Annotated in this window: 199 protein-coding genes, 6 tRNA genes, 1 other RNA gene and 1 pseudogene (1 of these 207 cut by a window edge); 118 read left to right on the forward strand and 89 right to left on the reverse strand. The window is 44.1% G+C overall.

What is annotated here, in order from left to right; all coding sequences use genetic code 11:
* The 3 genes from RTN07_RS00005 to RTN07_RS00015 all read right to left on the reverse strand — a co-directional run.
* A partial coding sequence (locus RTN07_RS00005; RefSeq protein ID WP_312174595.1) for an FAD-dependent oxidoreductase occupies positions 1-853 on the reverse strand: 853 nt, incomplete at its 3' end.
* Between the two features lie 187 nt (positions 854-1,040).
* Positions 1,041-2,972, reverse strand: coding sequence for a bifunctional protein-serine/threonine kinase/phosphatase (locus RTN07_RS00010; protein ID WP_312174597.1), 1,932 nt, complete (start codon positions 2,970-2,972; stop codon positions 1,041-1,043).
* Positions 2,973-3,104: 132 nt separating this feature from the next.
* Positions 3,105-4,577, reverse strand: a complete 1,473-nt coding sequence (locus RTN07_RS00015) for an MFS transporter (protein WP_050323933.1) — start codon at positions 4,575-4,577, stop codon at positions 3,105-3,107.
* Between the two features lie 486 nt (positions 4,578-5,063).
* Here RTN07_RS00015 and RTN07_RS00020 point away from each other — a divergent pair, with 486 nt between their 5' ends.
* The 11 genes from RTN07_RS00020 (at position 5,064) to bfr (RTN07_RS00070) (ending at position 15,225) form a co-directional block, all read left to right on the forward strand.
* On the forward strand, positions 5,064-6,389 hold the full coding sequence (locus tag RTN07_RS00020) for an NAD(P)/FAD-dependent oxidoreductase (RefSeq protein ID WP_312174599.1): 1,326 nt from the start codon (positions 5,064-5,066) through the stop codon (positions 6,387-6,389).
* A 39-nt stretch (positions 6,390-6,428) separates the two neighbouring features.
* On the forward strand, positions 6,429-9,200 hold the full coding sequence (locus RTN07_RS00025) for a molybdopterin-dependent oxidoreductase (RefSeq protein WP_312174600.1): 2,772 nt from the start codon (positions 6,429-6,431) through the stop codon (positions 9,198-9,200).
* 223 nt (positions 9,201-9,423) lie between these two features.
* Positions 9,424-10,083, forward strand: coding sequence for a TonB-dependent receptor plug domain-containing protein (locus tag RTN07_RS00030; RefSeq protein ID WP_312174602.1), 660 nt, complete (start codon positions 9,424-9,426; stop codon positions 10,081-10,083).
* Positions 10,084-10,212: 129 nt separating this feature from the next.
* The gene (locus tag RTN07_RS00035) at positions 10,213-11,310 is read left to right on the forward strand and encodes a porin (RefSeq protein WP_312174604.1); all 1,098 of its coding nucleotides are present in this window, start codon (positions 10,213-10,215) and stop codon (positions 11,308-11,310) included.
* Between the two features lie 42 nt (positions 11,311-11,352).
* Positions 11,353-11,844 carry a winged helix-turn-helix domain-containing protein gene (locus RTN07_RS00040; RefSeq protein ID WP_312174606.1) on the forward strand — a complete coding sequence of 164 codons (492 nt, stop codon included), beginning with the start codon at positions 11,353-11,355 and terminating at the stop codon, positions 11,842-11,844.
* Between the two features lie 50 nt (positions 11,845-11,894).
* On the forward strand, positions 11,895-12,395 hold the full coding sequence (locus tag RTN07_RS00045) for an IS630 family transposase (RefSeq protein ID WP_312175382.1): 501 nt from the start codon (positions 11,895-11,897) through the stop codon (positions 12,393-12,395).
* A gap of 238 nt (positions 12,396-12,633) precedes the next feature.
* Positions 12,634-13,299 carry a MotA/TolQ/ExbB proton channel family protein gene (locus tag RTN07_RS00050; protein WP_312174609.1) on the forward strand — a complete coding sequence of 222 codons (666 nt, stop codon included), beginning with the start codon at positions 12,634-12,636 and terminating at the stop codon, positions 13,297-13,299.
* A gap of 60 nt (positions 13,300-13,359) precedes the next feature.
* Positions 13,360-13,761: an ExbD/TolR family protein gene (locus tag RTN07_RS00055; RefSeq protein ID WP_309596855.1), complete on the forward strand. Its 402-nt coding sequence runs from the start codon at positions 13,360-13,362 to the stop codon at positions 13,759-13,761.
* Between the two features lie 76 nt (positions 13,762-13,837).
* Positions 13,838-14,041: a (2Fe-2S)-binding protein gene (locus tag RTN07_RS00060; protein ID WP_007116452.1), complete on the forward strand. Its 204-nt coding sequence runs from the start codon at positions 13,838-13,840 to the stop codon at positions 14,039-14,041.
* Between the two features lie 198 nt (positions 14,042-14,239).
* Positions 14,240-14,719, forward strand: a complete 480-nt coding sequence (gene bfr, locus RTN07_RS00065) for a bacterioferritin (protein WP_312174613.1) — start codon at positions 14,240-14,242, stop codon at positions 14,717-14,719.
* 35 nt (positions 14,720-14,754) lie between these two features.
* Positions 14,755-15,225 carry a bacterioferritin gene (gene bfr / locus RTN07_RS00070; protein WP_312174615.1) on the forward strand — a complete coding sequence of 157 codons (471 nt, stop codon included), beginning with the start codon at positions 14,755-14,757 and terminating at the stop codon, positions 15,223-15,225.
* A 262-nt stretch (positions 15,226-15,487) separates the two neighbouring features.
* On the opposite strand, the gene RTN07_RS00075 is transcribed toward bfr (RTN07_RS00070), so the two are convergent.
* Positions 15,488-16,486, reverse strand: coding sequence for a zinc-binding alcohol dehydrogenase family protein (locus RTN07_RS00075; protein ID WP_312174617.1), 999 nt, complete (start codon positions 16,484-16,486; stop codon positions 15,488-15,490).
* Between the two features lie 559 nt (positions 16,487-17,045).
* On the opposite strand from RTN07_RS00075, the gene RTN07_RS00080 reads away from it, so the two are divergent.
* The 3 genes from RTN07_RS00080 (at position 17,046) to RTN07_RS00090 (ending at position 18,739) form a co-directional block, all read left to right on the forward strand.
* Positions 17,046-17,348, forward strand: a complete 303-nt coding sequence (locus RTN07_RS00080; RefSeq protein WP_065253682.1) for a putative quinol monooxygenase — start codon at positions 17,046-17,048, stop codon at positions 17,346-17,348.
* Between the two features lie 404 nt (positions 17,349-17,752).
* Entirely contained in the window at positions 17,753-18,436 is a 684-nt protein-coding gene (locus tag RTN07_RS00085; RefSeq protein ID WP_065253683.1) for a type 1 glutamine amidotransferase domain-containing protein, read from the forward strand.
* Between the two features lie 3 nt (positions 18,437-18,439).
* Complete coding sequence (locus RTN07_RS00090) at positions 18,440-18,739, forward strand: DUF1330 domain-containing protein (RefSeq protein WP_065253684.1); 300 nt, start codon at positions 18,440-18,442, stop codon at positions 18,737-18,739.
* A gap of 238 nt (positions 18,740-18,977) precedes the next feature.
* On the opposite strand, the gene RTN07_RS00095 is transcribed toward RTN07_RS00090, so the two are convergent.
* Together RTN07_RS00095 and RTN07_RS00100 are read right to left on the reverse strand one after the other, a co-directional pair.
* Positions 18,978-19,054, reverse strand: a tRNA-Ile gene (locus tag RTN07_RS00095).
* A gap of 150 nt (positions 19,055-19,204) precedes the next feature.
* A complete protein-coding gene (locus RTN07_RS00100) occupies positions 19,205-20,020 on the reverse strand; it encodes a phosphodiester glycosidase family protein (protein WP_312174622.1) in 816 nt (271 codons plus the stop codon).
* Between the two features lie 301 nt (positions 20,021-20,321).
* Between RTN07_RS00100 and ndk the strand changes: the two genes are divergently transcribed.
* The 5 genes from ndk (at position 20,322) to RTN07_RS00125 (ending at position 25,756) form a co-directional block, all read left to right on the forward strand.
* Positions 20,322-20,753, forward strand: a complete 432-nt coding sequence (ndk, locus tag RTN07_RS00105; RefSeq protein WP_312174625.1) for a nucleoside-diphosphate kinase — start codon at positions 20,322-20,324, stop codon at positions 20,751-20,753.
* Positions 20,754-21,495: 742 nt separating this feature from the next.
* Positions 21,496-21,996 (forward strand): 2-C-methyl-D-erythritol 2,4-cyclodiphosphate synthase, encoded by a 501-nt coding sequence (ispF, locus tag RTN07_RS00110; protein ID WP_312174627.1) that lies wholly within the window; start codon positions 21,496-21,498, stop codon positions 21,994-21,996.
* A 171-nt stretch (positions 21,997-22,167) separates the two neighbouring features.
* A complete protein-coding gene (grxD, locus tag RTN07_RS00115; RefSeq protein ID WP_007116440.1) occupies positions 22,168-22,506 on the forward strand; it encodes a Grx4 family monothiol glutaredoxin in 339 nt (112 codons plus the stop codon).
* A gap of 65 nt (positions 22,507-22,571) precedes the next feature.
* Positions 22,572-24,629, forward strand: coding sequence for a DNA polymerase III subunit gamma/tau (gene dnaX, locus RTN07_RS00120; RefSeq protein WP_312174629.1), 2,058 nt, complete (start codon positions 22,572-22,574; stop codon positions 24,627-24,629).
* A 227-nt stretch (positions 24,630-24,856) separates the two neighbouring features.
* Complete coding sequence (locus tag RTN07_RS00125; RefSeq protein ID WP_312174631.1) at positions 24,857-25,756, forward strand: LysR family transcriptional regulator; 900 nt, start codon at positions 24,857-24,859, stop codon at positions 25,754-25,756.
* Between the two features lie 103 nt (positions 25,757-25,859).
* On the opposite strand, the gene RTN07_RS00130 is transcribed toward RTN07_RS00125, so the two are convergent.
* From RTN07_RS00130 to RTN07_RS00175, 10 genes are all read right to left on the reverse strand, one after another.
* Positions 25,860-28,175: a lipase family alpha/beta hydrolase gene (locus RTN07_RS00130; RefSeq protein WP_312174633.1), complete on the reverse strand. Its 2,316-nt coding sequence runs from the start codon at positions 28,173-28,175 to the stop codon at positions 25,860-25,862.
* 184 nt (positions 28,176-28,359) lie between these two features.
* The gene (locus RTN07_RS00135; protein ID WP_312174635.1) at positions 28,360-29,400 is read right to left on the reverse strand and encodes a tetratricopeptide repeat protein; all 1,041 of its coding nucleotides are present in this window, start codon (positions 29,398-29,400) and stop codon (positions 28,360-28,362) included.
* Positions 29,401-29,574: 174 nt separating this feature from the next.
* A complete protein-coding gene (gene coq7, locus RTN07_RS00140) occupies positions 29,575-30,237 on the reverse strand; it encodes a 2-polyprenyl-3-methyl-6-methoxy-1,4-benzoquinone monooxygenase (RefSeq protein WP_312174638.1) in 663 nt (220 codons plus the stop codon).
* Positions 30,238-30,412: 175 nt separating this feature from the next.
* Complete coding sequence (gene phaC / locus RTN07_RS00145) at positions 30,413-32,551, reverse strand: class I poly(R)-hydroxyalkanoic acid synthase (protein WP_312174641.1); 2,139 nt, start codon at positions 32,549-32,551, stop codon at positions 30,413-30,415.
* Positions 32,552-32,750: 199 nt separating this feature from the next.
* On the reverse strand, positions 32,751-33,341 hold the full coding sequence (locus RTN07_RS00150; protein ID WP_312174644.1) for a phasin family protein: 591 nt from the start codon (positions 33,339-33,341) through the stop codon (positions 32,751-32,753).
* Between the two features lie 311 nt (positions 33,342-33,652).
* Positions 33,653-34,882, reverse strand: a complete 1,230-nt coding sequence (locus RTN07_RS00155; RefSeq protein ID WP_312174646.1) for an acetate/propionate family kinase — start codon at positions 34,880-34,882, stop codon at positions 33,653-33,655.
* Between the two features lie 20 nt (positions 34,883-34,902).
* The gene (locus tag RTN07_RS00160; protein ID WP_239741569.1) at positions 34,903-35,817 is read right to left on the reverse strand and encodes a bifunctional enoyl-CoA hydratase/phosphate acetyltransferase; all 915 of its coding nucleotides are present in this window, start codon (positions 35,815-35,817) and stop codon (positions 34,903-34,905) included.
* Positions 35,818-36,018: 201 nt separating this feature from the next.
* Complete coding sequence (locus RTN07_RS00165) at positions 36,019-39,804, reverse strand: SbcC/MukB-like Walker B domain-containing protein (RefSeq protein WP_312174650.1); 3,786 nt, start codon at positions 39,802-39,804, stop codon at positions 36,019-36,021.
* Complete coding sequence (locus RTN07_RS00170) at positions 39,801-41,321, reverse strand: exonuclease SbcCD subunit D C-terminal domain-containing protein (protein ID WP_312174652.1); 1,521 nt, start codon at positions 41,319-41,321, stop codon at positions 39,801-39,803. Before RTN07_RS00170 ends, RTN07_RS00165 begins: the two co-directional genes overlap by 4 nt.
* A 6-nt stretch (positions 41,322-41,327) precedes the next feature.
* On the reverse strand, positions 41,328-42,296 hold the full coding sequence (locus RTN07_RS00175; RefSeq protein WP_312174653.1) for a hydrogen peroxide-inducible genes activator: 969 nt from the start codon (positions 42,294-42,296) through the stop codon (positions 41,328-41,330).
* A 571-nt stretch (positions 42,297-42,867) separates the two neighbouring features.
* On the opposite strand from RTN07_RS00175, the gene ahpC reads away from it, so the two are divergent.
* A complete protein-coding gene (gene ahpC / locus RTN07_RS00180) occupies positions 42,868-43,434 on the forward strand; it encodes an alkyl hydroperoxide reductase subunit C (RefSeq protein ID WP_076774574.1) in 567 nt (188 codons plus the stop codon).
* Between the two features lie 53 nt (positions 43,435-43,487).
* Here ahpC and RTN07_RS00185 read toward each other — a convergent pair whose 3' ends face one another.
* Entirely contained in the window at positions 43,488-44,591 is a 1,104-nt protein-coding gene (locus RTN07_RS00185) for an RNA-guided endonuclease InsQ/TnpB family protein (RefSeq protein ID WP_312174654.1), read from the reverse strand.
* A gap of 206 nt (positions 44,592-44,797) precedes the next feature.
* On the opposite strand from RTN07_RS00185, the gene RTN07_RS00190 reads away from it, so the two are divergent.
* Complete coding sequence (locus RTN07_RS00190) at positions 44,798-45,151, forward strand: purine-cytosine permease family protein (protein ID WP_312174655.1); 354 nt, start codon at positions 44,798-44,800, stop codon at positions 45,149-45,151.
* A gap of 139 nt (positions 45,152-45,290) precedes the next feature.
* On the opposite strand, the gene RTN07_RS00195 is transcribed toward RTN07_RS00190, so the two are convergent.
* Positions 45,291-45,515 carry an HP1242/YdcH family protein gene (locus tag RTN07_RS00195; RefSeq protein WP_065263269.1) on the reverse strand — a complete coding sequence of 75 codons (225 nt, stop codon included), beginning with the start codon at positions 45,513-45,515 and terminating at the stop codon, positions 45,291-45,293.
* Positions 45,516-45,727: 212 nt separating this feature from the next.
* Complete coding sequence (locus tag RTN07_RS00200) at positions 45,728-46,609, reverse strand: IS982 family transposase (RefSeq protein WP_036598391.1); 882 nt, start codon at positions 46,607-46,609, stop codon at positions 45,728-45,730.
* 140 nt (positions 46,610-46,749) lie between these two features.
* Between RTN07_RS00200 and RTN07_RS00205 the strand changes: the two genes are divergently transcribed.
* On the forward strand, positions 46,750-48,816 hold the full coding sequence (locus tag RTN07_RS00205; RefSeq protein WP_051500319.1) for an alkyl/aryl-sulfatase: 2,067 nt from the start codon (positions 46,750-46,752) through the stop codon (positions 48,814-48,816).
* Positions 48,817-48,892: 76 nt separating this feature from the next.
* On the opposite strand, the gene RTN07_RS00210 is transcribed toward RTN07_RS00205, so the two are convergent.
* Positions 48,893-49,783 carry a competence protein CoiA family protein gene (locus tag RTN07_RS00210; protein WP_036598423.1) on the reverse strand — a complete coding sequence of 297 codons (891 nt, stop codon included), beginning with the start codon at positions 49,781-49,783 and terminating at the stop codon, positions 48,893-48,895.
* A gap of 111 nt (positions 49,784-49,894) precedes the next feature.
* Between RTN07_RS00210 and RTN07_RS00215 the strand changes: the two genes are divergently transcribed.
* The 8 genes from RTN07_RS00215 (at position 49,895) to RTN07_RS00250 (ending at position 59,985) form a co-directional block, all read left to right on the forward strand.
* Positions 49,895-50,032 (forward strand): hypothetical protein, encoded by a 138-nt coding sequence (locus tag RTN07_RS00215; RefSeq protein WP_156652230.1) that lies wholly within the window; start codon positions 49,895-49,897, stop codon positions 50,030-50,032.
* A gap of 136 nt (positions 50,033-50,168) precedes the next feature.
* Positions 50,169-51,752 carry an alkyl hydroperoxide reductase subunit F gene (ahpF, locus tag RTN07_RS00220; RefSeq protein WP_312174662.1) on the forward strand — a complete coding sequence of 528 codons (1,584 nt, stop codon included), beginning with the start codon at positions 50,169-50,171 and terminating at the stop codon, positions 51,750-51,752.
* 198 nt (positions 51,753-51,950) lie between these two features.
* Positions 51,951-52,853 carry a 3-hydroxyacyl-CoA dehydrogenase gene (locus RTN07_RS00225; protein WP_060996297.1) on the forward strand — a complete coding sequence of 301 codons (903 nt, stop codon included), beginning with the start codon at positions 51,951-51,953 and terminating at the stop codon, positions 52,851-52,853.
* 165 nt (positions 52,854-53,018) lie between these two features.
* The gene (locus RTN07_RS00230) at positions 53,019-55,967 is read left to right on the forward strand and encodes a hypothetical protein (RefSeq protein WP_312174664.1); all 2,949 of its coding nucleotides are present in this window, start codon (positions 53,019-53,021) and stop codon (positions 55,965-55,967) included.
* 108 nt (positions 55,968-56,075) lie between these two features.
* Entirely contained in the window at positions 56,076-57,179 is a 1,104-nt protein-coding gene (locus RTN07_RS00235; protein ID WP_312174665.1) for an RNA-guided endonuclease InsQ/TnpB family protein, read from the forward strand.
* Between the two features lie 118 nt (positions 57,180-57,297).
* The gene (locus RTN07_RS00240) at positions 57,298-58,401 is read left to right on the forward strand and encodes a 4-phosphoerythronate dehydrogenase (RefSeq protein WP_312174668.1); all 1,104 of its coding nucleotides are present in this window, start codon (positions 57,298-57,300) and stop codon (positions 58,399-58,401) included.
* A gap of 107 nt (positions 58,402-58,508) precedes the next feature.
* Positions 58,509-59,474 (forward strand): EF-P lysine aminoacylase EpmA, encoded by a 966-nt coding sequence (gene epmA, locus RTN07_RS00245; protein ID WP_312174671.1) that lies wholly within the window; start codon positions 58,509-58,511, stop codon positions 59,472-59,474.
* A gap of 31 nt (positions 59,475-59,505) precedes the next feature.
* Positions 59,506-59,985, forward strand: coding sequence for a DMT family transporter (locus RTN07_RS00250; RefSeq protein WP_050323980.1), 480 nt, complete (start codon positions 59,506-59,508; stop codon positions 59,983-59,985).
* A gap of 13 nt (positions 59,986-59,998) precedes the next feature.
* Here the strand turns inward: RTN07_RS00250 and RTN07_RS00255 are convergent, their stop codons facing one another.
* From RTN07_RS00255 to RTN07_RS00275, 5 genes are all read right to left on the reverse strand, one after another.
* Positions 59,999-60,682, reverse strand: coding sequence for a hypothetical protein (locus RTN07_RS00255; protein WP_312174675.1), 684 nt, complete (start codon positions 60,680-60,682; stop codon positions 59,999-60,001).
* A gap of 6 nt (positions 60,683-60,688) precedes the next feature.
* Positions 60,689-61,138, reverse strand: coding sequence for a YaiI/YqxD family protein (locus RTN07_RS00260; protein ID WP_309593038.1), 450 nt, complete (start codon positions 61,136-61,138; stop codon positions 60,689-60,691).
* A gap of 30 nt (positions 61,139-61,168) precedes the next feature.
* A complete protein-coding gene (locus RTN07_RS00265) occupies positions 61,169-61,501 on the reverse strand; it encodes a protein tyrosine phosphatase family protein (RefSeq protein ID WP_312174677.1) in 333 nt (110 codons plus the stop codon).
* 63 nt (positions 61,502-61,564) lie between these two features.
* Positions 61,565-63,280: a SulP family inorganic anion transporter gene (locus RTN07_RS00270; RefSeq protein ID WP_312174679.1), complete on the reverse strand. Its 1,716-nt coding sequence runs from the start codon at positions 63,278-63,280 to the stop codon at positions 61,565-61,567.
* Positions 63,281-63,343: 63 nt separating this feature from the next.
* Entirely contained in the window at positions 63,344-63,694 is a 351-nt protein-coding gene (locus tag RTN07_RS00275) for a metalloregulator ArsR/SmtB family transcription factor (protein ID WP_409455521.1), read from the reverse strand.
* Positions 63,695-63,950: 256 nt separating this feature from the next.
* On the opposite strand from RTN07_RS00275, the gene RTN07_RS00280 reads away from it, so the two are divergent.
* The 21 genes from RTN07_RS00280 to RTN07_RS00380 all read left to right on the forward strand — a co-directional run bounded on the left by RTN07_RS00280 (position 63,951) and on the right by RTN07_RS00380 (position 87,491).
* Positions 63,951-64,832, forward strand: coding sequence for an MBL fold metallo-hydrolase (locus tag RTN07_RS00280; RefSeq protein ID WP_312174680.1), 882 nt, complete (start codon positions 63,951-63,953; stop codon positions 64,830-64,832).
* A gap of 17 nt (positions 64,833-64,849) precedes the next feature.
* A complete protein-coding gene (locus tag RTN07_RS00285; RefSeq protein ID WP_312174682.1) occupies positions 64,850-65,293 on the forward strand; it encodes a YgaP family membrane protein in 444 nt (147 codons plus the stop codon).
* A 129-nt stretch (positions 65,294-65,422) separates the two neighbouring features.
* Entirely contained in the window at positions 65,423-66,067 is a 645-nt protein-coding gene (locus tag RTN07_RS00290; protein WP_198510466.1) for a phosphoribosylanthranilate isomerase, read from the forward strand.
* 87 nt (positions 66,068-66,154) lie between these two features.
* Positions 66,155-66,907, forward strand: a complete 753-nt coding sequence (locus tag RTN07_RS00295) for an SDR family NAD(P)-dependent oxidoreductase (RefSeq protein ID WP_312174685.1) — start codon at positions 66,155-66,157, stop codon at positions 66,905-66,907.
* Positions 66,908-66,923: 16 nt separating this feature from the next.
* Positions 66,924-68,150, forward strand: a complete 1,227-nt coding sequence (gene trpB, locus RTN07_RS00300) for a tryptophan synthase subunit beta (RefSeq protein WP_036601146.1) — start codon at positions 66,924-66,926, stop codon at positions 68,148-68,150.
* A 216-nt stretch (positions 68,151-68,366) separates the two neighbouring features.
* A complete protein-coding gene (locus tag RTN07_RS00305) occupies positions 68,367-68,588 on the forward strand; it encodes a hypothetical protein (protein ID WP_060996310.1) in 222 nt (73 codons plus the stop codon).
* Positions 68,589-68,592: 4 nt separating this feature from the next.
* Positions 68,593-69,414 (forward strand): tryptophan synthase subunit alpha, encoded by an 822-nt coding sequence (gene trpA / locus RTN07_RS00310; protein WP_312174689.1) that lies wholly within the window; start codon positions 68,593-68,595, stop codon positions 69,412-69,414.
* Between the two features lie 148 nt (positions 69,415-69,562).
* Complete coding sequence (gene accD / locus RTN07_RS00315) at positions 69,563-70,468, forward strand: acetyl-CoA carboxylase, carboxyltransferase subunit beta (protein ID WP_186303344.1); 906 nt, start codon at positions 69,563-69,565, stop codon at positions 70,466-70,468.
* 24 nt (positions 70,469-70,492) lie between these two features.
* Entirely contained in the window at positions 70,493-71,842 is a 1,350-nt protein-coding gene (folC, locus tag RTN07_RS00320) for a bifunctional tetrahydrofolate synthase/dihydrofolate synthase (RefSeq protein ID WP_312174692.1), read from the forward strand.
* Positions 71,843-72,004: 162 nt separating this feature from the next.
* On the forward strand, positions 72,005-73,219 hold the full coding sequence (locus RTN07_RS00325) for an SPOR and LysM peptidoglycan-binding domain-containing protein (protein WP_312174694.1): 1,215 nt from the start codon (positions 72,005-72,007) through the stop codon (positions 73,217-73,219).
* A gap of 165 nt (positions 73,220-73,384) precedes the next feature.
* Positions 73,385-73,897, forward strand: coding sequence for a DUF2726 domain-containing protein (locus RTN07_RS00330; RefSeq protein WP_286130449.1), 513 nt, complete (start codon positions 73,385-73,387; stop codon positions 73,895-73,897).
* A gap of 73 nt (positions 73,898-73,970) precedes the next feature.
* Positions 73,971-74,046: transfer RNA gene (locus RTN07_RS00335), tRNA-Trp, on the forward strand.
* A 73-nt stretch (positions 74,047-74,119) separates the two neighbouring features.
* Positions 74,120-74,587, forward strand: a complete 468-nt coding sequence (gene secE / locus RTN07_RS00340) for a preprotein translocase subunit SecE (protein ID WP_050323995.1) — start codon at positions 74,120-74,122, stop codon at positions 74,585-74,587.
* Positions 74,588-74,726: 139 nt separating this feature from the next.
* Positions 74,727-75,257 (forward strand): transcription termination/antitermination protein NusG, encoded by a 531-nt coding sequence (gene nusG / locus RTN07_RS00345; protein ID WP_007116399.1) that lies wholly within the window; start codon positions 74,727-74,729, stop codon positions 75,255-75,257.
* Between the two features lie 214 nt (positions 75,258-75,471).
* Complete coding sequence (gene rplK, locus RTN07_RS00350; RefSeq protein WP_007116398.1) at positions 75,472-75,903, forward strand: 50S ribosomal protein L11; 432 nt, start codon at positions 75,472-75,474, stop codon at positions 75,901-75,903.
* On the forward strand, positions 75,904-76,602 hold the full coding sequence (gene rplA, locus RTN07_RS00355; RefSeq protein ID WP_138018877.1) for a 50S ribosomal protein L1: 699 nt from the start codon (positions 75,904-75,906) through the stop codon (positions 76,600-76,602). It abuts the gene before it with no gap.
* Positions 76,603-76,900: 298 nt separating this feature from the next.
* Positions 76,901-77,410, forward strand: a complete 510-nt coding sequence (rplJ, locus tag RTN07_RS00360; RefSeq protein ID WP_138018878.1) for a 50S ribosomal protein L10 — start codon at positions 76,901-76,903, stop codon at positions 77,408-77,410.
* 69 nt (positions 77,411-77,479) lie between these two features.
* Entirely contained in the window at positions 77,480-77,851 is a 372-nt protein-coding gene (rplL, locus tag RTN07_RS00365) for a 50S ribosomal protein L7/L12 (protein WP_036597696.1), read from the forward strand.
* Between the two features lie 538 nt (positions 77,852-78,389).
* A complete protein-coding gene (rpoB, locus tag RTN07_RS00370; RefSeq protein ID WP_312174700.1) occupies positions 78,390-82,508 on the forward strand; it encodes a DNA-directed RNA polymerase subunit beta in 4,119 nt (1,372 codons plus the stop codon).
* Positions 82,509-82,653: 145 nt separating this feature from the next.
* The gene (gene rpoC, locus RTN07_RS00375) at positions 82,654-86,886 is read left to right on the forward strand and encodes a DNA-directed RNA polymerase subunit beta' (RefSeq protein WP_312174702.1); all 4,233 of its coding nucleotides are present in this window, start codon (positions 82,654-82,656) and stop codon (positions 86,884-86,886) included.
* A gap of 86 nt (positions 86,887-86,972) precedes the next feature.
* A complete protein-coding gene (locus RTN07_RS00380) occupies positions 86,973-87,491 on the forward strand; it encodes a DUF6586 family protein (protein WP_096488583.1) in 519 nt (172 codons plus the stop codon).
* Positions 87,492-87,602: 111 nt separating this feature from the next.
* On the opposite strand, the gene RTN07_RS00385 is transcribed toward RTN07_RS00380, so the two are convergent.
* Positions 87,603-90,332, reverse strand: a complete 2,730-nt coding sequence (locus tag RTN07_RS00385) for a penicillin-binding protein 1A (protein ID WP_312174704.1) — start codon at positions 90,330-90,332, stop codon at positions 87,603-87,605.
* A 201-nt stretch (positions 90,333-90,533) separates the two neighbouring features.
* Between RTN07_RS00385 and RTN07_RS00390 the strand changes: the two genes are divergently transcribed.
* The 17 genes from RTN07_RS00390 to RTN07_RS00470 all read left to right on the forward strand — a co-directional run bounded on the left by RTN07_RS00390 (position 90,534) and on the right by RTN07_RS00470 (position 109,805).
* Positions 90,534-91,586, forward strand: coding sequence for a pilus assembly protein PilM (locus RTN07_RS00390; protein ID WP_312174706.1), 1,053 nt, complete (start codon positions 90,534-90,536; stop codon positions 91,584-91,586).
* Positions 91,586-92,257 carry a PilN domain-containing protein gene (locus RTN07_RS00395; RefSeq protein ID WP_076774548.1) on the forward strand — a complete coding sequence of 224 codons (672 nt, stop codon included), beginning with the start codon at positions 91,586-91,588 and terminating at the stop codon, positions 92,255-92,257. The genes RTN07_RS00390 and RTN07_RS00395 overlap by 1 nt, the downstream gene beginning before the upstream one ends.
* A 2-nt stretch (positions 92,258-92,259) precedes the next feature.
* Complete coding sequence (locus RTN07_RS00400; RefSeq protein WP_065253721.1) at positions 92,260-93,018, forward strand: type IV pilus inner membrane component PilO; 759 nt, start codon at positions 92,260-92,262, stop codon at positions 93,016-93,018.
* Positions 93,008-93,541, forward strand: a complete 534-nt coding sequence (locus tag RTN07_RS00405; RefSeq protein ID WP_312174709.1) for a pilus assembly protein PilP — start codon at positions 93,008-93,010, stop codon at positions 93,539-93,541. Before RTN07_RS00400 ends, RTN07_RS00405 begins: the two co-directional genes overlap by 11 nt.
* A 17-nt stretch (positions 93,542-93,558) precedes the next feature.
* Complete coding sequence (gene pilQ, locus RTN07_RS00410) at positions 93,559-95,889, forward strand: type IV pilus secretin PilQ (protein WP_312174711.1); 2,331 nt, start codon at positions 93,559-93,561, stop codon at positions 95,887-95,889.
* A 107-nt stretch (positions 95,890-95,996) separates the two neighbouring features.
* Positions 95,997-96,533 carry a shikimate kinase gene (locus RTN07_RS00415; RefSeq protein ID WP_160002372.1) on the forward strand — a complete coding sequence of 179 codons (537 nt, stop codon included), beginning with the start codon at positions 95,997-95,999 and terminating at the stop codon, positions 96,531-96,533.
* Positions 96,534-96,601: 68 nt separating this feature from the next.
* Positions 96,602-97,699, forward strand: coding sequence for a 3-dehydroquinate synthase (gene aroB / locus RTN07_RS00420; RefSeq protein WP_312174716.1), 1,098 nt, complete (start codon positions 96,602-96,604; stop codon positions 97,697-97,699).
* 69 nt (positions 97,700-97,768) lie between these two features.
* A complete protein-coding gene (locus RTN07_RS00425; protein WP_312174718.1) occupies positions 97,769-98,752 on the forward strand; it encodes a hypothetical protein in 984 nt (327 codons plus the stop codon).
* Positions 98,753-98,974: 222 nt separating this feature from the next.
* Positions 98,975-103,444 carry a glutamate synthase large subunit gene (gene gltB / locus RTN07_RS00430; protein WP_312174720.1) on the forward strand — a complete coding sequence of 1,490 codons (4,470 nt, stop codon included), beginning with the start codon at positions 98,975-98,977 and terminating at the stop codon, positions 103,442-103,444.
* A 164-nt stretch (positions 103,445-103,608) separates the two neighbouring features.
* A complete protein-coding gene (locus RTN07_RS00435; RefSeq protein ID WP_095356380.1) occupies positions 103,609-105,030 on the forward strand; it encodes an FAD-dependent oxidoreductase in 1,422 nt (473 codons plus the stop codon).
* Positions 105,031-105,179: 149 nt separating this feature from the next.
* Positions 105,180-105,728 (forward strand): tyrosine-protein phosphatase, encoded by a 549-nt coding sequence (locus RTN07_RS00440; RefSeq protein WP_050324010.1) that lies wholly within the window; start codon positions 105,180-105,182, stop codon positions 105,726-105,728.
* A 33-nt stretch (positions 105,729-105,761) separates the two neighbouring features.
* The gene (locus RTN07_RS00445; protein ID WP_312174721.1) at positions 105,762-107,201 is read left to right on the forward strand and encodes a lipopolysaccharide biosynthesis protein; all 1,440 of its coding nucleotides are present in this window, start codon (positions 105,762-105,764) and stop codon (positions 107,199-107,201) included.
* Between the two features lie 190 nt (positions 107,202-107,391).
* On the forward strand, positions 107,392-108,528 hold the full coding sequence (gene nadA, locus RTN07_RS00450; protein WP_159675984.1) for a quinolinate synthase NadA: 1,137 nt from the start codon (positions 107,392-107,394) through the stop codon (positions 108,526-108,528).
* A 153-nt stretch (positions 108,529-108,681) separates the two neighbouring features.
* A tRNA-Pro gene (locus RTN07_RS00455) sits at positions 108,682-108,758 on the forward strand.
* 62 nt (positions 108,759-108,820) lie between these two features.
* Positions 108,821-108,894 (forward strand) — tRNA-Arg (locus RTN07_RS00460).
* A 31-nt stretch (positions 108,895-108,925) separates the two neighbouring features.
* Positions 108,926-109,001 (forward strand) — tRNA-His (locus RTN07_RS00465).
* Positions 109,002-109,244: 243 nt separating this feature from the next.
* Positions 109,245-109,805, forward strand: a complete 561-nt coding sequence (locus tag RTN07_RS00470; RefSeq protein ID WP_312174723.1) for a hypothetical protein — start codon at positions 109,245-109,247, stop codon at positions 109,803-109,805.
* A gap of 143 nt (positions 109,806-109,948) precedes the next feature.
* Here RTN07_RS00470 and nagZ read toward each other — a convergent pair whose 3' ends face one another.
* The 5 genes from nagZ to RTN07_RS00495 form a co-directional block, all read right to left on the reverse strand.
* Entirely contained in the window at positions 109,949-110,989 is a 1,041-nt protein-coding gene (gene nagZ / locus RTN07_RS00475) for a beta-N-acetylhexosaminidase (RefSeq protein ID WP_062334157.1), read from the reverse strand.
* Between the two features lie 139 nt (positions 110,990-111,128).
* Complete coding sequence (gene queF / locus RTN07_RS00480; protein ID WP_312174724.1) at positions 111,129-111,980, reverse strand: NADPH-dependent 7-cyano-7-deazaguanine reductase QueF; 852 nt, start codon at positions 111,978-111,980, stop codon at positions 111,129-111,131.
* 29 nt (positions 111,981-112,009) lie between these two features.
* Positions 112,010-112,783: an ABC transporter permease gene (locus tag RTN07_RS00485; protein ID WP_159675987.1), complete on the reverse strand. Its 774-nt coding sequence runs from the start codon at positions 112,781-112,783 to the stop codon at positions 112,010-112,012.
* A 1-nt stretch (position 112,784) separates the two neighbouring features.
* Entirely contained in the window at positions 112,785-113,744 is a 960-nt protein-coding gene (locus tag RTN07_RS00490) for an ABC transporter ATP-binding protein (protein WP_312174727.1), read from the reverse strand.
* A 159-nt stretch (positions 113,745-113,903) separates the two neighbouring features.
* On the reverse strand, positions 113,904-114,497 hold the full coding sequence (locus RTN07_RS00495) for a c-type cytochrome (protein ID WP_099833614.1): 594 nt from the start codon (positions 114,495-114,497) through the stop codon (positions 113,904-113,906).
* Between the two features lie 279 nt (positions 114,498-114,776).
* On the opposite strand from RTN07_RS00495, the gene RTN07_RS00500 reads away from it, so the two are divergent.
* Positions 114,777-114,852 (forward strand) — tRNA-Arg (locus tag RTN07_RS00500).
* A gap of 252 nt (positions 114,853-115,104) precedes the next feature.
* Here the strand turns inward: RTN07_RS00500 and RTN07_RS00505 are convergent.
* Positions 115,105-116,181: an ABC transporter ATP-binding protein gene (locus tag RTN07_RS00505; protein ID WP_159676010.1), complete on the reverse strand. Its 1,077-nt coding sequence runs from the start codon at positions 116,179-116,181 to the stop codon at positions 115,105-115,107.
* The gene (locus RTN07_RS00510) at positions 116,178-117,779 is read right to left on the reverse strand and encodes an ABC transporter permease (RefSeq protein ID WP_312174732.1); all 1,602 of its coding nucleotides are present in this window, start codon (positions 117,777-117,779) and stop codon (positions 116,178-116,180) included. Before RTN07_RS00510 ends, RTN07_RS00505 begins: the two co-directional genes overlap by 4 nt.
* A 182-nt stretch (positions 117,780-117,961) precedes the next feature.
* Between RTN07_RS00510 and RTN07_RS00515 the strand changes: the two genes are divergently transcribed.
* From RTN07_RS00515 to RTN07_RS00545, 7 genes are all read left to right on the forward strand, one after another.
* Positions 117,962-118,951 carry an extracellular solute-binding protein gene (locus RTN07_RS00515; RefSeq protein ID WP_060996339.1) on the forward strand — a complete coding sequence of 330 codons (990 nt, stop codon included), beginning with the start codon at positions 117,962-117,964 and terminating at the stop codon, positions 118,949-118,951.
* 262 nt (positions 118,952-119,213) lie between these two features.
* Positions 119,214-120,296 carry an ATP-grasp domain-containing protein gene (locus tag RTN07_RS00520; protein ID WP_312174737.1) on the forward strand — a complete coding sequence of 361 codons (1,083 nt, stop codon included), beginning with the start codon at positions 119,214-119,216 and terminating at the stop codon, positions 120,294-120,296.
* A 29-nt stretch (positions 120,297-120,325) separates the two neighbouring features.
* Positions 120,326-121,513: a phosphoribosyltransferase domain-containing protein gene (locus tag RTN07_RS00525; protein WP_312174739.1), complete on the forward strand. Its 1,188-nt coding sequence runs from the start codon at positions 120,326-120,328 to the stop codon at positions 121,511-121,513.
* A gap of 103 nt (positions 121,514-121,616) precedes the next feature.
* Positions 121,617-122,447: an HAD family hydrolase gene (locus RTN07_RS00530; protein WP_312174741.1), complete on the forward strand. Its 831-nt coding sequence runs from the start codon at positions 121,617-121,619 to the stop codon at positions 122,445-122,447.
* A 2-nt stretch (positions 122,448-122,449) separates the two neighbouring features.
* Positions 122,450-123,589 (forward strand): cysteine protease StiP domain-containing protein, encoded by a 1,140-nt coding sequence (locus RTN07_RS00535; RefSeq protein ID WP_312174745.1) that lies wholly within the window; start codon positions 122,450-122,452, stop codon positions 123,587-123,589.
* A gap of 93 nt (positions 123,590-123,682) precedes the next feature.
* Positions 123,683-124,654, forward strand: a complete 972-nt coding sequence (locus RTN07_RS00540) for an HpcH/HpaI aldolase/citrate lyase family protein (protein ID WP_312174748.1) — start codon at positions 123,683-123,685, stop codon at positions 124,652-124,654.
* A 188-nt stretch (positions 124,655-124,842) separates the two neighbouring features.
* Positions 124,843-125,919, forward strand: coding sequence for a WavE lipopolysaccharide synthesis family protein (locus tag RTN07_RS00545; protein WP_312174750.1), 1,077 nt, complete (start codon positions 124,843-124,845; stop codon positions 125,917-125,919).
* A 102-nt stretch (positions 125,920-126,021) separates the two neighbouring features.
* Here RTN07_RS00545 and RTN07_RS00550 read toward each other — a convergent pair whose 3' ends face one another.
* The 7 genes from RTN07_RS00550 to nadR form a co-directional block, all read right to left on the reverse strand.
* Positions 126,022-126,753 (reverse strand): glycosyltransferase family 2 protein, encoded by a 732-nt coding sequence (locus RTN07_RS00550; protein WP_312174752.1) that lies wholly within the window; start codon positions 126,751-126,753, stop codon positions 126,022-126,024.
* A complete protein-coding gene (locus RTN07_RS00555; RefSeq protein ID WP_312174755.1) occupies positions 126,744-128,318 on the reverse strand; it encodes an aminoglycoside phosphotransferase family protein in 1,575 nt (524 codons plus the stop codon). Before RTN07_RS00555 ends, RTN07_RS00550 begins: the two co-directional genes overlap by 10 nt.
* Before the next feature lie 43 nt (positions 128,319-128,361).
* Entirely contained in the window at positions 128,362-128,733 is a 372-nt protein-coding gene (locus tag RTN07_RS00560) for an HAD-IIIC family phosphatase (protein ID WP_076774525.1), read from the reverse strand.
* Between the two features lie 431 nt (positions 128,734-129,164).
* Positions 129,165-130,355, reverse strand: a complete 1,191-nt coding sequence (locus tag RTN07_RS00565) for a hypothetical protein (RefSeq protein ID WP_312174757.1) — start codon at positions 130,353-130,355, stop codon at positions 129,165-129,167.
* Positions 130,356-130,508: 153 nt separating this feature from the next.
* Positions 130,509-130,964, reverse strand: a complete 456-nt coding sequence (locus tag RTN07_RS00570) for an Mpo1 family 2-hydroxy fatty acid dioxygenase (RefSeq protein ID WP_312174759.1) — start codon at positions 130,962-130,964, stop codon at positions 130,509-130,511.
* A 184-nt stretch (positions 130,965-131,148) separates the two neighbouring features.
* Positions 131,149-131,895: a nicotinamide riboside transporter PnuC gene (gene pnuC, locus RTN07_RS00575; RefSeq protein ID WP_203171590.1), complete on the reverse strand. Its 747-nt coding sequence runs from the start codon at positions 131,893-131,895 to the stop codon at positions 131,149-131,151.
* A 143-nt stretch (positions 131,896-132,038) separates the two neighbouring features.
* On the reverse strand, positions 132,039-133,109 hold the full coding sequence (gene nadR / locus RTN07_RS00580; RefSeq protein ID WP_409455525.1) for a multifunctional transcriptional regulator/nicotinamide-nucleotide adenylyltransferase/ribosylnicotinamide kinase NadR: 1,071 nt from the start codon (positions 133,107-133,109) through the stop codon (positions 132,039-132,041).
* 506 nt (positions 133,110-133,615) lie between these two features.
* Here nadR and RTN07_RS00585 point away from each other — a divergent pair.
* Positions 133,616-133,837, forward strand: coding sequence for a PspC domain-containing protein (locus RTN07_RS00585; RefSeq protein ID WP_144917266.1), 222 nt, complete (start codon positions 133,616-133,618; stop codon positions 133,835-133,837).
* Between the two features lie 207 nt (positions 133,838-134,044).
* On the opposite strand, the gene RTN07_RS00590 is transcribed toward RTN07_RS00585, so the two are convergent.
* On the reverse strand, positions 134,045-135,583 hold the full coding sequence (locus RTN07_RS00590; protein WP_312174765.1) for a fumarate hydratase: 1,539 nt from the start codon (positions 135,581-135,583) through the stop codon (positions 134,045-134,047).
* Positions 135,584-135,733: 150 nt separating this feature from the next.
* Positions 135,734-136,606 carry a rhomboid family intramembrane serine protease gene (locus tag RTN07_RS00595; protein ID WP_312174768.1) on the reverse strand — a complete coding sequence of 291 codons (873 nt, stop codon included), beginning with the start codon at positions 136,604-136,606 and terminating at the stop codon, positions 135,734-135,736.
* 228 nt (positions 136,607-136,834) lie between these two features.
* Here RTN07_RS00595 and RTN07_RS00600 point away from each other — a divergent pair, with 228 nt between their 5' ends.
* Both RTN07_RS00600 and RTN07_RS00605 read left to right on the forward strand, forming a co-directional pair.
* Positions 136,835-137,515 carry an alpha/beta fold hydrolase gene (locus tag RTN07_RS00600; protein WP_312174770.1) on the forward strand — a complete coding sequence of 227 codons (681 nt, stop codon included), beginning with the start codon at positions 136,835-136,837 and terminating at the stop codon, positions 137,513-137,515.
* A gap of 167 nt (positions 137,516-137,682) precedes the next feature.
* Positions 137,683-138,870, forward strand: coding sequence for an extracellular solute-binding protein (locus tag RTN07_RS00605; RefSeq protein ID WP_312174771.1), 1,188 nt, complete (start codon positions 137,683-137,685; stop codon positions 138,868-138,870).
* On the opposite strand, the gene RTN07_RS00610 is transcribed toward RTN07_RS00605, so the two are convergent.
* The 3 genes from RTN07_RS00610 to smpB are packed head-to-tail and all read right to left on the reverse strand — an operon-like array spanning position 138,867 to position 140,410.
* Positions 138,867-139,664, reverse strand: a complete 798-nt coding sequence (locus RTN07_RS00610; RefSeq protein WP_312174774.1) for a methyltransferase domain-containing protein — start codon at positions 139,662-139,664, stop codon at positions 138,867-138,869. The genes RTN07_RS00605 and RTN07_RS00610 overlap by 4 nt on opposite strands.
* Positions 139,661-139,927, reverse strand: a complete 267-nt coding sequence (locus RTN07_RS00615; protein WP_138018907.1) for a hypothetical protein — start codon at positions 139,925-139,927, stop codon at positions 139,661-139,663. Before RTN07_RS00615 ends, RTN07_RS00610 begins: the two co-directional genes overlap by 4 nt.
* Positions 139,928-139,939: 12 nt before the next feature.
* Complete coding sequence (smpB, locus tag RTN07_RS00620; protein WP_007115442.1) at positions 139,940-140,410, reverse strand: SsrA-binding protein SmpB; 471 nt, start codon at positions 140,408-140,410, stop codon at positions 139,940-139,942.
* A 434-nt stretch (positions 140,411-140,844) separates the two neighbouring features.
* Between smpB and coaD the strand changes: the two genes are divergently transcribed.
* From coaD to rnpB, 4 genes are all read left to right on the forward strand, one after another.
* Complete coding sequence (gene coaD / locus RTN07_RS00625; protein WP_282849149.1) at positions 140,845-141,369, forward strand: pantetheine-phosphate adenylyltransferase; 525 nt, start codon at positions 140,845-140,847, stop codon at positions 141,367-141,369.
* A gap of 43 nt (positions 141,370-141,412) precedes the next feature.
* The gene (locus RTN07_RS00630) at positions 141,413-141,676 is read left to right on the forward strand and encodes a YfhL family 4Fe-4S dicluster ferredoxin (protein WP_007115444.1); all 264 of its coding nucleotides are present in this window, start codon (positions 141,413-141,415) and stop codon (positions 141,674-141,676) included.
* Between the two features lie 61 nt (positions 141,677-141,737).
* Positions 141,738-142,151 carry a PaaI family thioesterase gene (locus tag RTN07_RS00635; RefSeq protein WP_007115445.1) on the forward strand — a complete coding sequence of 138 codons (414 nt, stop codon included), beginning with the start codon at positions 141,738-141,740 and terminating at the stop codon, positions 142,149-142,151.
* A 28-nt stretch (positions 142,152-142,179) separates the two neighbouring features.
* Positions 142,180-142,534: RNase P RNA component class A (gene rnpB / locus RTN07_RS00640), an RNA gene on the forward strand.
* Positions 142,535-142,631: 97 nt separating this feature from the next.
* On the opposite strand, the gene RTN07_RS00645 is transcribed toward rnpB, so the two are convergent.
* From RTN07_RS00645 to hemB, 8 genes are all read right to left on the reverse strand, one after another.
* Positions 142,632-143,138 carry a BLUF domain-containing protein gene (locus RTN07_RS00645; RefSeq protein ID WP_175405720.1) on the reverse strand — a complete coding sequence of 169 codons (507 nt, stop codon included), beginning with the start codon at positions 143,136-143,138 and terminating at the stop codon, positions 142,632-142,634.
* Between the two features lie 274 nt (positions 143,139-143,412).
* Positions 143,413-144,309, reverse strand: a complete 897-nt coding sequence (gene argB, locus RTN07_RS00650) for an acetylglutamate kinase (protein WP_312174781.1) — start codon at positions 144,307-144,309, stop codon at positions 143,413-143,415.
* Between the two features lie 61 nt (positions 144,310-144,370).
* Positions 144,371-145,939, reverse strand: a complete 1,569-nt coding sequence (locus RTN07_RS00655; RefSeq protein WP_312174783.1) for a phosphomannomutase/phosphoglucomutase — start codon at positions 145,937-145,939, stop codon at positions 144,371-144,373.
* 112 nt (positions 145,940-146,051) lie between these two features.
* Positions 146,052-146,516: a dUTP diphosphatase gene (gene dut, locus RTN07_RS00660; RefSeq protein WP_065252349.1), complete on the reverse strand. Its 465-nt coding sequence runs from the start codon at positions 146,514-146,516 to the stop codon at positions 146,052-146,054.
* A 193-nt stretch (positions 146,517-146,709) separates the two neighbouring features.
* On the reverse strand, positions 146,710-147,279 hold the full coding sequence (locus RTN07_RS00665; protein WP_076774511.1) for a porin family protein: 570 nt from the start codon (positions 147,277-147,279) through the stop codon (positions 146,710-146,712).
* A 444-nt stretch (positions 147,280-147,723) separates the two neighbouring features.
* Positions 147,724-149,763, reverse strand: coding sequence for a UvrD-helicase domain-containing protein (locus tag RTN07_RS00670; protein ID WP_312174786.1), 2,040 nt, complete (start codon positions 149,761-149,763; stop codon positions 147,724-147,726).
* Between the two features lie 250 nt (positions 149,764-150,013).
* Positions 150,014-150,226 carry a hypothetical protein gene (locus tag RTN07_RS00675; RefSeq protein WP_312174789.1) on the reverse strand — a complete coding sequence of 71 codons (213 nt, stop codon included), beginning with the start codon at positions 150,224-150,226 and terminating at the stop codon, positions 150,014-150,016.
* 438 nt (positions 150,227-150,664) lie between these two features.
* Positions 150,665-151,669: a porphobilinogen synthase gene (gene hemB / locus RTN07_RS00680; protein WP_312174792.1), complete on the reverse strand. Its 1,005-nt coding sequence runs from the start codon at positions 151,667-151,669 to the stop codon at positions 150,665-150,667.
* A gap of 150 nt (positions 151,670-151,819) precedes the next feature.
* On the opposite strand from hemB, the gene RTN07_RS00685 reads away from it, so the two are divergent.
* Positions 151,820-152,428, forward strand: coding sequence for a thioesterase family protein (locus RTN07_RS00685; protein ID WP_312174794.1), 609 nt, complete (start codon positions 151,820-151,822; stop codon positions 152,426-152,428).
* A gap of 113 nt (positions 152,429-152,541) precedes the next feature.
* Here the strand turns inward: RTN07_RS00685 and RTN07_RS00690 are convergent, their stop codons facing one another.
* The 3 genes from RTN07_RS00690 to RTN07_RS00700 form a co-directional block, all read right to left on the reverse strand.
* Positions 152,542-154,128, reverse strand: coding sequence for an efflux transporter outer membrane subunit (locus tag RTN07_RS00690; protein WP_312174797.1), 1,587 nt, complete (start codon positions 154,126-154,128; stop codon positions 152,542-152,544).
* Positions 154,129-154,204: 76 nt separating this feature from the next.
* Positions 154,205-157,468, reverse strand: coding sequence for an efflux RND transporter permease subunit (locus tag RTN07_RS00695; protein WP_312174799.1), 3,264 nt, complete (start codon positions 157,466-157,468; stop codon positions 154,205-154,207).
* A gap of 14 nt (positions 157,469-157,482) precedes the next feature.
* The gene (locus tag RTN07_RS00700) at positions 157,483-158,871 is read right to left on the reverse strand and encodes an efflux RND transporter periplasmic adaptor subunit (RefSeq protein ID WP_312174802.1); all 1,389 of its coding nucleotides are present in this window, start codon (positions 158,869-158,871) and stop codon (positions 157,483-157,485) included.
* Positions 158,872-159,159: 288 nt separating this feature from the next.
* On the opposite strand from RTN07_RS00700, the gene RTN07_RS00705 reads away from it, so the two are divergent.
* Positions 159,160-159,738 (forward strand): TetR/AcrR family transcriptional regulator, encoded by a 579-nt coding sequence (locus RTN07_RS00705; RefSeq protein ID WP_312174804.1) that lies wholly within the window; start codon positions 159,160-159,162, stop codon positions 159,736-159,738.
* Here RTN07_RS00705 and RTN07_RS00710 read toward each other — a convergent pair.
* Positions 159,735-160,667: an alpha/beta fold hydrolase gene (locus RTN07_RS00710; RefSeq protein WP_312174807.1), complete on the reverse strand. Its 933-nt coding sequence runs from the start codon at positions 160,665-160,667 to the stop codon at positions 159,735-159,737. The two genes, RTN07_RS00705 and RTN07_RS00710, sit on opposite strands and share 4 nt — an antisense overlap.
* A gap of 105 nt (positions 160,668-160,772) precedes the next feature.
* Positions 160,773-161,693 carry a polyprenyl synthetase family protein gene (locus RTN07_RS00715; protein ID WP_312175385.1) on the reverse strand — a complete coding sequence of 307 codons (921 nt, stop codon included), beginning with the start codon at positions 161,691-161,693 and terminating at the stop codon, positions 160,773-160,775.
* Between the two features lie 440 nt (positions 161,694-162,133).
* Here RTN07_RS00715 and rplU point away from each other — a divergent pair, with 440 nt between their 5' ends.
* From rplU to RTN07_RS00800, 17 genes are all read left to right on the forward strand, one after another.
* Positions 162,134-162,445, forward strand: a complete 312-nt coding sequence (gene rplU, locus RTN07_RS00720; RefSeq protein WP_312174809.1) for a 50S ribosomal protein L21 — start codon at positions 162,134-162,136, stop codon at positions 162,443-162,445.
* Positions 162,446-162,485: 40 nt separating this feature from the next.
* Positions 162,486-162,749 carry a 50S ribosomal protein L27 gene (rpmA, locus tag RTN07_RS00725; RefSeq protein ID WP_036591251.1) on the forward strand — a complete coding sequence of 88 codons (264 nt, stop codon included), beginning with the start codon at positions 162,486-162,488 and terminating at the stop codon, positions 162,747-162,749.
* A gap of 359 nt (positions 162,750-163,108) precedes the next feature.
* Positions 163,109-163,798 carry an outer membrane lipoprotein periplasmic chaperone LolA gene (lolA, locus tag RTN07_RS00730; RefSeq protein WP_312174811.1) on the forward strand — a complete coding sequence of 230 codons (690 nt, stop codon included), beginning with the start codon at positions 163,109-163,111 and terminating at the stop codon, positions 163,796-163,798.
* A gap of 529 nt (positions 163,799-164,327) precedes the next feature.
* On the forward strand, positions 164,328-164,861 hold the full coding sequence (gene ndhC / locus RTN07_RS00735) for an NADH-quinone oxidoreductase subunit A (RefSeq protein WP_409455522.1): 534 nt from the start codon (positions 164,328-164,330) through the stop codon (positions 164,859-164,861).
* Between the two features lie 93 nt (positions 164,862-164,954).
* Positions 164,955-165,617, forward strand: a complete 663-nt coding sequence (locus tag RTN07_RS00740) for a NuoB/complex I 20 kDa subunit family protein (RefSeq protein ID WP_060996372.1) — start codon at positions 164,955-164,957, stop codon at positions 165,615-165,617.
* Positions 165,618-165,763: 146 nt separating this feature from the next.
* Positions 165,764-167,566, forward strand: coding sequence for an NADH-quinone oxidoreductase subunit C/D (gene nuoC, locus RTN07_RS00745; RefSeq protein ID WP_404935798.1), 1,803 nt, complete (start codon positions 165,764-165,766; stop codon positions 167,564-167,566).
* 13 nt (positions 167,567-167,579) lie between these two features.
* Positions 167,580-168,089 carry an NADH-quinone oxidoreductase subunit NuoE gene (nuoE, locus tag RTN07_RS00750; protein ID WP_076774498.1) on the forward strand — a complete coding sequence of 170 codons (510 nt, stop codon included), beginning with the start codon at positions 167,580-167,582 and terminating at the stop codon, positions 168,087-168,089.
* Positions 168,086-169,558, forward strand: a complete 1,473-nt coding sequence (gene nuoF / locus RTN07_RS00755) for an NADH-quinone oxidoreductase subunit NuoF (protein ID WP_312174814.1) — start codon at positions 168,086-168,088, stop codon at positions 169,556-169,558. The genes nuoE and nuoF overlap by 4 nt, the downstream gene beginning before the upstream one ends.
* A 9-nt stretch (positions 169,559-169,567) precedes the next feature.
* Positions 169,568-172,564 carry an NADH-quinone oxidoreductase subunit NuoG gene (gene nuoG, locus RTN07_RS00760; RefSeq protein ID WP_312174816.1) on the forward strand — a complete coding sequence of 999 codons (2,997 nt, stop codon included), beginning with the start codon at positions 169,568-169,570 and terminating at the stop codon, positions 172,562-172,564.
* Positions 172,564-173,619: an NADH-quinone oxidoreductase subunit NuoH gene (gene nuoH, locus RTN07_RS00765; protein ID WP_144917308.1), complete on the forward strand. Its 1,056-nt coding sequence runs from the start codon at positions 172,564-172,566 to the stop codon at positions 173,617-173,619. The genes nuoG and nuoH overlap by 1 nt, the downstream gene beginning before the upstream one ends.
* 15 nt (positions 173,620-173,634) lie before the next feature.
* Positions 173,635-174,186, forward strand: a complete 552-nt coding sequence (gene nuoI, locus RTN07_RS00770) for an NADH-quinone oxidoreductase subunit NuoI (RefSeq protein WP_007115474.1) — start codon at positions 173,635-173,637, stop codon at positions 174,184-174,186.
* Complete coding sequence (nuoJ, locus tag RTN07_RS00775) at positions 174,183-174,827, forward strand: NADH-quinone oxidoreductase subunit J (protein WP_309575643.1); 645 nt, start codon at positions 174,183-174,185, stop codon at positions 174,825-174,827. The genes nuoI and nuoJ overlap by 4 nt, the downstream gene beginning before the upstream one ends.
* Positions 174,827-175,150: an NADH-quinone oxidoreductase subunit NuoK gene (gene nuoK, locus RTN07_RS00780; protein WP_007115476.1), complete on the forward strand. Its 324-nt coding sequence runs from the start codon at positions 174,827-174,829 to the stop codon at positions 175,148-175,150. The genes nuoJ and nuoK overlap by 1 nt, the downstream gene beginning before the upstream one ends.
* Before the next feature lie 7 nt (positions 175,151-175,157).
* A complete protein-coding gene (gene nuoL, locus RTN07_RS00785; RefSeq protein WP_312174823.1) occupies positions 175,158-177,059 on the forward strand; it encodes an NADH-quinone oxidoreductase subunit L in 1,902 nt (633 codons plus the stop codon).
* A gap of 5 nt (positions 177,060-177,064) precedes the next feature.
* Positions 177,065-178,651: an NADH-quinone oxidoreductase subunit M gene (gene nuoM, locus RTN07_RS00790; RefSeq protein ID WP_312174824.1), complete on the forward strand. Its 1,587-nt coding sequence runs from the start codon at positions 177,065-177,067 to the stop codon at positions 178,649-178,651.
* A complete protein-coding gene (locus RTN07_RS00795; RefSeq protein ID WP_312174827.1) occupies positions 178,652-180,172 on the forward strand; it encodes an NADH-quinone oxidoreductase subunit N in 1,521 nt (506 codons plus the stop codon). It abuts the gene before it with no gap.
* 94 nt (positions 180,173-180,266) lie between these two features.
* Positions 180,267-181,106, forward strand: coding sequence for a ferredoxin--NADP reductase (locus RTN07_RS00800; RefSeq protein ID WP_312174830.1), 840 nt, complete (start codon positions 180,267-180,269; stop codon positions 181,104-181,106).
* An 88-nt stretch (positions 181,107-181,194) separates the two neighbouring features.
* Here the strand turns inward: RTN07_RS00800 and RTN07_RS00805 are convergent, their stop codons facing one another.
* Positions 181,195-181,911, reverse strand: coding sequence for a hypothetical protein (locus RTN07_RS00805; RefSeq protein ID WP_312174833.1), 717 nt, complete (start codon positions 181,909-181,911; stop codon positions 181,195-181,197).
* Between the two features lie 347 nt (positions 181,912-182,258).
* Between RTN07_RS00805 and RTN07_RS00810 the strand changes: the two genes are divergently transcribed.
* The 4 genes from RTN07_RS00810 to RTN07_RS00825 all read left to right on the forward strand — a co-directional run bounded on the left by RTN07_RS00810 (position 182,259) and on the right by RTN07_RS00825 (position 185,744).
* Complete coding sequence (locus tag RTN07_RS00810; RefSeq protein WP_227522787.1) at positions 182,259-183,170, forward strand: energy transducer TonB; 912 nt, start codon at positions 182,259-182,261, stop codon at positions 183,168-183,170.
* Between the two features lie 30 nt (positions 183,171-183,200).
* Complete coding sequence (locus tag RTN07_RS00815) at positions 183,201-183,905, forward strand: HAD family hydrolase (RefSeq protein ID WP_312174835.1); 705 nt, start codon at positions 183,201-183,203, stop codon at positions 183,903-183,905.
* A 101-nt stretch (positions 183,906-184,006) separates the two neighbouring features.
* A protein-coding gene (prfB, locus tag RTN07_RS00820; RefSeq protein WP_312174837.1) for a peptide chain release factor 2 occupies positions 184,007-185,102 on the forward strand; the annotation gives its coding sequence in 2 pieces (ribosomal slippage) (positions 184,007-184,078 and positions 184,080-185,102; 1,095 coding nt in all).
* 105 nt (positions 185,103-185,207) lie between these two features.
* Positions 185,208-185,744, forward strand: coding sequence for a gamma carbonic anhydrase family protein (locus RTN07_RS00825; protein WP_007115485.1), 537 nt, complete (start codon positions 185,208-185,210; stop codon positions 185,742-185,744).
* A gap of 97 nt (positions 185,745-185,841) precedes the next feature.
* On the opposite strand, the gene RTN07_RS00830 is transcribed toward RTN07_RS00825, so the two are convergent.
* The 3 genes from RTN07_RS00830 to asd form a co-directional block, all read right to left on the reverse strand.
* The gene (locus RTN07_RS00830; protein WP_312174843.1) at positions 185,842-187,587 is read right to left on the reverse strand and encodes a hypothetical protein; all 1,746 of its coding nucleotides are present in this window, start codon (positions 187,585-187,587) and stop codon (positions 185,842-185,844) included.
* A gap of 157 nt (positions 187,588-187,744) precedes the next feature.
* Positions 187,745-189,196, reverse strand: coding sequence for a type IV pilus assembly protein FimV (locus tag RTN07_RS00835; protein ID WP_312174845.1), 1,452 nt, complete (start codon positions 189,194-189,196; stop codon positions 187,745-187,747).
* Positions 189,197-189,636: 440 nt separating this feature from the next.
* Entirely contained in the window at positions 189,637-190,779 is a 1,143-nt protein-coding gene (asd, locus tag RTN07_RS00840; RefSeq protein ID WP_312174848.1) for an aspartate-semialdehyde dehydrogenase, read from the reverse strand.
* Positions 190,780-191,096: 317 nt separating this feature from the next.
* Here asd and RTN07_RS00845 point away from each other — a divergent pair, with 317 nt between their 5' ends.
* The 5 genes from RTN07_RS00845 to RTN07_RS00865 all read left to right on the forward strand — a co-directional run bounded on the left by RTN07_RS00845 (position 191,097) and on the right by RTN07_RS00865 (position 195,183).
* Entirely contained in the window at positions 191,097-192,227 is a 1,131-nt protein-coding gene (locus RTN07_RS00845) for an endonuclease/exonuclease/phosphatase family protein (protein WP_312174851.1), read from the forward strand.
* A 512-nt stretch (positions 192,228-192,739) separates the two neighbouring features.
* Entirely contained in the window at positions 192,740-193,492 is a 753-nt protein-coding gene (gene rpe, locus RTN07_RS00850; protein WP_312174854.1) for a ribulose-phosphate 3-epimerase, read from the forward strand.
* A gap of 35 nt (positions 193,493-193,527) precedes the next feature.
* Complete coding sequence (locus RTN07_RS00855; protein WP_099807756.1) at positions 193,528-193,836, forward strand: hypothetical protein; 309 nt, start codon at positions 193,528-193,530, stop codon at positions 193,834-193,836.
* Between the two features lie 117 nt (positions 193,837-193,953).
* On the forward strand, positions 193,954-194,274 hold the full coding sequence (locus RTN07_RS00860; RefSeq protein WP_007115494.1) for a hypothetical protein: 321 nt from the start codon (positions 193,954-193,956) through the stop codon (positions 194,272-194,274).
* A 186-nt stretch (positions 194,275-194,460) separates the two neighbouring features.
* The gene (locus RTN07_RS00865; RefSeq protein ID WP_312174859.1) at positions 194,461-195,183 is read left to right on the forward strand and encodes a hypothetical protein; all 723 of its coding nucleotides are present in this window, start codon (positions 194,461-194,463) and stop codon (positions 195,181-195,183) included.
* Between the two features lie 94 nt (positions 195,184-195,277).
* On the opposite strand, the gene rluB is transcribed toward RTN07_RS00865, so the two are convergent.
* The gene (rluB, locus tag RTN07_RS00870; protein WP_036591148.1) at positions 195,278-196,141 is read right to left on the reverse strand and encodes a 23S rRNA pseudouridine(2605) synthase RluB; all 864 of its coding nucleotides are present in this window, start codon (positions 196,139-196,141) and stop codon (positions 195,278-195,280) included.
* A gap of 234 nt (positions 196,142-196,375) precedes the next feature.
* On the opposite strand from rluB, the gene RTN07_RS00875 reads away from it, so the two are divergent.
* Positions 196,376-197,074 carry a DUF805 domain-containing protein gene (locus RTN07_RS00875; protein WP_312174861.1) on the forward strand — a complete coding sequence of 233 codons (699 nt, stop codon included), beginning with the start codon at positions 196,376-196,378 and terminating at the stop codon, positions 197,072-197,074.
* A gap of 61 nt (positions 197,075-197,135) precedes the next feature.
* On the opposite strand, the gene scpB is transcribed toward RTN07_RS00875, so the two are convergent.
* The 6 genes from scpB to RTN07_RS00905 all read right to left on the reverse strand — a co-directional run bounded on the left by scpB (position 197,136) and on the right by RTN07_RS00905 (position 201,930).
* Positions 197,136-197,681 (reverse strand): SMC-Scp complex subunit ScpB, encoded by a 546-nt coding sequence (gene scpB, locus RTN07_RS00880; protein WP_312174863.1) that lies wholly within the window; start codon positions 197,679-197,681, stop codon positions 197,136-197,138.
* Positions 197,678-198,466: a segregation and condensation protein A gene (locus RTN07_RS00885; RefSeq protein ID WP_076774468.1), complete on the reverse strand. Its 789-nt coding sequence runs from the start codon at positions 198,464-198,466 to the stop codon at positions 197,678-197,680. The genes scpB and RTN07_RS00885 overlap by 4 nt, the downstream gene beginning before the upstream one ends.
* On the reverse strand, positions 198,463-199,089 hold the full coding sequence (locus tag RTN07_RS00890; RefSeq protein ID WP_099807762.1) for a nuclease-related domain-containing protein: 627 nt from the start codon (positions 199,087-199,089) through the stop codon (positions 198,463-198,465). The genes RTN07_RS00885 and RTN07_RS00890 overlap by 4 nt, the downstream gene beginning before the upstream one ends.
* 7 nt (positions 199,090-199,096) lie before the next feature.
* Positions 199,097-199,711: an O-methyltransferase gene (locus RTN07_RS00895; protein WP_312174873.1), complete on the reverse strand. Its 615-nt coding sequence runs from the start codon at positions 199,709-199,711 to the stop codon at positions 199,097-199,099.
* A gap of 10 nt (positions 199,712-199,721) precedes the next feature.
* The gene (gene trpS / locus RTN07_RS00900) at positions 199,722-200,813 is read right to left on the reverse strand and encodes a tryptophan--tRNA ligase (protein WP_312174874.1); all 1,092 of its coding nucleotides are present in this window, start codon (positions 200,811-200,813) and stop codon (positions 199,722-199,724) included.
* Positions 200,814-200,940: 127 nt separating this feature from the next.
* Entirely contained in the window at positions 200,941-201,930 is a 990-nt protein-coding gene (locus RTN07_RS00905; RefSeq protein ID WP_312175391.1) for an LpxL/LpxP family acyltransferase, read from the reverse strand.
* 483 nt (positions 201,931-202,413) lie between these two features.
* On the opposite strand from RTN07_RS00905, the gene RTN07_RS00910 reads away from it, so the two are divergent.
* From RTN07_RS00910 to RTN07_RS00920, 3 genes and pseudogenes are all read left to right on the forward strand, one after another.
* On the forward strand, positions 202,414-204,504 hold the full coding sequence (locus RTN07_RS00910; RefSeq protein ID WP_409455431.1) for a carbon starvation CstA family protein: 2,091 nt from the start codon (positions 202,414-202,416) through the stop codon (positions 204,502-204,504).
* A gap of 85 nt (positions 204,505-204,589) precedes the next feature.
* The gene (locus RTN07_RS00915) at positions 204,590-204,874 is read left to right on the forward strand and encodes a YbdD/YjiX family protein (RefSeq protein ID WP_007115971.1); all 285 of its coding nucleotides are present in this window, start codon (positions 204,590-204,592) and stop codon (positions 204,872-204,874) included.
* A 73-nt stretch (positions 204,875-204,947) separates the two neighbouring features.
* Positions 204,948-205,049 (forward strand): annotated as a pseudogene (locus RTN07_RS00920) (hypothetical protein); the annotation flags it as partial.
* A 124-nt stretch (positions 205,050-205,173) separates the two neighbouring features.
* Here the strand turns inward: RTN07_RS00920 and RTN07_RS00925 are convergent.
* The 16 genes from RTN07_RS00925 to ychF all read right to left on the reverse strand — a co-directional run bounded on the left by RTN07_RS00925 (position 205,174) and on the right by ychF (position 221,728).
* On the reverse strand, positions 205,174-205,701 hold the full coding sequence (locus RTN07_RS00925) for an O-acetyl-ADP-ribose deacetylase (RefSeq protein ID WP_095355714.1): 528 nt from the start codon (positions 205,699-205,701) through the stop codon (positions 205,174-205,176).
* Positions 205,702-205,763: 62 nt separating this feature from the next.
* The gene (locus tag RTN07_RS00930) at positions 205,764-207,632 is read right to left on the reverse strand and encodes a monovalent cation:proton antiporter-2 (CPA2) family protein (protein WP_312174877.1); all 1,869 of its coding nucleotides are present in this window, start codon (positions 207,630-207,632) and stop codon (positions 205,764-205,766) included.
* A gap of 18 nt (positions 207,633-207,650) precedes the next feature.
* Positions 207,651-208,406 (reverse strand): hypothetical protein, encoded by a 756-nt coding sequence (locus tag RTN07_RS00935; protein WP_143351051.1) that lies wholly within the window; start codon positions 208,404-208,406, stop codon positions 207,651-207,653.
* A gap of 292 nt (positions 208,407-208,698) precedes the next feature.
* Positions 208,699-209,775, reverse strand: coding sequence for a cation diffusion facilitator family transporter (locus RTN07_RS00940; protein ID WP_312174880.1), 1,077 nt, complete (start codon positions 209,773-209,775; stop codon positions 208,699-208,701).
* A gap of 131 nt (positions 209,776-209,906) precedes the next feature.
* A complete protein-coding gene (locus RTN07_RS00945) occupies positions 209,907-212,147 on the reverse strand; it encodes a primosomal protein N' (RefSeq protein WP_312174882.1) in 2,241 nt (746 codons plus the stop codon).
* A 151-nt stretch (positions 212,148-212,298) separates the two neighbouring features.
* Positions 212,299-212,679, reverse strand: a complete 381-nt coding sequence (locus RTN07_RS00950) for a Rid family detoxifying hydrolase (protein WP_099807772.1) — start codon at positions 212,677-212,679, stop codon at positions 212,299-212,301.
* Positions 212,680-212,706: 27 nt separating this feature from the next.
* Positions 212,707-214,872, reverse strand: coding sequence for an HD domain-containing protein (locus RTN07_RS00955; RefSeq protein ID WP_312175393.1), 2,166 nt, complete (start codon positions 214,870-214,872; stop codon positions 212,707-212,709).
* A 368-nt stretch (positions 214,873-215,240) separates the two neighbouring features.
* A complete protein-coding gene (rpoZ, locus tag RTN07_RS00960; RefSeq protein ID WP_312174885.1) occupies positions 215,241-215,507 on the reverse strand; it encodes a DNA-directed RNA polymerase subunit omega in 267 nt (88 codons plus the stop codon).
* Between the two features lie 81 nt (positions 215,508-215,588).
* On the reverse strand, positions 215,589-216,023 hold the full coding sequence (locus RTN07_RS00965) for a ClpXP protease specificity-enhancing factor (protein ID WP_144917347.1): 435 nt from the start codon (positions 216,021-216,023) through the stop codon (positions 215,589-215,591).
* A 25-nt stretch (positions 216,024-216,048) separates the two neighbouring features.
* Positions 216,049-216,660 (reverse strand): glutathione S-transferase N-terminal domain-containing protein, encoded by a 612-nt coding sequence (locus tag RTN07_RS00970; RefSeq protein ID WP_312174891.1) that lies wholly within the window; start codon positions 216,658-216,660, stop codon positions 216,049-216,051.
* A 172-nt stretch (positions 216,661-216,832) separates the two neighbouring features.
* Positions 216,833-217,546 (reverse strand): cytochrome c1, encoded by a 714-nt coding sequence (locus tag RTN07_RS00975; protein ID WP_312174893.1) that lies wholly within the window; start codon positions 217,544-217,546, stop codon positions 216,833-216,835.
* The gene (locus tag RTN07_RS00980) at positions 217,546-218,763 is read right to left on the reverse strand and encodes a cytochrome b (RefSeq protein ID WP_172823566.1); all 1,218 of its coding nucleotides are present in this window, start codon (positions 218,761-218,763) and stop codon (positions 217,546-217,548) included. The genes RTN07_RS00975 and RTN07_RS00980 overlap by 1 nt, the downstream gene beginning before the upstream one ends.
* A gap of 19 nt (positions 218,764-218,782) precedes the next feature.
* Positions 218,783-219,367 (reverse strand): ubiquinol-cytochrome c reductase iron-sulfur subunit, encoded by a 585-nt coding sequence (gene petA, locus RTN07_RS00985; RefSeq protein ID WP_007116512.1) that lies wholly within the window; start codon positions 219,365-219,367, stop codon positions 218,783-218,785.
* 250 nt (positions 219,368-219,617) lie between these two features.
* A complete protein-coding gene (rpsI, locus tag RTN07_RS00990; RefSeq protein WP_007116510.1) occupies positions 219,618-220,004 on the reverse strand; it encodes a 30S ribosomal protein S9 in 387 nt (128 codons plus the stop codon).
* 10 nt (positions 220,005-220,014) lie between these two features.
* A complete protein-coding gene (rplM, locus tag RTN07_RS00995; RefSeq protein ID WP_007116509.1) occupies positions 220,015-220,443 on the reverse strand; it encodes a 50S ribosomal protein L13 in 429 nt (142 codons plus the stop codon).
* A 193-nt stretch (positions 220,444-220,636) separates the two neighbouring features.
* Positions 220,637-221,728 (reverse strand): redox-regulated ATPase YchF, encoded by a 1,092-nt coding sequence (gene ychF / locus RTN07_RS01000; protein WP_284034403.1) that lies wholly within the window; start codon positions 221,726-221,728, stop codon positions 220,637-220,639.
* Between the two features lie 347 nt (positions 221,729-222,075).
* Here ychF and rsmA point away from each other — a divergent pair, with 347 nt between their 5' ends.
* Both rsmA and RTN07_RS01010 read left to right on the forward strand, forming a co-directional pair.
* The gene (gene rsmA, locus RTN07_RS01005; protein ID WP_312174896.1) at positions 222,076-222,960 is read left to right on the forward strand and encodes a 16S rRNA (adenine(1518)-N(6)/adenine(1519)-N(6))-dimethyltransferase RsmA; all 885 of its coding nucleotides are present in this window, start codon (positions 222,076-222,078) and stop codon (positions 222,958-222,960) included.
* A gap of 48 nt (positions 222,961-223,008) precedes the next feature.
* Positions 223,009-223,839: a symmetrical bis(5'-nucleosyl)-tetraphosphatase gene (locus RTN07_RS01010; protein ID WP_312174898.1), complete on the forward strand. Its 831-nt coding sequence runs from the start codon at positions 223,009-223,011 to the stop codon at positions 223,837-223,839.
* 27 nt (positions 223,840-223,866) lie between these two features.
* Here the strand turns inward: RTN07_RS01010 and RTN07_RS01015 are convergent, their stop codons facing one another.
* The 4 genes from RTN07_RS01015 to RTN07_RS01030 all read right to left on the reverse strand — a co-directional run bounded on the left by RTN07_RS01015 (position 223,867) and on the right by RTN07_RS01030 (position 229,932).
* Positions 223,867-224,388, reverse strand: a complete 522-nt coding sequence (locus RTN07_RS01015) for a thioesterase family protein (protein WP_007116505.1) — start codon at positions 224,386-224,388, stop codon at positions 223,867-223,869.
* A gap of 132 nt (positions 224,389-224,520) precedes the next feature.
* A complete protein-coding gene (locus tag RTN07_RS01020) occupies positions 224,521-225,984 on the reverse strand; it encodes a transglycosylase SLT domain-containing protein (protein ID WP_312174902.1) in 1,464 nt (487 codons plus the stop codon).
* 635 nt (positions 225,985-226,619) lie between these two features.
* On the reverse strand, positions 226,620-227,396 hold the full coding sequence (locus tag RTN07_RS01025; RefSeq protein ID WP_286172993.1) for a Nif3-like dinuclear metal center hexameric protein: 777 nt from the start codon (positions 227,394-227,396) through the stop codon (positions 226,620-226,622).
* A gap of 148 nt (positions 227,397-227,544) precedes the next feature.
* A complete protein-coding gene (locus tag RTN07_RS01030) occupies positions 227,545-229,932 on the reverse strand; it encodes a site-specific recombinase (RefSeq protein ID WP_312174904.1) in 2,388 nt (795 codons plus the stop codon).
* Positions 229,933-230,232: 300 nt separating this feature from the next.
* On the opposite strand from RTN07_RS01030, the gene RTN07_RS01035 reads away from it, so the two are divergent.
* On the forward strand, positions 230,233-230,686 hold the beginning of the coding sequence (locus RTN07_RS01035; RefSeq protein WP_312174906.1) for a DNA polymerase III subunit. Its footprint extends 710 nt past the window's final position; only the first 454 of its 1,164 coding nucleotides appear in the window; it begins with the start codon at positions 230,233-230,235; the stop codon falls past the right edge of the window.

The raw sequence follows: 230,686 nt of genomic DNA on the forward strand, positions 1-230,686 counted from the left end.
CACATTCACCAATGGCATAAATATTTGGCTCGCTCGTTTGACATGTGTCATCAATGACGATACCGCCACGTTCGCCAAGTTTTAGCCCAGAATCTCGTGCTATAGTATCTTCAGGGCGAATCCCTGCACTAAACAAAATCAAATCAGTATCAAGTAGCGTACCATCGGCAAATTGCATGGTTAAAAAACTGGCGTCATCGTCATGATTGTCGATGATTTGTTGGGTGTTTTTGCCTGTCAAAACGGTGACGCCCAAGTCTTCGATTTTCTTTTTCAGTAGCTCACCACCGGCAGCGTCAAGCTGAACGCCCATCAATTGTGGAGCAAACTCGACCACATAGGTGGTTAACCCCAAAGTGACCAAGGCTTTTGCGGCTTCAAGTCCGAGCAGACCGCCACCCACAACCACGCCACGCTGTACTCGAGAATTGGCGGCGGTGGCGATGATGGCGTCTAAGTCATCAATGGTGCGATACACATGGCAGTGGGCATGGTCATTGCCCTGTACTGGGGGTACGAACGGATACGAGCCTGTTGCTAACACCAATTTTTCAAATTCTAAGGTGTTGCCCTTGCTGGTGATAAGGGTTTTGGTTTGCGCATCAAAACTTGCGACGCCTTCACCCAAATGCAAAGTAATGCCCGCTTGCTCATAGTTTGCCAGATCCACTAAATTAAGCTGACTGGCGTCTTTATGTTCAAAATAACTGGATAAATAGACACGGTCATAGGCAGGGCGACTCTCAGCACTAAACACATGGATTTGGTAAGTTTGGTGTAGGCGTTTTTCAATCGCTTTTTCGATAAAGTGGTGCCCGACCATCCCATTACCGACGACGATAAGATTTTTCATGTATTTATCCCTTCTAACGAAACATTGGCTTTTTGACTAGGATAATGATTGGCTTTTGGCGAGTATTATCCCAAGTTTTTCTATACTGTTATATAAGCAAACTTTATGCCAATATTTAAATTAATTATAAATTTCAATGGGTTAAAATATATAGGTTAATTGTCTATTAAGAAAAATAACTCACATTTTAGTGATTTAACCCAACCAGTAACCAAGTGATGAGCAACAGCGCTGCTAATATGCCACTGACCAGTTGCCAAAATAGCACAGGATGTTTGTCAATCAGCGGCTGTTTGGCTTTATCGTCGGCATGGCTTTTGGGGTCAAGGTCGGTGAGAAAATCACCAATGCTCTGATAACGGCGGTTGCTATCTGCTTGCAATGCACGAATCAGCACGTCATTGACCCAAAATGGCAAATCCGCGCGCAATTGTCGCACGTTTTTGAACGCCAGTTTTTGGGTGGTTTGGGCGGTCATCGCAGTGGTCAAGGTATCGACATCAAACGGCTGTAGCCCTGTCAGCATCTCATAAGTCACCACACCCAGCGAGAAAATATCGGAATACACCCCTTTTGGTGCATCGCTAAAATATTCGGGGGCAATATAGTGCAAATCACCCACAGGCGGTGTATGTGCAGTTTTTAGGAGCAACGAGCCAACCGCACCAAAGTCAATGAGCTTGATATGACCCGATGGCAGCAGCATGATATTTTCGGGCTTGATATCTTGATGGAGTAGATAATTCCGGTGCATGGCTCGCAGCGCCATACCGATTTGATTGACAATAGCAAAAGTTTGGGCAACCGATAACGGCGGCTGAGTGTCGATAAATTCACGCAAGCTCATGCCTTGCAAAAATTCGGTGACATGGTACAGATATTGGCTATTTATTGGCTTGGGGTAAAATTTTAGTAAGCTTGGGTGATTGAGGCTTAACCCTATTTTTTCTTCTTTTAAAAACAGCCGTAAAAATCCGCTATCGTCTTCATAATAGGCAGATGGCACTTTGATAATACGCTGATTATCGGCTGTGTCAGCGGTGCTGTCGGTAGCCAAATACACGCTACTGCGTGGGGTGTTTTGCACCACTTTATCAATGGTAAAATAATCAAGCTTGTCACCGGCCGTCAGCACAGGCGGAATGCGTAAACGGGTAACCGCATGACGACTGTCTGTATGTTCAGCAAGGTCAGCTTTGTCAAAATCTGCATTCGCCAAAATTCTCGCAACTTTTGGTAAGACGGCTATCATCACGCAACTGACATTGTCATTACTGCCATTTTCCAATGCCACTTGGCACAAGGTTTCTGGCAAATTTTCTAAGTCTAGGGTAGTGGAATTATCCAGCGCCAACAATTTGCCCAATGCCGATTGGGTGAGTAACAATAATTCATCATCACCGATAAATTCATACACCCCATCGGTCATTATCAAAAACACATCTTCGGGCAACACATCAATTTGGGCAAGTTGTAATTCTACATGGGCATCTGCGCCAAGTGCAGCGGCTAAGGCGCCTTTGTCTCTCCCTCGTTTGTGTCTGTGGTCTTGGGTGAGTATGCGCAGTTTGTTGTGTCGTAGCCGATAGATACGGCTATCGCCCGTGTGAAATAACACTGCCGAGTGCTCGGATAATAAAGGCTCGGTAAACAGCAGCCCCGATAAGGTTGAAAGTAATTTGGGCAAATACCGCTGCGAGGCTGAATCAAAGCTGTCAGGGTGATCACTAAAATACAAAAAATCATTGATAATATGCACGCTTTTGGTGAGCATTTGCGCCAGCGTTTCGGCACTGTTGTTATTCAATGAATCGCTAGTCACAGGGCTAGTAACAGTGGTTGTTACCATGTCAGCTTGGTGCATGGTTAATTGGTCGATCAGCGTATCAATCACCCATTGGCTGGCGAGCTTTGGCTGTCCGCAGCTGCTGACGCCGTCAGCTAAAGCAGTGACTTGCCATGCAAGCTGAGCGGCGCTGCTATCCCCTGTTGGTACCAGCGTTTGCATTGTCAAGGTATCTTGATTTTCCGCTTTGCGCCCTGCATGACTAGCAGCACGGGTCAGCAGTTGCGGTAAGGATTGCAAACTGGGGGGATTTTGCTGAATGGCTTTTGACATGGGTTTTTCCTTACTAGCACGGTTGCTACGCATTGTGCAAAAATGAAAAAAGGGCATACACCCTTTTTTGCCTTACTAACTAGACTTCCTTGTCCGCTGGTCGACTGTTTTTTGGTTGGATTTAAAGAGCGATTACGCTATCGCAATTCGCTCAATCGTGCCATCTTCGTGCACCTCGACCATATGTCCTTGTGGCTCGCTCAGGAAGGTCGCGCCAATAAAGGCAATCCCTGCAAAAATCGCGAGGGTAATAAAGAATCCTGTTGGCGATACCATAGAGAAAATAGTCAAAAACAACACCCCACCTACGTTACCATAGGCACCCGCCATACCAGCAATTTGCCCTGTCATACGGCGTTGAATGAGCGGAACCACTGAGTACACTGCACCGCATGCTGCTTGCACAAATACAGAAGTAAGCAGCACGATTGCCACTGCACCCGCCAATGGTAACTTGGTCATTTGCGTCATTAGCAGATAACCCACCGTTTGCCCTGCCAATGCAATCATCAATACTTTACGACGACCGACCGCATCGGACATAAAACCACCGCCAGGACGAGCAAATAAATTCATCACCGCAAAACAGCCTGCAGTCAACCCTGCTAAAGTATGCGATACACCATAGTTGGTAATAAAAAATTGCGGCAACATCGACACTACTGCCAACTCAGAGCCAAAACATGCCAAATACGCCATGTCCAAAATCGCCACTTGTTTGAACTGATAACCATATTCTGGATTTACCGCAGGGCGAGATGTATCAAATAAATGCTTATTGACTGACCAGATTTTGATATATTGATAGACTACAAGCACCGCCACCACCGCATATGCCAGCATGGTTTGATTAGCAGTTAATAATTTTAATCCGCTAGGTGACAAACGCCACGCCAACAAAAACAAAATCGCATAAACCGGTAAAATCATCACCGCATAAAAGTAAAAGTCTGCCTTGTTTGATACTTCCAAGCCGCCTGATTTTTTTGGTTTAAAATAAGTCGCGCCTTTGGGTGTATCACTGACGCCACGATAAAAAATGACCGAATAAACAATCGCAATCACGCCTGTGGTAGCAATCGCATACCGCCAACCGTCTGCACCGCCATACATTAAGGCAAGAATCGGCATCGACATCGACGCTACTGCCGCCCCAAAATTGCCCCAACCACCGTACACCCCTTCTGCCGAGCCGACTTCATTGACAGGAAACCATTCTGAAATCAAACGAATCCCAACCACAAATCCTGCACCGACAAAACCTAGCAAAAATCGCCCAATCGCCAGCATTTGGAAACTTTGAGCAAAAGCAAACACAAAACACAAAAAACCGCTAATCAACAACACAGCACTATATGAACGCTTGGGGCCGTATCTATCGACCATCGCGCCGATTAGCAAACGAGCAGGAATGGTCAAAGCCACATTGAGCATCAAGATCGCTTTGACTTGTCCATCGCTCAAATGAAAATATTGTTTGATGGTGGGCATCAATGCCACATGAGCAAACCAAATTAAAAAGGTGACGAAAAAAGCAAACCAGGTGTAATGTAACACCTTGATACGGGGTAATTTCATAGCAAACAGCGGTAAACGTTGGGGCATCTGCTTCTCCTTTAAGTAAGCCTGTACGGTTCACGGTAACAAGGTAAAAGCAATATTTATGCCATTATCATAAGCTTTTGTTTTTACAATAATTTTTTTGAATGACCCATCAATTAGCTATTTTGCTGTGAAAAAACTTTCACCGATTGGCATAAATGATAAATTTGATGCTGTACTGCACTATTTTGGTAAGTAATCGCTAAGGTAAAAGAATAATGCAAATAAATAAGCAAAAAAATGTCTAAAAATATTTTAAAAACCCTCAAACAGTTATCTACAGTTAAAGAGGTTAAATTCAAAGAGTGGTCAACATCCATCACACTGTCCGACAAATAATAGCCAAAATTTAAAACACCATAAAAAACAGTAAAAAACAACGGTTTAAAACGGTTGGCATAGATTTTGAATTATCTAAAGGGCTAAATTCTAAAGTGCTAGATTCTAAAGTATTAAATATCGGGTCGGATAAGCAAGGTCAGCCAAATAATGCAACACACACACATTCTTATCATAGGGGCAGGGATGGCAGGGACACGCTTTGCCATGCAGTATGCCAAAAGCAGACTGAGTACCCACAGCGGACTGGGGATTGACAGCCAAGGCGAACAAAGTCGAGATGAGTTTGCCATCACGCTTATCAACAGCGAGCCATATGCAGGCTATAACCGTATTATGCTATCGCCTGTATTGGCAGGGGAAAAACGCTTCGCTGAGATTTATCTATTTTCTCAAGAGGAGTACGCCAACCATAACATCACTGTAAAGACAGGTTGCACTGTTAGCGATATCAATCTTGCTGCTCATCAGGTCATCACCGACAGTGGCGAAACTATCGGCTATGACAAATTGGTGTTTGCCACAGGTTCAACGCCATTTATTTTGCCATTGCCCAACCATACCGCAAAAGGCGTCATGGGTTTTCGTACTAAAGCCGATGTGGATGCTATGCTAGATATCGCAAAAAACAATCATAATGGCAAAAAATCTCCAAAATGTCTGGTTATCGGCGGTGGATTACTCGGTCTTGAGGCTGCTAATGCTTTGGTACAACAGGGAGCGAAAGTCACTGTGGTGCATGGGGCAGGCTATTTACTCAATCGCCAACTGGATAAAACCGCTGCCGATTTACTGCAAACTTACTTTGAAAACAAAGGTATTGAGTTTGTGCTCAACGCCAACTCCCAAGCGATTTGCGTGGACAAGGATAACCAGGTCACTGGACTGACTTACACGGATAATGTCGACACATCCATCCCTGCCAAAACCATTGACAGCGATTGCATTATCATGACTGTCGGCGTGCGACCCAATATTGCCCTTGCGCAACAGGTCGGTATCACTTGCGAGCGGGGGATTTTGGTTGATAACCAAATGCGAACCCATACCCCAGACGTGTATGCGATTGGTGAGTGTGTACAGTTTGACAACCAGCTATTTGGGCTCGTCGCACCTGTGTATGAGCAAGCCAATATTCTGCTACATACCTTAAACGAGCAGCCAGACAGCACCTCGCCCGTGTTTAGCATACAACCAACGGCAACCAAGCTAAAGGTCTCGGGCGTGGCGCTATTTTCGGCAGGTGATATCGATGTGAGTCACGACTGCGAGCAGTTGATTTATCAAGACCCTAGCCATAGCATCTATCAAAAAATCACCGTAAAAGACAACCGTATTTTATCTGCAGTGCTATATGGTGATGTACAAGAGGGCAGTTGGTTTTTTGAACTGATTCAAAATCAACAAGATATTTCAGCCATCAAAGATAAATTACTGTTTGGCAAAGCGTTTTGTGAAGAGTTGCTGGCGGGCTGATCTGACTGGTAGAAATCAAAAATAGTAAAAGGTTAACGTGTGACAACAACTATACAACATTTAGTACAACAAAAATCTCCCCTGACACAAGTCAAGACTACCTGTGCCTATTGCGGTGTTGGCTGTGGCGTGTTGGCGACGATTGATGAGAATACCCAACACGTCAGCATTGACGGTGATCCAAACCATCCTGCCAACTTTGGCAAATTATGCTCCAAAGGCAAAGCGTTGGGCGATACGCTCGATCGTGACCGCCGTTTGGCACATCCGATGATTCATGGCGAGCCAGTCGATTGGGATACCGCCACCGATTTTGTTGCTAAATCATTGCAACAGACCATTGATGAATACGGCGCCGACAGCGTTATGCTATATGTATCGGGACAACTGCTCACCGAAGATTATTACGTGGCAAACAAATTTACCAAAGGTTTTTTGGGTACCAATAATTTGGACTCCAATTCTCGACTGTGTATGTCATCAGCGGTGGCTGGCTACAAGCGAGCATTTGGCTCGGACACTGTGCCTTGTAATTATGAAGACATCGAAAACAGCGACCTATTTATCATTATCGGTTCGAATATGGCGTGGTGTCATCCGATTTTATTTGGTCGGTTAAAATCCAGCAAACAAGCCAATGCCAACAAAAAAATCGTGGTAATTGACCCGCGAGCCACTGACAGCACCGCGATTGCTGACTTGCATTTGCCGATTCGCTCCGGCACAGATACCCATTTATTTGTCGGACTACTCAATTACTTGCACCAAAACGGCTATGCCAATCACGATTATCTCAGGCATTGTGACAATCTTGCTGATGCGCTTGCAGCCAGTGACAGTTGGACGATTAAAAAAGTTGCCAAAATCTGCGGTGTCATCGAAAGTGATTTAACCGAGTTTTACCAATTGTTTGCCACTACCACGAAAACCGTGAGTTTTTACTCAATGGGTGTCAATCAAGCCAGTAATGGCACCGATAAGGTGAATAGCATTATCAATTGCCACCTTTATACAGGCAAACTGGGTTTTGAAGGGGCAGGGGCATTCTCAATTACAGGACAGCCCAATGCCATGGGTGGGCGAGAGGTCGGGGCGTTAGCCAATCTGCTTGCCAGTCATTTTGAGCTCAAAAACAGCGACCATCGTCAAACAGTAGCCAACTTTTGGCAAGCACCGACTAGTATTAGTGGTAAAGATGGTGTCAAGGCAACCCAATGTGCCGATGCTATTTTGGAGGGGCAAATTAAAGCGATTTGGATTATGGCGACCAATCCTGTGGTCAGTCTGCCAGAAGCAGACAAATTTGCCATGGCGTTACAGCAATGCCCACTGGTCATCGTGTCTGACTGCTCAAAAGACAGCGACACGCTCGACTTTGCTCATGTGGTTTTGCCCGCGCAAGGCTGGAGTGAAAAATCAGGCACGGTCACCAACAGCGAACGCCGTATCTCTCGCCAGCGCCGCTTAGTCACCCCATTTGCTGATGCCAAGCCCGACTGGTGGATAGTCAGCCAAGTGGCACAGAAAATGGGTTTTGTGGGTTTTGATTACACCCACGACTACCAAGTGTTTGCCGAACACGCTCGGCTTAGTGGCGAGAAGAATGGCGGTGAAAAAAATACAGATAGTCGAAGTTTTAATATCAGTCATTTAGCCAATATTAGCCAAAACGAGTATGATAATTTGGCACCGTTTCAGTGGGGTCAACCGCATTATTTTGGACTACAAAAACAAGACGCACACACCACTATCGGCACAACTTATACTGATACCCAAAAACTGCATTTTGTCACCGTTAATCCTGCGGTACCCAAGTCATTGCCTGATGAGCAATATCCACTAGTGCTTAACACAGGTCGCTCGCGTGACCAATGGCATACCATGACCCGTACAGGGATTGCCCCACAGCTCAATCAGCATTTACCGCACCCACTGGTTGCGATTCACCCGAGTGACGCCAAACCTTTGGGTGTACAAAATAACGATTTTGTGCAAATTAACAGTCCCAATGGTACTATCTTAGTGCGGGCAGATGTGACTGAAAAACAACGCCAAGGCGATGTGTTTATACCTATGCACTGGAATCAGCACTTTGCCGCCAATGCGCGTGTCGGTAAGCTTATCAGCAATCATCATGACCCCTTTTCACAGCAACCGCAGCTCAAGCACCAACCTGTCAGGCTGCAAAAGCTAACCATGCAAGCATTTGGATGGTTATTGATTGATAAACACTGTGATGAAAACCTGCTAACTTGGCTCGAATCGCCAGATATGACTTATTGGGTGCGTAATCGCCAGTCAAACAGTAGCCAGTATTTTTTTGCCATTGATAATCAGTCTGCGTTCATGACAACTTGGTTTGATAAGCAATATTGGCAACAGCAGTTAAGTGTATGGCTCAATCAACCAGCGCAAGCCTACAACTTTGATATTATCCATTATCAACATATTGATACCGATAACACCAGCCAAGATTTACGCCTTGCGATATTGCAAAATGGGCAAGTCCATGCGCTAGTATTTTTGAGCACCCACGAGCATAAACTACCCACCCATAACTGGCTAGATAGCCAATTTGGCACAACGCTCGATAGCCATACGCGTAAATGGCTACTAATGGGCAAACCTGCCACGGGTTTTATTGATACAGGGCGGATTGTTTGCTCTTGTATGTCAGTGGGTGAACATACCATTGTTGAGACAATAAAAAAATATCACTGTAAAACCGTCGTTGAGGTTGGTAAACATTGCAAAGCAGGCACCAATTGTGGCTCCTGTCTAGGAGAGATTAGCAAAATTTTAGCGGGGTGAAATTGTTATAACTTGTTGAAAGGATTATTGGGCGAACTTTAAGCCACTTTATAATTTCGCTTGATGTTGCCTGATTTTACTTGGTTACTTATTGATAACTAGCGTTAGATATTCGAAAAAAAAGGGAAATAATTGGAAAAATTAATTGATAATGATTATCATTTATATTATTATTCTTACCGCTTTGTAACGCTTCTCTTTTTTTATATATCTGAGTGATTTTATGAATACTGCCAATGCTAGTTTACCGCCGCGTGGTGCTTTGCGCTATTTAACTCTGTGTGTATTAACCACCCTTTATTCATCGTTGGCAATAGCGAGTGAGCCAGAACCCGTCACTACTTTGCAGACCATTACTTTTAATGCCCGTCAATATACCCCAGCAAAACAGACTGAGAACGTCCGCCATGAGACCTCAGTCAAGGTACAGCAAGCTGATTTACTCAATCAATATTTACCGACGGTTGCTGGGGTGAATGTCGGTGGCACTTCGGGGATGGATCAGCATATTTATATTCGCGGTTTGGGCTCAGACAATGCAGGCAGTGCCTTAAAAATCACCGTGGATGGGGTGCGCCAACCGGAAACGCGCGGTTTTAACCACTCCGGAATTAGTGGACTTGACCCAGATTTGTATAAAACAACAGAGGTGTCAGTGGGTAATAACTCGGTGACTTTGGGCAATAATGCCATCGGTGGCGGTGTGGCGTTTACCACGGTGGATGCACAAGACTTGCTACTACCTGATCAAAAAATGGGGGCAAAGGTTAAACTGGGCTATGCCAGTAACGATCAGCAATTTCAGCGAAGTCTAACGACCTATGCCAAACCCAATGAGCAATTGGACATGATTGTGTCTTATGGTGAGCTTGTCGAAGGGTAATGGTCGTTATGGTTCGACAGGCTCACCACGAACAACCTTGTTCACTATAATTCAGTTATGACTATATCTATACAAAAGAATTGCTACGCATCTGTGTAGTTTCACCTAGGATACTGTGGAGAAATCCTTATGAAAAAAATCGCTCTAGCTTCAGCTATCGCTTTAGCTTCAATCACTGCTGCCCATGCTGCACCGACTGTTTATGGTAAAGTATTTTTAACCTTAGATTATGTTAATACAGACTATGCTGCAGCTAACAAGACAGATGAAGACACATTTAAACTTACCTCTAATTCATCACGTATCGGTTTTAAAGGTCAAGACGATTTAACTGACACCACTAAACTTATTTACCAATTAGAATATGGTATTGATGTTGATGCTGATACAAATGGTAAAGGTCAATTTTACTCACTTGATACTTATGTAGGCTTAGCCCACAACACTTTAGGTACTGTACTAGCGGGACGTCATAATACCCCATTGAAAATTGCACAACACAAAGTTGACGTGTTTAATACTACCTTACTTGATATGAAAAATGCGGGTGTTTCAGGTGAATACCGTGCTAACAATGTGGTGGCTTATAAATCACCGACCATTGTTGGTATGCCAGTGAGTTTTATGGCAGCTACCGCATTATCAGAAACTGATGCCGACGGTGATATTCTCGTTTCCGCAGCATCTGATACGAAGCCTGCAGTCTATCGTGATAGAAAAGTAAAAGATAATGGTTATTCTGCATTATTAGCCTATGACAAAAATGGTGTTTATCTAGCCGGTGCTTATGACAAAGACATGGGTGCTAACAATGTAAATACTACTGGCGTGATTGATAATACGTGGCGTTTGGTTGCTGATCTAGATATGGGCAAAATGAATATGGTTCCTGGCCTAGCTTTAGGTGCTCTATACCAACAAAGCCAATACTACGATAATTATAGCATCGTTAACAACAACCGTGTTAACAAAGCCAGTGAAGATGAAAAATCTTGGCTGATTAGTGGTAAGTATAAAATCACCGATACCCCTTGGGCAGTTAAAGCACAATATGTTAATACCACTGACGAGAAAGGCGTAAAAGATGCTGATGTAAATGAAATCGCAGTTGGTGGAGAATATGCATTCAATAAAGCGACCACGGGTCATATTTATGCAGGGCAAATCAGCCGTGACAATAACAAAGATGACTTGATTGTAGGTACGGGTATTGAATACAAGTTCTAATATATCTAATACCAAACCCATAAAATATAGTATTATAGCTATATGAAAGAATCAAACCCAAAACACAGCCTAGATGATTATGACTTTGGCGAACTTGCCAAAACTGAAAGTAACGCCAGAGCCAGAACACGTCTTTACATCCTTCACCAATATCGCATTGGCAAACACAGCTTTGAGATTGCAGAAAACTTAAACATCAACATTGAAACCGCACGACGTACTCGTAGACGCTACCAAGCATCAGGGCTTGATAGCCTCTATGACAAACCAAGAAGCGGCAGAAACAGCAAATTGGCTCCAGAGCATATTGAGGCATTCAAGCAACTAATAGTTGACAGCCAAGCAAAACGCGGTGGCGGCAGACTGACAGGACAAGACATCCAAAAGCTTGCTCACGAGCATTATCAAGCAAGCTATAGCGTCAATGGCATCTACGAACTACTGGCTCGAATTGGTATGAGTTGGATAAGTGCCAGAAGTAAGCACCCGCAGGCTGACATTAACGCCCAAGAAGCCTTTAAAAAAACTTCATAGAGCAGGTAACTGCCATACTGCCCGAAGATACTAAGCTAAGCGATGTTGACATCTGGTTTCAAGATGAAACCCGGATTGGTCAGCAAGGTTCAATCACCCGAATATGGCATTACCGTGGTAAAAGACCGCGTGTAGTCCGTCAACAGCAGTTTATCTCGACTTACCTTTATGGGGCAGTATGTCCTGCCACGGGTCAAAGTGTGGGACTCATCATGCCTTATGCTAATGGCGAGTGTATGAAACGACATTTACAAGCAATTAGCCAAGCGGTACCCAAAGGTCGCTATGCGGTTGTGGTCATGGATGGGGCGGTATGGCATAAAGAGCGCTATAATTTACCAAACCTGACTATCTTGAAGCTACCGCCTTATTCGCCTGAATTAAATCCGATTGAACAGGTTTGGCAGTATATTAAGCAACACTGGCTATCAAATCGCTGTTTTGATAGTTATGAAGCTATTGTAGATGCCGCTTGTCAGGCTTGGTGTAATTTTGCTAAACAGGTGGCTACGGTTAAGTCGCTCACTGCTCGTCATTGGGCAGTGCTTTAATTATTGGGTTTGGTATAACACAAAGCGAAGATAAAAAAGTATGAGGTTTTAAAGTTACTTAATTTCAAAGCCATTTGATATCAAAGTTGCTTAATATTTTAAAGTGGGTTAATTAACGTGGTTTAATACAGTCACTTGTTAAATTAAGCCTAATTTTTAATATTTTTGTTGATAATGATTCTCATTTATACTAACATTTAGAGTTAGTTTTTATATTTATCGTGTTATAGGAATGATTATGGATTTTGCAAATTACTGGCAATATACAGATGTAGTAACCAAGACGTTATTTTTTGTGTTAATTGCGTTATCGATGCTGTCTTGGATTACAGGCATTTTACGTATCTTAAATAGCCAAAAAATTGCCAAAACAGTGTCGCAAGATTTGACCCAGAAAATTCACCAACAGCAAGCTCAACTTACTACCTTATCTCTAGACAATCAAAAATTGGTCACTGAGCAGCAGCTACTGCAACAGCTCAATCGCTACCGTTTTGCCAGTGAGCAGGGCTTAAATATCCTTGGTACGACTGCTGCCATTGCCCCTTTTATTGGGCTATTTGGTACCGTGTGGGGGATTTTTCATGCCTTAGATAGCATTGCTAAATCAGGTCAAGCAGGACTTGGGCAAGTCGCAGGACCGGTTGGGGAGGCTTTGATTATGACTGGGCTTGGGCTTGCGGTAGCGATTCCTGCAGTGATTATGTACAATGTCGTAGTACGAATCAATCGCAAAGCCATGCACCAAGCGAATGACACGGCGCATACCTTGCTTGCCAACGTGTTAATGAATTCTTCCAGCCCAGTTACGCAAACTAGTTTAGCCACCCAGCCCCATTTGCAAACCAGCTCGCAGCCCAAGCAACAAACTAACGCCGCTGACTTAATGCTGAAAAACACCTAACCTTGACCCAACGCTAAACAGATAAGCTAAACAGATAAATAGATAAACAGGGAATAACTTATGGCATTTCAACTCGGTGATGACGCTTCGACGGGCATGAATGAAATCAATCTGATTCCACTGATTGATATCATGCTGGTCTTGATGATTATTTTTTTGGTGACGGCAACGGTAATCAATCCCAGTGTGCCGCTAAATTTGCCCAAAACCTCAGCACAAGTCAATGAAGCCCCGCCCAAAGTGATACAAGTAAGCATTGATAAAGATGGCAAGATTTTTTGGGATGATACCAGTATCAGTTTGGCGCAATTAAACACGCGCTTTGCCGAACAAGGCAAATTAAGCGAGACCCCAAGCATTCAGCTACGCGTCGATAAAGACAGTCGATATGATACCGTCGCGCAAATCCTAGCAACAGCAAGCGAAAACAAGCTAACCAAAATTGCGTTTGTCAGTGAATAACCTGATTGAGAAAATTTTTATTGATAATAAGAATAGTTATCATTATTATATAAGAAAATTTATCAACGAGGTGCGTATGTTTGTGTGTATCTGTAATGCGGTCAAAGAAAGTCAAATCAAAACAGCCATTGAACAAGGTCATGACAGCTTAGAGGCGTTGCAAGCTGAGCTTGATGTGGCTACTTGCTGTGGTGGCTGTCAGCCAATGATTGAAGGTTATCTCGAAGAGTACGCGCAGAGTATCAATAACTATACGCACCTATTTATTGAAGTTGCCTAGTGTATTAATATTACCTAATAACCTGTTAGCGCACACACCCAAGCTCATTCATTAAGCTCATTAACTTAAATTAGTGCATGAGCGACTGATAAATATTGTAAATTATTTGCTGCGATGAATTGTTTTTAACGTCACTTTAATTTAGTATTTCAGATAATACCCAACCTTTGTTTCTGTTCATTTTTCAAGGATATACCCATGAAAGGCAGCCAAGCTGTTATTGATTATCTAAATTTCTTAATTAGTGGTGAACTGGGGGCTCGTGACCAGTACTTTATTCATGCGCAAATGTATCATGAATGGCATTATCCAAAACTTCATACGCGTATGCATCATGAAATGGAAGAAGAAAGCGATCATGCGCGTGCCTTAATCAATCGTGTGTTGATGTTAGAAGGCACGCCCAACATGAAAGTTGCCGATATCAACATCGGTCACGATGTGCCAAGTATGCTAAAAGCCGATTTGCAGCTTGAATATGCAGTTCGTCAACATCTCAAAGACGGCATTGCGCTTTGTGAGCAAGAGCAAGACTATGTCACCCGTGAGATTTTGGTCGCCCAATTGGTCGATACCGAAGAAGACCATGCGCATTGGTTGGAGCAGCAGTTAAGACTGATTGAAATGATGGGACTGCCCAATTATCTGCAATCTCAGCTCGGTGACATCTCTGAATAAGGCGACCAAGCAGCAAGGCAACTAAGGTAAACATTATGCAAGTCGATAAAGAAATTCTAAGAGCGCTAAACCAAGTTTTGGGTCAGGCATTGATTGCTATTAACCAGTACTTCTTACATGCGCGTATCGCCAAAAACTGGGGACTGAGTGAACTTAACGAAAAATTGTACCATCAGTCGATTCATGAGATGAAATGGGCAGATGACCTCATTGAGCGTATTTTAATGCTAGATGGGCTGCCAAACTTGCAAGAGCTTGGCAAAATTTTAATCGGTGAAAATGTTGCTGAAATTTTGCGATGTGATTTGCAATTAGAGTATCAAAAAACTGACATCATCAAAAATGCGATTGCTTTATGTGAGCAGAAAAGCGATTTTGTCTCTCGCAAATTATTGATTAAACTCAAAGACGGGAGTGAAGAGCACATTGATTGGCTAGAAACGCAGATGGAACTGCTGACCTCGATGGGCATCGAAAATTATACGCAAAGTTTATTAGAATCATAGCGCGTATTAGCGTGTCGGAATAACTACATGAACCATCAATATACCCAAGCCGCGTTTATTTCTGTCGTCTCTATACTGATGGCGTGGCTTATCATCATCTTAGTGGCAGTAATTTATTGATTGTCGTTTTAGTTGTCGAGTTTGGCATTTTGGCATAGCCAAGATGATGAGTGATTTCGGCTGGCAGTTTTCGTTCTGCCAGCCGTTTGGTGCGTTATTTTAAGGGGCTGTGTTCCCCAAGATATGTTCTACAAGATGCGTGTTAGAAACCTTCTAGTACAATTTTTCCTTTTGACTTACCTGATTCAAGCAGTTTATGCGCCTTCTCCAAGTTTGCCGCGTTAATGTTGCCTAGATTTTGGTTAAGCGTACTTCTAATTTTTTGCTGATCAACTAACTGGGCAACCTGTTGCAACAGTTCACCTTGCTTTTCAATATCATCGGTTTCAAACATTGAGCGGGTGAACATGAGCTCCCAATGGATAGAAATAGATTTAGTCTTAAACGGCATAATATCAAAGGTTTGTGGATCATCGATCAATCCAAGCTTACCTTGTGGTGCAATCAGAGAAACTATTTGCTTGATATAGGTGTCTGTATGATTGGTAGAGAAGACGTATTTTGGTTTTTCAATACCTAGTGCTTCGATTTGTTCGTTTAAATCTTTGCTATGGTCGATGACATGGTCGGCACCCAATGATTTTACCCAAGATTTCGTTTCTTCACGTGACGCTGTTGTTATCACGGTCAGATTTGTTTTTGCTTTTAGGAGTTGGATAGCGATTGAGCCTACACCACCTGCACCACCAATAATCAAAATACTGCCAACGTCTGTTTCTGAAATTTGAAACCGATCAAACAGCATTTCCCATGCCGTTATTGCAGTTAATGGCAATGCTGCGGCTTCTGCATTAGATACTGTAATGGGTTTTAGACTGATAATTCGTTCATCGACTGCTTGAAACTCAGCATTACTACCATCTCGGGTTAAATCGCCCGCATACCAAACACAATCTCCTGCTTTAAACGATTTAACTTTTGAGCCAACTTCGATAATTTCCCCAACGGCATCCCAACCTAAAATACGATTATTTGCTTCAGACGAATTTTTTCTCACTTTGGTATCAACGGGGTTCACAGAGATTGCCTGAACTTTTACCAGTACATCACGTTCCTTAAGCGTAGGCTTCGCTTTTTCAATATCTACCAATGAATTTTTAAAATCATCCTGGTTATTGATAACATACGATACGGCTTTCATAGATTTGTCCTTTTGTCATAGTATATTTAATAGCGGGTTAGTTTAATTAAATGCAGTGTTTTTAGTGTATTGCAGATAGGCTGGCTTGGGTCAGTCAGTCTAATCTGATAGAATTAATGAAAGATAGTCGATATTCTGAGGCTACGCTAGGCTAGGCTAGGCTAAAGGTGCAAGGTCAAGGGCGCAAGGTTAAGGATACAAGCTAAGCTCACATTTTGCGGCTGTGGTTGCGCGAATGTGTTTGCGCGAAAAATAGCCCTCGGTAAAATGCCGTCATTCATCGTTTTACCAGTGTACCCAATCAAGGGTAGCGAGTGCAACATCATTTACACCTTATCACTTATGCTTGTTTGTTATGGTTAAAGCAAGCATAAAGGAAGTAATATCAACCTAAAATTTAAGCGGATACAGACATTCCTTACAACTTAAAGCGCAAATGTTTATGTAACCTATATACAACAAAGCTATGCGCTAAAGCCGTTTGACATGGATATAACAGTGGTTTAGACTCAATTTTAATGCTAGTCAATGTTGGCTAGTCAATATTGGAGTATTAGTGATGGTTAAAACCGCTTTATATGTCCGTCTTGAAGCTAAACCAGGTAAAGAACAACAAGTAGAAGATTTCCTAAAAGCTGGTCTGCCTATTGTTAATGAAGAACCCGCCACAGTTGCATGGTTTGGTCTACGCCTTGGCCCTTCAACCTTTGGTATTTTTGATGCATTCCCTGATGAAGCAGGTCGCGAGGCTCATTTATCGGGCAAGGTTGCCGCCGCTTTGATGGCTCAAGCAGATGAACTATTTTCAGAGCCGCCTTCTATTGAAAAAGTAGATGTGTTGGCGAGTAAACTACCAGGTTAGACTGATGCTTAAATTCTCTAAAGCGCTGCCTGTCATTTGATATTCTAGATGATACGCTACGTAGCGTTTTATTGCATCAGTCTAGTTAAATCAGTCAACTAGCTAGTCGTTGATGCCGTTTTTTACCTATTTTTTATCATCACGCCTCGCTGACTAAATATACGTCAGAACGCTATTTTCTAAACTAGCCAATATCAAGCAGCCTGTAGGCTTAATTTCACACGTTTTGTCAATGCTATCAAGAATGCAAGGCTATTAAATAACAGCTACTCAATAATGGCTACCAGATAACAGCTATCAAATAACGGGTTAATTTGCTCGGTATTTTGCATTTTGCACATACGAACTATCGCTGTGCTCATGTAGCAATAACCCAAATTCTAAAAACTATCAGAGAAAATAACATGAAAATTTTACTTGTTCTGACCTCACATGACAAACTCGGCAATACTGGTAAGAAAACAGGTTTTTGGCTAGAAGAACTTGCGGCGCCGTATTACACCTTTATTGATGCGGGTGTTGAAGTTACCCTAGCATCACCTCAAGGGGGGCAGCCACCGCTAGACCCAAAAAGTAACTTAGCCGATGCACAAACTGAAACCACGCATCGCTTTGAAGCAGATCCCGTGGCAATGCAAGCGTTGGCACAGACCCATAAACTTAGCGAAATTTCTATCGCTGATTATGATGCCGTGTTTTACCCAGGCGGGCATGGTCCATTGTGGGATTTGGCAGAAGATCCGATTTCAATTGCTCTGATTGAACAAGCGATTGAGTCAGGAAAATCCGTTGCTACAGTTTGTCACGCCCCAGGTGTTCTTCGTCATGTAAAAACCAGTGATGGCAAGCCTTTGGTCAGCGGTAAATCCGTGACGGGTTTTACCAATACTGAAGAAGAAGCAGTAGGATTGACCGAAGTTGTACCGTTTTTAGTCGAAGATATGCTCAAAGAAAAAGGTGGTCATTATTCTAAAGCAGGTGACTGGCAAGTGTATGTCCAAGTAGATGGTTTACTAATTACTGGACAAAATCCTGCTTCTTCTGCTGCAACCGCCAGCGCACTTCTTGAATTGTTAAATAAGGAGTAGCCCATGTCTGCGTATGTGGTATTTACCCGTGAGCAAACTACAGACGCTGAGGAACTGGCGCAATATGCACAAAAAGCGCCGCTTGCTCGTGAAGGTCGTGAGCTAACACCCTTGGCTTTTTATGGTCAATTAGAAGTGCTTGAAGGCAATGAGATTGAAGGCGCTGTTATTTTACGCTTTCCTGATATGGCAGCCGCGCGAGACTGGTATCACAGTCCCATATATCAAGAAGCATTACAACATCGCCTAAAAGGGGCAAATTATCGTGCCTTTATCATTGAAGGTGCCGAAGAAACACTATAAAAAGCACCACTGTCAAATGCTAAACTACGAGTTAGTTGATGGGAATAATCGTTGGGGGATTCATTCAGACTATCAAAACCGAATAGCAGTCAAAAATAAGTAATAATCAAAAATAACTAACATCAGTACGGATTTAAAATAGTGATTCATATCGACGTAATCTGCTTGCTATTTAATCACTAAAATTTAAAAAATAAAAAACCACTGAGGTTTAATGTACCTAAGTGGTTGTTTTATATGGTGGGCCCACACAGACTTGAACTGTGGACCAAAGGATTATGAGTCCTCTGCTCTAACCAACTGAGCTATAGGCCCGAAAGGGTAGTGTCACAAATATTGCCAAGCAAATTTGTCAAAACTAGGCTGATTATAATACCTTAAAAAATTATTTTTGCAATGTGGAAATGGATAATTTTATGCAAAACGCTGATTAAATCAGCATAAAATTGTCTCACCGAATACGCATTATTTGTCTTGTGTCACCGCAATCATCACACCCATATATTTATTGTCATTGCGTGACAGCGTCTGACTATACAATGCCGAGGCACTACCGCCATCCAAAAACAACGCATTGTCACAGCCCAATTGCGATTTGAACAAATCGGCAAACTCATAAAAGCTGACAGGGGTATCGCTTATCACAAATTTGACGCGGCTAGGATTGCGACCACACACGCCAACACCATTGCGGTACTTTCTCGAGGTACTATTGGCATCAAATGCTGCATGGATGTTGCCATCGATGACTAGCATGGGTCCAGATTGGGTGGCGAAGGTCGGTTTTGCACCGCTTGCCAGTTTTTTTGCCATGCTTTGACTTTCAGTGATATAAAAACCTTGACTGTCTTGCCAAAATACCCCGTTGGGCATTAGGTGAAAGTTGCCGCCGCCCTGCTTGAGATTTAGGGCTCGGATTTGCTTGCCATTGATGACCGTGTACCCAATCGGCGCAAAGTTACCATCGTACATCCCTGCGTTCATCGCAAACAACAAGGTTTTGGCAGGTTGCTGGCTTGCCAAATAATCGCGAAGGGTAGTAAAGGTGAGTAATAATGGGTGGCTCGCGGACGAGGGATTTTGCCAATGTAGTGAAAAATTCGCCGCGTTTTTAGCATCAAGCTCGCAGATACTATAGTCGAACGGCTGGCTTTTTCGCTGACAATCTGGCATGGTTTTGACAGTAAACTGACGTGCCAAACCGATACTTGCCACCAATAATAGCGCCAAGCATAGGCTGACAACAACCGCTTGTGTTTTTGTGATATTTGAGAGCGTCATACCATTGAGAGAAAATTTAAGCTATTGGCTACTATATCATAGTTGCGTATCACAGAATATATCCGCCATTTATTACAAAAAACTTGTTCAACTTGATATTCTAGCAATTTCGACTTAACAGTGATGAATTAAACTAGTTTTTGCCCTCAATATCATTATAATAGGCAACTAAGAACAGCACCCCGCGTTTATTCAAATCTTCAAATCACGATTTGACAGAGCCATCGGGCAGGGTATGGGCTGTTTTTACAGTTTCTAGCACTTAAAATCATAATCCCCTTCAATTTTAAAGGAATTTAACATGGCCATTGAACGTACGTTATCAATTATCAAACCTGACGCAGTTGCAGGCAACCACATTGGCGAAATCTACAGTCGTTTTGAAAAAGCAGGCTTAAAAATTGTGGCAGCAAAAATGTTGCATTTAGACAACGAAAAGGCGGGCGGTTTCTACGCTGAGCACAAAGAGCGTCCGTTTTACAACGATTTAGTCTCTTTCATGACTTCAGGTCCAGTGGTAGTATCAGTACTTGAAGGCGAGAATGCAGTGGCTCACCACCGTGAAATCATGGGCGCTACCAACCCAAAAGACGCCACTGAAGGCACTATCCGTCGTGACTTTGCTAACAGCATTGATGAGAACGCGGTTCACGGTTCAGACTCAACCACATCTGCAGCCCGTGAAATCAGCTATTTTTTCAATGACAATGAAGTTTGCCCACGTACGCGTTAATCTTGACATAACAAAAAACGGCTTAAATTTTAAGCCGTTTTTTTATTGCCTATCACTCAGATGGTTTATCATTAAAAAGTAGCAATGCAACAACAAGGATGCAAAATTAATATTAATAGTTTTATTAAAGAAACTAAAGAAACTTAATTTAACAATTCATAACAAAGAGCACATAGAGCACCGGGGCAAATACGCTAAAATAAATTCATCACGACATAAATACAAGCTTTGTTGACTACGATATTACTAAGACAGAATCACTAAAACAAAAAATAAAATAAAAAACGATAAAAATAAAAAAGCCATAATTTGGCATTATGGCTAACATCAGTAAAACAAAGAAGAAGAAAGAAACAATAAAAATAAAAACAAGTAGTGCATTACCCACTCCCATCAAGTTCCCCACTTGATGGGTTTATTTTTATATTATATAACGTTATATAATAAAATACCATAGCAATTTACTAGGATTTATCAATTTTTTTTAAATAATATAGGCTAACTTGTTTAATAGCCGATTTTTATGCTATGTAGCGGTAGCGCCAGCAATGGGGTATTAAAAGTTGCTATTCACAAGTTGTTTTTCCCAATTTGCTATTCCTAAGTTACTAGTCTAAGCTGCCTAGCTACTTGTAAATCATGCTTTAACCGTTAAAATAGAGACCGATAAAATAGACACCATTAAACCAAACAGAATAGCCTACCAAAATCACGACAGTAAGATAAAAAAATAGGATTAACCATGATAAGAATCGGTCAGGGTATTGACGTCCATGCCTTTGTTAATGACGGCACAGAAAACCAATTTATAACATTAGGCGGGGTACAAATTCCTCATACCCACAGTTTGCTTGCGCATTCTGATGGCGATGTGGTGCTACATGCGTTGTGTGATGCGTTGCTTGGTGCATTGGCACTTGGCGATATTGGGCAGTTTTTCCCGGATACTGATGAGCGGTTTCGCAATATAGATTCGACCATTTTGCTGAACCAAGTGTACCAATTTATCCAATCAAAAGGCTTTGCGCTTATCAATGCCGACATCACCATCATGGCGGAGCGTCCAAAACTATTGCCTTATCGTACCAAGATTCAATCGCGTATTGCCGGTGTCATGGGCTGCGCGGTTGACCAAATCAGCGTCAAAGCCACTACGACTGAAAAGCTTGGGTTTACTGGTCGCCAAGAAGGGATTATGGTGAGCTGTGTGGTGCTGCTTGAACAAGTGACTTCATCAAATTAATGGAATTTGCGGGTGATTTTGCTGCTGACTTTTTTGGGGTGGGCATCTTGAATGCTTACTTTCGGCAGCCAAAATAGCGTATAATAGCAACCCTGCACTCATTATTAGTGAGTCAAATTCTAGCTGTGAAGATAGCGCTCTACTTTAAAGGGCCTGATAAAGGAATTTCATATGACTGATATGAACCAAACTGACATCGAACAAACCATCCGTGACCAAATCGCTCAACACAGCGTATTGCTTTATATGAAAGGCACGCCACAGTTCCCACAATGCGGTTTTTCTGCACGTGCGGTGGATGTATTAACCCAAATTGGTCGCCCATTTGCGTTTGTCAATATTCTTGAAAACCCAGAAATCCGTGCAACTTTGCCACAGATTGCTAACTGGCCAACTTTTCCACAATTATGGGTGGCAGGTGAGCTGATTGGCGGCAGCGATATCATCTATCAAATGTTCCAAGACGGTGAATTACAACCCCTAATTGAAGCCAATAGCCCAGCGGTTTAGTTTTACCACTAGCGGGTTAAGGTTATTTCTTTTTTTAACGTTTTTGTTGTCATGTATCCATAACCATGTATCAAGTCCTAGCACGCAAATATCGTCCAAAAAACTTCCATGAGCTGCTGGGACAAGAACATGTGTCCAAAGCATTAATCAATGCCATCCATAACCAGCGGTTGCATCATGCGTATCTATTTACGGGTACGCGCGGCGTCGGCAAAACTACCATTGCGCGTATTTTGGCAAAATGTCTCAACTGCGAAACAGGGGTGACAAGCGAGCCTTGTGGCGTATGTGGGGTATGCCAATCCATCGATAGTGGTCGCTTTATTGATTTGATTGAGATTGATGCGGCATCACGTACCAAAGTTGAAGATACCCGTGAATTACTCGACAACGTACCCTATGCCCCGACGCAAGGTCGCTACAAAGTCTATCTAATTGATGAAGTGCATATGCTATCGACGCATAGTTTTAATGCGCTACTCAAAACCCTCGAAGAGCCGCCAGCGCATGTGAAGTTTCTGCTTGCGACCACAGACCCACAAAAACTGCCCATTACCATCATCTCGCGTTGTCTGCAATTTGTACTCAGACCTTTGCCGCAAGTGGCGTTAGCTGAATATCTTGGCACGATTCTGAACAAAGAGCAAATTAGCTACGAGCCTGATGCCTTATGGCAGCTATCGAGCAGTGCCAAAGGCTCCGTGCGCGATGCATTGTCACTGACAGATCAAGCTATTGCGTTTGGCAATGGCAATGTCACAGATGAAGTGATTCGCCAGATGCTTGGCTTAATTGACCAAGCTGATGTCATCGCTATCCTTGCCAATATTTACCAGCAAAATACCCAGCAATTGACGCAGGCTATTCAGCTTCTGCGTGAGCAGGTGGTGGATGCCAAAGCCGTATTTGACAGGTTGGCTGAGACGCTGCATCAGTTGGCCATTTTGCAGGCCTTGCCAAATTTTGATTTGCAACTCAATCGCCAGCAAAGCGAGCAATTGCAACAACTGGCTCAGCAGTTACCCGCAGAGCTATTACAACTATATTATGACATTGTGGTAAAAAGCCGTGAAAACTTGGCATTAGCCAATACGCCGATGCAAGCGCTCGAGATGTGTTTACTCCGCTTGATGGCGTTCAAGCCACTGCATCGCAATCAAATCCCGCTTCGTCCGCCAATCGTTAGTAACCCTGACTCTCAAAGTCCTGATTTTCAAATTGTTGATACAACGCCTAGCGAAGCCATACAAGGTGCAAAATCTTCAGTGCTGGCTGAAGTTAGCGTACAAGTAACTTCGGAGCAGAGTGATAATAACTTATCGGATGACAATCTGCTCAAATCTGCGTCAAACGTCGATGATAGCATTGAAGAAAGCATTCAACAAAGCATTGAACAACAGGTATTTGATGATAGCCATTTAATATCTATCGATAAAGCCGCGTTCAATACCACCACACAGCAAACGCCACCCATAGAAGACGATGCCATTGCCAATCGCTTATCTGACTTGCAACCCAGTGCCAGTCATTATGAGATGACCGCACCGACTATGGTTACGGAAGATAGCGCATCGATAAAAAAAAATGAGCCAGCGTCAGTCGCCGTAGCTACCAATGTCAACGTTAATGTTGACAATTCCCACCACACTAGGGTGGCAGAGGGTAGTGATATAGCTGATATATCGCCACTGGCATTGCTCAAACCCACTCATGTACCACTTGAGGGCGAATGGACACCTGCCAAATGGGATTATTGGGTGTTTAATGCCCGTGAGCAAGGCTGGCTCGATGATGATGAATTAGTGCTTGCCAAACGCGGGGTTATGACAGGCGAGATTCATGGGGTTAGCCAATTTGTCACTGAACAAAGCTTTTTGACCCATACCGCAACTTTTGATAATTTTTGCCAAAAACTTCGACAGCGTTTTGAGGGTATTGATATTCGTTTGGCGGAGGGGGCAAGTAATTTTCAAGCGCTAGAGAAATTAACACCAGAAGCACTCCAAGAAGCCCGCGAAAAACTAGCATTACAACAAGCTACTCATCAGCTTGAACAACAAGCAGTTACCCAGGCACTGTTGCAGCAACACGCCTCGATTAGCTCTGTTAAGTTAATTCAATAAGTCAATTTAATTTATATAAATTCTAATTTTTACTTTTTTAACAGACGAATAATTGAACAAAACCAATATTTGTTAAAAAAATCAATAAAATACACTATTAAATAGTTGAAAAAATATTAATAATTTTAGTTAATAAATCCCGATGTCGTTTAATTTATCTTGCTAATAACGTATAATACATCAGATTTTAACAGTGACTTTGATTAAGTGATAAAATTGGGTGAAATATGCTTGATAATTTAAGAGGCATGGCGGTTTTTGCAAGTGTTGTACGTCATGCTTCATTTAGTGGTGCTGCAAAAGAACTGGGCATAACAACAAGTGCGGTTAGTCAACAAATCCGCTCGTTAGAAAACGATATGGGTGTGGTGTTATTGCATCGCTCAACTCGTAAGTTAAGCTTAACAGAAGCAGGCACTAGTTTCTATGAGAGTGCCAAAGATGTGGTTGCGGCAGCTGAACAAGGTCGTATCCGTGTCAATCAATTACGCGATGAGTTAGCAGGGAACTTACGCATTGCGACCACGCCAGAATTGGGTGTGAATCATATTTTACCGGCGCTGTCGACTTGGATTTCGGCGCATGATGATTTAACCATCCATTTTGAAGCGGACAATCAGTATGTTGACTTGATTGAAGAGCGTATCGATATCGCCCTTCGGATGTCACCAAGCCTTACTGACAGTAATTTATCGGCATTTCCTTTGACTGAGATACGTCAGCTGCTGGTGGCTTCACCGCATTTTTTACGTCAAAATGAAAAATTGACCGAGCCAAAAGATTTAGCCAAACTCAATATGATTGGCATTAGCCTTATCAAAGATCCCAATCAAGTTGATATGATCAATGTGGAAACAGGTAAAAAATCACGCGTGCGTATGCCAACGCGTATTCAAACCAACAACATTATGCTTGCCACGACCCTTGCTAAAGAAGGGCATGGCGTTGCCCGTATCATGTCACTAGATATCCAAAAAGAATTGGCAAATGGCGATTTGGTGGAAGTATTGCCAGGTTACCAATTACCAAGTTATATGCTGTATGCGGTAACACCCAGACATGAACAACAACCTGCGAAGGTGACGCGCTGTCTTGAAGTGTTGACCAAGTATTTTGCTAAAGTTTAGCGGTTGGATTGTCAGTAGTAACAATAATTAGTAGCAAAAAACAATTTAATAAAAAGCGAATAGTGAAGGCTATTCGCTTTTTTATTGATGCTGATAGTGGCTATCAAGGCTGTCTGTCAGGTGGCGCTTGGGTGACACCATAGCGAGTAAGTTGTTGATGTAGGATGCGACGTAACTCCAAAATCGCCTGCGGGCTGGTATGGACATTGTGACGACCGGTAAGCACTTTTTCAGATTCCACGCCTTCTAAATGCGAGCTGTTGTACGGCACAATACCATCAGAGACACGGTCGGTTGCGCCATATTTCACCGATTCTAAGAGTTGCTTTTTCTCATCTAGGCTTTGTTTGGCTTGCGCCAGACTCGTGGTGTTATACAGCTTGGTCTCTGTGGCGGGTTTCACGGTCGTGGTTGTATTGTCATTTTTCAAAGATGTTATGGATGCCGATACATCATCAGTAGTACTATTGGCTGCCTTAGCGGTAAGCTGATTGAGCGCATTGGACAAATCCTTATCATCAGTGGCGATGATGTTATTGACCGCAACATTGGGCGCGATGGTGACATCTGCCGTTAATTGGTTAAAGTAAGAGCGGCTGCTCAACTGGCTGGCGCCATTTTCCAAAAATAGCTGTGCCAGCGGATTGCTTGAAACCACGCCTTCAGTAAATAGCGAATTTAAATTGTCATACACGGTGCGGATAAATCCTGCCGGTAGTGAGATGATACGGCGCAAACTGCGAGTAAACCAGCGATCGGCATAATCGGTACCGCGAAATGGCGAAGAGATAAAAATCGCGCGATCGACTTGCGGCAGGGCTTGAAGTTTGAAGCGGTCACTGAGCGTTTTATTTTGCGCATGACGGACAAATGCGGCGTAGTCCGCTGAAAAATTATTCATCTGTGAGTAATTGGCAACCAGCGATTCGACTTTGGGCGTTAAGTCATCATTTGATACCAACAACCGCCCAATCACCCCACCCATACTATGACCAATCAGCACCGCATGTTGACTGGCAACGTCCTGCTGCTTAGGATCGACAATTTTAAAAGTGCGTTCAATCAAGTCATAAATTTGGTGGCGGTTTTCTAGCATCGGGATATTGGTTGGATAAAAAATCTGCCAAACTTGGAAGTTTTCGCGAAGTTTTGGGTCATTAAAAATGTCATTGGTCAGTCCAATCCAAGTTTCAGGACTCGATGCCAACCCATGCATCATGATAATCACGCGTTTATTAGGATTGTAAGGCTCAAGCATAAATAAATGCGGCTGGGTCTGCTGATACGGCGAGGAAAACATACTAAAATAACTGATATTGCCTAGGCGATTGTCCTGTGACCATAAGCCATAGGCTGCCGAAAAATTCGCCGATAGTGCAAAATCTTTGTTGAGTATAGAGACACTTTTAAACTGATAGGAATCATAAATATTGAGCGAAAAATCGGTGGTTTTTTGCAACTCATCAATGGTATTGCCTTTGGGCACCAACACCGCGGTCATAGGCAAATGCCCTGTTTGGTGAATACGCTCTTCTAGCGGGGTATTATTGGCATAGTGTTGCAACAAGTCAATAATCACCGCCGTATTGATGCGACTATTGAGCAGCGCCACATAATTGATACCAAAGCCATCGCGGCGACTGATGGTATTAAATTTTGATAAATCAATCTGGTAGCTTGAAATCAGCTTCATCGATGCTGACCTTTGGGTAAACGGCTGTCCATTGATATTGACACGCAGGTTGTTGCGAGTGATTTGATAATTTTCTGCCATTTTTTGATGATACAAGCGATCACCTAACGCATCGATGGCAGCGTAATACAAATCCTGAATTTGGGTATCGCGTTCTTTTGGCAGATAATACAATTGTGACGGTTGTTGATTGACGACGGTTGGATTGAGGATATCATACATCAAATAAATGTAAGAAAACCGAATCGACTGCAGCATATCGTCTTGAAAGGCCGTGGTACAAGAGATTTCATCGGGTCTGCGCGCTACAACGTCGGTCTTGCCAACCAAATTTTTGGCATAGTCTGTGGTCAAATCTTTTGGCGGATTGGTACAAGTTTTGGCTTGCTGGCGCTGCTGGGCAGAGGCGTAAAACAGCTCACTAATTGCGCCATAAATCCCTTTATCGGTATTAAGATCTGCTTGCTTGAGCGTCACTACACAGGCAGGCATATTTGCCAAGCATTTTTCTTCATCTAAGCCTGCCTGCACTAAACGGCTTTTGGTGTCATAACTCAAGCGGCTGCCCGATAACACGCTGATGCGCTGATCTATGATGGCTCTTGCAGTATCGCGGCTACCGATTTTGGTGGTGGCGCAGCCAGTAAGGGTGATGATAGTAACCAATGTCGTCGCTGTGATGAGAGACTTTTGGCAAAATCTAGTAGATTGGTTTGTTAGGGGCATGGTGATTTACTCGGCTAAAATAGAGCAAAAAAGGGTAGCACAAAAAAATGTAGCGCAAAAAATCTGCCTATCACTGAATGATAGGGTGAAAAAAATCACCATGCTAAAATTCAACTATGATGGTGAATTAGCATGGTGACTTAGCAGTGATATTAAACCACGGCTAGGGTATAAACGCAAAAAATTATTGAACGACTTTTGCAGGAATATCCCAAATATAGTATTTACCGCTATTGACGATGCGTAATTGCTCATCGATATACGGATTGTCTGGATTTTTGGCCTTAAATTCCGTTAACCGTTGAATGGCACGGTCTTTTTTGTCATCCAATAAATCCGCTTGTGCCAAACTTTGCGTAGCTTCTAGATAGCCCATTTTTTCGGCTTTTTCTAAGTATTTGGCACCTTCTTTAAAGCCGCCACCCTCAGCGAGCATTGCGCCATATAAAAAGTTGGCTTCTGCCGTGTCATTGAGCCTCACGGCACGGGCGATATAATTGCCTGCACGCACGGCATAATCAGAACCTAAATCCAGATTGCGACCCATCGCATTGAGTTTTGCTGCACGCAGTAGCACCTCATAAGAGGCATTTGGATTTTGTGCGTAGGTTTCAATCCATGCGGTCAATGACTTGAGTCGCTCAGTGGTATTGTAGCGCTCAGTACGGCTCGAAAAAACAGGGGGATAGTGGCGTGCCATTGGGCTAGCATAGGTAATAAAATCGTCTAACACGCTGACATCTAACTGTGTACTGTTATCCGTGGTTCGTGGAACCAAAACGGTTTTTATTGTTGAGATATTACTAAGCGTTAAAGTCGGCAGTGGGATATTGGCAAGGTTTTGCGCTGAAATATCCGTGCCTACCAATTGTACGCTGTTGGTAGATGGATAAATCACATTGGCAACCGTGGGGGCGGTCAAGACAGGTACTATCATTGAACCTGTATTTGAGGTGGCTGACGGGGGTGTCGTTTGCGGGGTAGTATCTTTCACGCTGTTGACTGTATCAGCCGATTTTTCGGTTGATTTGTTGGTAGTTTTGGCTTTGGTGACCGTGGTTTTTTTAGTGGCTGTTGTCTGGGTAGCGGGTTTTGCCGTGGTGGTTTTGGTGGTGGTGGTCTTGGTCGTTGTTTTTGCGGTTGCCGTTGCAGCCATCGCTACAGTGGCATTGGTTGCCATCAAAATAGCTAAGGTATAGGCTAGAGGTTTTACCATGTGAGTCATTGAAATTTCCTTAAAAAATTGGGTGGGATAAATTGCGTAAATCAATCAGCTTATCCCATAGCAACAATGTAAAGCAATAATGTAAAAATACTATCAAAAAAAAATAAAGTTATTGTTATATTTTTACGCGAAAGCAGCGCGCTTAAGCAAGGTTATAGCAATAAACATGCTCGGTTAAATATGATACGCCACTGTTTTCATGCAATTAGCCAAAAAACGCATCGTGGTTTTGATGGGTGGTGGCAATGGGCTGGCGCCTGACTCGACTGCTTTATCACGGTGATGTAATTCTTCTTTATCCATTTGGCTTAAAATCTCAGCGCTGCGTTTATCGTGTGCAGGCAGCTTGCCAAGATGGCTGTGCAAATGCTCGCTGACTTGGGTTTCCGTCTCTGCGACAAACCCCAAACTAAACTCATCAGAAATCAATCCCGCTACCGCACCCATGCCAAACGATAGCCCATACCAAAGCGGACTAAAGATACTGGGATGGCTACCCAATTCATTTAACCGCGTCTCACACCACACCAAGTGGTCAATCTCCTCTAGCGCAGATTGGTGCATGGCTTTTTTGACCGTTGCTTGTTTGGCGGTAAATGCTTGACCGTGATACAGTCCTTGCGCGCATACTTCGCCCGTGTGATTGATACGCATGAGACCTGCGACATGACGCGCTTCTTCCACGGATAGTTTTGGCACATCGGGGCTAGAGACAGGCAAAGGACGGGTGCTAAGATTGCTGTTTGGAATAAACGAGCGAATCGCCCGATCAAAGAAGACAATATTGCGGTCTAGCTTACTGAGTGATAGGTCATTTTGTACTGGTTCAATCGACATAGGCGCTCTATTCAAAGTGTTTCTAATCGCTATTATGCGCAGAATATGGCGTTCATTCTACTCAATATCACAACTTTTGACTAGCAAATCTATGTAGCTGATGGGCGATTTGACTATTTTATAAAAAGCCCGTGAGAGGCTAGGCAATCACGGGATGTTGTGTAATAACGAGATATTATACCGGTGGTAATTGTGAACGGTAAGCTTCTGCAAAGTTATGACCCGTTAAGGCTTCAGTCGCTTTGACCGTGACATAGCTACCTGGGGCATCGCCATAGGTTGGGATTTCTTTACCTTGGCTATTTTGACCGACAACACGGGCATTGAGTTCGTTGCCCTCAAACGGTTTGATCCAGTCATGCCATCTTGTCCACCATGTGTCTTTAACATAGGTGGCGTCTTTGTACCATTGGTCAGCGTCCGCAGTGTAGTTATCATTGGTGTAATAGCCATATTTACTACCTGGGGGGTTCATGATACCCGCAATATGACCTGATTCCCCCAACACAAATACTTTTTCACCGCCAAATACTTGCGTGCCTGGGTAACAGCTTTTCCATTTTGCGATATGGTCTTGCAAGGTTGCGACCATAAACACAGGGGTTTTAACTTTTGATAAGTCAATTTTCACGCCGTCAATTTCAACCCCACCCGGTTTACGCAGCAAGTTGTTAATATAGAACTCACGCAGTAGAAAATGATGCAGGGCAGCGGTCACGTTGGTACAGTCTGAGTTCCAGTATAACAAGTCAAAAGGTACAGGGCGCTCGCCTTTTAGGTAGTTTTGTACGTAGTAGTTCCAGTATAGGCTGTTCTCACGGAGTAGGCTAAATGACACGCCCATCATTCGCCCATCAAACACGCCTTTGTCGGCGTTCTGCTTGTCAATCGCCGCAACGATTTTGTCATCGATAAAGACGCCGATATCACCTGGATCTGAGAAGTCAATAATGGTGGCCCAAAGTGTCGCACTGGCAATGCGGCTTTCTTGCTTGGTCGCGGCAAGGTAGCCTAGTGTCAATGCGGTCAACATACCCCCAATACAGTAACCTGTGATATTGATGGTTTTTTCACCCGTGATGGCTTCAATTTGGTCCATCGCTGCAAGCACACCGTCTTTCATGTAAGTGCTCATGCCAACATTTTTGTACTCTGGGGTCGGGTTGGCCCAAGAGATGACATAAACCGTATGACCTTCATTGACTGCCCAATGTACAAACGAGTTGTTCTCACGTAAGTCCATGATGTAGAATTTGTTGATCCAAGGTGGCACCATCAACAACGGACGTTGTTTTACTTTTTCGGTTGAAGGGTCATACTGGATGAGCTGCATCATGTGGTTTTCAAATACCACTTTTCCTTTTGAGGTGGCGATGTTGTCACCCACTCGGAACGCGCTCTGGTCAGTCATACGGATATTGAGTGTATCAGCGCTGTTACCCATGTCCTCAGCCAACTGCTTCATACCTTGAACCAAATTTTGACCCCGACTTTCGATGGTCAAACGGAGTACTTCTGGGTTGGTCATTAAGAAGTTGGTTGGGGCCACCGCATTGATCCATTGGCGGGTAAAAAAAGCCAAACGTTGACGGGTTTTTTCATCAATACCTTCAACGCCATCAATCGCATCCATCATCGCTTGGGTGGTTAATAAATAATACTGTTTTAGGAAGTTAAAAATAGGATTGTCCTCCCATTCTTCATCACTAAACCGTTTGTCGCCTTTTTCCGGGCTTGCCACTGGGTCGATTTTCTTACCGGCAAATTGTTGCAGTGTGTTTTGCCACAAGTGCATTTGGTCTTTGAACAACTGCAATTGGTCTTCAACCATCGTGCCTGGGTGATTGGTCACCATTTGACCCATTTTACGCCAGCCATCCATTAAGTCCATCATGATGGAGGTATTGGTGTACTGCGGCGCTTGGTTGGCACGCATCGATTGCTGTGCAATTTGTTGGCTCAGTTTGGTCATATTGCCAAAAAATTCGCTATAGAATTCACCAACCGCAGGATTGTAAGGCGGAATACTAGAGGTCATGTGAGCAAATGGATTGGTTTTACTCAAAAAATCCAGCGGATTTTGCGGCAGATTAAAGGCGTTGGTTCCAAAGTTGTTAAAAGGATTGCTACCAAAACCAAATGCATTATTGCCAAAGGGAAAATTCGCAAATGGCGTGTAGCCAAAAGCATTGGTATTGTTATTCTCTGCGCCTTGGGTGTTGGAAGTATTGCTATTTGAAGCGCTATTTGAAGCATTGTCGCTTGAGGAATGGGCGTTCGCTCCTTGATATTGGGTGTCTTTATTGTCTGCCATGATAAATCCCGTTATTATAATGTGCTTGATAAAAATTCGCTGTAAATATGCACGCTTACTTAAAAATATGGTGAATTAGGCATCTGTCTAATCCACCACTTTTATAGATTCATAAGCCGCTATTCGTCTATTAGGTAAAACATAAATAGCTGTTTATAAATGATACAGTCTTAAGAACGTCTACGATGCACCAAACTAATTATTTTGTTGCAGGGGTTGTTTTTGCTGCAGGTTTTGTTGCTTCGCTCTCTTGTGCTACATCATTAGTATTTCGGGTAGCCCCAGCTGTCACGCTAGAAGCAGCTTTATTTATGTTTTGGGTGGTTTGCTTAACCGCTTCTGACATTTGGTTTGCCGCTTTGTGCATGTTTTCGTTTGCTTTGCGATTAAAGTCTTCTGCCGTTTTTGATGCGTTGCTAGCGGCGCTTTGCATGGCATCTTGCATGCTTGATGCATTTTGGCTATAGATTTCGTTCATCGCTGACATGACTTCATTACGGATTTCGTTGCCAAGCTCAGTCAAACGTTGTGCATCTGACAACATTTTTTGACCCAATTGATTGAGCAGCTCAGTTTGTTTTTGGTTAAAGCTTGAAGCCGCTTCTGGAGAGTCAACAGAAGAAACATTGCGAAGTTGCTCAAGACCCATCTCTGAGTAATGACGCATTGTTTCTAGAGAAAAGTCAGTCATTTTTTCCGCATTTCGTAACATCGCTTGGTTGAAGCGCGACCATGGTGCGTACATTTGACGTGAACCATCTTTCATTTTATCCATAAAATCGTTGTTCATAATTGACCTCATTAGGCTACCAGAAAAAACAAGAAGGGTATTGAAGAATACCAAGTTGCGATACATTTTCTAATCAAAAATATCACTAAAATGAATGTGATAAGATTTAAGCATAGTCTATTTGCTTGATATTACAATATCATGAAAAATGGCTAAATTAAACCTTGCAAGGGGCTTAAGAGTAAGAAACAATCGCTATTTATGTTAATATTTGTAATAGTATAATCAACTAGACAGTAAGAGGCTGTAACCGATAAAAATCGGTTATATCTTACCATTCATCCTAAAAAAAGTTGACAGGTTTGTCACTCTTAATTATCGGTTTCTATCGTGATTGCATGCTCAAGTGATAAAGCTAATTCAAGTTGCTCATCGGTCAATACGACATAAATTTGTTTGTCATCGTCTGAGTTGATTCGTAAAATCGGAACGTCAATACGGCCATCGATATTTTTATCCGCAGCCAAACTAAAACCTAAAAAATCGAGTTGTTCGACAATCATCTGACGGATAATCGCCGACTGCTCGCCTATCCCTGCGGTAAAGATAAGCGCATCACAGCCTTTCATACTAACCATCAGGCTTGCGATTTCTTTGGCGGCATGCGTGGCAAAATACGCCAATGCAAATTTGGCGCGTGGGTCATCGCTAGCGAGCAAATCACGCACGTCATTGCTAATTTCAGATAAACCAAGCAAACCCGACTCTTTATATAGGCATTGGTTCATTTGCTCGAGCGTCCAACCTTGCTCGACCATATATAAAATCACCCCAGCATCCAAATGACCCGGACGGGTACCCATTGGTACGCCATCTAATCCACTAAAGCCAAAGGTACTGTCTTTTGACTTGCCGTTTTCGACCGCGGTGATACTACAGCCACTACCCAAATGCGCGATAATTAAGCGTTTTTTGGCAATCTTTGGGAGATAGGTTTCAAGTTTACGCATAATCGCCTGATACGATAAACCATGAAAGCCATAACAGCGCACTCCCTGATCGCGCAGCGATTTTGGCAGCGCATAGCTAGACCAAATCTCTGGGCGATGGTAGTGAAAGGCGGTATCAAAGGCAGCGATGTGCACCAGGTTTTTATCCATGGCTTGCAGCGCGTTGACCACAGATAGGGCAGGAGGCTGATGTAGCGGACATATTGGTGATAACTCCACCAAATGCGCCATCACTGTCTCGTTAATCACCACAGGAACATGATAGCGTTTGCCACCATGAACCACTCGGTGGATACAGACAATGTCACGCGCAGGAAAGGTCTGTTTGACACGAGTAAACAAGCTTACCGCGGTGTCTGTCAGGCTATCTTGGGGTTCCCAGTCAGCCAAAGATGGTGGCATGGCGTGCCAGACTTTGTTTTTGGTTTTTAGATTGATATTCACATCAAACAAGGGTGACCACGCAAGGGGGGATGAGTCGACTGCCTTAGCTGTGTCATACGCCGCCATTTTGATAGTCGCTGAACCTACGTTAAAAGTCACCACAATCGGGTGAGTCGAGTCAGTATGCCTCATGACAGAATCGTTCATGCTAGTCACCTTAATTCACATCAAGCTTGTTTACGCTTTTGCGCAACGTAGGCACCAAGGGCAATAGAATAAAGGCGGTCGAGTTCGTCATCCGAGCGGCTGGTCAACACAATCGGCACTTTTGAACCCATAACAATGCCCGCGGCTTTGGCTTCGCCCAAATAAATTAACTGTTTACCTAGCATATTGCCCGCTTCTAAGTCAGGTACCAGTAAAATATCGACATCGCCCGTGACAGGTGAGTGGATATGTTTGATATCCGCAGACTGTTGGCTAATCGCATTGTCAAACGCTAGGGGTCCATCAAGCAAGGCGCCGGTGATTTGACCCCGGTCTGCCATTTTGCATAACGCCGCAGCATCGATGGTCGATTGCATTTGCGGTTTGACTTCTTCAACCGCTGCCAAGATGGCTACTTTAGGCTGCTCAATGTCCAGCGCGTGCGCAAAATCAATCGCATTTTGCAAAATGTCTTTTTTGGTGAGCAAATCTGGCACCACGTTGAGTGCACAATCGGTCAAGGTCAAAAGTTTGTGGTACGTGGGACTTTCCATTAACCACACGTGGCTCATACGGCGCTCGGTGCGTAGATTTTGGGTTTTATCGACCAGAACACCCATTAACTCATCGGTATGCACTGAGCCTTTGATGATAAAGTCGGCTTGCTGTTCACGAACCATTTTTGCGGCGATTTCAACCGCGTCATGGCTATGCTCAGCATCCACTAACGTAAAGCCTGAAATATCTAAATTGGCGTCAGTAGCGGCTTTTTCGATTTTATGTTTTGGACCGACCAAAATCGGGGTGATGATGTGGTGCTGATGTGCTTGGATACAAGATTGCAAGATGATATCGGTAGTAGGGTGCACCACCACGGCAGGGACAGGGGAGACAAAGCGCCCTTGTGCTAAAAGCTGCGAAAGTTTGGTTAACATCGTGTTGCCCTTATGAGTTGACATAAATAACATTAAGCACTTAGGTTTTGATTAAGCGAGCGGTATAGATTGACATAAAACAGTATGAACCAATGACATGACAGCAAGATGAATCGGTTGTTACGGTGTGTTTGCCGCGCCGCTTAACTTATTAGCTTAGCTTATCTTAACTTAATTTGGCTTAACCAAAGCTAGCCTGAGTCAACTAATCTTGGTAATACCGGCACCGATAATTTTACTGATGCCCCCTGTTTGCGGCACTACTTGGATTTGACTGCTGATTCTATCTTTCAGCGCCTGAATATGGGAAATCACCCCAATTAGCTTGCCCGATTGCTGTAGGTTGGTTAGGGTGTCGAGCGCTACATCGAGTGCTTCTTCATCCAGCGTACCAAAGCCTTCATCCAAAAACAGCGAATCTACTTGCATGCGGTGACTGGCCATATTTGACAGTCCCAATGCAAGCGACAAGCTGATAATAAAACTCTCACCGCCTGATAGATTTTTACTGGTACGGATTTGCCCGCCTTGGTAATTGTCCATCACATTGAGCATCAAGGGCTGCTCGCTATCAGCTATCAGTAAATAACGGTCGCTCATTTTTTTGAGCTGTTCATTGGCATGGGCAACCATGATATTAAAGGTCAAGCCTTGGGCAAAGTTACGAAATTTTTTGCCATCGCTTGAACCAATCAACTGATGCAATACTTTCCATTCTTCAGTATGGTTGCGCTGTTGGTTGATGGCATCTAATAGCTGCTGCTGGTTTTGCTTAAGGGCTTCATTGGCTGCTAGCTGCTGTTCAACGGCGCCCAATTGTTTTTGCTGCTCGCTAAATTGCTGTTGCAATTGCCCAAGCGCATCGAGCAATTGCTCAACTGATAGCGCAGTTTGGGGATGATCAAGTAACTGCTGCTGTATGCGTTTGGCTTCAGACAGTAGGTTATGATTGCGCTGCTGGCTGTCATGGAGTTGATTGGCAAGCTGTTGTAAGCGTTCCCGCTCGGTATCGACCAACACCGCAGCGCGATAATCCGCCTCATCCACAAAACCCAATGTCGCAAAACGCTGCTGGATGTCGTCTTGTAGCGTTTGCTGGGCAGTTTTTAGATGGTTAGTGCTAGTGGTCAAAGATGCGATTTGTTGTTGCAAAATTTGCAGCTGACTTAGCTGCTCATGAAAGGCGGTTTGGCTGATTTGATAGTCCTGCAAAGCCTGATTTTTTGCTTGGATTAACGCGTGAGAAACGATGTCTACCGCTTGTTCGCCAAACAAGGCGTATCGCTGCGCCTGTAGCTCGCTAATCTCCTGCGCCAACGCTTGCTGTCGCTGACGGACTTGGTGTTGATTTTGGGTTAGATGTTGCTGGTCTGCCACCAATCGGGTGAGCGCTTGCTCAATCCCTGTGATGGTGTCATTGATATGGCTAAGCTTAGTTTCTACTCCTTGATAGCGCTGCAAAAGTTGCGCAAGGGTATCGATATGCTGATTTAATTGGGCATTCACATCCTGTGTGGTAGCAAAACTAAAAGTGCGCTCGCGCGTTGCAAACGGCATCAGCAACTTGTCGATGCGCTGCATTATTTGATGTTGTTTATCGGCGATAACCAATTGCTGGGCATCAATATCGCGGATTCTGTCTTGGCGATGTTGCTGCTGATTTTGTAGCACGGTTTGTTGCTGCAAAACCTCATGGTATTGCTCGCTCAGTTTTGCTAATCGCTGCTGGGTTTGCTGCTGCTCGGCTTGTACAGCTTCGATTTGCGTCAGTGAATCTTGCAGCGCTGCCAAAGATTGATGATTGTTGGTTTGTTGAGCCTTGATTATCGTCGCCAATGTTTGAAGGGCTTGGCGGTCTATATCGTCATCGGTGCTGGGGGCTGCAAAGGGCGGCAACGCTTCAATTACCTGTTGTACAGGCTGAGCGTGTATAAGGTGTTGGCTGGCAAGCTGTAATTGATTTAATAAGCGTTGATTGTGTGCCTCTAAGTGCTGCAAATGCTCATTGCGCTGTTGCTGGTTATTTGTGAGTGCATGTTCTTTAAGCAATAACTGCTGTAATTGGTGATTGATGTCATCAAGCCGTTGTTTGGCAATCGCTAATTGTTGCTCGGTATCATCAGGTGTGTAGGGCTGATGGGTGGCGAAAGGATGCGCGGTTGATCCACACAGCGGGCAAGGTTCGCCGTGGCGTAATTTATCGCGCTCCTCGGTCAAATCTTGAATTTTTGCCAATAAAATCAAGTTGCGATTTAATAATTCGGCAGTCTGCTCGGCGGCTTGTTGCTGCTGCTCGCTAGTTAGTCGTTGACTAGCAATCTGAGCCAATTGGGTTTGACCATCGGCTAACTGCTGCACAAATTGCTGATAGTGTTGTAGGTTGGTTTGCCAAGTCTGCACATCGCTTTGCATGGTGATAAGCTGCTGGTGGGTTTGCCAATAAGCTTCAACCTGCTGTCGCAATGCTGCCACTGATTGCCCTTGTGTCAGATGATATAATTGACTGGTTTGGCTCTCTAATTTTTGTCGATGCTGAAAAATTTGTGATTGCAACTGCGTGAGCTGAGATTGCAGCGCGCTGGCTTGCTGCTCATTGTGCTGAAAATCACCTTGTAGCTGCTGCTGCTGGCTGGTGAATGCCTGCGCTTGTTGGCTGAGTGCTTGGCTAGTTTCTTGTAGCTGGGTGAGTGAGGCCAATGTTTGAGGCAAGGTTGTTGCATGGGGGATTTGCTGCCGCGCTTGAATAAGCTGTTCACGCTGTGTTTGCTGGCTAACAAGCTGCTGCTGCTGACTGTCAATGCTTTGGGCATTATGCGCCAATTGCTCACCAAGCTGTGACAACTGCTGTGCAATCTCTTGAGCGTACTGATTTTTTTGCCCAAGGGTAGTGTCAAGCTTGCGCACTTGGTTTAATAACGGTTGGGCTTGTTGCCAGTCGGTTTCGGTTTGCTGGGCTTGTGCTTGACGCTCATCTTGGTTTTTTTGAGCAAGTTGGTAATTGCGTTCGGCCGTGGGTAGCTGGTGTTGATAACTGGCAAAATCACTCAGCTGTGCACTCAATAAATCACGCTGATAATCCAGTTTTTTAATATCACCCGACACTTCAAGGGCTTTTAGTGCGCGCTGTAGTCGGGTTTTTTGTGGGGCAAATTGGCTTTCTTGCTCGGCAAGGTCGCGTGCTTCATGCTCAAGTTGGTGGATTTGGTGCGTGTATGCGTCAAGGTTTTGTCGCCATAGCTTATCAGACTCGATTTTAGTCAAGGCGGTTTGGGTTTCATTGACGATGTCAATTAGGGCGTTTTTTTGTGAGGTTAGGCTTTGTACTTCTTCATCAGATAACACCGTCATGCCTGATAAGCGATCGGTAAGCGTCTTAAGTTCAGCATCTGATTGGGTTTTAAACTCGTGTACTTTTTTTGAGATATCGCCATAGATTTCAGTGCCGGTGATTTCTTCGAGCAGGTTGGAGCGCTCGTCGCTATTGGCTTGCAAAAAAGCGGCAAAACTGCCTTGCGCCAGTAGCATGGCACGGGTAAAACGGTCAAAATCCATGCCGGTGAATTCAGCGACCAGTTTTCTAGTTTTTCTGGTTTGGGTTTCAAGCGGTGGTAAATCTGCAGTATCATCGGTAAAAGGGGCGATTTCGTGCGTCGGCGATTGCAAGTTGCCTTCGGGGTTTTTTCTGGCGCGCTTTTGTAGCCAGGTACAGCGATAGCTGCCACTTTTGGTGGCAAAAATTACTTCGCTTAGACATTCGCCGGTATGGCGTGACATGAGATCATTTTTGCTTTGGGTAATCTCGCCCAAGCGTGGCGTCGCACCGTATAAGGCAAGACAAATGGCATCTAAAATGGTGCTTTTGCCCGCACCTGTCGAGCCTGTGATGGCAAAAATACCTTCATCGGCATAGGCGGCATGGCGAAAGTCAATTTCCCATTCGCCTTGCAATGAATTAAGGTTTTGAAAGCGAAGCTTTAAGATTCTCATTGCTGCCCCCCTTGCAAGCTTTCAAGCACTTCAGTATATCTTGACCATAGCATGGGTTTTTGCTCTTCTAGCACTTGATGGGCAATTAGGCAGCGTTCAAATACTTGTGTCGGGTTTAATTCTTCAAGCGACTCATCCATGCGCTGGCTTTGCATCACCTGATCGCGTTTTTGCTGATTTTTGATGCGTAGTACTTCAAGCCTAGAGTCGTTAACCAGTTCTGCAATTTTTTCTGATAAATCACCCACGACTTCTTGCCCGTCATACACCACTTCAAGCCAAACCGATTGTTGGGCTTTTTTTAGGCTGTGTAAGCTAGTTTTGATGGTTTGCCAATCGCCTTTGAGCGTTTGTATGGGTTGGAACACAGGAACAGGCAGCGATTGCAGGAGGGTAGTATCGCTAAGCTTGGCTACATTGTAAGGTTGCCCAATAATTTGCCTACTGAGATGTTCACCGGGTTTATCATACGCTTCATAGTTCGCTTGTACATCAGCCTCTGCGTTAATCCCATCCTCTGCATTTATCGCGCCAAGCATTGCTGATTCAGGCAACGCTTCATCCGCAAATAAATCCATCGACGTATGGCTCACACTTTTGCGTTTTTTGACAGGGGTTGGCGCAGAGACAAGCGGTTTTTTTTGAATGGTTAAAGTCTGTAATGGCTGAGACAGTAGGTCAGGCTTGGCATCAAATCGCAGCAAATGCACTTGTTTTTGCTGGCGACTTTCACCAAAACCCATGGCAATGGGTGAGCCAGCGTAACGGATGTGTGGTTGTCCGCCAACCGCTTGCGGGATATGCAAATGTCCAAGCGCCACATAGTCAATCTGGGGGTGAAAAATCTCTGCACCGATACTACCGAGTGAGCCGACATACAAATCACGTACCCCATCGCCTTCCATCGTTTGCCCGCCCACAGTAAATAAATGCCCCGTTGCCACAATCGGAATGGTACGCTTATATTTGGCTTTGAGCTGCGCTTGTTGCGCAATCGCAATATCGGCAATCTGTCCATAATGGGCTTTGATGCCTTGGGCAAGTTTGCGTTCTTTATCATCCAATCGTTCGCCATGCCCGACGGTTCGCACATCACGGTCACGCAAGTAGGGCACTGCCATGACAATAAGTTCAGGTTGCCCTGCTTTATCTGATAACGTAATCACTTCATCAGTCGGCGTATCTGTCATACTACCGATGATATGGATGTTAAAGGCTTTGAGTAGCTGTTTGGGTGCCTCCAAAAAACTGGCTGAATCATGGTTGCCCGCTACGATAATCACATGGCGGCACTCGGTATGGCAAACTTGACTTAAAAAATCATAGTATAAATTTTGCGCTTGATTGCTGGGCGCAGTGGTATCAAAAATATCCCCGGCAATCAGTAGCACATCGACTTTTTGCTCACGCAGCGTCTGTAGCTGCCAGTCTAAAAACTGCTTAAATTCATCGTAGCGTGGCTTACCATAAAGCCTACGCCCCAAATGCCAATCTGATGTATGTAATAAAGTGAGCATAAAAAATTATGCCTCTGTGGCGGGCTTCGCTGAAGTCATGGACTCAGAATCTGCGATGGCTAGCGAAGCAGACGCCGATTCGCTATCGTGTAACCCTTGGGCAAACAAGCGACCCAATAGATTCACATCATCGACCCGCGCATAGTTGAGACGGGTGACAAACGCCAAGCGGCGATGCGGACCGGCTTCATTGAGCGGCACTAACGACACATTGTCAGTTTGCTGGCGCACTTGCCCAGCTGCCATTTGCGGCACTAGCGTGGTGCCCATACCGCTGATAGCCATTTGAATCAACGTATGCAGGCTTGCTTCACTAAAGGCGTGTTTGACGCGGCTTTTATCCAGATGACATACCGATAGCGCATGATCGGTCAAACAATGTCCTTCGCCTAGCAGCATCAAGTTACTGTTGGCTAACTCATCGGCATTGATGCTAGGTAAGTTGGCATGTTTACTTTCTTTAGCAAATACCGCCAAAAACGTCTCTGACCAAAACTCAAATGATAACATGCCGTCAGTATTATAAGGCAGCGCAATAATGGCGGTATCAATCGCGCCATAACGGACTTTTTCAAGCAATCGCTCGGTTTGTTCTTCTACCACATTGAGCTGAAACTGTGGGAATTGTTGGCGCAGTAGCGGCAATACCTTGGGCAGCAAAAACGGCGCAATGGTTGGGATGATACCAATCGTCATCGGATAGGCGAGTGGGGTTTGGTGCGTCTGGGCGCGAGTCACCAAATCATTGACTTCGGCAAATATCCGCGTGGCTCGCTCAAGAATTTCCTCCCCAATCGGGGTGATTAGCACTTGTTTGTTGTTACGCTCAAAAATTTGGGTATCAAGCTGCTTTTCCAGCTCTGCAATCCCTAAGCTTAAAGCAGATTGTGAGATATTACACTCTTCTGCTGCCCGTTTAAAATGCTTGTATTTGGCAACTGCCAATGCAAATTCTAATTGTCGTAATGTAATCATGGTTTGAATTTTAACCTTTAAAATAGCGTAAAATTTTCGCTAACGCGTTTTAGTTAAAAATAAATAAAAAGATAAAAGGGTAAAAAAACTGACGGCTACCCTAGCAAACAACACGCAAAAGATGCATGCTAAAAACTTCAATGAACCGAATCATTTCAAATTTAGTTTACCATTTTTGTGTGCTTTTACGAGTGGAATCTTTTTTAATCTATCATTAATTTGGTCTTGACAGTAAACTCATTATCGAGCCTTTCAAAATAATTACAAGATAGCCTAAAGATTGAAACTATAAGGCAAAACTATCAAGGTTAATTTAAAAAATTAATCAATAAATTAAAAACTTTAAACTAGACTGAATCTTAAATTGTACTAAGATAGACCCATCGATAACAACGTTTGATGGGTAAAAAATAACAACCGACTATAGCCTAAAAAGCTAGAAGCCTAAAAAGCTAGGTTGCCAATGACATCAAATTTGTGTTATCAATATAGCACTCACTGATTTGGCTTTGTCAAATGGTGATGTTGCTAAATTTTTAACCACAACAATAGCTTATATAAGGAAAAATCCATGGCTGCAATTATTAACCAAACCATTCCAGAATTCAAAACTCAAGCATATGTGAATGGTGAATTCAAAGAAATATCATCAGATGACGTTAAAGGCAAATGGGCAGTGTTTTTCTTCTACCCACATGACTTTACTTTTGTTTGCCCAACTGAACTTGAAGACATGGCAGACCATTACGAAGAAATCAAAGCATTAGGCGCGGAAGTTTATGCGGTATCGACAGACACCCATTTTGTACACAAAGCATGGGCAGATGCGTCACCTGCAATCGCTAAAGTAAAATACCCAATGCTTGGCGATGGTACTGGTAAAATCACCCGCGGCTTTAACGTGATGATTGAAGAAGACAACGCTGCACTTCGTGGTACTTTCTTGGTAGACCCAGACGGTAAAATCAAAGTGGCAGAAATTCATGACTTAGGTATCGGTCGTTCTGCCAAAGACTTAATCCGTAAAATCCAAGCCGCTCAATACGTGCGTGACAACGACGGTGAAGTATGTCCAGCGGCCTGGGAAAAAGGTAAAGAAACCTTAAAACCAAGCCTAGATTTAGTAGGTAAAATCTAATCTTGATGGTCTAATGTTTCATTGACTGACAATTAGTTGACTTCCTCCCCTTGCTAAAGCAAGGGGATTCCTTCTACAAGACGGTCAAGCCCGACCGCAAGAATGTTCTTACTGGCGTTAATATCTCTATCATGCCGTGTGCCACACGTTGCACAAGTCCATTCTCTTATTCGCAAACCTGCTCTACCTTTCGGACTACTGGACATATCGCCACAGCACGAGCAAGTTTGGGTAGTGTATTTCTCATTCACGATTTCAAAACGGCAACCTGCGTTCTCGCATTTGTAGGTCAGTTGTCGCTTGAGTTCAAACCAACCTGCATCGTAAACCGATTTGGCTAGTTTGCCTTTTTTACTGTTAAATTGGGTGGTTTTAACATCACCCACCACGATTAGGGCATTGTCTTTAACTAGCTGTGTGGTGAATTTGTGGATTAGGTCTTGGCGTGTGTTTTTGATTTTGGCATGGATAGCCTTGACACGCTGTTTATTTTTGGCGCGTTGGGCGATGGCTAATGCTTTGGCATATTTGAGCGTTTGCTTGATTTGTAGTTTATCGCCATTTGAGGCTGTAGCACTGTCTTTTAAACCTAAATCAATACCGACGCTACCAGTTCCACAAGTGGTTTTAGGGTATTCTTTGACGGTGATACAGGCATACCAACGGTTACGACTGTCTTGGACTAACTCGCAAGTGTTAATTTGATATAGGCTAAGGTTGTAGCTGTCCCATAGGTCGATGACTAGCTTTTGTCCTTTGGCTAGGGATAGTTGCAAGGTGGATTTTAAGCCTTTTTTGCCTGTTTGGTGCGTAGCAATATGCTTAATGGCAGATTGTTTAAATGGTAGCCAACCTAGCGATTTACGTTTTGATTTTGGGTTATTGGTTCGCCATGATAGTTTGGCTTTTTTGAATTGGCGACGCGATTTGGCGTGGGTTTCATTGATGGCTTGGATAGTCTGACTGTGTAAGCCTAGCAGTTCACCACTACCTTTGGTATATTCGTTTAAATCATACGCACTAAAGAATTTGCCAGTACGCTTAAGATGCTCGTAGCTTAACGCATTGACATAGTTCCATACGAAATTAACCAAACCACTTAGGCGGTTAAGCTTTGCTGTGTGTTTATCTCGTATGCGTAGCTTGAGTGTTTTCATGCAAATTATTTTAGCAAAATTTATGCAAGCGTTATAGTGTACAAGTTGCCTTATATCCACCGCCTAAAGGCGGTGGTTTTACGGCAACGGCTGATAAAATCAGCTTCTTTGAAGCTTGAGAAAATAACCATGGATAGCGCACCAACCACCCACCAAACTGGCAGTCAGACCACAAGTAGCCATTACGCCTTGCTATGGGCAGGGGCGTGTCGGGTGTTTCGCTGTGGCAAAAACTTCCAGAAAAAGGTTTGGCAATTGGTATTACCCTCATCTGTACCATCGCAGCGATGCTGTTTCAAATGGATAATATCACTGAATTTTTATACTTTTTAGGCTCGGTGTTTGCGCCAATGGCAGCCATTCAAATTGTGGACTTTTTTATTTTAAAAAATACCGGTATCAAACAGCGTTTTAATGTCAAAAATTTGATTGTCTGGGCGATTGGTTTTTGCTTGTACCGTTATTGGCTTGCCCATCCACTCGATATCGGGAATACCTTGCCGGTGATTATGGTAACGATGCTGTTATGCTTCTTGGTTAATGTATTCACAAAAAAATAATGCCGTCCGCCACGCTTAAACCAACTTTTTTCACAGTGGGATTGATTGGTTGATTGAACCATTAGGCTTGCTATCAATAGCAAAAGCCCTGTCACAACGAACAGGGCTTTAATCAATAAAATCGAACTTAGCTTAGAGCTTATTTATGTTTATTGTCTTCTAAGATTTTGTAGATTTCATCTTTTAATTGCAGTTTTTGTTTTTTTAATGCTTCAATTTCGTCATCACGGCTGCCTGCTGCAACAGGATCTTTTTCTAGGTTAATGATTTGAGCATCTAAGTCGTTGTGTTTATCAAATAATTTTTCAAAGTGTTTATCAGAAGTTTTTAGTTTGCTAATAAGTTCGCGATGTTCTGGAAACATAGTCCTTTCCTTTTTTTGGTTGTATGTGAAAAATAATGCAAAGGGGTCAATACATAAGACAAATTTGATTGAGTTGGTATATTGCATTTGTCTTATTAGCATTGTAACGAAAAATTGTAGGGTTGACTATACGCTAATCGTTAACAATTGGTGATAGGGAAAAAGCCACACTATCAATGGATTGAAGTAATTTATGTATTAATACCCCACTCTCAACTTGAAATAAGCAAATCAAACTGAAGAGGCGGGTTACCAAGTTTTTTGTTGAGTACAAAGCACAGATTGTGTGAAAGAATCTTACGAATCAATCGATGAGACAAATGCCATAAATCTCTTGCTCGTACCCTTTGTATATTAAATCGTTCTGATAGCTGACCAATGACTGTTTCAACGATACGGCGGGCTTTCATCAGCCGTCTTACCACAGGTTTGGGTCTATCCTCTTTCATATTAGCTCTGAGTGGCGTTTGTAAATCCACGCCTTGAGCGTCGTAGTACGATGTCAGACTAGGGCTGATATACCCTTTATCAGCGCCAAGTAGCCCATGAATATGAGTGGTGATTTCTGGGGCAACCGCTCTTTCATCAACATTGGCAGGAGCAAAGGTAAAGCCTTTAATCATGCCCGATAAGTTAACAAGCAAATGTCCCTCAAAGCCATAGTATCTCTCTTGCTTAGCCGCACAGTAGCTAAAAGCCGCTAAGTCTTGATAGTTTTTATGCCGATAAGCGCGTCCATAATGACAGACGGGTATCGGAAAGCCATCCATAAAATGGATGTTGTCACGGCCCTCAAGTTCACTGACTTTATCTTGTATCTGCTGTTTGACTTGCCACAGATTGGCGCAGTGCTTTGCGAAGTTAGGGTATGAGCCGATGGCTGGAAACCAGTCTTGCCAATGCTGGGTAAAGTATTGCCAAATTTGTTTGTCTTGATCTAGGTGTAAAAATTCACCGACCATCTCCATGCAAATAACCTCAGGATCACTTAGCTTTGGCGCGTAACCTGCACTTCGCAAGGGTTTGGTGACGACTATTTTGTAATATTGCTCTACCATTAAATAGATATTTATGATAAATTCGTCTATGGGCATCTCACAACTCCATTGTATTCTTGGTCGAAAACAATAGATTAGTGAGGTGCTCTTCTTTTTTCAATCACTTTCGAAGTTGAGAGTGGGGTATTAAATGATCGTAATTAATTTTAACCTGCCATTCATAAAAGGAATTTATTATGGTAATAATCAGCCATAAAAAAAACACAGTTAATAATCTTCGTCATTCAAAAGAGTTGTTATTACTTTGTAGCAGTATGCTACTAATAGCTTGTAGCTCAGCACCTGCGCGTACAGGAACAGTGACTAGTGTAAGCGGTGATAATCGCGCCCCTACGACCGCTACCATCAAAGCTAATAGTCAGGTCGCCAAACAATTAAACCTTAACGATCAGCAAGATTTCACAGACGCGCGTCGCGGACTTATCGCCAGTCCTAAAGATTTGAAAATCCCATCCTCTAAAGACGCCTCGAAGAACGTCTGGAATATGAGTGCTTATGATTTTATAGAAGGTGAGGCTCCTGCTACAGTCAATCCTAGCCTGTGGCGACAAGCTCAGCTCAATAATATTCAAGGACTATTCGAGGTAACACCAGGTATTTATCAAGTTCGCGGTTTTGATTTATCTAACATGACGTTAATCAAAGGCGATAGTGGCTGGATTATTATTGATACGATGACCTCAAAAGAAACCGCGCGCTATGCTTATGACTTCGCTATGCAGCATCTAGCTAAGCGCTATCCGAATACAACCAACGTCAGTGCTATTTTATTTACGCATAGTCATGTTGATCACTTCGGCGGAGTATTAGGCATTGTTAGTCAGCAAGATATTGAGCGTAAGAAAATTCCAATTATTGCACCTGCTGGGTTTATAGAAGAAGCGACCAGCGAAAATATCATTGCTGGTAATGCTATGCTACGCCGCGCCGTTTACATGTACGGCAAAGACTTGGCGCGTGATGAATTCGGTCATATCGATACTGGCTTAGGAAAGAGCCCAGCTTTTGGAGAGGTCAGTATTACCAAGCCTACGGTATTAATTGATCGCACTCCTACTAAACTAAATATAGATGGCGTCAAGTTCGAGTTTCAGTACACGCCTGAGTCAGAAGCTCCAGCAGAACTAACCTTCTATCTACCAGAATACAAGGCTTTTGGCGGTGCAGAATTGGTGTCACGAAATATGCATAATCTGTATACGCTACGCGGTGCAAAGGTACGTGATGCTTTGAAATGGAGCGGTTATATAGAAGAGGCGCGTAATATATTTGGTGATGCCGATATCTATTTCGGTAGTCATCATTGGCCTATGTGGGGGCAAGACAATATTCAGAAATTCTTAAAGCAACAGCGCGATACTTATAAATTTATTCACGATCAGAGCGTGCGCCGTATGAATAAAGGTATGACACCAGGCGAGATCGCTGAAGATATTACTTTGCCTACTAGTTTGTCGCAGGAATTCTATAATCGCGAGTATTATGGCACAGTAAAACATAATGCACGTGCTGTCTACCAAGGTTATTTAGGATGGTACGATGGTAATCCTGCCCATTTAGATCCGTTACCTGATCCACAACGTGCTACCGCTTACGTCGATCTAGCTGGTGGTAGTAATAATGTATTATTAAAAGCGCAAAAAGCCTTTGATGAGGGTAACTATCGCTGGGCCGCTGAGCTATTGAATCATTTGGTATCGGTTGAACCCAAAAACATAGTAGCGCGCGAGCTGCTAGCGCGTAGCTATGATCAATTAGGCTATCAAGCGGAATCAGGACCGTGGCGTGATGTTTATTTGACCGGTGCTTTAGAGTTACGTCAAGGAACATCCAACACCAGCGTGAATCTTGCCGCTACTAAAGACCTATTATTACAAACGCCAGTCTCTAACTTTTTCGATACTTTAGCTGTGCGTTTAAAATCAGAAGATGCAGCTAATAAAGACACTAAGATAGTGATTAATTTTACGGATCTAAATGAAAGCCATCTCTTATGGATTGAGAACTCAGTGCTCCATCATCGTTTAGTTGATGATTCTAAGCCAGTAGAAGAGAAGGTTAATGCTACGTTGAATTTACCTCATGCTATGTTTGTCGATTTATTAGTAGGTGAAACAGATTTTAAAGGTATGTTGTTATCTAAAGAGTCTAAGGTTGACGGTAATCCACTTGGCTTGATAGGCTTCTTTAGATTGTTTGAGAAGCCTAATTCTTCATTTGGTATAGTGTTGCCAGATGAGTAAGGCAGCTTGTTTTCGACTATAACTATTAAGGCCTTGCTAACAGCAAGGCCTTAATAGTTATATATATTTTATTATCTCATTGCTTGGGTGAACTATCCATTTCTTGTAGTCGTTGAAAGACGGTGTCTGAAAATGGTTTGAAGTAATTCCATGACTTATATTTTTGATTGTACTGACCACCGCCTTCGTTACGCCATTGCTTTAGTATCTCAATGACATCATGGTTGTAGGTCACACACTTGATAGACATCATGCCTGAATTAAAGACCCTGACATCTACCCAAGCATGGTTGACGGTAAAGCGATAGATGGTATAGCCTTTATCAAAGCTTCCGTTGCTATTCTCATCAGTACTGCTCTGGCAATTATAAAGAGGCTCAGGTGATGGTGTAGGGGCTATTGTTAATGATTTCGGTGCTGGAAATATCCACTGCTTATTACTGACACAGTCTAGAATATAATCTTTGGCTTCCTCACTTGGCAACTCAATACCTTGTGTGAGGATTTCTCTCAAATCGATCTCAACGGTCTTAATACCTAATTGCTTAATAAAATCTGCTTTATCAGTATCGATGAAAGAAGTCACAGCAACTTCAATAAACATCATTTCTCCGTCAACCGTTGCGACTATATCAGGTCGAATACAGCCAACAGCTTGCTCTTCGATTAGTTGATCAAACTCCCAAGTTTTATCTTCACTATTTTCGTCATCAGGTAGTGATGGTAGTGTTAAATATTTCTCTTCCATAATGACTTGCTTAGCAAACTTGTGTAGGATACTTTCAGGGTGAATCGTGCAGCTTTCTTTATTACTTAGATGCGAGAAGTGATGCTCATTTTTCTCACCTTTACGAGCCACCACAGGTTCCGCGCATTCAAAGCAAAAACACATACAAGCCAGCCCTCGCTCGACTTGCTTAACATTGACGATTTGCTTCTGCTCATTAACAGCAATTGACATAGACATAGTTACCATCCTTTTGTTAGTTGGTTAGGAGTGAGGTAACTATGCGATAAAATTTGATCTTGAAATAGGCTGCTATAGGGATGTTAATAGGGGTTTAATCGGTGCAATTATATGGAAAACAATCACTTAGTAGTATTCAATGAACTGCATGATCAGCTGATGAATTATCCCCGTGATACGCTTTGGGATACGTATTTAAAGATTATCGTCAGCGAGCAGCTAAGAAAAATTGAGTATTCGGAGTATTAATATTTTGTTATATAAAATAATAAACGTTTTGTTTTTTAAAACATAGCTATCAACTTTCTTAGATTGTCAAAGCCTGCAAAAATCACAATAATAAGGTTAACAAAATGACTTACCCAATGACTAGAAGGAAAATGCCATGTTAGATCAAGGTTTATTAGATGCAGTAAAAACTTATAGCGAACGTATGACTCGCCCGATTGAGTTTGTGTTGGGTGAAGGTGAGCATGAACAGCGCGCTGAACTGGTGGATTTTTTGACCCAAATTGCAGGCACTACTGACAAGATTCGTTTGAGTCAACAATTCGATGCCAATCTATCACCGATGAGTTTTAAAATCCGTAGCCAAGACAAAGATACGGGTATCATTTTTAGTGGTATTCCCGGTGGTCACGAGTTTACCTCATTGATTTTGGCTATTTTACAATCAGGTGGCAGTGAGCTCAAACTTGACCCAGGTATTCAAAATATCATTAAGGCGATTAAACAACCGCTAAAATTTGAAACTTTCGTCTCGTTGTCTTGCCACAACTGTCCTGACGTGGTGCAAGCGCTAAACCAATTTGCGTTATTGAATGACAACATCAGCAATGAAATGATTGATGGTGGTGTGTTCCAAGACTTGATTAACGAGCGCAATATCCAAGGCGTACCTGCGGTATATTTAAATGGTAAACCTTTTGCCAATGGTAAAATTGACACTGCCAAACTCATTGAGAAACTGCAACAGCAATATCCAGATTTGATGAGTGGTGCCGCAGCAGCCGAACAGCTTGAGCAGCAAGATGTGACCATCATCGGTGGCGGACCTGCGGGTGTGGCGGCTGCCATTTATGTGGCACGTAAAGGCTTAAAAGTGACCATGGTAGCTGATCGTATCGGTGGGCAAGTGAAAGATACCCAAGATATCGAAAACTTGATTTCAATCCCATTGACCAATGGTAATGAATTATCTGCCAATTTTGTCAAACATATTACCGCTTATAGTATCACGGTCAAAGAAATGGTAAGCGTGACATCCATCACCGAAAATTCTGCACAAATAAATGAGCAAGGCGAGGATAAGCTAACCTACCAAATTACGCTCAATACCGGTGAAAGTTTTAGCACTCGTGCGATTATCGTAGCGACGGGGGCAAAATGGCGTAAGCTTAATATCAAAGGTGAAGACGAAAATATCGGTAGTGGCGTTGCGTATTGTCCGCACTGTGATGGTCCGTTCTTTAAAGGCAAAGACGTGGCAGTTGTGGGCGGTGGTAACTCAGGGATTGAAGCGGCAATTGACTTGGCAGGCATTGTCAAACACGTGACAGTGTTAGAATTTGCTGACACGCTCAAAGCAGACCAAGTATTGATTAATAAAGCCAAAGAGCGCGATAATATCGATATCATGACAAGTGTAGCGAGCCAAGAAGTTAAAGCAACTGATGGTAAAGTCAGTTCGCTAATTTACCAAGACCGTACCACTGGTGAAAACAAAGAATTGCCATTATCTGCTATCTTTGTGCAAATCGGACTGGTGCCAAACTCGGAAGTGGTCAAAGATTTGGTACAGGTGACCAAATTTGGTGAAATTGAAATCAATGAGAAATGCCAAACCAACAAACCCGGAATTTTTGCCTGTGGTGATGTCACTACCGTGCCATTTAAGCAAATTAATATTGCGATGGGCGAAGGTAGTAAAGCGGCACTCAGTGCGTTTGAATACCTCATGTTGCAATAATTTTTTAATTATTTTTCAAAAAAAGCCAAACGTCATAGTTTGGCTTTTTTTTTGGCGGCTAATTTTTTTTGGCGAGTAACTTTTTTTGGCGGCTAATATGGTGTTGCCTTGTCAGTCTATATTGGTGAGGTAGGCATACTACCCAAAATCCGCTACAATAACTTGCCAACTATTAATAGCGATTTAAAGGAATAAATCATGACAACAGCAAATACTTCATCCATCAAGCAGGTTACGGTAGCGGGCGGCGGCGTACTGGGTTCTCAAATCGCCATGCAAAATGCCTTTTTTGGCTTTAACGTCACAATCTTTGATCAAGAACCTGAAAAGGTGAAAGGGCGCATCGCAAAACTCATGCCCATCTACGCCAAATTCTATGACAAAAGCCCAGCACAAGCCCAAGTAATCACCCATGCGATTCGCTATGTGACTGACTTGGGCGAAGCGGTGGCACAGGCTGATTTGGTGATCGAAGCCTTACCAGAAGTCCTCGATATCAAAAATGAATTTTATAAGGCCCTGGCAAAGGTAGCCCCTAGCCACACGATTTTTGCCAGTAACAGCTCAACGTTGATTCCTAGCCAAATGGTCGAGGCTACAGGTCGCCCCGATAAATTTTTGGCGTTACACTTTGCCAACCGTATCTGGGTGAACAACACCGCAGAAGTCATGGGCTCAGCGCATACCGACCCTGCGGTATTTGACAGCATTGTTGCTTATGCCAAAGCCATTGGCATGGTGGCGTTACCACTCAATAAAGAACAGCCTGGCTATATCTTAAATACCCTATTGGTGCCTTTTTTAAATGCCGGTATGCATTTGTATGCCAATGATATTGCCGATCCCCAGACCGTTGACAAAACTTGGATGATTGGCACAGGTGCACCGATGGGACCGTTTGCCATGATGGATATCGTAGGGGTTAATACCATTGTTAATATCAGCCAGCAAAAAGCCAAAACAGGCTCAAAAACTGCCGAGCGATTTATCCAAAAACTGCAAACCGAACTGATTGATAAAGGTCGCACAGGGTTTGAAGTGGGGAAGGGTTTTTATGATTATCCAAACCCGGCTTATAAAGACCCTGATTTTTTAAAATAAGCGTCAAAAAAGTTTATAAGTCAGAATCTAAAAGTCAGTAGATGACAAAAGCCCATTCACCCAAAATGGGCTGGGTTTTTTTATTGCGGCAGCACCCACGGCTAGCACTTGCCAAAGCTAATAATTTACCCCAAAATGATAAAAAATTGTTGCCAAAAAACCCCGATGAAGCCGACCACCGCCCAACAAGTCAACACCTTATTATATTATTTGCAGACCAAGCAGACACCGCCGTTTGAGATACTGTTTTGGGAAAACTTGCAAAAGATTGACTTTGATTATTCAGCCAACAGCCTACAGCGGCTGAGTCGGTTTTTTGCAGCAATGGCAAAACGCCACATTCAGTTGTCACAACTATTGGCAAACCAAAGCGGGCAAGCACTTATAGTAGCGCTCGCCGCTTATATTGCAGACTATTTAGCCAAAACCACCGGGCAAACGATTGCTTGGTATGACTATGACAGGATGTCAGCGCAACTGGCACGGCAAAATAAGTACCCCACCCAGTCACAGTTACCTGCCGATTTTTACGCGTCACTCACCGCGCGCATCGGGCATAAGGTATATTGCCAACCGCTTAAGCTATTACCAGATTTGCTGCAGGGTAAGGATGTGTTGCCACAGTTTATTGCCCAGATGACGCAGACCGTGTATCAGCAATCGCAAGTCAACTTATTGCAATCGCCTGAGGTGGTGTGTCAGGGCTATTTGGCAAAAGTGAAAACAGGCAAACTACAGGATGCCGCTATCGCATTTTCTACCTATCTGGCAGCGGTGAATTTTGATCATAGTCGTGATAGTTTGGTGCAAATTGATGAGGCGTTATCGGCTATTCAGCAGGCGTTTGGGTTTACGCAAGCGGATTATCTGGACTTTTTGCAAGACGCCTCACGTCAAGCATTTTGCTATTTGCTGGGGTTTTATATTGGCGTGACCAGCAGTCGCTTGGCCAATGCGCCCGTGCGCTGGGTATCTTTTGCGCAGATGTATGACAGCTTGGGCGAGGCGTTTGCTAAATGCCTTGAGCATAGTTTTGTACTGCTGTTTGAGGACTGCTATCGCACGCCAATGCTGGTAGTGACCAATCGGTTATTTGGACTTGCTAGCAATTTTCCGACCACCGCTGCTGAGTTTGCCGATATTTTACAACGGCAAAATGCAGGTCACCTAGCAGTTTATCCTTATCAAGACGCTGTGAGCGCTACCGCTGACTTGCCAGCGCCTTGGACGTCAGCCATGCAGGCGGCGGGTGCGTTAGTGGCGTCTGTGCTATCAAGGCTATCACAAGGTGAGCCGATTTTACCTTGTGTGTATCAAGCGCATAGCAGCGACAATACAGGGGATGAATTAACCGCATTTAATCCATCCAATATTGCGCTGTTATCTCCTAGCGATACGGATTTAGATACAGCCACAGATACAGACACAGACACGGTGATTGATAGCCTCTACCAAACGCTGCATCAAAATCCACAATTAGCCCCCATAACCGTTGGCTGTTTTGATAGCTATACCAATTTGCCGATGAGGCGCACTGAAGGGATCGTGATTGAGATATGGGTGTATGACAACCCTCGCTTACAGCTGCAGCTTGTGTTGCCGTATCAGCCCGCGAATGATTGGCACAGTCTAAAAATTTATCCGTTAGTCAGTCATCAAAATGGCGCACAAACAGCGATTACATCCGAACAAGTAGCCGCGTTAACCACTCACTTTTACCAAGCACTGCTAAGCGCACCTTCAACACAAAATACCGCGGTCAAAACGTTGTGGCAAGATGCCTATGTCAATCAACTTGATAGCTGGGTATTGCCGCCCAAAGACCAGCGTATCCAGCAACAAAACACGCAGCTGGTGACGCATTTTGATTTTGCGCTATTGCCGATACTCGATAATCAACCCACTGTGAATATGGCAGCTTTTGACTATACCAGCATTGATTGGCGCGGGTTTGATTTGGCCAAACATATTTTGCAAGCCAGCCACCATGAACAAAGCTATTTGCAGGTATACGTCAGTGATAACTTGATTAAAGATGAACTATATCGGCAAGTAGAAGCGACTGAGGATTTATATCGCTATGGCAAAGTGGTGTGGGGCGTCGTGATAAAATCTGATGCGGCGTTAACCCAGCCTATGTCAGAAGAAGAACGCGACACGCCTTTTACCAACCATCGGATTAGTTGTGCCGACATTTTGTTTGATCCAAGCGGGCAAGCAAGGGTAGAAGACTTGCAAGCCAAGGCAAGTCAATTAATGGATGCGATTGGCACAGTCAATCAGCCGACAAATGCTGCACCGGACGTGGCGTTTTATCAATTACATTGCCAAGACCACACATCTAGGGTATTTAATTTGGCTTATCCAGCCAGTATCGCAGCGACAAACTATCGGATAACTACCAGTTGGATTTGGCGGCGTCATTTGCCCAATGGCATGTTATCAAACAGCATAGTGCCCATTATCATTCATACTAATGCTTACCAAAATAAAGCCGAGCAGGGCGAAATTATGGTATTGCCTAGCCAACTATGGGATAAAGCCTATTATCATTACTGGCTAAGCTTGGCTTATGAGCAATTTGGGCAAGATTATGATTTACTTCCCTATATCCACTGGCAGCAAAAATACGCACAGGATAGCACCGATGCCGCAACCCAAAAGCGGCTATGGCCAAAATTTAAACCCAATCGAGCATCCAATCGAGCACCTAGCCGACAACAAAGTTCAGCTATCGTGTTGTCAGACAAGCTAGAAAACCCCATGTCAGCTACTGCTAAGCAACAGGGCAGTATGCAACAAGCGACTATTCAACAAGCCACTATTCAACAAACGACTGGGCAAAAACTTGCTGATGTAAAGCCAACTTTACAGCCATCAATAGAGTCAACACCACAGGCAGCTCAAACATCACAGACCTCACTGACATCAAAGGCAATGCCGCCATCCGCGCTTTCCAATGAGTTGACGCAGCAACTTATGAATGACAAGCTGCGCTTACAAACCCAATTATCCACCAAAGATACAGCAAAAGATAAAAAACTCCTGGTGATTGCTCTCGGTGGGGTGTTTGTTTTGATTATCATGGTGATACTGGTCAAATTGATGCGATAAATTTGCCCAATTTTTATCACCGTTGCCGTAAAACCACCGACTTGAAGCAGTGGGTATAAGGAAGCTCATGCACTATAATACTTGCATAAATTTTGTTAAAATAATCCAATGAAAACACTCAAGTTACGCATACGAGATAAACATATAGACCAACTGAACCGCCTAAGCGGTTCGGTCAATTTCGTGTGGAATTATGTCAATGATTTGAGTTACAGACACCTACAAAAAACTGGCAAATTCTTTAGTGCTTATGACCTAAACGACTACACCAAAGGTAGCGGTGAGTTACTAGACTTGCATAGTCAGACTATTCAGGCAATCAATGAAACCCATGCCAAAGCTAGAAAACAATTCAAAAAAGCTAAGTTATCATGGCGAACCAACAACCCAACATCAAAGCGTAAAAGCTTGGGTTGGCTACCATTTAAACAATCTGCCATTAAGCATATTGCTACGCACCAAACAGGCAAAAAGGGCTTAAAATCAACCTTGCAACTAAGCCTAGCCAAAGGGCAAAAGCTAGTTATTGATATGTGGGATAGCTACAACCTTAGCCTATACCAAATTAACACTTGTGAGTTAGTCCAAGACAGTCGTAACCGTTGGTATGCGTGTGTCACGGTCAAAGATTACCCCAAACAATCATGTGGAACTGGTAGCGTCGGTATTGATTTAGGTTTAAAAGACAGTGCTACAGCCTCAAATGGCGATAAACTACAAATCAAGCAAACGCTCAAATATGCCAAAGCATTAGCCATCGCCCAACGCGCCAAAAATAAACAGCGTGTCAAGGCTATCCATGCCAAAATCAAAAACACACGCCAAGACCTAATCCACAAATTCACCACACAGCTAGTTAAAGACAATGCCCTAATCGTGGTGGGTGATGTTAAAACCACCCAATTTAACAGTAAAAAAGGCAAACTAGCCAAATCGGTTTACGATGCAGGTTGGTTTGAACTCAAGCGACAACTGACCTACAAATGCGAGAACGCAGGTTGCCGTTTTGAAATCGTGAATGAGAAATACACTACCCAAACTTGCTCGTGCTGTGGCGATATGTCCAGTAGTCCGAAAGGTAGAGCAGGTTTGCGAATAAGAGAATGGACTTGTGCAACGTGTGGCACACGGCATGATAGAGATATTAACGCCAGTAAGAACATTCTTGCGGTCGGGCTTGACCGTCTTGCAGAAGGAATCCCCGAACGATAGGGAGGGGAGGAAGTCAATTGAAAAAAGTCAGCATACACATCAAAAGGTCATAAAAATTTGTTATGCTAACGGTCTGTAAGTTGGATGATGACAACAAAAAGAAAGATAGGGATACAATATGAAAATTATTGCTGATGGCAATATTGCTCATTTAAGCGATTTTTTTAATGAACACACTTTAGGGCGACCCATTGAATTGATTGCGATGGCAGGGCGTGAGATTGACGCGGCTGTGATAGATGAGCATCAGCCTGATATTTTGTTAGTACGTTCCGTCACGCCTGTCAACAAGCTGTTGTTAGACAACAATAAAAGCGTCAAATTTGTTGGTAGTGCCACCATCGGCATCGACCATGTCGATGTGGAGTACCTCGCCAAGCGCGGTATCATTTTTGCCTATGCCGCTGGCTGTAGTAAACACTCGGTTGCACAATATGTGGTGGCAGCGATTGCCAATTTGCGCCCTGACTATTTTTTCAAACCCATCAACCTTGGCATTATTGGGGTGGGCAATATCGGTAATACCCTCGCCCAATATGCGATTTCCTATGGCTGGAATGTGCTGGGCTATGACCCACTCAAACCACCGTCGGTGGTCAACAACGCCAAACTTGAAACTGTGCTGCAAGAAAGCAATGTGATTAGCTTTCACGTGCCACTGACGCATGCGCACAACAGCTCATATCCCACCCATCACGACTATCTGATGACCCAAGCACGTTGGCAAACCGTGTCCGACACTGCCATCATCATCAATACCTCGCGCGGTGAAGTGCTCGGTCGTGATGATATTGTCGCAAGCCCGAATGTGTGTGTACTCGATGTGTTTGAGCACGAGCCCAATATCGATGCAGAGCTGCTCAAAGCCTGTAGTATCGTTACCCCGCATATCGCAGGTTATACCCTAGAAGGCAAACTTAGGGGCACACAGTTTGTCTACAATGCCTTATGCAACTATTTACAGGTTGCCCCAACGGTTGATTTTCATACCTTGATGCCAGTTGAAGTGCCACTGTTTCAAAAAGTGCATAACCCACTCAAAGACCACGAGCGCCACCAACTGCTCAATAAAATTCCTGTGATGTATGATATCAAAGCCGATGACAAGCGTTTACGTAGTGTGGCAAATGCAAACGGTGATATTGAAGGCAAAGACTTCGATAACCTGCGTAAAAATTATCCGCTGCGCCGTGAATGGCAATCATACGTGTTTAAAATTTGATAAAAATATTCACCATGACGTAAAGCAAAAATAGCCAGTATGGGAAAATACTGGCTATTTTTTTTGGGTCTGCTAATATTGTCGCAAATCCAACTATCCAAACTGCTATGTCAACCACTTATCAACCTACTTGCACCCTACAAACCGCCCAAGCCCGTGCTGCGATGTACGCCACCATTCGCCAGTTTTTTGCCGAGCGACAGGTGCTAGAAGTACAAACCCCGGTGATGTCACAGGCGGGCAACACCGATATATTTTTGCAATCCGTCTCTAGCAATGTCACTGTGGGTGACCATCCAACAACCTATTATCTGCACACCTCACCCGAATTTGCCATGAAGCGTCTATTGGCAGCTTGGCAAGTGCCGATGTACCAGATTTGCCCCGTGTTTCGCGACAACGAAATTGGCAGCCGTCACAACATTGAATTTACCATGCTTGAATGGTATCGTCCCAATTTTAGCTTGGATGAACTGGCAAAAGAAACCAATGACTTGGTGTCCGCGGTACTCGGCTATCCGGTGATTTTTGACCATTACCGCTATGTGGATGCCTTTATGGATTTTGTTAAAATTCATCCCTTCGATGCCAGTTGCGATACCCTCAAAGCCATCGCCAAAGATAATGGTCTGAACATTGATTTGGGGGAGGATCACCAAGGCTGGTTAGATTTGTTATTTAGTCATTTGGTGGAGCCTAATTTGGGAAAAGCGCTACCGACACTCATCTACGATTATCCTGTCGCCACTGCCGCGCTTGCCAAGACGGTCACAGACAAAGATGGCAATCGGGTAGCTAGACGCTTTGAGCTGTATATCAACGGTCTTGAAATCGCCAACGCGTATGATGAGCTGGCTGATGGACAAGCGCTGCGTCTGCGCTTTGATGAAGACAATGTGGCGCGTAAAAAACGCGGGCTACCTGTGATGCCAATTGACGAGAACCTGCTGGCAGCTTGTGATGCCCTGCCAGCTTGTAGTGGCATTGCGCTTGGCATTGACAGGCTGCTGATGATTAAAACGGGCAAAACCCATATCCGCGATGTCATCGCTTTCCCCACCCCTCACGCCTAACAGCAGTGAACTCAAAAAAATAGGAATTGACATGAAAATTTGGCATTTATTTTTGGGGCTGATGGCAGGCTTGGGCATCCCGATTCAAGCAGCGATTAATACCCGATTGGGTGCAATGTTTGGTGGTCAACCGTTAATGGCAGCATTTGTATCGTTTACGGTTGGCGCGCTATTATTGTTCTTAGTGTCTTTGCTATTTGTCGATTGGCAAGCGGTACAATCGGGTCTATCAGACATGCAAATCAGTGATTGGTGGAAATGGCTTGGCGGTGCGCTGGGGGCGTTTTTTGTTTTTGCGTCGATTTTTTTAGCGCCAAAAATCGGTGTTACCAATACGGTGTTTTTGTTTATTTTAGGTCAGCTGGTCATGGGCATGGTGGTGGATAGTTTGGGTTTATTTGGTATGCCTGTGAAAACCCTGCATTGGAGTAAATTTTTGGGGATTGTATTGATGCTGGTGGGCGTATCGTTTTTTATGTTTGGACAAAAATGGTTTGCTAAGTCGTCATAATGCTACGGCTGGGTTAATTTGCAAATCTAATCGCTAATTGCTGGATATAATCATTGAATTTGTGTTCATCTTGCGAACCAATCATCAAGGCATTGGGAATAGACTCATCTATACTCAATAACATCACCACACCAAAATCTTCCGCTTCAAAATAGCGCTCATGCGGCTGCCGCAGTTTGGTGATTTCACTGGCGATATGCTGTAATTTTTCACTCAAATCAGCTGGAATTGACCGTCCATCAAAATCATAAATTTGTGCATGGTGTTTCAATCCACCATTGACGCCATTAATAATCGCTTGCGCCAGTAAGAACTCCGCTAACGGTAATTCATCAAACCAATGAATTTCGCTTGGTTCAATCGCATCAAAGTTGCGGCTCATTTGCACCATCGGGTTATGCTGCTTTTTTGGACTTAAGTCATCTACATGAATGCCCCAAACGCCGTCATTATCGCAGGTTTTGCCAATGACGAGATGGTCGCCCAAGCGTTCTAACGGCAATAAACCAAGGTGATTAAAGCCACTATTGAGACTAGCAATATTGCCTAAAGCCAATAAATAATGATACAAACCTGCAGGTAGTTGAACGCCCAAGGCCTGCTCATTTTGCTCAATCATCGCCTGACTGACACCCAGCGGTTCGGGGTGATTTTCTAGTTGATACAATAACTTAATAGCACGAATAGGGTTTAGCATAATCAACTAGCGAATCCAAGCATTTAAAATATTGGCAAAGGCTTGTTTGTCTTTGTCGCTATAGGGCGCTTGTCCACCTTGCTGTGAAGGTTCTAACACGCCCGTACTTCGCATGGTATCCATAAAATCGCGCATATTAAGCTTTTGCTTGATGTTGTCTTTGTCATACACAAAACCGCGAGAGGTGACTACCTTGGCGCCTTTTTCAATGCAGTCATTGGCAAGTGGGATATCGCTTGTGATGACCACATCACCCGCCACACAGTGCGCTGCGATATAGTCATCCGCTTTATCAAAACCGCCTTCGACCACTGTCACCTGCAAAACTGGCAACCGCGGTAAAGCAATGGCACGATTGGCGACAAAAATCGTGGTCGTCTGCGTGCGCTCCGCGGCTTTGATGATGATTTGCTTGGCAATATTGGGAATTGCGTCAGCGTCTATCCATAGGGTGATTTTTGATGTCATGGCTTTCACTAAAAATGATTAGTCATCTAGCAAATCAAGCTGTTTGGCAGACTGAAATAACACGTTTGAGCGGTTACCCGAACGGCAGAACATAAACACGGGTTTTTCTGCTTGATTAAAAATCTCGGCAAACTGCTCAACTTGCTCACGGGTTAATTGACCCCCAACGACCGGTAGATAATGATAGGCGAGTCCTGCTTGCTGTGCTTCAGTAGCGATATCTGTTTGTAGCGGTTGGTTGGGTTCTTCGCCATCGGGGCGGTTGTTGATGATGGTTTTAAAACCCTGCGCTGCGATTTTGTCAACTTGCTGTGGCTCAATTTGACCATAAAAAACAGTATTTTTTGGCATGTTGTGTTTCCTTATAAAGTTAGCGTTGATTATTCATGTTTTTACTGACTACGACAAGTATATTTATTGGGTTAATTGTTTAACCGCTTGTTGCGTACTTAAAAATACCTTGCCTGTTAATTTTTGAATCACATCGGTTTTTTCAATCACATCCATCACAGGCCCTTTGACTTCCGAAAAATGTAGGGCGATAGCTTGAGCTGCCAAATTTTGGTTTAAATTGATGAGCATATCTTGTGCCGTCAAATCAATATGATTGACTGCCGACAACATCAGCACCAGATTTTTAGTCTGTGAATGTCTGACAATCGCTTGCTCAATAAACTGTAGTACGGACTGGGCATTACCATAAAACAGGCTTTCATCAATGCGAATGATCAACAAATCATCAAACTGGGTCACTGCATGGCGTGCAACATTACGAAAATGCCCGGTATCACCAATTTGACCCACAATCGCGATATGCGGGTGGCTGGTTTGCCAAATCAAACCTGCAAAGGAGGCAAACAGCCCCAGCACCAAGCCAATATTTAGCCCAAACAATAACACACCTGTGAGTGCCACGCCAAATGCCAGCGCATCGAGTTTGTCATAGCGCAGCGCTTGCTTGAGTGTTTGTACATCAATCAGGCTGATAATCATTGACATGATCGTAGCGCCCAATATGGCATAGGGAAGTGGCTCTAAAGTCTGGCTAAAAAACAGCAGCACCAATGCCATCACCAGTACCGACAAAATACTGGCAAGGGGACTTTGCGCGCCCGCATCGACATTTACCGCGGTGCGTGAGAAGCCACCGACAATGGTAAACGACTGAAAAAACGCACCTGCGATATTGGCAACGCCCAAGCCTTTGAGCTCCAGATTAGCATCGTAAGCTTCATGGCGTTGTCGGGCAAATGAGCTGGCAACCGAGTTGCTAGAGACAAACGCAATCAGCGCCATCAATCCTGCTGCAGGCAATAGATTGATGAGTTCTACGGGCGAAATCTGATAAAACGGCAGCACAAAATGCGGCAAACCACTGGGTACATCCGCCACTGTGCGAATACCTATAGCGGCAAAGTTGCCAAATTGACTGGCGATAATACCGATTGCCAGCACCGCAAGGGGTAACATACGCGTGATGACCTCAATGATTTTGGGGGCTAATAAAGGCTTGAGCCAAGTTTTAAGATAATAGCGGTTGATAAACAGTATGGTGAATGCCGCAACACCGACCATCAAGGTGGGCACGTGCAACTCACGGCGGTGAAACAAAAAAGTTTCAACATTCTCTAGCAGTGAATTGCCACTGATCGCGATACCCGTCACATATTTGATTTGCCCGACCAAAATCAAAATCGCCGCACCACTAATAAACCCTGCCGTCACGCCACGGCTAATAAACTGGGTAATCCAGCCGAGCCGAAACACGCTTGCTAGCCACAATAGTGCCCCTGTTATCAGCGCCAAAAATGACGCCATAATGGCGTAATGCATCGGTGGTAATTCGTTATAGGGCTGCAGCGCTTGTGCGGTCATAATCGCCGTAATTGCCACAGGACCGACGGCATTGACCGAGCTTGCGCCAATCCACGCATACACCAGTACCGGTACAATCGCTGAATATAACCCATATACAGGGGGCAACCCTGACAGCATGGCATAACCCAAACTTTGCGGAATCACCAAAATACCCACGATAACACCCGCCAACAAATCTTGACTGAGATTTGCCTTGTTATAGTGCGTTACCCAGTGGGGTAATCGTCGCAAGTTGGCTAAATGTAATGGCAAGGTGGTTATTCCGATAAAGTGGTTACTCTGATAAATTAGCGGATTGGTTAGCTTTAGACTTAATTATTTTGTCTGACAAAAGCGATCATACAGTACATTGAGGATTGCTAAGGCATCCTCACTGGCGACTGAATAATAGATTTGTTTGCCCTCGCGGCGGGTGTTGACCAAACCATCTTTACGCAAAATCCCCAATTGCTGCGACAGACTTGGCTGACCGAGTCCCACTTTCTCCTCAAGCTGGCTCACACAATGCTCACCTTGCGTCAATTGACACAGCAGCATCAAGCGGTCAGGATGAGATAACGATTTTAACAACTGGCTGGCTTTTCCTGCAGCAGCGTGCATTTGATGGAGCATGGTTGCATCCATTGACACAGGCGCATCGGACTGCGGTTCGGCAATTTCAGACATGACTTTCCCCCAAAGTGTTTTGATGGCTGATACGCAATGGCTGATACTAAGTGCTGCTACCATCAAACTTATCACATAATTTTAAAATCAATAAACGTTTGCGCTAATACAATATATTGAAAAACATATTATAAAATAATATAATGAATTGAGCAATGCCTTGCAATGCGGCTATTATACAAAAGTATAAAGTGTTTTTTCAGTTGAAATTGCCATAAAGATATGCCAAAAGCGTTTTTAGATAACAGGAAAATTTATGAACATTCATTCTTTTTTAGACAACGACACTGAAACTTTTACCCACGTTCTAGTTGATGAAGCTAGCAAACACTGTGCCATCATCGACCCAGTATTGGATTTTGACCCAGCAGCCGGCAAAATTAGCTATGACAATGCCAATGAGGTCATTGGGTTTATCAAATCACAAGGGTTGACCTTAGACTATATCATCGAAACCCACGCCCATGCCGATCATTTATCGTCGGCGCCTTATATCAAGGCGCAATTAGGCGGTAAAATAGTGATGGGTAAATATATCGATAAGGTGCAAAAAACCTTTAAAACCATTTTTAACTTTGACGACCTAGCCACCGATGCCAGTCAATTTGATATTTTGACTGAGGAAGGCAGCGAGCTAACACTGGGTGATTTGAGCATTACCGCCATGCATGTACCGGGTCATACCCCAGCCGATATGGCATATAAAGTGACGGATAAAAGCGTAGGCAAAGAAAAAATTGCGGTATTTGTCGGTGATACTATTTTTGCCCCTGATGTCGGCTCTGCACGCTGTGACTTTCCCCATGGTAGTGCTGAGGATTTGTATGACTCGATTCAGCGTTTATTAGCCTTGCCCGATGATACCCTGCTGTATCTTTGCCATGATTACCCACCCAAGGGCGGGCGTGAGCATATCGCAACGGTTTGTGTCGGTGAGCAAAAATTACGCAACATTCATGTCAAACAAGGGACGCCTAAAGCAGAGTTTGTACGAATGCGTAACCAACGTGACAAAACACTTGCAATGCCACGTTTGATTTTGCCATCAGTACAAGTTAACATCAATGCAGGTGAATTGCCAAAACCAGAAAACAATGGCGTTCGCTACCTTAAAATTCCCTTAAATCAATTATCATAAAATAAGGAAAATAATAAATGAAAACCAATGTGGGCAACAAAGAGCGTATCGCGCGTGTTGTGGCAGGTCTAGCTTTACTAAAATCAGCGAAAAGCAAAAAGATGAAAATGCTTGGCTTAATACCCTTAGTATCGGGTGCGACAGGTCATTGTCCTTGTTATAGCATGCTCGGTATCAACACCGCCAAATCAGCAGCAGATAGCAAAAAGCACGCTAAAGCGCAATCCAAAGACCATGCTAAAGATAGCGCTGATGACAAAAGCACAGTGATTGACAGTGTCATGCAAACAGCTGAAACCTTAAAAGAAACAGTTCAAGAAAAAAAAGAAACAGTTCAAGAAAAAGCAGCCACGCTTCAAGAGACTGCTCAGGAAAAAATAGAAGAACTTGCAGAAGCGAAGAAAGCTGACGATGCAGACAAGGTGGAAAAGTCAGAACAATCAGAAAAAAAAGAGGCTTAATCTAGGCGGCTTTAATTTAAGCGAATGTGACATTCGTTATAGCCTAATAAAAGACTGAGAAAAGGCATCCGTTTGGGTGCCTTTTTTCGTTATACTAGCTTTTATCATTCCCAAGACAAACACAACTCAATGAAAAATACAGCGGTCAAATTTTGCGGCTTTACCCAACTTGAAGATATTACAAATGCGGTCAATCTTGGCGTCGATGCGGTGGGTTTTGTATTTTATGAGCCAAGTCCGCGAGCGGTGACCGCCGAGCAAGCCTGTGAGCTTGCCAAAGCGGTGCCTGCGTTTACCACGGTGGTGGCATTGGTGGTCAATATGCCCGAGCAAGAATTGGTTTATCTATCGCATCACGTGCCGTTTGATATCATACAGTTTCACGGTGATGAATCGCCGCAAGAATGCAAGCTGATGGCGGATAGAATCAATAAACGCTGGATAAAGGCATTACGTATCAGCCATGATGACACCACGGAGACGATTGTCACCCAAATTCAAGAACTTAAAGACTTTGGCGCGTGTAGCGTGCTACTTGACGCCTATCATCCCGATAAATTTGGCGGAACGGGCGATAGTTTTGATTGGGATAAAATCCCTAAAAACTCACCTTTACCGATTATTTTGGCTGGTGGATTGACGGCGGATAACGTGGGCGAAGCGATTGCCAAAACCAATGTGTATGGCGTGGATGTCAGCGGCGGCATTGAGTCAGCAAAAGGCGTTAAAAGTTTGGCGAAAATGCAAAAATTTATTGAACAAACTCGCAAATAAATCCTGTAAGGATAAAGATTGCTTTTCAAATAAATTGGTATATACTAACGTACTAGTATATTAGTACATAAAATTATAGGTAACAATATGAATATCTTGGTCACAGGCGTAACCGCAGGGTTTGGCAAAGCGATTGCCGAATTACTCATCTCAAAAGGTCATACCGTCATCGGCACTGGCAGACGCCAAGAAAAACTGGATGAACTACAGACCCAACTGGGCGATAACTTTATCCCGCTAAACTTTGACGTATCGGACTTGCCCACCACCAAAACCGCGCTACAAACTTTGCCAAATGATTTGCTTACCAACATCGATGTACTGGTCAATAACGCAGGATTGGCACTGGGACTTGAACCCGCGGATAAAACAGACTTTGCCGATTGGCAACAAATGGTCAATACCAATATTCTAGGCTTGATTCACTTAACCCATGAAATCCTGCCTAGTATGGTCGCCAACAACGACGGTTACATTATTAATTTAAGCTCAACCGCAGGCAATTATCCGTATTTTGGTGGTAATGTGTATGGCGCGACCAAAGCCTTTGTGACCCAGTTTAGCCTAAACTTACGTGCCGATTTGGTCGGTAAAAATATCCGTGTCAGTAATATCGAGCCAGGACTATGTGGTGGCACAGAGTTTAGCAATATTCGCTTTCATGGCGATGACGCCAAAGCCGCCCAAGTTTATGACAGCGTGCAATATGTCACCCCACAAGATATCGCCAATATGGTGGCATGGCTGATTGAACAGCCCAAACACGTCAATATCAACCGTATCGAAGTCATGCCCACTGCACAGACCTTTGCAGGTTTAAAAGTCGTTAAAGATTTATAAAATTAGAGAGAAAATAATGAACATTCAAAACCCAACTGAAGTAAAAGACTTCAATCAATACCCAGATGCCAGCGGACATTTTGGCATTCATGGGGGACGCTTTGTCTCTGAAACCCTGATGGCGGCATTAGAACAACTTGAGCATATCTATAACACTGCCAAAGCTGACCCCGAATTTTGGAAAGCTTTTCAAGACGACTTGGTCAATTATGTTGGCAGACCAACGCCACTTTATCATGCTAAGCGCCTAAGTGATGATATCGGTGGCGCGCAGATTTATCTTAAACGTGAAGACTTGAACCATACAGGCGCTCACAAAGTCAACAACACCATCGGTCAAGCGTTGCTTGCCAAAATGGTCGGCAAAAAACGCATCATTGCCGAGACAGGCGCAGGACAACATGGCGTAGCAACTGCCACCATCGCGGCGCGTCTAGGCTTAGAGTGCGTGGTGTATATGGGCGCAGATGATGTCGAACGCCAAGCCATGAACGTGTATCGTATGCGTTTGCTTGGCGCAACAGTGGTACCTGTCACCTCGGGCACTCGCACGCTCAAAGACGCCATGAATGAAGCCATGCGTGACTGGGTCACCAATGTCGATAGCACTTATTATGTCATTGGCACTGTCGCAGGTCCGCACCCATACCCCATGCTGGTGCGTGACTTTCAAGCCATTATCGGCAAAGAAGCCAAACTACAACACTACCAAAAAACAGGCAAACTGCCCGATGCGTTGGTCGCTTGTGTCGGTGGCGGTAGTAATGCCATTGGACTATTTTATGACTTTTTAAATGATAAAGACGTCAAAATGTATGGTATCGAAGCCGGCGGTGATGGGGTCGAGACAGGCAACCATGCTGCACCGCTTACCGTCGGTCGAGTGGGGGTATTACACGGCAACCGCACGTATTTGATGGCGGATGATGATGGGCAGATTTTGGGCACCCATTCGATTTCAGCAGGGCTTGATTACCCTGGTGTGGGTCCTGAGCATAGTTTCTTAAAAGATATCGACCGTGTGCAGTACGTACCTTGTACCGATGAAGAAGCGATGGTTGGCTTTCGTGAATGTACCCAAAAAGAAGGCATTATTCCTGCACTAGAAAGCTCGCACGCCATTGCGTATGCGTTGAAACTTGCCAAAACCATGTCAAAAGACCAGTCGATTATTGTCAATCTGTCGGGTCGTGGGGATAAGGATTTGCACACGGTCATGAAACGTGATGGGATTGAGATTTGATTTACGACTTAGACTGGCTAATCGCTGAATATTGAGCCAAGAAAAAACTCAAATATCTGTATTGTTGGGGAAATACGCCACGAACGGACGGTTAAGTATCAAATGCGTGTTTTAGCCATTGGTATAATCCACAGGTTAATCTGTAAGACTGAACACATTTTTTCAAGATATGTCCGAAGTCTATAATCAAGAATTATTAAAATAGAGTGAAAAAATATGAATCATGAAGAGATTTTAAAAATTAATGAAAGTCATAAATTGGTGCAAACGGATACAAAATGGGAGCAACGTAAAGGTTGGGATACAGATACTTATTGGTATGACGAGATGGATGAGGATGATAAGTTGGTAGCTAAACATATTGTTAAAGATGAAACTTGTATATATCCACCTTTTAATCGCAACATAACACATCAAAGTCGAAAAATTGAAGAGTGAAATCATGACAACCCGAATTGAAACCACATTTAACACGTTACGAGCGCAAAACAAAAAAGCTTTAATTCCTTATGTGATGGCAGGCGACCCAAACCCAACTGTTACCGTCAGCTTACTACATGAACTCGTTGACCACGGCGCAGACGTCATCGAAGTTGGCTTGCCATTTTCCGACCCGATGGCAGACGGTGAAACTATCGCACTCGCAGGCGAGCGCGCAATGGCAGGTGGCACCAGTACCCGCCAAGCGATTGAGATGGTAAAAGCGTTTCGTAAAACCAACACCACCACGCCAGTGCTAGTCATGGGCTATCTGAATCCGATTGAAATCATCGGTTATGACAAGTTTATTAGCCTTTGTCAAGATGCAGGGATTGACGGTGTTTTGATGGTCGATTTACCGCCACAAGAAGCGGGCGATTTTACCCAAAAACTCGCCAATTCCGCAATGAACGAAATCTTTTTACTTGCGCCAACCACCTTGCCAGAACGCCGCGAGCAAGTGTTAAAACATGGCGGAGGTTTTATCTATTATGTATCGGTCAAAGGCGTAACAGGCTCAAAAGCATTGGATGCCCAAGATGTGGGCGAGCACGTCCAAGCGATTAAAGCACAAACTGCTTTGCCTGTGTGTGTTGGTTTTGGTATTCGTGATGGTGCATCGGCAAAAGCAGTCGGACAATATGCGGATGGTGTGATTGTGGGTAGTGAGCTAGTGAAAAACTTTGCGGATGTGGGCAATGATGAACAGAAAATTGCCCATGCCAAAAAAGCCATCTTAGATAAAATGGATGAGCTAAGAGAAGCGATTGATAGTCTTGAGTGATAGAATGGTTTGAGGTATTTGAGGTTAATCATTTCATTTATTGCTAAAATCAGTTAGCATACGCATTATAAAATGAGTTTGTACTTGTACACTCAAAAAACTACTATTCATTGGCACTCTTAAATTGCACTGTTAATAGGGACTTATTATGAGCACTGATATGAAGCCTCAACCGATGGGACAGACACTGGAAGAAACTTGGTTAAAACGCCCATTACCCACCATCAAGCCGCGTGCCAAGCAAATACTGACGGCGGTTGAGACCGAACCATCGACTCAATGTCCCAACTGTAATTCAATCATCACCAATACGGCGCTGATTTTTAATAATTATGTCTGCCCATCGTGTGATGAACATCTTAGCATGACCGCCCGCACGCGTCTGAACTGGTTTTTTGACCAAGTAGATGATGAGCTAGGGCAGCAGTACCAAGCAGGCAATCCATTAGACTTTGTCGATAGCAAGCCTTACCCAACACGAATGAGCGAAGCGCAAGCCAAGACAGGCGAAACCGAAGCGCTTATCGTCATGAAAGGCAAACTTCAGCGGCTATCCGTGGTGGCTTGTGCGTTTGATTTTGCTTTTATGGGTGGCTCAATGGGTTCTGTGGTAGGTGATCGATTTGTGCTCGCTGCCGAGACGGCGCTCAAAGAACAAATCCCGCTGGTATGTTTTGCCGCATCGGGTGGCGCCCGTATGCAAGAGGGCTTGTTATCACTCATGCAAATGGCGCGTACGGCGGCAGCGATTGAGAAACTCAAACACGCCAATATTCCTTATATTGTGGTACTGACCAATCCTGTGTATGGCGGTGTGACGGCATCACTTGCGATGTTAGGCGATATCCATTTGGCGGAGCCCAAAGCCATGATTGGTTTTGCGGGCAAACGGGTGATTGAACAAACCGTTCGCGAAGTGCTGGGCGAGCCCTTCCAGCGCGCTGAGTTTTTGGTAGAGCATGGTGTGGTCGATCAGGTCGTCCATCGTTTACAAATGAAAGAAACGATTCATCGCTTACTCAAAAAAATGACCTATTTTTGTCAGGCTCACTAATTCATTATTATCACGGTTTTATCCATGCAACAGTCAAGCTTACCCGTCGCACCCCCACCATCCCCATTGCCGCCTAGCGTTTCAAACTCGTTAACCGAGTGGCTAAACTATATGCAAGGCATCCATGTGTCCGCGATTGATATGGGGCTTGAGCGGGTGATACCCGTATTTCAAGCATTGGGTATAAAGCAAACCGATGCCTTTGTGTTTACCGTGGCAGGCACCAATGGCAAAGGCTCAACCACCGCCACTATTGCCGAGATTTGTCAACAAGCAGGCTATAAAACCGCTTTATATCAATCGCCGCATTTACTGGTGTTTAACGAGCGTGTCAGAATTAACGGAGAAATGGTCGATGACCAAACTTTGATTGATGCGTTTGCCAAAATCGAGCAGGCGAGAGTGGATTGTGGGTTGACGCTGTCATTTTTTGAAATGACGACGCTTGCCGCGTTTTTGATTTTTGCCCAAAACCACTGTGATGTCTGGGTATTAGAGGTGGGGTTAGGCGGTCGCCTCGATGTCGTCAATGTCATCGAGCCAAACCTTGCGGTGATTACCAATGTGGGTATCGACCATGTCGAATGGCTCGGCGACACCCGTGAAAAAATAGCCGTAGAAAAAGCCGGTATTTTGCGTGATAACCTGACATTGGTATATGGCGAAACCGATATGCCATCAACCATCGCGCCTTTGATTGCACAGCACCATGCCCATTTGCTACAGTTTGGCAAAGATTATGGCTACCGCCATACTGAGGCGGCAGTGACATGGCAATATAGCAATAACGCGGTGACTTTATCGTTGCCTATCCCCAATTTGTCTTTGCACAATACCGCAACGGCTATCACCGCCCTCTTAGCCAGCCCATTAACCATAACCCAAAACCACATCCAAGCTGCGTTACCGAAAGTAAAATTGGCAGGGCGTTTTGACAGCAGACGCATGTCAGCTCGCCAATGGGTATTTGATGTTGCCCACAATGAGCATGGGATGCAGTTTTTGCTCAAGCAGTTGACGCCGTATGTGCATGCTTACCAACGCCAGCATCCAACCGCCAAATTGCATTTGGTCATATCCATGCTCGCTGATAAAGACATCGAGCCCGTGCTCGCCCATCTACAGCAATTCTCCCAGACGGTTATGCCGATTGACAGTGCTCACAGCGGCGTTATATCTCACCCTAGAGCCAGTAGCCAAGAGCGCTTAACTGAGTTGTTACCACGCTACTTTAATTCTGTGTCTATTTTTGAGGATTTGAATTTGGCGACCCAATCGGTGATTGACCAAAGCCAAGAGAATGACCTAATTTTGGTGTGTGGTTCTTTTTATACCATCAGCGGTGTACTGACCAGCCAATCACTCAGTGAATAACGAATTTGTGCGTCAAATGATTTTACTTTTCAAAATTTTCAGTTAATATCTTAACAATGGTAAAAACTGCTAACGCGAATTTTGCTATGATTAGTCAAAATTCGTTGATTTTTATAGGTTGAAAAAATCATTTATCAAGACACATAAACTAGGGTAATTGGCATGAAATTTTCTAAGCAAGCATTATTGGGTACAACGGTATTGTTAGGCGGTAGCGTGCTGTTATATGCCACTATGCACCAAGTCTTGAAAGCGCCTGCTAAACCTGCAGCCAATAGCCAACAAGTTATCGCTAAACCCACGACAGATAAACAATCAGCAATCAGCAACGAGCCACTCACCGCGGATATCGCAACCGAAAAAAATTTACTGGCGCAAAAACAAAAAGAACGGGAGCAACGGGTCGCTGCGCAAGAACAACAAGCCCAGCAATACATGACCGAGCAACAGCGGATTGAAGCCGAAGCTTTGGCGCGTAGCCGTGCTGAAAATCAACTGTATGCCAACAAAAATGCCGCCAATACCAATTCGGTGGTTGCCAGTTCAGTGACCGCGATTACCCAACCTGTGGTAAAGCCCCGACCCGTTGACACGGTCGCCGCACCACCACAAACGCAAGCTGCACTACCCCCCAATAGCCTACAAAATAGCGCACAGAGCCAAAGCGCTGCGAAAACCCAAAATACTGCACAAATCATAGCTACGCCAAAGCCCACGGTGGCAGCACCCGTCGTTGCACAGCCGCAGCCCGCGGCAAAAGCCACCCCTAGCAATCCTGGCACCTATCAAGTCAAGGCAGGCGAGGGGTTGATAGGGTTATCACGTCGCTACAATGTGCCAGTCGACGTATTGGCAAGCGTCAATAATCTCGACACCACCAGCAATTTACGTGTCGGGCAAACTATCACCATCCCGACTTCGGCACAAGTCAATCGTATTACCCAGCAAGCCCAAGCGCGAGAGCAACAACGTCAAAATGAGATGGCCCGCAAAAAGCAAGAAGAGCAGTTAAAAGAGCAAAAACGTCAACAAGAAATCGCCCAGAAAAAACTAGAAGCTCAGCAACAAGCCCAAAAAAAACAAGCATTCCAAGCGGCACAAGACAATTTAAGGCAGGCGCGTCAGACAGTGAAACAAACGGATGCCAAAGGTACGTTTGGGGTACAAGTCGCATTGGCAACCGACCAAAAAAAAGCCAATGAAATCACCCAAAAATTACAAGCGGCAGGCTACAAAGTCAAAACCACCCAAACGAGTAAAGGAGTACGTATCGTCGTAGGTCCAGAAAAAGGCAAAATCGCTGCCTTGGCGCTCAAAGACAAGCTCAATAACGATAGCCGCGTGAATGTCAATAGTGGCTGGGTGCTTTACTGGTAAGCCTATTTAACCTTTTAAAGCCAAACTATGCAAACAAGGCCAAACAACCCAAACAATGCGACATTTTGTGTCGCATTGTTTGTCTATGTGCTTGTGAAAATCACCCAATAGAGGAATAATGCTCCCTTGTGGTAATTATCCTATAGATATGAGTGTGTGGTTAGTGTGACAATTTTTTTAGTGTTAGCGTTTGTGGTGTTTATCCTGTTAGTGTTTGCCTTTCGTAGTAGTGGCAGTAGCCGAGAAGAGGTTATTAAGCCAGTTCGGGGAGATGAATTAGCGGTATGGCCGTTTGAGCCGATGCCGATTATGACACCAACCGAAGTGATATTTTTTAATCGCTTGCAGCAAGCCGTGCCTGAGCTGATTATTTTTGGGCAAGTACAGCTATCACGTATTATCATGCCAAATGACGATGACGATACTGACCAAGGCTTTTGGTTCAATCGTATTTGCCGTATGAGTGTTGACTATGTGCTGGTCGATCAAGACAAGCAAACCGTACTATTGGCAATTGAATTAGACGACTGGACGCACAACACTCGCCGCCGTCAGCAGCAAGACGAAAAAAAAGACAAAGCGCTATTGAGTGCAGGTATTCCGATACTACGAATCAATGGGGAAGCTATGCCGGATGCTGCGCTTTTACGCCGTAAAATCTTAGCGGTGCTACGCTAAGATTAAAATCGCAAAAAACTATAGAAAGTGTTGCATTCAAAAAAAAACTCGCTATAATACTCAAACTCAACATAGGCGATTAGTTCAATTGGTAGAGCGTCGGTCTCCAAAACCGAATGTTGGGGGTTCGAGTCCCTCATCGCCTGCCACATTTTAGTTAGTTTAGCGTATACGCTTTATTCTAATAATAAAATACGTTTTAATGATAGACAGGGCAGCCTTATGAAACAAATGCTAGAGAAAAAACTAGCAGAGCTCAATGGCAAAAGGATGTCTGGTGAAAAAGTGGTTGTCCACCAACCTGCCGCTATTGAGATTGCCAAACGACACTCCCCTAAAGATTTTGCCCTGTGGATTTTTGCTTTTGTTGCATTAATCAGTGCAACTTTAGTCAATCAATATTTACCCGCATATTGGCAACCCGCTAGCAATTTATGGACGCGAGTGGCTGTTATTGCTGGACTAATCATTGCTGCATTATTGGCACTGGCATTGACCAACCAAGGCAGTGCTTTTAAAACGCTGTTGCAAGATTCTCGCGTTGAATTACGCCGTGTGACTTGGCCGACCAAACAAGAAACCCTTGAATACACTTGGCAAGTTGCGGTAGTGGCTGGGATATTAGCCTTTATCGTGTGGTTATTAGATACCGTATTTAGCCAATTGATTCAATACGTCATTGGTCAATAGCAAAAATTTAGCCAAACCCTTTTATTTGACCCACATCTGTGGGTTTTTATCTATCTAGCAATATCAATATTTTACCTGCATTGCTCATCTTTGGTATAGTAGGCGATGTGTTTAGCAATGAATTAGAGGAAGATTATCCATGCGTTGGTATATCGTACAAGCATTTTCAGGCTTTGAAAAACAAGTGCAGCGTTCATTGATTGAACGTATCAATCGCAGCGAATACAAAGAATCGTTTGGTCAAGTACTTGTCCCAACCGAAGAAGTTATCGAAATGCGGGATGGCAAAAAACGCAAATCTGAGCGTAAATTCTTTCCAGGTTACGTATTGATTGAAATGGATATGAACGACAATACATGGCACTTAGTTAAAGACTGTCCACGTGTGATGGGCTTTATTGGCGGTACGCCAGAAAATCCTGCGCCGATTACCCCAAAAGAAGCCGATACCATTTTAAATCGTTTAAATACCAACGAAAACAAACCACGTCCAAAAACCTTATTTGAACCAGGTGAAGAGGTGTTGGTCATCGATGGTCCGTTTACCGAGTTTAGAGGCTTGGTGGAAAAAGTAGATTACGAAAAATCACGCTTACAGTTGACCGTCAATGTCTTTAACCGTCCAACCCCGGTTGAGCTAGAGTTTAAGCAAGTAGAAAAAATTAACTAATTTCTGATAGGTTTTCTTTTTTAGGGGTTTTTGAGCCTAAAATTGTAACTAAGTGCCAAATTTAGCAATTTTTGCTTTACCTAAGTAAAAATTCGCTTATAATATGGCACTTTATTTTTTCTGTTGTCTGCAAGATTGACAATATCACCCGGGGAGCCAGATAGCCATTCGATGAGTGGGAGTCTAGCGCTATTACCCATAACAGGAGTCTATCATGGCTAAAAAGATTGATGGTTACATCAAACTACAAGTGCCAGCTGGTAAAGCTAATCCATCACCACCTATTGGTCCAGCATTGGGTCAAAAAGGTGTGAACATCATGGCATTCTGTAAAGAGTTCAACGCAGCTACTTCTAGCATGGAACCAGGTCTACCTGTTCCTGTTGAAATCACTGTTTACAACGACAAATCGTTCACCTTCATCATGAAGTCACCACCAGCGGCGTTCTTAATTCGCAAAGCTGCAGGTGCTGCCAAAGGTTCAGGCGTACCGAACAAAACTAAAGTGGGTAAAGTCAACCGCGCACAGTTAGAAGAAATTGCTAACACCAAAAACGCTGACTTAACTGCTGCTGACTTAGAATCTGCGGTTCGCACATTGGCGGGTACTGCTCGCTCAATGGGTATTGACGTGGAGGGTGTGTAAATGGCTAAATTAACTAAACGTCAAAAAGCAATCGCTGAAAGTTATGATGCGAACAAACAATACACATTGGCTGAAGCGGTGGAAATCCTAAACAAATTGCCACCAGCAAAATTCAAAGAGTCAATCGATATTGCTATCAATCTAGGTGTTGACCCACGTAAATCTGACCAAGTGGTTCGTGGTGCTACTAACCTGCCTGCAGGTACCGGTAAAACCAAACGCGTTGCCGTGTTTGCACAAGGTGCAGCAGCGGATGCAGCAAAAGAAGCAGGTGCTGATATCGTAGGTTTTGAAGACCTAGCAGAAAGCATCAAAGCGGGCAACATGGACTTTGATGTTGTGATTGCGTCGCCTGATGCAATGCGCGTTGTCGGTCAATTAGGTACAATTTTAGGTCCACGTGGCTTAATGCCAAACCCTAAAGTAGGTACAGTTACCCCTAACGTTGCTGAAGCGGTTAAAAATACCAAAGCGGGTCAGGCAACTTACCGTGTTGATAAAGCAGGTATTATCCATACCACGATTGGTCAAGTAGGTTTTAGTGCTGAACAAATCGAGCAAAATGCGTCTGCATTAATCGCTGATTTGAAAAAAGCAAAACCTGCGACCTCAAAAGGTATCTATATCAAGAAAATCACTCTATCAAGCACGATGGGCCCTGGTATCAACTTAGATCCAGTACCTTATCGTAATGCTTAAGCTATCACGCTTGATGGTAGATTTTTAATATATTTTAAATTTAGTTCAGCACAAACGGGTTGTGCTGTCTAAGACCGTAGGTTCTATTGGTTTAATCATAATTCTATTGGTTTAATCGTAAATAGTTTAATTGTGAAAGTTTTTCACAGCCTACGCAGACGGGATGGCAGTTTAATTTACCATTGACTGCCACCGTATCGGAGTGATAATAAGTTGTACTTTAACTTATTATATTAACTAGGTTTATTGGTGCCCTAAGTTAATCATAACTAGGAAACTGATAATATGGAGACAACCCATGGCATTAAATCTTCAAGACAAACAAGCGATTGTTGCTGAAGTAAGTGAATCTGCCAAAGGTGCCCTTTCTGCTGTTGTTGCCGATGCTCGTGGTGTAACAGTAGGTAAAATGACCCAACTGCGTAAAGAAGCTCGTGCAGCGGGTGTTGATATGCGTATCGTGCGTAATACTTTATTACGTCGTGCGTTAGAAGACACTAACTACTCTGTGTTAAATGACGTATTTGTAGGTCCAACACTTATCGCATTCTCAACTGAACATCCAGGTGCTGCGGCACGTTTGTTCAAAGAATTTGCTAAAACAAACGATAAGTTTGAAATTAAAGGCGCAGCTTTTGAAGGCGAGTTTATCGCTGCTAAAGATATCGATCGTTTAGCAAGCTTACCAACTTACGACGAAGCGATTGCGCGCTTAATGGGTACGATGAAAGAAGCCGCTGCAGGCAAATTTGTTCGTACTTTGGCAGCATTACGCGACAAAATGCAAGGCGAAGGCGAAGCCGCTTAATTTATTTAAGCAAACTTAGCTACGCTTAGGATTTTTTAAACCAAATTCACTTATTTAGGAATACACATCATGGCATTAACTAACCAAGAAATTCTTGATGCAATCGCTGAAAAATCAGTAATGGAAATTGTAGATCTTATCTCTGCAATGGAAGAAAAATTTGGCGTATCAGCCGCTGCACTAGCAGCAGCACCTGCAGCAGCTGGTGATGCACCTGCAGCAGAAGAAAAAGACGACTTCAACGTCGTATTAACTGGCGCTGGCGACAAGAAAGTAGCTGTTATTAAAGCAGTTCGCGAAATCACTGGCTTGGGCTTAAAAGAAGCTAAAGACCTAGTTGAAGGCGCACCACAAACAGTTAAAGAAGGTGTAGCGAAAGCTGAAGCTGAAGAATTGAAGAAAAAATTAGAAGAAGCAGGCGCATCAGTAGAATTGAAATAATTCTCGCACTTAAGTTTTCTAAACTTCAAAAAGCTATTATTGCGCTTGCAATAATAGCTTTTTTTTATTATAATCATTCTCTTGACCTTTCGTGTCTGATTGAACATAAGATGGCACACGCACCAAGGACAGAATTGTTCCATGCAAGTTAGAAAGTCTGGTAATGCGTAAAAAAAACTTGAGCTAAATACCCCAAAGGTGTTTGGCTTTTTGTCGTCTCTACAGTTTTTGTTTATTCGATTTTATATTATAGCGTCGATTAGGTTATCCATCCTGTGATGATTAACTTATCCGCTGATTGAGCAAGGTTTTAAGATTTCCGTTAGGAAATTGGATGTAAGTTGGTGACTTAAGACTGTAAGAATTGGGTCATCAAATCTTTTAAAAATAGATTCCATCGTTAATAAATGCGCAAAAAACTTAATTTCCTAACAGGAAATGTGGTGATTTGTGGCTCTATCGGTGCACAGCAGTATCGGTGCACTGAAGTATTGATAGATGGGTAGGCATTAACGCTTTGAATGTTTAAGGACTTTTAATGGCATACTCGTATACTGAAAAAAAACGCATTCGTAAAAGTTTTGCAAAGTTGCCCACCGTCATGGATGTGCCATACTTATTGGCCATCCAAGTTGACTCGTATGAGCAATTTTTGCAAGAAAATAAAAAGCCAAAAGGTCGGGAAAACATTGGTTTACAAGCCGCTTTTAATTCTATTTTCCCTATTGAAAGCCATACTGGCAATGCCGAGCTACAATTTGTTGAATACTATCTAGGTACACCAGAGTTTGATGTGCGCGAATGTATTTTACGTGGTTCAACCTATGCAGCGCCATTACGTGTCAAAATCCGTTTGGTCATCAAAGATAAAGATGTTAAAGACAAAGATGCCAAAGCAGCAATTAAAGATATCCGTGAACAAAGCGTCTATATGGGTGAAATCCCATTGATGACCGAAAATGGTACCTTTGTGATTAATGGTACTGAGCGTGTCATCGTATCGCAACTACACCGTTCACCAGGCGTATTCTTTGACCATGACAAAGGCAAATCACATTCAAGTGGTAAAGTGCTGTATAACGCTCGTATTATTCCTTACCGTGGTTCATGGTTAGACTTTGAATTTGATGCCAAAGATTTGGTGTTTGCTCGTATTGACCGCCGCCGTAAATTATTGGCAACGGTGATTTTGCATGCCATTGGGATGAATACACAGCAAATTTTAGATGCGTTTTATGAAAAAACCCACGTCTATAAAGGTGATGAGCAATTTGAAATTGATCTTGTCACTGACCGTTTACGCGGTGAAATGGCGCAGTTTGAAATCGTTTCACCGGATGGCGAAGTGATTGTCGAACAGGGCAAACGTATCAACGCGCGCGCGATTCGTAAAATCGAACAAGCCGGTATGACTAAATTACCTGTGCCTGATGAATACTTGTATGAGCGTATTTTGGCACAAGATATCGTGGTGGATGATGAAGTCATTGCACGCGCTAACCAATTGCTCGATCACGAGACTTTGGTCAAAATCAGCAATAACGACATTAAAGAATTTGATATTTTATTCACTAACGATATCGATCATGGTTCATACATTGCCGATACACTGCGCGCGGATACCGCGATGAGCCGTGAAGAAGCGTTGATTGAAATCTACAAAGTGATGCGTCCAGGTGAGCCACCAACACTCGATACAGCTGAAAAACTGTTTGAATCGATGTTCTTTAACGCGGACCGTTATGATTTATCAAATGTCGGTCGCATGAAGTTCAACCGTCGTTTGGGCCGTGCCTATGAGCCAACCAATGACCCTGATGTGCAGCGTGAACGCAGTGTGTTGACCAACGAAGATATTATTGACGTATTAAAAATGTTGATTGAAATTCGTGATGGTCGTGGGGTAGTGGACGATATTGACCATTTAGGTAACCGCCGTGTCCGTTCAGTTGGTGAGATGACAGAAAATCAATTTCGCGTCGGTTTAGTCCGTGTCGAGCGTGCGGTTAAAGAGCGTTTAAGCTCAGCTGAAACAGATAACTTGTCGCCACAAGATTTAATCAACTCAAAACCTGTGGCAGCCGCTATTAAAGAGTTCTTTGGTTCATCACAATTGTCACAGTTTATGGACCAAAACAACCCATTGTCAGAAATCACCCATAAGCGTCGTGTTTCTGCATTAGGTCCAGGTGGTTTAACACGTGAACGTGCAGGCTTTGAAGTGCGTGACGTACACCAAACCCATTATGGTCGTGTGTGTCCGATTGAAACTCCTGAGGGTCCAAACATCGGTCTGATCAACTCACTAGCCGTCTACGCTAAAACCAATGAATTTGGTTTTTTAGAGACTCCGTATCGTAAAGTAGTTGACGGTAAAGTGACGGATGAAATCGAATATCTATCAGCGATTGAAGAAGTGGGTACTGTGATTGCACAAGCGGATTCGCCGATTGATGAAAGCGGTCAATTGACAGAAGATTATGTCTCTGTGCGTAACTATGGTGAATTTGTACGTATGGCACCAGAGAAAGTGACCCATATGGACGTATCACCGCGTCAGGTTGTGTCTGTGGCAGCAAGTTTGATTCCATTCTTGGAACATGATGATGCCAACCGTGCCTTGATGGGTTCGAACATGCAGCGCCAAGCGGTACCCACTTTACGTTCTGACAAACCACTGGTTGGAACGGGTATGGAGCGTCACGTTGCCCGTGACTCCGGTGTGTGTGTGACTGCCAAACGTGGCGGCGTCATTATGGACGTGGATGCGAGCCGTGTCGTTGTAAAAGTGAATGAAGATGAAATGCAAGCGGGTGAAGCGGGTATTGATATCTACAACTTAATCAAATACACCCGTTCAAACCAAAATACCTGTATTAACCAACGCATTATCGTCAACCAAGGTGATGTCATTGCGCGCGGGGATATCTTGGCAGATGGCCCATCAACCGATTTGGGTGAGTTGGCATTGGGTCAAAACATGCGTGTGGCGTTCATGCCTTGGAACGGTTACAACTTCGAAGACTCGATTTTGTTATCTGAGCGTGTGGTTAAAGAAGATCGTTTTACCACCATTCACATCCAAGAATTAACCTGTGTGGCGCGTGATACCAAATTGGGTACGGAAGAAATCACTGCCGATATTCCAAACGTGGGTGAGGCAGCCCTAGCTAATCTAGATGAAGCAGGTATTGTCTATATTGGTGCGGAAGTGCAAGGTGGCGATATCTTAGTGGGTAAAGTGACACCAAAAGGTGAAACCCAGCTCACCCCTGAAGAAAAACTACTTCGTGCAATTTTCGGCGAAAAAGCCGCAGATGTTAAAGATACGTCGTTGCGAGTGCCTTCTTCTACCAAAGGTACGGTTATTGACGTCCAAGTCTTTACCCGTGATGGCGTAGAAAAAGACAGCCGTGCGCAAGCTATCGAAAAAGCCCAGCTTGATAGCTATCGTAAAGACTTAAAAGAAGAATTGCGTATCTTTGAAAACGCCGCACGCGGTCGCATTATCTCATTGCTTGACGGTCAAACTGTCAGTGGTGGTGCGGGCTTAAAATCAGGTACGGTGTTGAGTGAAGCATCAATGCAAGACATGTCACTTGAAACATTGCTGGATATTCAGCCAACCCAAGAAGATACCGCAGAGCGTTTATCACAAATTGGTGACTTTTTAACCGATAAACAAAAAGAAATCGATGAAAAATTCACTGAGAAAAAACGCAAATTAACGGCAGGTGATGACTTAACGCATGGCGTTCAAAAAATCGTCAAAGTGTACTTAGCAGTGAAACGTCGTATTCAACCCGGTGACAAAATGGCAGGTCGTCATGGTAACAAAGGGGTGGTATCACGTATCATGCCGATTGAAGATATGCCATACGATGAAAACGGCAACCCAGTGGATGTGGTACTAAACCCACTAGGCGTACCATCGCGTATGAACGTCGGTCAGATTCTAGAAACCCACTTAGGCGGCGCAGCACGTGGTTTGGGTATCAAAATTGACGAGATGATCAAACAACAAGCGGCAGTTGCTGAGTTACGTGATTTCTTAGACAAAATCTATAACCAAATTGGCGGCGAGCAAGTGGACTTGGGCAGCATCAGTGATGACGAAATCATTGCCATGTCAAAAAATCTACGTGCTGGCGTACCAATGGGTACCGCAGTATTTGATGGTGCTAAAGAACAGCAAATCAAAGGCTTGCTAGAATTAGCGGGTATGCCAACCTCAGGTCAGCAAGTATTGTTTGATGGTCGTACCGGTCAACAGTTTGATCGTCCGGTGACCGTAGGTTATATGTACATGCTCAAACTCAACCACTTGGTTGACGACAAAATGCACGCACGTTCAACAGGTTCTTACTCACTGGTTACCCAGCAGCCATTGGGTGGTAAAGCCCAGTTTGGTGGTCAGCGCTTCGGTGAGATGGAAGTGTGGGCACTTGAAGCTTACGGCGCTGCTTATACATTGCAAGAGATGTTGACGGTGAAATCGGATGACGTGGAAGGTCGTACCCGCATGTATAAAAACATCGTCGATGGCGAACAAAGCATGTCAGCCGGTATGCCAGAATCGTTCAACGTATTGACCAAAGAGATTAAGTCATTGGGTATTAACATTGAGTTAAAAGATCATAGCAAAAGTAAAAACTAAGTCATGATTGTGAGTGTGGTGGCTTTAATAACGTCGCCATACTCAAACTCAATAGTTTACCTTTTTAATGACAAACGAATAAAAATTAACCTTAAATTGAAAGTCAATCTGTATCGACCTTCAATTTAATCGATGGAGAAGCAGTTTGAAAGACTTATTAGACATCATGAAAAGCCCTGCCGACTCTGGTAACCAAGAGTTCGACAGCATTCAAATTTCTCTTGCCTCACCTGACACCATCAAATCTTGGTCGCATGGGGAAGTTAAAAAGCCTGAAACCATCAACTATCGTACTTTCAAACCAGAACGTGATGGTCTTTTTTGTGCCAAAATTTTTGGACCTGTTAAAGACTACGAATGCTTGTGTGGTAAATATAAACGCCGTAAATTCCAAGGCGTGATCTGTGAAAAATGTGGCGTTGAAGTGACCGCCGCCAAAGTACGCCGCGAGCGTATGGGTCACATTGAGCTGGCAAGCCCAGTCGCGCATATTTGGTTCTTAAAATCATTACCAAGCCGTATTGGTCTACTACTTGATATGACTTTGCGTGATATCGAGCGCGTACTGTATTTTGAAAGCTATGTAGTGACTGACCCAGGTTTAACTACCCTTGAAAAATATCAGTTGCTCGATGATGAAGATTACTTCAAAGCACTTGAAGAGTTTGGTGATGAATTCACCGCAAAAATGGGGGCTGAAGCGATTCAAGACTTGCTGCGTGATATTGACGTGGATTTGGAAATCGACCAGTTACGTGAAGAAATTCCGAATACCGGTTCAGAAACCAAACTTAAAAAAATGTCAAAACGCCTAAAATTGCTTGAGTCATTCCGTGATTCAAACAACAAGCCTGAGTGGATGGTAATGACGGTGTTACCTGTATTGCCACCTGATTTGCGTCCATTGGTACCGCTTGAAGGGGGTCGTTTTGCCACGTCAGACCTAAATGACTTATACCGCCGCGTCATTAACCGTAACAACCGTTTAAAACGTTTGTTGGAGCTCAATGCGCCTGACATCATCGTGCGTAACGAAAAACGTATGCTACAAGAGTCAGTAGATGCGCTGCTTGACAATGGTCGCCGTGGTCGTGCGATTACAGGTAGCAATAAACGTCCATTAAAATCTTTAGCTGACATGATTAAAGGTAAACAAGGTCGTTTCCGTCAAAACCTTCTTGGTAAACGTGTCGACTATTCAGGTCGTTCGGTCATTACCGTGGGTCCATACCTGCGTCTACATCAATGTGGCTTGCCTAAAAAAATGGCACTTGAACTGTTCAAACCCTTTACTTATGCCAAACTTTTACAAAATGGTATTGCGACCACTATCAAAGCCGCTAAGAAAATGGTTGAGCGTGAAGAACCGGCAGTGTGGGATATGCTTGCCAGCGTGATTCGTGAACATCCAGTGCTACTGAACCGTGCACCGACCCTCCATCGTTTGGGCTTACAAGCATTTGAGCCTGTACTGATTGAAGGTAAAGCGATTCAGCTCCATCCGCTAGTTTGTAGCGCGTTCAACGCCGACTTTGATGGTGACCAAATGGCGGTACACGTACCGTTAACTTTGGAGGCCCAGCTTGAAGCCCGTGCCTTGATGATGTCAACCAACAACATCTTGTCACCTGCCAATGGTGAGCCAATCATCACACCATCACAAGACGTTGTATTGGGGTTGTACTACATCAGCCGTTCACACATTAATGCCAAAGGCGAAAACATGACTTTCTCAAACGTGAAAGAAGTGTATCGCGCGCTAGGCACCGGTGATTTAAGCGTCAATGCCAAAATTAAAGTACGCATTGAAGAAATCACGTATGACGAAGAAGGCAATGGCAATACCGTTACCAAAATGGTTGACACCGTTGCGGGTCGCTGCTTGATTTGGAATATCACCCCAAAAGGTATGAGCTTTGACGAAGTCAACAAAGAGATGACCAAGAAAAACATCGCTCGCCTTATCAATTCTTGCTACCGCAAAATGGGCGTGAAAGACAGCGTTATGTTTGCTGACCAATTGATGTATTTGGGTTTTGCCCAAGCGACGCTGTCAGGTGTATCGATTGGTATGGAAGATATGCTCATTCCACCTACCAAAAACAAAATCATCGAAGCGGCTGATGCAGAAGTTCGTGAGATTGAAAGCCAGTTTGAACAAGGCTTCGTGACAGCGGGTGAACGCTATAACAAAGTCATTGATATTTGGTCACGTACCAATGACCAAATCGCCAAAGCGATGATGGATAACTTGTCACAAGATACCGTTGTCAACAGCCAAGGTGAAACGGAAAAAGAAAAATCGTTTAACTCGATTTATATCATGTCGGATTCAGGTGCGCGTGGTAGTGCGGCGCAGATTCGTCAGTTGGCAGGTATGCGTGGTCTGATGGCAAAACCAGACGGCTCGATTATTGAAACCCCAATTAAAGCTAACTTCCGTGAAGGCTTAAGCGTTTTACAGTACTTTATCTCGACGCACGGTGCCCGTAAAGGTCTAGCTGATACGGCACTCAAAACAGCAAACTCAGGTTACTTAACCCGTCGCTTGGTTGACGTTGCGCAAGATTTGGTTATCACCCAGCCTGATTGTGGTACCGATAAAGGTATCTTGATGAAGCCACACATTGAGGGTGGTGAAATCATTGAACAATTGGCTGACCGCGTGCTGGGCCGGGTCACCGCCAAAGATGTGATGTCAAATAAAACAGGCGAACTAGCCATCCCATCAGGTACCTTGCTGGATGAGCATTGGGTAAAAGTACTTGATGAACATGGTATTGACGAAGTTTGGGTACGTTCTGTGATTACTTGTGAAGTGCCACATGGTGTCTGTTCACAATGTTATGGTCGTGACTTAGCACGTGGTCACCGCGTCAATATTGGTGAGTCTGTGGGTGTTATGGCGGCGCAATCAATCGGTGAGCCGGGTACTCAGCTTACCATGCGTACCTTCCACGTGGGGGGTGCCGCGAGCGCCGCAGCCGTGGAAAACAGTATTCAGGTTAATAAAGGCGGTACTGTTCGCTTCCAAAACTTGAAATCTGTAAGCCATGCCGATGGTCATTTGGTAGTGGTCTCTCGCTCTGCAGAAATTAGTATTACCGATGAATTAGGCCGTGAGCGTGAGCGCTATAAAGCACCGTATGGTTCGTCAATTTTAGTGGCTGATGGCACTGAGGTTACCCCAGGTCAAACCATTGGTAAATGGGATCCGCATACCCATCCAATCATTACCGAGGTATCAGGTACCGCACGCTTTAGCGAAATCACCGATGGCTTAACCGCCACCATGAAAATCGATGAAGCAACAGGTATGAGCTCATACGAAATCTTGGCGACCAAAGACCGTCCAAGCTCGGGTAAAGATTTACGTCCTGCGATTATCCTTGATACCAAAGAGGGTAAAGAAGTGGTGTATTTCTTACCACAGCAAACCATTATTCGTGTGCGTGAAGGCGATGAGGTAACAACAGGTTCGATTTTAGGTCGTGTACCACAAGAATCATCAGGTACCAAAGATATTACTGGTGGTCTACCGCGTGTTGCTGACTTATTTGAAGCGCGTCGTCCAAAAGATCATGCGATTATGGCGGAAATGAGTGGTACAGTAAGCTTTGGTAAAGACACCAAAGGTAAAAACCGCTTTATCATTACCAATGATGATGGCGAAGTGCATGAAGAGTTGATTCCAAAATGGCGTCAAATCAACGTGTTTGAGGGTGAACGTGTTGAGCGTGGCGAGGTAATTGCCGATGGTCCACAAAACCCACACGATATTTTACGCTTAAAAGGTGAAACTGAGCTTGCCAACTACATCGTCAATGAAGTACAAGACGTTTACCGCTTACAAGGGGTAAAAATCAACGACAAGCATATTGAAGTGATTATTCGTCAGATGCTACGTAAAGTTGAAGTTACCGATGGCGGTGATTCAAGCTACTTCAAAGGTGACCAAGCTGAATACGCTGATATCGTCGCCATGAACAAAAAACTCGACGAAGAAAACAAATTCCCAGTCAAGTTTGACCGTTTATTGCTCGGTATCACCAAAGCCTCATTGGCAACTGAAAGCTTTATTTCTGCGGCGTCATTCCAAGAGACAACGCGCGTATTGACGGCGGCAGCAGTTACTGGCAAGATTGATGACTTACGTGGTCTAAAAGAAAACGTGGTTGTCGGTCGCTTGGTACCATCAGGTACTGGTTTAGCTTACCATGCCCAGCGTCTAGAGAGCGGTAAAACCACCGCCACAGAAGCTACTGAAAATCAGCAGCTAGAAGCACTAGACACCTTGTTTCCCGAAACCATGGAACCTGCGTCAATGTCATTTGAAGACAAATTTGCTGAAGAGTTTAATAGCCAAGATGCAAAATAATCGTTAATTAGTCATAAAAAGGCCGGTGCTTGCAACTGGCCTTTTTTTTCATCAAAATATCCGTATCAAATGTCTAAGGAAACAATATGGCAGGTCGTGTTGCACGTTATCAAGCAGATAGAACCAATCAAAAAATGTATTTTTGCCGAATTTATTGTCAGCAAGCTGAGCAGACCCAGAAGGGTCAGTTGCAAGAGGCGCATATTGAAAGCGCTCTTATGCATTTGTACGGCGGGTATTTGGCGTTTTTACAAGAAGTAGCGCGCTATTATAATTTAACTATGCCAAACCCGAGTCTGCAATCAATTAGTGATGCATTGGAGGCTAAAACCCAAGTATCACCTGAAGTCATGCGGTTAAAGCAACTATTAGCTAATGATTATTTAGGTGATATCGAAAAAGCATGGCAGCAAATTATCTATAAACCTGTGCCACAAAATCTTGGAAATGAGAGTGATGAAAGCAACAAAAATGCTAAATTGCCGGTGATTGATGTTATGGCAAGTCCATCAAGTACCAATATTTCAGTCGATATGATTCGCCAATGGCGTGGCGATTTGGTTGATACTATCGATAGTTTGCGAGAAGGGATGATTGAATTTTAATTGTTTAATCAAAATTATTATTTATCTTAATACTTAGCAAAGACCATAAAAAAGCTCGATTACTAATCGAGCTTTTTTATTAGGCTTTATTAACTAAAGTTTATTAACGACTCATTCGTTCAGTGGTTTATTGTTATTTAACTGAGCGTAGTTGATATTGTTACCCGTTGTTGGCATCGTTACGGATGCTTGTTCCTCAGGACGTTTTCGGGTAACCGCTTGCGGGGGTTTACTGTCATCACGGGTGATTTCATTGCCCTTGCTATCGACGCGTCTAGTACCATTATCAGTAAGCTCAATGGTTTCCTGCTCTTGTTTTTTGGATTTGGCGCGATTATTCACTGATACCCATTCCACAGGTTGACCTTTGAGCATTTTAGAAGTGAAATCCATCCAAATAGGTAGCGCCGCCACGCCACCAAATTCTTTTTTACCCATACCGATCGGTTGGTCAAAACCGACCCAAACTGTCGTCACCATTCTGGGGTTGATACCGGCAAACCACGCATCTTTGGCATCATTGGTAGTACCTGTCTTGCCACCCAAATCTGAGCGACCTAACGCCCGCGCCTTAACCGCGGTACCGCGCTGGATGACATCACGTAAGATATTGGCCATTTGGAATGCCACATTAGAAGAAAGAATACGGGGCGCTTGCTGCGCTGGAATATACTGAATAGGCATGGGTTTTAGCTTATCAGTGTCGGGGCCGGCATCATATAGTTGCGCTTCAAGGGACGCTTGGCGTGCTAGCATTTGCTGAGTGCTGGCTTCTAATGCCGCTTCTTCTTTGCTAAGTTTTTTCTTATCTTGTTTGTTTAAACTGTCTTTTTCGTTGGTTTTAGCCAGTGGGTTTGCGTTGAATAAATCAGATTTTTCAGTCGCTTTATCGCCTGCTTGCGTGTCTTTACTTTGGCCACTTAACAAAGCAGTTTGTTGTTCTTGGAAGGCGGTTAAGTTATCTTCATTGGTTTGCTGTAAATCATTGTTAAAACATACTGCACAGGCTTGTTTTGGATTGGCTTGGTATTGCAGCTTACCGTTGTAGTCAAAAATTTGCTGAATAAAATAAGGTTGAATACGGTGACCGCCGTTGGCAAAGGTCGCATAGCCCGTAGCCATCTGTAATGGGGTCGCTTCACCAGAACCGAGTGCCAATGACAACGTGTTTGGCATGCGTTCTTTTTCCAACCCAAATTCATTGAGTAGCTCACGCGTATCAGAGATACCCGCTGAACGTAGTACCCGAATTGATACTAGGTTACGCGATAGGTATAAACCTTTACGCAGTGGAATCATCCCCAAATTGCGCCCATCTGAGTTCTTGGGTTTCCAAGAACCGACGGTTAATGGATCATCAGATATCATGGTATCTGGGCTAAAGCCTTTTTCTAAGGCGGTGGCGTAAACTAATGGTTTGATGGTTGAGCCAGGCTGACGATAGCCTTGAATGGCACGGTTAAATTTACTTTTATTAAAATCAAATCCACCAACGACAGCAAGTAACGCGCCAGTTTCTGGATTGACAGATACCAGGCTGCCTTCAACGGCTGGAATTTGCACCAAACTCCAGCTGGTGTTGTCAGCATTTGATGTGACATACACAATATCATGCAGATTGACGATGTTGTTGGAGATAAATGCTGAGTTTGGATTACGGTAGTGCAGCGTCGCCCAGCGCATGTTTGACCAAGGCACTTTAATCTGAGTGCCGTCTTTCATGACCGCATCAAAGCCATTGCCAGGATAAACTTTGGTGACTTCAACCGGATAAAAAGAATGGATAACCGGGAAATTGGCAAGCTTACCAAGTTTTTCTTTATCTTTTGTATTAGCAGGGGCGCCACGCCAACCGTGGCGGCGATCATACGCAAATAAACCGCGTTTAATGGCGTTTTCTGCAATTTCTTGTGCTTCGCTATTAATGGTAAGCTTCACGCGCCAGCCCGAATTGATGACAGCTTCGCCATATTGTTCCACCAATGAGGCACGGGTCATTTCCGCCAAATACGGTAAGTTTTTATCAAGTTTAGCTTGGTATAGGCGCAGTCCAATGGGTGCAGCAACCGCTTCGTCGTGTTGCGCTTGGCTAATTGCGCCATTTTTAAGCATCTGACCCAAAATCCAGTTGCGCCGCTCTAACGCGCGCTCAGGATTAGCAACGGGATTGTATTTTGAGGGTGCTTTTGGCAGACCTGCAATCATTGCCATTTCAGCAATGGTTAGGTTATTTAATGATTTACTATAATATTGCTTAGCGGCGGCTTTAATCCCATACGCACCTTGACCCAAATAGATTTTATTAACATATAAGGTCATGATGTCTTGTTTGGACAGCTTTTCTTCAATTTTACGGGCTAAAAATAACTCCGTTAATTTACGATTAAGGGTACGTTCGGAGGATAAAAAATAATTTTTGGCAACCTGTTGGGTAATCGTCGACCCACCTGTTTGGCTATCGTCGTCGCTAACCGCTTCGGTCAGTGCGCGCCCAATGCCCTTAATACTGATACCACTGTGCTGAAAAAATGACGAATCTTCGGCTGCTAAAAAAGCATTCACCATATTTTTGGGAATTTGCTCATAACTCACTGGCAAAGACATATCATTACCGTATTGACCAATTAATTGGTTGTCCTCGGTATAGATTTGTAGTGGCATTGACAGCTTGGCTTTTTTAAGGTCATCTAAGCTTGGTAGGCTAGGTGAGATATACATCGCCATACCATAAAAACCGATGGGGAAAGCTAATACCAAAATAAAAAGAAACGCTAAAATTGCAACCAAAAGATTGAGTAAAAATTTCATCCAAGTAAAGGTAGCAGCAGTCGACTGGGTCATAAAGTCATTAGCTCAAAGCAAAATAAAGCTTTATTATACCTAAAAAAATTTGAGTTCTGTGAAAAATCTATTTTGCTTTTCGCTTGTTTTTAAACCAGCCAATAAATTAGTGCCAACTAATGGTTGAATCAAATAAATTTCTAAAGTATTGTAGCGTAGTAAAAATCACGTTACTGAACTTAGTATACAAGGAACAAACTTGTGAGGTTATTTACAAAAAACAACAAGCTAGTCGTTGGGGTAGATATCACCACCACTGCGATCAAAATGGTTGAAATAACACGGCAGCAAGGTCTATTTCATTTAAGAAATTACGGCATTGAACCGTTACCCCGCGGTGCTGTTGTTGATAAAAATATTGTAGATATTGAAGCGGTCAGTGACGCCCTCGCAAGATTATCTCGTAGCAGAGGTTTTTCCAGCAAAAATATTGCGACAGCCGTAGCAGGCTCTTCGGTTATTAGCAAAATCATTGAGATGGAAGCGGATCTCACAGAGCTTGAACGAGAATCTCTTATACGTCTAGATGCTGATCAATATATTCCCTATCCTTTATCAGAAGTTAATTTAGATTTTGAAGTGATTGGCCCTTCAGCTACGCCTGATATGTGTAAGGTATTATTAGTTGCCTCTCGCACTGAAAACGTTGACCAACGTGTCGACGCGGGTGCTTTGGCGGGGCTGGATACTAAAATTGTGGATGTGGAGTCTTACGCAGTTGAACGCGCCTTTCAATTGATGGTCGATAGCTTGCCAGGTCAACCTCAGCATATAGCCCTTATTGATATCGGGCACAGCCAAACCACGCTTTATATTGCAAAGGACGGGGAGTTTGTATACAGCCGTGAACAACTTTTTGGCGGCGCCCAGTTAACTGAAAGTATTCAAAATCGTTATGGTTTGACGTTCGAGGAGGCGATGATTAATAAGCGCACCCTGTCATTGCCGGATGATTACTATACGGATGTGTTACTGCCATTTTTAGATGACATTGTGCAGCAAATCACCCGCTCGCTGCAGTTTTATTTTTCATCAAGCCAAAATAGCCAAGTAGACTATATTTTGTTGGGCGGTGGTAGTGCCAGCATTGCGGGTCTAGCGAGCATGGTTGAACAAAAACTTGGTACTCGCACAGGTATTGCCAATGCATTTTCAAATATGACGATTAATAACCATATCAACACTGAATTACTGATTATGGACGCGCCAAGCCTGATGGCGGCTTGTGGCTTGGCGTTACGGAGTTTTGATTAATGGCAAAGATTAACTTACTTCCTTGGCGTCAAGAACTTCGTGAACAAAGAAACCGTGAGTTTATGACTTTAGTGGTTGCGGTATTATTATTATCACTACTCGGTGCCTTTGCGGCATGGAGTTACTATAAAAATACCCTAGAAAACCAGCAGCTTGCTAATGAACGCATCAAACAAGAAAACGCTAATTTAGACAAGGCGTTAAAAGAAATCCAAACCCTTGAGCAGCAGCGTGATGATATCATTGCGCGTATGAAAGTGATTCAAGACTTGCAAGGCCGTCGCCCTGTCCCTGTCCGTATTTGGGAAGATATTGCCAGAATTATCCCCGCACAAATGTATTTAACCAGTATGAAGCGTGAAGCTGATACCATCACCTTTACCGGTCAAGCCGACAACCCGAATGTGATTTCGACATTTATGCGCAGTCTTGATGGGACGCAGTGGTTAGAAAAATCGGCTGTGGTCAGTATACAGCAGCCCAATGCGGTGGCTTATCAAGCCCCCACACCCGCACCCGCTGCCGGTAACATCAGTGCTAGCAGTACCAGCGCAACATTACCAGAAGCCAATTACGTGACTTTTGTGGTAACAACCATGGTTAAGCAAACCCAAGTCGCCAGTGCTACCGCTGCAAGTGGCGTTGCGGCAAGTGCGAGTAAGGAGAAATAACGGTGAAATTAACCAATCCGCTAAAAAGACCGAAACTCGTCAAAAAACCCGTTCACATTACCGCAAAAAAATCGTTTGATGTTAAAGCCTTTACCGAAAGCTTTAAATCCCTAGACCAAAATAATTATGGTAGCTGGCCTGTGCCTGTTAAGGTTACCGTATTGCTATTTATGGTTGCTGTTATCGCCTTTTTAACTTGGTTTCTACCTATTAGTACCAAACGTGATGAGATTGCCGCTGCCGAAGCCGAGCAGCAAACCTTGTTAGATGAATATCGCCAAAAAGAATCCAAAGCACGTCATCTAAAAGAATATCAAGCGCAAGTATCAAAAATGCAGTCTGATTTTAAAGAACTGCTCAATCAATTACCCAAAGACACCCGTATTTCTGACTTGGTGGATGGCATTAATATGGTTGGTGTGGGCAGTAATGTCAAATTTCAGGATATCAAAGTTGAACCTGAAGTGTCCCAAGAGTTCTTTATTGAGCAGCCAATTCGTATTGCCGCTTTAGGAGATTATCACCAATTTGGCTCATTCATTAGTGGTCTAGCTAAACTACCTCGGATTATTACCCTGCATGACTTTGAGGTCACCAACCCTAGTCCTAGCCTAGACAAGCTACCAGAAACCAATCTTGTTTTGAACGTTAAAACTTATCGTTCAAAAGAGCTAAATGAAGAAGAATTAAAGAAGGCACAAAAAGATAATCAAAAAAATCCAGCTGGGTCTGACAATAAGGAAGCGAATAATGGCAATTAATAAAAAACCGCTCTCTATTTGCTTAGCCCTATTAGCCCTGTTATCTGGCTGTACCGACCGTGTCGGTTTGGCAGAGCAACAAATGCAGGACATCCGTAACCAGCCTGCGCAACCGGTAAAGCCACCGCCGACACCCGAAGTGGTACAGGAGTTTAATTACAGCGCTTCACCGCTGCGTAGTCCATTTATGCCACCCAGTTTAATGCTGCAAGCCAATCAAGTACAGCAAATGAAAGGGGTCAGACCCGATGTGACCCGACTCAAAGAGCCACTTGAACAATTTGAGTTGAATGAGCTTACCTACAAAGGTACGATGGTGTCATCATCTGGCGAGGTGTATGGTCTTGTGCAACGCCCAGATGGGGGGATTGCCAGTGTCAAAGTGGGTAATTATATGGGTAAAAATGATGGGCGTATTGCAGAGATTACCCCAACCCAAATTAACTTAATTGAAATCATACCAGACAGTCGTGTCGGCTATGTCGAAAAAGCAAACTCAATTGTTGCCGCAGTTAGTCAATAAAACAAAGGGATAATTCAATGAATTTTAATGCCTATCCATTTCGAACTTCAACGTCTAAGCTTGCGGTAGCGATGAGTGCGATGTTAGTATCTAGCAGTGTGTTTGCAGCTGATACCATTAGAAATATCTCGGTTACCACGCCGAGCGCTGTGCTAACAGAACTCAATATCGACTTCGCTAACAGTGCTGTGACGCCGACGGCTTATGAACTTGCCTCACCCACACGATTGGTGTTGGATTTCCCCAATGTGAATAATCAAATTGCATCACGGATGCAAACTTATAACCAAGGCTATGTCAAAAATATCACCACGCTGACCAATGACAGTATGACACGTATGATTATTGAGTTGTCAAATCAAGCGACCTTTAGTACACGTGTGATTAATAATCGCCTGGTAGTATCAATGCAGCCGAAAACCACAGCAGCTACCAATCCAGCTATCGTTAAACCTGTGGTGACTACAGCGGCCGTTGTGAGTCAGCCCGCGGTGGTAACGCCTGCTGCCGTAGTGACTGAAGCTGCGCCTGTGATTGCTACACCGCCACCTGTGGTCGTGCAAACGCCGCCACCTGTTGCCGTCGTGACCCAAACACCAAAAGTCGCCCCACCCGCCAATACCATGGTAGTCAAAGTCAATCCTTTATTAAATCCTGCTGCCGCCGTTGTTCAACAATACAACTATGATGGCCTAGCGGCGATTAATTTTAATGGCACCTCGAACGGCGGCGGTAATGTTAGCATTAATTTGGTGAATGACAGCATCCCTGTGGATGTACAGCGCATGGGTGATGAGTTAGTCATTCGTCTGACAGGCGCTACCATTCCCAGTCGCCTGCAAAAACAAATGACCGTAGGTAACGGCTTGGTGCGTGATGTTATCGCAACCAACCAAGGACGCAATGGCGTGATTCGTATTACCATGACAGGCGATTATGACTATAGAGCCTTTCAAACAGGTAATCAGCTAAATATCAATATCGATCCCCCCAAACGTCTGCGCGAGCCGACCCTTGAGGAGCGTACCTATAGCGGGGCGCCTTTATCACTAGAGTTTCAAGATGTCAGCGTGCGGACGATTTTAGAAGTGTTGGCACAACATACCAATACCAATATTGTTGCCAGTGACAGCGTCAGTGGTAATATTACCTTGCGTCTGATTAACGTGCCTTGGGATCAAGCCCTAGATATTATCCTAAAAAGTAAAAATTTGGATAAACGGGTTAATGGTAATGTAATTTGGGTGGCACCCGCGGCAGAACTTGCCAAACAAGAAGCCGATGAGTTAAAAGCGCAACAAGAGAAAAAAGTATTAGACCCACTGCGTACCGAATATATCCGACTTAACTACGCGAAAGCAGAAAATGTACGAACATTGATTGAAGCAGGCAGAGCAACATCCGATCGTTCGAGCAGCAATACCTCACTGTTAACAGACAGAGGTACAGTTACAATCGATGCCAGAACCAATACCTTGATTGTTAAAGATACCGCTGAAACCATCAGCAACATCCGTGATTTGATTAGTAAAATCGATATCGCTGTCAAACAAGTGATGATTGAAGCCCGTATTGTGAGTGCGACAGACACCTTTAGTAAAGAACTTGGGGTAAAATGGGGCATTTTATCACAAGGCGCGGCAAGTAATCGTAACCTGCTGGTGGGCGGTAATTTAAGTACCATTGATAGCCTTAAGACTTATACCACAGCTACAAATTCCGATGGTACCACTTATCCAGTCTATAGCGGTATCACTGCCGCTAATAACCTCAGTGTCAATTTGGGGGCAACCAACGCCGCAGGCTCGATTGCTTTTGGCTTGTTGAGCATTTCAGATTTACTATTAGATTTAGAGTTGTCAGCCATGCAAGCGGATAACAAAGGTGAAGTCATCTCCAGTCCAAAAGTGCTAACCGCCGACAAACAAACCGCCAGAATCATGTCAGGCACACAAATCCCTTATCAAGAAGCCTCTGCCAGTGGGGCGACCTCAACGAGCTTTGTCGAAGCGGCATTGAGTCTTGAAGTGACCCCTAATATCACCCCTGAAGGTCGTATTGGCATGGATTTGAGTATTGAAAATGGTTCACCAACTATCGTCAATGGTGCGACAGCGGTTTCTAAAGATTCGATTAAAACCAACGTGGTCGTCGATGATGGTCAAACGGTTGTGCTCGGTGGCGTGTTTAAAAATACCTTAGGTAATGATGTGACTAAAATCCCTTTCTTAGGGGATTTACCTTATGTTGATCGCTTCTTTAAACGCACCTCAAAAAGCAATAACAAGCAAGAATTATTGATTTTTGTGACCCCAAAATTGGTGAATGACACGGGTCGTATCAATTAATTGACAACCCAACAGACGCTTTGCATAACAAAATAGTCTTATAGCGCATTGCCACAAATCACAGTATAATGTTTTCAATATATTATAGAGTGATTTGTGGTTTTTTTATGGAGTGTAATCAACCTAAGCCGTTAATTATTTTGATTGGTCCGATGGGTGCGGGTAAGACCACAATTGGTAAACTGTTGGCGCAGCAACTTGGATTTACGTTTTATGACAGTGATCAGGAAATAGAACGCGTCTCGGGCGCGAGTATTAGCTGGATTTTTGAAAAAGAGGGTGAAGTAGGATTTCGTCAACGCGAAACACGTGTGCTTGATAAACTAACCCAGCTCGATCATATCGTACTAGCCACAGGCGGTGGGGCAGTTACCATCGCTGAAAATCACCATTTTTTAAAACGTGGTATAATCATTTATTTGCGGGCAGAAGTTGACATTCAATATGAACGCACTTGTCGTGACCGCAACCGACCGCTATTACAAATAGACAATCCTAAGCAAAAGCTAACCGAACTGTTTTGTAAACGTGACCCAATTTATCAGCAGCTTGCCGACATCACCATTGTTACGGGTCATAGTTCCCCAAAAAAAATGGTGCATGACATTTTGCTGCAATTGCAAGACGCCAATATAACCGTCTAAATGTAGCACTGTAGATATGACAAGCTAATTGATGACAACCTACTAGATGACAAAAAGATAATATTGATATGAGTACTGCCATGCGCCGTGAGTTAATTGTCCATACACGTTCACACGACTATCCCATTTTTATTGGGGAAAATCTCATCGAAACCTTTGATTTTGCTGACTATATTAGCGGCAAACAAGTATTGGTGGTCACCAATGAGACAGTTGCACCCCTATATCTTGATAAACTCGTCGCACGTTTGCCTGCCGATAAACTCATTAAGACTTGTATTTTACCTGATGGTGAGCAGTATAAAACCCAGCAAAGCATTGATAGTATCTATGATCAGTTGATGGAAAATCACTTTAACCGTGACTGTACGCTGATTGCCCTTGGTGGTGGCGTCATTGGTGATATGGTGGGTTTTGCGGCAGCAAGTTTTATGCGCGGTGTGAATTTTATCCAAATTCCCACAACGTTGTTATCGCAAGTGGATTCTAGTGTCGGCGGCAAAACAGGCATCAATCATCGCTTGGGCAAGAATATGATTGGCGCGTTTTGGCAGCCACGTCTTGTTTTGGCAGATATGACCACCTTAAAAACCTTGCCACCGCGTGAATTATCAGCAGGGTTAGCAGAAGTCATTAAATACGCGTTAATCGGCGATGTGGCGTTTTTGGCTTGGCTTGAAACCCATATGACGTCCTTACGCACGCTCGATTTGAATTTGTTAGCCCAAGCTGTACTGATTTCTTGCCAGCATAAAGCGGATATTGTGGCGCAAGATGAGTTTGAAGCTAATACGCGTGCGCTGCTTAATTTTGGTCATACCTTTGGTCATGTGATTGAAACGCATGAAGGTTATGGCAATTGGCTGCACGGTGAAGCAGTCGCGGTAGGCATGATTCAAGCGATGCAGTTGTCACAAAAACAAGGGTGGCTTAGTGCGGATGATGTTGACAGAGCCAGTTCTTTAATCGCTCGTGCTGATTTACCCACCCATCCGCCAGTCATTGAGGTCAATACAGCACTGGATTTGATGGGTCATGATAAAAAAGTCAAATCCGGCAAAATTCGTCTAGTATTACTAGAAAAATTGGGACAAGCGGTATTAACGTCAGCGTATGATCCAGCGTTACTAACAGACGTGCTGGCTTTGAGTGACAAACCTAATTGATATAAATTTTATAGATGGGTTAAAGCGTCCTATCGGGCGTTAACCTTACTTCAGACAGAAGGTTGTTTTATGGTGCATTCTTTATCTACGCTGTATCGTTCATGGGCATTTAAAGTGACCACTTGGCTGATTTTAGCGGCGATTGCAGGCGGCTTGACGGTCATGGTGTGGATTGCTTCTGCAGTAAAGCCTGCCAAAAGTGCGGTGAAAGCGGCGAGTAATGCCAATCAAAATCAAGATCCCACCGCGCTACTATTGGCCAAAACACCTGAAGAGCTTAATACTGAAGTTAGACCCATCAAATTTGATGCGGTGATTCGTGATATGCGTAACTATCCCAAAGAATTTAAGGACAGTCGCTTTATCAAGGCCAATAACGGTAAATGGACCGTTCAAGTCATGAACGTGGTGGAGCACGAAGTGGTCACCGATTACCTAAATAGCCGTGACGATCGTGATAAATTTAATTATTTTCGTATCGTCGATGCGCATAACCAAAAACGCTTTGTGGTCACCTATGGGGTATTTGGCTCAGTACAAGAAGCGGTTGGCGCGGCTAAAGTAGTGAATTTTAATTTACCAAAAGAGGTCAAAGCATTTCCTGAAGAATTTAAAATGTATGCCCCACAAATGGATGAGTATGAAATCGCGCCACCCCTTCGTGATGTCGGTAAGACAGCCGCGCGAGAAGTCAAGCTAAACGCCACACCAAAATTGTTGCCTGCGCCAAAAGCCAACGTTGAACGGCAACCACAAGCTGCGACCCCCACAGCAGCAGAACCAAAACGCGTAGCGCCAAAAACCAGCATTGAAAAGTCAGTCAATCCGCAAGAGACCCTTTCTATTCAAGAAGGTAAAGTGATTGCTGAAAGCAACAGTAACGATTCAAATGCCACCCGTTCAGAACCAAAAGTTATCAATAGCAAGAATGATAATGCTGACGTTAAACCCAAACAAACCCACAGCAAGCCGTCTGAAGAAAAGCCAAAATCCAAAGATGCCTCAAAGGATAGCATGGGCGAGTTAATTAACCAAAAGTCCCAAGCTAACTAGTGAGGTTAGACGTGTTGGTTAGTTTTGGGATTCAAATAACAGTGGATTTTTTTACCCTTTTTCGTTAATATAACGAAGGGTATCATTTTGATTTCTTATGGTATATATAGATAACAAACATGACAGTTATCTATTCCAATCTTTTATGATTCAATAGCAAACATTGCACATATTTATAGTATGCCCATTTCTTTGCTACCAGCTTGTTAAGGGAACACGCTTATGTCTTCAAATCAGTATTCAGATCAGCATAATCTTTACCAACCCGATGTGTTCAAAGACAACTGTGGGTTTGGTTTGATTGCGCATACCCATGGTGAAGCTAGTCATGACTTAGTGCAAACAGCGATTCATAGTTTAAGCTGTATGACCCACCGCGGTGGCGTGGCAGCCGATGGTAAGACAGGCGATGGTTGTGGTCTATTGATTGCGACGCCCAAAGTATTTTTTAAAAAAATTGCTTCAGACAATGGCTTTACCCTAAACGAAATTTTTGCCGTCGGCACGGTATTTGTTAACCTTGATAAAGCGTTAGCACAGCATAGCCAAGATACACTAAGCCAAGCGATTGAAGCACAAGGTTTGCTAGTCGCTGGCTGGCGTGATGTGCCGGTTGATTTAAGTATCGTCGGTGACATTGCCCGTGAATCACTCCCGGGCTTTAAACAAATTTTAGTCAATTGCCCAATCAATATGGACGAGGCAACCTTTAACCGTAAATTATTCGTTGCACGCCGCAAAGCAGAAATCGAACTGAAAGATGACCCATTATTTTATGTGACGTCATTGACCTCACAAGTGGTTATCTATAAAGGCTTGGTTATGCCTGCCGATTTACCCGCGTTCTTCTTGGATTTGCAAGACGAACGTTTGGCGTCACACATTGTGGTATTCCACCAACGTTTCTCAACCAATACCCTGCCAAGATGGCCACTAGCCCAGCCTTTTCGCTATCTTGCCCACAATGGTGAATTAAACACGATTGATGGTAACCGTGACTGGGCAGTCGCTCGTACGCCAAAATTTGTCACCGATTTGATTCCAGAGCTGCAAGAATTACAGCCACTCGTCAACCGTGTGGGCTCTGACTCATCAAGCTTAGACAATATGCTTGAAGTACTGGTGTCAGGGGGCATGGATTTATTCCGTGCGCTTTCTATCCTTGTGCCACCCGCTTGGCAAAATGTTGACACGATGGACATGGATTTACGCGCGTTTTATGAGTTTTACTCACAGCACATGGAAGCGTGGGATGGTCCAGCCGGTCTAGTGATCCAAGATGGTCGCTATGCGGTTTGTATGCTTGACCGCAATGGTTTACGTCCCTCACGTTGGGTGACTACCAAAAATGGCTATATCACCGTGGCTTCAGAAATCGGTACTTGGGATTATCAGCCTGAAGACGTGATTGCTAAAGGTCGCGTCGGACCGGGTCAAATGCTAGTGATTGATACCGAAACTGGTAACATCATGGACACCAAAGCAGTGGGTCGTCAGCTGAAAAAAGCCCACCCATATCGCCTATGGTTACGGGAAAATGCGGTACGTCTACGGGATGATGAACAGCTAGAAGAAAAAGCTTACGAGCAACGTGAAACAGGGGAGAACCTGTTAGCACTGCAAAAAATGTTTCATATCACCAATGAAGAACGCACAGAAATCATCCGTCCTTCAGCCGAAAACGGTCAAGAAGCCGTTGGTTCAATGGGGGATGACACCCCGATGGCGGTACTGTCAAAACAAGTTCGTCACGTGGCTGATTTCTTCCGGCAACAATTTGCTCAAGTTACCAACCCACCAATCGATCCTCTGCGCGAAGCGATTGTGATGTCATTGGAAACTTGTTTGGGTAGCGAAAAAAATATTTTTGAACCCACGCCAGACCATGCCAACCGTATCGTGTTGTCATCGCCTGTGTTGTCATCGAGCAAAATGATGCAACTACGCAGCGTCACAAAACCAGGTTTTGAAATTGAAACCATTGATTTAAATTATGATGAATCAATGCCATTAGATGATGCCATCAGAAACATCTGTGAGCAAGCTGCCCAAGCGGTACGTGCAGGTAAAGTACTGATTGTATTATCTGACCGCAATATTGAAAAAGGTAAAGTACCTGCCAATGCCATTATGGTGACAGGTGCGGTGCATCATCACTTGATTAATGTGGGTTTACGCGCAGATGCCAACTTAATCATCGAGACAGGTTTGGTACGTGATTCGCACCAATTAGCGGTCTTGTTAGGGTTTGGCGCCACTGCGGTTTATCCATACTTGGCTTACAATGTGATTGCAGACTTGGTCGATAAAGGCGACTTGCTTGGTGACCCGTTGTACGCCAAAAACAACTTCCGAAAAAGCTTGGATAAAGGCTTATTAAAAATCCTATCAAAAATGGGTATTTCTACCGTTTCTTCTTATCGCGGCGCGCAATTGTTTGAAGCCGTGGGTTTATCAGAAGAAGTGGTTGAGCTTTGCTTTACTGGGGTTGAAAGCCGTATCTCAGGTGCCACGTTTGAAGACTTGGCGATTGACCAACAAATCTTGGCAAAAAATGCCTTTACCAAGCGTGTACCGCTTGACCAAGGCGGCTTGTTAAAATTCGTCTTTAATAAAGAATACCACGCTTTCAACCCAGATGTGATTCAAGCGCTACATAAAGCGGTACGCACGGGCGACTACGACAACTACAAAGAATATGCGTCTATTGTCAACAGCCGCCCTGTAGCGACGTTACGTGATTTGTTGCAGTTAGATACCAGTAAATCCATCAGTGTTGATGACGTTGAGCCCATTGAACAAATCCTAAAACGCTTTGACTCAGCAGGTATGTCATTAGGCGCCTTGTCGCCAGAAGCACACGAGGCGATTGCAACCGCGATGAACACGATTGGCGGACGTTCAAACTCGGGTGAGGGCGGTGAAGATCCCACACGTTATGGCACGATTCGTAATTCAAAAATCAAACAAGTCGCCTCAGGTCGTTTTGGGGTCACACCGGCCTACCTGCGTTCTGCAGAAGTGATGCAGATTAAAATCGCGCAGGGGGCAAAACCCGGTGAAGGCGGTCAGTTACCCGGTGGTAAAGTAAATAGCTTAATTGCGCGTTTGCGTTACTCAGTGCCAGGTGTGACCTTGATTTCACCACCCCCACATCATGATATTTATTCGATTGAAGACTTGGCGCAGCTAATTTTTGACTTAAAACAAGTCAATCCAAACGCGCTTGTGTCAGTCAAATTGGTGTCGCGCCCAGGCGTAGGTACCATTGCAACGGGTGTGGCAAAAGCGTATGCCGACTTGATTACCATTTCAGGGTATGATGGTGGTACCGCAGCGTCTCCTTTGTCATCAATTCACTATGCAGGTTCGCCTTGGGAGCTAGGTTTATCTGAAGCGCACCAATCGCTTCGTGTCAACGGGTTACGTCATAAAGTACGCGTGCAAACAGATGGTGGTTTAAAAACGGGTTTAGACGTAGTAAAAGCAGCAATACTGGGAGCAGAAAGTTTTGGTTTTGGTACCACGCCAATGATTGCCGTGGGCTGTAAATACCTGCGTATCTGTCACCTAAACAACTGTCCAACGGGTGTGGCAACGCAAAAATCAGAACTGCGCGATGAGCATTTCATCGGTGAAGCCGAAATGCTGATTAATTTCTTTAGATTTGTGGCACAAGAAACCCGCGAGTGGTTGGCGGCATTGGGCGTGCGTTCAATGGAAGAGCTTGTGGGTCGCACCGACTTACTATCAGTCATGTCAGGCAGCACCAACAAGCAACAACACTTGAACCTAGCGCCGCTATTATTTACCCATAGCAAAGGCGATGGCAAACCACAAACCTGCCAAGTTGAGCGCAATGAGCCATTTGACAAAGGCTTGCTCGCTGAACAAATGGTTATCGATATGATGGATACCATCAAATCAGCCAAAGGCGGTGACTTTAGCTATCGTATCGGCAACTGTGACCGTTCTATCGGTGCGCGTATCTCAGGGGAGATTGCTGCGCTGCATGGCAACAATGGTATGGCAAGCGCGCCAATCAACTTGCACTTAACCGGCACTGCGGGTCAAAGTTTAGGTGTGTGGAATGCAGGCGGCTTAAACATTAAGCTTGAAGGGGATGCCAACGACTACGTCGGTAAAGGCATGGCAGGGGGTGAAATCGTGATTTACCCACCAAAAGGTTCGACTTTTGCTAGCCAACAAACCGCTATCATCGGTAACACGTGTCTGTATGGTGCCACAAGCGGTCATCTGTATGCGGCAGGTACTGCAGGTGAACGTTTTGCGGTGCGTAATTCAGGTTGTTTTGCGGTTGTTGAAGGTACCGGCGACCACTGCTGTGAATACATGACCGGCGGTGTGGTGACGGTGTTGGGTAAAACAGGGCTAAACTTCGGTGCCGGTATGACAGGCGGTTTTGCTTATGTGCTTGATTTAGATGGCGATTTCTTTGACCGTTGTAACCATGAGCTTATCGATATGCATCGTATCTCAAGTGAGCAAACAGAAAATCACCGTATCAACTTGATGTCGATTATCAAAACACACGTGGCAAAAACAGGTAGCCAATGGGGTCAAACCATCCTTGACGACTTTGAGCATTATGTTCGTAAGTTCTATTTGGTCAAACCAAAAGCCGCGAACATTACTTCGCTACTAAAAACGACCATAGCAGACCCACAATAAGCGATTGTGTAGCATAATTTGATGATATTGGATTGCTAAAGGTAGCGCGTGACCAGCGCTCTACCTTTAACTTAAATTTTAAAAGTTCGCTGTCAAGCAGGTCGGTATACAGTGAATCGCTGGATACCACTCACTTAGGAGCATTGCTTTAGGAGCATTGGGGCATGGCAAAACGATTACACAACGATTTTCAGTTTTTAGACGTCGCACGTGTCGACCCTTCAAAAAAAGACATTAATACCCGTACTCACGAGTTTGTTGAGATTTACTATCCCTTTGAGCAAGACAAGGTAACTGACCAAGCGCACCGCTGTCTTGAATGTGGTAACCCTTATTGTGAATGGAAATGTCCCGTTCACAACTACATTCCAAACTGGTTAAAACTGGCTACCGAAGGTCATATTTTCCAAGCGGCAGATTTATGCCACCAAACCAACACGTTGCCAGAAGTCTGTGGGCGAGTATGTCCCCAAGACCGTTTGTGTGAAGGGGCTTGTACTCTCAATGACGGCTTTGGGGCGGTCACCATTGGTAACGTGGAAAAATACATCACCGATACTGCGTTTGCGCTAGGCTGGCGTCCAGATATGAGCGGTGTGACTTGGACGGATAAAAAAGTTGCGGTGATTGGCGCAGGTCCTGCCGGTCTTGGCTGTGCTGACATATTAGTACGTAATGGCGTCAAACCTGTGGTATTTGACAAACGCCCTGAAATTGGCGGACTACTGACCTTTGGTATTCCAGAATTCAAAATGGAAAAAAATGTCATGCGTCGCCGCCGCGAAGTCTTCGAAAGCATGGGCATTGAATTTCGTTTAAATACCGAGATCGGTAAAGATGTCACTATTGATGAGTTACTCTCTGAGTATGACGCGGTGTTTATGGGTATGGGTACCTATACCTATATGCGTGGCGGTTATGCCGGCGAAGAGTTATCCGGCGTGTATGATGCGCTTGATTTTTTAATCGCAAACGTCAACCGCTGCCAAGGTTGGGAAACGAACCCACAAGAGTACATCGACTTACAAGGCAAAAAAGTGGTCGTCCTTGGCGGTGGTGATACCGCGATGGACTGTAACCGTACCAGTATCCGCCAAGGTGCAACTTCTGTGACTTGTGCCTACCGCCGTGATGAAGAGAATATGCCAGGCTCACGCCGTGAAGTGCGTAACGCGCGCGAAGAAGGCGTACAGTTTTTATTTAACCGTCAGCCGATTGAAATTATCGGTTTAAACGGTAAAGTAACGGGCGTAAAAGTAGTGACCACTAAACTTGGCGAACCTGATAACCGTGGTCGCCGCAGCCCAGAGCCTATTCCCAATTCAGAAGAAATCTTGCCAGCCGATGCGGTGATTATGGCATTTGGTTTCCGTACTAGCCCGGCTGATTGGTTTACCACCCAAGGCATTGAGATGGATAATAGTGGACGGGTGATTGCGCCTGAATTACAAACCTATAAGTACCAAACTAAGAATCCAAAAATCTTCGCAGGTGGCGATATGGTTCGGGGTTCAGACTTGGTGGTAACCGCGATTTGGGAAGGTCGTGAGGCTGCTAAAGGTATCCTAGATTACCTGGATGTTTAAGCGTGAACCTTCTTTAGCTAAGGATTGCTGTTAATTACGCCAAAAAAACCCAATATTGATTGGGTTTTTTTACAGCTAAATTTCGGTGCGTTTTTGTCCACTTTGGGCTATTATGTCGCATAAATTCATCATACTACTAGGTCAATGACATGCCATTTGCACAGCATTTTCGTCCCGCTACTTGGGCAAAATTACGGTGTCAACATGCCAATCTTTATCAAATCGATGAGCAACTGTTTCGTAGTGAGCAGCTGACGCCCGATGATATCGGTATTATCCGGCAGTACGGCATCAATACGCTTATCAATTTACGATTTTTTGATCGCGATGATAACGAAGAAAATTTAGCCAATTTACCGCTGACCTTTATCAATCACCCATTGATGACTTGGGCAATCAAGCCGCAGCAACTTGCTGAAATTTTGTATGATATTTTGTGGCACCAAGCGCGTGGCGACAAGGTGCTCGTGCATTGTTATCATGGCTCAGATCGCACCGGTATTACCGTTGCTATGTATCGCATTTTGGTACAAAACTGGACGATTGAACATGCCAAAATTGAAATGCAGGACGGCGGGTATGGCTTTCACTGGATTTGGATTAATATCAGCAATTTATTGACCGAGAAAAAAGTGGAAGAAGTGCAACATGCCTTATTAGCACTACAACGCCAAAAGCCTATTATTAGCCAACCTTAAAACCCATCAAGCGACATTAACTTTGGATAGCCTGTGAATATCAAACGACTGTTAGGTGAAACCATTATTTATGGTATCGGTGCGATTTTACCCCGTGTCATTACCTTTTTACTCAATCCGTTGTATATCAATTACATCGATAAAGAAGCCTTTGCTATCTTTACTAGTCTATATGCCTGGATTGCTTTTATCAATATTGTGCTCACTTTTGGTTTTGAAACATCTTATTTTCGCTTTTCAGGAGAAGATAAAACAGGCGCCGCCGAAAAAAATGTGTTTAGCACGGCGTTTTGGTTTATTGCCATGTTGGCAGGCGGTTTTTTGGTCATGGTGTTGCTGTTTAGCAATCCATTATCAATCCTGATGGATTATGGCAGTCATCCTGAATTTTTGCGTTGGTTTGCTTGGATTGCATTTTTTGATGCGATTTGTACCATTCCGTTTGCTTGGCTACGTTATCACAACCAGCCTGTGAAGTATTCGGTGGTGCGGGTGGTGTCGATTTTGATACAGACTGTGGTGGTTATTGCGCTATTTCGCTTTGTGCCCATTGAGGCTGCCAAAAGTTTCGGTTTGACTGAGCAAGTGGCGTATCCGTTCTTTGCCAATTTAGTTGCCAGTCTCGCCACTTTTATGATGCTGTTTCCAATTATCAAAAAAGTACGCTTACATTTTGATAAAGCCTTGTTCAAACGTATGATTCGCTATTCTTATCCGGTCATGCTGGCAGGGTTGGCATTTATGGTGAATGAAAACTTCGATAAAATCATTCAATATTATATGATTGATAAAGGCGATGCGGGGGCATACGGTGGCTGCTATAAATTGGCGGTATTAATGACTTTGTTTGTGACCGCGTATCGGATGGGGATTGAGCCTTTTTTATTCAAACAAATGCACCATGCCAATGCCAAACATACTTATGCGATGATGACAGAGTACTTTGCTTTATTTGCATCGGTGGTGGCGCTTGGGATTATTGCCAATATTTCATGGCTCAAACGGTTATTTATCACCGATCCCAGTTATTGGACAGCGATTAATATCGTACCGATTATCGTCATTGCGAACCTATGTTTTGGGATTTATTACAACTTATCAACTTGGTATAAGGTAACTGACCGTACTGGGATTGGCTCAGCCATCTCGTGGTTTGGGGCGGGACTGACTATTTTGCTCCATATGCTGTTTTTAAAACAATACGGCTTTATGGTGTCGGCGTGGGTGACGCTTTTTGTTTATTTCCTCATGATGATAGTATCGTACGCGCTTGGACAGCATTTTTATCCGATACCTTACCGAACCAAAAAAATCGTTTTCTTTTTGGGCACGCTGATGCTGTTTAGTGTGATAATCGTCAGTGCTTTTCAAATGAATTTTTGGTTATCCAATACCTTATTACTTGTCTATATTGGGTTAATTGGCTATAGCGAGCGCGCGCTGTTAAAACGTTTGGTAAAAGCAAAAGCGTAACGATTGAGCCTTAATAAGATTTTAATTGGTCCCAGTATTTAATTTAGCCAAATTACCCTTATATCAATTACTAGTCGCAATTGATTCACCTTGCGCAAGAAAGTTTGCTATAGTAACAGCAGGAGAATCAATGAATTGCTACTTACCTGTGATAGACATGGGTAAGTCATATCATGAGAAGGAGTTTTTCATGCAACAATCAAGTACGCCACAAGCAACTACCCAGCTAGCCAATCCTTTATTAGCGAATAATGAGCAACTGGTAGCAGTGTCTGCCAAAGATATTGTCAAACAACATCTCGATAAGCTCGGTATACCCCAAGATATTCAGATTGACGATGCCGAATTTGCAGAAAAAAAACAGCGCATTGCCGATTTGTTAAAACTGCATAATGCCACGTTGATTGCTCACTATTACACCGACCCAAAAATCCAAGCAATTGCGGAAGCCACAGGCGGTATCGTGTCGGATAGTTTAGAGATGGCGCGGTTTGGGCGTGATAGTGATGCTGATGTGCTGATTGTTGCAGGTGTCAAATTCATGGGTGAGACTGCTAAAATCCTAAGCCCAGCAAAAACGGTATTAATGCCAACCCTAGAAGCCACTTGCTCACTAGATTTGGGTTGTCCGATTGAAGATTTTAGCGCGTTTTGTGACCAACATCCTGACCGTACTGTGGTCGTGTATGCCAACACCTCAGCGGCTGTTAAAGCGCGGGCAGATTGGGTGGTGACATCGAGTATCGCGGTTGAGCTCATTGACCATCTAGACAGCCAAGGTGAAAAAATCATTTGGGCGCCTGACCAGCATTTGGGGCGTTATATTCAGCAAAAAGTGGGCGCAGATATGCTACTGTGGGATGGCGCTTGTATTGTGCATGAAGAGTTCCGTAGCCGCAGCCTAAAAACTATGAAAGAGATGTACCCCGATGCGGCGGTGCTAGTGCACCCAGAATCACCGATTGAGATGACCCAAATGGCAGATGCCGTGGGTAGCACCAGTCAGCTGATTAAAGCGGCGCAAACCCTGCCGCACAAGATGTTCATCGTCGCGACCGATCGCGGTATTTTTTATAAAATGCAGCAAGCGGCACCAGATAAGGTGTTTATCGAAGCGCCGACGCGTGGCGAAGGTGCAACCTGTCGTTCATGTGCGCACTGCCCGTGGATGGCGATGAATGATTTAGACCAAATCATCCATGCACTGGAGAAAGTAGGCACGCCTGACGCCGTACCGCACGAGATTTTTGTTGATGCGCAGCTAATCGAACAAGCTAAAAAACCCCTAGATCGTATGCTCGCGTTTGGCGCCACGCTCAAAAAATAGACATTAAAAACCATTGTCTGTTTTTAAAATATTGAAAAAAGTCGTTGACAGCCTAACTAACTTGCTTTAATATACGCACCACTTAGCGATGATAGCCTTTAAGCTCACTATTGCTAAGGTATTGAAGTAACAATTAAAGCCTAGTTAGGCAATCGGAGTGTAGCACAGCTTGGTAGTGCACCTGGTTTGGGACCAGGGGGTCGAAGGTTCGAATCCTTTCACTCCGACCATTCATTCTTTAAACTTACCCAAGTTGAAAAGATGAATCAAGAGCCGAGCAGGCTTTTTTTATGCGCCTGTAGCTCAGTTGGATAGAGCACCCGCCTTCTAAGTGGGTGGTCACAGGTTCGAATCCTGTCAGGCGCGCATTTTGCTAGTCTGTAAAACCTACCTTATGGCGGATGTAGCTCAGTTGGTAGAGCCCCGGGTTGTGATCTCGGTTGTCGTGGGTTCGAGTCCCATCATTCGCCCCATATTCTAAAAAAGCCCCTAATTCAATGAATTAGGGGCTTTTTTTATGCCTTATCTATTTATCGCGTTTGCAAATTTGTTATAAAAAACAACGTTTGGGCTACACTTTTTTAGGATGAACAATTATCTACTCTATATACTAGGGTCATATAGTGTACTAGAAGATAAGCTCGTAAAGATAAATTGCCAATAGCGTAACTTTACCTGATAACAAACCTAAAATAAAATCGCGTGAGGCCCGTAATATGATACGAAGTACAACGATGTTTTATCAACTTGCTATGACCTGTGTTGCGATAATTGGCTGCATAGTTGTCAATACTGCCCAAGCGGCTACTAGGCTGCCAAAATCACCTTGGCAATCGCATGCGTCACTCAAAAGTAGCCAAGTTAGCCCAATTTACCACCAGCAATGGCGACAATCTGATTATAAATATTGCCCAATTTTAGCCATTGCTAATCATTCATCAGTCAATATCAAAACTGCGCAATCACGCGCTGCCAATTTTTCAGGTGGCTTTGCGGTGGCGTATGACTTAAAGAATTTTAAAGGCAGGCCTTTGCGCAGTGCTTACGGCGTAGCGAATGCAGGTACCACATCTAAGCATGACTTGTATCAGGGCTGGGCATATCGTAAAAACTATGCCGATGGCAGTTATGTGACGCTTGGGCGAGAGGGCAATAACCCACAGGGTAAAATGCTGGCTTATATAGTGCTGAACAATGGCTGTTTTTATAACATTTGGAGTGAGTTAAGTAGTGAGCATTTGCAAAAACTGATTGGCCAATTACGCTATGTCAATTGATGAATCAAAATATAGCTAAAAAAATAGCTATGAAAAAGTAGCCATAAAAAAAGCAACGTTGCCGCGTTGCTTTTTTAAAAGGTGCTTTTTTTCGAATTTGTTTTTAAAGTTGCTCGTTTCAAATTTTCTTGTTTTAAGCAAATTCATGCAAAGAAATTTTCTAGCACTTTACGCTGACTGCTTTGCCAATGTGACCAGTCTTTGGCTGAGTCGGCCAGTGAGCCCCGCCAGCCTTTGATATTGCCTTTCATGCTAGATAACCGATGTTGGCTGGTGGTATTGAGCAGTGTCGGCTGTTTTTGCAAACGCTCAAGCGCAACCAAGGCAGCAGGGCGGTCATTACACAATAATCCCATATCGCAACCTGCTGTTAAAGCAGCCGCAATACGGTCACCTGCGTCACCTGCAACATGTGCCGCTTTCATCGACAGGTCATCGGAGAACAATACCCCATTAAACCCTAATTTGCCACGGATAATTTGTTGCAGCCAAATCGATGAAAACCCTGCAGGTTTGTTATCAACTGTGCTAAATACCACATGAGCGGGCATGAGCGCATCTAGTAGCGGCTTGTTGCGAATAAATGGCTGCATATCGTATTGGCGAATCTCATCATAACTGCGCTCATCGGTGGCATCGTCCACATGAGAATCAGGGGCAACTGAGCCGTGACCGGGAAAATGCTTGCCCGTGGTTGCCATTCCTGCAAGCTTCATCCCACGCATGAATTCAGCAGATAAGGCGGTGATTGCAATCGGATGGGCGTGAAACGCACGATCACCAATGACGCGGCTCACCCCATTGATATCAAGTACAGGCGCAAAACTAAAATCAATCCCAACCGCTAGGACTTCGCTTGCCATCAAATAGCCCGCACAATAAGCAAGATCAAGCGCAGTGATAGGGTCATGCTCAAACCTTTCACCGAGTTTACCCATTGCAGGTAGCGGCGAAAAACCCGCGCGTAAGCGAGCGACACGTCCACCTTCTTGGTCAACCGCAATTAAAATATTGGGCTTGATGGCACGCATACTATCGGTCAGTTCGCGTACTTGCTCAGGGCTTTCTACATTGCGCCCAAACAAAATCACGCCGCCAACTTCCGGTTGGCGTAGCAGTGCTTCGTCTGCTAGGCTAAGCGCTGTGCCTTCAATATCGAGCATGAGTTGGCCGACTGCTTGCATGCGGTAATCCTTCTGGGTATTGCTTGCCGCCAACTGTTAATTAATTTTAGTTTTAGGCAGAAAAATTTTGAAAAAACATAGCATACGCTTTTTTTGATAAAAATGCGACTAGCTTACTGGCGATTATTATTAGCGAATATTACTGACGGTTGAGCCGTGATGGTGACGGCAACAAACTGACATCACTCACCCGACAAGGATTGATATCAATCCCGCCACGGCGTGTGTACCATGCGCGTACCATGAGCGTTTTTGGCGCAAAGGCTTGGGTTAAATCACTAAAAATCTGCTCCACGCATTGTTCATGAAAGCCATTATGCTGACGAAAGCTCAAAATATACTCAAGCAGTCCTGCGCAGTCAATTTGTTGGCTATCTATCTGAATCTCCAGTGTTCCCCAATCTGGCTGATTGGTGACAGGGCAGTTTGAACGCAGCAGATGCGAATGCAAGATTTGTAACTGGCTATCAGAGGCGCCTTGATGGGCAACGGTCAAACTTGAAGGATCGACATCACTGACAATGGCGATTTTTTTACTGCTATTATCTAACGCGTTATCAATGCAGTCACCCTGCGGCGCGCTGATGGGTAAGCTATTTGCGATGTTTACTTCAAAAATCTCAAGCGTCACATCGGTTTTTAGACAAGCCGATAAGTCTTTTTCCACCGCTGCTTTAACAGCTTGTTGATTGTCAAATTCAGTGAAATTTAGGCTATTAAAATAAAGTTTGAGCGATTTTGATTCGACAATGTAGTCTGAGGTGGCAGGGATGGCAAGGCGCGCCATTGCCACCTGTGATATGCCGTGTAAGTTAAGCCAAGACATTTCAAAAACCTGCCACCAGTCCATGCCGATACTCAAGGCGTCAGTAGGCAGCGCTAGCTTCGCTCGTCCTAATGCGCGGGGAATGGGGTAGAGCATATCGGGGGCGTAGGTTTTTGGATAGTGGGTGGATTGACCCAAAATACCGTGAGTTTCAAGTGGTTTCATATTTTTTTAATTTAACTAAGTTATCTAAGTTATAAACGAACGCGTGAGCCATCTTTGAGTAAATAGTAGGCAATGCCATAAAATATCGCGGTAAAAATCCCAATCGCCACCAAAGATGACCATACATTGACATCTGAATGACCCAAAATACCATAGCGAAAAGCATTGACCATATAAACAATGGGGTTTAGTAGCGATATGTTTTGCCAAAATCCTGATAAATCTTTAAGTGAATAAAACACCCCGCCCAAATACGTCAAGGGTGTCAACACAAAACTGGGTACGATGGAAATATCATCAAACGAACGGGCAAATACCGCATTAATCATACCGCCCAGCGAAAACAATGCTGAGGTCATCACCACGGTAAAAATCGTGACAAATGCATGCACTAGTGATAATTGAGTAAAAAACAACGCGAGCACCGTCACAATCGCGCCAATGGTCAACCCCCGAAACAAACCGCCCGCGATAAAACCCAGTAAAATGGTATGTTTAGAAATCGGACTGACCAGCATTTCTTCGATATTACCATGAAACTTGGTGGCAAAAAAACTCGATACCACATTGGAGTAGCTATTGGTAATCACTGACATCATAATCAAGCCAGGCACGATAAACTGCATGTAGGAGACACCGCCCATATCGCCAACCCGCGCGCCAATCATTTTACCAAAGATGATAAAATACAAACTCATGGTGATGGCAGGGGGCAACAGCGTTTGCGGCCAAATGCGAAGAATTCGGCGGATTTCTTTGACTAACAAGGTGTTAAATGCGACCAACTGGTGTTGAAAATCCATGTTAATTCTCCAATTTTTCAGTCAAATTATTTTCAACAATCCCTAAAAACAACTCTTCAAGGCGATTGGCTTTGTTACGCATACTCGCTACCTGAATATTTTGAGCAGTTAACTGGGCAAAAACATCATTTAAACTGTTGCCTTTTTTGAGTGTGACTTCAAGGGTCAACGGGTCTGGCTGCTTGGTTTTTACCACATTGGTTAAAGTAATGGGTGCGGGATAAGGTTGCGCCAAATCAAACACAAAGCTTTCCACATCAAGGCTGGTAAGCAAACTTTTCATATCGGTATTGATACGAATTTCACCCTGGTCAAGGATAGCAATGTTTTTACACAGCTGCTCAGCTTCTTCTAGGTAATGGGTGGTTAAAATAATGGTCGTACCTTCTTCCGTGTTAATTTGCTGCATAAAATCCCACATCGAGCGGCGCAGTTCAATATCCACCCCCGCAGTCGGCTCATCCAAAATCAGTAGTTTGGGACGGTGCATTAAAGCACGCGCAATCATCAAACGACGTTTCATACCGCCAGAGAGCATACGCGCTTTGTCGTCGCGTTTTTCCCAAAGACCCAATGCTTTAAGCAGTTTTTCGGCACGCGGGCGAGATTCCTTGGGAGGTATGCCAAAATAACCCGCTTGGGTAATCAAAATATCTTCGATTTTTTCAAACTGCATAAAGTTAAATTCTTGCGGCACCACGCCTAAGAACTGCTTGGCTTTGGCAGGCTGTTTAAGCAAATCTACCCCAAAAATTTCTACCGAGCCTGAGGTGGGTTTAAATAGCGAGCTGATAATACCAATGGTGGTGGATTTACCCGCACCATTGGGACCAAGGAGGGCAAAAAATCCACCTTGGGGTACAGTCAAATCAATGCCTTTGAGTGCGGCAAAACCATTTGGGTAGGTTTTGGTAAGCTGGGTGATTTTTAGAGCAGGGATGGTAGTGTCAAAGTTTGCCATAGCAATGCAGGTTCTAGTTAAAGGTGAGACCTTAATGGGGATAGGTTGGACAGTTTAAAGATTTGCGTGAACTAAGTTTATAGTGGTTAAGCTAAATTATATCAATGATACAATTAAAAAAGCCTATCAGTTGATAGGCTTTATCTGGGCTAAAAATGACTATTTGGCTTGAGAAACCATATAATCAACCGCGTTGGTCACTTCCACATCTAGCAAATCAGCGTTACCACCTTTGGCTGGCATGGCGTTAAAGCCTTGTAGCGCGTGTTGGTGAAGGGTAGCGGTACCTTTAGCGATACGGGGACCCCAAGCGCCTTTGTCACCAAATTTTGGTGCACCTAACAGACCTGCTGCGTGACAAGTATGGCAAACACCTTCATAAATTACTTTGCCTTCACGTGGTTTGTTTGGGTCAGCGGCACCCAATGCAGCGGCAATAGTGATATCACACTCTTTACCTTCAAAACAAACTTTACCTTGTGGGGCAATACGTGCGATTAGATTTGGGTATAATGCAACCAATTTTGCAACTTGAGGTGGGTCTTCAGGTGCTTTTTCTGCTTCCTTTTTTGCGGGAGCGGCAGAGGATGCAGGGGCTGAAGCAGTTGCAGTACTTGAGGCTGTCGCGGTACTTGAAGCGCTAGCGGTAGCTGATGCCGCTGCAGGGGCACTGGCTTTATCCTCAGCTTGGCTGACAGCGATACCCGCAAGACTTAGCATAGTAACCGCTGATAACATCACTACTTTTTTCATTCGTCACGTTCTCTCAAACAGGTGAATTAAATTATCGTAATACTTTTAAAACGGACAATATGAGCCATTAGATTGCTCGATTGTATCCGTTGATGCGATAAATGTTACACAGATTTATTTTCCATACTATTATAAGGGAAAATTATCTGAAAAAGCTATGCTTATTTGATGTGTGCTATCAACTTTGCCGAGCAGTTTTTAGCAGTAATTTTGATGATTTGCTTATTGTACGAAAAGTTTGCTAAAATAGCCCACTGCTTTTTTTCAATCCCAATCAAAGCGTTCGTAGCTCAACTGGATAGAGTACAGGTCTCCGAAGCCTGTGGCGTGGGTTCGAGTCCCGCCGAGCGCACCATTCTTAATGCCTAAATTATTGATTTCATGAGGATTTTAATTTATTCATGTTTTTATGGATACATAATAGGCGATACATATCCATTGGTAGAATGTAATTGCTTGTATGACTGCCCATAGTGAAGGATAATCTTTTGCAATTCGATCAGCAACTCGGCGGCTCTATTTTTAACTTCTGTTGGGTGTTTTTTGGTTTTCATAAGGGTATTGTCTCAAGGTTTTAGGTCTCCGACAATTCCGGGGCGGTTCACCTTTATTGACGGCTTGTAGGCAGGTGAGTGATCAGCAGCCCCACGGTTTCGCCCAATATGGCAACATCTGTGGGTGAGTAGACCAACACACGCTCTTGACTAGCAAGCTGCACTTCATAAACCACATGACTGCCTTTAAACTGCTTGGCGGTAATCAACCCATTAACCGCGCTGTTTGTTTGGGGTACCACCGATAGCCATTCTGGTCGAATCAGCACTTGGTGACTGTCTGCAAAATAAGGATAATTGCTCATTGGCAACGCACCGATTGCGGTCAGCAACTCATTGCCATGTTGCTGCGCCTGTAGAAAGCTGCCTTTGCCGACAAATTTTGCCACCGTGGCGGTGCTAGGGGCTTGATACAATTGAATTGGCGTGTCCCATTGCTGCAATCGACCATCTGCCAACATACCGATTTTATCCGCTATCATAAAGGCTTCTTGCTGGTCATGGGTCACCACAATGGCGCTAATTTGTTTGGCTTTAAGTAGCTGCTGAATGCTCATCGCCAACGCTTCTCGCATATCGGCATCGAGACTTGAGAATGGCTCATCAAACAAAATCAGCTGCGGATTGGGGGCAATCGCCCGTGCCAATGCCACCCGCTGCTGCTGCCCGCCAGATAATTCATGCGGGTAGCGACATGCTAACTGTTCCAGTCTTATCAAGGTAAGTAAAGCATCAATGCTGCTCTGTCTGTCAGTTTTTGACAAGTGTTGAAGCCCAAAACCAATGTTGTCTGCCACCGTCAAATGCGGAAACAGCGCATAATCCTGAAACACAATGCCAATCTGGCGCTGATAAGCAGGGATATTGATATGGGTGCGGCTATCAAATAGCGTCCGCTTGCCAAATTGAATTGAGCCTGCTGTCGGGGTTTCAAAACCTGCAATGCAGCGTAGCAGGCTGGTTTTACCACAGCCAGATTGACCGACCAAACACGCAATTTGCCCTTGCGGCAACTCAAAACTAATCTGATCGAGGACGGTTTTGCTAGACGGGTGATAACTGAGCGATAACTCATTCACAGTCAAATGCGCATCCGATACCGCGTTCTGCGATAAATCATTGAAGTTCATGTTACGTTACTTTCCTTGGAAAACAAAATCACGGGCAACAGTCCCGCTAGTATAATGACCAGTGCAGGCAATGCGGCTTGCTGAAACTGCCCTTCCATGGTAAAGGCATAAATTCGCACCGCGAGAGTGTCCCAATCACTAGGTCGGGTCATCAGCGTGATGGGCATCTCTTTCATCAAATCGACAAACACCATGAGTACGGCAACGCCTAGCGAGCTTTTGACCAAAGGGATATACAAACGGCGAATCAACGCAACACCGCGCACATTGAGGATGACTGCCGACTCCACAAGACTTGGGCGGACACGCTCAAAACCTGCCTCAATGCTCGACACTGCCAGCGCCAAAAAGCGAATAATATAGGCTAAAAGCATCACAATTAACGAGCCTTTAATGACAGCGGTCGTACCATCACTGACGGGCAAAAATTGTAATAACAGATTGTCCATCGCTGCAATTGGGATAAAAATACCAATCGCCAATACCGAACCAGGGATGGCATAGCCGAGCGTGGTAATACGCATCAAAATCGTGGCAAACAATGACTTATCACTGCGCTTGGCAATCACAAGTAGCAATGCCACAACCATGACCAATACCGCACCAACAAGCCCAATCACTAATGAATTGCCCATCGGCTGGAGCAACGCGCTCACATCGCCCTGCTGCCAATGCGCGACCACCCAAACAATCAACTGGATGACAGGTAGCACAAAGCTGACCAGCAAAATCACACCGCAATACATCGTTGTCAGCCAACCCAAACCCCTAGGTAGCGGCTTTGGCTGGATTGCCGTGGATTTTTTGGTGGCAAATTGACGGCGGCCGCGACTCAGCTGCTCTAGCACAATCATGACAAATACAAATAGCACCAGTAAAGAAGCCAGTTGTTTGGCAGTATCAATGGAAAAAAAGCCAAACCAAGCTTGATAAATGGCAGTAGTAAAGGTTTCTACCCCAAAGACAGATACCGCACCAAAATCTGCGAGGACTTCCATCATCGCCAGCAGCAAGCCACCCATTAGCCATGGACGCGCCATCGGTAGGGCAATTTTGACTAACGATTCGCGTGGCGTCAAGCCAAGCGATGCGCCCATCTCCAGCGCCTGTTGCCCCATACTGGTAAAGGCGTTGCGAGCGAGAAGATACACATAGGGATAAAAAGCTAGTATCAGCACAATCGATAATCCCCAAATATTGCGGATATCGGGCAGTCCTTGTGCAAACCCCTGCTGCTCTCGCAAATAGGTACTCATCGCACCTGTATAGTCAAACATACCCAATTGCACAAACGCCAATACGTAGGCAGGTACAGTAAGTGGCAGCATCATCGCCCAAAAAAATAGCTTACGTCCTGGAAACTGGTACATCGCCGTTAGCCATGCGGTGGTCACGCCAAGTAGCAAAATCCCGACGGACGTCGTGATTAGCAATATCAGGGTGTTTTTAAGTAGTAACCCCAACTGATAATCAAGCAAAAACTGCCAAATCTCTTGGTCAATCTCACCAAAGCTAGTAAGTACCACCAAAAGCGGCAGCAATACTAGAGTCGAACATAGCACCAGCCAAAACCGAGCCAAACCAATACCCTTATTCATGCCCACCCAAATGGTTAACCTTAATGTAAATGATAATTATTATTGTTTAAATAAATATTCTATATTATACTACGAAACCAATACGTTTGGCGGCGATTTTAACTTGCACCGTCGCATCGTTAAGGTCTGCTTTTTAGTAGGGTGTTCGGTATAATTTTTTAGGACGAATAAAAGGGTAAATTATGAAACGCTTGATGACTTTTGGTATGTTGATGGGCGCGGTAACACCTGCGCTAGCAAGTGATCTGGTGATTTATTCGGCGCGTGCTGATAATTTGTTGAAGCCGATTGTGGCAAAATACGAGCAGCAAACAGGCGTAAAAATCAAGCTGGTCAACGATAAAGCAGGCGTACTGATCGAAAAAATTAAAGCAGAAGGTGCTAATACCCCAGCTGACTTACTCATCACCGTCGATGGCGGTAACTTATGGCAAGCGGCGCAAGAAAACATCTTAAGACCTGTCAATTCAAAAGTACTTGAAACCAATATCCCGCCGCAATTCCAAGACCCACAAAATCGTTGGTTTGGTATGTCAGTGCGCGCCCGTACCATTTTTTACAACCCAACCAAAATCAATCCAAGCCAGCTATCAACTTACGCAGATTTATCTACCCCCAAGTGGAAAGGCAAGCTGTGTTTAAGAACATCGGACAATGTCTATAACCAATCTTTGGTTGCCACCATGATTCATCACAACGGCTTACCACAAACGGAGCGTATTTTAAAAGGTTGGGTCAGTAATCTAGCCACCGCGCCATTTGCCAATGACACAGCGCTGCTTGAAGCAATTGACGCAGGTCGCTGTGATGTCGGTATCGCCAATACTTACTACTATGGTCGGCTGCTTGATACCAAGCCAAACATTAAGGTCAAACCCTATTTTGCCAACCAAAAATGGCAAGGCACCCATGTCAATGTATCGGGTATTGGCGTAGTTAAACACAGCAAAAACGCGGCACAAGCACAAAAATTTATGGAATGGCTCAGTGGCGCAGAGGCACAGAATTTATTTGCTGACTTGAACAGTGAATACCCAGCCAACCCACGCATCGCACCAGATCCAAAAGTCGCCAGATGGGGCAGCTTTAAGCAGGACATTATCAATGTATCCGTGGCTGGTAAAAACCAACGCCATGCGATTATGCTAATGAAAAAAGCGGGTTATAAATAAACACGGTATTCGCTTGTTTGTTAAAGATACAGTTTAGGTAAAAAAACGAATGTCACTGTGAGGTGGCATTCGTTTTTTTTATTGATTAAGGAGTAAAGGAAAAAAATATGATTGCGTTACTCACTCGTTCAGTTGCCCAAGATTTTTTAGTGGACGAAATGCTAAAAATGCTATTCATCCAACCCAGTTTTATTTTATGATACGGCTTTTCATCCAGTTGATAGTAAGTTAAATGGCATGATGCGTTGCCAATGGAAGTTGAATGATTTTAAACCCCAGTAATACCCCGCTTTCAATTTGGTTGGCAGAAGGGCAGTCAAGCCAGCGTGAGATGCTACTTGCCATGCAAGCCATGAAATGCCAATATAACTTACCCATGACCATCGTGGCGTCCCATCGACAACCACGACCAGAAATCTTAAACTGTGCCGACATAGCGTACCAAGAGCCATCCGAGCCAAGTGAGCGGGTTGGGTTTGTACTTGCACAGGCCAAAAAGCACAATAGTAAAGTGGTGCTCACAGGGCGCAATAGCCAAGATTACGAAGCCAGACGTCAAGACTTCAAAGCAGCCGGTATTCGGTTATTGACAGGCGCAACTGACACAGCCACGCTTGAATTAATGGACGATAAAGCCGCTTTTACAGCTTTTTGCCAGCAACATGACATCCCTGTGGCAAGTGGCTGGCAGTTCGATAATACAGATGAGTTAATGGCACTGCTCGCGTTGCATGGTGAGCAGCCGTTATGTGTAAAACCCGTTAAAGGCATATTTGCGCAAGGGTTTTGGCGACTCGATACGGCAGCGGTCGATGCGTGGGATAGTTTTGAGCATTTATACTTTACTGAGGATAAAAAAATCCATCTTGCACAATTTTTGCACGCCTATAACCATAGCCAACTGGTAAAAGAACAACCCATTGCTATGCTGCTGATGCCCTATCTAGCAGGCAAAGAATATTCGATTGATGTGGTATGTGAGACAGGGGAAGTGTTAGCCGCAGTGACGCGCTATAAAGAAGGCAGTGAGCAGCATGTGGGCTATGACGAGACAGTGATGGAGCTTGTCAAGCGTCTGGTGACAGCCCTAAAAGCCGATGGTATTGTGAGCATCCAAACCAAAGCTGATGAAAATGGCATGCACAAGGTACTGGAAATCAATAGCCGCGCCTCTGGTGGGATTGGCTACACCGATCATGCCTTTGACAACGGTACGATGAATTTAACCCAATTAGCTTTTGCCTATTGGTCAGGCTGTATTACCAAACCGCATCTGCCAGCGGTAGGTGATACCATTACCCCTTGCATCGTGCGTCCGCTGATGACCAGTGTCAAAATCGGCTAACGGATAAAAATAACAGGACAACAGACGCCATGACCGAGCAAAAAATCATTTCGTTATCGCGTGGCGAGCTTACTTTACGCTATCAAACCACTGCGGATTATCAGCTTGATGATTTGTTGGGGTTTGCTGAGCGTATCAATCCCAAGCGCGCGTTTTTGTTTGTATCCAAAGTATTGGGGCGACATATTCCGGTATCCCCCGATAAGATGCGACAAGCCTTCACCCAGTTGGCGACTCTCATACCCGATGATTTGCCTGAGCCGATTGTGGTGATTGGTATGGCGGAGACCGCAGTCGGACTGTCGGCAGGGGTGCATCAAGTGCTGCAGGCGCGTTATCCACAAGCTATTTTGCTCAACTCGACGCGGCATGCACAGGCAGCAGAGCTGCTTGCCACGTTTAGCGAAGATCATAGTCATGCCAGTGTGCATTTGATTTACCAAAGTGATGACAGCGCGCTACAATCGAACGTTGAAAACGCCAAAACCTTGATTATGGTCGATGACGAAGCCTCCACAGGCAATACCTGCCAAAATGTGGTCAACGCCCTGCGTCAAGCAGGATTAAGTAAGCTTGAGCAAGTGCATTTGGCGACGCTAGTTGATTGGTCACTGAACAAAAAACTGGGCAAAACAGATAGTAATATTTTTAATGACATCGCCTTTTTTCGCCACCATTTGCTCGCAGGAGATTGGACGTGGACAGATAGGGTGAATGCGCCCGCGGTCACCATGCCAAATGTGTCAACCACAAAGGCAGGCAGTCAGCCACTGTTGCCTACCGGCAATTGGGGTAGGCAACCGACACGCGATAGTACATCGGGATTGGATTTTTTGCTGCAAGGTTTGCATCATACGCTGAGCCAAAGACAATTGACCCTAGCGTCATTTGCTCATCAAAAAATCTTGGTACTGGGAAGTAATGAGTTTGTTTGGTTGCCGTTGCTGCTTGCCGAACGCTTGGCGCAGTATCAAGCAGATGTCAAATTTTCTGCCTTGACGCGCTCACCCATCGCCATCCATGCTGATAGCGCCGTGACTAGCGTTATCAAGTTCTTTGATCATTATGGCTTGGGCATGACCAATTTTGTTTATAACGTGACGCCTGATGCGTGGGATTGGGTGCTGTTGTGCGTGGAAACCCCCCAAGATAGCGTGGATGAGATTTGGCAGCGTTTTGATAATGTTATGGTAATTTCACCGAGACCCGAAATCTGACATTCTAAAACTGACAACCGAAGTCCTATATCTGAAGTCCGACAACCAAAACCCAATCAGCCACAAAATCGATAAAAATTAAGTTTGATAAAAGTGAGTGCGAATGACCGATTTTTTTAAACCCGAAGCCCGTTTTTTTGAATCAAAAGTCGCGCTAGTCAAACCTTATGCTTTGATGGATTTGGATGATACCTTGTTTCAAACCCAGCGAAAAATTGCAGCTTGGCAATTGCCAATGGATGGGTTAGTGGCGGCGACCGTCGATAAGCAGAATGCGCCATTGAGCTTTTTGACCCCAAAGCAGCGCCATTTTTTTAATTGGTTATACCAATCAACTGAGCTCATCCCCGTCACCGCCAGAGATACCACTGAGATTATGCGCGTCAAACTGCCGTTTGATAGTTGGCAAGTTTTGACCCACGGTGCAGTGATTGTAGCGCCATCGGGGCAGCCTTGTGCGCATTGGCAGCGGCTAATGGCAGGGCAATTGGTGGCGCTACAACCCAAACTGACCCAGCTTATGGCGCGATTGGCAGGGTTTGAATCACTACGCACAACCCCACATTATGAACATTTTATAGTAGACAATAACGCGACGGATTTGATGGTATACGTCGCTATCAAACATCAGCATAAAGACCACGATGCTTTGCTACAGTTTGCGGCACAGCTGCCGAGTGTGCTAAATGAGGTGCCGGGTTTGGGCGATGAGTTTTATATCCATGTCAATGCCAATAACTTGGCAATCTTGCCGCACGTCGTCAACAAACATCACGCGATGCGTTTTTTGCTCGACTATCATTTGGATAAAAATCGACCTTGTTTTGGTTTTGGTGATAGTTTGGCGGATTTGCCGTTTTTACAATTATTGGACTGGTATGGCACGCCCAATCGAGGGCAACTGCATGATGCTATCAGTCAAGGGTGTTTATAATCATGACAATTCAGGCGAATTTTTCGGGTAGTTATTTACCTTCTGAGGTTACCTTGCTGCTCGATATCATCAGTGCTGATAGCGTCAATGATATCAGCCCAACGCAAAAAGAAGGGTTAATCCAATCAGGTCAGCGCCATTATTCAGATATGCTCACGCTTGAAAAACCGCCCAGTGCCACGCATGAAGCCTTGTACAATCAAGCGTTGGCGGCAGGCAAACAGCGCATGGCAAATGATGTCACAAGCCTTGCCTTTAGCTTACATCAGCTATTTCATGCTTGCGTGAGTGCCTCGCAGCCGCTGATATTGGTCAGTCTCGTGCGGGCAGGATTGCCGATTGGGGTCTTGCTACAAAAAGCGCTTAGTGATGCCTCTGCCAGCTATGCGTTAGCCAGTCAGCATTATGGGGTGAGTATCATCCGTGACCGCGGGCTTGACCCGGTTGCCTTGCAATATATTTTGCAGCAGCATCCGTATAGCCCAATTGTGTTTGTCGATGGTTGGACGGGTAAAGGGGCTATCTATGGTGAGTTGCAACGAAGTTTAGCCCAAATCACTGATGAGCGGCAACAAGCGCAACTGTTTCACCAAGGTGACGGGGTGATTCCCCTGGTGACGTTGGCAGATCCTGCTGGGGTGGCTTGGCTATCGGCAAGTAATGATGATTGGCTGATGCCCGCAAGTTTGCTCAATAGCACTGTCTCTGGGCTGATATCGCGTACCCTGTATCGTGAGCCGAGTGATGGACTGCACCAAGCAGTGTATTATGACAAGTTACAGCCTTGGGATCGCAGTGGCGAGTTTATCCAAACCATTGATGCGCTGCGTCAGCAAACGCCCTCACCAACGCCGCTAACGGGCAAGTTGTTGCCCACTTTTACCACCCAGTCTGTGATAGATGACTTGGCGGCGCGCTTTGCCATCAACAATCGCAACCGTATCAAACCCACCATTGCCGAGGCGACCCGCGCGATATTACGGCGCGACCCTGAATGTGTGTTGGTCAATGAGATGGCAGACGGACAAGACACGGCATTACTGCGTCATCTTTGTAAAGAAAAAAATATTCAAGTAATTGCAGATGCCAGTATTGCACCTTACCAAGCTGTCACCATTATTAAGAACAGAAGCCACAATTAAGGACAGAAGTCAATGATAACCGCGTCTTTGCGCTCATCGACCTTATTAACCGTCCATTTATCCTAATCGCTCTTTTACGCACATTGTACTTTTATGACACTATTACACCCTGTAAATCATTTTTTGGCTGAACCCGTTGCGCCGACTATCAATCCCTACCAGCTGGGCGCAACCTTATATATGCCAGCCACGCGCCAAGATATTTGGCAAATTATTAGTCAGCAAAAATTGGCTGAGATTGATAGTATCGTGATTTGTTTGGAAGATGCGGTAAGTGAAAGTGAAATTCCTGCCGCGCTCGCAAACTTAAAGCAGCTGCTTGCGACATGGGCTCAGCACGCCGAGACGCATGGTTTTGGCGATGAATCGCGCCCAATTTCACCGCGAGCTTCACGCCCGATGGTATTTATCCGACCGCGCAACGCCTTGATGCTCAGCGAGCTTGCCAGTTGGCAGACGATTGGCTTGGTGGATGGCTTTGTGTTACCAAAAATCGATATGCGAAGCCTTGCCGATTGGCGATTGGCTTGTCAGGCATTGCCATCGACACAGCTATTGATGCCGACCCTTGAGACTCGGCTTATCTTTAACCCTATACACAACCAAGAACTGGCGCTAGCGTTTAGTGAAGGGTTTAGCCAGTCGATTTTGGCACTGCGTATTGGCGGCAATGATTTATTTGCCTCGCTGCGCTTGCGTCGCCCGTCCGATGTGACGATCTATCAAACCCCAGTCGGCATACTCATCTATCAGTTAATTGCGTGTTTTGTGCCGCAGGGTTTTTATTTGACCGCGCCCGTGTTTGAGTATTTGGATAAACCTGCCTTGTTTGCTGAAGAATTGCGGCAAGATGTCGCCTTGGGACTGGTGGGAAAAACCATCATTCACCCTGAGCAAATTGCTGCAGTCAAACACGCTTTTTATGTCAACGACATAGAGCGCAGTCAAGCCACCGCGATTCTTGCCGCCGATGCCAAGGCAGTGTTCAAGCAAGATAACAGTATGCTTGAGCCGGCCACGCATCGCGCGTGGGCGACCAGTGTGATGCTCCGCGCCAATGTCTAAAAGCTAAGGTTTAACAGCCAAGGTCTAACAGCCAAGGTCTAAAAGCCAATGTCTAACAGTTTGGCGCATCAAAGTCAGATAACAAATCACTGACCGATAATTGAACAAAATTGCGCTATGATGACGGGTTAGCAGATAACAATAATTAATGATAACAATTTAACTGATAACTAGCATCATGGAAACCTATGCAAGCAAATACTCTCCCCAGTCAGTCAGTGACAGTTATTTTTCAAGGCGGCATTAACGTTCACCAGTTAGGGCGGGGCGGCGATGACGGCAGCGATTTCATAGCTAATGTCGCCAAAACCCGAGCAGCCTTGCCCTATGCGACCATTGTATTATCGACTTGGGATACGCTTGCGTTGCCCGCCGAGTTTGACAGCGCCGACAAATTGGGTATCGATCAGCTGATTTTAAACCCAGATCCTGGGGGTCTGCCCAATATCAAATTTGGCTACGACGCCCCTAACAACGTCAATCGACAAATCATCTCAACGCAAGCAGGTCTAAACCAAGTCAGCACCGAATACGCGCTCAAACTGCGCACCGATAGCTACTTGCTCAATGACAACCTGCTGCAATTTTATCGCTATTATACCCAGCAAGTAACGTTACACTCACAGCGCCATTTATCCTCAAAAAGTAAAGGAACCGACTATTCGCCGATTGTAGTGCCGTCGTTTTTTACCATCGACCCCAGCATGTTTGAGCATATGGCGTTTCATATCAGCGATTGGGCGCAGTTTGGCAAGACTGATCGACTGCAGGCATTTTGGTCGGCACCCCTGATGAGTCGTGACAATGCCACTTATTTTGAGTCGCATGCACAAGATATCGATGCCAAATTTGCGGACAATACCTTTCGCACGCGGCTTGCTGTCGAGCAGCATATTGCCAGTCATTATGCCAATCAAATCGGCTACGCCGCCACACCAAGCTACTACAATGAACTCAACGAGCAGATTTTAGACGCGCATAAGGCATTTTTGGCGAGTGAAGTGATTGTGCTTGATATGACAGACTACGGGCTGCGGTTACCCAAATACGCGTGGACATTGACCGATGCTTTTATGGCGATGAACTGCATCAGCCATGATGACTGGTATCAGCTGTTTTATCAATATTGGTACCCCAACCAAGTTGACGAAACCCGCTTGGCGCATGCAGATGAACGAGCGGTGATGAAAAGTATTGCCGCGGCAGAGTTTTATCAAAATAGCCCAGTTGATCAACAGCAGATTTTCTCGCGTCTTTATCCCTAAATCCGCTAAATAAAAAAGCTTACCCAACAGATGGTAAGCTTTTTTTCAACAGTTAAACAATTAAACGCCAATTTTTAAACATCAACCTTTAACCATGAGCCCTTAAACATCAGCCTTTAAACCGTGGGCTTTAAGCGCTTGGTATTCATCCGGCGTACCACAAAAATCAATGTCATCATCCGTAATTTTGACATAGCCAACCCTGCCGCCTTGCGCGATTAATAAATTATACATCGGGGCGATATAATATTCGTTGTTAACCGTCAACTGTTGGGCAACCGCTTGTTGAAACAACGATAGATACTGCTGCTTAGATTTAAAATAATATAAGCCATCACTGCAAAGATTAGAGATGCGCTGTTTTTCGGTGGTTTTAATCACCCTGTCACGGTCATCGATGGAAATAAATGACCAATGATCGCCTTCGCCTTCAAATACTTCTAAATAGCCATCAACAGACTCTACCCAGTCAGGTTTTTCAAAACCATAGCGAAAGGTATCAATGTTAAAAATATAAATCGGCTCATCGTTATCAATGCTAGTATCACCGAGTCCCAGCGCTACTGTTTCAGCTTGCCCCGCTGTCTCGCCATCAAGGGTATGAATCATAAAATTGCTCACACCCAAGCGCGTTAATCGCTCAGCAACAAATCGCGGGGTATCATACACATCGCGCACGATAAGCAAAAATAAATCGGTACTAAAATAGCGCTCAAACGACTTGATTGCCAAATCAAATACAATGGTATCGGCAATCGACAATTGATACTTAGGCACCTCAAAGCCCGCCTTAAAAAAACGACTGCTTAGCCCTGCCATTGGAATTACGAACATGTCACCGCCTCCATCACATACATTTTGTATAAACGATACGCATTGAGCAGCATGGCGCGCTGGCGATCGGGTCTATCTGCGTGTAAAGGTAGCATGGATAAAAACAATAACACCACCGCTGGCATGATAGATTCTGTGGTCATGTCATTGACCCAGGTGCCGGCAAAAAATTCTTGCTGGATTTGCTCCAAACGCTTATCAATATCAAATCTTATATCGCTACCACTAGGGCTATCGATAATTTCATAACGCCCTGCGATGATAAAATCATACATACCAATCACAGAATGGGTGAGCTTGGCTAAATCATAGCTTGCGTTGCCAAAAATACTAAAATTGCCGTTAGAATCCGTGCCGCGTGGGTCAAAAACTTTTACCCGGCGACCGCGCATGTCATACATGATATTGCTAAAACATAAATCGCCATGCATGACACTCACGGTGTTTGGCAGTGCCAAGGCTTTGTCGATACAATCTTGCGCAATCTCTAGCGTACTGCCAAGCATCGTTTCATCATATATCACAGCTTTATTCAAATCGACATCGGCATCATCGGCATACGTATACAAGCGCTTTAAGGTTTTTTTATGGTACAAATCTTCGGCATACGATTTGGCAAACCCGGTTTCGATATGGCGATGGACGTCGGACTGATTGGCCATACTAAAAAATTCTTTTAATAGCTGAAAAATATGTTGCCAAAATTCAGTAGTATTTAACCCATGCACATACAACTCATTGAGCGGTAATAATGGCAAGAACTCTAAGCTATAACTAAACTGTCCGTCCACTTGCTGATAATCAATCAACTGCGGGGTAAAACGTCTAAGTGGCGCAGGAATATGGGTGTACCAATAAATTTCCGCTTCAATTTTGTTGTTGTCATCACTGCTTTTGGTGACCATGCCTTCACGAATCTGCAGTGAATTAAAGGCGCGTTCGGTGGTCATATTGGCACGGGCATGAATATAATGGACAAAATTACTGCAGTCATAATACGACTCAATATTGACCGATTTCATTGGCATCGTCTGTTGGTACAAATAAATCGCCCGCACAAAATTTTTCTTACTAATCGCCAAGGCTTTAATCAACTCCAGCCGTGAGGAAAAGGCAAAATACCCAATCCAATCGGTGGGGTTTTCTTTCATTTTTTTGGTTTGTTGCCAATCGTATTGGCGCGTTTTATCCGACACGCCAATACAATCTGAGCAATCAACTAACTGGGGTAAAAATACATCCCCTTGGATGATACGAATATGATGGTATGATTTATCAATGGCTAGATTAAGCACATATAAAATCGTCTCGGACAATGCCAAATTTTCAGGGATTGTTACCACATCAATGGGAAGTGACTCAATCACTGCTTTTTCATTGAGGGTCAAAGTATAAGCTTCAGGTAGTGACAATAGAATTTTTTCATTGGGAAAGTGTTGGCGTACCACATCGACTTGCAGCTGTAATAGTTTTTTATTACCGATGGGCAGCATGCAAGGTGGAATGCGCCCAATTTCTGCTTCAAATTCAGCATTGACATAGGAAGAGGCATTAATGAGTATCATGGCGTTAAATTACCTTAAACGTTGTTATTATTTTTATTTTTTATTAAGGTGTTAAATCAAGCAGCAGGCAAATCTCTGCATAGCTTAACTTGACCAATTCGTCGGGTCGAATAGCTTTGTCATCCACATAGAACCCTTCAAAGCCGCACCAAGGCTTACCCACATATAATTCATCATACGGGATATCATGTCGTGCCAGCCAATCGATGATAATTGGCAAGGTGTTTTTATTAATAGCGCCAATATTGCCTTGATAGGTGCGCATATTGCGACTGGTATTGATGATAATGGTAAACCCTTGTCGATGGTATTCTTTAAGTTTTTCGACAACTTCGGTGATAGGTTGGGCATTGGCATAGTCGCCGTTTTGTGTGGTGCATAGGGTGTCATCTAGGTCAAAGATTAGCCGCTTCATTGTTATTATGTTCCTAATATTGCAGTGATAGACTTAAACTAAAAATTTTTGTATTTATAATAAAATCAAGTGTTTGATTGTTATTTTAACTTCAATACCTTAAAACGAATCCCTACCAAATGATATTACTTATTCATTACTTATTGTAATTTTAGGTAAGAATGCGAGAAAAAATCGATTATAGTGCTTAATCACAATGCTTAACATTGGCTGGAACGCTTTTAACCAATCGATCAATCGATGTTGACAATTTTTGAGAATACGCCATAGCACGAAAAATGTAGTAAAAAGCGGGTGAGGGCCTGACGAATCTAAATAATATAGGCTGTGATTTGATAAAAGATTGGCTTTTATTAACGATAAGCTAACAGGCTAAAAGATTAAAAAGCGAAACAACAGTAAGCAAAAAACCGCGGCAAGGCGTGGAAAATTTATTTGATAGCGACGTAACTATGGACTTTGTACATACGACCCAGCGCGTTTTTCCAGCCACGGGCATAGGGCATAAAGGCTTGGCAATGATCTAAGTGATAGCCATAGCCTGCATTGCCATACGCCATCAAAAAACTGCCATCCAAAAAACCTGACTGCCCTATGACAAAGCCGTTACCTTGATTAAATCGCGCTTCAGCACCGTTACCGAGCAAGGTAGCATTGATTGCGGTATAGCCGTGACCCTGATTGTGGTTGGCATTGGCGTGGGTGATATCGATACTGGCGTGATGACGGGCAAAATAGCCACCGACCACGTTTTCATTGCCAAGACTGCGATTAGCCAAAATACGCCCGCCATTGTCAGCAAAATAGCCATAGCCATAATTGCGAAAGGCATTGGTACGTCGGTTGATGCTATTGCAGCTTAGCATGCCACTGTGCAGCGCCAAAAAGCCATGTTTGTTTTCGCTGGCACTGGTATCATGACACCACATCGAGCCATTGGTGAGTGCATAAAACCCTGCGATATGGTTGTGTGCAGATACGCTGTTGTCGGCATTGACAAAGCCGCTGGATTCCGCGCAAAATCCAAAACCCAACTCTTCATCCAAATGCGCACAGTGATACGCCTCGCATTGCTGGGCATCTATCGAGCCCCCATACGCAAAAAAACCGACATCCCCCGCAAACTGTACAATCACCCCAGGTTCACAGCGGATACTTGAGCCAAAGCGGGCAGCAACCCCATAATAAAACTTATTGATACGGACCTTTGAACCCACGAGCACTTGGCTATTGTAATTGCACATGATACCGGCACCATAGCCTTCATCTTGCCACTGTCCATAGCCCAAAAACGCCTTAGTCCCATTGATAGTCATGCCATCGATTTTAAAAATACCATTGCCCCGCTGCATCAAAAAGCCACAGCGGTTATCGGTATCATCAAAATGTAATTGCACCTTATCAGGATCGTCCAAATTGCCAACAATCTCTACCCGATCACTAAAAAAATCAATTTCAACTTGGCTTAAATAATACTCGCCATCGGCAATTTTGATTTGGATAAAGCCTTTATCACCCAAATTATTTAATTGGCTTTTACAATAAGCCAAAGCCGCGTGAATAGTCGGGAATGTTTGCGGCACGTCAATACGTTGCCAGCGGTTGGATACTTTTTTAATCATAATAACAACAAGGTAACAAGTGATATGGCACTCAAGGTGAGTAAGTCGACCATACATCGCCAAAAAACCTAGCGATAGTCAAAGCCATTGCAGTTATTATCTAGGAAATAGCCGCTGTAATATGTTGGGTTTTCTTAGTGAATATGAAGTTTTTTATGACGATTTAGGTTTTGCCAATTTTTCACTCAACGAATTCGCAACCCAGGCAGGCCCAATCAACAAAAATTGTAAGTCTTCAAAAAATGACGGTTTTTTGCCTTCAATTTTGTGACCGACAAATTGCCCAATCCACGCTACCACAAATACGCCAAACCAAAACTTAAACCCAACTGGCAAGATAGCAATCGCTGCCAAGCAAAACAGCACAAACATGCCCATGGCAATAAATAATTGCGTAGACAGACGTAAATAAAACAGCATTACTAAAGCAATCAATACCAACGTAAACGCCGCCTGCCATGACATTCCCATGCCTAAGATACTGGCAAAAATCGTGGGCACGCACAGCCAATGAATTTTTTTATTGATAGGATGTTGGTGGCTCACGGCGTAGTCAGCCAGCCAGCTTTGTAGGGATTTTTTTGAATGAAGCAGGGTCACGCTTGCCATAATCTTCTTCCTTAAAGATAATAAAGACAATGAAAAAAATTGCTGATAAAAAATGGGTGTGAATCCCATCAGTTACCACTAAATCGTATCACACCCTAGTCGTTTGTCAAATCAGCGAATTTACCCTAATAGGTTTTGATATCAGTGGCTTTTGATATCAGGGGCTTTTGATATCAGTGGCTACTTAGGCCAAGCCTTTGGCTTTTTGCTCACTGCGATACCACTCATACAGTCCCACAAACGCATTGATTTGGTACACCATGGTTTGAATGGCAAAAATATAATTTTGCGACATCAAGTTGACAATCAGCCAGACAAAATTCACCGCAATCCATAACCACCAGTTAAATGAATAGCGTAAAATCATCGTGGCTTGCGCTGTGATGGATAGCACAAATGCCAACACATTAATCCAAAAAAAATCAATCACGCCCAAAAATTTACTGCCATCGTTGGCGACCACGCCATAACCCATCGACGCGAGCCAATTATTGACAGTTGGAAATAATGCCAAGCCAATCGCGATAAAGGCAATGGTTACCAACCACACAATTTTATTGGCTGATTTGGGAATCATATTGCCATCGCCATCGGTGTTTTTTGACCAATAAAAAATGCCATATAAATGGGTAAAAAAGTTAAACAGTGGCGCGAGCATCAAACCCACCGCACCTGCGGTTCCCTGTACAATAGTTTCACCCGCCGTTGCCAACATACCAAAGCCATTACCCGCGATATTGCGGCGAAAACTCAGCGACACCACACACAATAGCCCGATAAAAGACACCCCCAAATAAAACCAGTCTAACGCTCGATGTTCTGTGGTCAACCAAAAACCGGTACCCAGTGCAATTATCCCAAAAAAGAACCATGCCACCGTCCATTCTTGTGCCCATTCACCGGTAATTTTATCCAAAATTGCAATTCGCATTTCGCCTCCAACAGTCATTACAACCATAACAACCATAACAACATTTTTTTAATTAAGCTTTAAAAAATAAAACCAAAAATTTTTAGCATATTTACCAAGCATGTCTACCAAGCATGTCTAGCAAGTATGTCTAGAAAATTATTTTATGCCTCGATATCTTGGTAGTGGTGAAAAACGTGTGCATCAATGAGCGCAATCGCATCCAAGAACCGCTGGTGATAGTCTGGACTATCAATAAACAGCGGGGCAATATGATGGCGGGCAAAGATTTGTTTTAAACGATTTTCAAAACGCTCACGCTGGGACTCGCTGCCTAAAGAGCGCATCCCATCGGCGACCCAAGGGGTGTTATTGGCAAGCATCAGGGTGTAATCTAAGCGAAACTCATCGATACAGGCGGTCAAAAACGGGTGGGTACGCCCTTCGTATTCTTCACAGAATGCTTGCGTGGTCACAAAATCTGTATCCACCAAGGTGATTGGGGCAGGGGCAAAGCGTTTGGCGGCGCGTATCGCTTGTTCATGGTCAGTTGCCATGAGCGGATAGTCATCGTATTGCATACCAAGCTCAGTACCGCCCAAATCAGTTTGTACAAACAAACGTCCCATTTCTAAGCCATAGCTTGCACCATAATAGTTGGCTAACTTATGCAGTAGTGTGGTTTTACCTGAGCTTTCACCACCCACCAATGCCACAGTTTTGGTGTAGTCACCTCGCGCTTGCGGGTGAATGGCTGACCAATACAGCGCGGGATTATTGTGAATCTTGCGGCTATCAAAACCGTGCTGGCGTGGCGTGGTCACCACCGGTAAATGTAAATCATAATTGACAAACGGATGGGTTTCATCCATAAACACCACCGGGGTTACTGTCCCTGCCGCATCGCTAGACGCGCTCAACTTAGGATAACGTTGTTGCAAATCCGCTAATACCGCATTAACCTGATCAACGCTTAAATCTTGATAATTGTCTTCATACGAGGGGGTTACCAAATCAGGTAAAATCTCTATATGCACAAATGGCAAATCAGCAAATGCCATGGTCATCCAGCGCGCCTTATCTTTCAAATCAATGGAAAAATTTGGATTTGGCGCAGGGTGAGCGGTAATAAAAATATATAAATCTTTGACTTGCCCAGACGCATGCAAAATCGTTCTTACATGCCCCAAATGCAGCGGCTCAAAATGTCCAATAATGATACCCACATCTTGCATCATGCTTTCCTCAATACTTCATTATGTTTTTTTAACTATTTTTTATCGACTTGATTTTTTGATTACTTGGATAGATATCCCTACTAAGGATATAAAGAATAAGGATATAAAGTAACGCTATGATAATCGATTAGCCGCTACGAAGTTACAATCGTTTGTAACGCTAGTATCACAATTTGTAAGAATCGGCGCATACACGCTATGCTATATAGATAGCCACGATAACAGCGCTCCTCATAATCGCTCATGATAATAATGCTGTAGAAAAAGTTACCAAAAGAAACATCATTCTACGTTTTGTCACCCAACTACACCCTGCATTTGCTTATAATAAATCATGACCAAAACATAGCATCTTTAATTAGTAATTTTAGCTGATGGCACTGAGTTTTCTAACGGCATTAAGTTTTAAAGACATTAAGTTTTAAAGGCGTCAAATTTTAAAGATGTTAGGTTTTAACTAAGTCGTAAGTGGTTTTCTTTATTTTTAACAGGTAAAAAATTGAATGGCAAATAAACTGGTAAAACTTCATCGCTCTCAGAATCATCGTATGATTGCAGGCGTGATGGGGGGTATTGCAGAGTATTTAGGCTGGAATGCAACATTGGTGCGTTTGTTGTTTGTGATTATCTCAACCGCGAGTGTTGCAGTGCCAGGTATTTTGATATATATCGTGTTATGGATTGTCATGCCAAATGCTACCCAAAGCTCCTATCGTACGGTTTGATGGGTGTATAGGTGTATTTGTAGCCCAGCTAAACAGTTAAAAAAGAAATATTATAAATAATAACAATTAGCTATAACAATAACTATAAACTTCTCCACTTTTCCTCCTGCCCAGATATTACATTATCTGGGTATTTTTTTAACCTAAAAAAAGCCTTAAGGAAATACTTAAGGCTTTTGTTTATATTAAAAATCTTGAAAAAATTGACTAAGGCACAAAACGTACAGGCTCGGCAATCACTTGCTGGGCGCGTTCTGCGACTTTATCAAAACGGTGGATACTGTTACCTTGGTTGTCTACAGCGACCGTCACCGGCATATCTTCTACTTCAAACTCATAAATCGCTTCCATGCCTAGCTCTGGGAAAGCAAGTACTTTAGCGCCTTTGATAGCTTTTGATACCAAATAGGCGGCGCCGCCCACTGCAATGAGATAAATTGCGCCATGTTTGGCGATGACTTCACAGGTCGCAGGGCTACGCTCGGATTTACCAATCATCCCAATCAAGCCTTGATCCAAGATTGTATCGGTGAATTTATCCATGCGCGTTGAGGTAGTGGGACCTGCAGGACCAACCACTTCATCGCCCACGGCATCGACAGGACCGACATAATAAATAAAGCGATTTTGTAAATCCACGGGTAGCGCTTCGCCTTTGGCAAGCATATCGACCATGCGTTTGTGCGCGGCATCACGACCCGTTAAGATTTTACCACTAAGTAGTAAGGTATCACCGATGTTAAACTGACCTAAGGTTTGTTTGGTTAAGTCGTTAACATTGACTTTAATCACATCATCGGAGCCAAAGGACACTTCTGGCCAATCTGATAGTGAAGGGACAGGCAAGGCTGCTTCACCTTGACCGTCTAGGGTAAAGTGAATATGACGAGTCGCCGCACAGTTTGGAATCATGGCAACCGCTTTGCTTGCGGCATGGGTAGGAAAGTCTAGTACTTTTACATCTAGCACGGTAGTCAAGCCGCCAAGACCTTGGGCGCCAACGCCAAGCTCGTTCACTTTGTCGTACATATTGAGACGTAAGCGCTCAACGCTATCAAGCTCGGCACCGCTTTGGGCTTTGGCTTGTAAATCATGGATATCGATGTGTTCCATAAGTGAGCGCTTGGCAAGCATCATGGCTTTTTCTGGCGTGCCGCCGACACCGATACCTAAGATACCAGGTGGACACCAACCTGCCCCCATTTGTGGGACGGTTTTTAACACCCATTCTTCAATCGAATCTGAGGGGTTTAGCATCGCAAATTTTGCTTTGTTTTCTGAACCGCCACCTTTCGCGGCACAAATCACATCAACTTTGTCACCCGGTACCACGCTCATGTGAACCACTGCTGGCGTGTTGTCTTTGGTGTTTTGACGTTTGCCAATTGGGTCTACTAGGATGGATGCCCGAAGTGGGTTGTCTGGATTGTTGTAAGCACGGCGCACCCCTTCATTAACCATGTCTTCAACGCTCATTGCTGAGCCTTGCAAGTCCCATTGCACGTTCATACCGATATCAAGGAACACTACCGCACTACCAGTATCTTGGCAAATCGGACGATGACCCATCGCTGACATACGGCTATTGGTGAGGATTTGCCCCATGGCGTTTTTGGCAGATTGGTTGGTTTCTTTTTGCCACGCTTCATATACAGCATCAACGAAGTCTTTTGGGTGATAATAACTGATATATTGAAAGGCGTTGGCGATAGAATTGATAAAGTCGTCTTTCTTGATGACGGTCATTGGCTAGTCCTTTTCACTGGCTAAATAGTGGCGCTATTATAGCATTGTCACTTGCTAGATTGGCAAACAAGATTGGCAAAAGGGCGCAGGAATAAGCGTTTTAGACGGTCAACCCCTAAAATTTTTATCCCGTTAAAAAATTATTAAAAGTTAGTGGATAATACTTGGCAATGCAAGATTCAATAATTGCATAAAACTGATATGTAGCCAGCCATACATCGCCATAAATCCCACTATCAACACTACATAGCTTGCGGTGATGATTTTACCCTTTAACACCACTAAAGAAGGCGGGATGAATGGGGCAGTGCTAGCAGAGATTGGTCCATCGCCAAGATGATTGGGTGGCCAAGGTGTGCTACTAGCTTTATGGGCGAATAGCTGCTGCTGGCGGATAACGCGATACTGCATGACGTAAACCATACCCAGCAAGCCACCTATCATTGCACCGCCCACATGACTGGCATTATCGATACCGCCCACCAAAAAACCATAGCCTAAATTAATCGCCATGACTATCAGTAACGAGCGAAAATTTAACGCAAAATTATTGAATGATGTTTTGGTTAGCGCTGTCACCAATAGCGCCATCCCAATACCCATGATACCACCTGACGCACCGGCACTAATAATCGGCGGCTCACCTGCCATCACGCTATGCAAGCCCAAAAAGTTATTGAGCAAATTGCCGCCAATACCTGATAACAAAAACAACGCTAAAAAATTGACAGCGCCAAACATCCGCTCAGCCACTTGTCCAAAATAATACAAAGCAAACATATTAAACAGCAAATGCATAAAACCAATATGCAAAAACAGGCTGGTCACCAATCGCCACGGGGCTTCACCCAGCGAAAAGGGTAAAAAATTGGCACCCCAAGCAATTAACGATTGATTAGTGGGATTGGTCGGATTGACGCCAAACAATAGCTGTAATGTAAACACCCCAATACAAATTACCACCAGCGCCAACGTGATAGGGTAGTGTTGTAAAGCTTGTTGGATTGGGGATTCAAATGCCATAGCGCGCCTTATGTAAACCAATTTAAGCCAAAATTTCAAAGCAAAAAGCCTGTATAAAATCATTATTATCAATTCACAAACCGCAATTATAGTATGAAATGGTAACAATGTTTTGCAAATCCGTCGCGGTAACCGAGAAAATGATAAGCTAAGCGGGAGGCATTCTTTCCAAATTTTTAGCATCATAAATACAAATCATAGATAAAAATTGTAGATACAAAAGGCTTTATGATAAAACGCCAACCCAAACCGCTTGTCATCCTCATTCATGGTTTGCACATGCATGCCTGGGCGATGCGACCGCTTGCCAAAAAACTCAGCAAACTTGGCTACGAGTGTCACAGGTTTGGCTATTTTAGCGTCGCGCATAATCTTGCCAACCATAGCCGCCGTTTGCACCGCTGGCTGACCAAACATGAAAAACCGAATGCGCCTATTTATTTGGTCGGTCATAGTCTGGGTGGGCTGGTCATTCGAGACTTTTTGCAGCGCTATCCACAGTGGCATATTACCCGCTGTGTGACACTTGGGACGCCGCATAATGGTAGCATCAGTGCCAATAACATCGTCAAAATCCTGCCCAAATTCGTCGGTCGCTCGTATCTGCAGGGGCTAGATGGCAATGCGCCTGCACTCAACGATGAAGTACAGCTAGGTAGTATTGCGGGGGTTCGTTCGGTGGGGCTTGGCAAAGTGGTATTACCCCGTAACCGTGAGCTTACCAAGCTTGAACCGCATCTGCAGCCCAATGACGGCACGGTATTTGTGCATGAAACCCAGCTTGCCGCTGCCAAAGACCATATCATCGTCAATGCGTCCCATACTGGACTCCTGATAAATGATGAAGTGGCGATGCAAATCCATCACTTTTTGCAACAAGGGCATTTTTTGCATACAAAAAATTGTTGAGACAAACTAGGGTTAAAAAACTATTCATTCAAAGTTTTTTTAAGAATTATGTTGGGGCAAAATGCTATAATCATCCAAAGTTTTTTAGGCGCTCTATTGAGCGATGATGTATTTAGCCATCATCCATTGAGCGATGGTCAGGCAAAGCTGTTGAAGAAGGTTAAGCTGTGTTGAAAGCAAGTGATGTGATGGATTGTATGATGGGTCATAAGGTGCGTACCAATGTCAATGCGCAATCATCAGCCATCAGCGCTTTGTTAATTGCCTTGGTGAGTATATCGGGTGCGTTAACTGCCTGTAGTCCTTCCTCGACGCCGCCATCCACAACGTCACAATCGGCTTCGACTGCTAATGGCAATAATGCCAGTAATACCAATGCGACACCAAATGCAAGTATTGCGAGTGCGGCTGCTGCAGTGCCCAATCAACTCACGATTTACACCTCCATTGACAAAGCGGCGCTTGAGCCGTTATTAACTAGCTATGCTAGGCAAATCAATGTGCCGATTCATATCGTGCAAGATGAGCCAATGTCAATTTTGGCACGGTTGAAAGCAGAAGGTGCCAATAGCCCTGCGGATGTGATTTTGACTGAGGATGCGGGTATTTTTAGTACCGCAGTCGAAGAGGGGCTGTTACAACCCTTTAATGCCGAAAAAGCAGTGGCGCATGTGCCGGAGCGTTATCGTGATCCTGATGGCAATTGGATTGCGTTATCGAGCTACGCGCGTACCGCAGTGTATGATAGTCGTGTACTCCACACCAATGACATCTCAAGCTATGCCGATTTGTCTAAACTAAAATGGTCACAAAAACTGTGCCTAAGCCAAGGCAAATACATCCCTAATCAGTCACTGGTGGTCAATCTCATCAATAATCTGGGCGATAAACGCACCCAAGAAGTGATGCAAGGCTGGCTTGCCAATATAAGTGTCCCTGTGCTGCTGGATGACAGTGAAGTGCTAAAGGCCATAGAAAGCGGCAAATGCCAAATCGGTCTGGTCAACAGCAACCACTACGGACGCTATCTACAAGCGCATCCAGATACCCCGATTAAAATCAAATGGATCAATAAGGGCTACGGCGGCGTCAGTACCAACATCACAGGGGTTGCCATTCCCCATGCCGCCAAGCATACCGAGTTGGCGCTGGGGCTGATTGAATGGCTGGCTGCCAAAGATCAGCAATCACTGTATGCCAGTTTAAGTAACACCTTTCCAATTGACCCCAATGCCGAAGCCTCAGTATTACTCAAGTCTTGGGGGGATATCGAAGTCAGCCCGATACCTGTGAGATTCTATGGCGAAAGACAAGCGTTGGCAGTCGATTCAATGCAGCAAGCGGGTTATTACTAATTAGCTTTACTCACCAAAAAATGCAAATAACGCCCTAGCCATTTATAAGGGTCTTGTCCGCTATAGGCGACTTCCATATCAATTACCGCTTGTGGATTGGTATGTCCACCACGCTTGAGCGGTGAATAATCATGAAACACCCGTAACCCTGACGTATGCAAGATTTGGTAATGATGGTCATTAATCCAAGCAATCACCTCATCTTTTGCCACCGGGTGATTGGGCGTCAAACTGCCATTATCGGCTTTAAAATCTTTGTTATTTAGTAGATTAAAATTGCCCATCACCAAGTTACGGTACACAAAGCTGGCAGGGTTATAAAAACACAGCGATAGCACCCCTTTTTCAGCGCCATCATCGACAAGCCACCGATCAAAAAAATCCATAATCAGTTTTGGCTCAGCCAACCACTCAAGCACCGCATGACACAGGATTAAATCATATTTGCCGGTTAATTTATCATCCAATTGCTGATAAGGGCAGGTATGCCAGGTGATATTTTGTGCCGCCTCGCCTGCGTTTTGTTTGGCAATCTCAAGCATATTGGCAGAGATGTCATTGATGGTGACGTCATGCCCGTCTTTGGCAAGTTCGATACTGATTTGCGCCAAGCCTGCACCAACATCCAATACGCGAAGGGGTCGGTTGTGGGTCTGTTGCCATGACTTTACCCAGCCAAAAATATCATGGCGCAGCACCGCTAGGCGAATTTCACCTTTCAAGCCGCCATAAATCTTTTTCTCAAAATGCTCACTAATCTCATCAAAATTACGATCGCGGGAAGAAATTTTCATGATTTATTTAAAACATTGCGTGTTGTTAAAACATAATAGATGGCTAACACTGAAGGCACAATTAGTACTAAACTCCAAATTCCTACCCAAATAAAGAGTCCAATAACAGAGGTGAATAACAAGCCAATCAAAAGTTGACCGCAAAACTCAGTTAGAAACCATAGCAGAGCTTCTTTTACAGTAACATTTTGGTTTGAAATACTATTAGCAGTATTTTCTAAATTTTGGCTAGATAATCTTTCATGAGCATCTAATTTTTTCATTATTATTTCCAACTAAACTAAGTTTTTTAACCCGCGTTGTTTTTCGCGTTGATAATCACGCTCTTTTAAGGTGGCGCGTTTATCGTGCAGTTTTTTACCTTTTGCCAAAGCAATTTCGCATTTGACGCGTCCATGACTCCAGTACACTTTAAGCGCCACACAGGTATGACCTTTTTGGTTAACCATGCCAAAGAGCTTATCAATCTCGCGGCGGTGCAGCAGTAGTTTACGGGTGCGAAGGGGGTCAGCGACAATGTGAGTCGATGCCGATAACAGCGGCTGAATATGCGCGCCAAACAAAAAGGCTTCACCATCTCTAAAAATCACATAGCTTTCGGTGATACGCATTTTACCGGCACGGATGGATTTGACTTCCCAGCCGAGTAGCTCAAGCCCCGCTTCAAAGCTTTCTTCAATAAAATACTCGTGACGCGCTTTTTTGTTGCTAGCAATCAGGCTAGGCATTTTTGGTTTTTTAGTCATTTAGGTTTCCTTGCTGCAACATCGCGGACATACCCAATGCTGCACAGCATGTTTTAATCATCTTATTGCCATAATCTTATTACAAGAGTCGTGCTACATAAATCAGTATGACAAGCCGTTTAATATGGCGATAAATCCCAATAAATCAATTCATAGATTTTGATTACTAAGTTTAAGTTGTTGATTATTGGGCTTTGGATTACTAAGTTTTTAATTGCTAGGTTTTTCATTATTACGCTTTACCCTAAATTTTAATTAAGCTTTGGGTAAAATGCTGCAAAGCTGTCATGATAACACGCTACACACAAATTGATAGTGAGATTTAATTGTTAATTGGCGTCAAATTTTGCTAGGATTAGCAACAAACTAGCAATCTTTGTTTTAGCCGTATTGTTAGCGCCAAATAGCGCATTATTTATCATAAAGAGACAGCCATGTCAGCAGCCAGCCAGCCAATTGCAACCCCTTATACTAAAATTATCTATCCGGGTACATTTGACCCGATTACCAAAGGGCACCTTGATTTGATTAAGCGCGCTTGCCGCCTGTTTGATGAGGTGATTGTCGCAGTGGCGATTGGGCATCATAAAAAACCGCTATTTACTTTAGAGGAACGGATTGGACTGGTAGAAAAAGCCTGTCATGATAAAGATTTGAGCAATATATCTGTGATTGGCTTTGATGGGTTATTGGTGGATTTGGCAAAAAATCAACAAGCCACAGGTGTACTGCGTGGACTACGGGCAATGTCAGATTTTGAGTATGAATTTCAGCTCGCCAATCTCAATCGTGAACTAGACCCAAATTTTGAAGCGGTGTTTTTGACCCCATCGCAGCAATATTCTTTTATCTCCTCAACGCTGGTGCGCGAAATTGGCAAATTAGAGGGTGATGTGAGTAAATTTGTACCGCCATGTGTCGAAGAGGCGTTTGAACGAAAAAAACAACAGGGTTGGTAAGTCGTGGTAAAATAACCGTTTCTTGGTAAATGTTTTAAAAGCTATGGCATTAATAATCACTGATGAATGTATCAACTGCGATGTCTGCGAGCCCCTTTGCCCCAACGATGCGATTTATGTGGGCGAGTTGATTTATGAGATTGACCCTGCGCTGTGCACCGAGTGTGTCGGTCATTTTGATGAGCCGCAGTGTTCGCTGTTTTGTCCTGTACCTGATTGTATCCCAAAAGATCCCAACTATTTGGAGACGCCAGCGCAGTTGCTGCTCAAATTTGAGCGCATCACCCAAACTAAAACCAGTCAATAAATTTTCACAACCCCTATTTTTCACAACGTCATTATAGATTCATTATAGATAAGGAATGTCTATGCCCGCCAATAAAGCAGAACTGAGTGCTTTTCTGAAGCAATCTTTCCCCCAAGCCAACTGCCACATCGAATCGGTGGGTAACGGTCAAGCCATTGTATCCCATCCTATCGGTGATGATGAGTTACGACCGGGTGGCACGGTATCAGGGCCTGTGATGATGAAAGTGGCTGATGTTGCGCTATATGTGGCTATTTTGGGCGAAATTGGTATCGTCCCATTGGCAGTGACTACCAATCTTAACGTGTCTTTTCTACGAAAACCCTCTGCACAAGCCAACCTTATTGCCAAATGCCAGCTTATCAAAGTCGGGCGCACGCTTGCGGTAGGCGATGTATTGATTTATTCAGAAGGTGATGACAGACCTGTGGCGCATGCAGTCGGTACGTATGCGTTGCCTGCTGACCGTGACTAAATAGATAAAGCCTGCTATAATGCTTGCCTTGGCAGACCAGACGAACGCTGCTTGCCCCTGTTTACAGTGGGTAAGGGGAGGAAAGTCCGGGCTACACAGGGCAGAGTGCCAGCTAACGGCTGGGGGGCGTAAGCCTACGACAAGTGCAGCAGAGAGTAGACCGCCTTAGCAATAAGGTAAGGGTGAAAGGGTGGGGTAAGAGCCCACCGCATGACTGGTAACAGTTCATGGCAAGGTAAACTCCACTCGTAGCAAGACCAAATAGGTGTCCGTATGGCGTTGCCCGCGTTGGACACGGGTAGGTTGCTTGAGCGTATTGGTAACGATACGCCTAGATGAATGTTCGTCCTAGACAGAACCCGGCTTATCGGTTTGCCATGCTTATTTTAATCAGCCTATTGTTATCAATAGGTTTTTTATTTTTACGGGTGGCAATAATACCGTTTTAACTTTCCGAATTAGTAGATTTGAAATTAGCCACTAACCTTGAAACGGCAGGGTGAAATTTCGAATACGCATAAAGCGTTTACTAAACAGTGACTTGATAGGTTTTTGCGGCGTGATGTAAGTGATTCTTTGCTCTGACATGATATCAATCAGCTTGACGACTTCTTGCATGTCCCAACTATACACATCAAATGATTCTATAAAAGCATGGTGTTTAAATGCATAGGAATGCTTGGATAAATCAAAACAGCCCATAAACCAGTTGTCAAATACGGTACTTGAAATATAGCCTTGACCAATGATTTTGATATGGGTGTGGCGATCATCTTGTTTTAACGCATGAAGTAAGTTTGCACACGCTAACTCATCGCCTTCATAATACTGAAAAAATTTACCCGCATCGTACAGCAAAAAACCAGTGATACCAGAGCTGGTATTGTTTTTGATAGATTGGTTCAGAATTTGGGTAAACGTATGTTGATTCAACGCCGCAGTCAGCGTTATCTCACTACAATAAGCCATAAAGTATTTTTGTGACATCCCAACAGTCCTTGGTAAGTGGTACGTGAATATGAATTCCAAATAATTGCTATTATCTGCTACAGCCGCTTGCAACATTATATAAATTTGCAAATTAAAATAGTCATGATAGTCAATATTAGAAAAAATACCAATTACATTTGTGTTGTAATTCTAAAATCTATCCTATATTTGACCCATATTGTGAGCGAAAAAAAACCGCCTCAATCAGCGGCTTATTAACCCAAAAGCAACCCAAAAACCACTCAGAAACATAAGTAACGCAAAAGTTACTTCAAGGATGGCGGCTGATGAGAGTACCAACGCCTTTATCGGTAAAGACCTCTAGCAAGGTCGCATGCGGGACACGACCATCGACAATCACCGCACTTTTTACCCCGTTTTTTACCGCTTCTAGCGCATAGCTGATTTTTGGAATCATACCGCCAGAGATAGTGCCATCGGCAATCATCTCATCCACCTTGCTAGGGGTAAGTCCAGTGGCAACATTGCCTTCTTTATCAAGCACCCCTTTGATGTTGGTGAGTAAAATCAGTTTTTCCGCGAGCATGAACTCAGCGACTTTCCCTGCCACCACATCGGCATTGATATTGTAAGTATTGCCTTCATCATCCACGCCAAGCGGTGCGATGACAGGAATAAAGTTAGAGGCAATCATCAAATCAATCACATCACGATTGATGCTGACCACATCACCTACAAATCCCAAGTCAATTTGTTGTTGGTTGCCTTGTTCGTCCGTTTTGCTCATGGGTAATTTTTTAGCGCGAATGAGACTGGCATCTTTACCCGTTAAGCCAATAGCACGACCACCGTGTTTGTTGATGAGATTGACGATAGATTTATTGACGCTACCACCAAGTACCATTTCCACTACATCCATGGTGGCTTTGTCGGTCACTCGCATGCCATCAATACGGTCAGAGCTGCGCCCCAATTCTCTAAGCAAGTTATCGACTTGTGGACCGCCGCCATGGACGACCACAGGATGAATGCCTACGGTTTTTAACATGACGATATCTCTGGCAAAAGAACTTTCTAATATCGGATCAGTCATGGCATTGCCGCCGTATTTGACTACCATTACTTTACCTTCAAAACGTTGGATGTAGGGTAGTGCTTCAGTCAATACGTCAGCGGTATGCATGGCTTGCTCAAGATCTAATGCCATTTCAAATCCTTATATAATTTTGCTAGAGACGTTTTTTAAAATGCGATTTTACAAGCGGTGTTTATACAGGCTGAATTTGTGCGACTTGTTCGGCAAGATTGTCATCAATCGTACGACATAAGTCAACAAAAATAGATTGAATATGCCGCAGCTCAGCGACGTCATTGGCAGAAAAACGCACGGTCAAAAAACTGCCCGTATTTGACTTGCGTAAAATACCAAATCCCTCCGCAAAATCCAAGCGTAACCCATCAATCGTATTGACATTTTTGACCGCAAATGAGGATTTTAATCGTTTAAACGGCTTTTTCCCCAGTGCCGTGATACGGGCAATAACGGTTTGACCATAATGGTTATCCGCAATAGGTAGGTACATATCCGCCGTACTAATGCAAGTGGGCAAACTTGCTAGAATATCGTTAAGGCTGATAGGTTGATGGCTCAGCCAATTGAGCAAGCGGGCAGCTGCGTACATGGCGTCGTCATGTAGCACAAAATAGCCATCGTTAAAAATAAAATGCCCTGATAACTCACCTGCAAAAATCGCGTTGTCTGATTTGTTTTGTAGCGACTTTCGCATCAAGCTACTGCCAGTTTTGGTCATCATCGGGGTGGCACCATGCGAAGCGATGAGACTGGGTACGTGATGCGAGCATTTGACATCAAAAATGACTTTTTTATCAGTTGATGTATACGTACTGGGCAATTCTTCAATGGCAATGCGAGAGAGTAGATAAAGCAAATTGTCAGGGCTAATCATCTGACCCTGTGCATCAATTACCATCACCCGATCGCCATCGCCATCAAAAGCCAAGCCAATATCTGAGCCTGTAGCTTTGACTGTGTGAGCTAATTGTGTCAAGCGATTGGATTGCGTTGGGTCTGGGTTACCTTGGGGGAAATTGCCATCGGGGGAGGCGTTTAGCATGATGCAATAATAGCCAAGCTGGCTAAATAGAGCCTCTGCAAAATCACTGGTCGCACCATGCATACAGTCGATGACAATTTGCTGTGGGGCATGAAAATAGGTGGTCTGAGTGAGTTTGGCTTGATTGATGTGAGTAAAAGCCTGCTGGATAGCTTGGATATAAGCTGCAAAAAAATCTTTGGGCGTTGAATAGTGGGTTTGCCTGATGGCATCAATAAGCCTGTCATCAGGCACGATGGCTTTGTAGCCAATTAAAGCCTCATAAAGCTGCTGTACATCATCACCGCTCGGCGACTCATGATTGATGAGCCATTTAATGCCATTGATATGCTTTTGCGAATGACTGGCGGTGACCATCAGCCCATTACCGGAAAATTGCTGTGCCATAAATGCCATCATCGGTGTGGTTGTCAGTCCCAACCACTGCACCACTAGACCGGCTTGCTGGCAAGCATAGGCGATACATTTGGCAATTTCTTGGCTTTGGTGGCGAGCATCGTACCCGATGACAACCGTAGGCTTGTTCACCGCTAACGTTGGCGTTGTTGCTGTCGTTTGGTGAGCATAGACAAAGAGCTCGGCAAACGCCCTTGCCAATGACCACACAAAATCATCGGTAAATAAGGTGACATCACCACGAATATCGTAAGCTTTAAAAAGGGATTTTTGCGGAAAAAAAGGATGAATAAACAGAGTATTCATAAAAAAAACATCTAACTGATTTTATACTACCAAAATCATAGCATTGAAATTTGGCAAAATAATTAAATACTCTGTTATAAATTGTTAAAAAAAAATGAGAAAACGGTAACAATTAATGGGTTCCCGTTGAGCCAAAGCCGCCTTCACCGCGTACACTGATATCAGAAAACTCCGCTACAATCTCAAAAGTCGGACGCGCAATCGGCACGACCAAGTACTGCGCCATTTTCTCGCTAGGTTGTAAGACATAATCGGTTTGACTACGGTTCCAGATAGAGACCATTAATTCGCCTTGGTAATCCGCATCAATCACACCCGTCAGATTACCCAGTACAATGCCATGCTTATGTCCCAGCCCTGAGCGCGGCATGATAAAACCGACATAATCAGGGTCTTGGATGTAGATGGCGAGTCCTGTACCAATCAACTGGCTTTCACCAGCTTTTATGGTGATAGGCTCATCGATACAAGCGCGCAAATCTATACCCGCCGAGCCGTCTGTCGCCCGATGAGGTAGGGGAAATTTATCATCATTACCAATTTTGGGGTTTAAAATCTTGACTTGTACTTGCTTCATGCTTACCAACTTATCTTGAATTTATAAAAAATTGTAAAAAACTACTATATTATAAACCTAAATGGCACGATACTGAGCGAATACCAAAGTAAGTTTTCTTAACCAAAAAGAAGAAACCAAAAAAAGAGCAGCCATAAGCTACTCTTTTGTATTGATATCCAGTATTCATCTATTAATTCAATTAGCAATTCAATTAGAATTTATAGTGAGCACCGACAGTGACTAAGTCTGAGTCAACTGAAACATTGTTTGTTACGTCAACTGAAGGCAGACGCGTATATTCAGCTTCTACAGATGCATTTGGCGAAAGGTTATAACCTAAACCGACACCACCTGCAAGACCTGACTCATCATATTTATCATCACCAAAATCAACTTGGGTTTGCGCAAAACCTAATTTACCTTTGGCATAAACATTAGATGCTGGGAATTGATATTTATAGGTACCATATAAACCTGCCGTGTTAGTGCTAATTTCACCTACTTTTGTACCGCTAAGTTTTAGATCTTCTTCTGAAGAATCTACATATTCAACTTCTGCACCAAAGTTAGGGGTAAAATTATAACCTGCATACACACCATAAGCGGTTTGGTTATCAGTATCAAGACGGTCAACATCAGTATTAAATTGACCCGCTTTGACACCTACATAAGGTTGACCGGTGTAGCCAACAGTATTGGTTTGATAAAGAGCAGCGTTTGCACCTGCAGTGACAACTGTACCTGCAATTAAAGCTAAAAGGGTTTGATTTAAAGTTTTCATCGTCTTCTCCTTTAGAAGTTTTTTGAAAAGTATCACAACAAGCAATGTAAAATTTTAGTTAAGTTCATTTGAATATTAGCTATATAACTAGTTGCTACTCAGCGTTATTAGTTGACCCTGATTAATCAACCAGTTATTGCCCTGCTTGTTTTGTTAAAGCCATCATAGCAAAATAAATCTAGATTACTGTCTGTGTTTAACAGGTCGGACGTTAAGTTATGAAATGAAATTTGCCAAAAAGGTAAATAAGCTACTTATTTGAAATTTTTTGTTACATCTCCTGTCAAGCACCAGTTTTTTAAGAAATATTTAGTTACATCTACTTGGGCGTTTGGGTCAAATATTTGTCATACAGGCTGTTTTTCAATAAAAAAAGGGCTTAAAGTTACCTTTTTTGCCCTTTTTTTACGCCTTTTCTGCTATGCCGTTTTTTTTATCAATTAATTATTTGGCAGCTTTGCTTTTGAGTAACGCCTGAATATTGGCCAAATAATCCTCTGCGGTTTTCTTGGGTTGATGCGCTGCCGCTGATTTTTTCATGCCAGGGGCATCGATATGTTCTGTCGGCAACTCGTCGATAAATCGGCTAGGGGTGGTGGTTTTCATTTGCCCGCCTGCACGGCGCTGGGCAGCCAGCGTCATGGTCAGCTCTTTACGGGCACGGGTAATCCCCACATACATCAAACGTCGTTCTTCCTCGATGGATTCAGCAATAATAGAGTTTTTATGCGGTAATAGTTCTTCTTCAAGTCCCATAATATAGACATAATCAAACTCAAGCCCTTTAGCGGCGTGTAGCGTCATCAGATTGACTTTATTGGTATTTTCCTCTTCCTGTTGCTGCTCAAGCATATCAAGTAACACAAGCTTACGAATAACTGCATCGATAGTGCGATCATCGTCATCATCCGCGCGGTTAATCAGGTTTTGGATACTGGCGTAAAGCGTCTCGATATTATCAATACGAATTTTTTCTTGCTGGGGGGTTTTTGCTTCGCTTCGTACCAAATCAATATAGCCAGTTTCATCAATCATTTGCTTGACCAGCGGCACAGGGTCGGGATGCTGGTATAGCTCTTGGGTGTAACGCTCAATAAAATCAGCAAATTCTTTAAGCTCGCCACTGGCTTTTTTGGGTAACACATGTGTCAGTCCACTATGACCACTTGCCATCAAGAGCGAGACTTGGTGTTCTTGGGCAAATAGTCCGAGCTTTTCAAGGCTGGCAGGTCCAAGACCACGTTTTGGGGTATTGATAATGCGTAAAAAGGCACTGTCGTCTTCAGGATTCAGAATCAAGCGCAAATAACTCATAATGTCTTTGATTTCACTACGGGCAAAGAACGACGTGCCGCCCGATAACTTATAAGGAATTTGCAGCTGACGTAGCTGGGCTTCCAACATACGCGCCTGAAAGTTACTACGATACAGTACCGCATAATCTTGCCATTCATTGGCATTGCGAAGTTTGTGGGTGATGATTTCTTTGGCAACGCGCTCTGCCTCATCATCATCGTTACGACAATTGATGATGCGAATCAGCTCGCCATGCCCTTTATCTGACCATAATTTTTTTTCAAATAAATGCTCATTATTGGTGATCACTGAGTTGGCAGCGTGCAAAATACGCGACGTCGAGCGATAGTTTTGCTCAAGCTTAACCACCTTTAATTTGGGAAAATCCTCTTGCAGCAGTGCCATGTTTTCAGGTTTTGCCCCACGCCATGCATAGATGGATTGGTCATCATCACCCACCACCGTAAAACGCGGCTGCACGCCAACGAGCAGTTTAATCAATTCATATTGCGCGGTATTGGTGTCTTGGTATTCATCTACCAATAGATAGCGTATGCGATTTTGCCATTTATCACGTACTTGGCTATTTTCCTGCAATAGCCGTGTCGGCATTACAATTAAGTCATCAAAATCGACCGCATTGTAGGCACGTAGGTTACGCTCGTAGAGTTGATACAGCGTTGCAAATAGCATATCTTCAGGGTCGGTGAGCGTATCTGCTGCTTTTTCAGGGGGGATGAGGTCGTTTTTCCAATCCGAAATCATTTTGATAGCTTTACCGACCAATTCGCGGCTCTCGGCACCACTCATGTTGTCACGTACCATCAAATCCATCAACAGCCGCTTGCTATCTTCGGCATCCATGATGGAAAAATTGCCTTTAAGCGGTGTATGCAATAACTCGTAACGTAAAAACTGCAAGCCAAATTGGTGAAAAGTCGAGACAGTTAAGCCTTTGGTTTTATCACTTGGCAATAATTTTTGCACACGGGCTTTCATCTCGCGAGCCGCTTTATTGGTAAAGGTGACCGCAGTGATACGCTCGGCTGGCATTTGGCATTCTTCAATCAGATAAGCGATTTTACGGGTAATCACCGATGTTTTACCCGAACCTGCACCTGCCAGTACCAGCAAAGGTCCAGAGACATATTGCATGGCTTCTTGTTGGCGAGGGTTTAATTGGCTCATAGTCGCTTCCACCGTTAATAAAAGTTGCTCAGTAAAAAATGGACAATCGACTATTATAGTCTAAAGCGCAAAAGATAAGGACATAGTTGGCGGTAAAATTTTGAGAAAAATCCATGCAAAAACAGCTAACCCAGTGGTGGATTTCTGCCATAAAAAAAAGATGCCACAGCGCATCTTTTATTCATTGCATAATTTATTAATCGTATGCTCTATTTATTAAATTGATAAAAATAGGTTAATTATGGCTAGTTTAATTATGGGTAGATAGCGCAGTTTGTTGGTTGGGCTGATTTAAGGTACTAATCACAGCGTCAGTCGGACTTATCGATGGCTGAGTATCCGTTGTCAAATCGCTTGACAGTTTAAAGCTGAGTGCCAAAAATGACATCATAGCCACTGCCATCATAGCGTTTTTGATTGGGCTATTAGCAATCGAACTACTAGAAATTGGTGCATTACTCATCATCTTATCCTCGATTAATCAGCTAACAGATACCACTCTCGTCTTTTATTTGTTATTAACCCCATTATCTGCTTATTTTTTTCAAAAATATAATACCAAAAAGTAATCAATTATTGTAAAACGCTAAAAACGACCCCAAAAAAGGCGAGTCCAAAATTAGTTAGTAAGCTTAGTCAATAGGGGTAAATAAAAGTGTATATTGTTGCTTTACCTTATTGTGCATGAAGTTGATTGATTAACTAAGTTTATATTTAGTAAATAAATGGGTAAAAAAATAATGAAAGTTAACAGATTTGTTATTCTCTATGACATTAAGTAAGGTTTTATAGGCCTCGTTATAGCGCTCGATGCTTTTAAGTTAATAAATGTAACATCAGAAAAAGGCGACACTGATTGATAAACCAGTGTCGCCTTTAGTTTTAATCAAACTTTAAGATATTATTGATTGAGCTTTTGGGCAGCCGTCATTGCAAAATAAGTTAAGATACCATCGGCACCTGCACGGCGAAACCCTAACAGCGATTCCAAAATAACGTCCTCGCTTAACCAGCCGTTTTGTATCGCTGCCATGTGCATGGCATATTCACCTGATACTTGATACGCATAAGTCGGCACGCCAAACGTATCTTTGACCTCACGTACCAAATCAAGATAAGGCTGACCTGGTTTTACCATTACCATGTCAGCGCCTTCTTGGATGTCGAGGGCGACTTCATGCAGGGCTTCAGCGCGATTACCAAAATCCATTTGGTATTGTTTTTTGTGTCCGCCTTTAAGGTTGCCTGCGCTGCCGATGGCATCACGAAACGGTCCATAATAGGCAGACGCGTATTTGGCAGAATACGCCATGATTGCGGTATTAATAAAATTTTCTCCATCCAATGCTTGGCGAAGCGCGGCAATACGACCATCCATCATATCGCTTGGCGAGATGATATCCGCGCCTGCACGGGCGTGGCTCAGGGCTTGTTTGGCGAGAGTGTCAACGGTGATGTCATTAAGCACGTAGCCATTGTCGTCGACAATACCGTCTTGACCATGGGTGGTATACGGGTCAAGCGCCACATCAGTCATCACCACCATCTCAGGTAAGGCATCTTTAATTGCTTTGATAGCAGTGCAGGCAAGACCGTTCTCATCATAGGCGTGTTCAGCCTGTAGCGATTTAAGGCTTGGGCTAATGACAGGGAACAAATCAATGGTGGTGACGCCTAGACTGAGTAGTTGCTTGGCATACTCAATTAGCAAGTCCACGCTCAAACGCTCAACGCCTGGCATGCTTGCCACAGCTTGGCGCTGCTGTTTACCCTCAATGACAAACACGGGCGCAATCAGATGCTTGGGTTCAATGCTAGTTTCTTGCACCATAGCGCGGACATTATCGTTGTAACGTAGTCGACGTAAGCGAGTATTGGGGAATGAACGGTTAAAAATATAACTCATAAAAACCTCTTATTATCGAGTGACACTTATTATCAAGTAATGTTATCAATTAACGTTGAAATTGTATAAGGCTAAATAAGCAAAATTTGCTAGAATGATAATTTTTTAAAAAGCTATCTTACCACAATCTACTTACGCATGGAGGGCGCCGTGAGTTTAAACCCTGTAAATGCCAATCAATTAGCCGCTCAGTCATCGACTGACAGCACTAACATGACTGACACAATGTCTAAAGAAAATGATGAGCATCCTGATTTGGCAAACGAGTCGCAACTGCAGCTCAATGAAGACAGTGAGCATCACGCCATCAGCAAACCTAGTATTGATGTGCTAGGGCAGCAGCTCGCCAACATCATGTCCCAAAGCCCATTTGTGGCGCATACCTTTACTACCTATCACTATGAGAATGGCAAAGTATATGGCAAGGTCAAGTCCAATCCCGACCTCATCGGCAATCCAAATTTTGAGATTTTGCATGGCGGTATGACGGCGACGCTATTAGATACCATTGGCGGGCTTGAAGGCATGCTGGAAATCTATCGTCGTGACCAAGGCACGTTTGAAGAGCAGACCAAAAAAATCAAACGCATGGCAACCGTCGATTTGCGTGTTGATTATCTAGCCCCTGGGCGCGGTCATGAGTTTATGGTCACAGCCGAAGTAATTCGTATGGGGCGCAAAGGCTGCACCACGCGGATGATGTTGGTTAATGATGAAGGAAAACTCATCGCGCATGGCATCGCCAGTTATGCGTTTTAAAACAGCCATTTATAGTAAAAAACCCATAAAAAACCCACAGTGATGTGGGTTTTTTACTATAACAGCTTACGGCTAATCTAATGCACTAGGTCTAATGGACAAGGTCTAATGTATCAGGGTTGCACGGTGGTTGTGGTAGTCGTTGTTGAGGTCGTTTTAGTAGTCACTTGGGCAGGCTGATGGGCTGCATCAGTAATTTTTTGCTGGGCATTATTGGCAACCTGTGACAACTTGGTGCTGTAATTCGTATGTTTTTCTGTGGGTGTGTCAAGTGGCACATCGCGACTCACCCCGCCACCTAAAACTTGGTAAAGCTGAATTTGACTGAGCAATTGCGACTGCTTGGTATTTAGAATACTTTGTTGGCTGCTATAAATCGAACGCTGTGCATCTAATACGCCCAAATAATTGTCTAAACCTGCTTTGAAGCGCGCTTGAACAATTTGATAGTATTTTTGGTTGGCAGCAAGCGACTGGTTGTACGCGGTCAACTGCTGATTTAACGTTGCGCGATTGGCAAATACGTCATTGACTTCTTTAAAAGCGGTTTGAATCGCTTTTTCATAAGTATTTAGCGCTTGTTGTTGCTCGATTTCACTCACTTGGTAGTTGGCTTTACGTAGACCTGCATCAAAAATCGGCAAGCTCACACTCGGTCCAAAACCCCAGCTAAATGCGCCTGTTTTAAACAAATCGCCTAAGCTTGAACTGGCAGCACCCACATTACCAGATAGGCTAATGGTTGGATAAAACGCGGCGCGCGCGGCGTTAATATTTGCGCCCGCAGCTTTTAAGTTATATTCCGCTTGACGCAAATCAGGACGATACAATAATAAATCACTGGGTAAGCCCGTGCCAAAAATACGATTATTAGTGATGCTACTAATGCCCGCTGCGGGTAGTAGGCTATTATCCACAGGGGCGCCTACTAGATAGCGCAGGGCATTTTGGTTGGTCAACAAATTGGTTTGTGCTTGGGCGATAGACACTTTGGCGGCTTCAACCGCCGCTTGGGCTTGTACGCTAGTTAGCTGTGAATCAAGACCTGCTTTAAAACGCAACTGGTTAATGCGAAGTGAATCTTGGCGCGTGGCTAAGGTTTGTTTGGCAAGTTGCAGTTGTGCCAGATTATAGCTGTATGCCACATAGCTTTGCGCAATGTTACTAATCAAGCTAATTTGCGCGGCATCTTTGGCAGCAGTGGTGGCAAGATAATTTTGTAAAGCGGCATCTTTGAGGCTAGCAATACGTCCCCAAAAGTCAAACTCGTAACTTGACATGGCTAGTCCAACATTATAAGTGTTGGCAGCATTGCCCTTAAAATCACCTGCACGATTTACATTGGCAGATGAATTGATAGTGGGCACATCGGCGATGTCTTGGATTTGGTATTGTGCGCGGGCTTTTTGAATCGCTAAAATCGTGGCACTGATGTCTTTATTATTGTCTAACCCCAATTGAATCAGTTGTTTTAGCTTGGCATCGCTATAAAAGTCCTGCCAACGCTGAGACGCGATGCTCGGCTGATTGGTGCCGCTGACGGTCTGACTGTCATAGGTCTCATAAGGCTGATTAATTGCGATATGCGGCTGCGCCACGACAGGCTCAGTTTTGGCTTTTGGAATGGTTTGACAAGCGGTGAGCGATAGTAGGGTAGCTACTATAGCGGTCAGGGGTACGAGGCGAAAGGTAGAATCCATATAACTTACCTGTATCAACATAATGTGTTTGTTATTGTAAAAGATTAAATGGGTAAAATGTTTACCCATTTATGTCTTATTGATGGTTGGATTGTGAACTGTCATCAGGCTTGTAGATACTCACCTGCGTGGGCTGAGTGACAGCGACAGGTTCAGCAGGATTAGGCGAGTAAGGTGATACGGGTTGTAAGTCACCATCATTACCATCATTGGGGTCATGCGGTTTGCTACCTTTAATCAGTGAGCGTATCCACACATAGAACACTGGGATAAAGAACACCCCTAGGATAGTTGCACTGACCACGCCGCCTAACACACTTGTACCAATCGCATTTTGGCTACCTGAGCCTGCGCCCGTTGCCAAAAATAAGGGCACCACACCAACACCAAACGACAATGATGTCATGATAATCGGGCGTAAGCGTTGGCGAGCAGCGACCGTAACCGAATCATATAGATTATGTCCCAAATCTTGTCGTTCTTTGGCAAATTCAATAATCAAAATCGCATTTTTGGCTGATAAACCGACAACGGTCAGCAGACCCACTTGCAAATAAATATCGTTTGAAAGGCCGCGTAAACCCGTAAACAGTGCAGCACCCAATACCCCAAGTGGCACAACAAGTAGCACTGCAAAGGGAATTGACCAGCTTTCATACAGCGCGGCTAAACATAAGAAGACCACGAAAATCGAAATCGCGTACAGCATCGGTGCTTGCGCGCCAGATTTTTTCTCTTCTAATGATAAACCTGTCCATTCATAACTGATGCCTTTTGGCAGTTTGGCAATCATTTGCTCCATCGCCGTCATCGCTTGACCGGTACTAAGTCCTGGCGCTGCGTTACCTTGCAAGTTCATCGATGACAAGCTGTTATAACGCGTTAGCGTAGGCGAACCATACTGCCATTCACCGGTGGCAAACGAGCTAAACGGAATCATCTGATTGTCACTGTTACGTACATACCATTTGTTGATGTCCTCTGGGGTGGTACGGCTCTCAGCTTCACCTTGCATATACACTTTTTTGATACGACCACGATCCATAAAGTCATTGACGTAGCTACTACCCCAAGCGGTACTAAGAACACTGTTAATCACGCTCGGCGCGACACCCATAGCCGCAGCAGAATCATAATTGACGTTGACTTTATATTGGGGTGAATCTTCTTGTCCATTTGGACGCACGCCACTGACTTGTTTATTTTGCGCCGCCATGCCTAGTAGCATGTTACGGGCTTGCAGCAAGCCTTCGTGACCTAAGTTGCCGGAGTCTTGTAGCTGCAGATCAAAACCCGTTGCCGTACCCAAACCTTGAATAGCAGGCGGTGAAATGGCATATACTTGGGCTTCATTGATTTGGGTCATAAAATAACCCATGGCACGTTTGGCAATCGATTGCGCGGTATTTTCTTTACCCGGGCGCTCATCCCAATCTTTTAAGCGCACAAATGCCAACCCCATGTTTTGCCCTTGACCGGCAAAACTAAAGCCATTGACCATAAATACAGATTCTACAAGGTCTTTTTCTTGGGTTTTATAATAGGCGTTGACCTTTTCCATAACCGCTTGCGTTTGATTTTGGGTACTACCGGCAGGCAGTTGCACCAATGTAAACAGCACACCTTGGTCTTCTTCGGGAATAAACGAACTTGGAATACGGGTAAATAAGAACACCAATGCCGCAATCACCAAGGCATAAGGAATCATATACAGCCAGCGCATTTTGATACTGCGACCTACGAAGCTTTCATAGCCTTCACTAAGACGCATAAACATACGGTTAAATGCGCCAAAGAAACCGGTCTGATGCCCGCTGTGTTTGTCATGGGCTTTAGTGCGTTTGAGGATAGTCACACATAGGGCAGGGGTGAAAATCAACGCAACTAAGGCTGATAGTACCATACTGCTGATAAGCGTCACTGAGAACTGTCGATAAATCACCCCAGTTGAGCCGCCAAAGAATGCCATCGGTAAAAATACCGCCGACAAAACCAAGGAAATACCAATGACCACTTTACTGATTTCGCGCATCGATTCACGGGTGGCTTCCAGTGGCGTCATGTCTGGATTTTCTTCCAGCAAACGCTCAACGTTTTCGACCACGACAATCGCATCATCGACTAACAGACCGATGGATAACACCATGGCAAACAGCGTCAACACATTGATACTATAGCCAAATACGTACAAAATACCAAACGTACCCAGTATTACCACAGGTACTGCCAACGTAGGAATAATCGTTGCGCGCCAGCTTTGTAAAAACAAGAACATCACTAAGAATACCAGTGCAATCGCTTCAGCAAGTGTTCTGACCACTTCCTCAATCGACAAACGTACAAATGGCGTGGTGTCATAAGCAACCGAGGCTTTTAAGCCCGCAGGAAAATTAGGTTCAAGCTCTTTGAGTTTGGCTTCTACGGCATCACGTGTGCTTAAAGCATTGGCGCCAGATGACAGTGAGATACCGATACCTGCCGCATCTTTGCCATTGTAGCGGGCAATCTCGCTGTAGCTTTCACTACCAATTTCCACTTTGGCGACATCGCCCAAGCGAATTTGCGCGCCATTTGTGTTACTTTTAAGCAAAATATTACGAAATTGCTCTGGGGTTTGTAAGTAACTTTGCACAGTCACTGTGGCATTAATGGCTTGACGGGCTTCGTCAGTCGGCGTTTGTCCTAGCTGACCGGCTGATACTTGCGCGTTTTGCGCTTGAATTGCGCTGGTGATATCCGAGGGTATTAAGCCATAGGTACGAAGTTTTTCAGGGTCTAACCAAATACGCATGGAATACGCAGAGCCAAACACATTGACGTTACCTACACCCTCGACACGGCTGATCTGGTCAACCACGTTGGAGTTGAGATAATCGGCAATATCGGCACGATCCATACTGCCATCTTCAGATGTCATCGCCAGTACCATCAAGAAGCCACTCGTGGACTTATTGACGTTGACCCCCATGCGCTGCACCATCTCTGGCAGCGAACTCATGGCAGATTGCAGTTTGTTTTGGACTTGGACTTGTGCCGTATCGGGATCTGTACCATTCTCAAAGGTCAAGGTAATTTGCGCAGCGCCACTTGATGATGAACTTGAGGACATATACATCAATCCATCAAGCCCTTTCATTTTTTGCTCAATCACCTGAGTGACGGAGTCTTCAATGGTTTGGGCAGCGGCACCTGGATAAGTTGCTGAGATACTAATGGTAGGTGGGGCAATACGTGGATACTGCTCAATCGGTAATTTAAAAATTGCTAAGATACCCATCAGCATGATGAGCATGGCAATCACCCAAGCAAAGATGGGTCTATCAATAAAAAAGCGTGACATGATATCTCCCGTGCTTATGGTTGCGCAGTTTTGGCGGTAGTTGAGCTATTTGTTACGGTCGTTTTGGTCGTCGTCGTGGTAGAAGCATTGGTCGGTACCGCGGTTGAGGCTGATGTAGACGCCACATAAGGCATGGCTTTGACTTGCTGATCTGGTTTGACTTTGGCGCCACCAACCATCACCACTTGCTCACCTTGTTTTAGACCGCTAGTGACAATCCATTGACCTTGGTGCGTACCTTGAACCGTAACTGGGCGTACTTGGATTTTATTATTGGCGTCAACCACATACACGGTTGATTCACCTTTGGCGGTACGATTAATGGCACTTTGTGGCAATAATACGGCATTATTGATAATACCTTGAATCAACTGGGCATTCACCATCATCCCTGGCAACAGCACAAAGTTATCATTGCTAAATACCGCGCGTAGATTAACCGTGCCTGTGGTACTATCCACTTTAGCTTCTTCAAAGCGAAGTTGTCCTACCATCGGGTAGGTTGAGCCATCAGCGAGCTTTAACTGAACCTGAGCGGTACGTGGTGTGCTAAGTTTACCAGCCGCAAATTGCTGACGAAGTGCCAATAACTCGGCGGCTGACTGACTGATATCGACATAAATTGGATTGAGCTGCGAGACGGTTACCATCTGCGTCGAGCCCGCGGTGGCAAGCGCACCGACATTGACATTTGAGCGACTGGTGATACCACTAATAGGCGCTTTAACCACGGTACGGCTCATGGTGAGCTGGTTGCTATTCACTGATTGTTGTGCGCCGCGAGCCGCTGCTTGGGCGGCATCAATATTGGCTTGTGCCACCCCGACTTGCGCCTGCGCATTTTTAACCGCTGCTTGCGCGGTACGCACGGCGGTCGCCCCTTGGTCATATTCTTGACTGGAGATAGCTTCAGTACCACGTAGCTGTTTTAGACGGTTTAAATTGGTTTGAGCCAGCGCAAGTTCGGCTTGGCGGGTTTCTAGCACCGCTAAGGCATTATTATAGTTGGCTTTTGCGGTATTGACACTGGCAAGGCTTTGGTCAAGGCTTGCGCGACTACCGGCAAGTACACTGGTGTAGCTATCGGTATTGATTTGATATAACGGCTGATTTTGTTTGACAAAAGTGCCTTCGCGAAACAACTGGCGGTCAATAATACCTGATACTTGCGGCGTAACGGTGGCTTGTTGATAGGCGACAACTTTACCTGATAACTCTTTGGTAAGTGGAATCGTTTGGAATGTTACAGGCTGTACATTGACTATTGTGGGTGGCATTTGCGCCTGTGCACCTGCTGCACCGCCGCCGCCACTTTGTTGCTGGGCTGCTGTGTCTGACTTATTACACCCGATTAATAAGCTACAACTCGCTAATGACACCATGAACAACACTGGGTATCTCATACCAACCTCATAAAAAGTAGGGAATTTTAAAAAAAATATTATAAAATAAATGCGACATTGTTGTTGCAATATTTACGATAAGACACAAAACTTTAGGATAACTAAATGATAGCTACATTACTACCTAGTGATCGGCAGCCATTATTTTAAAAAAAAATCTTAGATTGCGAAACCAACAATATTAAACAAAGTAAGTGTTTAAGCAACAATTATTGCCTATTTGTATCGATAAAAATTTTAAAATGTCAAAGCCATTGATAGATTTTTTTAATAAGGAAACATTTCCCCATGATTTTAAGTCGTAACAAGTCACCTGATTTACGTGTTGTCAAAACCCATAAAGCCATCCGTGAAGCCTTTATTATGTTGTTGTCTGAGCAGGAGTATAACGATATCGCTATCCAAGCAATTTTGGAGCGCGCCAAAGTCAATCGCGCTACTTTTTATAAATACTACAGTGGTAAGGGTGATTTGGCAGGGCAGATGATTGATGATTTCAAGCAGGAAGTCAGCCAGCTATTTCAAGACAGGCTCAATGCTGATAGTCAAATGCTACAAATGATTATGGAAAATCATTCACAAAAAATGTTTGAACGCCGCCAACAGATGCTTGCCCTGTGGAAAATCCGCACCCAACACCACAATCTTTATCATGATATGTTTTTGATGGGTAAACAAAACTTTATTGAACTGGCTAAAAAACAAAAGGCGACAGATTATTTAACGGCGGAGGCGATTGATTACCAAGCCACCATGATGGCAACTATCTTTATGGCAAGTTTTAAATACTATTTTGAAAAAGATTTGCCATTACCGAAGAAATTGCCAGTGGATTGGCAACAAATGCTGAACATCATAAAAAGCTAGCCTAGTTGGCTATCATAACGAAAATGATTAATAAAATAACTTGCTAATACCTCGACCAGTGCCACGGGCATATCGTGACCAAGCTCATCAATAAGTATCAATTTATTATGCGCAATATGCTTGGCAAGCGAATAGGCATGACTAAATGGAATGAGTTTGTCTTGTTTGCCATGAATGATGAGGGTGGGTTGGTGGATTTGTTTGTCAATATCGACCAGTGACCCCGTCGCCAAAATCGCCAGTAACTGCCGCTGCGTGCCTTTCGGATAAAAACGTCGTTTAAATAGTTTTTTAGCTTTGCTGAACGCCGCTTGTTCATCAAAGTAATCGGGGCTGGCGATGGTCTTGATGGTCTGCACGAACTGCTGGGTCAATGCGTCAGCATCTTGGCTTTTGGGTAGTGGCTGGGTAAAAGCCTTGATGGCTTCAATAGCGGGTGGGCGCGAAAAGGGTCGATTGTTACTGGTGGATAATAGTCCCAATTTTTCTACTTGGTGGGGATAACGCACCGCCATGATTTGCGCAATCATACCGCCCATCGATTGACCAATCACAAAGTATTTTTTGATGCCCAACATTTTGAGCAGTTGATAGGCATCTTCTGCCATGTCGTACAAATCATACGGTGTTTCCAAATTTTTTAGCGGTAGCCCCAGTCCAAATCTGCCCAGCAATTTGGCTTTATAAATGGGCGAATCATGAGCGGGGGTCAGTTTTTTGTGCTTAAGCTTACTGGATTTGCCTATGTCGCGATTGTCAAATCGCACGACCCGAAAGCCAGCATTGATTAACGCATAGCAAAATTCATTGGGCCATACCAAGCTTTGCGCGCCTAAGCCCATAATCAGTACGATGGTAGGGTGAGCAGGGTCGCCACCGACTTCCACATAGAATTTATACTTTGGGGTGCGCACCTTGGCAGCCTGCATAAAATCCGCGTGTTTGGAAGGCTTAAATTTAATTGGGTGGTCAGTCATGGCAAATTTGGGATTTTTCGCCTCAATTTAGCAAAGGTTTATGAATGATTAATGACGTTAATATAACCTTTGGCTGGCAAGCGTCATCAAATCGAGTAAACCTTGGCGATATGGTGAATCAGGCAAAGTCAGCACGGCTTGTCTAGCAATCTCGCTTTCTTGCATCGCTTTGTCACGGCAATACGCCAGTGCGCCGCTGGTTTTGACAATTTCAATAATTTCTTGGGTGTCGTTTACTTGACCTGTCTGAATGGCAATCCGTAATTTTTCATGCGTATCACCCGTGGTCATTTCAAGCGCTTTAATCAGCGGCAAGGTTGGCTTGCCTTCAGCGATATCATCACCCACGTTTTTGCCGAGAACCTCACTGTCACCGACAAAGTCTAAGATATCATCAATGATTTGGAAGGCATTACCAAAGTGCTGACCAAATTTAGCGAAGGCGTCATTGTATTCAGGACGATTTTCCAAAATAGCCACGCCTTGACTTGCCATCATAAATAGCCGAGAGGTTTTACCGTCAATGATTTTCATATAATCGGCTTCGGTAGCTTTAGGGTCATGCTGATGTTGTAGCTGCAATACTTCCCCTTCAGCGATATCACAGGTGCCATCTGAGAATAACTGCAATAACGGCAACGAGCCAAAACCCACCAAAAGATTAAATGAACGGGCAATCAGGTAGTCACCGACCAATACAGCCGTTGCATTATCCCACGTTGCATTTGCGGTCGGTTTACCGCGGCGCATACCTGACGCATCAATCACATCGTCATGTACTAACGTTGCGGTATGCAGCATCTCAGTGATTGCGCCCAAATGCATGGCAGCTTGTGATGGCTCATCGTTACAAATGCGTGAGCAAAGCAGCGAAATCAGCGGCCGCATACGCTTACCGCCTGCGTTGATGACATGCTGACTCACCGACATGACCAGTTTGACTTTGGAGCTTAGACTACCATACACCTGCTTATCCATAATCTCGAAATCGTCAGCGATAATAGATTGAATCTGCTGATAGGTGACAGGCGTGCTGTTACTGTCTTTGGTAACAGCATTGATAGCAGTGGATGTAGGATTTGATTGTTCATTGTCTAACATAGGTAGGCTCAAGGCTTGGAGTGAAAATTTGTGAAATTTGGCTTGTGGTGAAAGTCGGCAAAATCATACCATACTGCCGTTTTTTGTGTAAGTTATAGCTGTGTATTTTTATTGGCGACTTGTATTACTCAGCATCCATTGTGTTGAGAAACGCGCAATAATTTATCAGCCAAAATCGCCCCCGCATCTGTGAAGTTTTACTTGATTTTAACCACTAGAAACGTTAAAATCGCGACCTTATATTTCCCTGTGTATCCGTCGTAGAAGTGTTATCGCCCTTGGTAGCCACGGTGTACGGGTTTATTGGAGCAACCAAGATGTATGCAGTAATCAAAAGTGGTGGTAAACAACATCGCGTCGTTCAAGATGAATTTTTAAAAGTTGAATTGCTAAAAGCTGAAAAAGGCGATACCATCAAAATTGAAGACGTTTTAATGTTCGTTGATGGCAGTGATATCAAAATTGGTCAACCTGTGGTTGCCGGTGCAGTGGTCGAAGCTGAAGTAGTAGAACATGGTCGTGGCGAGAAAGTACGTATTGTAAAACACAGACGTCGTAAACACTACCATAAAGAACAAGGTCACCGTCAATGGTATACTTTGTTAAAAATCAAAGCAATCACTGCTTAATTGACTATTTCAAACACATTAATCTCTAGGAGACATCGACATGGCACATAAAAAAGCCGCAGGTTCTACCCGTAACGGTCGTGATTCAAACCCAAAAATGCTTGGCGTAAAAATCTTTGGCGGTCAACAAGTTGTTGCTGGTAACATCATTGTACGTCAACGTGGTACAGAATTTCACGCAGGTGAAGGTGTAGGTATGGGTCGTGACCATACATTATTTGCTTTAACTGACGGCGTGGTAAAATTTGCTGTTAAAGGTAAATTCAATCGTCGCTACGTATTTGTTGAAGGCGCAGCTGAATAATCACTCAGCTTGTTGTTAAACAAATCAACCCAATAAGTTGCACTTATTGGGTTTTTTATTGCTTATAGCCAAGCGTCTTAACGGGTTTTGGATAGTCTTGAATGGCTTGGCACTGGTTAGTTATTATCTAGTCAAAACTTTCTTTCTTATCACTCAGCTATTGTTACATTTGTTACAACTTAAACAACAATCATTGCATGGGGCGTCTAGTTGGGTAAGAAAAATTTAGCGACAATATCTGTCAGCAAATTTAGCTTAACTTGTTAATTTATAATTTATTGATTAGCCTGTTGGGCTGATATTATTTTTGAATACTTTTTCTAAACTTTTAACAATTTTTATTGAATGAGGAACCTACCATGACAACATCTACTAATAAAATTATCAATAAATTAGCCACCGGTACATTATCAGCACTATTGATTACTAGCATGCCGATGACCGTCGCCATGCAATCAGCCAATGCCGCTGTCGCCAACTCATCAACTGCGGCAACAAACTTAAATAACCTACTTAAAAATGTCAAAAGCATGACCGCCAATTTTAGTCAAACCACCTCTGGCACAGGTGGCAAGGGCTTAAGTAAAGCATCAAAGAATTTCTCAGGTACTATGGCTGTGCAACGTCCAAACCAGTTTCGTTGGCAGATTGATGGTACGGCATCGCAACTGATTGTTGCCAATGGCAATACGCTTTGGGTGTACGATAAAGACTTAAATCAAGCGACCAAGCAAAGCGTGAGCAATCAAGTAGGGGATACCCCAGCACTGATTTTGTCAGGTGATCCCAGCAAAATCGCCAATAGTTTTAATGTGACCCAGCCGATTGCCTCAAAAAACTATTATGTGCTGTATCCAAAAAGTGGCAATGCCAACTTTAAAAGTTTAGGTATCGCTTTTAACAGCGGTAATCCTGTCATGATGGTATTAAATGATAATTTGGGACAAACCACCAGTATTCGATTCTCAGATGTGAAACGCAATACGTCAATTGCCAGTAATCAATTTAGCTTCACACCACCTAAAGGCGTTGATGTGATTAACCAATAAGGTATTTAACTATTTCATTAAATACCTTATTTAAATGATTTTTGGCTGATAAACCCTGCTTATGGCAGGGTTTTTTTGCTAAAGTGTTGCTCTTTAATTAACGGTTAATTAACGGAAGATTGAAGCGTGCTACTAGCATTTTTTACATAAAATGAGTAAACTATCCGTGTTTTAGCCAGTTAACAGCAATATATAGTTACTTTTGTTAAAATACGCATTTTTATAAAGTGATGTAATGCTACTTTATATTAGGTTTTCATCGTGGTTTTAGCAATATATTTGACTAGCCTGTTTAGTAACTAGCCAATCACTCACCGATTACAATAATGGTCAATGGATGTGCAGCGGGGCAGCTTGTTAGCTGGTACGAGGTAATCTTAAGGAAAATAGTTCTTAAGACGTTATCTGCCATCGTCTTTGTGATATTACGCTTAAGCCAGATGGGCTTGGTGGAAGTATCAAAAATATCGTCCCAACTTGAATTGCTTAACCTACGTAACGGTTAGTCGTATTGCCCAGGAGTATCCTCATGATTCCAGTCATTGATTGGTCTGCAATTGTATTTATTTTGGCAGCCATAGGACTTTGTATTTTCATGCTTGTTGTGCCAAGATTGTTAGGTGGTACTTCTAAAGGCTTTCAAAAGCAAGAAAATTTCGAGTCGGGTGTGGTCAGTGCTGGTTCTGCCAGAATCCGTTTATCTGCAAAATTCTATATCGTCGCTATTTTCTTTATTATCTTTGACTTAGAAGCATTATACCTATATACCTATGCGGTATCGGTCAGAGAAGCAGGTTGGCTGGGATTTTGGACCGCTGTGCTATTTGTGGTAGAGTTGTTAATCGGTCTATATTATCTGCTCAAACTAGGGGCGCTTAACTGGTCACCTGCAGACAAAAAGCCAAAACCAAAACGTTTGGCTGCTGCGCCTGCGGGCTTTAATCTGGCGGATATTACCCGCTTTAATGGTGTTGAAGAGTTAGAAATTGACCCTACTGGTAAAATCCCTGCCCAGTTGTCTGGCGCAATGAACCAAAACCCAAACAATAACGCGGTAAAATAATAACCCAACTTTGCAATCTATGTTGCAAGGTCTTTTGCATTTGTAGTGACGTAGAGCGAAATCCTGCTTTAAAAATCAAGGTGATCGAGCATTATGAAATATACATTAACCAAAGCCAATCCAGATGCCGACAGATTTCCAGCCCAAACCCGTCAAATTATTGACGAAGAGGAAGTCAATAAAAACGTCGTCATGACGCGATTAGAAGATTTGACCCATAGCCTTGCAAACTGGGGTCGTAAGCATTCATTGTGGCCATTTAACTTTGGTACCTCTTGCTGCTATGTAGAATACGCAACGACATTAACAGGCGTGCATGACTTGTCGCGCTTTGGCGCTGAGGTTATTCGTGCGTCACCGCGCCAAGCTGATGTGATGATTGTGGCAGGTACTTGCTTTATGAAGATGGCGCCTGTTATTCAGCGTCTCTATGAGCAAATGCTTGAGCCTAAATGGGTCATCTCAATGGGTGCCTGTGCCAATTCAGGCGGCATGTACGATGTATATTCAGTGGTGCAAGGCGTTGATAAAATCATTCCCGTCGATGTGTATATCCCTGGTTGCCCCCCACGTCCAGAAGCTTTGATTCAAGCCATCATGCTGCTGCAAGAATCGATTACTAAAGAACGTCGTCCACTCGGTATTCATGTCAATGACCAAGGTATCTACCAACCTGTCATGCAGCCAGAACGTGACCGTAAACAAGCCGATCGCATCGCGGTCAAAAATCTACGCAGCCCAGATAACATTGATTAATGCTAGAGATTGGTTAATGCTAGAGCATTGATTAATGCTAGAGTAAGTCTCTGGATAGATTTAGGATGAATTTTCGCTAAGTAAAAGCTTATCGGATTGCGTTCAAAACAAAAAAAGGTATTCCACTACCTTCTTAATAATTGTGAATGAGGAAAGTGCCACTCATGGTAACGGTAACTGATAATCAAGCACAAACTGATGTCCCAGCAGTGATTGCAGAATTAAATCGCAAGTTTGAGGGGCAGTTTGTTGTACAAAAAACCTTTGACGCTTTTCCCACTATTTGGGTCAGCCGTGAACAGGTCATCGAAGTACTTCTGTACCTTCGCACCTTGCCACAGCCCTACGTGATGTTACTGGATATTTCAGCGATTGATGAGCGCTTACGCCAACATCGTAAAGACAGGGATGGCAATGCCTTACCTGACAGTGATTTCACTGTGTTCTATCATCTAATGTCATTAGAACGCAACACGGATATCCGTATCAAAGTGGCGCTCAAAGAAGCTGATTTACATATCCCAACGGCAACCCGCATTTGGCCGAATGCCAACTGGTATGAGCGCGAAGCGTGGGATATGTTTGGTATTACCTTTGATGGTCACCCCCATCTAACCCGTATTCTGTTGCCAAAATACTGGGAAGGTCATCCACTGCGTAAAGAATACGCCTCTCGTGCGACTGAAGTACCGCCTTATTATCTCGATAAAGGCAAGCAGATGTTTGAGCAGGAGAATCTACGATTTGTTCCAGAAGAGTGGGGCATGAAACGTAGTGGCCGTGATGAAGACTTTATGTTCCTAAACTTGGGTCCTAACCATCCCTCTGCGCACGGTGCATTTCGCGTTGTGCTTCAGCTAGACGGTGAGGAAGTCATCGACTGTATCCCAGATATTGGTTATCACCATCGCGGCGCTGAAAAAATTGCTGAACGCCAAACTTGGCATTCATTTATTCCTTACACTGACCGTATCGATTATCTTGGTGGGGTGATGAATGAATTACCCTACATCATGTCAGTGGAAAAACTGGCAGGTATTACGGTACCAGACCGCGCGAATACCATTCGTATCATGATGAGTGAGTTCTTCCGTATCACCAATAATTTGCTGTACTGGGGTACATTTATTCAGGACGCGGGCGGTATGACGCCAGTGTTTTATATGTTCGCCGACCGTCAAAAAGCGTATGATGTGATTGAAGCGGTAACCGGTTATCGTATGCACCCAGCGTGGTTTCGTATTGGCGGTACCGCGATGGACTTGCCAAACGGCTGGCACAAACTGGTTCGTGAATTCTTAGATTGGATGCCAAAACGTATCGATGAATACGTCAAAGCCACCATGAAAAACAAGGTGCTACAACTGCGTACCCAAAACGTTGCCCAATACGATGCTAAATCTGCACTGGCTTGGGGCGTATCAGGTCATGGTCTACGTGCCACCGGTATCCCTTACGATGTGCGTAAAGCGCGTCCTTATCTTGGCTATGAAAATTTTGATTTTGAAGTGCCCATTGAGTTTAATGGCGATGCGTATGACCGCTGTTTGGTCAAAATTGAAGAGATTCGTCAGTCACTGCGTATCATTGAGCAATGTCTCAACAACATGCCAATGGGGGCATACAAAGCCGATCACCCACTGGCTGTCCCACCCCCCAAAGACCGCACCTTAAATGACATTGAGACCTTAATTAACCACTTTATTTCAGTATCGTGGGGTCCTGTCATGCCAGAAGGCGAGTCCTCCTTTATGGTGGAAGCAGTGAAAGGTATTACCAACTATTATATTACGTCTGATCGCTCAACCATGAGTTACCGTACCCGTATTCGTACACCGACCTTTGCGCATTTACAGCAAATGCCGTCAGTCATTAATGGTAGCTTGGTTTCTGACTTAATTATTTATCTAGCGTCGATTGACGTTGTTATGGCAGACGTTGACCGTTAGGAGAAAACCACCGATGAAGATTGTAACTGATAAAACCCCAAAGGTGGATGTCGCAAGCATTCTAACCGAAGCAGAAATTCACGACATTCATGAATTTATGCATCATTATCCACAAAGCCGCGCGGCATCACTTGATGCGCTAAAAATTGTCCAACGCCGTAATGGCTGGGTGGATGATGCACAAGTCAACGCGATTGCTAATATCTTAAAAATCCCAGTCACCGATGTGGAAGGGGTTGCAACATTTTATAACCGTATCTACCGCTCACCGGTTGGTCGTCATGTGATTTTGGTCTGTGACTCAATTGGTTGTTATCTGGTAGGTGGCGAGAATTTAGGTCAAGCTTTTGAGCGCACTTTAGGTATTAGTTTTGGTCAAACCACCCCAGACAATCGTTTTACCTTATTACCCATTTGTTGTTTAGGCAACTGTGATAAAGGTCCAGCGGTTTTGATTGATGAAGATACCTACGGTCCTGTCCAAATTGAAGAGATTGCTGAATTGCTGGAGCAATACGCATGAATATAACCCGTCAAATTAATAATCGAAAAATTGGCAAATCACCCAGTCAATTGGGCGAGCAAAGCATTCCTATTTATGGTGATAAAGCGACAGCCACCAGTGAGACCAAGCCCCTAACTTGGCGTTTGGCGCATTATGACTCAGTGCTAGATTTGGCAACCTATGAAAGCCTAAAAGGGTTTGAAGGTCTAAAAAACGCCTTGGCTAAATCTGCCAAAGAAGTGGGCAACATGATTAAAGATGCCAATGTGCGTGGACGTGGCGGTGCAGGCTTTAATGCAGGTCTTAAATGGACCTTTATGACGCCACCCGATGGCGGACCCCGTTACTTGATTTGTAACGCAGATGAGATGGAGCCAGGCACGTTTAAAGACCGTTTACTCATGGAGCGCCTACCATTTCAGCTGATTGAAGGGATGATTATCTCAGGCTATGCCATTGGCGCAACCGCAGGGTATATTTTTATCCGTGGTGAGTATATTGAAGCCGCTAAACGCCTAAATAATGCATTGGATGAATGCCGTGCCAAAGGGTATTTAGGCGATAATATTCTAGGTTCCGGCTATAGCTTTGATTTACACGTGCATACCGGTGCAGGTCGTTATATCTGCGGTGAAGAAACTGCGCTCATTAACTCGCTTGAAGGTCGCCGTGCCAATCCACGTACCAAACCACCCTTTCCACAAGTATCAGGGGCATGGGGTCGTCCCACTGTGGTCAATAACGTAGAGTCTTTAAACAACATGCCGGGTATCATGCTGCATGGCGTAGAATGGTATAAAGGCCTTGCACAAGGCAAATCAGAAAACCCAGGCACCAAAATCATGGGTTGTTCAGGTCTAGTCAATGAGCCCGGTCTATGGGAACTGCCATTTGGTACTACCGCTCGCGAAATTATTTTTGATTATGCCAAAGGCATGAAAGACGGCCGTAAACTAAAAGCTTGGTTGCCAGGCGGTGCGTCAACTGACTTCTTAACCGCCAGTGACGAGCATTTAGACCTGCCAATGGACTTTGAACCCATCATGAAAGCGGGTAGCCGTTTAGGTACCTGTTTGATTATGGTGGTAGATGAATCGCAAGATATGGTGTCACTGTCGCTCAATTTGCAAAAATTCTTTGCCCGTGAATCCTGCGGTTGGTGTACGCCTTGCCGTGATGGTTTGCCATGGGGGGTCAAAACCTTGCATGCCATCGATACAGGCAATGGTCAACCTGTCGATATTGACGTATTGCGGCAATTGACCAAAGATTTGTGGTTAGGTAAAACCTTCTGCGCCCACGCACCGGGTGCGGTTGAGCCATTACAAAGTGCGTTAAAATACTTTTTACCAGAATTTGAAGCTAAAATTGGTAACAATGTGGTGCCTGAAGAACAATTGTCCCCAACGGGCGTGCCTTCATTTGCAAATAGCGAAAAAGTTGAAGTGTATCAACCGGTTAAGACCACCAATGGGCAATCAGTGTAAGGAATTAACATGGCAATTATTCATATAGACGGTCAAGACGTCGAAGTTGATGGTGCCGATAACTTGCTACAAGCTTGTTTATCGCTTGGCATCGATATCCCTTATTTTTGTTATCACCCTGCATTGGGCTCGGTGGGTTCTTGCCGCCAGTGTGCCGTCAAGCAATATAATAACAAAGAAGATTATGAAGCGGGTCGTGGTCGTTTGGTCATGTCCTGTATGGTCAATCCGACCCCAGACATGTGGATCTCAGTGACGGATGCAGAAGTGAAAAACTTCCGTAAAAGCTTGGTTGAGTTCTTAATGACTAACCACCCCCATGACTGTCCAACCTGTGAAGAGGGCGGTCATTGTCACTTGCAAGATATGACCTACATGTCAGGTCACAATCATCGTAAATACCGCTTTACTAAACGTACTCACCAAAACCAAGACTTGGGTCCATTTATCAATCATGAAATGAACCGCTGTATCGCGTGTTATCGCTGCGTGCGTTATTACAAAGACTACGCGGGTGGTGAAGATTTGGGCGTTTACGCATCAGCAAGCCGTGTGTACTTTGGTCGTGATAAAGACGGTCAGTTTGAAAGTGAATTTTCAGGCAATCTTACCGAAGTTTGTCCAACTGGGGTATTTACCGACAAAACTCACTCAGAGCGCTACAATCGTAAATGGGACATGCAATATGCCCCAAGCATTTGTCATGGCTGTTCGGCCGGTTGTAATATCTCAGCGGGTGAGCGCTATGGGGAATTGCGCCGTATCGAAAACCGTTTTAATGGTGAAGTCAACGCTTACTTCCTGTGTGACCGTGGTCGTTTCGGCTATGGCTATGTCAACCGCCAAGACCGCCCAATTCAAGCGATTGAAACACTAAACGGTAAACAAACCAATCTGAGCATTGACCATACTATCGATGCCATCAAAAACCGTTTGCAAGGTAAAAAAGCCATCGGTATTGGTTCACCTGTTGCCAGCCTTGAATCAAACTATGCGCTAAAACGCTTAGTCGGTGCCGAAAATTTTAGCATTGGTATTACCAGTCAAGAAAAAACCGTGGTACAAAAATGTATCGATGTGTTGACCACAGAAAATATCCATAATCCAAGCATGCGTGAGATTGAGGATTATGATGCGGTATTGATTTTGGGTGAAGATATTACCCAAACCAGTCCACGTATTGCACTGGCAGTACGCCAAGCGGCAAAAAATCGCGCCAAACAAATGGCAGATGCACTAAAAACGCCAGATTTCTTGGCAGAGCCTGTGGCTCGTATCGGTCAAAAAGACTACAGCCCAATCTTTATTGTGGATGTCAAAGATACGCGCCTTGATGATATCGCCAAAGTAAGCTGCGTCGCTACCCCAAGCGATATCGCTGAACTAGGCTTTAGCATTGCTGAGCACATGAAAACGTTGGCTACCTCACAATTACCAAAAGATTTGGTCATCGATGAAGACGATAATGCTGATATGCAAGCATTTGCTAAACATATCGCGCAGACGCTACTTAAAGCAACCAAACCACTTATCATCTCAGGTTCGTCACTGTACCACACCGCCATCATAGAAGCGGCGGCACAAATTGCCAATATCGCTGAGCAAAAACGCGGTGAAGTGGTCATCTATGAAAAAGGCGTGGTTGACGCCCACAACGTCCAAGTGGATGCAGAGATTGCCAAAATCGATGCAGAACAAGCCAAGCTCAAACAAGAGATGGATGAAGCGGCATTTGCTGAACAAGCTAAGCAGGTTAAACGCCCAAGCCGTATGAACCCGACCAAAGGCTATCAAGAAAAAGCGGGCTTGTACTTGTCAGTACCTGCTGCCAATAGCATAGGCGTCAACTTACTCGGTGGTAAAGCGATTGATGAATTAGATGATGATGCCGATGTGGTGATTGTCATGGAAAATGACATCAGCCGCCGCCTAACCGCTGAGCAAATGAACCAATTGCTAATCAATAAATCATTGATTGTACTCGATCATGAAGCTTACCAATGGCATAACCATGCAGACGTGATGGTGCCTGTAGCAACTTTTGCAGAAGCGGACGGTACACTAATCTCAGCAGAAGGTCGTGCACAGCGTTTCTTCCAAGTTTATGATCCTGTTTACTATCGCCCACAAAGCATGGTAAAAGAAAGCTGGCGTTGGTTACATGCAGTAGAGTCTGAGCTCAATGGCCGTGCGATTGACTGGACGCAGCTTGATGATGTGATTACTGCGGTCGCAGACACCAATCCACAATTAGCCGCAATCAGACAAGCAGCGCCATCAGCCGATTACCGTATTACTGGTCTAAAAGTCGCGCGTGAGCCACGCCGTTATTCCGGTCGTACAGCGATGCGTGCACCGATTTCTGTGCATGAGCCAGAGCAGCCGAAAGATATCGATACGGGCCTAACCTTCTCACAAGAAGGTTATGTGGGCACCCAAACGGATTCATCAATGATCCCATTTGCTTGGTCAGCAGGTTGGAACTCACCGCAAGCTTGGAATAAATACCAAGATAAAGTGGGTGGTCATCTAAAACATGGCGATCCAGGGGTGCGTATTTTTGATGCGTTAACACCATTGCCAAAACGTGAGTATATTGCGCCTGCGGCAGCTAGCCAACAAGGTTCTACCCAGCTAGTGCCGGTATATAATATTTTTGCTAGTGATGAACTCACTGCCCGTAGTGACGTGGTTGCCTCACAATTGCTGCCAGCTGCTTTTAGTGTATCAACGGATGATGCGGACAAATGGCAGTTGCAATCAGGTGATATGTTAACCGTCACAGTGAAGGGTATAGCCACCACATTACCTGTGCAGCTTGTCGATTACTTAGCCGAAAGCTGTGTGGGCTATCCTGTGGGACAGGCGGGTGCATTAGAAGCCCTGCTAGCGCAGCCTTATACCGACATCAGTATCGTAAAATCAGCAACTACCAACACTGTCGTACCACCAGCAGCTAATAATGGTGGCGTGACAGCTCAAGTAACTCCAGGGGAGGGGGTATAATGGATTATTCTGTTAGACAGATGCCCGATTTACCTGCATGGCTGGCTGGGGTAATGTCCCCTGAAGCTTGGTCAATTGTATTTTTGGCAGTGCAATCAATTGTTATTTTCTTGGCGGTGGTGATTTTTGCCGCGTTGATGATTCCTTATGAACGTCGCATGTTGGCACTGTGGCAAGACCGTTATGGTCCAAACCGTGTGGGTTGGCAAGGTTCACTACAAGTTGCCGCGGATATGCTCAAAATCTTCTTTAAAGAAGACTGGACCCCAAAATTTGCCGATAAATTTATCTTTATCTTGGCGCCTGCGATTTCATTGTTTACCGCTTTAGCTGCTTATATTATTGTACCAGTCACGCCATCACTCGGTGGCGCAGACTGGAGCATCGGTATTTTGTTCTTCTTTGCGATGGCAGGGTTGGCAGTTTATGCCGTGATGTTTGGTGGCTGGGCATCAGCCAATAAATATGCCTTGCTCGGTGGTCTACGCTCTGCTGCCCAAACCATTAGTTATGAAGTCTTTCTCGGATTATCGCTAATGGGTGTGGTGGCGTTGGCAGGGTCATTTAACTTACGCGATATCGTATACTCACAAGCCGGTGGTTTTTGGCACTGGAATGTATTTGGTCAAATTTTAGGGTTTTTAACCTTTATGGTCGCAGGTGTGGCAGTTACCCACCGTTTCCCATTTGACCAGCCAGAAGCAGAGCAAGAATTGGCAGAAGGTTACCATGTTGAATACTCAGGTATGAAATTTGGTATGTTCTTTGTCGGTGAGTATGTGAATATCGTTTTGGTATCATCGCTGATTACTATTTTATTCTTTGGTGGTTGGTTGCCATTATTTGATGGACTGAGTTTTATCCCGCCGATTATTTGGTTCATGTTAAAAACGCTATTTTTCATGACCATGTTTGTATTGGCGCGTGGCGCGTTGATGCGTCCACGTTATGACCAAGTAATGAACTTTGGCTGGAAAATTTGTCTACCCATTACCTTGATTAATTTACTCGCGACGGCGGCCTATGTATTATGGCGCACCCATGGTGTAGGGTAAGGTGGAGATTAACGTATGTATTTGACTATGGTAAAAAACACGATTACGGGTTTTGGCTCAATCTTGCGCACCCTAATCATGGTCGCAAGTCATGCGACCCGTAAACGTGATACGATTTTATACCCAGAACAACCTGTCCCTGTACCGCCGCGTTTTCGGGGGCGTATTGTACTGACACGTGACCCGGATGGGGATGAGCGCTGTGTTGCCTGTAATCTATGTGCTGTCGCTTGCCCGGTGGGTTGTATTTCACTGCAAAAAGCGGAACGTGAAGACGGACGCTGGTATCCAGAGTTTTTCCGTATTAATTTTTCGCGTTGTATCTTTTGTGGTATGTGTGAAGAAGCGTGCCCGACAACGGCTATTCAGATGACGCCAGATTTTGAGCTCGGTGAATACAACCGTCAAAACTTGGTGTATGAAAAAGAGCATTTGTTAATTTCAGGCCCGGGTAAATTTCCTGACTACAATTATTACCGTGTGACTGGGATGGCGACCAAAGATAAACCTAAAGGGGCACACCAAAATGAGTCTGCACCGATTGATTTACGGAGTTTATTGCCATGATAACCGGAGCAACGATAGGGTTTTATTTATTAGCGATTGTCGCTATTTTGGCTAGTTTGCGCGTGATTACTCGTACCAATCCTGTGCATGCGTTATTAAACATGATTGTCACGCTGCTGGCGTTATCAGGTATTTTCTTTGCCTTAGGTGCGCCATTTGCCGGTGCACTTGAAATCATCGTTTATGCAGGGGCGATTATGGTATTGTTCGTTTTTGTGGTGATGATGCTGAACTTAGGCACCCAAAGCACCTTAGAAGAAGAAAGCTGGTTATCATCATCAGCTTGGGCAGTGCCGGCAGGACTTGCATTTATTGTGGGTTTGACGCTGTTTAGTTTGATTGGCATGAAACATGGTTTTGAAGGAATGATGCCAGCGTTTATCGGGGTGGAGCCAGTTACGGCAAAAATGATCGGTGCCAAATTATTTACTGAATATTTATTGTTGGTCGAAATTGCAGGGTTTTTATTACTAGCGGGTTTGGTGGCGGCTTATCATTTGGCAAAATCTGCCTTGGATGATGAAAACGAAAGTCATAACAGTGAGCTTGGTAATACCATACAACCTGCCTTAACGAATTTTATTGATAAAGAGCCCAGCCAACCGGCTGTGTTACGCGAAGTTCAGGAGGAGAAGGCATAATGGGACACTTTCCATTAGAGCATGTGCCATTAGAGCACGGTCTAATCTTGTCAGCGATTTTGTTTGCCATTGGTTTTTGTGGTGTGATGGTACGACGTAATTTTTTGTTTATGTTGATGAGTCTTGAGATTATGATGAATGCTGCTGCCTTAGCATTTGTAGTGGCAGGTAGTCGCTGGGTCAGTCCTGACGGACAAATTATGTTTATTTTGGTGCTAACTTTGGCAGCCGCTGAAGTTGCAATTGGGTTGGCTATTCTTTTACAGTTTTATCATAAGCGTGGTCATTTAGATGTCGATACGGCAAATGAGATGAAAGGGTGAAGTCAAAATGAGTATGTTACCTTTAACCTTTATGCTGCCGCTGATTGGCTTTCTGATTCTAGCGACCATGCGTGACCGCTTAAGCGAAAACGCAGCCGCAGTGGTCGGTGTCGGCAGTATGGGTTTGGCTGCTTTGTGTGCCTTGATGGCAGGCAGTGATTTTTTAATGAACCATCCACAAGGCGCTGTCATTAATCAGCCGTTGTGGACGTGGATGCAAGTCGGTAGTTTTGCCCCGAAATTTGGTCTCATGCTGGATGGTTTGGGCGTGACCATGATGGGCGTGATTACCGGTGTCGGTTTTTTAATTCATATTTTCGCGTCATGGTATATGCGCGGTGAAACAGGCTACGCAAGATTTTTTAGCTATATGAACCTGTTTGTCGCAAGTATGTTGTTACTTGTGCTTGCTGACAATTTAGTGCTGTTGTACTTAGGTTGGGAAGGCGTTGGTATCTGTTCTTACTTATTGATTGGTTTTTATTATCACGAGCGCGCCAACGGCCGTGCTGCGATGAAAGCCTTTACCGTAACCCGTGTGGGTGATGTGTTCTTAGCGTTTGGCTTATTTTTGTTGTTCCGTGAATTGGGTACGTTAAATATCTCAGATATCAATGCCAATGTATCGCAAATGCTAACGTCGGCAGGGTCAACGGTGACGATTTTTGGTCATAGCTATCCTACCATCAAAGTTGCGGCTGTGATGCTAGTGCTGGGTGCGATGGGTAAATCTGCACAGATTCCGCTGCATTCTTGGCTTGCCGATGCGATGGCAGGTCCTACGCCTGTTTCAGCCTTGATTCATGCGGCAACGATGGTTACTGCAGGTGTGTATTTAATTGCCCGTTTACATCCTGTGTTTTTATTGACCCCTGATGTATTGGCAAGTTGGGTGGGTATCGTTGGTGCAACAACATTGTTGGTTGCTGGTTTCTGTGCGCTTGCACAAACCGATATCAAACGTATCTTAGCTTATTCAACCATGAGTCAAATCGGCTATATGTTCTTGGCATTAGGGGTAGGCGCTTGGCAAGTTGCGATTTTCCACTTGATGACCCATGCGTTCTTTAAAGCTTTATTATTCCTAGGGTCAGGCGCTGTTATCTTGGCTTACCATCATGAGCAAAACATCTTTAAAATGGGTGGGTTATTTTATAAAAATAAATTTCTATTTGCGGTGTTTGCGATTGGGGGTGGGGCACTTGCTGCGATTCCTTGGATTACAGTGGGTTATTACTCAAAAGATGAAATCATTTGGGAAACCTTCGCATCAGGTCATATGAATTTATTTTGGATGGCAGTAGTAGGTGCGTTTTTAACCTCGATTTATACGTTTCGTATGATTTGGATTGTGTTCTTTGGTGAAGAAAAAACGCCGATTCACGATCTTAAAGGTTGGACATACTGGCTGCCGCTCGCGGTATTGCTAGTGTTATCAACTGCGGTGGGGGCGATGATTCATCCACCATTAGCAGGCGTATTGCCACAAAGTTTTAGCGTGATTCATCCTGAGGTAGAATCCGGTAAGCACACGGCAGAAATGATTGTGATGGCTGCGATGTTGGCGGGCTTGATTGTGGGTGCTTTCTTGTTTGCCCTAGATAAAGGTCGCATCGTGAGTAAGTTTAACCAAACAGGTTTGGGCCGTGCGCTTAATTACTGGTGCTATCATGGTTTAGGCTTTGATGCTTTGTATGACATTGTATTTGTTAAACCATTCTTATTGATTGGTAAGTTGATTAAAATTGACCCGATTGACCGCACTTGGAATATTTTACCAGCGCTATCGTTGGCAGGTAACCGAGTGGCGACATGGTTCCAATCTGGCTCGATTCGTGGGTATGCTGCAAGCTTCGCTCTTGGCATGGCAGTATTGTTGGTGTTGGTAATGATGATGATAGGGAAGTAACAGTTATGCAAAATAATCTCTTATTACCCGCCTTGATATTTATTCCAATCATTGCAGGTTTTCTGTGCTGGTTGGTTGAAAAAGTTGATGAACGTTTACCTCGTTGGATTGCGTTCCTTGGCATGCTATTAACGTTTTTGATTACGGTAGCTATTTGGCAAAACGGTAACTTTATTGGTTCAGCACAAACCATTGCTGAGGTGACTGCTAAACCGACTTGGTTGGCAGAGTTTCAATTACCTTGGATGCCCTCATTGGGGGTCAGTTTCCATCTAGCCATTGATGGGTTATCGCTGTTGATGGTGAGCCTAACAGCCTTCTTAGGTATGATGGCGGTGGCGTGTTCATGGGGTGAGATTACTCGCCGTGTGGGCTTCTTCCATCTTAATCTACTTTGGAGCTTGGGCGGTATTATTGGTGTTTTCCTAGCAATCGATATGTTCTTGTTCTTCTTCTTTTGGGAGATGATGTTAGTTCCTATTTATTTCTTGATTGCAATCTGGGGACACAATGCGATTGGCGGTAAAACCAAAGAATATGCCGCAACCAAATTCTTTATTTATACCCAAGCATCGGGTCTGATTATGTTGATTGGTATTTTGATTTTGGTGATGATTCATGCATCAACCACAGGTCAAATAACTTTTAACTATATGGACTTGCTAGGTACAGATCTTGGCAAATGGCAATACCCAATCATGCTGATGTTCTTTATTGGCTTTGCGGTTAAATTACCAATTTTCCCACTGCATGGCTGGTTACCCGATGCGCACGCACAAGCACCGACTGCAGGCTCGGTGGATTTGGCGGGTATTTTGATTAAAACTGCGGCGTATGGTTTATTGCGGTTTGTCCTACCACTATTCCCAGAAGCCAGTGCTCAGTTTGCACCGATTGCGATTACTTTGGGCGGTATTGGTATTTTCTACGGGGCTTGGCTTGCGTTTATGCAGCAAGATATCAAGCGGTTACTGGCTTATACCAGTATTTCACATATGGGTTTTGTGGTACTTGCGTTGTATGCCGGTACGTTAATTAGTTTCCAAGGCTTGATGATTCAAATGTTGGCACATGGTCTTAGCTCAGCGGCATTATTTATCATGAGTGGTCAGCTTTATGAGCGTCTACATACCCGTGATTTGAGCCAAATGGGGGGTATGTGGGGTCAAATGCGTTATTACCCACCGTTACTTATGTTCTTTGCTGCGGCATTATTAGGTATTCCAGGTACCGGTAACTTTATTGGTGAGTTCTTAATTCTTTTAGGATCTTTTGCCTCGCATCCTGTGGCAGTGGTGTTTGCTACCTTTAGCTTAGTCGTTGCCGGTTTATACGCATTAATTATGATTTATAAAGCATTATTTGGTACGCCAACAGCGACGATTGAGAAAATGTCACCGATGCGTGATATCAATGCGCGTGAAGCGGCAATCTTGTTGGTGCTTGCGTTTGGCTTAATATGGTTAGGTCTATATCCCCAATTATTCTTAGATACCTCTGACCATAGTATGCACTGGATTAGTCAGGCATATCATGTCCAGCAAGTTGCACCTACTTCTCAAGAGCCATTTGCTCATATGGAGGTAAAATAGATGAATCCTATTATTCCATTTGCTAGCAATGTGTTCATGCCATTGTTTCCAATGATTTTAATTTCAATTACCACGGCGGTGGTGATGATTACCATTGCCATGAAGCGTTCAAATTTTGTGGCAGGCACCCTTAGTGTCATTGGTCTTAATGCCGCCTTGTTTGTTGTGCTGATACAGTTATTGGGTGGCAATCCTGATAGCATGTTGCATGGTCTTTATGAGTTATTTACGCCATCGCAAGGCTTGATTGCTCCCTTATTTGTGGTTGATAGCTTTGCCCAGTTCAATATGGTGATTATTTTAATCAGCTCATTGGCGTGTTTTACCTTGGCGTATGGTTATATTGAGGGCTATGGCGACAACAAAGAAGAATTGTATTTGCTAATGCTTATCTCAACATTGGGCGCGCTGTTTATGGTATGCGCTGATAACTTAGCCTCTTTCTTTGTCAGCTTAGAGTTATTGTCGGTACCGCTATATGGTATGTTGGCTTATACTTATGCGCGTGGTAAATCGTTAGAAGCGGGTTTCAAATACCTCATTTTATCGGCGACAGCCTCTGCTACCATGTTGATGGGTATGGCATTAATCTACTCAAACACAGGTACTTTATCCTTCCGTCAAATTGGTATGGCAATCGTACCCATGTTTCAAAATGGTATCGTTATGCCGATTTTGGTGGTGGGGACTGCATTAATGTTATTTGGTATTGCCTTTAAACTCTCAGCAGTACCATTCCATACTTGGACGCCAGACGTTTACCAAGGTGCGCCTGCGCCTGTGGCGACTTTCTTAGGCAGTGTTTCCAAAGTAGCTATGATGGCGTTAGGGTTACGTTTCTTATTGTCGACGGCAACCTTAGCCTTGCCAGCAGTCAATACCTTGATTGTGGTGATTGCCAGTTTATCGATGATTATCGGTAACGTACTGGCGCTTCGTCAGCACAATATAAAACGTCTGTTAGCCTATTCATCTATTGCGCACATCGGCTATGTGTTAGCGATTATCAGCGCAGTGAAAGTTGAATCAGCAGGTTTTGTCAGCCTTTACATGGCAGTGTATGCGTTTACCACCATTGGTGCGTTCGGTGTCGTGACTATCATGTCAAGCCCGTACAAACGTCAAGGTGAAGCAGAGTTAGTTGAAAACTTCCAAGGGATTTTTTGGCAACGTCCTGTGCTAACCGCTGTATTGACTGTGATGCTATTATCATTGGCAGGTATTCCATTGACCGCCGGGTTTATCAGCAAATTCTTTGCGATTTTTGCTACGGTTTCAGCGCAAAGTTGGTGGCTCACTGCCATGATTATCGTGGGTAGTGCAATTAGCTTGTATTACTATCTAAATCTTATGGTCACCTTGTTTAGACGTCCCCAAGAAGTACAGCCGCACGATGCGGTCAATCATTGGGGTATTCAAGCAGGCGGCATCATGGTGTTGTTGGTGACGTTAGCGGTATTGTACTTCGGTATTTTCCCCGAAACATTATCAAAAATTATCACGCTAGTTCGCATATATTAATCCAATTTTAGTACTGCGACATAAAAAAGCGTATCTTAGTTCATTAAGGTACGCTTTTTTGTTTATAATGATGCAAAAAAATGGTCAAGATAATATGTCAGATGATAAAAGTATTCGCGTTAAAGTGATTGAAGTGACCCGTTGGGCGCCCACCTTGCTAAGTTTTAAAGTCACGCGTCCCGATGGCTTTAAATTTACCGCAGGGCAATTTGTTAGGCTCGGTATCCATGGCAAAGATTTACAATATTTTGCACAAAACCATGAGACCAAATTAATAACTTCTGAGACGCAAGATAAGCCCATTGACCTTGATGGCTATGTGTTTCGCGCGTATTCCGTCGCATCTTCGCCCTATGATGAATTTATTGAATTTTTCTCGGTGGTCATTCCTCACGGGGAATTCACCAGTAAGGTTAATCATATCCAAGTGGGCGATAGCTTATTGCTCAATACCACGCCATTTGGCTATTTGACCTTAGCCCGCTACCAGTTACCTCTGCCTAATGATTTGTGGTTGCTGGCAACAGGCACGGGTCTAGCCCCATTTTTATCGATTTTAAAGACCATCGAGGTATGGCAGCAATATCAGCGCATTATTTTGGTGTACAGCGCACGCACCTCGCAAGAGCTTGCTTATCAAGCGGAGATTGGGTCAATTAAGTCAATCTATGGCGACAATGGGGCAGCGTTTGTATTTTTGCCCATTGTCACGCGGGAAGCGGATTATGCGGGGGAAAAAGCACGGGTTCCTAACCTGATATTGTCGGGAAAATTAACCGAGTTGGTAGGGCAAAAACTGGATAAAGAGCGCAGTCACGTGATGCTGTGTGGTAACCCACAAATGGTCGAAGATACCAAAGAAGCCTTAAAATCGATTGGATTGACCATGAATCGCCGCGGCGAAGGCAATATCGTCGTTGAAAACTATTGGTAATCATCTCTTTAATTGGCAAAACACAATCGTTAAAAAAATTGGTGAAACAAAAGCGGTAAAGGATGAGGGTTGATAGCGATGAAAAATACTAAGCCGCTTTTGTTGCGTTATTGGTCACTGCAGGATTATCCGCTTCGGTAATCAATTGATCATTACTACCTATATTGAGAATTTCACCGACGTTGGCATTAGCTCTCATTAGGAGCTGCTGTTCAGCAAGATAGCCATGATTCACCTGCACCTTGCGCAGCGTTGCCATGATTTTTTCGTTTTTCTTCAGCCAGCGACCAATATCGAGATACAAGATATCATCTTTTTGGTGCACCAAATTGATTTTCTCCAAAATCATGCCGAGCGGGTCTTTCTTTAACACCCGTTTGAAAAACCAAAGCGCCGCATGAATCGCTTTTGATTTCACATAGGAATCTGAATACAAGGCAATGACATCGGTGTCAGTCAATTGCTGAAATACCAAGCGCTGGCGATAACGGTCAAATTGGGCATGTACCACACCTAAATTGACAGCAAGGTCAGCGTAGATGCCTTTATAGTTAACCGTTGCATACAGTCGAAGCCAGCCTTCATGAATCTCTAGATGCATACTCAATATCGCTTTGACTTTTGCCACCACAAATTTTTGAATGGCATCGTTCAGCTGTTTTTCGGTGGCGGGCACGATAAACTCTTGACCGGCAAAATCTTCGATTTTCTCATACCACGTTTGTGATTTTTGTATCAGCGCACGTGCGATTTCTTCAGAATGGGTGGCAAAAAATTCATCCAGTTGCGTTTTGCTCGTTATCACTATCGTTTCTCAGTTTTTTTATATTTATATTGAATGCTATTATTGTAGTCAGTTTTTGGGCATTGTAAAGTTGCTAATCATAAAGTCGCTAATCATAAAGTCGCTGGCCCGTCTACAAAAAATCTTTTACCAGTAATTAGGTACCATAAATTGGTAAACATTGATTACTACTTATTAATGGCTCACCACTCATTGCTGATGGCGTATGAATTTAGCTTCAGCCAAGGTTTGATTTAATCTATACTATCTGCGCGTTATAATACATGGGTGATTTGTATTTTTTTAGCAAGGTTGTAGTGCTAGTTTCCTAGTGATAGTGTCCTAATCGTTCAAAGGGTTATAGTTTGGTGTATAGCAAAGACAGTCACCGTGATGTTTTTCAAAAGTTAATGCCACATACCGCGGCTTACAAAGACAGCGTCACGCTATTTGCTATCATTACGGCGGTGGCAATTCATGCGGCTGTTATTTTTGGTATCCAATTTGAAGATAAAAGCTCACCCACCGCAGCGGTGCAAGAAGTCACCACGGTGTTGACCGAAAATCTGCAAAAGAATGAAAAAGCCGATTTTATTGCCAATGCCGGCCAGCAAGGTGGCGGTGAGTCCAACGAAAAGCTACGGCTTGAAAACAATACCATGAGTCCTTTAGAAGACCAAGCAATCAATGAAACCGATGATATCGTGAGTCAAGAACGTCAAACGCGTCAACAAGCGTTTCAAGAAAGTTATCTACGTACCACGTTAAGCTTTGAAAAAATCCGCAGAGAAAATAATAATAAAAAACAAGATGATAGCGAAAATCTAGCCGCGCAAGAACAGCGAGTACAGGCACAAATCGCCACCCTTGAAACCAAAATCAGCAGTAACCGCCAATTACTAGCCAAAAAATCTGCGGTCAAAACTATCAGCAGTAACTCCACCACCACGGGTGAAGCCGCGCGCTATATCGAGAATTTTCGCCAACAAGCCTATCATATTGGCAACCAGCAATATCCCCAAGAAGCCCGCGCCAAAGGCATCAAAGGCGATGTCATGCTGATGGTGATTATCGAGCCTAACGGGCAAGTCAAATCTATCAAAGTGTTACAGTCATCAGGCTCTACCATCTTGGATGAAGCAGCAAAAAATTCGGTGCGTAAAGCCGCGCCATTTGGTAAGTTCTCAAAACAAATGCAAGATTATTTGGAGCTGCGCATTATCCGTACTTGGCGATTTGGTGATACCTTAACCGTCGATGACCAAAATCCCGCAATTTAACTTTTCACTAACTATGCTAAAGGCTGTCCTATGTCAACCGTACTACACAAAGAATTGGCGCTATTTGACCTCGATAACACCCTCATTGATACCGATAGTGACTATATGTGGGGCGAGTTTTTGGTCAAACATAATTTGGTAGAAGAATCGCTGTATCGTGCTAAAAATCGGGAGTTCTATGAGCACTATATCGCAGGGACGTTAGATGCGGTCGTCTATAATGAATTTGTGGCAGGCTTTTTAAAACAGCATACTTTAGCCCAGTTACATGAATGGCGTGAACAATATTTGCAAGATGAAATCGCGCCAAAAGTGCGTCCAAAAGCGGTTAACGCTATCCAATCACATTTACAAGCGGGGCACGATGTAGTAGTGATTTCCGCCACCAATGCCTTTGTGGTCGAAGCGATTGCTAACAAATTATTTTTGGTAGAGGAAGATAATATTTTAGCCACTGAACTAGAAGTCACCGAGCAGGGGTACACGGGTAAGGTCGCAGGGCAGCCAAACTTTAAAGAAGGCAAAATCATTCATTTAAAAAATTGGATTGCTCAAAAAAATTCGCAAGGCATAACATACACCAAAACTTATGCCTATTCGGATTCAAAAAATGATTTGCCGCTATTAGAATGGGCAGATGTGGCGATTGCGGTATGCCCCGATGATACTCTACACGCGCATGCCTTAGCGCATCATTGGGCAGTGGAAGATTGGTCGATGAAAGCACAGGCGTAGTAGGCGACAGCTAAGATTAATGGCAACAGCTAAGATGAATCCAGTGACAGATTCAGGTATAATAGCGCATTTTTCATAGTAACACGTTAAGGTAACCTCGCATGGAAATCAACCCGTATTTAGAGCATATCAAAGGCTTAACAGACCGTGGCAACCAGCTTCGGGGGTATCTTTGACATCGAAGCCAAGCAAGAGCGTTTGGAAGAGGTCAATTTAGAGCTTGAAAACCCAGAATTGTGGAGCGACCCAGAGCGTGCCACCAAAATCAGTAAAGAAAAATCGCAGCTTGATAATGTCATTGGCGTGATTACCGCTTTAGACGACAAGTTAGAAGATGCCAAAGCCATGATTGACTTAGCGGTGGAAGCCGATGATGCGACCTTATTGGCAGACGTACAAGCGGAACTCGATGAGGCCGAAGCCAAAGTCGCAGATTTAGAGTTTAAGCGTATGTTTAGCGGTGAGATGGATGGCAACAACTGCTATGTTGATATCCAGTCAGGCTCAGGCGGTACCGAAGCACAGGACTGGGCAGAGATGCTGCTGCGGATGTATTTACGCTGGTGTGAATCACATGGCTTTAAAGCCGAAATCATGGAACTATCAGCAGGTGGTGTCGCAGGGATTAAGAGCGCATCGATTCATGTCAAAGGTGACTATGCGTTTGGCTGGTTACGTACCGAAATCGGCGTGCATCGTTTGGTGAGAAAATCACCGTTTGATAGCAACAACGGTCGCCACACGTCGTTTGCAGCGGTGTTTGTATCGCCTGAAATTGATGATAATATCGAGATTGATATCAACCCTGCCGATTTACGCATCGATACTTATCGCTCAAGCGGTGCAGGCGGTCAGCACGTTAATACCACCGACTCTGCGGTACGTATCACCCACCAACCGACAGGGATTGTGGTTGCGTGTCAAAATGAACGTAGCCAGCATGCCAACAAAGACACGGCAATGAAAATGCTACGCGCCAAACTGTACGAGCGTGAAATGATGCAGCGTATGGAAAAGCAACAAGCGCTAGAAGAAACCAAATCGGATATCGGTTGGGGTAGTCAAATTCGCTCGTATGTGCTGGATGACTCGCGGATTAAGGATTTGCGTACGGGAGTGGAAACTTCCAATACACAGGCGGTGCTAGATGGTGATTTGGATAAATTTATCGAAGCGAGCCTAAAAGCAGGGCTTTGATTTAACTGCGTTGTCTACAATAACCCATTGCTAATTTATCCGCACTTGCTAAAATTAGAGGGTCAATTTTTTAGTTGACACTCTTTTTTTTCATAAGGATTTGATATGCTGTACCAATGGCAAGACAAAACACCCACTTATCAGGCACCCTTCACAGGCTGGGTCGCAGACTCTGCTGAAGTCATAGGCGATGTGCATTTAGCTGATAACGTCAGTGTGTGGTTTGGCGCGGTGATACGCGCGGACAATGCGCCGATTTATTTGGGCAAAAATAGTAATGTGCAAGAAAACAGTGTGATACACACCGATGAAGGTATCGCCGTCACCATTGGCGAAGGCGTGACGATTGGACATTTGGCGATGCTACACGGCTGCACTGTTGGTGATAATAGCTTGATTGGTATCGGTGCGATTGTGCTCAATAATGCCCAAATCGGCAAAAACTGCATCATCGGTGCCAATGCGCTTGTTACCGAAAATATGAAAATCCCAGATAATTCCATCGTGATGGGTAGCCCAGCTAAAGTTGTCAAAACCTTGCCGCAGGCGCGCGAAGTGATGCTTCAGCTATCCGCATTACATTATGTTGAAAAAGCAAACGCCTTTAAAACGGGACTTAAACCCATAGCGATTGAGTATTAAGTTTTTTGCGTATTAAGTTGTTATAAAGTTAATTCAAAAAAAATTTGACTAAAAAAAGGATAGTCAATTTACTATCCTTTTTTTATGCAATACATGATTAAGCAATACGTTGTCTTAACGCTGTAGCACGTTCTACCAACGCCGTGTTGTTGCTATCTTTGATTTCATCAAGCAAGCGTTTGGCACTGTCGTATTCCCCTAAATTCACATACTGTTCTGCCAAATCTACGTTTAACGTATCCGTGTCGATATCCTTAATCACATCGAGTATCGCTGATAAATCTTCAACAACTGGCGCAGTTGTTAGGCTTGCCTTATCTGCAATCGATGTCGTTTTAGGACTAGCGATTGGGGTCGTAGTTGTTTGTGTATTTGCTTGAGTGGCTGCCTGAGTAGTTGAGTCATCAAAAGACAAATCAAACATGTCATCTGAGATAAGTAGCGAATCAGATGGTTTAGGGGCGTTGACTTCTGCCAAGTCAACGACAGGCTCAGCGACCGATGGGGTAGCAGGCTTGGCTAGTGAAGCCGCTTCTGCTTGGCGTAGTAATTCATCATCCAAAGCAAACGATGCAATATCTGTGGCTTCATCACTGGCAACCGGTACAGAAGTTGCTGCATCGGAAGTTAGATTGCTAGATGCTTTGGTATCTGACGCGTCAAAGATTAAGTCGGCTTCTGTAGTAGCGTCATTGATTGGAGTAACCGCTGGCTCAGCGTTCAACTCAAAGTCGAAATCAAAATCATCTGCGATGTTGTTGTCAGCGCTCGGTGCAGCCGTTGGGGTCGTTAGCGCTGGAGCAGTAGCGGTAGGTGTTGATTGCGTCTCTGGTAAACTAAAGTCAAAGTCAAAATCGCTGTCGCTAATAGCATTGTTATTGTTATTGACGTTACTTGCTGACGTGGTTGTAACAGGTTCATCTATCGGCGCAAAAATTTTGGTAGTCGATTCTAGGACAGGGGCAGCGACAGTCTCAGCGGTCGCGGGCTCTTTGCTAGATAGATCAAAATCAAAATCGTCAAAAGTTAACTCATTTGATTGTGATTGTGCCGCTGTAGTCTCGGTAGTAGGCTTAGTTGCAGGTGGGACAGGTACAACAGGTGCAATTTTGGTTTCAGGCACATCGAGTGCAAAGTCAAAATCTAACTCGTTATCGGCTTTGCTGCTAATACCATCAACTGGGTTTGCTGGCTGTGCCACTTGAGTGACGGTCGGCCTGACAACATGTAAGGTACTGTTGATGGCTGGTTTATCACTGTCTTGTTTAAAACCTGGCAAATCAAAATCAAGTCCATCAGGTTCAACAGCTTCAGCGGTATGGGTCATCGCTGTGCTGCGTGCGTTTATCGATTGTTCTTCATCTACCAGCGTTTTTAGGTTATTGGCTTGGGTGGTGAGATCAATATCGTTCAGCGCCAATACTTCTAGGTAGAAGCTATTAAAGTGCTGATAATCTTTGGCTAAAGCATAGGTATTGAGCAAGGTAAAATTCAACCCACTATGTGAGGGGTGGTTTTTTAGCGCGCGACGTAACGTTGTGATGGCGCCATCATAGTCTTGGTTTTGAATCAATTGCTCAGCCGCTTCTAACTCATGCTGCGCACTCTCGGCGGTATTGAGGGTTTGAGCAGCCTGCAAAGTCGATTGCGGCAGGTTAGGCGCAGCATAGGGGCTTGGTTGCTGTGATTGACGTTGCAGTTCTAGTTCGCGTTGCTGTTCAGCCAAGGTTTTTGGACGTTTGACTTGGGTCTGAGTATCAACCGTTGTCTGGCTCTTACCTTTTTTCATCAAAAAAACGCCAGCAACAATTACCAAAATCACCACTGCTGCGATACCTATCATTATCGGATCCATCTTTCACCTCATCGTTACGGTAGATAGTTATCATTAGGGCATAGCAAGATATGAGCTACCGCTTTATGCGACTAATGAATCACCACAAATTTGTTGTACGGTATGAAATGACACAGCACACAGGCAATATCATCCACGCGCTATATTATTTTTTGTTTAACTCTTTTAAGCGTTTTTCTAATTGGGCAAGCTTGGTGTTTTGTATTTTCAAGCGATTTTCAGCGCCCACTAAGTCTTGATTGAGTTTGTTAACTTTAGTGGCTTGCTGGGCGGTAGCTTGGCGTTTTTGCTGCACTTGCGCCGCTACTTGGGATGACGTCCCTTTGCCTAATTTGTTGTTGGTACTTTGACCTTGTACTGAACCATTGGTATGATTAGGTGCGATGATGGTCATTTCAGATTTTTTAGTCGCTGCGTATGGCCGCGGTGTTTTTTGTGCTTTAAGTGTCTTTTTTGTCGTTTTTGGGGTGGCTGGTTGTCTAGTAGCAGATTTTGGTGCTCTGACAGATTTTTTGTTTACGACACGTCTTTTGTTTTGACGATATTGTTGTCGCGCTTTATTGGCCGATTTTATCCCAATTTGTGAAGGCACTACTTTGTATTTTGGTATTTGTAATTGGGTATTGGCGACAAGTTTGCTTGGGTCATTATCTGGGAACGCGGTCGGGTTGGCTGCCATGATATCTGTCATCACTTGATCCACATCTTTGCGGTTTGCTGCTGCGATATTACTGGCGATGGTCCAAAGGTTGTCATTGCGCTGTAGTGTATAAGTGGTTGTCTCGCCAATGATTTGCGGGTTCTTGGCGCTATACTTAAATTTGGACTTGTCTGAAGGTTGATTGCCATAACTAGCTGCCGGGCTTGGTAATTGATTGTCTGCGGCGCTGGTTGGGATGGGGTTTTGCATTTGTGGCGCGTCTGGCGTGTAGACAGTGCCATTTGGCTGAACAGATCGAACCGTTCGCGTCTCTTGAATACGCAGGTAGTCACTGTTTTCGCTAGCTTGCGTCATTGGGGCGGCGCCAGCGGGCATACCAGTTGTAGGTAAATTAGGCAGCTGGTTGATGGTGGTTGATGGCAAGGTTATCGGCTGCATGGGCATAGGGTCGGGCGACATAACAGGCAACTGCACAGGATTAGCCGAACCTATGACGATGTTTTGCGCAGGTGATTGCAAAGTCGTGGTATTGGCTTGCGTGGTGATTTTTTGTGCGCTGTCGATGGGCATCAACAAGGTTTTTGGCAGCGTTTTGGTCACGCCATTTTCCGTGATATTGAGCACCACATCAGTAAATGGGGCATTAATCGCACGGTTGGTGGTCAATACAATCTGACCGCCATTGCTACTGGTTGGGACAAATTTGATTTGAATATCGGCATCTTTTGACAAGCCTAGCTGGCGATACACATCAGCTTGGGCGACTTTGACAGAAAAAGTTCTTGGATTGACATCACTGACATTAATACTGGCGTTTAAAGGTTGGTTTTGTTGAGTTTGTACATAAGTATCGCCAATATTGACGGCATAAGCGACAATGGGAAGCGATAAGGGAAAACCCAATACCAAGTGTACAGAGTATTTTTGCCAAGACATAAAAAATCCTTGCTGAAGGTATCATAGCCTAGTTAGGGGTGTTAAAAAATGCCTACTTGTTTGGTTCATGGTAGTCAATATACCGACAGGCAATATTCAAACATCGAATTAATCGATAGTCCAACAACTTGACAAAAGTTTCAGTCAAATTATCTGCTCAACTTTACACTTTTTGTCCAAAACTCTCAATAGTCTGGCTCGCTTATTATTGGCATAAAGCCCGCTGTTGATAGCAATTTGAGCGTGGATTGATGCTTGGATAATGACGCTGTACTATCAATACCCTGACAATACCCTGACAATACCCTGATAACGGCAATCCCTGTTTACTGGTCATGGCGTTTTTTAGGGGTAAATAACAAATTAACACTATCAGGTTTATCTACTCAGGCATAAAAAAACACGCCCTAGTCAGCGTGTTTTTTTATAAAACCTTGGGTTTATAATTGATTGCGGATAATCGCAAGTGTGCGGCGTAATGGCTCTGCCGCGCCCCATAACAACTGATCGCCAACAGTAAAGGCAGATAAATACTCACCACCTAGATTCATCTTACGAAGACGACCTACGGCAACTTTAAGGGTGCCAGTGACCGCGACTGGGGTTAACCGCTCAACCGACGCAGATTTGTCATTTTCTACCACATCTAGCCACTCATTACCACTGTTACGAAGCGCAGCTTCAATTTCTTCTAGAGGGATATCTTTTTTTAGTTTGATGGTCAAGCCTTGTGAGTGACAACGCATGGCACCGATACGCACGCAGATACCATCAATCGGCACAATGTTGGCATTATTTTTGTCTGCATCATTGCCTAAGATTTTATTAGTTTCAACACAGCCTTTCCATTCTTCTTTTGATTGCCCGTTTTCTAGCTGCACATCAATGTAAGGAATTAAGCTACCAGCAAGCGGCACACCAAAGTATTGTTTTGGGAACTCGCTACTACGTTGTAATTCGGCTACTTTACGGTCAATCTCTAAAATTGCGCCTGCCGGATTATTGAGTTCGTCTGCGACGCCATCATGGATGTAGCCCATGCCCTTGATAAGCTCACGCATGTTGTTGGCGCCCGCACCACTTGCCGCTTGGTAAGTCATCGCAGATACCCATTCAACCCAATCGCGTTTGAACAGCTCACCAATCGCCATCAACATCAAAGATACCGTACAGTTACCACCGATAAAGTCTTTTTGACCATTTTTGATAGCGTCGTCAATGACATTGCGGTTGACAGGGTCTAGGACGATGATGCTATTGTCAGTCATACGTAGGGTGCTTGCTGCATCAATCCAGTAACCTGTCCAGCCTTTATCACGTAGCGGTTGATGGACTTCTTTAGTATAGTCACCGCCTTGACAGGTAATAATGGCATCACAAGCCGCTAAAGCCGCTAAGTCATGCGCATCTTCAAGCTTGCTAGGGGCAATGCCATTTGGGGTAGGAGCATCGCCACCGGCATTACTGGTAGAGAAAAACACGGGGGTAATCCCTTCAAAGTCGTTTTCATCCATCATACGTTGCATTAATACCGAACCGACCATTCCACGCCATCCGACCAAACCTACGCGTAGCTGACTCATGATAACCCTTCCTTACTGTAAACAAAATAAAATAAATAGTGCAGAAAATCCACATTGATTTTTCAATTAGTAACCTGTTACCTTGCCTGTATTTGTCATGTTTTGCAAGTGAATTTTTTTTTACATGGGGCATCTATTTGGCTATAGATGGTAGGCTGATAGCGATGTCACGGTGAAAAATAGCGTTTGGCAACACAACTGCAATTTATCAGCCGTATTTTTGTGGCTACTATATCGCCATGCTATTGATAACAAGCTAATGATAACAAGCTAATATTGACCAACGTGAACCGCAATATAACATGAAAGGATAGACAATGACGCTGTTGTTACAGTTGCTAGCAGGTTTTGTGGTTTTTGCAACTTTTTGGGCAACCATCCCTAGGTTTGAATGGTGGTTTAGGGTTGCTGATTTTCCCAGAAATCAATTGATTTTTTTGGGGGTGGTGGCGCTCATTGGCTTACTTTGGCTGGGCGCTTTTGACAGTCGTTGGCAAATTGGATTAATTTTGTTGCTGCTTATTGCACTGGCTATGCAAGCGTACATGGTGTTGCCATATACGTTTTTGTGGAAGAAACAAGTGCAAACGGCAAAGCCAAAATCACGCGATTATCAAGTGAAATTGTTGGTTGCCAATGTGTTGACGACCAATCCAAATAAACACGCTTTGATTGACCTTATCCATACCCATCAACCCGATATTGTATTGACACTCGAAACTGACCAAGTGTGGCAAGACGCTCTAAGCCCCATTGAGGCTGACTATCCATTTAACGTCAAAGTGCCACTCGATAACTTATATGGTATGCATTTGTACTCAAAGCTTGAACTTATCAATCCGCAAGTAAAATATCTGGTGGTTGATGATATTCCATCGATTCATACCCAAGTTCGCCTAGCCATGGGAAAGGTTGTTTGGCTATACTGCTTGCACCCCATGCCACCGAGTCCAACCGAAGCCGATAAATCGGTGACACGGGATGCTGAGCTGTTAATGGTAGGCAAACATATCAACGCCAACGACTTGACGGTGATTGTTGCAGGTGATCTCAACGATGTGGCTTGGTCGCATACCACGCGTATGTTTCAGCGTATCTCAGGGCTACTAGACCCCCGTATTGGGCGAAAATTCATCAATACCTTTCATGCCAGTTACCCATTTTTGCGCTGGGCGCTTGACCATGTTTTTCACAGCAATCACTTCACGCTGGTATCGATGGCGCGTATGCCGAACATTGGCTCTGACCATTTCCCCGTGCTCACTACGTTACAATATGAACCTGAAGTCATGGATGAGCAGCCTGAACCTTTGCCAAGCATCGCCGATCACCAAGAGGCAAAAGAGACCATCAAAGAAGGCGTCAAAGAAGGCGAAAAGCTATCGGAAGCTCAGACTGATAGCGCTAATGATGCTAGCAAATTATTGACAGGCGCATGCGAAAGTTAGCAGCGGGCAAGCTAAAACTGCATGTAAGCATTTGCTTACAACAGATTCCGCCTTTTGCGGCTAGTAACCAACGGTGCAACAACCTACAATGAACTCATCAACACAAGGATGATACCAAGGAATGGTAGTGTTGAGACGCTCAGGATGAGTAATATCATGGAAAGCCAATAATAATAACATAGTTGACATGAAGTGCCCTAAAACCCAAGTCTATTGCCCTAAGACTTGGGTTTTATCTTTTTTGGTACTTATCAATCATAATCTAGCCTAATTTAGCATAGTCTAGCTACCTTGTTTTTTGCTTGTTTTGACTACTTAAATGCAAATTCTGCAAGGCTTATGGCAGATTTATTTTCACGGGCAGCAAATAGTCGCTGTCAATAGTCCTAGTCACCAAATATTAGTCACCAAATAATAGCTACCAAATAATAGTCACCAAATAGTCGAAGTTTTTTAAAATAATCTTTGCTAAAATATCCGCACTTTTTAATCAAAGCTGACGGACAATGACGATGAACCAGTCTGAAATTCTTGAAGACTCACCTAAACAAGCCCCTAATAAATTTGCCCATCCAACTAATAATAGCCAATTTTTGATTGCCCCTTCGATTTTGTCGGCAGATTTTGCCCGTCTGGGCGAGGAAGTCGAGCAGGTTATCGCTGCAGGTGCGGACGTTGTGCATTTTGACGTGATGGACAATCATTATGTCCCAAATTTGACCTTTGGTAGCATGATTTGTCAGGCGCTGCGTGATTATGGGATAACTGCGCCGATAGATGTGCATTTGATGGTGTCACCGGTTGATAGTATGATTGAGCAGTTCTTAAAAGCGGGCGCCAGCATCATTACCTTTCACCCAGAAGCCACGCAACATGTCGATCGCTCTTTACAACTCATTAAAGATGGGGGTGCTGACTGTGGATTGGTGCTCAATCCTGCCACGCCGATACACTATCTAGACTATGTGATGGATAAAGTTGACCAGATTTTATTGATGAGTGTTAACCCAGGGTTTGGTGGGCAAGCATTTATTGATGGCACCCTCAAAAAAATAGAAGCGGTGCGCGAAATGATTAGGCTATCGGGTCGCAATATTCGTCTTGAAGTCGATGGCGGTATCAAAGCCAGTAATATTCGTGCGGTTGCCGAAGCAGGGGCTGATATGTTTGTCGCAGGTTCAGCGATATTTAATCAACCTGATTATCGCCAAGCGATTGACGCGATGCGTGCCGAACTGGCTTTGGTCGGTCGCTTGCCAGCGTAAATGCTCTATAAGGAATCATACATAAGGAAATTGGTATGGACGTTCAATCCCCGTCTTTAGTACCCAAAGGTCTGACAATTGGACTGGCAATATTTGCGGTGTTGCTAGGGTTGGCAGGTTTTGGGTTTAGGTTGATGTTTGGCGATAGTTTATCATCAATGCTGCCCTCACTGGTGAGTACCATTGCGATTTTTTGGTTGGGTATCCCACTGGCTTTTGTCGTGGGTTCACAGGTGTTAAATCGCTACTCAGGGCGTGCGCCGATTCAAAATCGCAATGCATTAACCTTGGGTTTGTTATTTAGCTGTGTGGCGATGCTATGGATGATGGCAGCATATTCGTAGCGGCTCGTTCGGTGAGTCGGCACCCATCAAGACATTGAGATTAACGCCACAAATTGATGCTAGACATTGACGCTATACATAACACCAATCCTCAGTAATTATTTAGGAATTTATTGAATGGCATTGCCACATTATACTAAGCAAGAATTATCGATTTATCCCAGCAATCTTCCAAAAGGCTTAATCAACACACTGATAGTTGCCTGCTTGTTGTTAGGGTTGGCGGCTTTACGCAGTAGCAAGGGAATGCAAGGCTGGCTCAATGTCATCGAAAATTGGGTGTTTATGCTATTGTGGATTCCGCTTGCCGTCACCCTTTGCGCATTACCTTTTAAGTTACGGGATGACAGTTTTGAGCTTAAATTGGCGTATTATCTCGGTATGTTTGTGGCATTCTTATTTGAAATTAATAAACTTCGTTATTGGCATACCATGTAAATATGACAATTTAGGGTAGCAGTTAATAGCTAACAGTTTTGGGCAATACTTTTTTTCGACCGATGAATTTTTAGGCTTAGCCAACGCTAACATGCTTGAATTTTTAAACAGTTGCAATCATAGTAATGCTATATTTGCTTTTTATAGGCAGGCTGTTATTGATAAACAAGCTGTTAAGGCGTATAGATGAATATTTTGCTCAGTGTTTTGTTGACCGTATTGATAAGCTTTTTGGCGTATCGATGGATAAGGCTGGCTTGGTATAAACTGCATGACATGGCAGGTATTGAGGTCGGTATGTCTCAATATTCCGTGCCGCCCACCGCATCACTGGCAAAAGCAGAAACCATGCGCTTGGCGTACCAATCAAACCTGCCAGTTCCCAATACCTTCGGTAGTGATAGCCGTTTTAACTTAATGCCACGTGCTAGCAAAAATGCAAGCAATAAAAAATGGTTTAAAGCAAAAAATCAACAACCGCGATTATCTTCACCTTCGATTTTAGGTATTGATGGCGCGTCAATTGAGCGTTTGCCAACAGCTGCCGTGATGCTGCTTGATACCATCCATGACAAACTTATTCGTTATCAGGATTGGCAACGCGACCAAAGCCAGTCAGCCAATCAACCAGACCATCCGCAAACCCAATGGCTGACTGAAAATAAGTTTGTGGTCAATCGCTTGATAGAGCAGACGATTCCCGAAGCAGTATATCAGTATGACCAAATTGCCAAATATCATCCCAGTCAGCTCAATCAAAAAATTCAGGGGGAGATGACCGCAGGCGAGATGCTAATTGAGGTATTGGCTCGCGTCAATCGGCAATTAGATGAATTGCTTAATGAGATGTTTCATGAAGTCAGCCAGCAATTTGCGTCAACTTATCGCTATGTCAAAAATCGCACGTAGTTGATGGTAGATTAACATTGGTACATTAAAATGAAAAAAGCGTATCAATTTGATACGCTTTTTTTTAAGTTTTTTTGTGTAAATTTTATAGCGGTTAGCTACTTCTTTTTTCTTTATCGCGGCGTAAGTGATGACCGCCGCGGCGCGCTTTTAGCGGTTTTTTCTCAAAGCGTTCTTGGCGGCGTTTGGCAATGCCATAAAGCCCTGTGCCTTGGCGCGGGCGAATGTTGACAAGCCCTGCTAAGGTGTCAATCTCACGGCGATCTAGCTCAAGATAACGACCCGTGCGAAGCTCCCTTGGGAGACTGACAGAGCCGTAACGGATACGCAGCAATCGGCTTACTTTTAAGCCTTGCGATTCAAATAAGCGGCGTACTTCACGATTGCGACCTTCTTTGAGTTTGACTTGGTACCATTTGTTGATACCTTCACCGCCTTTTTCAACGATGTCATCAAACTGTGCCATACCATCTTCTAGCATGACGCCTCGTTTGAGATTTAAGATAATCTCAGGGGTGACTTCCCCCATCACACGCACCGCATATTCGCGCTCTATTTCATTTGATGGGTGCATCAGACGGTGAGCCAGTTCTCCATCATTGGTAAATAGCAATAAACCTGTTGAGTTGATGTCCAACCGACCCACCATTACCCAGCGGTCATGATTTAGGGGTGGCAGGCGCTCAAACACCGTGGGACGACCTTCTGGGTCATGGGCTGAGCAAATTTCGCCTTCTGGCTTGTAATACATCAAGATACGGCGGCGTTTTTCATTTTCTGCGGTATAGCGTAGCAAACGTCCATCGACTCGGATTTCATCGCCCTGTCCGACACGGTCACCAATGGTAGCCACAGTCCCGTTAACACTGACGCGACCTTCGCGAATCACATCTTCCATTTGGCGGCGCGAACCTAAGCCTAGACGGGCGAGCGCTTTTTGCAGTTTTTCGTCTTTCATTCAATAATCCTTTAATAGGTAGCAACATTTCACAATGTTGTGATAGCATGAAACTTCATGCTTGTGCCTATTGTAGGACAAGCGATGGTTGAATGCTAGTATAAAGTCATGTGGCTAAATTTTAACCAGTATTTTAATCAAAAATTGAACATAAATAATGTCACATTGTAAAAATTATTTTACGTTATAATCATCGACATAAGTAAATCAATAACAGCACAGGGAATAATAACAATGAGAGGGCAAATAGCCAATTTTTCGCCGCAACATGGTCAAGGTATCATCATGGCGGAGGACGGAAAAAATTACCCATTTACTAGCCAACAATGGCAACAAGCCACAGCACCGACGGCAGGACAACAAGTAGAATTTAGTGTCGATGCGCAGGGTTATGCAGTGGCAGTTGTCGGTCTTGCCGCAGGCAATGCAGTCAATCTGAACAAACCGATAGATAGCACGATTGCGCCCATCCCTCACGGCTATACAGACAACCCTACAACTGCCAACTATGGTCAAGTTACTCACGCAGCGGGCATGAATGCCGTCAATCCAGCATGGGCGATTGAAGAAAATTATGGCTTTTTTGATTGGGTTAAAAAAAGTCTCAGCAATTATGCCAATTTTAAAGGGCGCGCTAGACGTAAAGAATATTGGTATTTTTATTTGGCGTGGGTCATGTTGTATCTGGGTGGGGCAATTATCGATTATATGATGGGTACTGATGGCATTGTGGCGGGGCTTATTGCTTTGGCTTTGGTGATTCCCAATATTGCAGTCGGTGTTCGCCGTTTACATGATGTTAATAAATCAGGCTGGTGGATGCTCATTGCCTTTGTCCCCATCATTGGCGGGATTATGCTGCTGGTGTGGTATTGCACAGATACCAAGCCGAATGTCAACCAGTGGGGCGCCCCTGCTCGACGCTTGCCTTAATGCATTCTTGATGCAGGGTCTTTAAACAGGGTCTTTAGGAAGCTACCCAGTCGGCAGCTTTTTATATCTCAAGCTGTTGTACATCAGGCAGCTTTGGTAAATCTTGTAAGCTTTTAAGCCCAAAGGCGGCTAAAAACGCTGGCGTGGTATGCAGTAGTGCAGGCCGTCCCAGCGTATCGCGAAATCCTTGCTCAATAATCCAGCCTTTATCAAATAGTTGCCGTAAAATATTGCTCGATACAGTCACGCCACGAATTTGCTCAATATCGCCACGCGTCACCGGTTGTTTGTAAGCAATCACACTTAACGTTTCTAATAGCGCTTGGCTTAAGGTTTCTTGACGCTGGGGAAAAACTTGCTGAATAAGTGGGCTAAAGTCATTGGCGATTTGCAATCGGTAGCCGCTCGCGGTATCGGCTAAGGTTAACGCGCCTTGTGATAGATGCTGCTGCAAGACTGTGAGCGCCATGCTCAGTTGGTTTGGATTAATCGATAGCCAGTGACATAGCTGTTTGGCAGTAATCGGGGTTTCTGAAGCATGCAAAATCGCTTCAATAGATTTGCTATGCTGCTGGGCAAGCTGATGTTGTTGGTTAAAATCGGTCATGACGATGCCCATATCAAGGTTAGTTCGCTTACATCGGAAGCGTTGTCATCCTCTTGTGCGACAAATTTTAGCATCCGCTGTTTTGCTAATTCCAAAATAGCGACAAAACTCACCACCACACCCAGTTTGCCTTGTGATTTATCTAATATGTCGTGGAAAGTGCCTTGACCACGACTTGCCAATATACGGCTAATACTTGCCATACGCTCTGCCAAAGGCACGATATCGGCTTTGACATGGTGCATTTGGTAATCGGGTTTTAGCTGCATTTTGATTAAACTGTCGGCAAGCATGGTGGCAGGATAGGGTGCAATCTCTTTGGCTAATATATCAGGACTTGGCAAACTGGCGTATGCCAAAAACACATCGCGCTCAAGCCGCATTAACGCATCGATACGCTGACTGGCGTGTTTGATTTGGGCGTATTGTTCAAGTCTGTCAATCAGCTGCTTGGTGGGGGTTTTTTCATACTCTGGCCGTTGGGGGCTCGGTAGTAACAATTCGCTTTTGATAGCAATTAAGGTACTTGCCATCAGTAAATAATCGCCTGCCAACTCAAAATGATTGTCATCCAATTCCTCAATATAAGTCAGGTACTGCTCGGTAATCGGCAAAATCGCTGTGGTGGTGATATCAAAGTTATTTTTTTTGACCAAGTACAGCAAAAAATCCAGCGGGCCTTCAAACTGCTCCAGCCAAATGGCAAAGGCTTCAGGCGGAATATAGAGGTCTTCGGGCAGACTTTGAACAGGCGTCTCAAAAATTCGAATGGCTAAATTGGTCATTTGTGATGTTGTTTTTTTAGGTTTTGAATATGCTGATGGCGAGTTTTAAGCGTATTATCAAGACGATTTTTAGCCAATAATTGGCAGATTTGCTGAACTTGTATGTCGCTGAGTTTTTGTTGGTCAAATGACAAAATATAATCTGTGAAGTTTCCCAAGCGACAGATATTGACTGGAAAATTACTTTTTAATTCACATTCACCTGTAAATACAATAACTGAATAAAAAACGTCATTCGGTAAATCTAATAAATTCTCTAATGTTTTGATATGTTTATAATTTTGTCGTAACGGATTTTGGAAAAGATGTTTTTTGCCATAAATGTTTTGCGTCCATTTGGCATCTTTGACTTTACCATAAATCCACCCTTTATAGTTTTTAGTTTCAACCACGAAAATACCAAAACGCGACACATAAATATGGTCAATTTGCGTAGAACCTTCATCAGTTGCTAAAGTGACGTTTTGAAAATCATGGTAGCTATCATGTGGCAGCTTGCGATTAGCAGCTTTTTCAACCATTTTTTCGCCAAACCAACCTTTAAAAGTAGGCGATTTTAAAAAACTAATGATAAGGAAAAGAGGAATTAACCACCAAATTTGTTTTAATAATTCCCATAGCATTTTGTTATTAATCCTTTGATTGTTTAATTGCTAAAAACAATCCTGCCCCAATTGATAGGGTAGAGCACAGATAGTTGTTGTCCTGTTCAAAGGCTGACAAAAACGCTGTCACTTCATCGGCATGAGAAATCACATTATCGACAATCAGCATATCACCAAAGGTCAGTAACCGCTTAAAGTCAGCCACATAGTCACCATAAAACCTGCGCTCTGCATCCAAGAAAATCACATCAAAATGGGCGGTCGACTGACGTAAAAAATCCTTCGCATCGACTTGTTGTAGCGTGATATTGTGGTCAAACTGCAAGGTGCGCAGGTGGTTGCGAGCAGTTAGTAATCGCCACTCGTCGATATCAATCGAGGTCAACGTGGCACTATTCGCGGTATTGGCGCGATTGATTTGGGCTAACGCATAGCCTAGCCATAGCGTAGAATAGCCCGTTGATGTGCCGATTTCTAATATATTTTTAGCCCGCTTGCTGATAACCAGACTGGCAAGAAACTCGGCTGAATCAGGCTCAAGGTGGCGATGTCGGTTAAGACGGTTGGGCTGCGCATCGTCAAAGGCTTTATCGATTTGATAAAGCCTATCGGTATAGGCTTTAAAGTGTGCAAATGACATGAGTGACTCGTTATTTTTTGAGTTTAGCAAGGGGTTTGATACCAATGGCTTTTCGTACTTTTTCAAGGCGTTTGCGCGCATCACGGCGGGCTTTTTCTGCGCCCATTTGTAGGATTTCTTCCAATTCTTTTGGATTCGCCATCAATTCATTGTAACGAGCACGGAAAGGGGCAATTTCGCTGTTAATTTTTTCAAACAACACTTCTTTGGCATCCCCCCAACCGATACCTTGCTCAAAACGTTGACGCAGTAGTTGTTGTTCTTCCGCGCTAGCGAATGCACGATAAATCTCAAAAATCGTGGATTCATCGGGGTTTTTGGGTTCTTCTGGCAATTGTGAATTGGTGACAATACGCATGATGGCTTTTCGCAGCGCTTTTTCACCGTCTACTTGCGACTGATTTGATGAAGGGTCGCCAAATAACGGAATGGTATTGCCATAGCTTTTTGACATTTTACGACCATCAAGCCCCGTCAGTAGCGGCGTGTCATCATCTACCATCGCTTCGGGCAATACAAAAAGCGGTTTTTCTGGGTCACAATAGCGAAAATTAAAAGTACCTGCTATATCACGTGCCATCTCGATATGCTGGATTTGGTCTTTCCCCACAGGGACATGGGTGGCATTAAACATCAAAATATCCGCGGCCATTAGCACAGGATAACTAAATAATCCCATCGAAATGCCATAATCAGGGTCAGTGTCTGGCGTTTCACGGTTAGCATCTACGGCGGCTTTGTAGGCGTGCGCACGGTTCATCAAACCTTTAGCACAGTTACAGTTGAGCACCCAAGTTAGCTCCGGAATTTCGATAATGTCCGACTGGCGGTAAAACACCACGCGCTCAGGGTCGAGACCACACGCAAGCCACGTAGCGGCAATTGCCTTGGTCGAGGCATGAATCGCCTCAGGGTCATGGCATTTGATGAGTGCGTGCAAATCCGCCAAGAAAAAATAAGCGTCGCTTTCTCCCGTACTTGCGCCTTGTATCGCCGATTGTATGGCTGGGCGAATAGCACCGACATAGTTGCCAAGATGGGGAATACCACTGGTGGTAATACCCGTTAAAATGCGGCGCGGTGCGGCTGTTTTATCATTCATATTCAAAATTCCAAACAAAAGCAAAAAAAGTACAAAATAGGCAAAAAAATTGTCCGCTAGTATAGCGGGTTTTGACTACAAATTCATGCCAAAAATTGGCTGAGCCCTATGAGCCACATGAGCAAAATTAGCGGTAATAGCGGATACCAGTAGGCTGGGTTTTATAGCGCCGATGAAACCACATGTATTGGGTCGGGTCGATACGGATATAATTTTCTAATAGCTGATTGATGCGATTGGCATCCGCTAATTCATCTTCGGTTGGGTAGTTGTCAATGACAGGCGAGAAGATGATGTGATAATGCGGTTTGCGACCCTTTGGCATCTCATCCGGGGTTTCCCGATAAAAATGCAATATCATTACGGCAGGCGGATTGGCTTTATTGCCGAGTTTTGCCATACGACGTGGTGCGGTCAAAGTGGCAGCGGGTACCCCAAAAAAATCTGCCATCACGCCTTGTTTAAGTCCAAAATCTTGGTCGGGGGTGATCCATACCACATGGTTGTCTTTAAGATTTTTGGCAAAATGGCGCATATCGCGATGACTGATTTGGTCGCTATAAACCTTTGAGCGAGCATTAAAAATGAACCAATCAAGCAGTGCATTGTTTTGTGGTCGATACACCACATCCAGCGGGGTGAACATGGTGGTCAGCCGTCCACCCAAATCAAGCAAAGTCGAATGGATGCCGAGTAAAATCACCGCTTTACCTTGCGATTGGGCGTTTTTGACATGTTGCAGCCCTGATACAGTGACGCAGCGGGTAAATACATCCGGTCGATACCACGCACACAGACTTTCAAACACACCCACACCGGCATTGATAAAAATCTTCTCTGCCATCTCTAAACGCTGATCTTCGCTGAGCTCTGGAAACGCCAATGACAGATTGGTCAAAGTATCGGCTCGGCGACTCTTAATCAGTCCAAATAACAATTTTCCCAAAAAATGACCGATTTTAAATTGATAGCGCAGCGGCAAATAAATTAATGGCAAAATCAGCGCAACCCCCAGCCAAATCCCCCAATATTGCGGCAACAAAAACTGCCACTGAAAAGGCTTACGCGCTGTACGGTTATCTGATTGCAGTTTTTGCAACTCGCTCACCTTTGGCATGCCTTCAAGTGTTACGGTTGACTGATGTAGCAGATTGGCATCGACATTACTGGCACTATCATTACTGGCAGTATCAACCGTGGTCATTTTGGCTGTTGGGTCAAATATTTGCGGCTTATGATTTTGGGTTGGTTTCATAGGGTATGTTTCATAAAAAATACAGATATATAAAAAATGCAAAAAAAATATAGGCTGAGATGTATAGGCTTTTAAGCTGATTGGGTCATTATACCAAACAACGACGCAGGCTAAAGCCAGTAAATTTAGTATATATTGGGTAACAGTGATACATTGAATGACGAATAACCATTAATCCATGTTACAATTTGCAAAATATTACAAAAAACTAGCAATGATTATTTAACGTAATTACATGTTGATTTAGTTCCATTTAACACAATTGCTTTTTAACATACTTGCGTTTATCTCTATCCTAGGATGATCTTCATATAAAAAGGAGTTGACATGCAGACAAATTCCGCAATGACAAGTAACTCCCCCATGCTATCAAAGATAGTATGGTTACTTGTTGCAATTATTGGCGCAGTGGCATTAGGGACAATTGCCCTTCACCGCGGCGAAAGTATCAATGCCGTGTGGCTTGTTGCTGCTGCCGTGTGTTCGTATAGCATTGCTTATCGCTACTATAGCTTATTTATCGCCAAAAAAGTCTTTGAGCTCAATCCTCGCCGCGTGACACCGGCTCACCGCCTAAAAGATGGCTTAGATTATGTGCCTACCAATAAATACGTCTTATTTGGTCACCACTTTGCTGCGATTGCTGGGGCAGGCCCATTAGTCGGTCCTATCTTAGCGGCACAAATGGGTTATTTGCCAGGTACACTATGGCTCATCATTGGTGTGGTATTTGCAGGTGCGGTACAAGATTTTACTGTACTATTTATCTCGACCCGCCGTGATGGCAAATCACTGGGTGAAATGGCAAAAGACGAGCTGGGTACTTTTACGGGTATTACGGTGATGCTTGGTGCACTCGGCGTGATGGTCATCATTCTTGCAGTACTGGCACTGGTGGTGGTCAAGGCGCTAGCGCACAGTCCTTGGGGGCTATTTACCATCGCGGCAACGATTCCTATCGCGCTACTGATGGGCATCTACATGCGTTATTTACGCCCAGGTAAAATCATGGAAGTGTCTATCATCGGCTTTGTGTTGATGATGGCGGCGATTGTATTTGGTGGCGATATTGCCAAAGACCCTGCGATGGCTGAATTGTTTACCTTGACAGGTACCCAGCTGACTTGGGCATTGATGATTTATGGTGTGGTAGCATCGGTATTGCCTGTGTGGTTGCTGCTTGCGCCGCGTGATTATTTATCAACTTTTTTAAAAATAGGGGTGATTGTAGGTTTGGCACTGGCGATTGTCTTTACCATGCCAGAGTTAAAAATGCCTGCGGTTACCAAATTCATCGATGGTACGGGCCCCGTATTTAAAGGCGGGTTATTTCCGTTCTTGTTTATTACCATTGCTTGTGGTGCTATCTCTGGTTTTCACGCGTTGGTATCAAGTGGTACGACCCCAAAACTTGTGGATAATGAAGTGGATACTCGCGCCATTGGTTACGGTGGTATGCTCATGGAGTCGATGGTTGGTATCATGGCAATGATCTGTGCCACCATTCTTGACCCTGGTATGTACTTTGCGATTAATGCCCCAGCAGCGCTTTTAGGTACAACCCCAGAGACAGCGGCAGCCGCTATCCAAAAATTGGGGTTTGTAATTACCCCCGATGCGCTTACGACACTAGCGCAGCAAGTGGGTGAGAGCTCCATTATCTCACGGACAGGCGGTGCACCGACCTTTGCAATTGGGATGGCGCATATTCTATCGTCTATCTTTGGTAGTACCGCGATGATGGGGTTTTGGTATCACTTTGCGATTTTATTTGAAGCCTTGTTTATTTTGACTGCAGTCGATGCAGGGACGCGTGCTTGTCGTTTTATGGTACAAGACACCATTGGCATCGTGGTGCCATCGGTACGTGGCTCAACCAATCTCGGCGTGCATTTGCTTGCAACCTTGATTGCAGTCGCCGCTTGGGGCTTCTTTGTCTACCAAGGCGTCATTGATCCGCTTGGCGGCATTAACTCATTGTGGCCGCTATTTGGCATCGGCAACCAAATTTTGGCAGCCATGGCATTGACACTAGGTACCGCAGTTTTATTTAAAATGAAAAAACAAAAGTACGCTTGGGTCACTGTGGCACCCACGGTTTTCTTATTGATTACCTGTCTGACGGCAGGTTGGCAAAAAATCTTCCATGAAAACCCAGCGATTGGTTTCTTAGCGCAAGCGCACAAATACAGCGCCGCGATTGCCAAAGGTGAAGTGTTAAAACCTGCCAAAACCTTGGATGAGATGCAAACCATCGTATTCTCAAACTATGTGGATGCCGTGCTTTGTGGCTTCTTTATGATTGTGATGATTGTCATGATTTTCGGTACGATTCGCGCATTAACAAAAGCCTTGGCAAGTGATAAACCTACCGTGGTTGAAGGTGAGGCGATTTATGAAGATCCAAAACCCTTGAATATTTCTGCACCGCATTAGTGAAAAATTGACAGTGATTGCACTTATATTGTGCAATTGCTCGATTTTCACCAAAACCATGCTAGGCAGATAGAAGGAGCGTCACATGAGTAATAATGCGTTAATCGCCAACTTGATTAAAATGACCTTAAAAGCGCAAAAGGAGGTGATTTTTAGCCCAAAAAATATGACCCGCCTAATCACGTTGGTCAAACGAATGCAACAAAGCTTTCGTTTGATGGTCGGTGTCCCTGATTATGCCACCTACGTTAGCCATATGCAGGAGCAGCATCCTGACCTAGAGCCAATGGATGAAAAGACCTTTTTTCGCTACTGCGTCGATGCGCGCTACCCGAGTAATGGCGGTGGCATGAAGCGATGCCCTTGTTAATCAAAAAACATTAAAAAAACAGTCTAAAATTAGGCTGTTTTTTTATTAAACATTGAATTGTTAATTTTTGTAAATATTGGCAATGATTGTCGGCAAAAATGACCCAAGATTTATACACAATCGCCCGTTGGCAGGTCTGGTCGCAGTGGGTGTAGGCTCTGATATCATGCACCCTTAAGGCGGTTTATTGTTTCATTTTTCATGATTGCAAGTTGGCAGTCGCCCATGGATTTGGACATTACGTTCAGATACTGCTTTGCGATAGTCAAAGCTTCGCCATCATGTAAAATTTGCATATTTTAATTTTCGGGTTGGACTAAATTTAGATAAAGCTGATAATTTTCTGCATCAAAACAGACAAAGATAATGTCTTCAAATTCATGATTTTCGTTTTGTTTGACGAAATCTTTTACGGTGTTTACCGCAATTTGTGCGGCTTGTTGTTTTGGAAAACGATACACACCGGTTGAAATATTGGGAAAAGCAATGGTTTTAACGCCGTTTTGCTCAGCAAGTTTCAGCGACTCGGTGTAACAGCTTGCTAGTAGCGCTGACTCATTTGACTGTCCGCCATGCCAAACAGGTCCGACGGTGTGAATCACATATTTGGCGGGCAAATTCCCTGCAGGGGTAATCACGGCTTTGCCAGTAGGACAACCGCCTTGCTCATCATGAATCACTCGACAAGCCGCAAGTAGTGACGTGCCCGCTTTACGGTGAATAGCGCCATCAACCCCGCCACCACCGAGCAATGAATTGTTGGCAGCGTTGACAATCGCATCAACAGCTAGGGTCGTAATATCTTGTTGTACGACACGGATTTGCATGCTTGTACTCCTTATGATTTTTAACATTTTAAATGTTCGTTTCTTTTGATGGTTTGTTTGGGTTATTTTTTTGTTTGCGAGTAGGATTCATCAGCCAATTTTTCAAACCGCTCTTTTTCTTTATGGAGTTCATGTTTCGCGGTGGTCATATCGCTATCAAATAAGCTTTCGAGTTCTTGAATCGCCGATTGTGCTGAGGCAATCATCTCGGCTTCATCTTCATAGATGGCGCGCTGCCGTTCAATCAACGCGTCATCATAATCGCGGAACATTTGCACGGTTTTTCGTGCGGTTTTTGGCTCCATGCCCAATACTTCCAAGGTTTCGCGTGACATATCCAGCGAAGATAGGTAGGTTTCTCGCCAAATATACTTAACCCCCGCATCGCGCAAACGATAATAATGCTCACGGTTTTTGGCACGTGCCAAGATGGTCAGATGCGGATAATTGCGTACGGCATAATCGGCCACCGTTGCAGACAGCTCGATATCACCAATGGCAATAATAAAAACTTTGGCTCGTTGAAGTCCTGCTGCGCGTAGGATTTCAGGATTTTGGGGATTGCCATAGTATACTTGGTTACCAAATTTGCGGACGAAATCGACTTGGTTGGCAGATTTTTCAATCGCGGTAAATTCAATATTGTGCATGCGTAGCACACGACCGATGATTTGCCCGACACGTCCAAAGCCTGCAATCACCACTGCGTGCTCATGGTTGGGTATTTTGTCGTATTCTTTACTGGGCTTAGCTTTGGCAAATATCGGATTGCCAATTTTTTCCAGTAATAAAAATGCCAGTGGCGTCATTGCCATTGAGACAGTCACCACAAGGTTTAGAATATTTTGTTGTTCACGGGTTAACAGATGCTGGGCGGTCGCCACGCTAAACAGTACAAACGCAAATTCCCCGCCTTGCGCTAGCGTCACCCCAAGACGGATACTGCTTTCGTTTTTGTTGCCCATGAGCCGCGCAATGATTGTCAGCACCACAAACTTAATGAGCATCAGCAATACTGCCAAACCAATGATGAGAAAGGGCTTGGCGACAATTAATTTGACGTTGGTAAGCATGCCAACTGACATAAAAAACAGCCCAAGCAGCAACCCTTTAAATGGCTCAATACTTGCCTCTAACTCGTGGCGGTATTCGGAGTCAGCCAGTAGCACCCCGGTTAAAAATGCCCCAAGTGCCATTGACAAGCCTATATAATTCATCAATAGCGACACACCCAGTACGATAAATAACGCCGTGGCGGTGAGCAGCTCGGTGGCGTTACTAGAAGCTACAAACTTAAAGAAAGGACGTACCACAAACCGACTGACAAATATCATGCCAGCAAAAATACTGATGACTTTGGCAAAATAAATCCAATCGTAATTTTGCTCTTGCGCGCCCGACAAAAATGGCAATGCGGCAAGTAAAGGAATAACCGCGATATCTTGAAACAATAAAATAGTAAAGGCTTGCTGACCATGCGTGGTGGCAAGCTGCTTTTTTTCACCCAATAACTGCAACACAAACGCCGTTGATGACAGCGCCAAGCCAAAACCGATGACAAAGCTATTTGATAGCCGAATATCTAAAAAATACCACGATAGCAGCATCAGCACCACGCCCGTGACAATCACCTGCAGCCCGCCTAACACAAAAATCTGTTGCCTAAGTGCCCAAAGCCGAGAGGGCTGTAGCTCTAAACCAATAATAAATAATAGCAGCACGACCCCAAATTCAGAAAAATGCAGCAAGTCATCGGGGTTACCCGCAACTTTCAAAAAACTTGGACCCAGCAATAAGCCTGTAAACAAATAACCCAATACCGTGGCGATACCAAAACGCTTTGCAAGCGGTATCAAAATCACTGCCGTACCCAAAAAGATAGTTGCGTCAAGCATCATAGAACTATCAGCACTGGCAGCAAGCACAAACATACAAAACCTCAATTATTTTTAATTTTTGACAAAAATTTTCCAAATCCCGTTATCGGCAATTGCATTTTTATAGGCGTCATTGCGTTTCTTACGGGGAGTCTGCCGACTATCCACCACTTTAAAGTCTGCTAACGTTTGAATGACCAAACCTGTGCGATAAAAACGAATCCGTTCAGGCTCTAGCAATTCGCCTTTGGGATTGCGACAAAACACATAAGCACGTAAATCAATAAATTCACGATGCGCCACCAGCCGCACGTCTTCGCCTTTGGCTAAGGCATTTTCCATCGCCATCAACTGGGCATCCTCATACGGACCGCATTTTTCAACCAGTGCACCCACCGAGCCAAAATTTTTGGATTCTTTGGCTTTGGTACGGGTCAAATGCAGTTTTTGCACATGATAAATAAACTGCGGTATCTCAAGGCTTGCGGGTAATGGCAGATAATCAGGCGGCAATCCTGCCGAAGGATAAAATCCTTTGGCGCGGTCAATCAAAGCTTGCCAGGTTTGCTCATAGCTTTGCACCTCTGCCAAATTGCCTGCATAAATAGGCAAATCTTGAATTTGGGTCAGATAGGGCGGCGGAAAAAAATTATCCCGAAACTGGGTAATATCAGCTTGCAAGGTGGAAAGCAATAACTTGACCTGTTTTTTATGCGACTTTTCATCGACCAGCAATGCTGAGGGATTGCCATTATCTGAATTGTCTGAGCCATCAGATTGGGTGAGATGCAAGTTGGGTGCCACAAAAGGTGCAGAACGGTGTGTCATACGCGTTTACCTCCAGTAAGCTAATGATTGTTATATAGATTTAATAGAAACCTAATGTGGATATTAAATACAGATGTTTAATTATTTGGCAAACGTTTAGCAAGCGTTTAGCAAATAAGGCTTGCCACAGCAGCGTGCTGATTCATCCTAACATATTTAGCCTAAGTAATGCGCAAAATTAAGCAGTTAATCATAAGAAAAATTAAGCAAGCAAACAGCAAACCCCACAAAACAAAAACTAAAAACGCTGAACGGCAACATCGACTTTTTGCACTTCGGGTCAAAAATTCGGTTAGTGCGCGTGCGCGTGCGCATGGACAGGGGGTGTGCTGGTAATGTCACAATTAAACTGCGCGGAGTGCGCATGCAAATCACTCTCAAATTGAATGGTACTGTGCCCAATGCCTAAATGCTGTAACTCATGCTGTAAGTCTGATAATAGCGCATCAGTTTGCTGCAGGGTAAGCGAGCTTGGGACAATGATATGACAAGATAAACTATGTAAGCCGCTGGTAATCGTCCAGACATGTAAATCATGAACAGATAACACGTTTGGGTGGGCAGAGAGGGTGTTGATAATAACGCTTTGGTCAATATCATTGGGCGCGCCTTCCATCAAGATATGGGCGGCGTTTTTGACGACAGCATAGCCACTACGAACAATCAGTAGCGCCACCAAAATACTCACTGCCGCATCTGCCCACACCCAGCCAAACAGCATAATCACAATAGCAGCAATAATCGCAGCAACCGAGCCTAGCAAGTCACTTAATACATGTAAATAAGCGCTTTTCATATTGAGATTATCGGTATCACCACCGTGCATCAGTTTGGCGACCACCAAATTGACGATAAGCCCAATAGTACTGATAACTAGCATACCCGTGGTGGCGATTTGTGGCGGCTGCTGAAAACGCAGCACCGCTTCATAAATGATACCTGCACTGATAATCAGTAGCGTCAGACCATTGATGAGCGCAATCAAAATCTCAAAACGGCGATAGCCAAAAGTTTTATGGGAGGTAGCAGATTTTTTACCGATGATAAACGCAAACAAAGTCATGGCAAGTGACACCGCATCACTAAACATATGACCTGCATCTGATAACAACGCCAAACTGCCAGTAATATAACCGCCGATGACTTCAACAATCATATAGCTGGCAATGATGGCAAACGCTATCGTGACGATACGCTGATTATCGGTATGGCTGTGACTATGACTATGACTATGATTGTGGTCAGCGTTATCATGGCGGTGATTGTTGCCATGACCATGCGCATTAGGCTGATCATGATGCGGCACATGAGGGTCGTTAAGGTGCGCGCCAGTGGGCTGCTTTGAATCTTGAAGCGGTTGTGAGGTCATTGTTATTTACTTACACTAATTAATGGTAAAAATTAGCTAAATTGTAGCCCAATCAGCGACTTGAAAAAAGCCCATTTAAAGATCATCGTGAAATAAGCGCTTTAGCAAAAGCAATGGTTTTGCAAGTCAGGTTAAGACCAACTCATCGGATCAATGTCAATCGATAGTCTGGCATACTTTGCCGATGGCAACGCAATTGTCTGTCGCCACCAGTCTGACAATAGCTGCTGGCGAACGTGTCGTGTTTTGGTCAAAATTAATAAATGCGAGTGATAGCGACTGTTTTTCTTTGCCATCGGCGCATCCACCGGGCCATTAATGGCAATGCCCAAGGCTGTCATGTGCTGGCGTGATGGTAACAGCGCCATCGCTTGATGCAAAATTTGCTGATTGTTTTCTAACGATTTGCTTTCCACCCGTACTAAACAAGCGTAAGTCAATGGCGGCAATCCCAACATGCGCCGCTCAGCCAATAATTGCTGGGCGAAATTCAGATATCCTTCACGTACCAAAGTCAGTAACGCCGGATTTTCAGGTTGCAGGGTTTGTATCAGTACCAGACCTGCTTTATCGGCACGACCTGCACGACCTGCCACTTGGATAATCAGCTGGGCGGTATGCTCAGGCGAGCGAAAATCTGAGGATAAAAAACCACGGTCGGCATTGGGGATTGCCACCAACGTCACATTGGGGAAATGATGCCCTTTTGCCACCATTTGCGTGCCCACCAAAATGGCTTTGGGATTATCAGCAATACGCTGATACACTTGCTCCCAACTGTTTTTTTTACGCGTGGTATCGCGGTCAATCTGAATCACAGGCACATCGGGGAAAAGCTCAGTTAACCCTTCAACCATTCGCGCCGTACCCATGCCCACAGGGTCAAGATTGCTACTACCACAGCTGGGACAATGGTTCGGGATGGCTTGCTGCCAATCGCAGTGGTGGCATTTTAGCATTGCCACTGGCTGAAAATGCACTGTCAAATGCGCATCACAGCGCGGGCAGTCTGCTTGCCAACCGCAAGCATCACACAATAAGATGGGTGCGTAGCCACGACGGTTTAAAAATACCAATACTTGCTCGTCTTTATCCAACGTTTGCCGAATGGCTTGAATTAAGCTTTGTGCCAAACCGTTTTGCCATGCCTGCTGGCGCGCATCAATCAGCTGCATAGCGGCAGGTTTGGCATCGCCTGCACGCTGGGTCAAAGTAAGCTCGGTGAGTTTACCTTGTTGGACCAGATACAGGCTTTCAAGCGATGGCGTCGCGGTGCCCAAAATCACCGGACAATTAAGCTGAAACCCTCGATAGAGCGCCACGTCACTGGCGTGATAGCGCAGTGAGTCTTGCTGTTTGTAAGATTGGTCATGCGATTCATCGACAATAATCAGCCCTAAATTGGCAAATGGGTATAACACTGACGAACGGGTACCGATAATAATTTGCGCATAGCCCAGTCGGCATTGTTGCCAGCCATCAAGCCGCACGGTGTCATTAAGCCCCGAATGTAGCATTAATACTTGGGCGTCAAATCGTTCGGCAAATCGCTGTCTGGTCTGTGGGGTCAGCCCAATTTCTGGCACTAAGATAAGCACTTGTTTGCCTTGTGCCAGTACCGTTTGCATCACTTGCAAATACACTTCGGTCTTACCACTTCCGGTAATGCCATTGAGCAAAAAACCTTCATAGTGTGGCTGCTGGCAGGCGCGGCTGATTTTTTGCACCGCTTGTTGTTGCTGTAAATTTAAGCTAAGCGGCGTGGTGGCAAGCTTAGCAAGCTTGGGTAAAGACGGCATTTGATAAACAGGCGCCATTAGACCTTTTTGCTCAAATTTTTTTAAATAAGCGGGTTCGACACCGTTGTCTAATAGCGCAAACTCAGTTACAAGCTTTGTGTCATTGCTATGCGAATTACTATGCGAATTGCCATGCGAGTTGATGACCAATTCACATAAAGCAAATTGTTGGCGTTGTTTTTTGGCACTGGCGGAAAAATCCTCGTCAGTGGCATCGCGTAATTGTCGCCAACATAATTGTCGGTAGTCAAGCGTCATCCCTTGACGAATTAACGTCGGCAGCATGACAGAAAACACATCGCCAAGCGGATAGCAGTAATAAGCAGACAGCCAATAAGCGAGTTTTAGCAAGACCTCATCGACAATCGGCAGATCATCAAGTATGTCCAATACAGGTTTAATCGCATTTTGCGTAAGCTGACTGTGCTCAATATGCGCCACCACGATGCCGACCAATTTGCGCGCACCAAACGGTACTCGGACGCGGCAGCCAATCGCGGGCAACGCATCGCCCACAACGCGATAATCGAACACCGAATCAATGGGCACAGGTAAGGCAACTTGGATTAGCAAAACACACCTTTAAAAATTGTTGTAGGGTTAAATTATAGCCCAATTCTAGGCGTTAAACTGTGGTCAGATGGGCAAAAATTTGACATAAAAAAAGGCAAGTCTTGTAACTCACCTTCCATTTGAGCGGGTTAACATTCATCTAAAACCAAAATCAATCTAAAACCAAAATCGCTTCAATTTCGATCACCGCACCTTTTGGCAAGGCAGCCACTTGCACCGCGGCACGGGCAGGGTAAGGGGCAGACAAACGCGCCGCAAAAATCTCATTTAAGGCCGTAAAATCTGCCAAATCGGTGAGCGAAACATTAAACTTCACCACATTGGCTAACGAACCACCTGCGGCTTGGCAGATAGCCTCGATGTTTGACATGACTTGGTTGGCCTGATTGACAAAGCCATCGGCTAGGGTCATGGTATTTGGGTCGAGTCCGATTTGACCTGAAATATAGACAGTCTTATCAACCTTCACGGCTTGTGAATAAGTGCCTACCGCAGCAGGGGCATTGTCAGTATGAATGATGTCACGGCTCATATTATTTCCTATTACAGTATGATGGGTTTATAAAATATCTTTATTTTTTGGCGCAGACGTGTTTTGGCTCTGAGAAAGTAGCACTTCGTCATTCCATTGATACAGTCTTACAATATTGGGGTAGCCCAAGAAGGTGCGTAAACGCTGAATTAAGCTTGCAATCTGGGCACGGCTTTGCACCACCACAAACAGCAAGGTATAGCCATTACGCTGTTCAATATACTCAAAACCCGCCTGAGTATCACGTACAATAAAGATTAAATCGCTGATTTGCTCATCGGTCAGGTTTTGATTAATTTTTAGCGCGGCATCAAAATAAATACGCTTGGATATCTCATCCTCACTGTTAGACACTCGCCAATGTAGCGGAATCACTTGGTATTCATTGACACGGCGAATTTCATCAATTGAAAAACATTTATGTCGATGCACCACCAAGCCATTTTTTGAAATATGCCCGACAATCGGGTCGCCATACACAGGATGACAACAGCTGGAAAAATTCATCTCCATATTGGCGGCATCCGCAATCAAGCTTTGCGGTTGGTTAGCGGCATGGGCGCTGGCTTGGTTTTTAGCAAGCTGCTCTTGGGTCAATAAGCGCGAAACGGCAATCTGCGGTAGCAATTTACCTGTGGTAAACTCCGTAAAGAACGCACTTTTATCCTGTAAGCCACGCCAATCAAGTAGCAATTGCCATTGTTCATCACTCACATCAGCGAGTGAAAGATTTTGCGTTTTAAGCGCGCGCTCAAAGGCGGTTTTACCTTCGTGCTCTTTTTGCTCTGGATTTAAGCCTTTTAACCATTCAAACAAGGCACGCCGCGCTTTATTGGTTGCCACAAAACCCAGCCACTCCGCTTTTGGAATCGCATTGGGGTCGGTATGAATTTTGACCCTATTGCCGGTTTTCAAAATCGTACCCAGTTTGGCTTCTACGCCATTGATTTCAGCGCCGGTTGCACGGTTACCGATATGGGTACTGATAGTATAGGCGAAGTCAAGCGCTGTGGAGCCGCGCGGCAACTCATAAGCATCACCGTTTGGGGTATAGCAAATAATTTTACGTTCGTGAAGATAATCAATCAGTTTATCGACCACCGTCACCGCATCAGACGGCTGCTCTTCGATATCGCTTTCATTGTCGGCAATCAAGTTTTGCAGATTGCGTAGAGAGGCCTGAATTACCGACTGGCTAAGAGGCGATGCTGCTTCACCCATCAAAATCCCTAAACGGGTGGTTTTGAGCATGGTTTTAGTCAGAATGACCACTTTGATGGTATCATGGCCGTTTTTATAGGTAATGGTCAGTGCTTGGTTGCCCCCCGCACGCGGATGGCGGATATTGTCTTCGATACACTCAGGCGCAATTTGGTATTTATTGATAAAATACTTGGCGATTTGGTCGCAGTCTTCCACTTTATCCATGACCAGCATAAATTCATAATGCCACAGCAAATCGGTGATTTCGCCGCGGTTTTTAAAGAACTGGCGAAACAAAGTCACGCGATTATCGACATCTTTGACATAACCTTTAACATCCAGTCGGCTCAAAACGATATTTAAATAGTTATGAATAGCTTCTTGTTGAAAGGTGCGCCCCAAACCATGCTGCATAAGCTTATCGGATAACTTGTTATACATAGGCGCATTTAGGCTGCGATAACATAAAATCTCGATATAGTCGGCTAAATCATTCAGCCCAAGCGTACGAGCAAACGGCACATAAAAATCCAACGTTTCTTGTGCGGTTGCCTGTTGTTTTTTTTCAGGCACAGCTTCAATGGTGGTCATATTGTGCAAGCGGTCAGCCAATTTGACAATCAACACGCGCGGGTCTTCTAGCGTTGCGGTAATAATGCGGTAAAAAGTCGCGGCTTTATTGATGTGTTTTTCATTGGAGGATTTTAATTTGGTGACACCATTGACGATTTGCGCAACTGCCTTGCCAAACTCTCGGGTCAAATCTTCTTCAGTGGTAGGCGTATCTTCCACGGTATCATGCAAAATCGCCGCCACAATGGTATCGACATCCATGCGAAAACTACCCAAAATCTCCGCTACCGCCATAGGGTGGGTGATATAAGGCTCGCCAGATTTGCGTTTATCTTTGATATGGGCTTGGTCGCCAAAGGCACAGGCTTTGAGAACAATTTGCTGTTCGTCATCATCCAAATAATCCAATACACGCATTAGGTCAAACTGTGCAATATCCACATCAGGATGGCTTAATTTTGGTAAAGTTGATATATTCAAAAATGTGCCCTCAACGTACGATCGATAGGTTTAACCTGCTAAAAAATTCATATTGTCCTGGTCAGCAGTTAACTCTATCATAAAAAACGGTTGGATAAAAATAGCTGGTATCAAACCAGCTAAAGTTAGCAAAAACGTATTATAAAGATATCTTAATTATTCGCAAAATTACTGCGAATTGTCAAGCTAAGTTACATATAATTCCACGTTTCATTCCACGTTTAATTCAACTAAAAAGTCACCTAAAAAAGGTGACTTTTTATAAAATAATAGTCGCTAACTAGTAACAGTGGCTTAAGCTACCATTAGAATCCATGACCACTTGAAATGCTCAAATCAACATGGTGAAATTTGTTAGGCAATTCGCGCTCAGGTTGATTTAAAATCTCTTTAGTCACCAGTCCATCAGCGATTTCGCGTAGGGCAAGTACGGTTGGTTTATCATTTTCACGCTCAACCATAGGTTCTGATACACCGCGTGCGATTTGGCGCGCACGTTTACTGGCAATAAGAATCAAATCAAAACGGTTGTGGATATTTTCTAGACAATCTTCTACAGTGACACGTGCCATGACTATGGTTATCCTATTCAAAACTAAAAAAGTAATTGATTATTTTAACAAAATTAAACCCATATTGCCAGTGACAATGCACTAATCCAAGATTTTTAACCCTGCTTTGTTCTCACGTTTTGGACGTTGTGCGTCGGTGGACTCTGCTGGTTGACTGGCATTGATTTCAGATTGCGGCACATTATCGTATTCCGTTGGGTCAAAGAACATGCCTTGTGAATTTTCTCTGGCATAAATCCCCATCACCGCTTGCATCGGTACCCATAATTCTTGCGAAACACCGCCAAATCGCGCATGAAAATGAATAAAATCATTATTAATGACCAAATTACCTGTGGCACGGCTGGCGATATTAAGTACGATACGACCATCTTGCACATATTCGACAGGCACCGTGACATTGGGCTGTGTCGTATCGACCATGATATGTGGGGTCAGGTTATTGTCTTCAAGCCATTCAAAAATAGCGCGTACCATATAAGGGCGAGTCGGGGTGAGTTGAAAGTCGTTTTCCATGGTGATTCTCTTATTTTAATGATTACTATTTTAAACTGGTTTTAAAGGTTGGGCGATTAAACATCCGCTCCATATATTGATACAACGGACGGCACAGGTGCAGCGGCAATTCAATACCCATGGGTTTTAAGCGATATAAAATCGATGACAAAATACAATCACATACACCCATAGTATCTGAAAGAAAAAAAGCTTTATGGGCAAACAGCGGCGCTATGGTAACAAGAGATTCAGTCAGTTGTTTTCTTGCCATCTTTGCTTGATTGACATCTAAGGTATCCTTATGGGTCAATAGCGTATCTGCCAATTTAATCCAATCTTTCTCAATGCGCCACCATAATTGACGGTATTGTGCCTTTTCAATCGGATTTTCTGGTAGTAGTTTGTTCTGATGATAGCGATCTTCAAGGTATTCAAAAATAATGCGATTGTTATATAAAATCAATTCACGATGAATGAATACCGGCAGCGTGTTGTAAGGGTTGATATCAGGTAAATCTTCGGCAAAATCCTCATCATCACGAATGTTCGTCTCGCTAAATTCTATTTTTTTCTCAAGTAAAACCAGTCTTAATTGGTGACTTAGGTAGCCATCATCGGCATAAATCAACGGGGTGTTCGAAGTAGGGGTCAACATAGTTAAAAATAATAAGCTGTATCAGCGTAAAGGGTAAGCCTAGCTTAAAATGACTGAATTAGCAATAACTGTGAAAGTTATCGTAGCAACCAAGCAATAAATGCGCATAAAAAAAGGCAGCCTAAGCTACCTTTTCTTATATCAACCATTAGTTAATTTTTTGTATCAACGCTTATTTAACGTCTTTCCAGAATTCTTTATTGAGTAAGTACACTGGAATTAATAACGCAAGTAAGAATAAAATGACCCAAAAACCATAGACTTTACGTTGGTGCGCTTGCGGCTCTGCCATCCACGCCATAAAGTTGACGATATCACCAATGTTACGACGATATTCTTCTTTTGAGGTATTCATTTGCATATCATGAAGGACGAACGGCATGGCAACATTCGGCAGTACGATATTGTTGGCACCCCAAGGACGACTTGGATCTTCATAGAAGGCTAACAAGTACGTATAAACCCAATCATTACCACGAAGGCGCGTCTCAAGTGACAAATCAGGTGGCTGCGCACCAAACCATGCTTTTTGAAGCTCTGGGTCAACGCCTGCATTGATATGGTCACCGACTTGGTCAGTGGTCAGCATCAAGTATTTTTCCACCAACTCTTTTGGAATGTCCAAGTCTTTGTACATTTTTGAGTAGCGAACATACTGTGCTGAGTGACAGCCCGCACAGTAACTCATGAATAATGAGGCACCACGTTGAATCGACGCTTTATTGGTCAAATCTACAGGGGCTTTTTCACATGCCAAATGCGCGTCTTTACCCTCAACTGTTTTGTAGGTGCCACAGCCGCCTTCGCTAGCTTGTGCGGCTGTCGCGCCCAAACCTAGTGCAACTGTCAAACCCAATCCAGCAACTAATTTTTTAACCGCTTTCATTAGTGACCTCCAGTTACACGTTCAGGTGGCTGTTTGCAAGTTTCAATCGATGTATAGATTGGCATTAGCAAGAAAAACAAGAAATACAAAATAGTACAAATACGTGCCACAAGCGTTGCGGTATCACTTGATGGAATTACCCCTAAGTAACCTAAGATCAAGAAACTAACAACAAAGATAGCAAGTGCGATTTTTGACAACATACCTTTATAACGCATTGAACGCACAGGCGATTTGTCTAACCAAGGCAATACAAATAAAATAGCAATTGATGCTGCCATCACAATAACACCCGGCAGGGCTGAACCAAACATAGACGGAGTTGCACGTAACATCGCATAAAAAGGCGTATAGTACCAAACAGGGGCAATGTGAGCAGGTGTTTTAAGTGGGTTTGCTGCTTCAAAGTTTGGTGGCTCAAGGAAGAAACCGCCGCCTTCTGGGAAGAAGAATACCACGGTAAAGAAAATGATAAAGAATACCACGATACCAATCATATCATGCACAGTGTAGTACGGGTGGAAAGCCACGCCATCAAGGGGTACACCATTTTTATCTTTAAGTTTTTTGATATCGATACCATCTGGGTTATTAGAACCAACATGGTGCAATGCTACCAAGTGAACAAATACCAGACCCACTAAAATCAAAGGAATCGCAACAACGTGCAAGGCGAAGAAACGGTTTAAGGTAATACCCGAGATGATATAGTCACCTTTTACCCATTCTCCCAATGCATCACCAATAAATGGAATCGCGGCTGGTAAATTTAAAATAACCTGCGCACCCCAGAAAGACATATTACCCCAAGGTAATAAGTAACCGAAGAAACCTTCTGCCATTAAGCACAGATAGATACCCATACCGATGAGCCAAACCAGTTCACGGGGTTTTTGGTATGAACCATACAACAAGCCACGGAACATATGCAGATACACGACCACGAAGAATGCCGAGGCACCAGTGGAGTGCATATAACGGATTAACCAACCACCTTGTACATCACGCATAATGTATTCTACAGAAGCAAATGCGCCTTCTGCACTTGGGTTGAACATCATGGTTAGCCAAATACCCGTCACTAACTGATTGACCAATACCACCATTGATAATACGCCAAAGAAGTACCAAAAGTTGAAATTCTTTGGTGCGTAATACTTTGACATATGGTATTCATAAGTTTCTGTCGCTGGAAAGCGCGCATCCACCCAATGCATAAATTTCTTTGCACTCATATTATGCCCCCACCGTTAAGATAGTACCGCTGATGCTATACTCAGGAACTGGCAAATTACGAGGCGCAGGTTGACCCTTAAAAACACGTCCAGCTAAGTCATACTTTGAGCCGTGACAGGGGCATAAAAATCCGCCAACCCAGCTGCTGCCACCCAAATCTGCTGCGCCGACATCAGGACGATAACCTGGTGCACAACCTAAGTGAGTACAAACCCCTTCACACACTAGAACTTCACTATTGTCTTTTGAGCGGCTATTATTTTTGCAGTAGTCAGGTTGTAATGAACCTTCTGATTTTGGATCGGCAAGTGATGATTCTACTTTTGATAAATTATCCATCATCTCTTTGGTACGTTTGACAAGATAAATCGGTTTACCACGATATTTGATAACAATCATTTGTCCTGCTTCGAGTTTGCTTAGGTCTTGGCTAACAGGTGCGCCCGCAGCTTCTGCTTTTGCACTTGGATACCATGAACGCACAAACGGCGTAGCAATAGCAGCGACACCGACTGCGCCCATAGCGGCAGTGGATGCGATTAAAACTCTTCGACGCTTAACGTCGACGCCTTCGGCATGGCTCATTAAGAACTCCTCCAGATTAATGAAGTGGGTAACCATATTCCCACACTGGGTTTGTGGCTATTGTAAATCAGTTGTTACAGAATTGCCACCTTAGCTGTGCCTAAATTACGCTAATTTTGCTATTTTATGCTATTTTTGCAATAAAATAAATTACCTAAGGTAAATAAAAAAGACCCTTGCGGTAAACAAGAGTCTTTTTTGTAAACGCCAAAAAACGCGGTCAATACGAGAATTTCGACCACGAAAAATATTAACGTTTTGAGAATTGGGGACGTTTACGTGCTTTACGTAAGCCCAATTTTTTACGTTCAACTTCACGCGCGTCACGAGTGACAAAGCCCGCTTCTTTAAGCGCTGGTTTTAAAGTTTCGTCTGACTCGATCAATGCACGGGTGATACCGTGGCGAATCGCGCCCGCTTGACCATTGATACCGCCACCTTTTACAGTCACATAAATATCATATTTGCTAGCGGCATCCAGTAATTCTAAAGGTTGACGAACAACCATTACTGATGTTTCACGACCAAAGTATTGATCAAGTGGCTTACCATTGACGACGATGTTACCTGTACCCGCAGATAAGAACACACGAGCTGTTGAAGTTTTACGACGACCTGTACCGTAATTGCGTTCCATGTGTTACTCCTTAGATATCTAATACTTGAGGTTGTTGAGCAGTATGAGGATGCTCAGTACCTGAGTAAACTTTTAACTTTTTAATCATCGCATAGCCCAATGGGCCTTTTGGCAACATACCTTTAACCGCTTTGTTAAGTACGTCAGCAGGTTTGTGTGCGATAAGTTTGGTAAAGTTAGTCTCTCTGATACCACCTGGGTAACCGGTGTGACGGTAGTATTTTTTGTCTTGCGCTTTTTTACCAGTCACGGCAACTTTCTCAGCATTAATCACAACGATATAATCGCCTGTGTCAACGTGAGGGGTGTAAGAAGGCTTATGCTTGCCACGTAAGCGTGATGCGATTTCGCTCGCCAAGCGACCTAATGTTTTACCTTCAGCGTCGACGATGTACCAATCGTGTGTCACTTCATGTGGTTTAGCACTGATAGTTTTCATGTTTAAAAACCTTTTTGAGTTAATAGTTGAGAGTGAGTGTCTGGGAAACGAGGGCTCTCAAAATTACGAACGCATATTATAGGGATTAAGATAGTGACTTGCAATACAAGTCAAGCATTTTTAAAAAATAAACTTGCAAAAAATAGGCAACTAAAATTGCCTATTTGTATGAATCGGCATATCAGTGCAAAATTTAGACATTAAATCTAAAGTGCATCACATCGCCATCTTGCACGATGTAGGTTTTACCTTCGAGGCGAGATTTACCTGCCGCTGCCGCGCCTTTTTCACCGTTGTATTCAATAAAATCATCAAACGCAATCACTTCGGCACGGATAAAACCACGCTCAAAGTCGGTATGAATCACGCCTGCTGCTTCTGGGGCAGTCGCACCGACTTTGACCGTCCAAGCGCGCACTTCTTTGACCCCTGCAGTAAAATACGTTTGCATATTAAGCAGCTCGTAACCTGCGCGAATCACACGGTCAAGCCCTGCCTCAGTCATACCCATACTTTCTAAAAACTCTTGTTTTTCATCGTCATCCAGTTGGGCGATTTCAGATTCGATTTGGTTGCATAGCGCGACCACCAACGCATTATCTTTTGCCGCAAATTCCCGTACTTGGTCAAGATAAGGATTGTTGTCAAAGCCATCCTCGCTCACGTTGGCAATATACATGGTCGGTTTTAGGGTGATTAAACCATAACTGCGGATGATTTTTTTCTCATCCTCGTCCAGATTTGCCATGCGCGCCGGCTTACCATCGGCTAAAAATGGCTCAATTTTGTTAAACACATCCAGCATGGCTTTGGCGTCTTTATCACCGCCTTTGGCTTTTTTACCGACATTGATAATCGCACGGCTCACTGCTTCAAGGTCAGCTAGGGCAAGCTCGGTGTTGATGGTTTCGATATCGGATAATGGGTTGACGCGTCCATCGACGTGAATCACGTTGTCATCATCAAAGCAGCGTACCACATGGGCAATCGCATCGGTTTCACGGATATTGGCTAAGAACTGATTACCCATGCCTTCGCCTTTGGAGGCGCCTGCCACTAGACCGGCAATATCCACAAATTCCATTGAGGTGGGCACAACGCGCTCAGGCTTGACGATATCGGCAAGTTGTTTGAGACGTGGGTCGGGTACAGGCACAATCCCAGTATTGGGATCTTTGGTACAAAACGGGAAGTTTTCTGCCGCAATCCCAGCTTTGGTCAATGCGTTAAACAGGGTTGATTTACCAACATTTGGCAGTCCGACGATACCACAATTAAAGCCCATACAATGCTCACTAAATAAAGGGTTAGTTAAATTTGTTGCATTATAACAACTTAGTCATCAGAATTCGACAGGCGATTGACCTATCAAAAAATAGACCCATTAAAAATTTGTAGCATGACATGAACTACAAAAATTCAAATTGAGCGATTGGGCAGATTGTTGTCATGCTGTTGCAAAGCTATTGCTATCCTATTGCCATAGTCTAGAGTTGTCATGAAATTGTCATAATGGAGCGTCAAGCTATGCTATAATGAGCAGTTTAATAGTGATTTGTGTCTGATGACGGTGAGGGTTATCGTATACTGCACAACATTGATAATTATTTCATTTTTATAGGAATGTTTTGAGTGACGGTCTCTGCTTTTTTATCCCATCAGCCTAGAAAACGTTTTGGGCAAAATTTCTTACATGATCAGGTGATTATTGGGAGAATTATTGACAGTATTCATGCAGATCGCGATGATTTGATGGTTGAAATTGGTCCAGGCATGGGCGCGATTACTGAGCCGCTACTCAAGGAAGTCAATCGCTTGACTGTTGTCGAGCTTGATACCGATTTGGCAGACAGCTTGCGCATTCGCATTGGCGCCAATAGCAATGAGGGCTTAACCATTGTCAAAGCCAATGCCATGGAAGTGAATTACCGTGCGCTATTCCAGCAAATCATTGGCGATAACCCTAATGCTACCACCGACAAGAAAATGCGCATTGTCGGTAACTTGCCATACAATATTTCTACGCCGTTATTGTTTCATTTATTAAGTTTTGCCGATGTCATTGAAGACATGCATTTTATGCTACAAAAGGAAGTGGTGGATCGCATCACCGCAGAGGTGGATAGCAGAGAATATGGTCGCTTATCCGTCATGATGCAGTATTATTGTGAAACCGATTATTTACTGACGGTGCCAAATGGGGCATTCAACCCCCCACCCAAAGTGACGAGTGCGGTATTTCGACTCAGACCTTATCAACAAAAACCGATTGTGGCTGACGATGAAAAGCTGTTTGCCCTTGTGGTGCGTGAGGCATTTAATCATCGCCGTAAGACACTGCGCGCGATTTTTAAAAAATCGCCGATTTTGCCTGCGGTCACAGAACACCAGCTTGTGGCGTGGGGACTTAATCCACTGGCGCGTCCAGAGACGTTATCAGTACAAGATTTTGTGACCTTGTCTAATGGCATCGCGGCTAATGGTATCGCGGCAAACGGCATGGCGGCAAATGGTTAATTTTTTTATAGCTGTTTAAAATTTTACTTTCAAGATGTATGAGGTGTTATGGGTTTTCGACATCAATTTGTCATTGGCGATATTCAAGGCTGTTATGCCGATTTGCAGGCACTGCTCAAGCAAATTGGGTTTGATGAACAGCAAGATAAATTATGGTTTGTTGGCGATATCGTGGCACGCGGTGAAGACTCGCTGAGCGCGCTGCGTCTGGTAAAACGTCTTTGCCAAGCTGGTGCTGCCGAAATGGTGTTGGGCAATCATGATATTAACTTAATCGCGGTATGGCGTGGTGTCATAAAGATTAAGAAAAAGGATAGAACCCAAGCGATTTTTGACGCCCCAGATTGTGATGAACTACTCAATTGGCTTCGTCGCCAGCCGCTGCTTGTCTATCCCAATGATAAAACCGTGATGGTGCATGCAGGCATTCCGCCAAACTGGAGTATTACCCAAGCAGCCATGCATGCGTCAGAATTGCAAACTCAGCTACAAAGTAGCTTATGGCAACTCGATAGACTGCTGCCACACCTGTATAGCGATACCGCTGTTCCTTGGTCAAATATGCTGACAGGCTACGCGCGTATGAGAGCGATTTGCAATTATTTTACCCGTATGCGCCTGTGTCAAATGGACGGCACGCTGGAGTTTAGCTTTAAATCCAGTCTGGATGATAAAATGCCAGAGGGGTTTCGTCCGTGGTTTGAATGGCAAGTGCCGCGCGAACGTAAAATCTTATTTGGTCACTGGGCAGCGCTAAAAGCCAAAGTGGATTTGGCAAATGCAAGAGCCACGGATGCCGGGTGTGTGTGGGGCGGCAATATGATGGCATACCGCCTAGAAGATGAGCAAGTTATCTGTCAAACTTGTAAAGCAAAATAACCCTTGTAAAGTAAAATGACCCTAAAGTTACCGAGCGAGCTGCAGCAGCTGCACAAACGCTTTGGGCAAACGGGTAGGGCGAACTTGGGTTTGCCCATTTTCATCTTTGCTAGTAGCCACGCATACAATACTTATCTCAGCTTTGCTTAACAGCTGCTGGTGGCTATCATAAATCCGCTGCTCAAGCTGTAATGACGCAGATTTGCAGTCTGCCGTTTCAATCACAACGGTGACTTCGCTATCAAGCAGAATTGGACGCAAATAGCGGATGTTGGCTTGACTCACTACGAATTGGATATCAGGTTTGCCACTATCGCTATGGTGAGTAACGTCTTGACTCACAGTCTCGGCTGAATGCGCTTGATAAAAATAACTGGTCATCCCCAATTCACGTAACCAATCGCGGCGACAACGCTCAAACAGCTTTAAATGATTGGCGTGATACACAATCCCGCCTGCATCGGTATCTTCCAAATAAATACGGTATTGGGTGGCATAAACAGGCTGAGTGCTTGATTGAGTGTGGGGCTGATTCTGGAGCTGGGTCACGTGCTATCCTTAGGTTAATAATATTAACAATAAATTCAGTAATTTTTAAAAACGACAAAGCGATAGCATAAAAAAAAGAATGGCGTTAAACCATTCTTTTTTGAAAATGTACAATTTTTATACCCACACTCATCAAGTTAATTGACGATGATTGACGTTGTCTAATTTTAACGCTTCCAAATAACTGCGGATATGGGTGACGTAATCTAAGCACTGCACGTAACGGCTATTGCTTTGGCTATTAACTTTCAAATACTGATACACGGCTGCCCAATTGTTGCCATCAATACCGCGCTTTTCCAAAATCTGCTGGATATCTTTAATCGCTTGTGGACCCATATTGTAAGCCGCTAGAGTAAACCATACCCGATCCGATGCTGGCACTTGGGCAAATTCATGTTGCAGCTGACTGAGATACTTAGCGCCGCCTTGGATGCTCTGCGTCGGGTCAGTCCGATTATCAACGCCCATCGCATTGGCAGTGGCATTGGTCAACATCATGATACCCCGCACACCCGTTGGCGAAGTGGCTTCTGCATCCAGATGCGATTCTTGGTAGCCCATTGCCACAAGCAGTTCCCAATCAAGTCGGTATTTGTTTGCTGTCTGCTTAAAAGATGGTTCATAAATGGGCAACACGCGTGTCATGGTATCGGCAAAATGTTGTTGATTAAACGGCTCTGCCAATGGTGTTTGACTATAAAACGCGGCTAAATGTTGATTACGGGTGAGCGATTGACCGCCACACAGGAAGTTTTTTACATCGTCGTTGAGTTTGACATCATTGGGGTTTAGCTGTATGGCAACATGCTCGTTGAGACCCTGCTGTGATAAATAATCTTTGTCACAGCTTAGACTCAGCGATGATAACGCAGTGGCGTTTTGGTAATCCGACCCATTGGTCAAAGCGATATCGGCTTTGCCTGTTTTGACAGCCGCCATCGCGTCGGCATCAGTGGCAAACACTTGTGTGCTTATGGTAACATCCAATCGCTTGGCATAATGGCGCATGACATCATACCCAAAGCCGTGCTCAAAGCCATCTTGAGCAAAATAGGTGGTATTACCATTGACGGTGGCAATACGCAGCTGCTTTTGAGATAGGATACTATCAAAAGTCGCCATTTTCGGTACCGCAACCATGCTAGTAGGTAAGGCAAGGGTATTAGCATTGGTATTAGCGACTTTGTCAGTAACGCCCATCTGGGTTGCAACATAAGCTAAGGGCAAACCAATCCCCATCACAGCTGCCAACTTTTTACTGACGCCCAACCATTTTAACGGCTTGATAAAGCGATCAATCAGCTGAGCGGACGGATTAGCCAGTTGCGCCAAATCTTGAACATGGCTAGGCACCGCTGGCACACGAGACTGGGCAATTTTTGGCGACATCTCCCCACCCAAACAGGGCTTGTGTTGAATCGGGAAGAATTGCAAGCGTTTAAATTGGGTCGCGTATTTACTAAAGCGTAATAAAGGGTGTTGAAACGGGTATAAAGTTAAAGGGCTTAAAAATGCTTTGACCGACGTCGAAATCGACGCAGGATAAGTCAAAGCCAAATCATCACAATACTCAAATGATGAGTTTAGCGGCATGTGTCACTCCACGGTGCACATACGTTAGATACGTTAAATTAATAAAAAACAACTATGCCAAATGAAAACATTTTATGAAACTAAGAACCGAATCGATAGTTAAACTAAGCACCAGTTAAACCTAGTACTAATCAGCCAAGCCACATAAGTACATGGCTTCTAACTATCTAACTCTATCCTAAATCTAGCCAAAAAAGCTTCCATCCAAAATAGGTCGTTATTAACTTAACGCTAAAAAAAGAGCCAAACAGGTTGGCTCCCCTTATACCTAGGACGGTGATAATTCCCTATCTATCGTAGAGAACTATCGAAATAAATAATAATCAAGTACAACCCGAAAAAGGGTTAAAATTTTTGTAAGTACTGGCAAATTAAAAATTGTTTAATAAGCCCAAGCACTTATAGACAGAATTTAACGTAGGGTAACGTATGGCACGCATAAAATAAATAAACAATAACAATATTTACTGCATGGCAATACAGTTAGTTATATGAAACAATGGGGGTATTGTAGTGAAATTAAAGTTACGCGTCATGTTTTTGAACGTAACGAAAGGCAAATTTATGATAAAAAGCGTAAAAAACCCGCTAAAATGCAACTAACGGGTAATAATTAGTCAATAAACTGCCCGTTTTTACACGGGATTATCGATATCGACAAAATCAACGGTCAAAGCAAGATTTTCTTTGACATAATCCCCCAATGCAAGCACACCACCTCGCTCAGTGGCATGATGTCCACAGGCAAAATACTCAATACCCAACTCACGGGCTATGTGAGTGGTTCGCTCTGATACTTCACCGGAGATATAGGCTTGACAACCCATTTGTGCCGCTTGCTCAATCATATCCTGTGCGCCACCCGTACACAGACCGATGCGCGAAATTGTTTGATTCCCCCCGGATAGATGTAAGGGCGGACGGCTTAAGGTAGTCGATAGTTTGTTGGTGAGAGCTGCAATCGACAACGGCGCTGCTAAATCCACGATATTACCAATAGGGTGTTTTTCGTCAGGGTACAACGGTGACAAATCACTCCAGCCTAGCGCTAGCGCTAATTGGGCGTTATTGCCCAATTGGGGATGGGCGTCTAACGGTAAATGATAAGCCAGTAAGGAAATGCCGTGTTGTATCAACAAACGAATACGCTTGCCTTTCATGCCAATTAAAGGCGCAGGTTCCCCTTTCCAAAAATAGCCATGATGCACCAAAATCGCTTGGGCATTGTGCGCAATCGCTTGTTCAATCAATGCCTCAGAGGCTGTGACACCGGTGAGGATGTGCTGTATCGGCTGCCCACCATCCACTTGCAGACCATTGGGACAATAATCTTGGAATTCATTAATTTTTAATAGCTCATTTAACCGATGCGCCAATTGAGTCGGACTCATTGATGTCGGGGGTTGGTTCATTGTATTTTTCAAACTTGTATCTTTCAAAATTCTGTCTTCCAAACTTGTATCTCTTAAAAAATGCATCATGTTTTTACAGTGGTGCGTATTTTTACAGTCGTTCTGTGTTTCTAACGTCTGCAGTGTTTAACATACAGTATTTAATCGGTTATTTGGGTAGCTTGCTTGCCGTGTCATTTGGGGTGATATTGTTGACCGCCTTTTGCACCACTTTTTCTTTAATTGCCTGTTTTTTCTCTGCAATTTCTTCATCAGTCAATTTTTCCGTATGACTGATATTGTCGATATGGGGCGTAGTAGCATGCGGATGTTCTTCTGGCTGCGATGTCAGGGTGGTTTTATGCCCTTTATTATTTTTACCATCGTTTGCAATCGGTTTATCATCATAGATAATATTACCATCGCTGTCGATGAGCGCATAGTTCATCGGCTGTTTACGCGGGATAAAAAAGTCAGAGGGTTGGGTCATCAAATGCGAGGCGACCAATTCAAATAAGAATTTCCACTCAAAGACTTTCACATCACGCGCGCGTAAGGCGGTCATTAACGCGAGTGAAAAACTAACCATCAAGTTAATCATACCGATGACCATCACCCCAAATAGACTGACCAAAATAATACCGATTTCTGGAAACTCGCCCGTGTTGGCATAAATGTTAAAAATCCCATGAATAAAGTTGGCAGATGCAAAGGCAATGTGGCGAATATCGAGCGGCAAGCCAAAAATATAACCGATGGTCGCCGTACTACCTAAAAAGCAGCCGAATAAAAAGTTACTCATAATCGCACCCAGATTGCGCTCGATAAAATCACTAAAACGCAATAACGTTACAGGTGTCATCATCTGTTTGAGGGTAGGCTGGTTGCGGATACGCTCGCCAATTTTGTTGTGTACCGCAAGATTATCGTAATAGCCTGCAATCAATCCTGAAATATACAGATACACCCCAGCAATCGCGGCATGAAAGATAGCAAGCGAGGTAAACGGGTTGAGATCATGCAGCAAGTGCTCTGCGCTAGCTTCCGATGTTAACGGACGACCCAGCCCATACAACCACAGGGACGAAATCAGTAGCGCAATGGGCATTGCAATTGAAATATTACCCATAATGGCAATAAACTGGGTGCGCATGATATCAACGACCAATTCTGTCAATTTGGTAAATCGTGCCGCTTTGCGTCCTTTTACCTCTGAGATGGTTGAAGCAATCGCGGCAGCCGTCATGGCAGGCTGTTTGGTCGCCACTGTGCCGCCAATGATATGAATCGCCACAAAGCCAAGACCGTAAATCATACTGTTTAAAAAAGCCACGCCAAACGGTGCCAGCGGTAAGGATTTCCCTAGGATTTTAAGGGTCGCCATACAGCCGATGAGTAGACCACCCAATGCTGCTTTTTTATACATACGGCGATAGCCCGCTTTATCGGTACTGATATAATGCTCGCCGACCTTACTGGCAGTCTCAGTCACACGGCGCGACAAGAGCGCGGTATTGATGCCAAATAAATATCTAAAACTACTGCGGTGGTATGAATCTTCATACAACGTGTTAATGAGCTCTATGACGGTTTTTTTCTTGATATGATCGTTGTCCGATAGCAGTGACACCAACAATTCAAGACGCTGCAGGCTCTGCTCAAGGCGCACCAACATATTGGTGGTACGCACAGTAATACCGGTTCGATGTATACGGCGACGGATGTTTTGCATCATAGTGCGCGCTTGGTCGGTCAACACTAAAATTTGACTGCTATCCACCTCAGGCTGGGGCATCGCTTGTTCATCCCCTGGCTGCATGCTGAGCTGGTATTGACTGACAAATTCAGCGACTTCGCGGTTCAGTGCAATGAAAGTATCTTGATTGTCAATCGGATTGGGAAACGCCTTTATTAAATCGGCATTGAGCCCGATGCCGTTGATACGCGCAGTTAAAATAGTAATGGCTTTGAGCACATTGGCTTCAAGCGCTTGCACCAATGCTTCTTTGCCTGGGGGTACTTTAAGAATAAGTATCAGTTCAATCCACCAGCGCTCATGGATTAAGCGCACCCAGTAGCGGGTTTTTGGAGTGGCAAAAAACGCATTAAATAACCCAATCAAATCGCGGTCATCGGGTACAGAGGGTAATAGCTTTTCACCGACCAAGTCAAAAAATTGCGAAGTAAAGCCAGCGTCTGACAAGATACCCAAATCCGTGTATAGCGACACCTGACGATAACGACTAATCAAGGTAAGCATAAACACACAAAACCCTTCTGCCCACACACGATTGCCGCGCAATAGTCGAACGAATAGTGCCATCTGTTCATTGGCGGTCGTAGCATCATTTGCGCGGTTACGCAAGGTATCTAGCAGTTGTTTAAATAGGGTAACTTGCGGAAAATCACGCAGCGCATTGATTTCGTTTAAAATAGTAGTTAAACGCGCTTCTAAGGTTGGCATCACCTTTAATTGGTCTGCCATATCCGCCGCATCATAATGATGTTGGGCATTGGGTAACGTATCTTGATTATTAGGTTGCGATAAATTCGTCAAACTAACCTCGAAGTAAACAGAAAATTGAATCGTTTTTTTAAATAAGGTGCATTAAAAATATAAGAAAAAATACGAAAATAGATATCTTAAGATGAAAATTTAATCGACTCATCAGAAAAAATCCATCATTTATTTGCAACAAAAATCTTATGGGCCAAGGTTTTAAAGACAGTAAGGGATAAAATAACCCGACGTGTTACCGCATTCATGTCTTCAAGAAAACAACCTGACCGATTATCCTAATTGATTATCTAGCTGCAGCGATTATACTATGGTTACTCTGTTGACTGATTTTTTTCTATGGCATCGACTATCACCTCTCAATCAAAAAGCCCCAAACAACCCAATGTCGAATCAACACCCAATGAAGTAACCCAATACTACTATCCAGATCCCGTGAGCCAACAGGTGATACAGCAGTGGCTGTTTATGGATTTATTGCCGTGGCAACAGCCAACTTGGCAGTATTTGACCACCCATTTAGACGCCTTGCCGCACGCAATGTTGTTTGCAGGCAATGCAGGGACGGGGAAACGCGCCTTTGTTTATCGGTTTGTCGCATGGGCTTTGTGTGAGAATCAACGGGACAATGAACAAGGTGTCACAACTGCCTGTGGGCAATGCCAAAGTTGCCAATGGCTGATCGCCAATACCCACCCCGATCTTTATCAAATTCCCACACCCACCGTGGCGCGTGACGCGTCGCCTAAACCTAAAGCAAACAACGCCCTAGTGGCGCAAGCTCCAACCCATC

The sequence above is a fragment of the Moraxella sp. CTOTU46934 genome, assembly GCF_031979465.1.
GTDB classification, from domain to species: Bacteria; Pseudomonadota; Gammaproteobacteria; order Pseudomonadales; family Moraxellaceae; genus Faucicola; species Faucicola tetraodonis.

Bases quoted from the DNA above. Each gene is read 5' to 3' on its own strand.
- grxD (WP_007116440.1), top strand. From the start codon at position 22,168: ATGACTGATATGAACCAAACTGACATCGAACAAACCATCCGTGACCAA.
- RTN07_RS00505 (WP_159676010.1), bottom strand. From the start codon at position 116,181: ATGAACTTCAATGATTTATCGCAGAACGCGGTATCGGATGCGCATTTG.
- rluB (WP_036591148.1), bottom strand. From the start codon at position 196,141: ATGAAAGACGAAAAACTGCAAAAAGCGCTCGCCCGTCTAGGCTTAGGT.
- RTN07_RS00165 (WP_312174650.1), bottom strand. From the start codon at position 39,804: ATGAGAATCTTAAAGCTTCGCTTTCAAAACCTTAATTCATTGCAAGGC.
- rpe (WP_312174854.1), top strand. From the start codon at position 192,740: ATGAACCAGTCTGAAATTCTTGAAGACTCACCTAAACAAGCCCCTAAT.
- gltB (WP_312174720.1), top strand. From the start codon at position 98,975: ATGTCTTCAAATCAGTATTCAGATCAGCATAATCTTTACCAACCCGAT.
- RTN07_RS00815 (WP_312174835.1), top strand. From the start codon at position 183,201: ATGTCAACCGTACTACACAAAGAATTGGCGCTATTTGACCTCGATAAC.
- rplA (WP_138018877.1), top strand. From the start codon at position 75,904: ATGGCTAAATTAACTAAACGTCAAAAAGCAATCGCTGAAAGTTATGAT.
- RTN07_RS00665 (WP_076774511.1), bottom strand. From the start codon at position 147,279: ATGAAAACTTTAAATCAAACCCTTTTAGCTTTAATTGCAGGTACAGTT.
- RTN07_RS00265 (WP_312174677.1), bottom strand. From the start codon at position 61,501: ATGCCAAAAAATACTGTTTTTTATGGTCAAATTGAGCCACAGCAAGTT.
- pnuC (WP_203171590.1), bottom strand. From the start codon at position 131,895: ATGCGAATTGCAATTTTGGATAAAATTACCGGTGAATGGGCACAAGAA.
- RTN07_RS00200 (WP_036598391.1), bottom strand. From the start codon at position 46,609: ATGCCCATAGACGAATTTATCATAAATATCTATTTAATGGTAGAGCAA.
- trpA (WP_312174689.1), top strand. From the start codon at position 68,593: ATGACAACCCGAATTGAAACCACATTTAACACGTTACGAGCGCAAAAC.
- RTN07_RS00980 (WP_172823566.1), bottom strand. From the start codon at position 218,763: ATGCATTGGGTGGATGCGCGCTTTCCAGCGACAGAAACTTATGAATAC.
- nuoJ (WP_309575643.1), top strand. From the start codon at position 174,183: ATGATAACCGGAGCAACGATAGGGTTTTATTTATTAGCGATTGTCGCT.
- rpoB (WP_312174700.1), top strand. From the start codon at position 78,390: ATGGCATACTCGTATACTGAAAAAAAACGCATTCGTAAAAGTTTTGCA.
- RTN07_RS00520 (WP_312174737.1), top strand. From the start codon at position 119,214: ATGATTTTAAACCCCAGTAATACCCCGCTTTCAATTTGGTTGGCAGAA.
- RTN07_RS00135 (WP_312174635.1), bottom strand. From the start codon at position 29,400: ATGACTCACATGGTAAAACCTCTAGCCTATACCTTAGCTATTTTGATG.
- RTN07_RS00490 (WP_312174727.1), bottom strand. From the start codon at position 113,744: ATGGCAAACTTTGACACTACCATCCCTGCTCTAAAAATCACCCAGCTT.
- RTN07_RS00565 (WP_312174757.1), bottom strand. From the start codon at position 130,355: ATGATTAAAAAAGTATCCAACCGCTGGCAACGTATTGACGTGCCGCAA.
- RTN07_RS00835 (WP_312174845.1), bottom strand. From the start codon at position 189,196: ATGTCTTGGCAAAAATACTCTGTACACTTGGTATTGGGTTTTCCCTTA.
- nuoG (WP_312174816.1), top strand. From the start codon at position 169,568: ATGGCAATTATTCATATAGACGGTCAAGACGTCGAAGTTGATGGTGCC.
- RTN07_RS00695 (WP_312174799.1), bottom strand. From the start codon at position 157,468: ATGTCACGCTTTTTTATTGATAGACCCATCTTTGCTTGGGTGATTGCC.
- RTN07_RS00235 (WP_312174665.1), top strand. From the start codon at position 56,076: ATGAAAACACTCAAGTTACGCATACGAGATAAACATATAGACCAACTG.
- rplU (WP_312174809.1), top strand. From the start codon at position 162,134: ATGTATGCAGTAATCAAAAGTGGTGGTAAACAACATCGCGTCGTTCAA.
- RTN07_RS00675 (WP_312174789.1), bottom strand. From the start codon at position 150,226: ATGAGTAATGCACCAATTTCTAGTAGTTCGATTGCTAATAGCCCAATC.
- RTN07_RS00160 (WP_239741569.1), bottom strand. From the start codon at position 35,817: ATGTTAACCAAACTTTCGCAGCTTTTAGCACAAGGGCGCTTTGTCTCC.
- bfr (WP_312174613.1), top strand. From the start codon at position 14,240: ATGAAAGGCAGCCAAGCTGTTATTGATTATCTAAATTTCTTAATTAGT.
- nagZ (WP_062334157.1), bottom strand. From the start codon at position 110,989: ATGCAAGCAGTCGGCCAACTCATGCTCGATATTGAAGGCACAGCGCTT.
- ychF (WP_284034403.1), bottom strand. From the start codon at position 221,728: ATGGGCTTTAATTGTGGTATCGTCGGACTGCCAAATGTTGGTAAATCA.
- RTN07_RS00875 (WP_312174861.1), top strand. From the start codon at position 196,376: ATGAGAGGGCAAATAGCCAATTTTTCGCCGCAACATGGTCAAGGTATC.
- RTN07_RS00290 (WP_198510466.1), top strand. From the start codon at position 65,423: ATGAAAAATACAGCGGTCAAATTTTGCGGCTTTACCCAACTTGAAGAT.
- RTN07_RS00060 (WP_007116452.1), top strand. From the start codon at position 13,838: ATGTTTGTGTGTATCTGTAATGCGGTCAAAGAAAGTCAAATCAAAACA.
- RTN07_RS00885 (WP_076774468.1), bottom strand. From the start codon at position 198,466: ATGACCAATTTAGCCATTCGAATTTTTGAGACGCCTGTTCAAAGTCTG.
- RTN07_RS00515 (WP_060996339.1), top strand. From the start codon at position 117,962: ATGAAACGCTTGATGACTTTTGGTATGTTGATGGGCGCGGTAACACCT.
- RTN07_RS00150 (WP_312174644.1), bottom strand. From the start codon at position 33,341: ATGAACAACGATTTTATGGATAAAATGAAAGATGGTTCACGTCAAATG.
- RTN07_RS00210 (WP_036598423.1), bottom strand. From the start codon at position 49,783: ATGTCTATGTCAATTGCTGTTAATGAGCAGAAGCAAATCGTCAATGTT.
- queF (WP_312174724.1), bottom strand. From the start codon at position 111,980: ATGAAACCACTTGAAACTCACGGTATTTTGGGTCAATCCACCCACTAT.
- dnaX (WP_312174629.1), top strand. From the start codon at position 22,572: ATGTATCAAGTCCTAGCACGCAAATATCGTCCAAAAAACTTCCATGAG.
- RTN07_RS00645 (WP_175405720.1), bottom strand. From the start codon at position 143,138: ATGTCACAAAAATACTTTATGGCTTATTGTAGTGAGATAACGCTGACT.
- RTN07_RS00585 (WP_144917266.1), top strand. From the start codon at position 133,616: ATGGCAAATAAACTGGTAAAACTTCATCGCTCTCAGAATCATCGTATG.
- RTN07_RS00205 (WP_051500319.1), top strand. From the start codon at position 46,750: ATGGTAATAATCAGCCATAAAAAAAACACAGTTAATAATCTTCGTCAT.
- RTN07_RS00170 (WP_312174652.1), bottom strand. From the start codon at position 41,321: ATGCTCACTTTATTACATACATCAGATTGGCATTTGGGGCGTAGGCTT.
- smpB (WP_007115442.1), bottom strand. From the start codon at position 140,410: ATGACTAAAAAACCAAAAATGCCTAGCCTGATTGCTAGCAACAAAAAA.
- RTN07_RS00385 (WP_312174704.1), bottom strand. From the start codon at position 90,332: ATGACCCAGTCGACTGCTGCTACCTTTACTTGGATGAAATTTTTACTC.
- RTN07_RS00595 (WP_312174768.1), bottom strand. From the start codon at position 136,606: ATGGCATTTGAATCCCCAATCCAACAAGCTTTACAACACTACCCTATC.
- RTN07_RS00395 (WP_076774548.1), top strand. From the start codon at position 91,586: ATGGCAAAGATTAACTTACTTCCTTGGCGTCAAGAACTTCGTGAACAA.
- rplL (WP_036597696.1), top strand. From the start codon at position 77,480: ATGGCATTAACTAACCAAGAAATTCTTGATGCAATCGCTGAAAAATCA.
- trpS (WP_312174874.1), bottom strand. From the start codon at position 200,813: ATGAATGATAAAACAGCCGCACCGCGCCGCATTTTAACGGGTATTACC.
- RTN07_RS00015 (WP_050323933.1), bottom strand. From the start codon at position 4,577: ATGCCCCAACGTTTACCGCTGTTTGCTATGAAATTACCCCGTATCAAG.
- RTN07_RS00970 (WP_312174891.1), bottom strand. From the start codon at position 216,660: ATGTTGACCCCTACTTCGAACACCCCGTTGATTTATGCCGATGATGGC.
- RTN07_RS00425 (WP_312174718.1), top strand. From the start codon at position 97,769: ATGGTGCATTCTTTATCTACGCTGTATCGTTCATGGGCATTTAAAGTG.
- RTN07_RS00955 (WP_312175393.1), bottom strand. From the start codon at position 214,872: ATGCGTGTATTGGATTATTTGGATGATGACGAACAGCAAATTGTTCTC.
- RTN07_RS00615 (WP_138018907.1), bottom strand. From the start codon at position 139,927: ATGAAAAAATTAGATGCTCATGAAAGATTATCTAGCCAAAATTTAGAA.
- coq7 (WP_312174638.1), bottom strand. From the start codon at position 30,237: ATGTCGATTGAACCAGTACAAAATGACCTATCACTCAGTAAGCTAGAC.
- RTN07_RS00050 (WP_312174609.1), top strand. From the start codon at position 12,634: ATGGATTTTGCAAATTACTGGCAATATACAGATGTAGTAACCAAGACG.
- scpB (WP_312174863.1), bottom strand. From the start codon at position 197,681: ATGACCGATTTTAACCAACAACATCAGCTTGCCCAGCAGCATAGCAAA.
- secE (WP_050323995.1), top strand. From the start codon at position 74,120: ATGAAACAAATGCTAGAGAAAAAACTAGCAGAGCTCAATGGCAAAAGG.
- RTN07_RS00435 (WP_095356380.1), top strand. From the start codon at position 103,609: ATGGCAAAACGATTACACAACGATTTTCAGTTTTTAGACGTCGCACGT.
- RTN07_RS00635 (WP_007115445.1), top strand. From the start codon at position 141,738: ATGCCCGCCAATAAAGCAGAACTGAGTGCTTTTCTGAAGCAATCTTTC.
- RTN07_RS00100 (WP_312174622.1), bottom strand. From the start codon at position 20,020: ATGACGCTCTCAAATATCACAAAAACACAAGCGGTTGTTGTCAGCCTA.
- RTN07_RS00940 (WP_312174880.1), bottom strand. From the start codon at position 209,775: ATGACCTCACAACCGCTTCAAGATTCAAAGCAGCCCACTGGCGCGCAC.
- RTN07_RS00175 (WP_312174653.1), bottom strand. From the start codon at position 42,296: ATGATTACATTACGACAATTAGAATTTGCATTGGCAGTTGCCAAATAC.
- bfr (WP_312174615.1), top strand. From the start codon at position 14,755: ATGCAAGTCGATAAAGAAATTCTAAGAGCGCTAAACCAAGTTTTGGGT.
- nuoC (WP_404935798.1), top strand. From the start codon at position 165,764: ATGAGGAAAGTGCCACTCATGGTAACGGTAACTGATAATCAAGCACAA.
- RTN07_RS00280 (WP_312174680.1), top strand. From the start codon at position 63,951: ATGAACATTCATTCTTTTTTAGACAACGACACTGAAACTTTTACCCAC.
- RTN07_RS00195 (WP_065263269.1), bottom strand. From the start codon at position 45,515: ATGTTTCCAGAACATCGCGAACTTATTAGCAAACTAAAAACTTCTGAT.
- RTN07_RS00925 (WP_095355714.1), bottom strand. From the start codon at position 205,701: ATGCAAATCCGTGTCGTACAACAAGATATTACGACCCTAGCTGTTGAT.
- ahpF (WP_312174662.1), top strand. From the start codon at position 50,169: ATGTTAGATCAAGGTTTATTAGATGCAGTAAAAACTTATAGCGAACGT.
- RTN07_RS00080 (WP_065253682.1), top strand. From the start codon at position 17,046: ATGGTTAAAACCGCTTTATATGTCCGTCTTGAAGCTAAACCAGGTAAA.
- dut (WP_065252349.1), bottom strand. From the start codon at position 146,516: ATGAAGCAAGTACAAGTCAAGATTTTAAACCCCAAAATTGGTAATGAT.
- RTN07_RS00825 (WP_007115485.1), top strand. From the start codon at position 185,208: ATGCTGTACCAATGGCAAGACAAAACACCCACTTATCAGGCACCCTTC.
- ispF (WP_312174627.1), top strand. From the start codon at position 21,496: ATGATAAGAATCGGTCAGGGTATTGACGTCCATGCCTTTGTTAATGAC.
- RTN07_RS00510 (WP_312174732.1), bottom strand. From the start codon at position 117,779: ATGAATAAGGGTATTGGTTTGGCTCGGTTTTGGCTGGTGCTATGTTCG.
- RTN07_RS00975 (WP_312174893.1), bottom strand. From the start codon at position 217,546: ATGAAAGCGGTTAAAAAATTAGTTGCTGGATTGGGTTTGACAGTTGCA.
- RTN07_RS00895 (WP_312174873.1), bottom strand. From the start codon at position 199,711: ATGTCATTTGCACACTTTAAAGCCTATACCGATAGGCTTTATCAAATC.
- RTN07_RS00440 (WP_050324010.1), top strand. From the start codon at position 105,180: ATGCCATTTGCACAGCATTTTCGTCCCGCTACTTGGGCAAAATTACGG.
- RTN07_RS00845 (WP_312174851.1), top strand. From the start codon at position 191,097: ATGACGCTGTTGTTACAGTTGCTAGCAGGTTTTGTGGTTTTTGCAACT.
- RTN07_RS00860 (WP_007115494.1), top strand. From the start codon at position 193,954: ATGGCATTGCCACATTATACTAAGCAAGAATTATCGATTTATCCCAGC.
- ndhC (WP_409455522.1), top strand. From the start codon at position 164,328: ATGATTCCAGTCATTGATTGGTCTGCAATTGTATTTATTTTGGCAGCC.
- petA (WP_007116512.1), bottom strand. From the start codon at position 219,367: ATGAGCCATGCCGAAGGCGTCGACGTTAAGCGTCGAAGAGTTTTAATC.
- RTN07_RS00020 (WP_312174599.1), top strand. From the start codon at position 5,064: ATGCAACACACACACATTCTTATCATAGGGGCAGGGATGGCAGGGACA.
- RTN07_RS00305 (WP_060996310.1), top strand. From the start codon at position 68,367: ATGAATCATGAAGAGATTTTAAAAATTAATGAAAGTCATAAATTGGTG.
- RTN07_RS00690 (WP_312174797.1), bottom strand. From the start codon at position 154,128: ATGGATTCTACCTTTCGCCTCGTACCCCTGACCGCTATAGTAGCTACC.
- RTN07_RS00590 (WP_312174765.1), bottom strand. From the start codon at position 135,583: ATGACCGTCATCAAGAAAGACGACTTTATCAATTCTATCGCCAACGCC.
- RTN07_RS00570 (WP_312174759.1), bottom strand. From the start codon at position 130,964: ATGGCAAGCGTGACCCTGCTTCATTCAAAAAAATCCCTACAAAGCTGG.
- RTN07_RS00415 (WP_160002372.1), top strand. From the start codon at position 95,997: ATGGAGTGTAATCAACCTAAGCCGTTAATTATTTTGATTGGTCCGATG.
- RTN07_RS00915 (WP_007115971.1), top strand. From the start codon at position 204,590: ATGAGTAATAATGCGTTAATCGCCAACTTGATTAAAATGACCTTAAAA.
- RTN07_RS00705 (WP_312174804.1), top strand. From the start codon at position 159,160: ATGATTTTAAGTCGTAACAAGTCACCTGATTTACGTGTTGTCAAAACC.
- RTN07_RS00075 (WP_312174617.1), bottom strand. From the start codon at position 16,486: ATGAAAGCCGTATCGTATGTTATCAATAACCAGGATGATTTTAAAAAT.
- nuoH (WP_144917308.1), top strand. From the start codon at position 172,564: ATGGATTATTCTGTTAGACAGATGCCCGATTTACCTGCATGGCTGGCT.
- RTN07_RS00560 (WP_076774525.1), bottom strand. From the start codon at position 128,733: ATGAAGCGGCTAATCTTTGACCTAGATGACACCCTATGCACCACACAA.
- RTN07_RS00485 (WP_159675987.1), bottom strand. From the start codon at position 112,783: ATGGATTTTCAACACCAGTTGGTCGCATTTAACACCTTGTTAGTCAAA.
- aroB (WP_312174716.1), top strand. From the start codon at position 96,602: ATGAGTACTGCCATGCGCCGTGAGTTAATTGTCCATACACGTTCACAC.
- nuoE (WP_076774498.1), top strand. From the start codon at position 167,580: ATGAAGATTGTAACTGATAAAACCCCAAAGGTGGATGTCGCAAGCATT.
- RTN07_RS00830 (WP_312174843.1), bottom strand. From the start codon at position 187,587: ATGATAGGTATCGCAGCAGTGGTGATTTTGGTAATTGTTGCTGGCGTT.
- RTN07_RS00630 (WP_007115444.1), top strand. From the start codon at position 141,413: ATGGCATTAATAATCACTGATGAATGTATCAACTGCGATGTCTGCGAG.
- RTN07_RS00535 (WP_312174745.1), top strand. From the start codon at position 122,450: ATGACAATTCAGGCGAATTTTTCGGGTAGTTATTTACCTTCTGAGGTT.
- RTN07_RS00230 (WP_312174664.1), top strand. From the start codon at position 53,019: ATGAAGCCGACCACCGCCCAACAAGTCAACACCTTATTATATTATTTG.
- rpsI (WP_007116510.1), bottom strand. From the start codon at position 220,004: ATGGAACGCAATTACGGTACAGGTCGTCGTAAAACTTCAACAGCTCGT.
- RTN07_RS00030 (WP_312174602.1), top strand. From the start codon at position 9,424: ATGAATACTGCCAATGCTAGTTTACCGCCGCGTGGTGCTTTGCGCTAT.
- RTN07_RS01020 (WP_312174902.1), bottom strand. From the start codon at position 225,984: ATGCCGCTAAACTCATCATTTGAGTATTGTGATGATTTGGCTTTGACT.
- RTN07_RS00905 (WP_312175391.1), bottom strand. From the start codon at position 201,930: ATGCCAAAGGTGAGCGAGTTGCAAAAACTGCAATCAGATAACCGTACA.
- RTN07_RS00530 (WP_312174741.1), top strand. From the start codon at position 121,617: ATGACCGATTTTTTTAAACCCGAAGCCCGTTTTTTTGAATCAAAAGTC.
- ahpC (WP_076774574.1), top strand. From the start codon at position 42,868: ATGGCTGCAATTATTAACCAAACCATTCCAGAATTCAAAACTCAAGCA.
- rplM (WP_007116509.1), bottom strand. From the start codon at position 220,443: ATGAAAACTATCAGTGCTAAACCACATGAAGTGACACACGATTGGTAC.
- RTN07_RS00240 (WP_312174668.1), top strand. From the start codon at position 57,298: ATGAAAATTATTGCTGATGGCAATATTGCTCATTTAAGCGATTTTTTT.
- RTN07_RS00545 (WP_312174750.1), top strand. From the start codon at position 124,843: ATGCAAGCAAATACTCTCCCCAGTCAGTCAGTGACAGTTATTTTTCAA.
- RTN07_RS00550 (WP_312174752.1), bottom strand. From the start codon at position 126,753: ATGTTCGTAATTCCAATGGCAGGGCTAAGCAGTCGTTTTTTTAAGGCG.
- RTN07_RS00910 (WP_409455431.1), top strand. From the start codon at position 202,414: ATGACAAGTAACTCCCCCATGCTATCAAAGATAGTATGGTTACTTGTT.
- nuoI (WP_007115474.1), top strand. From the start codon at position 173,635: ATGTATTTGACTATGGTAAAAAACACGATTACGGGTTTTGGCTCAATC.
- RTN07_RS00950 (WP_099807772.1), bottom strand. From the start codon at position 212,679: ATGAGCCGTGACATCATTCATACTGACAATGCCCCTGCTGCGGTAGGC.
- RTN07_RS00930 (WP_312174877.1), bottom strand. From the start codon at position 207,632: ATGTTTGTGCTTGCTGCCAGTGCTGATAGTTCTATGATGCTTGACGCA.
- RTN07_RS00800 (WP_312174830.1), top strand. From the start codon at position 180,267: ATGTCAGATGATAAAAGTATTCGCGTTAAAGTGATTGAAGTGACCCGT.
- RTN07_RS00525 (WP_312174739.1), top strand. From the start codon at position 120,326: ATGACCGAGCAAAAAATCATTTCGTTATCGCGTGGCGAGCTTACTTTA.
- RTN07_RS00215 (WP_156652230.1), top strand. From the start codon at position 49,895: ATGGAAAACAATCACTTAGTAGTATTCAATGAACTGCATGATCAGCTG.
- RTN07_RS00700 (WP_312174802.1), bottom strand. From the start codon at position 158,871: ATGAGATACCCAGTGTTGTTCATGGTGTCATTAGCGAGTTGTAGCTTA.
- rpoZ (WP_312174885.1), bottom strand. From the start codon at position 215,507: ATGGCACGTGTCACTGTAGAAGATTGTCTAGAAAATATCCACAACCGT.
- RTN07_RS00670 (WP_312174786.1), bottom strand. From the start codon at position 149,763: ATGAGCCAATTAAACCCTCGCCAACAAGAAGCCATGCAATATGTCTCT.
- RTN07_RS00055 (WP_309596855.1), top strand. From the start codon at position 13,360: ATGGCATTTCAACTCGGTGATGACGCTTCGACGGGCATGAATGAAATC.
- RTN07_RS00610 (WP_312174774.1), bottom strand. From the start codon at position 139,664: ATGAAAATTTCTTCCCGCGATCGTAATTTTGATGAGATTAGTGAGCAT.
- rpmA (WP_036591251.1), top strand. From the start codon at position 162,486: ATGGCACATAAAAAAGCCGCAGGTTCTACCCGTAACGGTCGTGATTCA.
- hemB (WP_312174792.1), bottom strand. From the start codon at position 151,669: ATGAGTTATATTTTTAACCGTTCATTCCCCAATACTCGCTTACGTCGA.
- RTN07_RS00890 (WP_099807762.1), bottom strand. From the start codon at position 199,089: ATGCTATGGGAATTATTAAAACAAATTTGGTGGTTAATTCCTCTTTTC.
- RTN07_RS00965 (WP_144917347.1), bottom strand. From the start codon at position 216,023: ATGGAAAACGACTTTCAACTCACCCCGACTCGCCCTTATATGGTACGC.
- RTN07_RS00155 (WP_312174646.1), bottom strand. From the start codon at position 34,882: ATGAACGATTCTGTCATGAGGCATACTGACTCGACTCACCCGATTGTG.
- RTN07_RS00090 (WP_065253684.1), top strand. From the start codon at position 18,440: ATGTCTGCGTATGTGGTATTTACCCGTGAGCAAACTACAGACGCTGAG.
- trpB (WP_036601146.1), top strand. From the start codon at position 66,924: ATGAACATTCAAAACCCAACTGAAGTAAAAGACTTCAATCAATACCCA.
- RTN07_RS00540 (WP_312174748.1), top strand. From the start codon at position 123,683: ATGACACTATTACACCCTGTAAATCATTTTTTGGCTGAACCCGTTGCG.
- RTN07_RS00555 (WP_312174755.1), bottom strand. From the start codon at position 128,318: ATGATACTCATTAATGCCTCTTCCTATGTCAATGCTGAATTTGAAGCA.
- coaD (WP_282849149.1), top strand. From the start codon at position 140,845: ATGTCAGCAGCCAGCCAGCCAATTGCAACCCCTTATACTAAAATTATC.
- phaC (WP_312174641.1), bottom strand. From the start codon at position 32,551: ATGGCAGACAATAAAGACACCCAATATCAAGGAGCGAACGCCCATTCC.
- RTN07_RS00295 (WP_312174685.1), top strand. From the start codon at position 66,155: ATGAATATCTTGGTCACAGGCGTAACCGCAGGGTTTGGCAAAGCGATT.
- RTN07_RS00655 (WP_312174783.1), bottom strand. From the start codon at position 145,939: ATGAATACTCTGTTTATTCATCCTTTTTTTCCGCAAAAATCCCTTTTT.
- lolA (WP_312174811.1), top strand. From the start codon at position 163,109: ATGACAACATCTACTAATAAAATTATCAATAAATTAGCCACCGGTACA.
- RTN07_RS00600 (WP_312174770.1), top strand. From the start codon at position 136,835: ATGATAAAACGCCAACCCAAACCGCTTGTCATCCTCATTCATGGTTTG.
- RTN07_RS00040 (WP_312174606.1), top strand. From the start codon at position 11,353: ATGAAAGAATCAAACCCAAAACACAGCCTAGATGATTATGACTTTGGC.
- RTN07_RS00275 (WP_409455521.1), bottom strand. From the start codon at position 63,694: ATGTCTGAAATTGCCGAACCGCAGTCCGATGCGCCTGTGTCAATGGAT.
- RTN07_RS00795 (WP_312174827.1), top strand. From the start codon at position 178,652: ATGAATCCTATTATTCCATTTGCTAGCAATGTGTTCATGCCATTGTTT.
- pilQ (WP_312174711.1), top strand. From the start codon at position 93,559: ATGAATTTTAATGCCTATCCATTTCGAACTTCAACGTCTAAGCTTGCG.
- RTN07_RS00125 (WP_312174631.1), top strand. From the start codon at position 24,857: ATGCTTGATAATTTAAGAGGCATGGCGGTTTTTGCAAGTGTTGTACGT.
- rplK (WP_007116398.1), top strand. From the start codon at position 75,472: ATGGCTAAAAAGATTGATGGTTACATCAAACTACAAGTGCCAGCTGGT.
- RTN07_RS00225 (WP_060996297.1), top strand. From the start codon at position 51,951: ATGACAACAGCAAATACTTCATCCATCAAGCAGGTTACGGTAGCGGGC.
- RTN07_RS01010 (WP_312174898.1), top strand. From the start codon at position 223,009: ATGGGTTTTCGACATCAATTTGTCATTGGCGATATTCAAGGCTGTTAT.
- accD (WP_186303344.1), top strand. From the start codon at position 69,563: ATGAGCACTGATATGAAGCCTCAACCGATGGGACAGACACTGGAAGAA.
- nusG (WP_007116399.1), top strand. From the start codon at position 74,727: ATGCGTTGGTATATCGTACAAGCATTTTCAGGCTTTGAAAAACAAGTG.
- RTN07_RS00710 (WP_312174807.1), bottom strand. From the start codon at position 160,667: ATGCAGGCTGCCAAGGTGCGCACCCCAAAGTATAAATTCTATGTGGAA.
- RTN07_RS00325 (WP_312174694.1), top strand. From the start codon at position 72,005: ATGAAATTTTCTAAGCAAGCATTATTGGGTACAACGGTATTGTTAGGC.
- RTN07_RS00865 (WP_312174859.1), top strand. From the start codon at position 194,461: ATGAATATTTTGCTCAGTGTTTTGTTGACCGTATTGATAAGCTTTTTG.
- RTN07_RS00085 (WP_065253683.1), top strand. From the start codon at position 17,753: ATGAAAATTTTACTTGTTCTGACCTCACATGACAAACTCGGCAATACT.
- RTN07_RS00035 (WP_312174604.1), top strand. From the start codon at position 10,213: ATGAAAAAAATCGCTCTAGCTTCAGCTATCGCTTTAGCTTCAATCACT.
- RTN07_RS00255 (WP_312174675.1), bottom strand. From the start codon at position 60,682: ATGCTAAACCCTATTCGTGCTATTAAGTTATTGTATCAACTAGAAAAT.
- ndk (WP_312174625.1), top strand. From the start codon at position 20,322: ATGGCCATTGAACGTACGTTATCAATTATCAAACCTGACGCAGTTGCA.
- RTN07_RS00935 (WP_143351051.1), bottom strand. From the start codon at position 208,406: ATGACACACCGTTCTGCACCTTTTGTGGCACCCAACTTGCATCTCACC.
- RTN07_RS00715 (WP_312175385.1), bottom strand. From the start codon at position 161,693: ATGGATAAGCAGGTGTATGGTAGTCTAAGCTCCAAAGTCAAACTGGTC.
- RTN07_RS00380 (WP_096488583.1), top strand. From the start codon at position 86,973: ATGGCAGGTCGTGTTGCACGTTATCAAGCAGATAGAACCAATCAAAAA.
- rplJ (WP_138018878.1), top strand. From the start codon at position 76,901: ATGGCATTAAATCTTCAAGACAAACAAGCGATTGTTGCTGAAGTAAGT.
- nuoF (WP_312174814.1), top strand. From the start codon at position 168,086: ATGAATATAACCCGTCAAATTAATAATCGAAAAATTGGCAAATCACCC.
- folC (WP_312174692.1), top strand. From the start codon at position 70,493: ATGCAACAGTCAAGCTTACCCGTCGCACCCCCACCATCCCCATTGCCG.
- argB (WP_312174781.1), bottom strand. From the start codon at position 144,309: ATGGCATTAGATCTTGAGCAAGCCATGCATACCGCTGACGTATTGACT.
- RTN07_RS00855 (WP_099807756.1), top strand. From the start codon at position 193,528: ATGGACGTTCAATCCCCGTCTTTAGTACCCAAAGGTCTGACAATTGGA.
- RTN07_RS01025 (WP_286172993.1), bottom strand. From the start codon at position 227,396: ATGAACCAACCCCCGACATCAATGAGTCCGACTCAATTGGCGCATCGG.
- epmA (WP_312174671.1), top strand. From the start codon at position 58,509: ATGTCAACCACTTATCAACCTACTTGCACCCTACAAACCGCCCAAGCC.
- RTN07_RS00010 (WP_312174597.1), bottom strand. From the start codon at position 2,972: ATGTCAAAAGCCATTCAGCAAAATCCCCCCAGTTTGCAATCCTTACCG.
- asd (WP_312174848.1), bottom strand. From the start codon at position 190,779: ATGAGTCAGCTACGCGTAGGTTTGGTCGGATGGCGTGGAATGGTCGGT.
- RTN07_RS00250 (WP_050323980.1), top strand. From the start codon at position 59,506: ATGAAAATTTGGCATTTATTTTTGGGGCTGATGGCAGGCTTGGGCATC.
- nadA (WP_159675984.1), top strand. From the start codon at position 107,392: ATGCAACAATCAAGTACGCCACAAGCAACTACCCAGCTAGCCAATCCT.
- nuoK (WP_007115476.1), top strand. From the start codon at position 174,827: ATGGGACACTTTCCATTAGAGCATGTGCCATTAGAGCACGGTCTAATC.
- RTN07_RS00740 (WP_060996372.1), top strand. From the start codon at position 164,955: ATGAAATATACATTAACCAAAGCCAATCCAGATGCCGACAGATTTCCA.
- nuoM (WP_312174824.1), top strand. From the start codon at position 177,065: ATGCAAAATAATCTCTTATTACCCGCCTTGATATTTATTCCAATCATT.
- RTN07_RS00405 (WP_312174709.1), top strand. From the start codon at position 93,008: ATGGCAATTAATAAAAAACCGCTCTCTATTTGCTTAGCCCTATTAGCC.
- nadR (WP_409455525.1), bottom strand. From the start codon at position 133,109: ATGCAAGATGTGGGTATCATTATTGGACATTTTGAGCCGCTGCATTTG.
- RTN07_RS00285 (WP_312174682.1), top strand. From the start codon at position 64,850: ATGAAAACCAATGTGGGCAACAAAGAGCGTATCGCGCGTGTTGTGGCA.
- RTN07_RS00470 (WP_312174723.1), top strand. From the start codon at position 109,245: ATGATACGAAGTACAACGATGTTTTATCAACTTGCTATGACCTGTGTT.
- RTN07_RS00185 (WP_312174654.1), bottom strand. From the start codon at position 44,591: ATGAAAACACTCAAGCTACGCATACGAGATAAACACACAGCAAAGCTT.
- nuoL (WP_312174823.1), top strand. From the start codon at position 175,158: ATGAGTATGTTACCTTTAACCTTTATGCTGCCGCTGATTGGCTTTCTG.
- RTN07_RS00130 (WP_312174633.1), bottom strand. From the start codon at position 28,175: ATGCCCCTAACAAACCAATCTACTAGATTTTGCCAAAAGTCTCTCATC.
- RTN07_RS00495 (WP_099833614.1), bottom strand. From the start codon at position 114,497: ATGAAAAAAGTAGTGATGTTATCAGCGGTTACTATGCTAAGTCTTGCG.